Origin of the sequence: Marinobacter excellens LAMA 842 (genome assembly GCF_001574445.1) — a bacterium.
Lineage (GTDB): Bacteria > Pseudomonadota > Gammaproteobacteria > Pseudomonadales > Oleiphilaceae > Marinobacter > Marinobacter shengliensis.
On record NZ_LOCO01000001.1, the window covers coordinates 1 to 230,686 of the forward strand.

Below are 230,686 nucleotides of genomic sequence, written 5' to 3' on the forward strand. Positions count from 1 at the left end.
CACCAGCAGTAGGTGAAGCATCAACCAGATAATCCGATGAGATGCCGGTCTGTCTCACTCTCATGCAAAGGTAAGATCAACCATTTAATCCGCTTACCCAAAAACTCTCTGACTAAAAATGCCCGTGCAGTCATCACTGGCTCCGGCAGCGGCAAAGCGCTGGCATTGGAACTCGCCCGTCGCGGGAGCCTTGTGGTGTGCACTGACATCAATCTGGACGCCGCGGAACAAACCGCCAGCGAAGTCCGCCGACAAGGTTGCTCGCATGGCGCTGGATGGCCTGGATAACAAACAGCTTTACGTTATGCCACAGGTCGATGCCCGCATGATCTGGCGAATCAAACGTCTGCTGCCGAATTCCTATGCGGCGATTACTGGGCTTATTAATCGCCGGATGACGTCCAAGTTCGTCTGATGACAGGCCTTAACACTCCCCACAAGCCAGGAGACTGACATGGCAAAGATTGATCTCGATAACATGCTGGAAAAGATCAAAAACACTCAGTGGAGCCTGTCATCACCTATCACCCGACCGCCTGACCACCGTTTACGAGATTGCCTGATGAAGAACAACCAACCGCTTGCTCAACAGCAGCCGCCCGCCGACGCATTGATTATCGGCGCCGGCTTTGCCGGCCTGGACGAGTTTGAGGGCAAGAAGATACACAGCGCCGCCTGGGATCATGATTACGACCTCAAGGGCAAACGCATCGCGGTGATCGGCACGGGTGCCAGCGCCATACAGATCGTACCGGAGCTGGCCAAATGCGCCGGCAAGCTGACGGTTTTCCAGCGCACTCCGCCGTGGATTATGCCACGGCCGGACTTCACCACACCGGACTGGAACAAGACGCTGTTCCGCAAAGCGCCCGTGAGTCAGACCGCCGTCCGCAAGGCACTCTATCTGGCCCATGAGTCCATGGCGCTAGCGGTTATCTGGAACTCGCCGCTGACCCGTTTTGCCGAGCGCCTTGGGCGGTGGCACTTGCGCAAACAGGTACCGGACCGCTGGCTACGCCGGCAACTGACCCCGGACTATCGCCTGCTGGCAGAAGAGGCCGCGAGCGAGACCGTTTAAGGCCGCCCGGCAGCCTCCTGAGCCCGGGCACCCGGATACAACCAGGCAATCAGCAAACTGACCAGGCTGGATGCCAGCAAGGCGCCAAGGAACGGTGCCAGCGTTGGAATGCTGTCTGGAAAGCTCGCCGCCAGCGCACCTGCGGTGAAGCTACCCTGGCTCACCCAGCCGGGAAGCACGGCACCGAGCAACCCGGCCAGGCCACCGGCCACCGCAGCCAGCGGTGACATACGGCGCCACAATCCCAGCAGGACCGGCACCACAATCGCCGCACAGAGCAAGTCTGCGATCAGGAACAGCCGCAGCACTGAGAAGCCCTGAAGGGCCACCCACACCACCGGAACCATCAGTATCACCGTCGCCCAGCGGGCAGCACGTACTGACAGGCCGCGCCTTCCCGAACTGGCCACCGCCATGGATGCAATGGCGTTCTGCAAAGTATCGACACTGGAGGCCACGAGCGTCACCGCCAGAACCAGTGCCGGCAAAGCAAGCCAGGCGGGCGCGGCGGAGAGCAACGCGAAGAACGGAATGGGAGGCTCGCCCAGCGGCAGTGCATACATGGCCGCCAGCATCCCCAGGCCACCAATGGCCATCACCACCAGGAAGGTGCTGACGCCGCCCAACACCGCGCCGCGCCCTAAGGCACGGTCCGTTTCAGCTGCCCACACTCGCTGCCAATAGCCCTGATGAAACAGGTTGGCGGCAGTCACCGCAATCACCAGAGTGAGCGCCACAGACAGCGCACTGCCAACCGGCACGGAAGGCATGACTGCCTCTGTTGGCATGGAGGGCAGCCAGTACCAGGCCACACCACCCACCAGCAGCAACAGGGCCAACAACAACCAGGCCTGCCAACGGTCAGTGGCGAGGCTTGCCCTCAAACCACCGACAGAAGTATAGATCAGTGTGACCAGCGCCACGCCGAGAACCACCAACGCGGGCGGCACATCGGAAAGCAGCGCGGCAATGGCGCCGATAGCGGTGAGTTCCGCCGCCAGGAAACAGGCCATGTAGGCTACCGAAACCATCGACACCCAGCGCCTGACACCGGCGCCGTAACAAGCCTCGGCAAACTCGCCGATACTCCGGCCTGCCGGTAGCCGCTTACGGATGGCAGGGCCATAGAATCCCAGCACCAGAAACGGCAACGCGGAGCCGACCGCATAACCCGCCAGCGCCACAGGCCCCACAAATGCACCAATTTCCGGTGGTGCAAAAAGAATCCACGCCCCCATGCCCGAAGCCAGGAACGATAGCCCGATGGCCTGTGCACTCTGAGAGTTTCGAGCGGTGACATAGTCATCCAGCAGACCGTCCGCCCGTCTTGCGCGTAGACCAAGAACCGCAAAACCAAGGAGTGCCGCGCTGAGCACGGCAACCGTTAGATAGAACAAGTCGCACTTCCTCCGCCGGTATTAACCGGATCAGGTTCCGGGGTCGGCACTTGGCCCACTCACTGGCGCATGGCTTTGAGCGCATCCGCCCACTTGGCCAGCTCGGCCAGCATACTGCCCCCCGAACTGGTGTGGTGGTCTGCCGGCTGGAATCTGCGATTATCATCCAGCAGTTCCCAGGGCATCTGCACCATCACGCTCTCAACCATGGGCATCATCTTCACCGTCGTAACCAGTTGTTTGGCCATCTGCGCGGAACGCAGGCCGCCGGAAACACCTCCATAACTGACAAAGGCACAGGGCTTGTAATTCCACTCGTTGTACACATAGTTGATCGCGTTCATGAAGGAGGGTGGCGGGCAGAAGTTGTATTCGGGAATCACGAACACGTAGGCGTCCGCCTTGGCGACGCTCTCAGACCAGGCCTTGGTGTGGTCGTGCTGGTACTTCTGCTGGCGGGGGTGGTTAGGTTCGTCATAAACCGGCAGGTTAAACTCCGCCAGGTCAACCAGTTCGCTGGAAAAACTGCCCTGCTCGTTCGCAAAACCGTTAAACCATTCGGCGATGGATGGGCCAACACGGCCAGGGCGGGTGCTGCAGATGATGGTTTGTAGCTTGAGAGGCATACCGGATTTCCTTCTTCAGTCATTGTTCAGTTTTGCTGATACGCCGGGACAGAAACCTGTCCAAATCCCTCACCTCCTCCAGGCAAAGGCTATGTTCCATACCATAGCAGTAATACTCCGGCTCATACCCGAGATCCTGAAGCTTTCGCTGCGCCGCCTGCCCCAGATGCTCCGCCACAATCGGGTCAAACCGGCCATGGGCAATAAACACCGGAAGCTTGCGATTGGCGTCGCTGAGCTTGATGGAGTCCGCTGTGGCAAAGTAGGTAGACAAGGCAAACAGGCCGCCCAGCCGCTCCGGGTAACTCAACGCCAGCTCATAGGCCACCGCGCCACCCTGGGAAAAACCACCCAGAATGATGTTCTCGCTGGTGATGCCCCGCTCCCGTTCCTGCTGGATAAGCTCAGCCACCATCCCGGCAGAAGCGCGCAGTTGCGTAGTATCCACCTTACGGTCCACATCCATGGCCAGAATGTCGTACCAGGCGGGCATAACCATGCCGCCGTTGATGGTTACTGGCAGCTCCGGTGCGTGCGGAAAGATAAAGCGAACGGGCTGCTCCCGGGAGAAACGAAACTCCGGAACAACGGGTTCGAAATCATGGCCGCTGGCGCCCAGGCCATGTAGCCAGATAATGGTGATTTGGGGGTTGTCGCCGGTATCGATTTGCAGGGTGTTCAGGGCTGTCATCGGGCCTCCGGAAGGTCAGGTAATGACCGGCGACTTTAACATTTTCTGAGTCAGCGAGCCCAAAGATCCTTGCGGATGCTCACCCACAGCTTACGAAACTCGACGGCGGCCGGGCTATTTGGCGCCAGCAGTTCAAGCGGCTGTCCTTCCTCTCCCATGCGTTCAACCGCACTGGCATAGGGCACCGCCGCTGGAACTTGGTGCCCGAACAACTCACTCCCTTGGGCCAGTATCTCCCTGTGCAAATTCTTGCGCCGGTCCACCATCGAAAAAAACGGCCGCAGCTTCTTGTTCCCCAGCTTCTTGTCTTTCACAAACTCCCGTAACTGGTTCCAGCTGTTTAGTGAAAGCCAGGTTGGCACCAAAGGCACGTAGACCTTGTCCGCCACCTCCAGTACCTGTTCGGTCAGCCGGGAAAGCGTTGGCGGGCAGTCCAGGATAACCAGACTGGTATCCTCTGAAAGCGGTGCCAGCAGATCCTTCAGGGCGTTGTGCCCTTCTTCCTGCTCCAGCTTGATATCGAAGTTACGAAAGCTGCTGTGGGCGGGAATGAAATCCAGGTTGGGGTAGACGTTTTCGTGGATGAAGCGGGCGATGGGGGATTTGCCTTCCAGCAGTTTGGACAGCTTGCGGCCCTTGACCATCTCGGCGCCGGCCAGGTAGAAGCTGGCAGCTCCTTGCGGGTCCAGATCCCAAAGCAGGGTGCTGATATTCTCGCGGCTGGCAAGGTAGGCCATGTTGACGGCAGCGGCAGTTTTACCCACGCCACCTTTGGGGCTATAGAAGGCAATTATTCTCATGACGGAGGCTCCTGCCGTGTCTGGTGTTAACAAACACTACAGGATAACAGCCACCCGCGAGGCTTCTATGAAGCTTTTATGACAGAGTAATCGCTGGACCGGGTGTGTCGCGGGTAAGAAGAGCTTTCGTAAAACCACGCTCACGCGGCTTTGCGGAAGCCCTCCATCCGCACGGCCTTGTCCCGGTTGCGCTTGTATTTGGTTTTGTCTTCAACCACCCGCATCTGGTACTTTGGTGTTCTCAGTTCCCGTTGCACAGCGCTGTGCTGTGTGGCTTTCGCCTTTTTTCTGGCCATCTCGGTTTCTCCTTTGTTGGCCTGCATTCAATCTTGACTATTATATCACGTCCCCAAATTCCAAGAGCGTAAGCAATGACACTCACGGTGTGGCTCACATTTCTCGTCGCAGCGGCCCTGACAGCGCCAGGCGTCCTGGAAAGACCTTTTGCTCATAGGTAGTTCTGTGTAATTGTGCGGCCGCCGCGATTGCCGTCAAATACTCCGACATTAACCAGGGAGCCACTAACGTGCTGATTGCTTCTCTCGCCATTCTTGCCGGTCTCGCCCTTCTGGTCTGGAGCGCGGATCGTTTTGTGGAGGGCTCGGCTGCAACAGCCGGCCATTTTGGCATGCCGCCATTGCTGATCGGCATGGTCGTGATTGGCTTTGGCACGTCTGCACCGGAAATGGTGGTTTCAGCGCTGGCTGCAAGCCAGGGTAATCCGGGTCTGGCGTTGGGTAACGCTTATGGCTCCAACATCACCAACATCGCCCTGATTCTGGGGATTACTGCAGTGCTTGCGCCTATCGCCGTGCACTCTCAGGTCATGCGCAAGGAATTGCCGATTCTGGCACTGGTCACCCTGGCGGCCGCCTGGCTTCTGTTTGATGGCGAGCTGAGTCGGCTCGATGCCGCCGGCTTGCTGGTGCTCTTTGCCCTCCTGCTTGGCTGGAGTATCTGGTCTGGCATGAGGAAGACCGATGACCCGTTCGCCAACGAGGTGGACGCCGAACTCACCGCCCATGCCATGCCCATTCGTAAGGCCGTATTCTGGCTGTTGGCAGGGCTTGTCCTGCTGATAATCAGCTCCCGCATCCTGGTCTGGGGAGCCATCGACCTGGCCACCCGTTTCGGCGTCAGTGATCTGGTCATAGGTCTGACCATTGTTGCAGTCGGCACGTCACTGCCGGAGTTGGCGTCCTCGATCATTGCGGCCCGCAAAGGAGAGCACGACCTGGCACTGGGTAATATTCTGGGCTCCAACCTGTTCAACACTCTGGCGGTGGTGGGCATTGCCGGTACCATTGCACCCATGGCCGTGGCGGACGAGGTATTGATGCGTGACATTCCCGTGATGGTAGGTCTAACCCTTGCCCTGTTTGTACTTGGTTACGGTTTTCGAGGCCCCGGGCGTATCAACCGGCTGGAAGGCGCCGGATTGCTGGCCGTCTTTATTGGTTACACGGCCTATCTGTTAACCACCGCCTTTTAAGACAACAACCCGGGGGTCAGCAACCATTTACTGACTCCCGGATACTGCGCCAGATCCAACACAAATTCCTGCCCCCTTGCCGCACTTTTCAGGCGACAGTATTCCGGGGAGCCATCCGGGCGCCAGCGCTCGGGTTTTTGGTGATAGCTCAGCGGCACGCTATCGGCTCCTGGCATAAAAGCCGCTGGCAACCGCCAGTCAGTCACGTTTGCCGCTCCCGCCGCCGTCAATCGATGCTGATCCGATGGAACAGTCACCACCCCGGCGGCGGGCAAGTCCCCATTCAGACCTGGAATCTGCAGTCTGTCACCACTGACATACAGGCAGTTGTGAGCGGATTGTGTGCCGTGCAGATGCGGGTGGTAGGCCGCCCATTCCGGCACGGGCGCCGCCTCGTAAACTGGCCAGACTTGCCCCACCTGCAACCAGCCCCAAATGGCGTGAAAAGGCCGGCTTTGCGGCACAAAGCGCCAGCGCCGGCGATACCGCTCCACCGGCCGGAACAAAGCAAAGAACAGAAACAGATCGCCGGGCCCCACACCGTGGTTGGCCAGATGAGCCTGGGCCGAGCCGTGCTGACCAAGCAACGGGCGCCAGCCTGGCAGCCGGGGATAGGCATCCTCGATCAGATCCGGGTCCAGGTGGGCGCCTGTTCGAGAGAAGCCAGAGCGGCCGGTTAGCTGGGATACCAGGGGGCCAATGCTTTGGCCATCGTGCTGAATCTGGCTATACCGGATAGGCGACTGATCATCCGGTATCGGAAGTGCCAGAGCACGTCCGTCCGGAAACACGGGGTTCGGGCAACCACCGGCAGAACTGTCAAAGCCTTTGCGGCTCAGGATAAGTTTCATAGCGGTACATTATGGGTGAATTCCAGCTCCCCGATCCATTCATCCGGCACGTTTGCTCGCAGGTGAGCCATGAACGCCCTCACCCTTCTGGGCAAATGGCCGTGAGGATACAGCAGGGTGACTGGCAGCACCGGCCCTCGCCACTCAGGCAGGCACAATCCGAATTGCCCAGGGTGAGCTTCCAGCCGGCGCTCGGCCAACCAGTGAGGAATCAAGCCCAGGCCCCGGCCAGCCGCTATGGCATCGCCCTGAACACACGACTGATCAACGGTAAACGTCCGTACAGGCATGGCGAGCGGGTAGGTTCCCAGCTTGGGATGACGCAAAACCAGACCCGGCCCCGGCCCGCCCAGCAGGTCAACCCACTGGTGGCGATCAAGTTCGCCGGGAGACGCTGGCACACCATATCGCTCGAAATAGTCCGGGCTGCCATAGATACCCTGGCTAAGGCTCCCCAAACGCTCCTGTCTCAGAGTGGTTTCTCCAACCTCTCCGAGCCATAAACACACACCATCTTCCAACTCACCGGGAACCTCCTGCTGGGTGCCAATAGCCACCCGCACATCGCCATGCTGTTCTAGAAACGATCGCACCACACCGGAAAACCAACCACGCACGAAGGCTTCATGGCACCTTAGCTCCAGTGTACCGCTGACATCCTCCTTCAATTCATCCAGCGCCTCCCGGCCCTGGGAAACCAACTCAAGAATCTCAACGCTGTAACGGTAAAACACGCGCCCCGCTTCGTTAGGCACAATACGCCGGGACTGCCTCAGCAACAGTGGCTGCCCGACGGCCTGTTCAAGTTGGCGAATTTTCCGGCTGAGCGTCGATTTCGGCAACCCCAGGTCTTTGGTACTGGCCGTCAGGCTGCCGGTTCGCACCACTGAGACAAATGCTTCCAGCTCTGAGAGGTCATACATTTTTCTGTTCCACATTGCGAGACCAATTGCCCCAATCTACTGCCAAAATAACAATGAGAAACATTGTCATTATTTTAAGGCACGCTTTGCAAGCAACCCTTTTCGGAGCCAACAGCTAAAAGCCACTTTCCAATACTTTAATGCTCAGGCCGCTTGTTCTGCGACCTTCTCCCGGGCTACGGCTGCCGGCGCTCCTAATGACAACAAAACCGCACCTACCGAACAGGCCAGCATACTCAGGGTAATAGGCAGCAAAGCCTCGCCACCAAAGGCCGATGACAAGGCACTGATCGCACCGGCCAGAGTGAACTGGGACGCCCCCAGCATGGCCGCGGCCGTACCCCCCATGTGGGGAAAAATTCAAGGGCGTTGGCCATATTGTTCGGCACAATCCCACCCTGGCAACCTACCGCCGCGATAATAAATCCGGCTACCGCCCACAAGGGCCCATCCAGCAACACCACTGATACCAGACCCACTAGCATCACGAACTGGATGATGACCTGCACCCTTAACAGCACCACGGAAGAAATGGTGCGCAGTAGCGGCCGGTTAATCAGGTTGAGCACCGCCATCACTCCGATATTGGCGGCAAACAGAATGGAAAACGTGCTGTTCGACAGCCCAAACCACTCCTGATAGATAAACGAAGAATGGGTGATAAACAGCATCATGCTGCTGAAACACATCACCTGGATGCCGACAAAACGCATGGTTGTGTGATGCTTGAGCACCAGCACATAGTTGGTCACCAGTGTTTTGACCGGCGTGGTTGTCCGGGGCCGGGGTTTGAGCCGGGGAAACAAAGCCAGTTGCAGGACCACGGCCAGGAAGAACGCGTAGGCCGCCAGAAATACGTAGATCCAGTGCCAGTCACCCAGCGCCAGCATGAGGGCGCCAAGAGACGGAGCCGCCGCCGGGGCGATAAACATGATCAGCCCGATCAACCCGAACAGTCTGGCTGCTTCCTGGCCACCCACCTGGTCCCTCACAATAGCGGGCACCGACACCGCACAGAATGCGCCGCCAACACCCTGGACCACCCGCCAGGCAATCATGCCGGACAGGTTATCCGCCAGCGCTATCATCAGGCTGGCCAGAGCAAACACCGCCAGCCCGATAAACAGGATGTTGCGGCGGCCATAACGGTCAGATAACGGCCCGCCCACCAGTTGGGCCATGCCCAGAGTTGCCACATAGGCGCTCAGCGTTAGGCCCACATCGGCATGGGGAATGGCAAACTCCCGGGCAATGGCCGGAAATGCGGGCAGGTAGGCATCCAGGGCCAGGGGCCCAAGTGCGACGGTCATACCAAGCAGAAGTGCAAGCTGAAAATGCGACAAGATCTACCTCCAGAGACAAGGTAGATAGCTAACAATAATTATGATCGCCCGGCAATCAGCGCTTTCCGAAAGCTAACTATTTCAGTACACACTCACGGCTGTAGGTCTGGCTCAGTTCCCGGCGCCGCTGCCGCAGACTGTTGCCCCGATCGTTGCCGTAACCGGCGCGAAGTCTCGCCTGCAAACGGTCCAGTTGCTTGCGGTACTGCTCGCACTGCCGGGTACGGGCTTCCTCCGCCTGCTGAGATTTGGCGTAACGATGCTTGCTGTTAGGCGAGAGTAGCCGGTCCAGCTCTTTGCGGTTACGGGTTACCCGGTCAGACTGCCGGATATTCTCTGCCATCGGCATGGTGGTGGTCGGCCGCACCTGCACCCGATGGTGCTCGTCCAGCATCGGCGGCGTGTCGGAAAAGTGAATGGAGCCGTTGGCATCGGTCCAGCGATAGATTTCCGCCTGAGCCGGCAGCGAGAGGAAAAGACATAGGCAAAACGGCAGGGCCTTGATCCTTGGCATGGGTTCACATCCTGTGAAGTTGTTGGTGCTCGAGTGTGCCGGTGCCAGGCAGAAACCTGACACCGGGTCAGACTATAACCGATGACGAACGGTTTTGCAGGAACCGTGTCACCGGTCCAGCAGCTCGATCCAATGGTGAACGGGCACGTCTGAGCGGGACTCCAGATGCAGCTGGCAACCGATATTGGCGGTTACAATTCGTACTGGATCATCAATGGTCAACGCTTCCAGCTTGTTACTCAGCAGTTTCTGGCTCATCTCCGGCTGGGTGATCGAATAGGTTCCCGCCGAACCACAGCACAGGTGCTTGTCTTTCGTGGCGGCCAGGTCAATGCCGGCACGGGTCAGCACCTGCTCCACCACGCCGTTCTGCTTCATGGCGTGCTGCAGGGTACACGGGCAATGGAAGGCCACTTTTCCCGCCTGGGCACTGGCTTTCAGGGGCTCCAGATCCTCCTTCAGCATAAAGGCGCCCAGATCGGTGCACAGTTCGCTCACTTTCCGGGCCTTGTTGGCGTAGACCGGGTCGTCCCTGAGCAGATGGCCGTAATCCTGTACCATGGCTCCGCAGCCGGACGCTGTCATCACGATGGCTTCCGCCCCCGCCTCGATGGCCGGCCACCAGGCATCGATGTTTCGGCGCATCTGCTCCAGGCCGCGCTCGTGCTCAGACAGGTGGTAATTCACCGCGCCACAACAGCCAGCCTGGGGCGCTTCCACCAGGGTAATGCCGAGTTTATCCAGTACCCGGGCTGTCGCCGCATTGGTGTTGGGGGCCGCCGAGGGCTGCACGCATCCGGCAAGCCCCAGCACAATGCGGTTGTGGCTTGAAGCTGGCCAGGGGCTGGCCTGCCGGCGCGGCGGCACCTTGGTGCGGAGCTTTTCCGGCAGCATCGGCCGGAATGCCTGCCCGGCCCTCAGCAGCAAGCCGAACAACCGGCGATGGGGTAACACCCGGGTGAGCGCCCAGCGCAGCCATTTTTCTTTCGGCTTGCGGGGCAGCTCCTCTTCCAGCAAGCCACGGCTGATATCCACCAGACGACCATACTGGACACCTGAGGGGCACGTCGTCTCGCAGCTGCGGCAAGTCAGGCAGCGGTCCAGGTGCTCCCGGGTCTTCTCTGTCACTTCCCCGCCTTCCAGAAACATCTTCATCAGATAGATCCGGCCACGGGGGCCGTCTCGCTCGTCGTTCAGTTCCTGATAGGTGGGGCAGGTTGCGGTGCAAAAACCGCAGTGCACACAGGCCCGGAGGATTTCTTCCGCCTCCTGGCCTTCGGATGTATTGGCAAATTGCTGAACCAGATTCGTTTGCACGATTACAACCAACTATAAAGGCGGCCGGGATTAAACAGGCCGTCGGGGTCAAACGAGTTTTTTACGCGGCGCTGGATGGTTTTCAGCGCTTCTGGTGGCGATTGCATCACCTCACCCTGGCGGTCGCCGCCGCGGAACAGGCTGACCTGGCCACCCGCTGACCGCGCCAGCTTTTCCATGTCGGCAAGCGAGGCGTCACCCCGATACCAGCGCTGGCCACCCACCCAGTCCATCAGCCAGGGGCCGGGCAGATCAGCGGCGGGCGCAGTTGATCCCACTGAAAAACGCCAGAGGGGTGCCTCGGCATCGGAGAAGAACCCATGCTGCATATCCCGGATCTGCTGCCAGAAGCGGTCACCGTCGTCCAATACATCGCCAGACCATTTGTCGGCGGTGGCCTCAACAGCCGAACGTGCGCCAGACAAACGCAGATACACCTTGCCATCCACCCAGCAGGCGCCGGTGATGGGCTTAGGCTCGCCGGCCCGGCGGTTCATGTAGTCGATCACCTCATCCATGGCCATATCCTGAACCAGGGTGACGGACGCCGCCGGTTTCGGCATCACTTTCAGGCTGATCTCGGTGATTAAGCCCAGGGTGCCCATTGCGCCAGCCTGCAACCGGGACACATCATAACCGGCCACGTTCTTCATCACCTGGCCACCAAAACGGAGGTGTTCACCCTTGCCGTTCAGCAGCCGAATGCCCAGCACCTGATCCCTCACCGATCCTGTCCAGGGGCGGGCGGGGCCAGACAGGTTACAGGCCAGCGTGCCGCCAATGGTGGATGACTCAGTGAAACGAGGCGGTTCAAAGTGCAGACATTGGCCTTCTGCCGCCAGCGCTTCTTCAATATCTTTAAGGGGTGTGCCGGCCCGCACCGTCAGCACCAGCTCAACCGGGTGATACTCCACAATGCCTGTGTGGCCGGCCAGGCTCAGGGTGTCGGCGTTTGCGCTTGGCTCACGGCCCATGAACGCCTTGCTGCCACCGCCAACAATATTCAGCTTGTTTCCGTTCTGCCGGGCCTGAAGCACCTGCTCCTGCAGTTGTTGAATCTGATCAGCCATGGCTGGCACCCGCCTGTTCGTGGTTGTGTTGCTTATGTTCGATAGAGCGATATTCCTGACAGAACCGCAGCGTCGGCACGCCCTTGCCGGGATTCAGGATGCCGGTGGGGTCGAAGGCGGCCTTTACATCGTGGAACTGCTGCAATTCTTCGTCGTTGAACTGCACGGCCATCTGGCGGATTTTCTCCACACCCACGCCATGTTCGCCGGTTATGCAGCCGCCCACTTCCACACACAGAGACAGGATGGCGCTGCCGAAAGCCTCGGCACTCTCGAACTCACCGGGCACATTGGCATCAAACAGAATCAACGGGTGCAAGTTGCCGTCGCCGGCGTGGAACACATTGGCCACCCGCAGGCCAAACCGCTCGGACATGCTCTCCATTTCCAGAAGCACCTTGGCCAGGTGTCGGCGCGGAATGGTGCCGTCCATACAGTAATAGTCAGGCGAGATTCGACCAACCGCCGGAAACGCCGATTTACGGCCTTTCCACAACAGCGCACGCTCCGCCTCGCTGGAGGACGTGCGGATGGAGGTAGCGCCCAGTTTCCGGAACACCGCTTCTGCCTCGGCAATGTGTTCGTGCACTTCTTCTTCGGTGCCATCCACCTCGCACAGCAGCAAGGCCTTGGCGTCTCTCGGGTAGCCCGCCTGGCAAAAATCATCAGCAGCAATAATGGCGTGGCCATCCATCATTTCCAGACCACCGGGAATGATGCCATGGGCGATGACACCACCGACCGCATCGCCAGCTTTCTCAACACTGTCGAAACCGGCCATGATCACCTGCGCCACTTCCGGCTTGGGTAACAGTTTGACCTTCACCTCCGTGACCACACCCAGAAGCCCTTCGGAGCCGGTCAGCAGTGCCAGCAAGTCCATACCACAGCTATCGAGCCCGTCGCTGCCCACTGTTACCCGGTCACCTTCGGCCGTGACGATTTCGACACTCAGCAGGTTATGGACGGTCAGCCCGTACTTCAGGCAGTGCACGCCGCCAGAGTTCTCCGCCACATTACCGCCAATGGTGCAGGCGATCTGGGATGACGGGTCCGGCCCGTAATACAGGCCGAACTGGGCGGCCTCTTCGCTGATGGCCAGGTTCCGCACGCCCGGTTGCAGCCGGGCCGTCCGGGCCAGCGGGTCAACTTCCAGAATACGGTTAAACTTGGCCAGAGACAGCACCACGCCCTCTTTGTGGGGCATGGCTCCTGCGCACAAACCTGTACCGGCGCCGCGGGCCACCACGGGCACGCCCTGTTCGTGGCAGATTCGCATGACCCGCTGCACCTGCTGTACGGTCTCTGGCAGCACCACCAGCATGGGCATTTCCCGGTACATGGCCAGGCCATCGCACTCATAGGGTTTGAGGGTTTCGTCATCGGTAATGACAAACTCCGGGTCGATAAAGGCCCGGAACTGTTCAGCCAATTCCGTTTTAGTTAACCCCGATTTGGTGGCATGTGATGTGGTTGTCATAACGTTCTCTGATTGTTATTGGCGCTGTTGTTCAAAGTAGTCGATACCCGCCTGGGCACAATCCATGTCCTGTTGCGGGGTGCCTGAACTCAAACCAATCCCGCCAACCACCTCTCCATTCACCAGCACTGGCAAGCCCCCGCCCACCGTGCTTAAACGGCCACCCACTTCGGTATGAATACCGAAAGCCAGATTGCCCGGCACGTTGGCCGCGTTGTATTCGTGGGTGGCTTTGCGGGCGGCGGCGGCCGTAAAGGCTTTGTCCTGGGCGATAATGACACTGGTGGTTTTGCCACCGTCCATGCGTTCAAACGCCACCAGGTTGCCGGATTCGTCCACCACCGCTATACACATGGGAACACCGATGTCGCGGGCCTTTTCGCTGGCGCCTTTGATCAGGAGCCGGGCATCTTCTAGATCCAGGCGATGGATGGTTAACATGGCTTCAACCTCGCTGACGTACAATTTCAGAATCTACAAACCTCAGAATACTCGCCATCAGCGCAGAGATCGTCTATCGTTTTAGCAACTGGTCCTACCAGTTTGTTAAATCCCGAAACATGGAATAATTCGTAACCTCCCGCCATTCATGAAGTTTGGCGGTACAGGCAGCCTCAGCAAAAACGGATCCGTACAACCCGAAACTGGTCAGACCAGCAATAAGATCATGGGCATATCCAAAGAAATTTCCTACAAGCTTGAGCACCTGATTCTGGAAGGCGGCCTGGCGCCAGGGCAGAAGATCCCGTCGGAACGGCAGCTCTCAACCAAACTTGGGGTATCCCGATCGGTGGTGCGCGAGGCTCTGCATGAGCTGCAGGCCCGGGGCGTCATTGAAACCCGCCACGGAAAGGGCTCGTTTGTTGCCAGCATCGTGCCGGAGTCCGGCGCACAGGGCGCGAACAGCCCGTTGATGTACCTCTATCAGGGCCATACCCGCACCCTCTATGACCTGCTGGAAGTGCGGGAGCAACTGGAAGGCCAGGCCGCTTTTCTGGCGGCACAGCGGGCCACCAATCTGGACCGGCACCGGCTTACCCGGGCGTTCCGCGCGCTGGAAAGCACAGACCCGCTGAGCAACGCCCGACCGGACCACGGCTTTCACCATGCCATTGTGGAGGCCTCCCACAACCCGATCCTGGTGCACATCCTGAGCGGCTTGAAAAACATGATGCTGCTGACCGTTCAGGCCTCGGTGTCCAACCTGAACCCGAAAGAAGACATGCGCCGGAAAATCATGGGGCAGCATCGCCAACTTTACGAAGCCATTATGGCCGGCAAACCTGACCAGGCACGCAAAGTGGCCACCGCCCACGTTCGCTTCGTGCGGCAAACCATGAAGGAAATGGAGAAAGAAGGGGATGAATTGCTGCGCATCCCCGCCCCGGAAGATCTCGCCGATCTGCTGAACGATTCAGGCTCACCGTGAGGTGTAAAATTGTTTGCATTGATCATTGATTAGGCCAGAATGACCAACAGGCAAGTGCTTCGATTTTCACCAAAATCCAACAAAGCGGTATTGATTTCCACGGCAACAGTCCGTAAAACATGCGCCTTTGTATGACAGCCCCAGGAGTCACCCCATGGCGGAATCAGCGCCTCTGATTTGCAGGGACATCCACAAGACCTTTGACAAACTCGAAGTCCTCAAGGGCATTTCTCTGGAAACCCGCAAAGGCGACGTGGTCTCGCTGATCGGCAGTTCCGGCTCCGGCAAGAGTACCTTTCTGCGTTGCATCAACCTGCTCGAAACCCCGACATCCGGCGACATTATCGTGCACGGTGACCCAATCCGGTTCAAAAACAACCGCAAGGGCGAGCGAATTCCGGCAGACAATCGCCAGGTGGAGCTGATCCGCGCGCGGCTGTCCATGGTTTTCCAAAGCTTCAACCTGTGGTCCCACATGACGGTGCTGGAAAACATCATTGAAGCGCCGATCAACGTCCTCAAAATCCCGAAAAAAGAGGCCATTGAGCGGGCTGAGGCCTACCTTAATAAGGTGGGCATCTACGAACGCAAGGATTACTACCCGGCCCAGATGTCTGGCGGCCAGCAGCAGCGTGCAGCCATCGCCCGCGCCCTGGCTATGGAGCCGGAGGTCATGCTGTTTGATGAGCCCACGTCTGCTCTCGATCCGGAGTTGGTGGGTGAGGTTTTGAAGGTTATGCAGAGTCTGGCCGAGGAAGGCCGCACCATGATTGTGGTCACCCACGAGATGGCGTTTGCAAGGGATGTGTCCACTCAGGTCCTGTTCTTGCATCAGGGCGTGATTGAGGAGCAGGGTTCACCGGACAAGGTCTTTGACCACCCGGAATCCGAACGCATGAAGCAATTTCTTGCTCCCAAGTTCTGAACTCCGGTGCTATCTTGAAACCGGAAACGGAATAGAAACTTCCATAAAGAATAAAGCCATAACGGCAACTTACTGGAGAAGTGACACATGAAAAAACTGATTGTTGCAGCAAGCTGTGCCCTGGCCATGATCGCCGGCACCGCTCAGGCTCAGGACCGGAACCTGCGCATCGCATTCGATATCCCCTACGAGCCGTTCGAATACCGCGACGAGAACGGCGAGCTGACCGGTTTCGAAGTGGAACTGGCTACCGCCATGTGTGAAGAACTGAACGCCAACTGTGAGTTCGTCATCCAGGCGTGGGACGGCATGATCCCGGGCCTGCTGGCCCGTAAGTTCGACCTGATCATGTCATCCATGTCAATCACCCCTGAGCGCGCCGAGCGTGTACTGTTCTCCGAGCCGTACTACATCACTCCAGGCGGCTGGTTCGGCCCTGAATCGTTCAACACCGACGTAACCGACATGGACGCCATGAAGGGCAAGAACATCGGTGTACAGCGTGGCACCACCATGGACACCTACGTAACCGAAAACATGGGCGGCGTGGTTTCCATCAAGCGTTACACCACCGCTGAAGACATGGTTCTGGACCTGGAAGGCCAGCGTCTGGACGCCGTCTTTGTGGACTACCCGGTGGGCGAGCAAACCATCCTTAACCGCGAAGGTTACAAGGAAGTCGGCGAGTCAGTAAAACTCGGTGACGGTGTGGGCGTTGCCATGCGCAAGCGCGATACCCAACTGGCCGAAGACATCAACGCCGCGCTCAGGAAGCTGAAAGAAGATGGTACTTATGATGCCATCATGGAGAAGTACTTCAGCTACGACATCAAGATTTAAAAAGACCCCGGGAGCAGCCTGTTGGCTGCTCCCCGCTTTCCGGAACTTCCCATGCTTGATCTGAAAGGCTACGGCCCGGCCCTCGCAGAGGGGGCGATGGTCACCATTGAGCTGGCCTTCCTCTCGCTCGCTCTCGCAGTCACCCTGGGGTTGCTTGGCGCCTCGGCCAAACTCTCTGGCAACCGGGTACTGACCGGCGTGGCAACCGCTTACACCACCCTGATTCGCGGCGTGCCCGATCTGGTGATGATGCTGTTGTTCTACTATGGCGGCCAGGTGGCGGTGAACGCGCTATCCGATTATTTATGGGAAACCCGGCAAATCGACTTTTTCTTCCAGTTCGATCCGTTCATCTCTGGCGTGGTGACCATCGGGCTGATCTTTGGTGCCTATATGACGGAAACCTTCCGGGGCGCTTTTCTTGCGGTGGATACCGGCCAGATCGAGGCCGCCAAGGCCTACGGCTTTTCCCGCTGGCACACCTTCCGCCGGGTGATGATTCCGCAGATGCTGCGCCATGCCCTGCCTGGTATCGGCAATAACTGGCAGGTGCTGCTGAAGACCACTGCTCTGGTGTCGATCATCGGCCTGACCGATATGGTGCGGGTGGCGGAAGAAGCCGCCAAGGCTGAGCGTATGCCGTTCCACTTCTTTATCCCGGTGGCGGCGGTTTATCTGGCACTGACGGCGGGCTCTGAGTTGTTCATCAAGTGGCTCGACAAGCGGGCCAATGTCGGCGTGGTTCGGGGGAATTGAGGATGCCTGATTTCATTGCCGAATGGTTGAACACGAACGATATCTTCAATGCCATGACCATGATGGAATACTGGGATGGCATGGTGACCACCGTGCAGCTGGTGTTTCTGTCGCTGGTGATTGGCCTGGTGGTTGCAGTTCCCCTGGCGATTCTGCGTACGGTGCGCAATCCGTTTGTGTCTGGTCCAATCTGGCTGTACACCTATTTGTTCCGGGGCACGCCGCTGCTGATTCAGCTATACATTATCTATTACGGCGTGGCGCAGATTCCGGGCATTCACGAGACCTTCTGGTGGACGATTTTCCGGGAGCCTTTCTACCCTGCCCTGTTGGCCTTTACGCTGAATACGGCGGCCTATACCACGGAGATTATCCGGGGAGCGATTGTGGCGACGCCCAATGGCGAGATTGAGGCGGCCAAGGCCTATGGCATGAACTGGCTGTTGCGGATGCGGCGGATTATTCTGCCCAATGCGGCGCGGCGGGCGGTGCAGGCTTACTCGAATGAGGTGATTTTTATGCTTCATGCGAGTGCGATTGCCAGTGTGGTGACGATTGTGGATTTGACGGGGGCGGCGCGGAACATTTATTCGCGGTTTTATGCTCCTTTTGAGGCGTTTATTTTTGTGGCGCTTTGCTACATGGCTTTGACGTTTATGCTGGTGTTCGTTTTCCGCAAACTGGAAAACCATCTTTTGCGGCATCAGAGGCCTATAAACTCCTGAGTTGTTGCTTTTGGTGCACGGCCAGCCGGCGGGACTGGCTTTCGGTTTTGGTGCCAGGCCAGCTGGCAGGATCTGCTTTCCGGGAAACGCTACGAGCACATCCATGTGCGCTTCTTTCAGGCCGTCCCTGGCCTTCAAGATTCCCGGAAAGCAGATCCTGCCATCTGTCCCCGAACTCTGAGAGGGCTTTCGCGAAGCTCTTTTCTAAGGGGAATCTATGAACGTTTCAAACTCACTCTTTGACTTCCACCCCGACTGGCTGGCCCATACGCTGGCCAGCGCGTCTTCCGATTTACCCGAAACCAAACACCAACTCCCAGACGGCACGCAGGTTTCCCGTAAGGCCAATGGTGTGTTGTGGCTGACACCGCCAGCGGGGCGGGAGAATCCGAACAAGGAGGCGTTGATTATCTCGGCCGGGGTGCACGGTAATGAGACGGCGCCGATTGAGGTGTTGAACGGGTTGGTGTCGGAGTTGTTTGCCGGGCAGTGGCAACTGGCTTGTCCGGCGTTGCTGATGTTGGGGAATCCGGTGGCGATGTTGGCCGGGGAGCGGTTTGTGGATGTGAACATGAACCGGCTGTTTAACGGGGCTCACAGTAAGCCGGAATATAAGGGCCTGCCGGAGGCAGCGCGGGCGCGGTTTCTGGAGGAGATGTGTCGGCAGTTTGCGATGGCGCATCAGGGGCTGGCGTTGAGTCACTATGATTTGCACACGGCGATCCGGCCGTCGAAGCGGGAGCGGTTTGCGTTGTATCCGTTTTTGGAGGGTCGGTCGGTACCGGCGGCACAGTGTGAGTTTCTGCTGGAGGCGGAGGTGGAGACGCTGTTGCTGCAGCACCGGGAGTCGACGGTGTTTTCGTCGTTCACAGCAACGCTGCTGGAGGCGGAGAGTTTTACGGTTGAGCTGGGCAAGGTGGAGCCGTTTGGCAAGAATGATTTACGACGGTTCCGGGGCATTGAGCGGGCGCTTCGGCGGCGGTTTTGTGGCCAGCCGGCGCCTGCGGTTCAGGCGCCGTTTGATCATCTGACGGTGTTTGAGGTGGTGCACGAGATTCTGAATACCGGGCCGGCGTTCCGGTTTCATGTGCCGGATGATGTGGCGAATTTTACCGAATACCAGCCGGGCACGGTGATCTGGGAAGACGACGAAACCCGTTATCAGGTGGGCACGGCGCCGGAGGCCATTGTGTTCCCGAACCGGGCGGTGCCGGTTGGCCAGCGGGTGGGTTTGATGATTCGGGCTAAGGGAAGTTTTGGGGCCAGGTAGTTCGTTACCCGGCCCCGGTCAGGCTCAGGCCGGGGCGTTTTCCGGTTCGGCCACTGGCAGTTTGATCAGTTTGGTGCACACAGACGGGATCACCAGCAGGGTCAGTACCGTTGAGGCCAGCAGGCCAGAGATAATGGCCCAGGCCATGGGCGGCCACAGGGTGGAGCTGGAGAATGCCAGGGGCAGCAATCCGGCAACCGTGGTGGCCGTGGTTAACAGGATCGGCCGGGTTCGGCGTTCAACGGCGGTACGAACGGCATCGCGGATGGCCCTGCCCCGCTCCAGTTCCCGGTCCATCACATCAAGCAGCACGATGGCGTTGTTCACCACAATTCCCACCAGCGCAATCACTCCCAGCAGCGACTGAAACCCGAACGGCGAGCCGGATAATACAAGCCCGGGGAATATTCCCACCGTCGCCAGCGGCACGGTCAGCAGAATCACCCCCACCCGCCGGAATGAGTTGAACTGCAGCAGCAGGAAGAACAACAGCAACAACATGCCGATGGGCGCGGCTTTCAACAGTGCTGTGTTGGCGTCGTTGGAGCCTTCGGCATCGCCCCCCATTTCCAGCCGCGTGCCGGCGGGCAACGGCTGATTCTCAAGAGCCGCATTCAAGCCATCCAGGGCCTGGCTGAAGCTGTAGCCGTCTTCCAGGTTGGCACTCACGGTGTTCACCCGAACGCCGTTGCGCAGGTATCTGGCAGCCGGCTCCCAGGTGGTTTCCACGGTGGCGACAGCGGATAACGGTACGGCATCGCCCCGGTCGTTGTAGGTGTTGACGGACAACAGCCGGGACAGCGACAGGGAGGTACCCTCGCGGGAACGCAGGATCATGGGAATCGGGTCATCTTCCTGGCGATAACGCTCAGCCACCGCACCGAAGCTCTGGCCGTAGAGGCTCTGGGCGACATCCGCCCTGCTCAGGCCATAACGGGCGGCAGTGGCGTCGTCCACGTTGATGGCAATGCTGGGCACACCGATATCCAGGTCGTTACGCACGTCCACGGTACCTTCAATACGCCTCAGCGCGGAGAACACCTGCTCCGTCGCCCGGGTGCGGGTGGCGTCGTCTGCATGGTAAACCCGGACTTCCACCGGTGCGGTCCGGGGCGGCCCCTGGCCGAGGATGCCCGCAGAGATATCCACCTCTGGCATGGACACCGCTACTTCATTCCTGACCCAGTGGATCAAATCGGTGGTGTCGGCCAGGGTGGGTGTGCGGATAACCAGCCTGGCCCGGTTGGGCGACTGGGGCGATCGTTGGAGGTTGTAATAGAACGCTGGGCCGGTGAAGCCAACAAACCGGTGCACCTCCAGTGCTTCCGGCTGGGTGCGAATAGCCCGTTCCAGGCGCTCGGCAATTTCCGCCGTGCGGGCCTGGTCGGTGCCCTCCGGCATGTACAGCTCCACGATCACCCGGGGCCGGTCCGCATTGGGGAAGAACTGTTGCGCCATGAACGGAGTCATGGAAAGACTGATGGTGACCAGCCCTGCGCCGAGGATGATCAGGCGCCCGGGATACCGGAACACCAGCCCGCCCAGAAAGCGCGCCAACCCGATCAGGCGATCACCCTGCACGTTTCTGCGGGGTTTGAGGAAACGGGCCGCCAGCAGGGGCACCGCTGAAATGGCCAGAAGGTAACTGACCGACAGGGTGAGCATGATCATCACCGGCACACCCCGGGTGAAATCCGCCGCACCGCCCTTGGCCATCAGCAGGGGTGCAAAGGCTGCCAGTGTGGTACCAGTGGACGCACCGAGCGGGCCGGCCAGCTCGCCAACCGCTTGTTTCAGGGCATCAAGGCGACGCATGCCCTCGTCCAGATGACCCTGAATGTTCTCAACAATGACAATCGCATTGTCGATCAGGATACCCAGGGAAATCACCATGCCGATCACCGCAATCTGGTGCAGCACTCCGCCGCCCAGGTCGTACAGGCCCACGCTGATCAGCGCCACCATCGGCAGTATCGAGGCCACCAGCAGGCCCATGCGAATGCCCATACCGGTGAACACCACGGCAACGATAATCAAAACCGACAACACCAGGCTCCAGGCCAGGTTCACCAGGCGTTCGGCAACCTTGTCTGGCTGGAAGAACATCTCCCGGATTTCATAGGGTTCGAAATCGCCCCGAACCTGCTCTACCCGCTCGCGGATACGCTCGCCAAATCGAATAGCGTCGGTACTGCCCTCTTCCATGATGATGGACAGCAGCACCACTCGCTCACCATCAAACCAGGTTTCCGGTTGCCGGGGTTCCGCCGGGCCTCGCCACACTTCGGCAGCGGCGGCCAGAGGCACCTGGGAGCCGTCCGGCAGTTCGATAGGGGTTGCGCGAATATCATCTATGTCAGCGAATTCGGTGTTGGGCAACACAGACAGTCGCTTGCCGTCCACCACCACAAAGCCGCCGGGAATGGTCTGGTTGCGCTGGGCCAGGGTGTCCAGCACCCGTTTCGGAGAAATGCCCAGGCGGAACAGTGCGGCGTCGTCCAGGGCCAGGGTGATCTGTTCGTCGGCATCCCCCTCAAGCTCAATGCGGGAAATGCCGGGAATATCCGACAGGTTCTGTTTCAGGCGTTCGGCCACTTTCGAAAGTTCGGTTACCGAGGGCGAGCCACCCACGGCAATCACCACGGCGGGAATATCAATCAGCCGATCATCCAGGGTCATCTGGCCAACATCGTCCGGAAAGTCCTGCCGGGCCCGCTCCATGGCCTGTCGCACACGGTCCCAGGCGGGGTCGGTATCGTAGATATGGTCCCGGAGTTTGAGGCGGGAAAGCGCCACGCCGGTGCGGGCGGTACCGAAGCTGAAATCCAGTTCCTCCACCTGACGCAGTTCATCGGTCAGTGGCCGCAATACCAGGCGCTCAACCGCCTCGGCACTGGCACCGGGATAACTGACGGTAATCATGCCGGCACGATAGGGAAACGAGGGGTCTTCCTGCCGGGGCATGGTGCTGTATGCCGCGATGCCCAGCAGGCACAGCATGGTCACCACCATGCCCAGCAGGCGTTGATAGTTCAGCAGTTGGCGGGCCATCAGCGGATCTCCACCCGGTCACCGTCTACCAGCCGGGTGGTGCCGGCGTAAACTACCTGGTCACCCGCCTGCAATTCGCCCGGGTGCACCATCACCCGCTCACCAATCACCCGGTCGATTTTAACCGGCACCTGCCGCGCAGTGGCCTCATCCACCCGGAATACGCTGGTGCCCGAGTCGTTTCTCACCACTGCCAGCAAAGGCACGGTCATGGCAGAGGCCCGCACCGGTGTGATACCCACCTCGACCGGTTCGCCGGAACCCAGGGACTGGGGCGGCAGGCTCACCAAAACCGGGTGCAGCTCACCGCGAATGGAACTACCCTGGGCAATCTCAATCACGGTGCCGGTTTCCGCGTCCCGGTTGCGATCCTGCACGGACCAGACCGGCAACTCCTGCCCCACGCGTACGTGGCTGAGCAGATGGGCAGGCACACGCACCTCCACTTCCCGCCCCAGCGGCGACGACAATCGAATCACCGGCTGGCCGGCAGATACAAATTCATCACGCTCCACCAGCAAGGCTTCCACCTGACCGGCAAACGGCGCTTTCAATACGCTTTCTTCCAGCAAGCGGGTGGCTTCCGCCAGTGAGGCTTCCGCTGTGGCCATACTGGCTCTCAGGGAATCCCGACGGGCGGCGATCTGTTCCAGGTTCTGTTCCGACACCACACCACGCTGGTGCAGCCGGCTGGAACGCTCCCATTCCCGCTGGGCCTGATCAAACTGGGTTTTCAGCTCTTCCAACCGTGCAGCGGCAGAATCACGGGCCGGTTCCAGGGCGGGATTGTAGAGGCGTGCCAGCACATCCCCCGGCTTCACATTCTGCCCCAGCTCTACCGGGCGCTCCCGGAGGGTGCCGCTGAGCTGGAACGTGAGGGTGGCCCGCTGGGCAGCCCGGACAATGCCGGAGAACCGTAAGGGGATTTCTTCCACCTGTCCGCCGGTCACCTCCGCCACGCGTACAGACACCGCAGCCTCCGAGGGGGCATCGGCAGTGCCACCACGGCAACCAGAGAGAACCAGAACCACCAGCGCCAGGCTGGCAAAGGAGAATGGCGCACCGCGCTTGATGAGAGACATGATATTCAGCCCCTTTCCCTGAAAAGATTGATTGTTGGCCTCCATTCCTTCGGAAACCGCCGTTTGTTTTCCGACATCATGTCATTCTTTGACAAATTGTCAATAATCGGTTTCCATTCACTTTCAGGTATCATGCAGCCATCGCACAGGAAGCCGGGAACACCATGAACGAACCCCTGAAGTCACGACGGGAACGGGAAAAACAGGCAAGGTACGACGCCATTCTGAATGCCGCCGAGCTGGTGTTCTCCGAGAAGGGTTATGAGCGCACCTCCATGGACGACATTGCACGCACGGCAAGTCTGAGCCGGGCACTGCTGTACGTCTATTTCAAGGACAAAGCGGCCATTCAGCGCGGGATCATGCTGCGGGCCGGCCAAAGCCTGGTGACGCGTTTCGAAAACGCGCTTGGTTCAGCCGAGACAGGTCTGGCGCAGATCCGCGCCATGGGGGAGGCTTACTATCGCTTTTACCTGGAAGAACCGGATTATTTCTCGGCGCTCACCAAGGCGTCTACCGCCATCGCCGATGCCGACGAAGAGCAGACCCGGGAAATGCTCTGCTCCAAGAACGAACTGATGCAGTTGATGACGGCCGCTATTCACACCGGCCTGGAAGACGGCACCATGAGCCGGGAGCGCATCAGCTCACCGGCACAAACGGCCCTGTACCTGCGGGGCGCCCTGCACGGCGTGATCATGCTGTGCCAATCAGAAGCCACCCAAGCCGGCAGCTTTCCCGCCGATGCCCTGATTCGCCACACCATGGATATGCTGACCCGCTCCATCGCCAGCCAGTAGCGCCGCTCGCTACAACTGGAAATCGTAAATGGAACCCAGCCCCAGAATACCGGTGAGTTCATCCAGGGCCTTGCGGACTTCCTCCAGCAGCATCGGGTCTGCCAGGTCCTGTTGGTCGAGCTCACTCCGGTAATGGGCATTCACCCAGGCTACCAGGCGGTCGTAGAGTGCATCGGTCAGAATTACGCCCCGGTTGATGGCGTGTAGCTCCTCATCGTTCAACACCACCCGCAAACGCAGGCAGGCGGGCCCACCTCCGTTTCTCATGGACTGCTTCACATCGAACACTTCGACGCTGGTGATGGGGCCATCGCCTTTGACCAGCTGATCCAGGTAACGGCTTACCGATGGCACTTCCCGGCACTCACCGGGTACCGCCAGCAACATGCCGTCCGGGGTATTCAGCAGCTGGCTGTTGAACAGGTACGAGGCCACGGCATCTTCGATGGGCACCTCATTGGCAGACACCCGAACGGCCTCAAGCGCAGCCCCGGTCAGCCGGTCGCTCAATTCCGCCAGCACCCGGTCTTCCTCCAGAAACGCCAGTTCGTGGTAGAACAGGCAGTTGCCGTTGCCCACCGCAATCACATCGTTGTGGAACACGCCGGCATCAATGGCGGCAGGGTTCTGTTGGGCAAACACCGCGTGGCGGTCGCTCAGCCCATGCAGCCGGGCGATGGCCCTGGAGGCTTCCAGGGTTTGCCGGGCCGGGTATTTGACCGGCGCCGGGGCCTGCTCGTTGAAGGCTATCTGGCCATACACAAACAGTTCCACACCGGGTTCACCATAACGGCTGCACAACCGGGTATGGTTGGCCGCGCCCTCATCCCCGAAGTGGCTAACCGAGGGCAAGGCCGGATGGTGGGCAAAGTAGCTTTCGTCCGTAAAAATGGCTTTCAGGGCGCGGCCGGTCACCCGGTGCTCGATGGACCGGTGAAACTTGGCGGAGAGATTCGCCGGAGTGAAATGTACCCGATGGTCTTTGGTATCGGCACTGGGGGACACCGTCGCCGCATTGGCGGTCCACATGGCAGATGCGGACGACACCGCGGCCAGAATGGAGGGGTCTGTACTCGCGGCCTGCTCCAGCACCTGCCGGTCATTACCGGTAAACCCGAGGGCGCGCAGTGTTGGCAGGTGTGGCCGCTCATGGGGCGGCAAGACGCCCTGAACGTAGCCCCGGTCAGCCAACTGCTTCATCTTGGCCAACCCTTGCAAGGCGGCCTCTCTGGGATTGGCCACCGAGTTCACGTTGGATTTCGACGCCACATTCCCCCAGGACAACCCTGCGTAGTTATGGGTGGGGCCCACCAGCCCGTCAAAATTCGCTTCAACCGCGTGTTTCACCATAGCAGGCTTCCTGTCAGTCAAATGTCAGGCCGGGCGCCAGGGTATCTGGCATTTCACTCTTGCCAGCCTCCAGCGAGGCCATGGGCCAGGCGCAGTAGTCCGCCGCGTAATAGGCACTGGCGCGATGGTTGCCGCTGGCTCCCACACCACCAAACGGTGCCGCACTGCTGGCACCGGTAAGAGGCCTGTTCCAGTTCACAATGCCGGCGCGCACTTCTTCCACCAGCCGGTTATACAGCTTGCGGTCGTCACTCAAAATGCCCGCCGACAGCCCGAAACGGGTGTTGTTGGCCAGTTCCAGGGCATCGTCAAAACTCTTGTAGCGGTAAACGGTCAATAGCGGGCCAAAGAATTCCTGATCTTTCAGCTCCACCTCCGTGGCATCGACAATGCCCGGTGACAACAAGCCTGTGCCCGGCTTGAGCTGTTTCATCTCCAACAGGGAACGGGCGCCTTTCTCCAGCATATCGGCCTGGGCCTGCAGCAGCATCTCAGCCGCCTGTGCAGAGATGACCGAGCCCATGAACGGCTGGGGCTCCGCATCAAAATCGCCCACCTGAATACGGGAGGCAACGTCTACAAGCCGGGCCAGGAACTCATCCCCTTTCTTGCCTTTGGGAACCAGCAGCCGGCGTGCACAGGTGCAGCGCTGGCCGGCCGACAAAAACGCAGACTGGATGGTGTGATGTACTGCACCGTCTACATCCGCCACGTTCTGAACGATCAACGGATTGTTCCCGCCCATTTCCAGCGCCAGGATTTTCTCCGGCTGGCCGCCAAACTGTTCGTGCAACAGATGACCAACATTGGAACTGCCGGTGAAGAACAGACCGTCGATCATCGGGTGGCGGGCCAGGCATATGCCGGTATCAGCGCCGCCCTGGACCAGGTTGATCACACCATCCGGCAGGCCCGCCTTTTCCCAGAAACGCACGGTCATTTCGGCAACGCCCGGTGTCAGCTCACTGGGTTTGAACACCACGGTGTTGCCCGCCAGCAGGGCCGGCACAATATGGCCGTTCGGCAAATGGCCAGGAAAGTTGTAAGGGCCGAACACCGCCACCACGCCATGGGGCCGATGCCGCAGCACCGCATGTCCTCCGGCCACATCCGACTCTGAGTGCCCGGTACGTTCGTTGTACGCCCTGATGGAAATGGGCACCTTGCCGATCATGGCCGCCACCTCGGTGCGGGATTCCCACAGCGGCTTGCCGGTCTCCAGGCCAATCTGGTGGGCCAGGGCCTCTTTGTTGGCCTCCAGCTGCTGGGCAAACGCCTCCACCACCGCCTGGCGCTCGGCAAAACTCTTCCGCCGCCAGGGTGCAAATGCAGCCCGGGCCTCGCGAACGGCGGCGTCTACATCTTCCAGGTTAGCGCCGTTGCCGTCCCAGACAGTCTCACCCGTGACCGGCTGTAACGATTCAAATGGCTGCCCGTGGCCCTGAATCCACAGCCCGTCTATAAAAAGATTGCCTGACAGGTTTGCCATTGTTCCTCACCTCCAATTAGGGAATTTGTCAGCGGCTTCAGCGCTAATCCTGACCATGCCGGTTACGATAATGGCGCACCCGGTCGAGAATTTTCTCGTCCTCACTTTCCTGGCCCTTTAGTGTATGAATGGGTGACAAAGCGCTTTCCTTCAAGGGCGCAAGGCGAACCGGATCTCCGGACTCGATCAGCAGGGCTTCCGCCACGTCGCGGGGAATACTCACGGTATCCGGCCCGATGCAGTCCATGGGCAGGGTGGTTACCCTGAAGTCCCGGAACGACCGGTTTGAAATCATCACGCGCTGTTCCGGTGGCACGTCCAGATTCATGGGTTTATTGACCACCATGGCATGGCGATTGATGGATTCCCGAACGGTGCGGATGTTGTTCACGAACGCCTCCACCGCCGGCCCGCCATCAAAAATATCCACCATGCCGTTAAAGTTGAAACCTTCTGCCTGCAACATTTTCAATGCCGGCCGGGTATTATCATGCACCATGCCAATCACCGCCCGCGCCTCTTCCGGCAGCATCGGCAGGTAGATCGGGTACTTGGGCATCAGCTCGGCAATAAAGGACTTGTTGCCAAGGCCAGAGAGCATGTCCGCCTGGCTGAATTCCATGTCAAAGAACTTGCTGCCAAGGGCATCCCAAAGCGGGCTGCGACCGTCTTTATCAGACACGCCACGCATCTCGGCAAAGACTTTTTCCGAGAAGTGCTTGCGGAAGTCATCGAGGAACATGAACCGGCAGCGGGATAACAACAAGCCATTGCCTCCTCCCTGATAACCTCCGGCCAACAACAGCGAACAGATTTCGGTGGTGTCCGTCATATCGTTGGACAGGTGCAAGGTGGGGGTGCGTACATGCACGCCCAGCTCCCGCGAGGCATTCACCGTAACGCTCAGCCGGTAATTGTAGAACACCTCTTCCAGCCCCACGCAGGCTTCGATGCCGCTGATGCCAACCGTTTTTCGGCTTTGGGTCTCTTCCAGGGCAAACAGGTACAGCCCGGCCTCCGGGGCACAGCGCTGGTTGAAGGATTCCCGGGTACGCTCGATCTTGCGTTGCAGCAGTTCCCGGTCTGCCGGCAGGGTGGTCAGCCCTTTGCCGGCGTTCTGGGCCATGCCATAAAGATCATCAAGATCGTTTTCCTGCAACGGGCGAATCAAAAGCATGTTACGCCCTCCCCTGAGCTGGATTGATCATAATGGCGAGATCCTTACCCGGTCGCCGGCGCTCCGGTCCAATGCATGCCAGGTGCTGACCGGTACCTTTACGTCGTCCGCCAGGGTCTCAGACACCTGAGTCAGCAGGCAGCGGAAGTCTTGCCCTTCTCCCGCCGAGATCAGGCAGGTTTCCCCATCGAGACCCTCGCTACCGTGAAGCGTTTTCGGTTGGCTGGTCACAACGGTTTTAAGTGTGTCGGTTCGGGCTTCCAGCACCGGGCCGCCATCGAAGATATCCACGTAGCAACCGGGCAGGAAACCTTCCCGTTGCAACAGGTCGAAATTGGGCCGGGTAAGCGGGTGCGGCTCACCCAATGCCTCTTGCGCGGCTTCGCTGAGTAAGGTCACGTATATTGGGTTCGGGGGCATGAGTTCGGCAATGAAGGTTTTGCTAAGCTGGCCGGAGTGCTGGTCGGCGGTTTCGAAATCCATGTTAAAAAAGTGGCGACCAAGGCTGTCCCAGAAGGGCACTTCGCCGCTCTCATGCTGTATGCCCTGGATTTCCACTACGGTGCGATTGGTGAACCATTCCCGGTGGCTGGCGATGAACATCATGCGGGCGCGGGAAAGCAGCTCAAAGGCCGGGGTGTTTCGCAGTTCCGGTTTGAGGGTGAAGGCGCACAGCAGGGTAAGGTCGGTGAGGGCATGGCTGGGGTACAGCACTTCGACACGCCGGGAGACGTTGAGTTCGTGGGAGGCGTGGATAAGGTAATCGCGGCGGTAGTTGTAGAACGGTTGGCCGTTGCCTGCCCGGGTGTCTATGCCGGCGGTGCCGACGAGTTGGCCGGTGTCTGTGTCTTCCAGTACGAAGAGCAGGCGGCGCGGGGTGCTGGTGTCGGTTTTGTTGGCGAAGCTGGCCTGGGACTGTTGGAGTTTTTTGGTCAGGGCGGCTTGGGTATTGGGCAGGGTGGACGACAGCCGGCCGCTCTGGGCGTTGGTCAGGGCCAGAATCTGTTGCAGGTCATCCAGTTTGGCTGGTCTGACTCGCCACATGGTCATTACTCCCGGGGTCTGATCGCGACGTTTGAGTTTGCCGACCGGGCGCGAACCGGGTAGTCCTTCCGGGAAACGCTACAAGCACATCCCTGTGCGCTTCTTTCAGGCCATCCTTGGCCTTCAAGATTCCCGGAAGGACTACCCGGCCCGCACCCTGCCATTCGCTATGCCGTCCAGCTATGTTATGCCGTCAGTTTCTTTACTGCCGCCTCAAACCGCTCCAGCGCTTCATCAATATCCGATTCCGGAATAATCAGCGAAGGCGCCAAACGAACCACGTTCGCACCGGCGACCAATACCATCACGCCCTCATCCAGGCCGGCGTTGAGAAAGTCTTTGGCTTTGCCCTGCCACTTCTCGGTCAGCACACACCCCAAGAGTAGACCAGCGCCGCGTACTTCGGAAAACACGCCGTAGCGTTCGCCGATGTCCATCATGCCTTTGCGCAGTTTGTCGGAGCGGGCTTTGACGCCTTTTAGGATTTCCGGCTGGCTGACGGTGTCGATCACTTTCTGCGCCACGGCGCAGGCCAGGGCATTGCCGCCGTAGGTGCTGCCGTGGGTGCCTACACCAAGGCTTTTGGCGGCTTCGGCGGTGGTGAGCATGGCGGCTACCGGGAAGCCACCGCCCAGGCCTTTGGCGCTTGTGAGGATGTCGGGCACGACGTTGTGCATTTCGTAGGCGTAGAGGTGGCCGGTTCTGCCGACGCCGCTTTGTACTTCGTCAAACACCAGCAGGGCGTTGTTGTCGTCGCAGAGCTGGCGAAGGCCTTTGAGGAATTCAGGGTCTGCAGGCATGACGCCGCCTTCGCCCTGGATGGGTTCGACGACGATGGCGCAGGTTTTTTCTTTGAAGACCAGCGCTTTCACCGAATCCAGGTTGTTGAATTCGGCGTGGTGGATACCTCCCGGGGCCGGTTCGAAGCCTTCCAGGTATTTCGGCTGGCCACCGACGCTGACGGTGAACAGGGTGCGGCCGTGGAAGGAGTTGGTGAAGGAGATGATTTCGTTTTTCTCCGGGCCGTAGTGTTCCCAGGCGTAGCGACGGGCCAGTTTGAAGGCGGCTTCGTTGGCTTCGGCGCCGGAGTTGGCGAAGAACACCCGTTCTGCGAAGGTCTGGTCGCACAGGGTTTTGGCCAGGCGCAACGCGGGTTCGTTGGTCATGACGTTGGACAGGTGCCAGATTTTTTCGGCCTGTTCTTGCAACACGCCCACGAGGCCCGGGTGGCAATGGCCGAGGCTGGTGACGGCAATGCCGCCCTGCAGGTCCACAAACTCTCGCCCTTCCTGGTCCCACACGCGGGAGCCCTCGCCTCGTACCGGGATGATGTTACCGGGGGCGTAGTTGGGCACCATTACTTCATCAAACAGTTCGCGGGAGACAGGTTCTCTGTTCATGGATCTCTCTCAGTGACTCATTGCTAAGTGACAGGGTGAATGCCCCCATAATACGCCACTCACGGCATAAGAACAGCCGGTTGCGTCAAAGGTGGTAGTTCGATGATTCGATACGGCTTTTTGTCACGGCCCAGCAGGGCTTTGACCAGCAGTTTGTAGGAGTCGAGATCAAAGGTGACGGGGTCAGACCCCGGTTCAAAGTCGTTCAGTTCCTCCTCGCTGTGCAGGGTGGCGATGTGCACCCAGTTGTAGACAACCAGAATATCGGTGCGGTCGGTGTCGCGGTTCTCTTCCACCAGGGCGACGGGCCCGGGCCAGGGCCAGGTTTTCAGGCGCAGGTTGTGGAAGGCGATCTGCATTCTCAGGTTGTATCGGGTGCTGTCTTCTGCGCCCTCGCAGGCGCCTTTGCATCTATCCAGGCTGCGTTGGGAGCGTCGGTTGTAGAGCGGGTTCAGGCTTTTGATCTGTTTCAGTTCCAGCAACAAGGCGCCCAGCTCACCGGCGGTTTCCGTAAACTCCACCCGGCGCAGGCTTTCGGACATGCGCAATCCCCGGGGAGACTGATGATCTCCGGCGAAATGTGAGGCCACCCGCTGGGCAATGTTGGTGCTTTTGCCCACGTACAGCAGCGCATCATTGTCACCATAAAACCGATAAACACCCGGCCCCTGCGGCAACTCCGCGAAGATCTCCGGCGGCACGTTAGAGGGCGTACTCTGGCGTTGAAGCAGTCGCTGGATGGCCTGGTTCACTGTGTCGGTGTCATGCTCAACCAGAGTGTGCTCGAAGAACGCCAGCATGGCGGAAACATCGCCCATGGCCCGATGACGCTCCACCTGCGGCAGGTTGTGGCGGTTGATCAGGGCATCCATATTGTGGCGGCTGTGTTCCGGGTAAAGTGCCCGGGAGAGCCTGACCGTGCACAACACCCGGGCGCTGAATGCTCGCCCCAGCTTACGGAACTCAGACTTAATGAAGCCGTAATCAAAACGAGCGTTGTGAGCCACAAAGATCGTGCCGGCCAACTGTTCTTCCAGCTCATCGGCAATCTCTGAGAATAACGGAGCGTCCGCCACCAGCTCGTTGCTGATACCGGTCAGGCGCTCGATAAAGCCGGAGATCCGCGTTTCCGGGTTCAGCAGGGTTTGCCATTCCCCCACCACGTCACCGGCCCGCCAGAACCGGATACCGATCTCGGTAATCCTGTCTCGCTGCGGATTGCCGCCGGTAGTTTCGATATCAAGGAAAGCAAATGTTTCGTTACTGAGAAGCGCAGGTTTCTTTGTCATCTGGGGTATTACGACCATTCGGCAGGGCCGGATGCCAGCATTGTTGCACCATCGAGCTATAGACATTCGTCTAAATAACCACCAATTATGTTTGAAATGTCACAGATTCGTAACTACCTTGTTTTTGGGTCCAACAACAATAAACGTGTGGAGACAACAACGATGCAAAGCAATAAGTTAAGAATGGCAATCCGTGCAACGGCGGCAGTGGCTGCTTTTGGCGTGGCAGGCCAGGCAAGCGCCCTGAATCTGAGCGTAGGTGATGATGTCGAAGCCAGCCTCTACGGCTATGCACGACTCAACATGAGCTACGATTTCAACGACAACCGAGCAGTTTCAACCCGCGCAGGCTCATTTTCACCTGCCAATGAAGATATCGAAGGGCACTTTGGTGCAGATGCACAGCAGAGCAGACTGGGTGTCAGAGTTAAACATTCCTCCGGTGTAGCAATTACCGTTGAAGGCGACTTCCGCGGTGCTGGAGACGCTGCAGGTAGCCTCAGATTGCGTAATGCTTTTGGTGAATATAACGGCCTCATGGCTGGTCGGAACTGGTCAAACTTCACCAGCTTCGTCGGCAACACACCAGTGCTGGATTTTGATGGCTTGGCGGGCACTGCCGGCAGCCAAGACCGCACAGAGCAAGTTCGTTACACCACGGGCAATCTTTCATTCTCAATAGAAGATCCGAGCTCTCAAGAAATAGAGGATGGTGACACTCGAACCTCAGCGCCAGCGCTAACCGCAAGGATTGAAGACTCGGCTGGCGGCCTGTCATACTCTGCAGCCGGTTTGGTAAGCCAAGTGACGGCTGATGACGGAACGAATGATGACAGCGCTATTGGCTTTGCGGTGTTTGGCGCCGCCAAATTTGCACTGAGCGACATGATTACCGTGCAAGGCGCTATCAATTACACTGATGGTGCCAGTGGTTACCTCTGGCGTTCAGGTAGTAACTACTTCGGTAGCAGTGCCTACATGGACGGCAACTCCATTGAGACTATTAAAGGTTATGGTGGCTCTGTAGGCGTGAGCCTGGCACTTGGAGGCGGGCGTAGCATCAACCTTGGCTACGGCATGACCACCCTAGACCTAGACGACGCTGTGGCCAACTCAAGCCTTACAGCTGCAGCTGCAGAGACAAACCAGAACGTTATGCTCAACTATATGTGGACCCCCGTACGAAACGTGATGATGGGCATTGAGTATGCGTATCTGGATCAAGAAACAGTGGGTGGCGATAGTTCTGACGCCAACAGACTGTTGTTCGCTGCGCAGTACAACTTCTAACCCTTCCTGTTAGAAGTTAACTCAGAATTACCCCGGCTTCGGCCGGGGTTTTTCGTTCCAGGTTGGTGCAGTTTGCACCGCCATGCATCACTGCCCTCACTCGCCCCGAATTGCGCTTCACACCAACCCTGAAAACTCAACAAGTTAGCCGTTTCCGCACCTTTGGCACGACTGATGCAAAGTTCTGATTGCAAAGCCGGCCTCCGCAACGCTGCCCGGCCTCTACTGTCGCAACCCCATGAGGTGACACCATGAAAATAACCCAAGACCAGTCTGTTCTGTTCGAGCTTACCCAGCCTTCTGAAGCCATTGCCATGCAGGATCTGCACGACTATTTCGATTGGATGTTCTTTGCTAACTGAGCTAACTGATCAAACCAGCAGCAGGCCAGCGGCCAAGGCCCTGACCTGCTGCTAAGGAACTCTATTAGCCAGCCCGCAATCGGGTTCGCACACCCCGGGTGGTCATCACCCCCAGCACTTCCATTAACGACAGAATCCCCCGGTCATGCTGTTTCGGTGCCTTGCCACGGGCAATGCGACCGATCTGCCGTGTGTACCAGCTCACTTCCATCAGGGCCATGTCGTCGATCAGGCGGATACCGGTTTTAATGGGTTTCACGGCGCTGGTGACCGGATTGCCGGCCATAATCCGATTCGGCAGATCCGGCTCAACCACTAATGGCCGGGCGAGGCCCACCAGGTCGGTAGCACCGGAGGCGATGGCCTGGGCCATGCCGGTTTCGGTGCGGAAGCCACCGGTTACCATCAGCGGTACGTCGGTCAGCTCACGCACTTTCTCTGCGAATTCCAGGAAGTAAGCCTCCCGCGCCAGGGTGCTGGCTTTTACTTCGCCGTCTTCCGCGCCTTTTGCCATTGCCGGGTTCTCGTAGTTACCGCCGGAGATTTCCACCAGATCAATCCCCTCTGCGACGAGTGCCTTGATCACCGCCAGCGATTCGTCCTCGGTAAAACCGCCGCGCTGGAAGTCTGCGGAGTTCAGTTTGATGCCGATATTGAACGCTTCACCGCAAGCTTTCCGGATAGCCCGGTACACCGCCAGCACAAAGCGGCGGCGTTTCTCGGCAGAGCCGCCCCACTCGTCTGTGCGCTGGTTGTGGTGGGGCGACAGGAACTGGCTCACCAGGTAGCCGTGGGCGCCGTGAATCTGCACGCCATCGAAGCCTGCCTTCTGGGCAACGGCAGCACTGCGGGCAAAGCGCTGGATGATGTCTTCTATTTCCGGGCCGGTCAGGGCGCGGGGTGTGGCAAACATGCTGCGGAGTTCTTTTTTGAACGGAATCGCACTGGGCGAGACCGGGTCTTTGTTCAGCATTTTGGGGCTTTGCTTGCCGGGATGGTTCAGCTGCATCCAGATCTGCTTGCCACCCTGCTGCCCGGCCTTGGCCCAGGCGGTCAGAAGCTCGAGATCGCTTTCATCCTCGAGAGCCACGTTCTGAGGCTCCCCGATGTGCCGGCGGTCGATCATCACGTTGCCTGTAATCGACAGCCCGGTGCCACCTTCAGCCCACGCTCGATACAGGGTTGCCAGCTCTTTGGTAGGGTGGTTATCAATGGTGCCCAGGGTCTCGCTCATGGCGGACTTGGCAAATCGGTTGGGGATAACAGAGCCGTTTCGCAGCTTAAGCGGGGTGGAGAGCAGTTTTGCGGGGTTCATGGGAGCCTCATGTCATTGTTCTGGATGCTCATGGGGCTGATAGTGGATGGCTGCCAACCGCCAGACATTGGCCGAGGAGACAGCCTTTCAGCGGAATAGCGGGACCATGCCTTACCCCGGCAATGGCCCCGTTTATGGCGTGCTACCACGCTCAGAAAAAGGCCTGGATGCCAGTCTGGGCCCGGCCCAGAATCAGCGCGTGCACATCGTGGGTACCCTCATAGGTGTTCACAACTTCCAGGTTCACCAGGTGCCGGGCAACACCGAATTCGTCACTGATGCCATTGCCACCGAGCATGTCGCGAGCCAGGCGCGCCACATCCAGTGCCTTGCCGCAGGAGTTGCGTTTCATGATGGAGGTTATCTCCACCGCCGCCGTGCCTTCGTCTTTCATCCGGCCCAGGCGCAGGCTGCCCTGCAGGGCCAGGGTGATGTCCGTTTGCATGTCGGCCAGCTTTTTCTGGATCAGCTGATTGGCGGCCAGCGGCCGGCCGAATTGTTGGCGGTCCAGCACATAGCGGCGAGCGGTGTGCCAGCAATCTTCTGCCGCACCCAGGGCACCCCAGGAAATGCCATAGCGGGCGGAGTCCAGGCAGGTGAAGGGGCCTTTCAGGCCGCGTACATCGGGGAAGGCGTTTTCTTCCGGCACGAAGACGTTATCCATCACGATTTCACCGGTAATGGACGCCCGCAGGCCCACCTTGCCGTGAATGACCGGGGCGCTCAGGCCCTGCCAGCCCTTCTCCAGCACAAAGCCCCGAATCTTGTCGTCATCATCCTTGGCCCAGACCACAAACACATCCGCAATCGGGCTGTTGGTGATCCACATCTTGCTGCCGGTCAGGCGGTAGCCGCCGTCTACTTTGCGGGCACAGGTAATCATGGCGCCGGGGTCTGAACCATAGTCCGGCTCGGTCAAGCCGAAGCAACCAATCCATTCACCGGAGGCCAGTTTGGGCAGGTATTTCTGGCGGGTTTCTTCGTTACCGAATTCGTAGATGGGCACCATCACCAGTGAGGACTGCACACTCATCATGGAGCGATAGCCGGAATCCACACGCTCGATCTCACGGGCGATCAGGCCATAACTCACATAGTTGAGGCCACTGCCGCCATACTGCTCCGGCAGGGTGGCGCCCAGCAGGCCATTCTCGCCCATTTCGCGGAAGATAGCAGGATCGGTGTGTTCGTTACGGAAAGCCTCCACCACACGGGGGCGGAGTTTCTTGTCAGCAAACTGCCGGGCGCTGTCGCGCACCATGCGTTCGTCTTCGGAGAGCTGCTGGTCGAGCAGCAGGGGGTCTTCCCAGTTGAAGCTTGGTTTGTTGGCCATGGGTATTGTCACTTTAACGGTATTGTTACGCCCACTATCGCTTTAGCCCGGCCCGGTTTCAAGCTGCCGGAAGGCCCGCTACACATCACAAATTCCGGAACCGACAGGCGCAGCAATGTGACATCACCATCCGGGCCAGATAAAATTCTGGAGCATTGAAGCAAGAAGCTTCTCTCAGCCATTGATAAGGAACGTCACCATGAGCAATCTGGCCCATAGCCGCCTTTCAGACGGCCCTCCCTGCACCTTCTGTGATTTCATCGTTGCTGTGCTTGGCAGCAAGCACAGCCAGGGGCAACGCCCGGTGGTTTTTCAGACGGCAGAAGCTCCGTTCCCCGGGGTTGAACGGCGCCTGCCGGATGGTATCCAGAAAAGTTATCTGCGCGAGGTCAGCAATGCGGAATCCGCCCTGCACATCTGGCCCTGGCGCAACCAGCCCGCCAGCCGGGCGGTACTGGAAGTGGATGCAGAATCCGGTGCGCCGATTCACCTTCCGCTCACAGATGCCCCGGCGCCCGAAAGCATCCAGTCCGAAACCACCGCCAATATCCTCATGCCCACCGTGCCCATGGCCTGGGTGCGGGGAATGAATCACGAAGGCAAGCACCTGACCTGGCCGGCTCTCGCCCGCCCCGGGTTCCTGTATCTGTTCCGCAACGGCTCGCTCTGGCGAGAGCTGCAAATCGCCTGGGAAGGCAACCGGCCGCAATTCCGCGACGTAAGGCTCGCGGACCATCGCACGGAAGACGGACAATTTACCGAAGACCGCCGCCCCGCCGTGGGTAAACCGCTGGCTGATGTGTGGGTACCCGTGCGCCTTGACCGCCAGGATCAGTCCCTTGAAGCCGCCTTCAGCGAATCTCCCCTCTCTGCGGCACGGCTGAATGGCCTGCAGAGCGATTCCGGGCTTCGACATTACCGGTGCAGCCAGTTCCGGGACCTGTACCCCGCCGACCAGCCCCAGATGGGCTTTGCCCGCTGGCCAGATGCCGCTAAACGAACCGTATTCCGATTAGACAAAGTTGAAGCACAAAGGCCCAGGGCACCCGCTAAAGAATGGCAGTTTGAGCGGCCCTGGGAATACCTGGCCGATACCACCGGAACCTACGCCGGCAAAGCACTGGATATGGCGGCCAGCCTTTATGAAGAGTGGAATGCCGGTGAGCGCACCGGGCCCCTGGCCCCCTTCGAACACCCCGAGCCGGCCGCGCTCGGCATTGCGATTCAAAAAGATCTGGACCGCGCTAGCGAAACCCCAGCGAAGCGACCATTCAGCTACGATGAGTGGCGAACCAGCGATTGCCAGACAGACGCCCTTGAGGATTTGAGAAACCGGGGCGTGTGCGGCCTGCGCATTGAAGATCATTTTTACGAGATGCGGCACCAGCAAGCACGCATCAACACGGCGCGCCATCTGCTGGAACTGTGTGCCGAAAAAGCCCGTAAAAATCCGCAACTGGAAAACGCCCTCCTGGTAAACCAGATCATCCTGCCGGGCCGGATCGGTCGCCAGAAGAACCCGCTGTTCAAATACAGCCTGGCGTTGCCCTCCAGCGGCCGGCAAAAGATTCGCCGGGTGCTGATGACCGAAGAGCGCACCCTGGGCCAACACTACCTGACCCTGGCCCAGGCCGAACTGCTGCAATGCCTGAAACGCCAGCCCTATCAACAAGCCCTGGCGGACCTGTTCAGCACCAAAGGTTTCGACTATGCCGGTGCTTTCCGTTGCGCCGGGCATTTTATCAGCGACACCCTGGAGCCCGCCTGCAAGCAGGACCCACTGGACCCGGAACACAGCCAGCCCAGCCCGGACAGCGACGGCAAGGCCTGGGTAAGGTCGCTTTGTACCGAGCAGGCCGCCGCCAGTGCCTCGCGAGAGGAAGTCTCTCTCGCCCGCATGTTGTGGCCGCAAACCACACCAGACAGCCAAACCGAACCCTACCAGCCCCCGGAAACGCCCGAACCCAACGATGGCACGGGTGTATTCCGGGGCTCCGCCCTCGCCGCCCTGGAAAAGCTGGATTTGCCGGAGGATTTGAGCGAAATACTGACGGTGGAAGGACTGCGTTTAGCGGATGACATTCAAAGCGGCGCACTGACCACACTGATGCTCGCAGGCATGAATTCCGGCATGAAGGCATTGGACAGCTCGCACAGTGAACTGCACCAGTCCATCCGTTCCGCCATGGCCGCACTGGAGAACAACGACCGACAGCTACAGAACCTGACCGACGAACAAACCCGTCTGGCTCAACGACGCGCAGCCCTGAAAGCCGAACACGACGCGGCCAGCCGGGAATGGATGAAGCGCAACAGCGACCAAGCATTCAGGAAAGAACAGGCCGCCGCCAAAGCCCTCAAAGACTTCGATGACGCCAGTGCGCGGTTGGAACAGCAACACGTCCAAACCCGGCAGACTATCCAGCAGCGCCTGATGGCCCAGCGCATTGCCGCCATGGCGAACCCGATGGAAGGTATACGCCAGGCCATGCCTGAACTGTTACCCGATTTGAGGCAAATGACACTGAGCGACGCCATTGCCCAAGGCAAATACGTACTCGGTCTGGAAGACCTGGGGCCAGATGGCGCACGCTATAACCCGGAAACACCCGCCGCAGGCAAGGCCCTGGTTTGGGTTCTGAGCCGGGACAAGCCCACCACCCAGGCTATCCAGGCACTGACCCGGGCCGAGAATCAGCTGACCCTGGCACGCCGGGCCCTGGCCGAAGCCAATGGCAACCATGAAGAACTCAAGGCGAAGTTGCAGGCGGCCCAGAGCCGGTACAATCAGGTGGTCGACGAACTGAAACAGACCGGCAGCCGGATTCGGGATATCAACGCGGAGATTCGCAAGCTGGAGGGCGAAGCGAAGGCGCACAGGGTGGACCTCAACGCTGCCGAGCGAGGCCGGTTGCACCGGGTGCTGAATACACCGGCGTTGCCGTTGGTGGTGTTGGCTATTGAGGCGGTTAATGTGGCGAATGCGTTTGGTTCTCTAAAGAGAACATCCCGTGAACGCAGCGGTTATCGAGCTATTTCTGGACTATTGTCTTCTGGATACGGCGGAGCGTTAGCGGCAATTCTTTTGTCTGAGCGCTTTGCTAACGAGGCAACCAGAAACAGGATCGCCTCCGCACTCCAGTATCAATTCAGAGGCGAGGGCGCAAAATTCATCGCAAGAGTCTTCAGGGCAGAAGCTCTCACGGTCAAAATGCTGCTTGGCGGCATAGGAGGACTAGCCCTAACCGGCATCAGCTTTTCTGACACTATTTACACCATAAACACTGGTGATCAGGCAGCTCTCGGCCACGGCATCGTGACAGTCGGCAGTGTCGTGACAACCCTTTCCGCATTGGTACCCGCCCAACTCACGCTACTTGGCATGGGTCCTCTGGGCTGGGCCGGTCTCTGCCTGATCCTTGGGGGTGCGGTACTTGTTGCTCACTATGAAGACGAACCCATAGAGAACTGGCTCAAAAACGGCCCTTTCGGCGAGCATGACGGACTACCGCATCTGCAAGGCGACAACAACGCACTGGAAGCTTGGTACCGGCTGGTCTACTTGCTCTCTCAGGTTCGGGTTTCAATATACCCGATTCCGGAAATCACCCGCGTAACGCTGAAACGCCAGGGGTTGGCCAATCATGATCTTGCCCAGGCAACACATCTCATCCGCCTTGAGAGTAATCTGCCAGGCTTGACCGGCTTCACGGAACAACAAATGACGTTCAAGCTTCAACTGCTTCGCCACCCGATCAGACAAGATGGCAATCACTCTGTTCGCCTGCCCACCCAGCCAGTTCCGGAAAGCGAATTACAAAGTCATATTATTCGGAAAGGTGCCACCCCAGACGGCTACGAATACATTGTCAGAACACCTGCCAGCCATGCGGAAACGACCAAGTTCCTTGGCATCCCTTTCAGCAGCCGCAATGTGAGCTACTCCTGGCAACCAAAAGCCCAAATCCGTGTGGAAACGGGCATCCGGGAACTCGCGTTCCCCGCACCGCCACCCAAAGATTCAACCCTTTACGACGCCAGAGACAATGAGCATACGGAGCCGGACTTCAGCGACAAGAAGCAGCTTTTCTGGATCAATGAATTCAGCAACCCTGGAGCCACGGGATGATAACGGATAAACCTGCATCGGGATACTACGGCCCGGAAGCCTATAACTCCGAACACCTCCCCCAGCAAAAGCGCCCGGCACCGGGCGCCAACCCGGCACTGCCCTGGTTTAACCGAAAAGCCGATCGGAAGCTGCCCTGGGGGCACACAGAGGATGTGGCCCCTCAGTCTTATCGGACGGATTATTCTCCAGCGATGCTCAGACGTTTCGAGAGAGAACCAAATAATTTCGCCAACATTGATTTCCACCAGCGTATTGACCATGAGCGCTATCGCCATGCGACGGCGGCACTGAGAACCCGTATTCTTCTGTTTTTCAATGCATTCGGTAATCCTGTCGTCATCGCCTTTATGATGTTCCCACTCGCCTTAGGGTTCGCAGGCCATATCCATATTCGGCCAAAGAGTGAGCCGTTCGGGGCGACTCTTCTTGCATTTCTCCCAATACTCGCAACGTTCTTAGGGCCCTTAATCGCCTGCAACCTCATCCCCACCGCCCTGTTCAAACTCTTCCCCCGGCAGCTCATCAAGCCCGACAAGGGCCCGCTGTGGGAACTCAATCGTCGCACGGGCCTGGTAACGGTGTTTCACTACGATAAAAAAGGAGTCTGGGGCAAAACCGGCCAACCGGAAGAAGAAACCGCGCCGTTTTACCAGTTTGACGCCTACACCTCCAACGAACTGATCCACGGCGGCGGGGTGGTGCACACCCTGTACCTGGCCCACCGGTACCGCAACATTCTGATCCCCATTGGCACCCTCATCGGTAAAACCAACCCCGAGGAGTGCTACGCCCTGTGGGACATGTTCCAGAACTTCATGGACACCAGCCGGCCCCTGCCGGACATTCCCCTGTGGGAAGAGCATCGCGCCAATGACCCGGTTACCACCGAACACGACCGACGAACCAATCGCCCGCCCCGTTACTGGCGGGACATGGACAACGACACCTGGAAAGAAAAGAATGAGGAGATGGGACTTCAGGTACTGCGGCTGAACACCCCAGGGCGGCTGGATATCATGAGGAATAGTTGGGTGTCCTCACCAAGGCCTCGGCGACAGCGGCCCGTTGCCTCAAGGCAGGCCACTGAATGAAGAGTATGGAAGCCACGGCATGACAATGGATAAACCTGCATCGGGATACTACGGCCCGAAGGCCTATGATTCCGAACACATCCCCCAGCAAAAGCGCCCGGCACCGGGCGCTAATCCGGCACAGCCCTGGTTTAACCAAAAAGCCGACCGAAAACTGCCTTGGGGGCACACAGAGGATGTCGTGCCGCAGATCATTCGACGGCGAAATCGTCCCGAAATGCTCCGGAAGTTCGAGAAAAACCCGACCCCGTTCGGAGACCTGCAGAGCCATCAACGCATTGATCATGAATGCTATCGCCATGCGACGGCGGCACTAAGAACCCGTATCCTTCTATTTTTTAGTGCGTTTGGTCACCCAATCCTTATCGGTATTGTTTCAATACCGATGCTCATTGCCGTTGGAATTGCCTATTACCACAAACCCAGCAGCACGGATCACGTTGACTATTTCATAGAGATCCTATGGGCGCTTTCCTGGGTATTTGCCCCCCTTATCGCCTGCAACCTCATCCCCACCGCCCTGTTCAAACTCTTCCCCCGGCAGCTCATCAAGCCAGACAAAGGCCCGCTGTGGGAACTCAATCGCCGCACTGGCCTGGTAACCGTGTTTCACTACGATAAAAAAGGAGTCTGGGGCAAAACCGGCCAACCGGAAGAAGAGTCAGCACCGTTTTACGAGTTTGATGCCTACACCTCCAACGAACTGATCCACGGCGGCGGGGTGGTGCACACCCTGTATCTGGTCCACCGGTACCGCAACATCCTGATCCCCATCGGCACCCTGATCGGCAAAACCAACCCCGAGGAGTGCTACGCCCTTTGGGACATGTTCCAGAACTTCATGGACACCAGCCGGCCACTGCCGGACATTCCCCTCTGGGAAGAGCATCGCGCCAATGACCCGGTCACCGCAGAATACGACCAGCGAACCAATCGGCCGCCTCGTTACTGGAGGGATATGGATAACGACACCTGGAAACAGAAAAACGACGAGATGGCGCTTCAGGTGCTGCGGCTGAACACCCCAGGGCGGCTGGATATCATGAGGAATAGTTGGGCGTACTCACCAAGGCCTCGGCGACAGCGGCCCGTCGCCTCACGGCAGGCCACAGAGTGAAGAGTATGGAAGCCACAGCATGACAATGGATAAACCTGCATCGGGATACTACGGCCCGGAAGCCTACAATTCCGAACACCTCCCCCAACAAAAGCGCCCGGCACCGGGCGCTAATCCGGCACAACCCTGGTTTAACCAAAAAGCTGACCGGAAACTGCCCTGGGGTCACACAGAAGATGTCGTGCCGCAAATCATTAGGCGGCGAAATCGTCCCGAAATTCTCCGGAAGTTCGAGAAAAACCCACTGCCGTTCGGGGATCTGCAGACTCATCAGCGCATTGACCATGAATGCTATCGCCATGCGACAGCAGCACTAAGAACACGCACCCTTTTGTTTTTCAGTGCGTTTGGCAACCCCATCATCATTGCCTTTATGATGTTCCCAATCGCCTTAGGGTTCGCAGGCCATCTCCATATTCGGCCAAAGAGTGAGCCGTTCGGGGCGACTCTTCTTGCATTTCTCCCAATACTAGCAACGTTCTTAGGGCCCTTAATCGCCTGCAACCTCATCCCCACCGCCCTGTTCAAACTCTTCCCCCGGCAGCTCATCAAGCCCGACAAGGGCCCGCTGTGGGAACTCAATCGCCGCACTGGCCTGGTGACGGTGTTTCACTACGATAAAAAAGGCGCCTGGGGCAAAACCGGCCAGCCGGAGGAAGAAACCGCGCCGTTCTACGAGTTCGATGCCTACACCTCCAACGAACTGATTCACGGCGGCGGGGTGGTGCACACCCTGTACCTGGCTCACCGGTACCGCAACCTCCTGATTCCCATCGGCACCCTGATCGGCAAAACCAACCCCGAAGAATGTTACGCCCTGTGGGACATGTTCCAGAACTTCATGGACACCAGCCGACCCCTGCCGGACATTCCCCTTTGGGAAGAACACCGCCCAAACGACCCGGTCACCGCCGAACACGACCGACGAAGCAACCGCCCACCCCGTTACTGGCGGGATATGGACAACGACACCTGGAAACAGAAAAACGACGAGATGGCGCTTCAGGTGCTGCGGCTGAACACCCCAGGGCGGCTGGATATCATGAGGAATAGTTGGGTGTCCTCACCAAGGCCTCGGCCCCGGAAGCCCATTGCCTCACGGCAGGCCACTGAGTGAAGAGTATGGAGCCACGGCATGACAACCGATAAACCTGCATCGGGATACTACGATCCGAAGGCCTATGATTCCGAACAGCTTCCTCTGCAAAAGCGCCCGGCACCGGGCGCTAATCCGGCACAGCCCTGGTTTAACCAAAAAGCGGACCGGAAACTGCCCTGGGGTCACACAGAAGATGTCGTGCCGCAAATCATTAGGCGGCGAAATCGTCCCGAAGTGCTCCGGCAGTTCGAGAAAAACCCGACCCCGTTCGGAGACCTGCAGAGCCATCAGCGCATTGACCATGAATGCTACCGAGCTGCCAATGCTGCCGTGAGAACTCGAATTCTGTTATTCATCAATGCTTTTGGCAATCCTGTAATCATTGGTTTCGTAGCCATACCCATGCTCTTCACTTTGGGAGTTTATTACTACGATAAGCCAGCAAGTGTGGGCCATCTTAATTATCTAGCGGACTGGGCCTATTTCGCGGCATGGGTATTTGGCCCCCTTATCGCCTGCAACCTCATCCCCACTGCCCTGTTCAAACTCTTCCCCCGGCAGCTCATCAAGCCGGACAAGGGCCCGCTGTGGGAACTCAATCGTCGCACTGGCCTGGTGACGGTGTATCACTACGATAAAAACGGCACCTGGGGCAAAACCGGCCAGCCAGAAGAAGAGTCAGCACCGTTTTACGAATTCGACGCCTATACCTCCAACGAATTGATCCACGGCGGTGGGGTGGTGCACACCCTGTACCTGGCCCACCGGTACCGCAACATCCTGATCCCCATCGGCACCCTGATCGGCAAAACCAACCCCGAGGAGTGCTACGCCCTTTGGGACATGTTCCAGAACTTCATGGACACCAGCCGGCCACTGCCGGACATTCCCCTGTGGGAAGAGCATCGCGCCAATGACCCGGTCACCGCCGAACACGACCGGCAAACCAATCGCCCGCCCCGTTACTGGCGGGATATGGACAACGACACCTGGAAACAGAAAAACGACGAGATGGCGCTTCAGGTGCTGCGGCTGAACACCCCGGGGCGGCTCGATATCATGCGGAATAGTTGGGCGTACTCACCAAGGACACGCCGGCAACGTAGGGCTTCAGCAGAGTAGATACCTTACGCCAGCCATTAACGGCGACCCGACAGGGGCATCCGTCGGAGGCCGAAAGTCAGAACGAGCCTGATGCTGCAAATTGGTAGGGATTTGGCCAGGCTCAACGCAAAGACAAGAGAGCCGCCCCGCAACTGAAAAGCTACAGAGCGGCTCCTAATTCAGGACTACAGCAACAGGGTACGAATATCCCCCAGCAGCTGCGCCAGCAGGTTGGTAAACCGGGCTGCGTCCGCCCCGTTCACCGCCCGGTGGTCGTAAGACAACGACAGCGGCAGCATCAGCCGTGGCTGGAATGCCTTGCCGTCCCACACGGGCTTCATGGATGCCTTGGAGACACCCAAGATGGCCACTTCCGGCGTGTTCACGATGGGCGTGAACGCGGTGCCGCCAATGCCACCCAGGCTGGTGATGGTAAAACAGGCGCCCTGCATTTCTGCCGGCTTCAGCTGCTTGTCTCTCGCCTTCTGGGCCAGTTCGGCGCTCTCGGCGGCCAGTTCCCACAGGCCTTTCTGATCAACGTCCCGGATCACCGGCACCATCAGGCCATGGGGTGTGTCCACCGCAATACCGATGTGGATGTACTTCTTGCGCACCACCTCTTTGCGCTCCATGTCCAGGGACACGTTGAACTGAGGCAGTTCCGCCAACGCGGCGGCGCAGGCCTTGAGCAGGAACGGCAGCGGGGTCATTTTCACGCCACGCTTTTCGCCGGCCGCTTTCTGGGCCTTGCGGAAGTCTTCCATTTCGGTGATGTCGGCATCGTCGAACTGGGTGACGTGGGGTACGTTCAACCAGCTGCGCTGCATGTTGGTGGCGGTAGCCGCCATCATGCGGGACATGCCTTCGCGCTCCACTTCACCAAACTGGCTGAAGTCCGGCAGCTTCACACCGGGAATGCCGGAACCTGTCGCCACACCCGTGCCCTGCTGGGCCTGCTGAAGCTGACTCTTCACATAGGCGTGCACGTCGTCTTTCAGGATGCGGCTTTTCGGGCCGGAACCCTTCACCCGTGTGAGGTCTGCACCCAGCTCCCGCGCCAGTTTGCGCACGGCGGGGCCGGCATGCACCTTGGTGCCCGGCGCCGGTGGCTCGTAGGTGGAACCCTGGGGCTGGGGCGCGGCTTCCTGTTTGTCGGCTTTTACTTCGGGCTTGCTGCCCTGGCTGTCGGCCTTGGCGCTTTCACCGGAATCTGACGTTTCTTCCTCCTCACCACCATCCTCTTCGATGGTCATTTCCAACAGGTCAACGCCTTCAGAAAGCTTGTCACCTTCCTTCACCAGAATCTTGCCGATCTTGCCGGCATAGGGTGACGGAATTTCCATGGTGGCCTTGTCGGACTCCACGGTGACCAGCGGATCATCCTCGCCAACGGTGTCGCCTTCCGCCACGTTGATTTCAATCACCGGCACGTCATCAAAACCATCCAGCGACGGAACCTTCACCACTTCGGTGCGGGAGCCGCCGGATTTTTTCCTGGGCGCCGGTTTGCTGTCTTCGGATTTGGCCTCGCTTTTACTTTCTGCCTTCGGCTCGAGCTCGTCGGCTTTGTCACTGCCTGCGTCGTCAGAGCCGCCGGCACCACCTTCCATCATGCCGATCACATCGCCTTCCTTGACCTTGTCACCCACCTTCACGGTGATTTTGGTGATCTTGCCGGCGGCGGGCGCCGGCAGTTCCACGGAGGCTTTGTCGGATTCTACGGTCAGAATCGGATCTTCTTCTTCAACGGAGTCCCCTGCACTGACGATGATTTCGATGACCTCGACTTCATCAGCACCGCCGAGATCGGGAACCTTGATTTCCTGTTCACTCATGGCGGTCTCCTTAGCTCAGCACCGGGTTCGTTTTGTTGCGATCGATTCCGTACTTGCGCATGGCTTCGAGAACCTGTTCAAGCTTGATCTCACCATCTTTGGCCAGGGCAGACAGGGCGGTGACGGTGATGTAGTAGCGATCCACCTCAAAGAAGCTACGCAGCTTCTCGCGGGTGTCGCTGCGGCCGAAACCGTCTGTGCCCAGGGTCATAAAGGTTTTCGGGATAAAGGCCCGCAACTGCTCGGAGTGCAGCTTGATGTAGTCGGTGGCAGACACGACCGGCCCCTGGGCTTTCTCCAGGCACTGGGTAACATAGGCTTGGCGCGGCTTGTCGTCCGGGTGCAGGTGGTTCCAGCGCTCTACGTGCTGACCGTCACGGGCCAGTTCGTTAAAGCTGGTGACACTCCACACGTCGGAGGCTACGCCCCAGTCGTCTTTCAGCATCTGGGCGGCTTCGCGCACTTCGTTCATGATCGCGCCGGCACCCAGCAGTTGAACCCTCGGGCTCTTCTTGCGGCCCTTGGTTTCCACCGATTCATACTTGTACATGCCTTTGATAATGCCGTCTTCGCAGTCTTTCGGCATGGCAGGCTGTTCGTAGTTTTCGTTTTCGATGGTCAGGTAGTAGAAGACATTTTTGTTGTCTTCGAACATTTCTTTCATACCATGGCGAATCACCACGGCCATTTCGTAACCGTAGGCCGGGTCGTAGGCCTTGCAGTTCGGAATGGTGTTGGCCAGTACGTGGCTGTGGCCATCCTGGTGCTGCAGGCCTTCACCGTTCAGGGTGGTACGGCCGGCGGTACCGCCAATCAGGAAGCCGCGGGCCTGCATGTCGCCGGAGGCCCAGGCCAGGTCGCCCACACGCTGGAAGCCGAACATGGAATAGAACACATAGAACGGAATCAGCGGGTAGCTGTTGGTGCTGTAGGACGTGGCAGCGGCCATCCAGGTAGCCATGGCACCGGCTTCGTTGATGCCCTCCTGCATGATCTGGCCTTTCTTGTCTTCCCGGTAGTACATGATCTGGTCACGATCCTGGGGCACGTACTTCTGGCCTTCGGAGGTGTAGATACCGAGTTGACGGAACATGCCTTCCATACCAAAGGTACGGGCTTCGTCCGGCACAATGGGCACCACGCGTTTGCCGATGCGCTTGTCTTTCACCAGTGCGCTCAGAATCCGCACAAACGCCATGGTGGTGGAGATGGCTCGGCCGTCTGAGCCTTCCAGCACCTGCTTGAAGATATCCAGTTCCGGAATCTGCAGGGGCTGGCAGTCCTTGTTGCGCTTCGGATAGAAGCCACCGAGATCCTGCCGGCGCTTTTTCATGTACACCAGTTCCGGGCTGTCTGGCGCCGGGCGGTAGTAAGGCACCTCTTCCAGTTCGTCGTCTTTCAGGGGCACGCCGAAACGGTCCCGGAATTCCTTCAGGGTGTCGATATCCAGCTTCTTCAGGGAGTGCGCGGTGTTCTGGGCTTCGCCCGCCGCGCCAAAACCGTAACCTTTGATGGTGTGAGCCAGAATGACCGTCGGCTTGCCGTTGGCCTGGTTCACCGCCTTGTGGTAAGCGGCATAGACTTTGTAGGGATCGTGGCCGCCACGGTTGAGTTTGCTGATCTCTTCATCAGACATGTCCTCAACCAGCTTCGCCAGTTCCGGGTAACGACCGAAGAATTCCTTTCGGGTGTAAGCCGGGCCCTTGAAGCTGAAGTTCTGCAGGTCACCGTCGCAGATTTCATCCATGGCACGCTGCATGGCGCCGTTTTCGTCTTTGGCGTAGAGCGGGTCCCAGTGACGGCCCCATACGACTTTGATCACGTTCCAGCCAGCACCACGGAACACGCCTTCGAGTTCCTGGATGATCTTGCCGTTACCACGCACCGGGCCGTCCAGGCGCTGCAGGTTACAGTTAACCACGAAGATCAGGTTATCCAGGTTCTCGCGGCCGGCCTTGGAAATGGAGCCAAGGGTTTCCGGCTCATCGCACTCGCCGTCACCGATGAACGCCCAAACCTTGCGGTTGTCCATATCGGTCAGCTCACGGCTGTGCAGGTACTTCATCACGTGGGCCTGGTAGATGGCCTGAATCGGCCCCAGGCCCATGGAAACCGTGGGGAACTGCCAGTAATCCGGCATCAGCCAGGGGTGCGGGTAGGAGGACAGGCCTTCGCCGTCCACCTCTTCCCGGTACTTGTCGAGCTGTTCTTCGCTAAAGCGGCCTTCCAGGAAGGAGCGCGCATAGATACCCGGCGCTGCGTGGCCCTGGAAGTACACCAGGTCAGATTCCCGCTTGTCGTCGCCACCGTGGAAGAAATAGTTGAAGCCCACGTCATACAATGTGGCGGCAGAAGAGAAGGTGGAAATGTGGCCACCCAGATCGCCCGGGCGCTTGTTGGCCCGCACCACCATGGCCATGGCGTTCCAGCGGATCAGTGAGCGGATGCGCCGCTCCATGAACAGGTCGCCCGGCATCTGCGCCTGCTTGGCCACTGGAATGCTGTTGCGGAATGGCGTGGTGATGGAATACGGCAGAGCGGTGCCATCGCGGCTGGCGCGCTCAGACAGGCGCTCCAGAATGTATTTGGCCCGATCAACGCCTTCGTTCTCGATCAGAGATTCCAGCGCATCAAGCCATTCACTGGTTTCAATGGGATCATCATCCTGGTACATCAAACCCTCCCCTTGGACTCAAAAGGTGCCTCGTGGGCCACGATCAGCAGCCTGTCACGGTGCAAACTTGAAATGCTGCGATAACCTGCAGTTTTATTGTGGATACATCAGCTTGCGAGAAATGCTTAATAGCGCGTTTGACCTCTCTCAAGCATAGAACAGCTTTCACATTTTTCCTGCCGCGCAGGCCGGCTGCGGGCGGAGCTTTTGGCCCCGAACTTCCCGACACCGGCGGCACTGAGCGCGCCGCACGCCAAAACTTTCGTACTTTTACTACAAAATAAGCCAGAAAAACAAACAAACAGCCGTTTGAAATGCTGAACCACGCCATTTATTTAGATTAGTTACGCAATAATGTCCGGTTTCGATGACTTTCACAACCAGGCATCAGACCAATGTATGAACGCATTGGTACTTACGAATTGCATCGCCATGCTAAACACCTGAACCTTAAACAAATCTGAGATTTTCGGACTATTTCGCCTTAAATTAGCGACGTTCGGAGAACTTAGACGATGAACTCAACCCACAAGCACTGAATTATTAATTAGACCTGAAAATGAATTTCGATTTATGTATACTTGCCTGCCCGTTTTTTAACCAGTGAAGGAGGTTACTAACCCTCCTTTTATCTTTGGCACCTAATCAGAGGGCGATCTATGAACTCCATCGTCACCTTTCCGAACCGCATCCCGGTTCAGGAATTCGAGGAACGCCGGTTCAAGGTTTTTACCGACCGCCAGCTCGATAAAATTGAGGCGATCCAGAATCTCCCCGAAGAGACCCTGTTCGAAATGAAAGTGGTGGCCAGCGTGCTGCCATTCCGGGTCAACGAATATGTGATCAACGAACTGATCAACTGGGACAAGGTACCGAACGATCCCATCTATCAGCTCGTATTCCCTCAAAAGGGTATGCTCAAGGACGAACATTACGAACAGATGGCGAAGCTGCACCGCGAGGGTGCCGACAAGAAGGACATCCAGGCTGCCGCGAAGGTTATCCGGGACGAACTGAACCCGCACCCGGCCGGCCAGATGGAAATGAACATGCCGGAACTGGACGGCGAGGTGCTGGACGGCGTGCAGCACAAGTACCGCGAAACCGTGCTGTTCTTCCCGTCCCAGGGCCAGACCTGCCACAGCTACTGCACCTTCTGCTTCCGCTGGGCGCAGTTTGTGGGCGACAAAGACCTGAAAATGGCCAGCACCGATGCCGAGAAGCTGCACGGCTACCTGCAGGAACACACCGAAGTAACCGACCTGCTAGTCACCGGTGGCGACCCCATGGTGATGAAGACCAAGAACCTGGTTCAATACCTGGAACCGCTGCTGCAGCCGGAGTTTGACCACATCCAGACCATCCGCATCGGCACCAAGGCCCTCACCTTCTGGCCGTATCGTTTCGTGACCGACAAGGATGCCGACGAGCTGATCGAACTGTTCGCCAAACTGGTTGATGGCGGCAAGCACGTGGCCATCATGGCCCACTACAACCACTGGCAGGAAATCACCACCGACATCGCGGAAGAAGCCATCCGCCGCATCCGTGCCACCGGTGCCGAGATCCGCGCCCAGGGCCCACTGATCAAACACGTGAACGACGATGCCGATGCCTGGGCCAAGCTGTGGAAGAAAGAAGTGAAGCTGGGCATCATCCCCTACTACATGTTCGTAGAGCGGGACACCGGTGCCAAGAACTACTTCGAGGTGCCCCTGGCCGAGGCTTACCACATCTACCGCGAAGCCATGAAGCAGGTCAGCGGCCTTGCCCGAACCGCCCGCGGTCCCAGCATGAGCGCAGGCCCCGGCAAAGTAGAGATCCAGGGCATCACCGAGGTCAAAGGCGAAAAGGTGTTCGTGCTGCGCTTCCTGCAAGGCCGCAACCCGGACTGGGTGCAGCGCCCGTTCTTTGCCAAGTACAGCGAAACCGCCACCTGGCTGCATGAGCTGGAGCCCGCCTTCGGGGAAGAGAAGTTCTTCTTTGAGGATGAGTTTGAGGCGATGAAGCAGGGGAAGGCGTAGCCCCCTGGCAACAGGCCCGCTGCGGCGGGCCTGTTCATCTCCCCTTCTTCGGCACAAACCCCGCCGGCTTATCCCGAATCCACGCCACAAACGCCTTCACCTCCTCCAGTTCCAGCAACCGGTCCCTCGTGTTGTAACGCAACCCCAGCTCGTACTCCGAACGCGCCCGATGAATCGCGTTATGGCATGGCCGGCACACCCACAAGGTGCGGGTGATCAGCTCCTCTTTACTGAACAGCTTCTGAAACCGCTTTTTGCGGTGCAGGTGTTTGGGTATAAGGTGGTGGCGGGTGAGCTTGGGTACGGCGCGTTCGCAGAGTTCACAGTTGTCAGGTTGGGGCGGGAGTTTTAGCATGTCACTTGGTTCGCTGCGGTAAAACGGTTGCGCTGCTCTAAACCAGAATACGTTGTTTGGGGGATTCGGGATGTATCAATGGTTCAAAGCGTGGCGAATGCTGGCCCTGCTGGCCGCTTTGCTGTTTACGTCCAGTCTCCAGGCGGGCGAACTGGTGCGTATCGCGGCGGCTTCAGATTTGCGGTATGCCCTGGACGACATCATTGAGCTGTATCGCGAAGCCAACCCGGCCGCCAATGTGCAGGTGGTGTATGGTTCCTCCGGCAAAATGACTACGCAGATCATTAACGGTGCGCCCTACGACATTTTCTTTTCGGCCGACATTGCGTTTCCCAAGCGGCTTGAGCAAGAGGGGCTGACGGCTACCCCGCCAGCGGTCTACGCCATTGGCCGGATTGTGCTCTGGAGCAACACCCTGGACGCCGGCAGCCTGACCCTCAACGACCTGACTTCAGATTCCATTACCCGCATCGCCATCGCCCAGCCGGCCCATGCACCTTACGGGCTGCGTGCCAGGGAAGCCATGCAGGCGGCCGGCGTATGGGAGGTGGTGCAACCCAAGCTGGTGTTTGGTGAGAACATTGCCCACGCGGCGCAGATGGCCGCGTCCGGTGCCGCTCAGGTGGGTGTGATTGCACTGTCTCTGGCGAAGTTTCCGGAACTGGCCACCCACAACCACTACCTGATCGACGACAACCTGCACAACCCACTGACCCAGGGCTATGTGGTTACCCGGCGTGGCGGCAATAAGCCAGAGGCCATGCACTTTGCTGATTTCATGGCCACCGAGCAGGCACACTCTATAATGGAGCAATACGGATTTGTGATGCCCTGACCGGCGCACGGCCAACCGGCATCTTCACCTGAAAGGACCCCAATGTTTCAACTCGGCCCCGCAGAGTGGCAGGCCATTGAAGTCACCTTCAAGCTCTGCCTGTACACCACCATCATTCTGTTATTGCTGGCCACACCTTTGTCCTGGTGGCTGGCGCAGGGGCGCACTCAATTTCGTACCGTTGTGCAGGCCATTGTGGCGCTGCCATTGGTGCTGCCGCCCACCGTGCTGGGGTTCTATCTGCTGATCACTCTTGGGCCCCGGGGCGTAGTGGGTCAAACCCTTCAGGACTTGGGTTTTCAGCACCTGGCGTTTTCGTTTGAGGGGATTCTGATTGCCTCGGTTATCTATTCCATGCCCTTTGCCGTGCAACCGCTGACCGAAGCCTTTCGCAACCTGGGCCGGCGCCCGGTCGAGGTGGCCAGCAGCCTGGGCGCCGGCGCCTGGGACCGGTTCCGAACGGTGATCTTCCCCCTCAGTCGGGGCGGTTTTGTGGTGGCAGCCACCCTGACCTTCGCCCACACCCTGGGAGAGTTCGGCGTTATTTTGATGCTCGGCGGCAGCATTCCGGGTGAAACCAAGGTGCTGTCGGTTTTGATCTACGATCACGCCGAGGCCATGAACTACGATGCCGCCCACAGCCTGTCGCTGATGTTATTAATCTTCGCCTTTGCCACTTTGTTTGTGGTGTACAGCATTAACCGCCGGTTCGAGGTCGCCAAGCTATGACCCTGTACCTGCAGGGACACCTTCGCCACGGCAAGGACTTTGAGCTCAAGGTTAACCATGAGCTACCGCTGGAGGGTGTCACCGCGCTGTTTGGCCGCTCCGGTTGTGGCAAAACCACCCTGCTGCGCATTATCGCCGGCCTGGAACGGCCACGGGGTGCGGTGGTGCGCTTTGGCGGGCAGCACTGGCAACGGGGCCGGCAGTTTCTTCCCCTGCACAAGCGCAGGATTGGCCTGGTGTTTCAGGAACACAGCTTGCTCCCTCACCTGTCCGCTCGGGAAAACCTGCTTTACGGATACCAACGAACACCGACGGAGCAACGTCGGCTTCACCCGGATGAAGTAACCGCCATGCTGGGAATTGAGCACCTGCTGGACCGGCGGATTGATCAGCTCTCCGGGGGCCAGCGCCAGCGGTTTTCCCTTGGCCGTGCGTTGTTGATCAGCCCCCAGTTGCTGCTACTGGACGAACCTATGGCGGCGCTGGATACCCAGACCAAACGGGAAATCATGCCGTTTCTGTCTCGCATGGCGGCGGAATCCGGGGTGCCGATTATCATGGTCAGCCATTCCCCGGATGAGGTCACCCGGCTGGCAGACCGGGTGGTGTTCATGCAGAACGGCCAGATTCAAAACGTGGAAACCTTGCGGGAGGCCCTGGCCCGGCCAGACTCCCCGTTGTTCGATGATGCGGGTGCGGCTTCAGTGCTGGAGGGAACTCTAGGTGAGGCGGGGGAAGACAACGCCCGGCCTTTTGGCCCGCCGGAGGCTCGGCTGTGGTTAACAAGTTCTGCGCCGGCAGCCGGGATGGACAGAACCCGGATTAGCATTCTTGCCCGGGACGTCAGTTTGTCTCTGGTAGACCCTCAACACATCAGCATTCAGAACCACCTGCCGGTGACCATCGAACGCATAGACCCGCCCAGGGACAACCGTTGCGTGGTGGCCTGCCGAACGGCGGACGGTCAACTGCTGTTGGCGGAAATCACCGCCCGGGCTGTCCAGCAACTGGGGCTGGCAACGGGCAAGCAGGTGTACGCGCTGATCAAATCGGTGGCGTTGCTGGCCTGACGTTGACAGCCAGGCCTACCATCCGTTGTCAGTGCATCAGGGTGTAGAGTTTACGGCGGTAGGTACGCACATCCGGATTGTTGTTACCCAGCTTCTCGAACAGTTCCACCAGCGTAGTCTTGGCGACACCGTCTTTGTAGGTGCTGTCTGACTGCATCAGGCGAATCAGCAGATCCATGGCTTCGGCGTTTTTGTCCTGCAGTACCTTGTGCAGGGACAATTGGTGCAGGGCTTCCGGGTCTTTCGGATTGGCTTCCAGCTTTGCCTCCAGTTCCGACTGCGCCGGCAGTTCACCGGACTGCTTCAAAAACTTCACCCGCGCTGCCAGCTGCTTGGCCTTGTGCTGCAGTTTCTCTTCCGGCGGCAGGCTGTTGAGCACCTGCTCGGCGGTGTCGAGATCGCCCTGCTCGGCTTTCAGCTGGGCCAGGTCGATCAGCACATCCAGGTTTTCCGGGTCTTTCTGGTTCATCTCGGTGAGGATGGCCAGGGCACCGTCTACATCACCGGCTTCCCATAGGGCGTGGGCTTTCTCGTAAGGGTCTTCAGACGGCGCGTCGATGTGCTTTTCCAGCACCTTGCGGATCTCACTTTCCGGCAGGGCACCGTTAAAACCATCCACCGCCTGGCCATTCTTCACCAGAATCACCGTGGGCAGGCTGCGCACACCCAGGGAAGCCGTCAGCTCCTGCTGTTCGTCTGCATTCACCTTGGCCAGCTGGAAATTCCCCTGATACTCCTCCGCCAGCTTCTGCAGAATCGGCATCAGCTGCTTACAAGGCGCGCACCATTCGGCCCATACGTCCACCAGGATTGGGGTGGTGGCGGAGGCTTCCATTACTTTCTGCTGAAAGTTGTCGGCGGTGGCGTCGAAGATGTACGGCGAAGCGGTCATACAGTTACCCGAAGCTGAAATGAATTTGATACGTCCGGTATTGGGGCTAGGAGCACAAAATCAAGTCACCAGCTTCATTTCCAGTGCAGATCCGGCTTCCTTCGAGCCTGCGCGCAGTCCCGCAGATAAAGATTGATCAGGCTCTGATAAGGCACGCCCAATTCTTCGGCCAATGCCTTGAAGTATCCCAGCGCATCTTCGTCCACCCGAATTGTGATCTGCTTTTTCAACGCCTTGGCGTAGGGGTTTCTTTTCGCCTCTGAAAAGTCGTATTCGTCTCTCATAGTCCTCGCCTCCCGGCCCTGTAATAGCCAGACTCATGCTTCGTCGCTTTGCGTGCAGAAATCAACCTGATGGTTTGATCATCCTGTCGATAACAATGACAAACCACAAGCAACCGGAGCGACTCACTGCGCCCCAGAATCAGAAACCGATCCTCCAACTCAGAGTGGTCAGGATCAGGAATAATCAAGCCATACTCATCATAGAAAACAGTACGCGCCTCCTGAAAACTGACGCCATGCTTATCCTGGTTGATCAGCGCCTTCCTTTCGTCCCATTCAAAATTCATATTCACCCTCCATGGATAACTACATTGTAATTACATTCCAAGCTTTCTAGCAACGCCTGAAAGCTTGAAAACCTGGCTTTCGTCGTCACATAGGTCTTTAACCACTCAGCCTTGAGAGCAGCACGGTATGAATGACGAGAACCGCACAGACTCCCTGGAAGAATTTGAAGAAGATGTGACCGAGTACATCGGCAAAGACGAGAACAGCAAAAGCCTGGTCTTGCCTCAACAGGCCAGGCCGCGGCGTATGTATGTGTTGCCGGTGTCGAACCGGCCGTTCTTTCCGGCGCAGGTACAGCCCGTGGTGGTGAACCAGGACCCCTGGCAGGAAACCCTGAAGCGGGTGGGTGAAACCGACCACAAGGTTCTGGGCATCTGCTTTGTGGAAGATCCGGAGTCCGACACCGGCATTCCCGCCAGCGATGACCTCGAGACCATGGGGTGTGCGGTGAAGGTTCACCACGCCCAGAGCGAAGGTGGCAAGGTGCAGTTTATTGCCCAGGGCATGCAGCGGTTCAGGATTGTTCAGTGGCTGCGCCGCCGCCCACCCTACCTGGTGGAAGTGGAATACCCGGAAGAGCCAGAGGAGCCGGCGGATGAGCTCAAGGCCTACACTCTGGCCATCATCGCTGCCATCAAGGAATTGCTGCGCACCAACCCTCTGTATGGTGAGGAAGTGAAGCAGTACCTGTCCCGCTTTGGCCCGGAAGACAGTTCACCCCTGGCGGATTTCGGCGCCTCCATGACCAGCGCCCCGGGTCGCGAATTGCAGGATGTGCTGGATACCGTGCCCCTGCTCCGGCGCATGGAGAAAGTCCTGCTGCTGATGCGTAAAGAGCAGGAAGTGGCCCGCCTGCAATCCGAGATCAACGAGGAAGTGAACGAGAAGGTGCAGAAGCACCAGCGGGAATTCTTCCTGCGGGAGCAGCTGAAGGTCATCCAGCGGGAGCTGGGCATCGCCAAGGACGACAAGACCGCGGACGTGGAGCGTTTTGAAGAGCGCATGGCCAAGCTGAATCCACCGGAGGCAGTGCAAGAGCGGTTCAAGGATGAAATCCAGAAACTGCAGGTACTGGAACAGGGCTCCCCGGAATACGGCGTTACCCGCAATTATCTGGACTGGATTACCCAGGTGCCCTGGGGTGTGCATTCCGAAGACCATTTTGACCTGGCCGAAGCCCGCCGCATTTTGGACCGAGACCACGATGGTCTGGACGATGTGAAGGATCGCATCATTGAGTTCCTGGCCGAAGGCACCTTCAAGGGTGAAGTGAGTGGTTCCATACTGTTGTTGGTAGGCCCGCCGGGCGTAGGCAAAACCTCCATTGGCCATTCGGTGGCAGACGCCCTGGGCCGGGAGTTTTACCGGTTCAGTGTCGGCGGCATGCGCGATGAAGCCGAGATCAAGGGCCACCGCCGCACCTACATCGGCGCCATGCCCGGCAAGTTCGTTCAGGCCCTGAAAGACAGCAAGGTGGCCAACCCGGTCATCATGCTGGATGAGATCGACAAGATCGGCAGTTCCTATCAAGGCGACCCGGCCTCTGCCCTGCTGGAAACACTGGACCCGGAACAGAACAGGGAATTCCTGGACCATTACCTGGACGTGCGCATGGACCTGTCCAAGGTGCTGTTCGTGTGCACCGCCAACCAGTTGGACACCATTCCCCGGCCCCTGCTGGACCGGATGGATGTGATTCGCTTGTCTGGCTACATCGGCGAAGAGAAGCTGGCCATCGCCAAGCACCACTTGCTGCCACGCCTGCTGAAACGGGCCGGGCTGCTGAAAAAACAGCTGAACATTACCGATGCGGCGATCCGCCAGGTGATTGAAGGTTACGCCCGGGAAGCCGGTGTGCGGAACCTGGAAAAACTGCTGCACAAGATTATCCGCAAGGGCATTGTGAGGCTGCTGGAAAACCCGGATGAGCCAGTGAAAGTAGGGGTGTCTGATCTGGTGAGTTACCTGGGACAACCGGCGTTCAAGAAAGAGAAATCTCTGAAAGGCACCGGCGTGGTCACCGGCCTGGCCTGGACCGCCATGGGCGGCGCCACACTGAGTATCGAAGCCTCCCGCATTCACACCAGCCAACGGGGCTTCAAGCTCACCGGGCAATTGGGGGATGTGATGAAGGAATCGGCAGAGATTGCTTACAGCTTTGTGTCTTCCAACCTGAAGCGTTTCAAGGGAGACCCGACCTTCTTCGATAAATCCTTCGTGCACCTGCACGTACCGGAAGGCGCCACCCCGAAAGACGGCCCGAGCGCCGGCGTCACCATGGCCACCGCCCTGCTCTCCATCGCCCGCAAAGAAGCCCCGCAGCAGAACATCGCCATGACCGGAGAGCTGACACTAACCGGGCAGGTGTTGCCGGTGGGTGGCATTCGGGAGAAGGTGATCGCGGCGCGGCGGCAGAAGATCAATAACCTGATACTGCCGGAAGCAAACCGCGGGGATTATGAGGAATTGCCGGAGTACCTGAAGGAAGGGATATCGGTGAATTTTGCCAAGCACTACAACGATGTGTTTCAGGTGTGTTTTGGGAATAAGCCGAGGCAGGGGTCTAGTGTGCATTAGGTTTTTGGGCTGTCTCAGGGGTCTGTCCCCAAAGGGGACTGACCCACTTTTGCCCGTCCATGCCGCCAAACTAGAACCCATTGGTTCCAAGATGGGTCAGTCCCCATTCGGGGACAGACCCCTAGCCAAACTCAAACCCATGGGTCCAAAATGGGTCAGTCCCCATTCGGGGACAGACCCTTAGGACAAGCCCCAGTCAGGCTTTTTCCTTCCAGCCATCATCCTTGAGCACAGAGCCAACGGTCAGCACCGGCGACGCATCAATGTCGTCGGCATCCATCATGTTCGCTACTCGCTGCAATGAGGCCAGGATCATGGTCTGCTCCCATTCGGCCAGGCTCTGGAACTTGGCGATGAAGTCTTCCTGCAGCGGGTTGGGGGCGCGGGCGAGTATCTCGGCGCCTTCTTCGGTCAGGTGCGCGTGTACTTTGCGTTTGTCCTGAGTGCTGCGCACGCGGTATACCAGCTTGCGAAGTTCAAGGCGGTCCAGGATGGTGGTTACGGTAGCCTGGCTGAGGCTGACATTTTCGGCGATGGTGCCGATAGTCACTTCCCCCATATCCCGGATGGTGCGCATGATCAGCAGCTGCGGGCCGGTCAGCCCGGCGTGCTTGCTTAACCGCTTGGAATGAAGATCCGTCGCCCGGATAACCCGCCGAAGCGCTACCAACACCTGCTCGTAATTATTCACACGACTGCTCCAGAATGTGCCCGTTATTTATGCCTCTAAATATTAGAGGTCTTTGCACTGCCGATTGCAAGTGGGCAGTATTACCTAGCTTGCTTCCGAGGCGGACGCTCACGCACCAACCACCAATGCAGCATTATTTCCGCCAGCCACTATGCTATGGTCAGCAGCTTGCAACTCACACACAATACGGAAACGGTTGATGATCAGGTTCTACCTCGCATTCGCTCTTGCCATTACATTCGCCAGCGCCACTCAGGCCCAGCAGGAACAACTTGGGCCGGATAAGGAACTGACAGCAGAAGATGTCGAGGAAAGCATCAGAACCCTTGAAAAACCCATGTACACCCCGTTTGTGGAGCTGTACCTACTGGACGAATCCAAAGCCTTGCGAAAGGAAATGCAGGACACCCGGGCCGAGTTGATCGAAAAGGTGGTCGAAAAGGAATTGTCGGTTGCCGATAAGACCATGTCGTACGCCACCGACACTGTTACCTACTTCTTCTATCTGATCGCCGGCGCCACCTCCATTCTGGTGGTGATTGGCTGGAACTCGATCCGCGACATGCGCAACCAGCTCACCAGCCTGGCAGAGAAACGGGTGAATGAACTGGTGGTGGAGTACGAGAAGCGCCTGAAGTCCATCGAAGAGCAGCTGCAGCAGAAATCCGAGATTATTCACCAGAACCAGGCAGAAATTGAACGCACTAACGAGGTGCACGCGCTCTGGTTGAAGGCAAGCCAGGAGACCTCCCAGCAAAACAAGATCTCCGCCTACGACCAGATTCTGGATCTACGCCCTGATGATGTGGAAGCCCTGAGCTACAAAGCCGACGCCGTGCTGGAAATGCGTGAACCCCTGTGGGCCATCAGCTTGTGCCAACGGGCACTGAAGCTGGCCCCGGATAACGGCCACGCCCATTACCAGCTGGCCTGCGCCTACGCGGAGATTGGCCGCTGGGAAGACGCCGTCAGCACCCTGGAGAAGGCCATCGACATCTCTGAAGCCTACCGGGACGATGCCTCCGTCGACCCCAGTTTCGAGCCACTGCACGATCACGAAAGTTACAGGACTCTGGTCTTCAGCGATCAGGACGACAGCACAGACGCATAGCATCGAAGATACCGGCACAGAGCTTGCTAATCCCACTCTGGAAAGCGACGCTGTGTTCCAGAGCAAACCCTGGCCCGATCTGCTTGACAAGCAGCTGGCTGTGGTGTTTGTTTAAGTCTCTGAGAACATAACAATAACCCTGAACAAACAGGAACATCACGATGAACATGTCCGTTAAGAAACTCGCTACCGCTGTAGGCGCTTCTGTTGCCCTGATGGCCGCCGGCCAGGCCGCCGCTGAAATCCGAATTGGTATTGCCGGCCCGATGACCGGCCCCGTTGCCCAGTATGGTGATATGCAGTTTTCTGGCGCACGCATGGCCATTGAACGCATCAATGCTGCCGGCGGCGTCATGGGCGAACAACTGGTAGGCGTGGAAGTGGATGACGTGTGCGACCCCAAGCAGGCCGTCACCGTTGCCAACCGCCTGGTCAACCAAGGTGTTCAATACGTGGTGGGCCACCTGTGTTCCAGCTCCACCCAGCCGGCGTCTGATATCTATGAAGACGAAGGCATTCTGATGATTACCCCGGCATCAACCAGCCCGGAAATTACCCAGCGTGGTTATGAGCTGGTATTCCGCACCATCGGCCTGGACAGCATGCAGGGCCCGGTCGCCGGTGAGTACATCGTCAGCCAGAACCCGAATAAGGTCGCTGTCATCCACGACAAACAGCAGTACGGTGAAGGCATTGCCACGGCGGTGCGTGACACCCTGCGCAATGCCGGCGTGGAAGTGGCCATGTTTGAAGGCATCACCGCCGGTGACAAAGACTTCTCGTCACTGGTTACCAAGATCAAGCAGGCCAACGTGGATTTCGTCTACTACGGCGGCTACCACCCGGAGCTTGGCTTGATCCTTCGCCAGGCACGCCAGGCGGACGTGAACGCGAAGTTCATGGGGCCTGAAGGCGTTGGCAACAAAGACATCAACACCATTGCCGGCGAAGCCGCCGAAGGCCTGCTGGTTACCCTGCCACCCAGCTTTGACGAGAAAGAAGAGAACCAGGATCTGGTAGCCGCCTTCGCTGACAAGGGTGAAGACCCATCCGGCCCATTTGTTCTCACCTCCTATACAGCTGTTCAGCTGGTTGCCGATGGCATCGAGCAGGCTGGTACCAAAGATCCGTTTGAAGTAGCCAAGGCCCTGCGCGCCGGCACTTTCGAAACGCCCATCGGTACCGTTCAGTACAACCAGGCGGGCGATATGGAGTCCTTCGAGTTTGTCGTCTACGAATGGCACTCCGACGGCAGCAAGACTCCGGTCAACTGAGCCAACATCGTTTACAGACGGTCATTATGAGAACACCTTCTCGCCGTAACCCGGGGGAAGGTGTTTTTCTGGGCTTCTGCTGACCCGCTTGGCTACCTGACGGACACCCCGTCAAAGGGACAAGGAGTGCGGGCAGCAGGCATTCGGAGTTCCACACAGATGCAAGACCTCCTTTATTTCTCGCAGCAGCTCATCAACGGGCTGACGATCGGCAGCACCTATGCCCTGATCGCCATCGGCTATACGATGGTTTACGGCATCATCGGCATGATCAACTTCGCCCATGGTGAGATCTACATGATCGGTGCCTACACCGCGCTGATCGCCATCACCGGCCTCGCCACCCTGGGCATTGCCTGGTTACCGCTGGTGCTGATCGTCGCGCTGATCTGCGCCATGATTGTTTCAAGCTCCATGGGCTGGGCTGTGGAACGGGTTGCCTATCGGCCAGTACGCGGCCGGCACCGGCTGATTCCACTGATCTCCGCCATCGGCATGTCTATCTTCCTGCAGAACTACGTGCACCTGGCGCAGGGTTCCCGCAACATTGGCTTCCCGGCGCTGATTGATGGCAGCTTCCGCTTTGGTACAGGCGAAGGTTTCCAGCTGTCGATTTCCTACATGCAGATCACCATCTTCATCACAACCCTGGTCTGCATGACCATCCTTTCGCTGTTTATTTCCCGTTCGCGCATCGGCCGCGCCTGCCGGGCCGTGTCCCAGGATCTGGGCATGGCCAACCTGCTGGGTATTGATACCAACCGCATCATCTCCGCCACCTTCGTGATTGGCGCCGCGCTGGCTGCGGTGGCCGGCCTGCTGTTGGGCATGTACTACGGCTCGGTGGACCCCTTGTTCGGTTTTATCGCCGGCCTGAAAGCCTTTACTGCGGCGGTGCTCGGCGGCATCGGCAGCATCCCCGGCGCCATGCTGGGCGGGCTGATTCTGGGCGTTGCCGAAAGCATGACCTCCGGCTATCTGAGCGGAGAGTACAAAGACGTGGTGTCGTTCAGCCTTCTGATTCTGATTCTGCTGTTCAAACCCACCGGACTGCTGGGCAAACCGGAGGTTGAGAAGATCTGATGGCAGCACACAACTTCAAACATGCCTTGTTCTGCGCGGTGGTCACCATGGTCATCGCCTTCCCCATCCTGGGCCTTAACCTGGTTGCCCGGGGCACCCGGGTCGGCCTGGAAGGCGCCGATGCCAGCACCATTATCTCGGTGTTCGTAGCCGCCGCCATAGTGTTTTTCTTCCAGCTGTATCGCGACACCATCATGGGAAATCTCGGCAAACTGCCAGCGCTGAACCCACTGGCAGGCCGTGAACCCATGCCCCAGGCCAAGCGGGTAAAACTGGAGTCCTGGGCACTGACCGGCATCATTGTGCTGGCCCTGTTCTGGCCGTTTTTCGTGTCCAGGGGCTCGGTGGATCTGGCGACTCTGGTGCTGATCTACGTCATGCTGGCGCTGGGCTTGAACGTGGTGGTTGGTCTTGCCGGCCTGCTCGATCTTGGCTACGTCGCCTTCTATGCCGTGGGCGCCTATACCTTTGCCCTGCTGTCCCAGTACATGGGCATTTCGTTCTGGATGGCCCTGCCCATCGGTGCCCTGCTCGCCGCCCTGTTCGGTCTGGTACTGGGTTTTCCCGTACTGCGATTGCGGGGCGATTACCTGGCCATCGTGACCCTTGGTTTCGGGGAGATTATCCGGATTCTACTGAATAACTGGACCTCCATTACCGGCGGCCCAAATGGTATTGGTGGCATTCCCGAGCCCACTCTGTTCGGCATGGAATTCGGCCGGCGCGTTAAGGAAGAAGGCAATACCTCGTTCCACGAAACCTTTGGTATTGCCTACAGCGGCGAGCACAAAGTGATTTTCCTCTACCTGATAGCCCTGGTACTGGCGGTGATCACCGCTCTGGTGATTCGCCGACTGATGCGTATGCCAGTGGGCCGGGCCTGGGAAGCCCTGCGGGAAGATGAAATTGCCGCCCGCTCACTGGGCCTGAGCCGCACCGCGGTGAAGCTTTCAGCGTTCACCATCGGCGCGTTCTTTGCCGGCTTTGCGGGCACCGTGTTTGCCTCCAAGCAGGGCTTTATCAGCCCGGAGTCGTTCGTGTTCCTTGAATCCGCCATCATTCTGGCCATTGTTGTGCTCGGCGGCATGGGCTCGCAAATCGGCGTCATACTCGCCGCCATTGCGGTCACCATACTGCCGGAGCTCGCCCGTGAGTTTGCCGACTACCGCATGCTGGTGTTCGGTGCAGCCATGGTGTTGATGATGGTGTGGCGACCACAGGGCCTGATGCCCATGCGGCGGATTCACATTGAACTGAAACGGCAGGAGTGACAGACATGCTGGATGTAAAAAATCTGTCCATGCGCTTCGGCGGCCTGCTGGCCGTCGATCAGGTGAGCCTGGATGTGCAGGAACACGAAATCGTTTCTATCATCGGGCCAAACGGTGCCGGCAAAACCACGGTATTTAACTGCATCAGCGGGTTCTACAAGCCCAGTGGTGGCAAGATCTTGTTCGAAGGCAAAGAGGTGCAAGGCAAGCCCGACTACAAAATCTCGCGGCTGGGCATGGTGCGAACCTTTCAGCACGTTCGCCTGTTCAACAAAATGACCGTGGTGGAAAACCTGCTGGTGGCCCAGCATCGGCATCTGAACACCAACCTGCTGTCCGGACTGATTAAAACCCCCAACTACCGTTCACGGGAGCAGAAATCCCTGGACCGGGCGGCCTACTGGCTGGAGCGGGTGGGCCTGCTTGATCTTGCCAACCGGGATGCCGGCAATCTGGCCTACGGCCAGCAACGAAGGCTGGAGATTGCCCGCTGCATGGTCACCGAGCCCAAACTGCTGATGCTGGATGAACCAGCCGCCGGCCTGAACCCTGCAGAAACCAAAGACCTCAATCAGCTGATTGTCAGCCTCAAAGAGGACTATAACGTCTCGGTACTGTTGATCGAGCACGACATGAGCCTGGTGATGGACATCTCCGACCGGATTACCGTGATTAACCAGGGCCGCCCCCTGGCGGCCGGCACGCCGGACGAAGTGCGCCAGAACGACGACGTTATCAAAGCTTATCTGGGCGAGGCCTGAGGAAACACCATGCTAGTACTGGAAGATGTGCATACCCACTACGGCAAGATCGAGGCCTTGCACGGGGTATCGGTAGAAGTAAACAAGGGAGAGATTGTTTCGCTGATCGGTGCAAACGGCGCGGGTAAAACCACACTGCTGATGACCGTTTGCGGCAACCCCCAGGCAAGCGCCGGGCGGGTTATCCTGGAAGGCCGGGATATTACCAATGAAGCCACCTCTAACATCATGCGGTCCGGCATCGCCATTGTGCCAGAAGGCCGACGGGTGTTCTCCGGGCTGACCGTGGAAGAGAACCTGGCCATGGGTGGGTTCTTCAACACCAAGGCCGAGATCCGTAAAAGCCAGGATCACGTGTACGAGCTGTTCCCCCGCCTGAAGGAGCGGGAACACCAGCGGGCCGGCACGATGTCTGGCGGCGAGCAACAAATGCTCGCCATCGGCCGGGCACTGATGAGCAAACCCCGGATGATCATCCTGGACGAGCCGTCACTGGGCCTGGCGCCGATTATCATCAAGCAGATCTTCGAGATTATCGGCCACCTTCGTGAGCAAGGCATCACCGTGTTCCTGGTGGAACAGAACGCCCATCAGGCCCTGAACCTGGCCGACCGGGGTTATGTGCTGGAAACCGGGCGCATTCGGCTACATGACACCGGCAAGAACCTGCTGGCCAATCCGGAGGTACGGGAGGCGTATCTGGGTGGATAACATCATTACTTGTCGCCAATGGCGACAGGATAAATGGCGATGGAAGTCAATAACTCTTTGATCCATCTCTTGGAATCCTTCCCTAATACGGGTTTTGATCTATACTCAACCCAACGGTCACACCAATCACCGGTAACCATATCGGGGCCGTTAGCTTGCAGCCGATTCAGGACTTACAGGTTGCAGGGTATGCGACGAAAGCAAAAAACCACATAAAGGAGTGGATAATGAAAAAACTGATCGCAGGTGCAATTCTTCTTGGTGCTTCCTCCATGGCATTCGCTCAGCCTGGCTGTGGCGTAGGCGCCATGATCTGGAAAGGACAGTCCGGCGTTGCGCCGCACGTGCTGGCCGCCACCACCAACGGAACCTTCGGTAACCAGACTTTCGGTATGACTACCGGTACCCTCGGCTGCCAGACTAACCAGTCTGTTCAGTCCATGGCCATGTACATGGACAGCAACATCGACAAGGTTGCCCGTGACATGTCCCGTGGCTCCGGTGAAAACCTGGAAACCCTGGCGGTACTGCTGGGTGTAGACGCGGCTGACCGTGAGGCCTTCCGTAAAGTGCTGCAAGACAACTTTGCCAGCATTTTCCCGAACTCTGACACCACCTCTGGTGAAGCGGTAGATGCTATCGTTTCCCTGCTTGAGCAGAACGAGTCTCTGAGCAAGTACGTGGCTGCGTAATAACGCATTCCCAAAGGATTGACGCGGCGCCACGGATGGCGCCCTCCTGCACCCAATCGCAATCCGGACTCTGATCTCCCCTATGGGTAACATCTTGCGCCCCCGGCAGGCCGCTCTATGGCTTGCATGCTCACTCTCGGCCCAGGCCGCCCTTGCCGTTGCACCCGATGAACTTCACCAGCACCCGGTATGGCTGACCCTTGGTCACTACCAGCCTGACCGATTTGGCGCCGGCTACACCAGTCAGGCGGACGACTCTGCGTTTTTTCTGAGCGAGAACGGCAAAACCTCACCCAGGGAAGAACTGGAAGCAACGCTTGCCGCTATTCAGGAGCCAGGCGAAGGCAACGATCACGCCCGATGCCGTTTTCCTGCCCGGGATGCCTGGCTTCGGGAACAGCTCGACCTGCCCGCTGATCCTGTAGTTTGCCCCGCTTATGACGAGTGGGCGGCCGAACTGAACACCGAGAAGGTCACATTGGTATTCGCCGCCTCGTATCTGAACAGCCCATCGTCCATGTTCGGCCACACCTTCCTTCGACTGGACCCACCCCAGGAGGATGAAGAAGCCGACCTGCTGCTGGCCAATACCATTTCTTACGCAGCGGACGCCGCCGAGCACGACAGCGAGCTGCTGTTTGCCTACCGGGGTATTTTCGGCGGTTATCCCGGGATTACCTCCATCCGGCCCTATTACGAGATGATCCGGCTGTATAACGACATCGAACACCGGGACTTATGGGAATACACCCTGAACCTGACCCAGCCGGAAGTAGACACCATGCTGGCCCACACCTGGGAGATTCAGGACAAAAACTTCGATTACTACTTCTTTGACGAGAACTGCGCCTATCGCTTGCTGGCACTGATTGATGCCGCGCGCCCGGGCACCAACCTGCTGGGTGAAGTCAGCACACACGCCATTCCATCCGACACGGTACGCTGGGTGCGGGACGCCAACCTTGTCGAGAGCATTCATTACCGGCCCTCGGCTGCTACGGCCGTTAGCCACAGCCTCGATACCCTGCCCCGGGACCATCAAACCCTGGCTGCTGCCATCGCCAATGGCTATGTGCAGGTAGATGGCCCGGAGATGCAAGAGCTCTCCGACCAGGAAAAGGCCTGGGTGCTGGACGCCACCTACGATTACGTGCGCTATCAAAGCGAAGCCAGGAGCTGGCCGAGGGAATTCGCGGCCCCCTTGTCACATCAGTTGCTGGTTTCACGCAGCCGGATAGACAATGCAAAGGAGATACCTCCTGTCCCGGAGCCTGTGGTTCGCGACGATCAGGGCCACGACACTTTTCGAGTAAGCCTCGGCAGTGGCCAACTGGACCACGCCGAATTCACCCAGCTCACCCTGCGCCCGGCCTACCATGACGTACTGGACCCGCCGGAAGGTTACCGCTCCGGTGCCCAGCTGCAGTTCCTGCGGCTGGACGCGCGGCTGTACCATGACAATGATGAACTTCAGGTGGAACAGATTGTGGGTGTGGAGATCCGATCCCTGAGCCCTCGCAACCAGTTCTTCTCACCCATTTCCTGGCAGGTAGGCTTCGGCGGACGGCGCACAGACACCGGCACACAGCGAGTGCTCACGCCCTACCTGGAGGGCGGTGCCGGTGGGAGCTGGAGCCTGAACTACAACACCCAAGCCTTCGCCGTCGCCACCGCCGACCTGGAAATCGACGATGACATCCGCCGCGGCTACGACTTCGCTCCGGGCGCTGACCTGGGCCTGCTGCACCAGAACAACCGGTTTAGCCTTCTGGCCGGCGCCAAAACCAAGGCCTGGATCATCAGCAGCCAACACCGGCAAGACCAGCTGTACGTGAAAGGCAATCTGCACATAGGCCGGGAATTCAGCCTGTTTGCCGAATTCACCCGGGAAGACCACTTCGACAGGTACCAAAGCATATGGCAGGCTGGCATCCACGCGTATTTCTGACGCGCTTCAGGCTGAACAAGCGGCCGGCAACACTCACCCTGCTGGCTTTGATCGCCCTGCTGCAAACCGGCTGCAGCAGCGTGTTCTTCTACCCGGACAAGGTAACCTACATCACCCCGGACCGCCTGAACCTGGAGTATGAAGACATCTACCTGGACACCGCCGATGGCGAAACCCTCCACGGCTGGTGGCTGCCCGCCCTCACAGAAGAACCCGCCAAAGGCACGGTCTATTACCTGCACGGCAACGCCCAGAACGTCAGCGCCCACATCCTCAACGTCGCCTGGTTGCCGGAGCAAGGCTATAACGTATTTGCCATAGACTACCGGGGCTACGGCCAATCCACCGGCGCGCCAGACATAGAAGGCGCCCTGCACGACACCGAAACCGGCCTGCGCTGGCTCGCAGAACGCCACCCCGAAAACGACCATCCCCTGTTCCTCCTCGGCCAAAGCCTCGGCGGCGGCCTCGGCATCGCCCTGGCCAGTGAATGGGTACAGCGCAGCGAACAACCCCAACTCAGCGGCGTGATCCTAGACGGCACCTTCTCCGGCTTCCGCCTGATCGCCCGTGAAAAACTCGGCGAGTTCTGGCTCACCTGGCCGTTTCAGATCCCCCTGAGCTGGAGCATCACCGACGACTATGAAGGTGTAGACCGCATCGCCAACATCGCCCCGGTCCCCGTCAAAATCATCCACAGCGCCCGTGACGGCATTATCCCGTTCCACCACGGCATGCGACTGTATGAACCCGCAGAACAGCCCAAAGACTTCCTGAGGACCGACACACCCCATGGCGCGACGTTTGTTCTTCCGGCGTATCGGGAGGCGGTACTGGAGTTCATGGAAGGGACGTTTTAGCCACTCTATCCGGGGGTGAACGCCAATAGAAAGCACACTAGGAATGCTGCAGAATGCTTGGCGCGGAGGTTGGGGGAAGTCCTTTCCAAAAGTCTTGAGGGCCAAGGATGGCCCGAACGAAGCGCACATGGATGTGCTCGTAGCGTCTTTTGGAAAGGACTTCCCCCAACCTCTGCACGGCACCCAAACCAAAGCGCCCAGAAACGAGAAAACCCGCCATAAGGCGGGTTTTCTCACTACTGACTAACTGAAAATCAGTCAGCGAAGTCAGTCGGCTGCTCGCCTTCCTTAACTTCCTTCATGGACAGCTTAACGCGACCACGGTTGTCCACATCCAGCACCTTCACCAGAACTTCCTGACCTTCGCTCAGCTCGTCTGTCACGTTCTCGATACGGCGCTCAGAGATCTGGGAAATGTGCACCAGACCATCCTTGCCAGGCAGGATGTTAACGAAGGCACCGAAGTCCACAATGCGCTCAACGCGGCCCTTGTAGATTGCGCCCACTTCGATCTCGGCGGTGATTTCCTTCACCCGATTCACGGCGGCTTGTGCAGCTGCTGCGTTATCGGCGTAGATCTTCACATTGCCATCGTCGTCCAGGTCAATAGACGCACCGGTCTCGTCACAGATAGAACGGATCACAGAACCGCCCTTACCGATAACGTCACGGATCTTGTCCGGATGGATCTTGATGGTGGTGATGCTCGGTGCACGCTCAGACAGCTCGGCACGCGGCGTGGAGATCACCTTGTTCATCTCGTCCAGGATGTGCAGACGCGCAGCGTGGGCCTGCTCCAGGGCGATTTCCATGATCTCGTCGGTGATGCCCTGGATCTTGATATCCATCTGCAGGGCGGTAACGCCCTCTTTGGTACCGGCAACCTTGAAGTCCATATCGCCCAGGTGGTCTTCGTCACCCAGGATGTCAGTCAGAACGGCGAACTTGTCACCTTCCTTGACCAGACCCATGGCGATACCAGCCACCGGTGCCTTGATCGGCACACCAGCGTCCATCAGTGCCAGAGAAGAACCACACACGGAAGCCATGGAGCTGGAACCGTTGGATTCGGTGATCTCGGAAACCGCACGAATGGCATACGGGAACTCTTCAATGGTCGGCATAACCGCCAGAACACCACGCTTGGCCAGACGACCATGACCCACTTCACGACGGCCCGGAGTACCAACGCGGCCGGCTTCACCTACGGAATACGGAGGGAAGTTGTAGTGGAACAGGAACGGGTCTTTGCGCTCGCCTTCCAGTGCATCAATGATCTGCACATCACGGGTGGTACCCAGAGTGGCGGTTACGATGGCCTGAGTTTCACCACGGGTGAACAGGGCAGAACCGTGAACAGACGGCAGAATGCCAACTTCCACTTCGATCGGGCGTACAGTCTTGTTGTCACGGCCGTCGATACGCGGCTTGCCATCGATAACCTGCTGGCGAACCACAGACTTCTCAACCTTGCCGAAATACTTCTTCACCAGTTCTTCAGAAGGCTGACCTTCTTCTTCACCGGCCAGTTTTTCAACGGCGGCAGCCTTGATCTCGCCCAGACGCTCGTAGCGAGCCATCTTGTCGCGCACGGCGTAAGCTTCTTCGATGGCACCACCGAATTCGGATTTGATGGCATTCAGAAGCTCGGTGTTTTCGGCTTCAGGCTGCCACTCCCAGCGCGGCTTGCCGTGTTCAGCGGCAAATTCCTTGATGGCGGTAATGGCCGCCTGCATTTCCTGATGGCCGAACAGTACGCCACCCAGCATCTGGTCTTCGGTCAGGCCTTTGGCCTCGGATTCAACCATCAGTACGGCGTCTTCGGTACCGGCAACCACCATGTCCAGATCAGAGCTGGCCAGCTCTTCAAAGGTGGGGTTCAGGAAGTAGCCTTTATCGTTGGTGAAACCAACACGGGCAGCACCGATAGGACCATCGAACGGGATACCGGAGATCGCCAGCGCAGCAGAGGCCGCCAGCATCGCCGCGATGTCAGGATCGTGGTTCTTGCTGGCAGACATGACGGTACAGATAACCTGTACTTCGTTCATGTAGCCATTAGGGAACAGCGGGCGGATCGGACGGTCGATCAGGCGGGAAGTCAGCGTCTCTTTCTCGGACGGACGGCCTTCGCGCTTGAAGAAACCACCGGGGATTTTGCCGGCCGCGTAAGTCTTCTCGAAGTAGTTAACGGTCAGCGGGAAGAAAGGCTGACCAGGCTTGGCTTCTTTAGCGCCGACAACGGTACCCAGCACAGCGGTATCGCCGGTAGACACGAGAACGGAACCGGTTGCCTGACGGGCAACACGACCCGTTTCCAGGGTGAAGGTTTCGCCACCCATTTCAAACGTTTTCTTACGTGGTTGCAGATCCACAATAAACTCCTGCTCTTTTCAACGGTTAATACCTGAGCGGGTGACACTCACCCTCGCCAGGTTTTCTTTACCACCGCAGCAGTCTGATCTGTGAACCGAAAGGCAACCCGTCTGAAAGCTAACAGGCTGTTGCAAAACCCCGGTATGGCGAGCTGCCAACTGTGCGCGGCTCCCGGGCTTTTCAACAACCTGCTATCAATATCGGCTTTCCATTAGACAGAGAAAATCCTTCGGTTTCACTGACAAATCAACTGCAGTATAAACACCGTCTGGCATCCCCTGAGCGGGTACACACAGACAGTGGGAGAGAAGCGCGGCTGTACCCGGGCAAACCCGGGCCAGCCTTCAGGTCGCTAAACCGGATTAGCGACGCAGACCCAAGCGCTGGATGAGTTCCAGGTAACGGTCGGCGTTTTTACGCTTGAGGTAGTCCAGCAGCTTACGACGCTGGTTTACCATCCGGATCAGGCCGCGGCGGGAATGGTGATCCTGCTTGTTGGCCTTGAAGTGATCCTGCAGCTTGTTGATGTTGGCGCTCAGCAGTGCAACCTGAACTTCAGGAGAACCGGTATCGCCTTCAACTTGCTGAAAATCCTTAACGATCTGAGCTTTCTCATTGGCAGACAGTGCCATATTACACCTCATGGTTTGCGATGCTGATAAATCCGGCCGAACCGCGCATCTCTACAGCCCGGCTAATCAGCGGTGGTGTTACCCGCCGCTGTTCTTTACCAGACGGCGCGGCACCAGTTTGGTGTCATCGCCCTCCGGCATAGCTTCTGCCAATCCCACGAAGTTACGATCGCCGTAGACACGCACGAAGCCTTCAAGGGACTGACCCGATATTCTAACCGGTTGTCCGTTCAATATCGATACCAGTGCCGAGCCTGACAGCCGGTGCTCGGGAAACATCGTCAGCGCGCTTTCCGGCGGCAGCAGCAAGCCGTCCAGGCTCTCACCGCGCTCACGCATGGCTTCCAGGTCTTTGACATCGTGAGCATTTTCCAGCGTGTAGCCAGAGGCCAGGGTACGCCGAAGTGCACTGACATGGGCACCGCACCCAAGTACCGCACCAATATCTTCAACCAGTGAGCGTATATACGTACCCTTGGTACAGGTCACCGCCAAGTCAAGCTCCTGCTCGCGAACCGCCAACAGGGTCAACTCGTAGATGGTGACAGGACGCGCCGGGCGCTCGATCTCAATGCCTTCGCGGGCATACTCGTACAGAGGCCGGCCTTTGTGCTTCAGCGCGGAATACATCGACGGTACCTGCTGGATATCGCCCCGAAACCGCTCTAACACCGCTTCCACCTGGGCTTCGGTCAACGCTGGCACCGGTTTTTCTTCAACCACTGCGCCTTCGCTATCACCGGTTTCTGTCCGTATGCCCAACCGCGCGGTAGTGATATACGCCTTGTCACTGTCGAGCATGGTCTGGGAAAACTTGGTGGCTTCGCCAAAACACAGCGGCAAAACACCAGTAGCAAGTGGATCAAGGGCACCGGTATGGCCGGCCTTGGCCGCCCCATACAGGCGCTTGATCTGCTGCAGAATCCCGTTGGAGGTGACACCCTGGGGCTTGTCGATCACCAGGATGCCATTTACGTCACGGCCTTTACGTCTTCGGCTCAAGCATCACGCTCCGGATTATCAGAAACCGGATCGTCGTTATCATCGCGAGGAACAGCGGGCTGATCCCCCACGGCTTCGCGAATCAGACGGTCCATCTTGCGACTCTGGTTAAGCAGGCTGTCGAAGTGGAAACGCAGGTGGGGTACCACCCGCAGCTTCATCGCCCGCCCGACCTGACCTCGCAGGAATCCCGAGGCCTTGTTGAGCACCGCCAGGGAATCCTGAACTTCCGGAGATTGCTCAGTAAGCTCTTCGGTCGACAACAGGGAAACGTAAATATCGGCATAGCCCAGATCACGGCTGACCTTGACGGCATTCACCGTGACCATGCCAACGCGAGGGTCTTTGACCTCGCGTTGGATGAGCTGGGCCAGTTCACGTTGCATCTGATCGCCGATACGATCTATGCGACTGTATTCCCGTGCCATCAGGCCCCCGTTGATTCGAGCTGACGCTCAACGCGAACGCGATCGAACACCTCGATCTGATCGCCCACTTTCACGTCGTAGCCTTTAACACCAATACCACACTCCATACCGTTGCGGACTTCCGGTACGTCATCCTTGAAACGACGCAGGGATTCCAGCTCGCCCTCGAAGATAACCACGTTGTCACGCAGTACGCGGATCGGCTTGTTACGGTATACGGTACCCTCGGTCACCATACAGCCGGCCACCTGGCCAAACTTCGGTGAACGGAACACGTCCCGTACATCGGCGATACCCACGATGTCTTCCCGGAATTCTGGCTTGAGCATACCAGTCAGGGCGGACTTAACATCATCAATCAGGTTATAGATGATGCTGTAGTAGCGCAGATCCAGACCTTCCTGCTCCACCAGGCGCTTGGAAGCGGTATCCGCACGCACGTTGAAACCGAAGATAACCGCGTTAGTGGCCATGGCCAGGCTCACGTCTGTCTCGGCAATACCGCCGACACCAGACGAGACAATCTTGACCTGAACTTCCTCGTTACCCAGGTCCTGCAGGGCCTTGGTGATGGCCTCCAGGGAACCACGAACGTCGGTCTTGAGAACAACGTTAAGGGTTTTGACTTCGTCTTTACCCATGTTCTCAAACATATTCTCCAGCTTGGCGGCCTGCTGGCGCTGCAGGCGCTGCTCGCGCTCGCGGGTCTGGCGGAATTCGGCCAGTTCTTTGGCTTTCTTCTCATCAGCCACGGCGAAGAACTCATCACCCGCATCCGGTGTGCCGTTCAGGCCAAGGATCTCGACCGGAATGGACGGGCCAGCTTCCTTGACCTGCTTGCCGGCTTCGTCGGTCATCGCCCGAACCTTGCCGTAGAATGAGCCAGCCACGACCATGTCGCCCTGGCGCAGGGTGCCGTTCTGAACCAGAACGGTCGCAACAGAACCCCGGCCACGCTCCAGGCTGGATTCAACAACCACACCACGGGCGGAGGCATCCGGTGACGCTTCAAGTTCCAGAATCTCGGCCTGCAGCAGGACGGCTTCCAGCAGATCATCAATGCCAAGACCGGTATGAGCCGACACAGGCACAAACTGTACATCGCCGCCCCAGTCTTCCGGAATCACATCCAGGGCAGACAGTTCGTTCTTGATGCGGTCCGGATCGGCCTCTTCCTTGTCCATCTTGTTGATGGCTACCACCAGCGGCACACCGGCAGAGCGTGCGTGCTGAACCGCTTCCTTGGTTTGCGGCATAACGCCGTCATCTGCGGCCACAACCAGGATTACGATATCCGTACACTGGGCACCGCGTGCACGCATGGCGGTAAAGGCTGCGTGGCCCGGGGTATCCAGGAAAGACACCATACCGTGATCCGTTTCTACGTGGTAAGCACCGATGTGCTGGGTGATACCACCGGATTCTCCAGCCGCAACCTTGGTGCGACGAATATAATCCAGCAGGGATGTCTTACCATGGTCAACGTGACCCATCACGCTCACTACCGGGGCGCGCTTGATCTTTTCTTTGCCTTCGTGCAGCTCGGTAATCTCGCTCAGCACTTCTTCTTCAAAGGCATCTTCGCTGACCGCTTTGGGCTTGTGGCCCAGCTCTTCAGTCACCAGAACCGCAGTTTCCTGATCGAGCGCCTGATTGATCGTGGCCATTACGCCCATTCCCATCAGGGTTTTAATGACATCAGCGGCTTTGACAGCCATGCGCTGGGCAAGATCACCGACGGTGATGGTTTCCGGAATCTGTACTTCTCTAACCATGGGCTTGGTTGGCCTCTCGAAAGCATGACGCTTTTCTTTCGGTTTCTTTTTAGCCCGCAGCTGCTTACGAGGAAGGCTTTCTTCCTCGTCTTCGGAAATAACCAGCGGTTCTTCAACCGGACGGCTGCGAGGGCCGCGATGGCCAGCCTGCTTCTTCTTCGGCTTGCCTTCTTCGATATCGTCGCCGCGCTCGCGTACCTTTTCTTTCTTTTTCTTTGGCTTGCGATCCCGACCTTCGTCTTCAGGCGGAGGCATGGGAATGTCCTCCGGCGCTGTTTCCAGTTCGGGTTCGGACTTTTCTTCCTGAACAGGCTCAGCCGCTGCCGGCTCTGATGGAGCGGCGGTTTCTGCTGGCTGTTCCTGCTGCTCTGCAGCCACTTTTGGTGCTTCATCGACCACCGGGGATTCAGCCACAGGCTGTTCCGCTACCTCTTCCGGCTTCGGTGCTTCAACCTCTGGTTCCGGCTGCAGTTCCGCACGCTTGATATAGGTGCGGCGCTTGCGCACTTCCACGTTCACGGTCTTGGCCTTGCCGGCCTTGAGCGTGGTGGTGGTTTTACGCTTCAGGGTGATCTTGTTCGGCTCTGCCTGAGCTTCACCGTGGGTCTTTCTCAGATAGGTCAGCAACTGCTGCTTCTCATCACTGGTGACAGCGTCGTTCTCACTGCGGGCTTTCAGGCCCGCTTCCACGATCTGCTTCAGCAAACGATCCACGGGAGCGCCTACATCTGCGGCCAGTTGTTTTACCGTTACATCAGCCATACTGGTCCTCCTCTCCCGAATCAGGCCTGGTCTTCAAACCAGGGGGCACGCGCGGTCATGATCAGCTGACCAGCACGCTCTTCATCCATACCTTCAATTTCGAGCAGTTCGTCAATTGACTGCTCAGCCAGATCTTCCATCGTACGCACGCCCATACCGGCGAGTTTGAACGCCAGTGAACGGTCCATGCCTTCCATGTTGAGAAGATCATCGGCGGGCTCTGCGCCCTCCAGGGCTTCTTCACTCGCCAACGCCTGGTTCAACAGGACGTCTTTGGCACGACGGCGCAGCTCTGTGACGGTTTCCTCGTCAAAGCCATCGATGGCCAGCATTTCTTCCATCGGCACGTACGCCACTTCCTCAATCGAGGTAAAGCCTTCGTCGATCAGGACACCGGCAAATTCCTCGTCAACGTCCAGGTGCGCGGTAAAGTGCTCAACCAGGCGAGAGTATTCCTGCTCCTGGCGCTCGCCGGCTTCTTCCTCGGTCATTACGTTCAAAGTCCAGCCGGTCAGCTCAGTGGCCAGACGAACGTTCTGGCCGTTACGGCCGATGGCCTGGGCCAGATTGTCTTCGGCGACGGCAACGTCCATGGTGTGGCGGTCTTCATCCATCACAATGGAGGCAACCTCGGCCGGCGCCATGGCGTTGATGACCAACTGGGCCGGGTTGTCGTCCCACAGCACAATATCAACACGCTCGCCGCCCAGTTCGTTGGACACGGCCTGGACCCGAGAGCCCCGCATGCCCACGCAGGCACCCACGGGATCAATACGGCGATCGTTGGTCTTCACGGCAATCTTGGCACGGGAGCCGGGATCACGGGCTGCACCACGGATCTCAATCAGGTCCTCAGCAATCTCCGGCACTTCAATGCGGAACAGCTCAATCAGCATCTGCGCGTCGGTACGGCTCAGGATCAGCTGCGGGCCCCGATGATCGGTGCGAATCTCCAGCAACAGGGAACGCACGCGGTCGCCCATGCGGAAGGTTTCCCGGGGAATCAGATGCTCACGGGGCAGAAGTGCTTCGGCATTGCCACCCAGATCCACAATAACGTTGTCCCGTGTCACCTTCTTGACCGTTCCGGACACCAGCTCGCCAACGCGGTCGCGGTAGCTGTCGACGATCTTCATGCGCTCAGCTTCGCGAACCTTCTGGAAAATAATCTGCTTGGCAGCCTGGGCACCGATACGTCCAAAGGCGACTGATTCCACTTTTTCTTCGTGGATGTCACCCGGCTTCAGGTCTGGACTGATCTCTTCGGCTTCCTGGAAGGTAAGCTCTGTACCCAGCGCTGGAACGGCGTCGTTGTCCACCACCAACCAGCGGCGGAAGGTCTCGTACTCTCCGGTGCGGCGGTCAATGGCAACCCGGATGTCCGCTTCTTCATCTTCATAACGCTTCTTGGCAGCGGTCGCGAGCGCCAGCTCGATCGCCTCGAAAATCACGTCTTTCTCGACACCTTTCTCGTTCGAGACGGATTCTACTACCAGCAAGATCTCTTTACTCATTGGATTGCCCTGCCCTCAATATAATCGATGCATCCACAGTCTTGTTCGAATGGGTCATTCAAAAACCGGTACGATGTTGGCTTTTTCAATACTGTCAAAAGGCAACAGGTATTCGTGGTCATCAACAACCACGATGACTTCATCGCCTTCTATACCTTTGATCAAGCCTGTAAATTTGCGCCGGCCTTCAAACGCCATGCGCAGCTTGATCTGAACCTGATGGCCAACGAATTCCTGATACTGCTCGAGACGAAACAGCGGCCGGTCCATACCCGGCGACGACACCTCCAGGGTGTATTCACTCTGGATGGGGTCTTCCACATCCATCACGCCGCTTATCTGACGGCTGACTTTCTCGCAGTCTTCAATGCTGATGCCATTTTCCGCATCATCAATAAACACCCGAAGCATGGACTGATAGCCCCGGGAACGGTATTCGATACCCCAGAATTCATACCCGAGCCCTTCCACTACCGGGCGCAGAATGTCTTCCAGTTGTTTAAGCTTGGCTGACAAGTGTCGCCGCCTCCGTATTCAGATTTTCGGACTACAAAAACAAAAAAAGGGCTGTTGATCAGCCCTTTTTATGCACCAGGGCCCTTTGCGCCAGGCCCCTTAATCAAAAAGCCCCTATGAATGGGGCCTTTTGTTGCAAGAATTCGCAGAAAGCTAACCCAACTCTGCCCTCTGCCGACAGACACCTGGCCTGCCTGGACACTACAACGCTGTTGCAAGGTCCAATATCCGCCGGAGTATAGAGACGCCGTGCAGACTGGTCAAGGACTGACCAAAAAAAACGGCCTGGAACTTCCAAGCCGTCTTACTCAAATATGGTGCCCGGGGCCGGACTCGAACCGGCACAGCTTTCGCTACCACCCCCTCAAGATGGCGTGTCTACCAGTTTCACCACCCGGGCAACATTCTTTACTCGAGGTCAGGGAGCTGAGACTCCCCACCCTCGCTTTCGCTACCTGCAGATTCTTCGATACCCGGCGCAGCTTCAGCTGGCGCCTGACGGGATTCCTGAACTGTCGGAATACCGGCCTCACCTGCCACTTCAGCACGCTGCTTGGCGAAGATTGCCAGCGAAAAACTTGTCACAAAAAACACAACCGCCATAAACGTGGTCAGACGGGTCAGAAAGCTGCCACTACCCTGACTACCGAACACGGTCTGGGAGGCACCGCCACCGAAAGCAGCACCGGCATCTGCACCCTTACCCTGCTGGATAAGGACCAGACCCACCAGAGCCACGGCGATCACGACGTGAACAACGACTACCAGTGTTTCCATCCAATCCATACAGACTCTCGTAAACGTTTTGGCTTACGCACCCACCGGAAACGCACGGCAGATACTTACAAAATCTTCAGCCTTAAGGGAAGCACCACCTATAAGACCGCCATCAATATCGGGCTCTGCAAACAGAGCGGCCGCATTATCCGCTTTTACACTGCCGCCGTAAAGTACTGAAATCGTCTCAGACGGCGCACCCATCTCTGCAAGCACCCGGCGAATGTCCGCGTGCATGGCCTGGGCATCTTCTGCAGTCGCCGTCTTTCCGGTACCTATCGCCCATACCGGCTCGTAGGCAACCACAATGTTCGACCACTGCTCACCAGCCACCGACGCCAGGCCTTGCTGAACCTGGCCGGCCACTACCCGCTCAGCCGAACCGGCTTCGCGTTCTTCCAGAGTCTCACCGACGCAGAGTACTGCCGTCAGCCCGGATGCCAGAACCTGCTCGATCTTCCTGGCAACCACTTCGTCGGACTCACCAAACAACTGGCGACGCTCGGAATGACCAACGAGGGCGTACTGACACCCCAGATCTTTCGCCATATCAGAGGAGACTTCACCCGTGTAGGCACCTGACTGCCACTGGCTGACGTTCTGCACGCCAGCAACCAATTCAGAGCCACAAAGCGCAACTACAGAGTCAACATAAAGGGCCGGAGGTATGATAACCACCTCTGCCCTGGCATCAAGACTGGCAACCTGCTCGCGGACCTGACCGACCAGCTGCTGCACAAGGTCTTTCGACCCGTTCATCTTCCAGTTTCCAGCTACGATCTTGCGACGCATACCAAATCTCAATCGTCCCGACCTGAGGGAGGGCGAACTATACAGCAGACATTTGTCTCGCACAACCCGCCCCATTCCACAAAATCAGGGTGTTGAACGCTCCACGACAAGGGCCAGCTGCTCGGCAACCCGGGCAATGTCATCGGCATTCTGACCTTCTGCCATCACCCGAATCAGGGGTTCCGTTCCCGACGCCCGCAACAGGATTCTGCCGGCCTCACCCAGATCTGCCTCCGCCCTGCGCATCGCCTCAACGATGTCTGACCGGCTGAGCGGATCAAATCGCTGGGCCACCCGCACATTCACCATCGTCTGGGGCAACTTGGCCATACCCTGACGCAGCTCTCCCAGGGTCTTGCCAGACCGGCGAACCGCCAACAGCACCTGCAACGCAGAGACAATACCGTCGCCGGTACTGGTACAGTCACGAATCACCATATGGCCGGAGCCTTCTCCGCCAATAATCCAGTTATTGGCCAGCAGCCGCTCCATCACATAACGGTCACCCACATTGGCACGCTCGAATTCGATGCCAATCTCACGCAGCGCCAGTTCAACCCCCAGATTGGTCATCAGGGTTCCAACCACGCCACCGTTCAACCGACCTTCGGCATGACGCTGGGAGGCCAGTATAAACAGCAATTCATCACCATCCACCTCGGAGCCGTCGCGGTCCACCATCAGCACACGGTCGCCATCGCCATCGAAAGCAATACCCATGTCAGCCTGCTTCTCAGAGACTGCCTGTTTCAGGGCATCCAGGTGGGTGGACCCCACGTTGAGATTGATATTCAGCCCGTCCGGTTCTGCGCCAATCACCGAAACCCTGGCTCCGAGCTCTTTAAACACCTTGGGGGCAACGTGGTACGTGGCACCATGGGCACAGTCGAGTACGATATGCAGTCCATCGAGGGTAAACTCATTGGGCACAGTACTCTTGCAGAACTCCACGTACCGGCCCGGAGCATCGTCGACACGGCTCGCCTTGCCCAGCTCATTGGGTTCGCACACCTGAATCGGCTGCTCGAGCCAGCGCTCGATCTCAGCCTCCAGGGCGTCATCGAGCTTGGTACCGTTAGCCGAGAAGAACTTGATGCCGTTGTCCTGGTGCGGGTTATGAGAGGCACTGATCACAATGCCTGCGGATGCCCGAAACGTTCGGGTCAGGTAGGCAATGGCCGGCGTCGGCATTGGGCCAAGCAACTTCACATCCACCCCCGCAGCGGACAAACCCGCCTCAAGTGCGGATTCAAACATGTAACCTGACAAGCGGGTATCCTTTCCAATCAGCACGCTGTTTCGCTGGCCCTGCCTCTTGAATGCCTGGCCTGCTGCCCACCCAAGGTGCAACATAAACTCCGGGGTAATCGGACTTTCGCCCACTCTCCCCCGGATTCCGTCGGTTCCAAAATACTTGCGCTGGGACATCAGATTGCCTCCTTAACTGCCGTCACGACCTTGACGGCGTCCACCGTCTCCCGCACATCATGCACCCTGAGGATGCTTGCGCCTTTCATGGCGGATATTGTCGCGGCAGCGAGGCTTGCCGGCAACCTTTCGTTGACGTCTCGGCCAGTAATTGCTCCAAGCATGGATTTCCGGGACACCCCGATCAACAACGGATGCCCCAGCAAATGCAACTGTTCCAGAGTCGCCAACAACTGGATGTTGTGATCCACAGTTTTCCCGAAGCCAAATCCCGGGTCCAGGATGATGTTTTCCGGCCGCACACCGGCCTTTTCGACCACTCGCATCCGTTCGGTCAGAAACGAACTGACGTCGCGCCGAACGTTATGGTATCGGGGGTTATTCTGCATGGTGTCCGGCTCACCCTGGATGTGCATGATGCAGACGGGCACGCCGGCTTTGGCCGCCACTTCCGGTGCACCCTCTCGCTGGAGCGCCCGCACATCGTTGATCAAACCGGCGCCGAGCCTGACCACCTCCTCCATCACGGCGGGGTTGCTGGTATCCACTGAAATCACGGTATCCAGCTCACGGGCAATGGCCTCCACCACGGGGCAAACCCGGTCCAGCTCTTCCTGGGTCGATACCGGCTCCGCTCCCGGCCGGGTCGATTCACCACCAACATCGATAAAGGATGCGCCGTCTTCCACCATGGTCCGGGCACGAACAAGCGCGGCATCGGCGGTCGTGAACCGGCCGCCATCTGAAAAGGAGTCGGGCGTAACGTTGAGAATCCCCATTACCTGGCACCGGGACAGATCCACCAAACGGCCAGCAAAATTCATTTTCATAGCAGGTATTCCGAAATTTTCTGTTCAGGGATAACAAAAACAAACGCCGCCCGGAGGCCGGGCGGCGCTGTATTTGACTAGGCCTTGCGCGGGCGATCAGTGCTCGCCGGCAGGCCTGCCTACTCCGGGCTGACGCCCGTCATCCGATGACCGGGGCTCTGGAGCCGGCTCTTCAGCTTTCACTCCGCCGGTGGGGCCACTATCGCCCCAGTTTTTCGGGGGCCGCGGCTCTTTGCCTGCCATGATGTCATCGATCTGGTAGCGATCAATGGTCTCGTACTTCATCAGGGCCTCAGCCATCAGGTCCAGTTTGTCACGGTTCTCAATCAGGATCTGCTTGGCCGTGGCATAACACTCATCAATGATATTTCGAACTTCCTCATCAATCCGCTGGGCGGTCTCCGGAGAGTGATGGGAGTGCGACTGGCCGGCAGAACGACCCAGGAACGGCTCTTCGCTGTCGGTATCGTACTGCAGGGGACCCAACTTTTCCGACAACCCCCACTTGGTGACCATGTTGCGGGCCAGGCTGGTGGCACGCTCGATGTCGTTGGAGGCACCAGTCGTCACACCGTCAAAGCCAAGCGTCAGCTCTTCGGCAATCCGGCCACCGAACAGACTGCAGATTGAGCTGGTCAGGTAGCGCTTGGAGTGACTGTACTTGTCCTCTTCCGGCAAGAACATGGTCACACCCAAGGCGCGCCCCCGGGGAATGATACTGACCTTGTAGACAGGATCATGTTCAGGCACGAGGCGACCAACAATGGCATGGCCAGACTCATGGTAAGCGGTGTTCCGCTTTTCTTTCTCGCTCATCACCATGGATTTGCGCTCGGCGCCCATCATGATTTTATCTTTCGCCAGCTCCAGCTCTTCCATGGAAACCAGACGCTGGTTACGACGCGCCGCGAACAGGGCAGCCTCGTTTACCAGGTTAGCGAGGTCAGCACCGGAGAAGCCAGGCGTACCGCGAGCGATAACCGCCGGATCAATACCGTCGGCCAGGGGCACTTTCTTCATGTGCACCTTAAGAATCTGCTCTCGACCAAGAATGTCTGGCAGGCTCACCACCACCTGGCGGTCAAAGCGACCCGGACGCAGCAGCGCAGGGTCCAGAACGTCCGGACGGTTGGTAGCAGCGATCACGATGACGCCTTCGTTGCCTTCAAAGCCGTCCATCTCAACCAACAGCTGGTTCAGGGTCTGTTCACGCTCGTCATGGCCACCGCCCATGCCGGCGCCACGATGGCGACCGACCGCATCAATCTCATCGATAAAAATGATACAGGGGCTTTGCTTCTTGGCCTGCTCGAACATGTCACGAACACGGGAAGCACCCACGCCCACGAACATCTCTACGAAGTCAGAACCGGAGATGGAGAAAAACGGCACTTTCGCTTCACCGGCAATGGCTTTTGCCAGCAGCGTCTTACCAGTACCCGGCGGCCCCACCATCAACACGCCTTTCGGGATTCGGCCACCCAGACGCTGGAATTTGCTCGGGTCACGCAGGAAGTCGACCAGCTCTTTAACGTCTTCCTTCGCTTCATCAACACCGGCGACGTCGCCAAAGGTGGTTTTGATCTGGTCTTCACTGAGCAGGCGCGCCTTGCTCTTGCCAAAGGACATGGGGCCTTTGCCGCCGCCACCGCCCTGCATCTGGCGCATGAAGAACACAAACAACGCAATAATGATCAGAATCGGGAACGCGGCCACCAGCAACTGCGTCCACAGGCTCTGGCGCTCAGGCTCCTTGCCGATCACTTCGACGTTATTGGCGAGCAGATCATCCATCAGCTTGTTGTCAGAGACCTGCGGGCGAATGGTCTGGAACTGGGACCCGTCACCGCGGACACCCTGCACCTGAAGACCATCAATGGTCACTTGCCGGACCTGGCCCTGCTGGACCATCTCCACAAACTGGGAATAGTTGACTTGTTGGCCGGTGGTGGTGGGAGAGAAATTCTGAAACACCATCAACAGCACGGCGGCTATGATTAGCCAGAGAACCAGATTTTTTGCCATATCGTTCAAGGATCATCACCTGTGAATTGCGGGGCTGCAGCCATGTGGCCATCAACCCTTTTCCGACACCTTACACCAATTGTACGCCTGTCCACCAGAAACGGCCCATCCGTATCGACCACAGACCCGCTGACTGACCTGGCAAAAACACAACCTGAGGACTGTAACCAGCACCACTTGAGATTTCGTGAAACCTTTGACCCTGACCGTACAGGAAGGTTCCAGCCGACAACCGGTAGGGCGCCAAGGCCCGTCATCCCGCACGACACCGCGCCAGTGGGCGCGACTGTAGGTGATTACGACCATTTGTGGCGGGAATCTATCTGTTACAATTGCGAAATTATACGACGTCGTCAGCCGTTTCGCCGCTGACCTTTTGTTAATTGCACCGATAAAGAGATTACATCATGAGTCTTTCACCGGAACAGCGCCGGGAATACCGGGCGATTGCCCACAATCTGAAGCCCGTCATTATTGTTGGCGATAAAGGCCTGTCGGAGGGCTTGCAGGATGAGCTTGAGCGCGCCCTGAACGATCATGAGCTGATCAAGATCAAGGTGGCCAGCACTGATCGCGAAGCGCGCCAGGAAGCGATTCAGGCGTTGTGCGAGAGCTCCGGGGCGGAGCTGGTGCAGACGATTGGTAAGATTGCGGTGATTCTGCGGCGGGCTAAGAAGCCTAATCCGAAGTTGTCGAATTTGTTACGGAATAAGTAATTTTTCGCCAGGGATGATTTAAAAAGCCGCGCTGGATAGTGCGGCTTTTTTTGTTTGGCTTGGGAGATCGGCGGGGTAAAAGGGGGTCAGTCCCCGTTCGGGGACAGACCCGTAGGACAGCCCCGTTGGACAGACCCTTTGACCCTAGACGTACTCTACTTCGGAGATTTCGTATTCTACGGTGCCGGAGGGAATGCGGATGGCGACTACGTCGCCTTCGTTCTTGCCTATCAGCGCGCGGGCGATGGGTGAGGATACAGACAGCTTGCCGGCCTTGATGTCGGCTTCGTCTTCGCCGACGATCTGGTATTTAACCTCTTCGTCGGTATCCATGTTCACCAGGTGTACCGTGGTGCCGAAGATCACCTTACCCGTGTTCTCCATGGTGGTCACGTCGATGACCTGGGCGACCGACAACTTGCCTTCGATTTCCTGAATCCGGCCTTCGATGAAGCTTTGCTGCTCGCGAGCAGCGTGGTACTCGGCGTTTTCCTTGAGATCACCGTGCTCCCGGGCGTCGGCGATTGCCTGAATCACCCGGGGACGATCTTCGGACTTCAGCTTTTTCAGCTCCTCGCGCAGGCGGGCTTCGCCCGCCTTGGTCATGGGTACTCTGTCAGCCATAGTCTTACTTTCCTGCGTGTAGATCCTGGAGGCGACGTACTGTGCGCTCCGGGCCAAATTTGATGGCCCGACAGAAGGCTTCGCCGCCTGCCAGTGTGGTTGTGTAGGTTACCTTGGTCTGCAGGGCGGACTGGCGAATCTGGGCCGAGTCGGAAATCGCCTTGCGACCTTCAGTGGTATTGATAATCAGCTGAACCTGACCATTCTTGATGGCGTCAACAATGTGCGGGCGACCCTCGCGAACCTTGTTTACCCGCTCCACGGCAACACCTTCGGTTTCCAGCGCCTTGGCGGTGCCGGTGGTGGCAATCACCTTGAACCCGGCCTCAACCAGGTCACGGGCCACCTTCGCCGCACCGGGCTTGTCGACATCCCGCACAGACATGAACGCGGTACCCTGGGCAGGCAGGCGCTCACCGATGGCCAGAGCCGCCTTGGCAAAAGCTTCGTCGAAGCTGTCGCCCAGCCCCATCACCTCACCGGTGGACTTCATTTCCGGCCCAAGGATCGGGTCTACCGCCGGGAACTTGTTGAACGGGAATACCGATTCTTTTACCGCATAGTAAGTCGGCACGATTTCCTGGGTGAAGTTCAGTTCTTTCAGGGTCTTGCCGGACATTACCCGGGCCGCCACTGCCGCCAGGGACACACCAATGGCCTTGGAGACAAACGGCACGGTACGGGAGGCGCGGGGGTTGACCTCAATCACGTAGATATCGCCATCCTGCCACGCCAGCTGCACGTTCATCAGGCCGATAACGTCCAGCTCGATGGCCATCTTCCTGACCGCTTCGCGCATTTCATCCTGCACCTCTTTAGGCAGGCTGTATGGCGGCAGCGAACAGGCGGAGTCGCCGGAGTGAACACCGGCCTGCTCAATGTGCTGCATGATGCCACCAATGACCACATCTGTGCCGTCGCAGATAGCATCAATGTCTACTTCAACGGCGGCGTTCAGGAAGTGGTCCAGCAGCACCGGGCTGTCATTGGACACCAGCACTGCGTTGCGCATGTAGCGCACCAGCTCAGTTTCGTCATAAACGATTTCCATGGCCCGGCCGCCGAGTACGTAGGACGGACGAACCACCAGCGGGTAACCGATTTCGCGGGCAGCGACGATACCTTCCTCGTGACTGCGCACGGTGGCGTTTTCCGGCTGTTTCAAGCCCAGGCGCTGGATCATCTGCTGGAAACGTTCACGATCTTCGGCGCGGTCAATGGCGTCCGGGCTGGTGCCGATGATGGGCACGCCGGCGGCTTCCAGACCACGAGCCAGTTTCAGCGGTGTCTGACCGCCGTATTGCACGATCACACCCTTGGGCTTCTCAACGTGGATGATTTCCAGCACGTCTTCCAGGGTGATCGGCTCAAAATACAACCGGTCGGAGGTGTCGTAATCGGTGGACACGGTCTCCGGGTTACAGTTGATCATAATGGTTTCGTAGCCGTCTTCACGCATGGCCAGGGCCGCGTGCACACAGCAGTAGTCGAACTCAATGCCCTGGCCGATCCGGTTCGGGCCACCACCGATCACCACGATTTTCTCGCGATCGCTGGCATCTGCCTCGCACTCTTCCTCGTAGGTGGAGTACATGTAGGCGGTGTCTGAGGCAAACTCGGCGGCGCAGGTGTCGACGCGCTTGTAGACCGGGCGGATGCCCAGGTCGTGACGCAGTTTGCGCAGGCTCACCTCGGAAATGCCCAGCAGTTTGGCCAGGCGAGCGTCGGAGAAGCCCTTGCGCTTGAGACGGAACAGGGTGGCCTGATCAATATCCGCTTTGCCCGCGGATTTCAATGCAGCCTCTTCGCGCACCAGATCTTCAATCTGGACCAGGTACCAGGGATCCACCTTGGTGTGCTGGAACACTTCTTCCACGGTCATGCCGGCACGGAATGCGTCGCCGATGTACCAGACGCGGTCAGCGCCCGGCACGTTGAGTTCGCGGGTCAGGGTTTCCCGGGAATTCTCGGAATCCAGGTCGTCCAGCTTCTCATCAAAACCTTCAGAACCTACTTCCAGCCCGCGTAGCGCTTTCTGCATGGACTCCTGGAAGGTGCGGCCAATAGCCATGACTTCCCCCACAGACTTCATCTGGGTGGTCAGGCGAGCGTCGGCCTGGGGGAATTTCTCGAAGGTAAACCGGGGAATCTTGGTGACCACATAATCGATGCTAGGCTCGAACGAGGCCGGGGTTACGCCACCGGTGATTTCATTCTGCAGCTCATCGAGGGTGTAACCGATGGCCAGCTTGGCCGCCACCTTGGCAATCGGGAAACCGGTGGCCTTGGAGGCCAGAGCGGAGGACCGGGACACCCGCGGGTTCATCTCGATGACTACCATGCGGCCGGTGTCCGGGTTGATGCCGAACTGCACGTTGGAGCCACCGGTTTCCACACCGATTTCACGCAGCACCGCCAAAGAGGCGTTCCGCATGATCTGATATTCCTTGTCGGTCAGGGTCTGGGCCGGTGCTACGGTGATGGAGTCACCGGTATGCACGCCCATGGCATCGAAGTTTTCGATGGAGCAGACGATGATGCAGTTGTCGTTCCTGTCGCGAACAACTTCCATCTCGTACTCTTTCCAGCCGATCAGGGACTCGTCAATCAGCAGTTCGTTGGTCGGGGACAAGTCGAGACCACGGGTACAGATTTCCTCGAATTCATCCTTGTTGTAGGCAATACCGCCGCCGGAGCCGCCCATGGTGAAGGACGGGCGGATGATACAGGGGAAGCCGATGTCTTCGGACGCGGCCCAGGCTTCGGCCATGGAGTGAACGATGGTCGCGCGCGGGCACTCGAGGCCGATCTTTCTCATGGCCTTATCGAAGCGGTCACGGTCTTCGGCCTTGTCGATGGTGTCGGCATTGGCACCGATCATTTCAACGCCGTGCTTCTCCAGTACGCCATGCTTTTCCAGGTCCAGCGCACAGTTCAGTGCGGTCTGGCCACCCATGGTGGGTAGCAGGGCGTCCGGCTTTTCCTTTTCGATGATCTTTTCGACCGTCTTCCAGGTGATCGGCTCGATGTAGGTGGCATCGGCCATGGCCGGGTCGGTCATGATGGTGGCCGGATTGGAGTTCACCAGGATCACCCGGTAGCCCTCCTCGCGCAGCGCCTTACAGGCCTGGGCTCCGGAGTAGTCGAATTCGCACGCCTGCCCGATCACGATGGGACCTGCGCCCAGGATCAGGATGCTTTGGATGTCTGTACGTTTTGGCATGTCTCGGTAAACCTGTCAGCAACTTTTGAATTCTTTCAGCGCGATACTCAGCGCCGGTGAGTTATCTGTGATGGCCTTGCCCTCAGGCAGATCGCGCTTCCATCAGCTGGATAAACTCGTCGAACAGGGGCGCCACATCATGGGGGCCCGGGCTGGCTTCCGGGTGACCCTGAAAGCTGTAAGCCGGCTTATCGGTACGGCGGATACCCTGCAGGGTGCCGTCAAACAGCGACTTGTGGGTGGCTTCCACGTTAGCCGGCAGGGTTGCTTCGTCTACCGCAAACCCATGGTTCTGGCTGGTAATCATCACGGTGCCTTTGGCGATGTCCTGCACCGGGTGGTTGGCACCGTGGTGGCCGTGGCCCATTTTCATGGTTTTGGCGCCACTGGCCAGAGCCAGCAACTGGTGACCCAGGCAGATGCCGAACACCGGAATTTCGGTTTCCAGGACGTCCTGAATGGCTTTGATAGCGTAGTCGCACGGCTCCGGGTCGCCGGGGCCGTTGGACAGGAAGATGCCGTCCGGATTCATGGCCAGCACTTCCGAGGCCGGAGTTTGCGCAGGCACAACGGTGATGTCGCAGCCACGGGCGGCGAGCATGCGCAGGATGTTGAACTTCACACCGTAGTCCCAGGCAACGACCTTGAATTTGGCAGCCGACTGCTCACCATAACCTTCAACAATGTCCCACTCGGTCTGGTTCCACTGGTAGGCTTTGTCGCTGGTGACTTCTTTGGCCAGATCCATGCCCTTGAGGCCTGGGAAGGCTTTCGCCAGTTCCAGGGCGCGCTCGGCGGTGGCGTTCTCGCCGGCGATGATGGCACCGTTCTGGGAGCCTTTGTCGCGCAGGATGCGAGTCAGGCGGCGGGTGTCGATGTCCGCAATGCCAACAATGTTGTTGCTTCGCAGGTACTCGCCCAGGCTCTGCTGGTTACGCCAGCTGCTGGCGACCAGGGGCAGATCGCGGATGATCAGGCCGGATGCGTGAATGCGGTCGGATTCTACGTCTTCTTCGTTTACACCGGTGTTGCCAATGTGGGGATACGTCAGGGTGACGATCTGGCGCGAGTAGGACGGGTCGGTCAGGATTTCCTGATAGCCGGTCATGGCAGTGTTGAACACTACCTCGCCGCTGGTTTCTCCGTCTGCGCCGATGGCGGTGCCGTAGAAGAGGCTTCCGTCTGCGAGTGCAAGGATTGCTGGTGTGCTCAAGGCTTGTATCCTCATCGAGTGGCGTAAGTTCGTCACGAACAGGAACGCAAGCGCAAATTCAGGTTGCAAAAAAGCGAGACAAGGTAAAAACCCGGTCCCGCTTTCTTATAAACTTTTCAAAGGTACGCTTGGTGCAGTCAAATCGCCTTATTGTAAGATTTCTGGCGATTTTTGTCCACGTCGAATTCTACTTTGAACCATGTCGCTGGCCCGGCCGGAGGAGCAGGAAGCCTTTCCGAAAACCGCTACGAGCACATCCGTGTGCGCTTCTCTCAGGCCATCCCTGGCCTTCGAAATTTTCGGAAAGGCTTCCTGCTCCTCCGTCCTAAGAGTCTGCAGATCGAAATCAGCCTTTAAGGCTGAGCACGTCCTGCATATCGTACAAACCGGCTGCCTTACCATCGAGCCACAGGGCCGCCCGCATAGCCCCCTTGGCAAAGGTCATCCGGCTGCTGGCCTTGTGGGTGATTTCGATGCGCTCGCCTTCGGTGGCAAACAGAACGGTGTGGTCGCCCACCACGTCGCCGGCGCGGATGGTTTCGAAGCCGATTTCCTTGCGGGTGCGTTCGCCGGTGAAACCTTCGCGGCCGTAGACAGCGCATTCTTTCAGGTCGCGGCCGAGGGCGTCAGCCACGACTTCGCCCATGCGCAGGGCGGTGCCTGAGGGGGCGTCTTTTTTGTGGCGGTGGTGGGCCTCGATGATTTCTACGTCGTAGTCGTCACCCAAAGTAGCCGCTGCGGTGCGCAGGAGGTTGAGGACGACGTTGACGCCAACGCTCATGTTGGGTGCGAAGACCACTGGGGTGGATTCGGCGGCCAGGGCCAACTGTTCTTTTTCGGCGGCGGTCATGCCGGTGGTGCCGATGACGATCATTTTGCCGTTGGCGCTGCAGAACTTTGCGTTTTCCAGGGTGAGGTCCGGGAAGGTGAAGTCCACCAGTACGTCGAAGTCGTTTTTGACGTCGTCGAGGCTGCCGGCCATTTTGATTCCGGTTTTGCCGATGCCAGTCATTTCGCCGGCGTCGGCGCCAATCAGGCTGCTGCCTGGCTCGACGATGGCAGCACCGAGTTCGAGGCCTTCGGTGCCGTCTACGGCTTCGATCAGTACTTTGCCCATGCGCCCGGCGGCGCCGATGATTGCTACCCGCATCTGTTATGCCCTCAGAATTTCATTTCGTCGAAGAAGCTTTTCACACCCTCAAACCAGGAGGTTTTCTTCGGAGCATGATGGGTGCCGTTGTTGCCGCTCAGGGTTTCCTGGAACTCTTCCAGCAGCTCTTTCTGGCGCTTGGTCAGGTTGACCGGTGTTTCCACCATCACGCGGCACAGCAAATCGCCGGCAGGGCCACCGCGAACGGGGCTTACGCCTTTGTTGCGCAGGCGGAAGAGTTTGCCGGTCTGGGTTTCTGGTGGAATCTTGAGTTTGACCCGGCCGTCCAGGGTCGGCACTTCCAGTTCACCGCCCAAGGCTGCATCTACGATGCTGATCGGCACTTCGCAGTATAGATTACGGCCGTCACGGGTAAAGATGGAATGCTCGCGCACGGCAATCTGCACATACAGGTCACCTGGCGGCCCGCCATCAACGCCCATCTCGCCCTCACCTGAGAGACGAATGCGATCGCCGGTATCCACACCGGGTGGCACTTTCACAGACAGGGTTTTTTCCTGCCTCACGCGGCCCTGGCCGTGGCACACTTTACAGGGATTCTTGATAACCTGACCGGAGCCCCGGCAGGTCGGGCATGCCTGCTGCACAGTGAAGAAACCCTGCTGCATGCGAACCTGCCCCATACCCTGGCAGGTACCACAGGTTTCAGGACGGGAGCCTTTTTCAGCACCACTGCCATCGCAGGCTTCACACTCTTTGTGGCCAGGAATGTTGATCTTGACGGTTTTGCCTTTGACGGCCTCTTCCAGATCGATTTCCAGGGTGTAGCGCAGGTCGGAACCGCGAGTGTTGCGGCCCCGGCCACCGCCACCGAAGATGTCACCGAATACATCACCAAAGATATCGGAGAAGCTGGCACCACCGCCGCCAAAGCCACCGCCGGCCTGGCCATCCACGCCGGCATGACCAAACTGGTCGTAGGCCGCACGCTTGCTACCATCGGCAAGAATTTCGTAGGCTTCGCTGGCCTCCTTGAACTTGTTCTCGGCGTCTTTGTCGTCCGGGTTACGGTCCGGATGGTATTTCATCGCAAGCTTTCGGTAAGCCCGCTTTATGTCCTTCTCGTCCGCGTCCCGGGAGACCCCGAGTACTTCGTAATAATCGCGCTTGGCCATGCTTAAAACCCTGTTGCTATAACGCGGAAAACGCGGGGCTTACCCCCGCGTTTTCCAACTACCTGATGTACTTAGGATTTACTTCTTGTCGTCGTCTTTGACTTCTTCGAACTCGGCGTCCACCGCGTCGTCAGCCGCCTGAGACTGGGCACCTTCCTGCCCGCCAGCCTGCTGCGCCTGGTCTGCCTGATCCGCGTACATCTTCTGTGCCAGCTCGGAAGACACTTCGGTCAGTTTCTGAGTCTTGGCTTCGATGGCTTCCTTGTCAGAGCCGGTCAGGGCTTCTTCCAGATCCTTGATGGCCGCCTCGATAGACTCCTTTTCACTGTCAGAAACCTTGTCGCCGGCTTCGGTCAGGGTCTTGCGCACGGCGTGAACCATGGCATCACCCTGGTTGCGGACCTGAACCAGCTCTTCGAACTTGCGATCTTCCTCGGCGTTGGCCTCGGCATCGCGAACCATCTTCTCGATCTCGTCGTCGTTCAGACCAGACGAGGCCTTGATAACGATGGACTGTTCTTTACCGGTGGCCTTGTCTTTGGCAGACACGTTCAGGATACCGTTGGCATCGATATCGAAGGTGACTTCGATCTGCGGCACACCGCGCGGCGCCGGCGGAATATCCGCCAGGTCAAAGCGGCCCAGCGACTTGTTCTGGGAAGCCTGCTTACGCTCACCTTGAACCACGTGAATGGTTACGGCCGTCTGATTGTCATCCGCTGTTGAGAACGTCTGCGACTTTTTGGTCGGGATGGTGGTGTTCTTGTCGATCAGCGGCGTTGCCACGCCACCCATGGTTTCAATACCCAGGGTCAGCGGGGTTACGTCCAGCAGCAGCACGTCTTTTACGTCACCGGAAAGAACAGCCGCCTGGATGGCAGCACCCATGGCCACGGCTTCGTCCGGGTTCACGTCTTTACGGGCTTCTTTGCCGAAGAACTCTTTTACCTTTTCCTGCACCAGCGGCATACGGGTCTGACCACCCACCAGGATAACCTCGTCGATTTCAGACGCCTTCATGCCGGCGTCCTGCAGGGCGACTTTACAGGGCTCCAGGCTACGCTGAACCAGGTCTTCCACCAGGCTTTCCAGCTTGGCGCGAGTCAGCTTCACGTTCATGTGCTTGGGCCCAGACGCGTCTGCAGTGATGTACGGCAGGTTCACGTCTGTCTGCTGGCTGCTGGACAGCTCGATCTTCGCTTTCTCACCGGCTTCCTTCAGGCGCTGCATGGCCAGGGAATCGCCGCGCAGGTCGATGCCACTGTCTTTCTTGAACTGGTCTGCCAGGTACTCGATGACTTTCAGGTCGAAGTCTTCACCACCCAGGAAGGTGTCACCGTTGGTGGCCAGAACCTCGAACTGATGCTCGCCGTCGACATCGGCAATTTCAATAATGGAGAGGTCGAAAGTACCACCACCCAGATCGTATACAGCAACTGTGCGGTCACCGCTCTTCTTGTCCAGGCCATAGGCCAGGGCAGCCGCGGTCGGCTCGTTGATGATCCGCTTCACTTCCAGACCGGCGATCTTGCCCGCATCTTTGGTGGCCTGGCGCTGGCTGTCATTGAAATAAGCCGGCACAGTGATAACTGCTTCCGTTACCTTCTCGCCCAGGTAGTCTTCTGCAGTCTTCTTCATTTTCTTCAGAACTTCTGCAGAGATCTGGGGCGGCGCCATCTTCTGGCCCTTTACTTCAACCCAGGCATCGCCGTTGTCGGCCTTGGTGATCTTGTAGGGCACCATCTTGATGTCTTTCTGAACCACGTCGTCTTCAAAACGACGACCGATCAGACGCTTGATGGCGTACAGGGTGTTATGGGGATTGGTGACCGCCTGGCGCTTGGCGGACTGACCAACCAGGGTCTCGTTATCGTCGGTGTACGCGATAATGGAGGGAGTAGTACGATCACCCTCAGCGTTTTCAATAACCTTTACCTTGTCGCCATCCATGATGGCCACACAGGAGTTGGTGGTTCCCAGGTCGATACCAATAATCTTGCTCATCGAATCACTCCAAATCTTTCTGAATGCTGTCCCAGGGAGGTTTGCCCTGACTGTCGCTGTTTAATCGCTATATTGGCGCTTTAATCGGCTTTTCAAGCCTGCTCGTCGATTTTTGGTGCATCTTCGGCTTTAGCCACAACCACCATGGCGGGACGAACCACGCGACCGTTCAGCAGGTAGCCCTTCTGCACCACGGCAACCACGCTATTCGGCTCGGCATCTGGCGCGGGCACCATAGACATCGCCTCGTGCTGTTGCGGATCGAACGGTTCACCCACCGGGTTCACCTGTTCAACGTTGAATTTCTTGAGGCCGTTCATGAACAGGCCCAAAGTCATTTCCACGCCTTCGCGAATGGAGCCAACCAGCTCACCCGCATTTTCATGTCCTTCAGTACTTTCCACTGCCTTTTCAAGGCTGTCCGCCACCGGAAGAAGCTCTTTCACAAACTTTTCCAGAGCGAACTTGTGGGCCTTTTCCACATCAATTTCGGCTCGACGACGCACATTCTGCATCTCAGCCTGGGCCCTCAGCGCCTGGTCCTGGTATTCCTGCAACTGCGCCTTCAGCAATTCCAGTTCGGAACCTTCTTCAGCACCGGCGGTTTCTGCTTCGCCCTGCTCTTCTGTGGCGTTTACTGCCTCGTTCAGCTCGTCTACTTGTTCGTTGCGCTTATCGTCAGCACTCATGACAACTCCTGATGACTTTCCCTGGGCCCGAGGGCCTGCGGCTAAATGAGCCCCGCCTTGCACAGGCAGGAAAATACGACTTTGCGAACGGATATGGGGCCCACCCCTCAGGTTTCAACCTCAAACGATGCATTCTTTCAGATTTTCACGATTCGATTGTTTGCAAACAGGAAAAAGCCTGTATATATTCACAGCAACTGTATAGATCAACAGTATCCAGACAATTTTCAGAGAGTCTCCAATCCTGAGCGGAGGTTATCGGCATGCTCACACAACTTATGGTCTCCAACTACGCCATCGCCGAACGGGTCGACCTGCATTTCAGCAAAGGCATGACGGCCCTGACCGGTGAAACCGGCGCCGGCAAATCCATTGTTCTGGATGCCCTCAGCCTGGCCATGGGCGGCCGAGCAGATGCCGGTGCCGTGCGCCACGGCGCAAAACGAGCGGATATCACCGCCAGCTTCGACATCTCACGTATTCCGATTGCCCGGCAATGGCTGGAAGAACACGAACTGGATGACAAAGACGACTGCATCCTACGCCGGACCATCAGCAAGGATGGTCGTTCAAAAGCGTTTATTAATGGCCAGCCCTGCCCACTCTCCCAGCTCAAGGACCTTGGCGGCTTGCTGATGGACATTCACAGCCAGCACCAACATCAGTCACTGCTGCAAAAAGACACTCATCGGAAACTGCTGGACGAATTCTCCGGCGCCGAAGACCTGGCAGAGCAAACCCGGGATGCCTGGAAAGCCTGGCATAGAACCAGCCAGAAACTGGAACAGCGGCGCCAGAACGCCGACGAGGCGGAGGCAAAACTGCAACTGCTCCGGTACCAGGTGGAGGAGCTGGACCGGCTCGCCCTGGGCGATGGCGAACAGGAAGCGCTTGAACAGGAACAAGCGCAGCTGAGCCAGGCCGACGTGGTACTGCATAGCAGCCATCAGGCTGCCCTGCTGTGCACTGAGGACGAAACCAGTGCCGCCGACCTGGTGCGTCAGGCACTTCAGCAACTGGAGCAACTCCCAGTGGATGTGCCGGCACTGGCTGACACCATCCAGATGTTGACCGAAGCACAGATCCAGATTTCAGAAGCCGGGGACAACCTTCGGCATTTTGTTGAAGACTACGAAGCAGACCCCGCACGGCTGACCGAGGTCGAGGAACGCCTGAGCGCCATTTATCAGATGGCTCGAAAGCACCGCATCACACCGGAGGAATTGCCGGAACTGCACCAACGCCTGTCGAACGAACTGGCAGAACTGGATGGCGGCGAAGGCAGCCTCGAGCAGCTTGAGGCAGAGCAGCAATCCCTGCGCAAACGGTTTGATGAACTGGCCGGGCAATTAACGGCCAAGCGGGAGCAGGCAGCGGCGGAACTGGATCAGCGAATTGCTCAGGAGCTTGCACAGCTGAGCATGCCGGCCGTACAGTTTGTTACCAAGCTGGGCCGCAACAGCAATGACGAACCAGCCCCCCACGGTATGGAAGATGTCGAGTTCCTGGTCAGCGCCAACCCGGGGCAACCCGCACGCCCACTGGCCAAGGTGGCCTCCGGGGGCGAACTGTCTCGGATCAGCCTTGCCATTCAGGTAGTGGTCGCCCAGACCTCAACCACCCCCACCCTCGTGTTTGACGAAGTGGACGTGGGTATTGGTGGCGGCACAGCAGAGGTGGTCGGGCGTTTGCTCCGGTCTCTGGGCAGCAACGGCCAGGTGCTGTGTGTCACTCACTTGCCCCAGGTTGCAGCTCAGTGCCACCAGCACCTGTTCGTCAGCAAATTCACCGAACAGGACGCAACCTATTCACGCATTGAAACGCTGGATGACCAGGGAAGAATCAGCGAAGTGGCAAGAATGCTGGGCGGCGTAGACATGACAGAGCACACCATTGCCCACGCCCGGGAGATGTTCGTTAAGGGTCAGGCGACCCATCACTGAATCCCCCTCTCGATTCGGAGAGCTGTTGGGGCCGGCGCTTGCTGGCCCCTTTTTTTGACTTATTTCTTGGAAGAGCCTAAAGGCTTAACGTAGAGGATCAGGCTGTGATCAACGATCTCATAGCCGTGCTCCTTGGCGATCTTCTGCTGGCGCTCTTCGATGATATCATCCACAAACTCGATCACTTCTCCGGTTTGCGTGCATACCATGTGGTCATGGTGATCATCGCCCGCCATTTCGAAGACGGCGTGGCCACCCTCAAAGTTATGGCGCAACACCAGGCCCGCGGCCTCGAACTGAGTCAGCACCCGGTAGACGGTTGCCAGCCCCACGTCATCTCCCTGATCCAGCAGCTTCTTGTAAACATCCTCAGCACTCAGATGGTGCTCTTCGGCGTTCTCCAGAATATTGAAGATTTTGACTCTCGGGAGAGTAACCTTCAAACCGACCTTTCGTAATTCGGCGTTTTCAGATGACATGTTACTATTCACTCTTTGGTGTGCCTCACGGCTTCCGGTATGATGAAGCCGCCGTTCAACGGACTACCCGTTTCACACCTGCTTGATGCAGGCGATTTCAAGATAGAGGATTTCCCCCGGCGATGCAAAAGCTCACCGCTATCGTTCTTATTAGCATTTTATCCTTGTCCGGTTGCGCATTCCCTGGCGTTTACAAAATCAATGTGCAACAGGGGAACATCGTGACCGAAGACGACCTCAAGAGCCTCTCTCAAGGCATGGCCCGCAGTCAGGTTCATGCGGTTCTCGGGTCGCCGCTGATGCTCAACCCGGTGGACCCCTCGCGCGAGTACTATGTGTACACCTTCCAGCGCCGGGGTGGGGATATCCAGGAGCAGCGCATAATCGTCTATTACGAAGGTGACGAGTTCAGCCATTACGACGCGCGACTGCTGGAAGAAACTCCCGCCTACTGATTGTTCAGGCTTTCTTTTTGGCCCGGTTCAGCCGGGCCTGCTTGGGATCTATCTTCAGCGGCCGGTATAGTTCAACCCGGTCTCCCTCGCGCAGCTCATGGCCCGCGGGGTCTTTAATGACTTTGCCAAACACGCCCATATCCGTTGCGTTCGCGTCAATTTCCGGGAAAATATCCGTTATTCCAGACAGTTTCACGGCCTCGATGGCCGTGGTTCCCTCAGGCACTTCAATCGCCACAATTTGCTGCTTGTCTGGCCGGGCATACGCTACCTCAACCTGCATCAAACTACCCCTCCCCGATAAATCTGGTCTGCCCGGCGGCAAAACGCATCCACCATGGTGTTGGCCGCCTGATTGAATACCGGACCAAAGGTCATTCGGGACAGGGAACCCGAAAACTCAAACTCCAGGGTCAGGATCACCTTGCAGGCCTGCTCGTTGAGCGCCTTGAAATGCCACCGCCCCCGCAGATTTTTCAGTGGACCATCCACCAGGCTCATCTCGATCGCCTCGGGCATCAACAGCTGATTACGTGTGGTCAGGCGATGGCGCACACCGCCCTTGGCAATCTCCAGTGACGCCATGATCTCTGCATCCGTCTGTTCGTGCACCTCTGCCCCGGCGCACCAGGGCAGAAACTCGGGATACCGTGCAATATCATTGACCAGATGGAACATGCGCTCTGCGGAGTGCATGACCAATGCGGTCTTATCAATCTGATGCGCCATGAAAACCGGGATTCCTGCGTTTTTACAACAAAAGAGCCGACTGGCCCGCGAAGGCCAACTACACACTATGATAAAGGATATCGTCCCCGTTGGGGGCGTTTTCCGCCGGCTGGCTTTCTGCGCCCTGACCAGACGCGTTACCTTCTGGCCCCGGGCCCTCACTTTGCGGGCTTGCAGGCAAACCGTCACCGTCATCGTTTGCCGTCGCAGGCATCGGTTGTTCCGGCGCGCCATCTTGTGCGCACCAAATGGCGGCGCTGCCGTTATCACACAGGTTTGACAACGAGAATACTGTGTATTGTATGCCAATCCAGGCCACCAGAACCGGCAGAACAAGGCGCATGACCCAATACCAGATCTTGCGAATAGCCACCGGGGTGTTACCAAGAATCCTTGCGGCATAGCGCCGGGTCAGGCACCAACCGGCAAAGGTGGCAATCAGCAAGGCCACCAGCGGAATCAGAATGCCGCCCGTCGTCAGCTCCAGCCATCGGAACAGGGTGGCACCAGCAAACCGGTAGTCCGCCCAGAGATTGAAGGAGAATAGCGAACCCAGGCCGGCAGCCCACACGGCAACACCGGCAATAACCGCAGACCACCCTCTGGGTGCGCCAGTCCACTCACGGAACCAGCCCACTACAGGCTCCAACAGCGATATGGCGGTCGCCCACACGATCATGAGCACCAGCAGGAACACCGCCGCAATGATCAACTGACTGTGGGGCAACTGGGCCAGCGTGACCGGCAGGGAGACAAACAACAGCCCGAAGCCTCGCTCACCATCAAGACTGGCACCATCCAGCGCCACCGAGAACATCATCAGCCCCGCCAGGATGGCCACCAGAGTGTCCATCAACACCACCGCCAGCAATGACCGCTTCAACCGGGTATGTGACGTGCTATAAGCGCCGAAGATCGCCCACACCCCCATCCCAAGGCCGAGGGTATAGAAAGCGTGAAAAAAGGCCGCCTTGACGCTATTGAAACCAACATCGTCCGGCCGCAACGCCAGGATGTGTTCAATACCCGAATCCAGCCGCCCATGACTGGCCGACAAGGCAAATAACCCCAGCATCAGCAGCAACGCTGCGGGCACCAGAAATCGCAGCGATCGCTCCAACCCCTTCACAACGCCCTGGGCCGATACCCAGACCACGAGAACCAGGAAGAATGCATGCCAGGCCATAAACTCACGGTGCCCACCCGGCCTGGACACCAGGTCCGTCAGGATACCGGTCGCCGCCTCGGGCGTCGCTGCCCTGAAACTGTCTGCTGCCCCAAAGAAGACATAGGCCAGCACGATGCCACCGAACACCGCCGTGAATGACAACACCAGGAACGCGGCAAGCACACTCAAGGGGCCGGCCAGGCGCCACAGCGGCGAACAGCCTGCGTCTTTCACCATGCCGTCCATCGCCAGCACGATGCCATGGCGTGAGTGCCGCCCAAGCACCGCCTCGGTCACCATCAGGGGCAGGGTTACCAGCAGCAGGCAGGCGAGATACAGGAAAATGAACAACCCGCCACCGTGAATACTGGCAAGGTATGGAAACTGCCACAGATTGGCCAGGCCCACGGTTGCGCCCACCGAGGCCCAGAAAAACGTGGATTTTCGGGTAAATGACCCGATGGACGTGTGATACTTGCTCGCCATGGCGATCCCTGACAGTCAAATGCGCCCCATTGTAGCCGAAGGCGGCATCCCGGAACGACTGGATCTACAAGCCCGGCGGTGAAATCGTGACCCGTCTGGCAGTCCTGGGCTACAATGCCCGATTTACCGGCCAACAGTCACCCGGCCAGCACACACATTCTTCCGATCCCGGACAGGATTCATGAGCAAGAAGAAAGCAAACGGACCAACCAGCAACACCATTGCCCTGAACAAGAAGGCAAAGCACGAATATCATATTGAAGAACGCTTTGAGGCCGGCCTTGCCCTGCTGGGCTGGGAAGTGAAGTCGCTGCGGGCCGGCAAGGCTCAGCTGGTAGACGCCTACGTACTTCTGAAAAATGGTGAAGCCTGGCTGTTGGGCGCTCATATCACGCCGCTCAACACCGCCTCCACCCATGTGATCGCCGATCCGACCCGTACCCGCAAACTGCTGCTGCACGCGAAGGAAATTGCCAAGATCATCGGCCAGGTCAATCAGGCCGGGCATACCTGCATACCGCTCGCCCTGTACTGGAAAGGCAATAAAGTGAAATGCGAAATTGCCCTGGTGAAAGGCAAGAAGCTGTTTGACAAGCGTGCCACCGAAAAAGAGCGTGACTGGAACCGCCAGAAACAGAGAATCATGCGCGAGGCCAATACCTGAGCCTCGCTCGCACTGTCGCTTTTACCGCCTCTTTCCCGGCCTCGGAATCCCTCCTATACTCAGGTGTTCATACCTGCTCCGACCCCACAGGCAGTACCTGGAGCCCCTGTTAGTTGGCAAACAGCAAAGGGAGGGCTTATGTCATCTGAACGGACTGCAATGACGTCAGTCGACCGATCCTGGCTGCGTATGGACACCCCGGAGAACCCCATGATGATCTCCGCGGTGCTGATGTTCGAGCAACCGATTCCGATCAAACGGCTAAAACGCACACTCGAAGAACGATTTCTGAGATTCAGGCGCTTTCGCCAACGGGTGGTTGAGAAGGGGGACAAATGCTACTGGGAAGACGATCCCAACTTTGATCTCGACAACCACCTGCACCGCATTGCACTGCCAGGACAAGCCAGTAAGAAAGAGCTCCAGGAACTGGCCAGCGACTTCAACAGCACGGCGCTCGACTTTCGCCGGCCACTCTGGCAAATCCACTACATCGATAACTTCAACGGCGGCTGCGCCCTGCTGATCCGCATTCACCACTGCATTGCCGATGGCATTTCACTGGTTCGGGTTCTGCTATCGCTCACCGACCGGACACCAGAACCCAAACTGGAGCGCATCGCCAAGAAAGTCACCATTCCCAAACCCCAGGGCAACGCTGCCACCCGGTTTTTGCACCGTTTGGTGGACAGCAGCCAGGCTGGCTGGCAACAGGCGCAACTGTTCCTGGATTCCGTTCGGCAAGAGCCCAACTACCCCCTGAAACTGGCGCGGACCGCCGGCGGCATCGCCATGGACCTGGCGAAACTCGGGCTGGCCCCGTTTGAGCCAAAAACCAGCCTGAAAAGCCAGTTGGTAGGCCGCAAGAAAGTGGCCTGGGCGGAGCCCCTGGCCCTGGATGACGTAAAACACTGCGCCAGGACACTGGGTGGAACGGTCAACGACGTATTGCTATGCGCCGCCACCGGCGCCCTGAGCCGGCACTTTACCGAACACAAGCAAACCATACCCGATTGCGGTATTCGCGTTGCGGTGCCGTTCAACCTTCGGCCCCTGGACCAACCCATAGAATCATTGGGCAATCAGTTTGGCCTGGTTCTGGTATGCCTGCCTGTGGAAGTGCATGACCCACTAATGTGTTTCCGCCAGGTGCAGGAAAACATGAACCGGCTCAAACAGTCCTATCAAGCCCAGGTAACCTACAGCCTGCTGGACCTGTTTGGCCGGGGCCCGGATATTCTTGAGCGCCGGGCCCTGGACCTGCTCAGTAACAAGGCCTCTGCAGTACTGACCAACGTGCCCGGCCCACGGCATCCGGTTTACCTGGCCGGCAGCAAACTGGTGCAACCCATGTTCTGGGTGCCCCAGAGCGGCAACATCGGCATTGGCATGAGCATATTCAGCTACGCCGACACCGTGCAGTTCGGCATCACCGTCGACAAGGGCATCCACGCCGACCCGCAAGCAGTGATGAATTACTTCCGGGACAGCTTCCAGCACCTGTACGACGCGGCCATGTCTCACGCCCATGGCCTGCACATTGCACAGGCCTCGTGAACAGGATAAGTACAAATAGTGACAAACAAGCCTTGAAGTCCGGCAAACCGGACACATATACTGATCATAAGGGGACGACATGGCTTCGACGCTGGTGGCGAACCCTTGGGTGCATGTCGAGATGGCAGCCAATCTCGTTAATCCAAAGCTGCAACGCAATAGTCGCAAACGACGAAAACTACGCACTAGCAGCGTAAGCTGCTAGTCGTCCTGACCGGGTCGCCCGTAGCCCGGAAGCAACATCTCAGGACGTCATCGCTTACGGGATGCTCCTTTATCCAGAGCTCACTGGCTAAAGGCTAAGATTTAAAGAGCTCGCCTCTCGCACCCTGGCCTTCGGGTCGCAAGAGGTTAAATTAATAGAAGGACACTAAACATGTAGATCTCAAGGCCTAGTGCTGGCGGACGCGGGTTCAATTCCCGCCGTCTCCACCAACTTCCAAGAGAAAAGCCCCTGATTTCAGGGGCTTTTTTCGTTTCTATGACTAGGCCTTTGCTTCTACCAAGGTGTCCGGTTTAAATGGGGGCTACTACACCTTCTCATTAATACACCAAAGTGAGGATTCTTCGATCTTCTTAGATGCCTCTGAATAATCACTTGGCCGATTAGCGTTAGGCCTTATGGCTCCAGTCTTTCCAAACAATTTTCATAATCAATTCCATCACTCGGTGCACCCGTGAGGACAAATCCGCCTCCCATGCCATCGTATGAGACCCTATCAGTATCAAGACAGAGCGCTCCCTCCGCAGTAATGTCATACGGCGTTCTTACAATGGATTCCGCACCCTCAGGGAAGTCCTCAGGCAAAGGTCGGTTCTGCAGATCGAACTCAATATGCCCATCAATGTTAGCCACATCTTCGCCGTCAACACGAGGAGCCAGTCCGTAGGTGGTGTCGGTTAAAAGCTGGGTCGTATGCAGCGCAGGAGAAACACAGTTGGCGTTATCAAACGCCTGAAGGTACTCGCGCAATTGCCCATTATCGGCGAACGCAATCACCGAGCGACCGTAAATGAGTGAGGTCTGGTCGTCATCATTAACAACCTCACACTCCGAAGCCCAACACCCAGCCAGCTCGGTTGCTGTGTCGGTACAATCTGGTTCAGCCACGCGCTCAGTCTTCAGTTCAGCGGTTTTCTCAAGGCTGGCCTAGTCTTCGTCGCTACCTGATCCACCGCAACCGGAAATCACTGCAGACATAATCAGACACGTTACTACACTAGTGTTGCGCATGGTTCGTTCTTCCCTGAAAAGCTGAATATTGGAAAAGTTAAGGACTTTACTACTAACCGTATTTAGGGAAAAGACCTTTGCATCCTAATCAAGAAGGTGTCCACAAAGTGTCAACGCAACTGCGGTTTCGAGTGGTTCTGTGTGGATTTCCGATAGAGAAAAGCCCCCTGATTTCCTAGGCTTTTTTCGTTTTCATACCCCCACCCCTTGCCAAACCTTCACCAATCCGTCATGCAATCCTCACTCATTCCCGCTATGGTCGTGTCATTCCAAGCCACCCAACTAACGCTATGAACCAGCCCAACGACCCAGACAACCTGCAGGAACTAATCGCCCGTATCCGCGACCACACACGCGAGATGGACGAGGTGTCCGTGGGTGACTTGCTGTCAGCTGCAGGCGAGCGTTCTTTTGGTCCGGTGGTGCTGGTTGCCGGGCTTATCACACTGGCGCCGTTGATTGGCGATATTCCGGGTGTTCCCACGCTGCTGGGGCTTCTGGTACTGCTAACGCTGGGGCAGTTGCTGTTTCAGCGGGAGAGCATCTGGATTCCAACGCGGCTTTCAGAACGGCGGATATCACGGGACAAACTGTTCAAGGGGCTGGACTGGATGGATAGGCCCGCACGCAAGCTGGATGACTGGACTCGCCGGCGGCTGACCTTTCTGGTGCGCGGCCCAGGGCAGCTGGCCATGGCAGCGGTGTGCATGTTGGTATCCCTGGCCATGCCGCTAATGGAATTCATCCCGTTCAGTGCCAATGGCGCCGGGCTGGCGCTGATGGCGTTCGGGCTGGCGATTGTTGCCCGGGACGGCCTTCTCGCTCTGCTGGCACTGGCCTTCACTGGCGGTACCGCCTGGTTTGTGCTGACCAACCTGCCCGGTTGAGACGTCCTCCGCCGGCACTCTGTCGTGATCACCGGCCTGTCACCAATTGATACAATTACCCTCACCTGCCCGTGTTGGGAAAACTGCTACTATAGAGACAGGTTATCGTTCGGCGCTCCAACTCGGGAGCATTTTTGTCTGTAAGGATGCATGCATGTCCAACAAAGCGAAGCAGTCCCAGAAACTCTTACTGTTCCGCCTTTTCGGATCGCGCCTTTTTGGTCTGGGTACGCTCAAGATTCGGGAAATTCTGCCCTTTCAGCGGCTGACCAAGCTGCCCCACAGTCATCACGCCGTCATTGGCACCGCTACATTCCGGGGTTCAGCGGTTCCGGTTATTGATATGTCGGCTGCCGTTGGTTATCCGGCACTGTCAAAAGAGGAGCAGGCCAAGGCCTCTATCATCGTGACCGACATTCAGCGCCAGGAGATCGGTTTTCTGGTACGCAGTGTGCAACAGATCATCGAGACCGACTGGAAAAGCGTGATGCCGCCACCCAAGGCGCTGGGCACCAATGCCTTCATCACCGGCCTGCTGGATGTGGAAGGCGACATCATTCAGCTGTTGGATGTGGAGCTGCTGCTGGCGAAGGTGTACCCGGAGTCCCTGGACGCCGGCGAGGTGGTGCTGTCAGACGTGCAGAGCGAAACCCTGCGGTCCCTGAACATTCTGCTGGTGGATGATTCACAGGTGGCCCGCAAGCAGCTCAGCGATGTGCTGGACAGCAAAGACATTACCTACCATGTGACCACCAACGGTGACGACGCTCTACAGGTGCTGCTCAGCCAGCACGAACGGGGTACACCGATCGACATCCTGGTCAGCGATATCGAGATGCCAGGGCTGGACGGCTACGAACTGACGTTCAATGTTCGCGACAATAACGCCCTGAAGCAGCCTTACATCATCCTGCACACGTCCCTGAACAGCGAAATGAGCCTGAGCTATGCCAACCAGGTGGGCGCTAACGAGGCGCTCACCAAGTTTGATGCCGAGGAACTGATGGAGGCAATGCTCAGGGGGGCTGAGCAAGCCAGTTAAGGCCGAATGTCTTCGATGAAGGCTTCGGCATCGGCCCGCATTGCCGCAAGTTTTTCGTTCAGCTCTTCCTGATACCGGCTGAGCGTTTCCCGGCTGAGCCGGCTGAAGCGCTCAGCGGTCTCCGCAACGGTGCGGCTGGCATTGGCCAGGGCCTCGAGGGTAGGCTCGCTCAATTCGTCTGCCTGGCGCCCAAGGTCCCGTGCGGTCTGCTCCATGATAGCCTGGTCTTCGGCGGATTCAGGCCGATCATCCTTGAGAGCTTCGTCAAGCGAACGTTCAAGGGCGCGCATGGATTCCTGCAGTTGCCGGGCAAAATCCTCCATCGCGCTCTCAGCCCTTCGGCTCATCTCGTCAGAGTAGGTTTCCAGGTCTCTGGCCAACTGCTCCATCTTTTCTTCAAGCTCGCTGCTTGAAGAGGAGAAGGTCGCACTGAGCCTCTGCCCCAGCCGGCTCAACTCACCCATAATGTCGCTGAACGGGGATGGGCTTAATATAGCCTCGCCGGTGCGTTGATAGTCCACCAGCCACTGGCCTTGCTCCCGCACCAGATAGGTGGTCAGTTCCATGCGCTCGCCGCCGGAGCGATCTTCCACCGGCAAGCGGGTAACGATCGTTGCCTCACTCTCATCAATAACAACCCGGCCAAACGAGGGAACGGCATTGGCCCAGCTTCGCTGGTAGCCATCGAAGTCGCCGGCATCGTCAAGGGTCGAGAACTTCACCACATCGCTCGCGTCGCTATCGGCCATGGCCTGCCAGAAGGCCGCGGCCACCTCCTGAGGTGTTTCAGGTTTGCTGCAGCCGGCCAATACCAGCGCGACCACCGCGATCAAAAGGCCACGTACACCAGGACGAATCATGAGTTACCACCTTGCTTTCAGTGTTTCCTCGCATCATACACGCGTCACAGCCGACAGGTCAGTTCCGCCAGTTCCTCATCAAACACCCTGCGGTTCTCACTGTAATCCACCGGCACTTCCACCAGGTGCACACCGCCTTCGGCCAGGGCACTCTCCAGGGTGAGCCGAAGGTCTTCTGTCCGGGTTACGCGGTGCCCTTTGGCACCGTAGGACTGGGCATAGGTGACAAAGTCCGGGTTGCGGTAATCCAATCCATAATCGGCATAGCCTTCCTGTGCCTGCTTCCACTTGATCATGCCGTAGGCGCTGTCGTTGATGATCAGCACCACCAGATTAAGTTTGAGGCGAACCGCGGTCTCCAGCTCCTGGCTGTTCATCATGAAACCGCCGTCACCGCAGATGGCCATCACTTTCAGATGAGGGTAAAGCATGGCCGCCATCATCCCGCTGGGCAGCCCGGCTCCCATGGATGCCAGGGCATTGTCCAGCAGCACGGTGTTGTTGTCGTAGGCCGGGTAGTTGCGGGCAAACCAGAGTTTGTACATGCCGTTATCGAGAGCGATGATGCCGTCGTCGGGCATCACTTGGCGCACATCGTGGACAATCCGCTGGGGAATCACCGGGAACCGGCCATCTTCCGCCCGCTCCTGCAGATGCGCATCCACAGCTTTCTTGATTTCCATAAGTCCAGAGAAGTCATGGCTCTCACATTGGCCACAATGTTCGGCCAGATACTCGACGCTGTTGGCGATATCGCCGACCACTTCATGCTGGGGAAAGTACACTGGGTCGACATCCGCGCCACTGAAATTCACATGGATAACTTTCTTGCCACCCGGGGTCATAAAAAATGGTGGTTTCTCTACCACATCGTGGCCCACGTTGATCACCAGATCGGCACGGTCTATGGCGCAATGCACAAAGTCACCGGCAGACAACGCTGCGTTGCCCAGGTATCCGGGGTGGCGCTCGTCGACCACGCCCTTGCCCATCTGGGTGGTGAAGAAGGGAATGCCGGTTACGTTCACCAGGTGCAGCAAGGCCTGGGATACCCGTTTGCGGTTGGCGCCGGCACCGATCATGATCAATGGGTGTCTTGCCTCGCGCAGCATGTCGCAGGCCATTTCCAGGCTCTTCCCGCTGGCCGAGGGCCGGCGGGCGTCACTGGGCTGGAAGATGTGGGTGTCGCGGGCCGGTTGCTCCGCTGCGATGTCCTCGGGTAACTCCAGATGAACGGCCCCTGGGCGTTCTTCAGAGGCAAGACGGAAGGCCTCCCGGACTTTCGCAGGAATGGTATTGGCATTGCTGATTTGCCGGGTGTATTTGGTCAGAGGGCGCATCAGGTCCACCACATCCAGAATCTGGAACAGGCCCTGTTTCGAGGATTTGATCGGCTTCTGCCCGGAGATCATCATCATTGGCATGCCACCCAGCTGGGCATAAGCAGCGGCGGTCACCAGGTTCGTGGCGCCTGGGCCAAGTGTGGACAGGCAAACGCCCACCTGCCCTGTAAGCCGCCCGTAGGTGGCCGCCATAAAGCCTGCGGCCTGTTCATGGCGGTTGAGCACCAATTCGATGCTGGAGTTCCTTAGGGCATCCAGAAAGGCCAGGTTTTCCTCACCTGGCACGGCGAAAATGTACTTAACGCCCTCGTTTTCCAGCGCGCGGATGAACAATTCAGCGCCATTACCGACGGGTTGTTGCTCTTTAGCCATGCTCGCCCTCGTGATCAGTGGGTTTCTGGATCAATCGGTTCTCGGTGGTTCCGCTTGCAGGGTATCTGCGGGCACCCGGTCTACTCCCCAACTACGGTACACTCCGTCTATTACGCGACCGAGCTCGTCGTCGTTCACTTCGGCAGGCTCACCGCGCTCCAGTGGGTCGTAATGGTAGATGTACAGGCGAGAAGTGAACTGTTCAAACGGCAGCGAAGATTCCCCGAAGCGCTCACCAAAGCCAGAAGTGCTGACCTGCACACCGTCGCCCCAGTTCTGGCCGCTGTCGTTGTTTGGATTGAAGAAATACACCCGCATCTCACTGTCCGGGTCCAGCGCAACCCGGAGAATGGTGATCGCATGCCAGCCAATGAAGCGGGCGGCGCTGTCGGTAACCGCGATACCGGCCGGCTGTGGATGTATCAGCGGTTGGTTGCCGTTGTAGTAGGGGTGGTAACTGGCGTAGAAATGGCGGATAAAGTCTTCCAGATCGATCAGGTTGCCAGTGGCCACATCCACATTAATGGCGAAGCCCCGGCCGGCAGACCAGCCGTGAAACTCGGGGTTCACCCATTTGTGTGGATCTCCTTCGCGGTCGACGCACAGCCGACCCATTTCCGCATAAATCCTGTCCAGATGCGGTACCACGATCAGAGAGACGGGATCGAGGTCCAGAGTCACTTCCGCGGCCAGCCCGCCGGCACTCCGTGCAGAAGACACTGGTCGCCCCTCAAAATGCATGACAATCTCATCGTCCCGGGCGGCCCAGGTCACCATCTGTAACAGGTAGTCCGGATCGTTATAGGCCCACATCGACAGGGCCCGGGCAGACTGACAGGTGGGATTGTTACCTTGGCCCACTCCCAGCGGCTGGCCCAGCATATTCAGCACGCCCTGAATCAGCCAGGCTGAGGGGTTTGGCTGATAGCCATACGCAAACTGCAAACGTTCAAGGGCTCGCGAGCAAGGTGTCAGCCGCACTTGGCGCCATAACGCCGGCGCCACTGGGGGCTGATAGAGTATGCCCCGCTCAAGCAACAAGGCCAGGCCGTAGAGGCCCTGGGCAGTTTCTGGGAACAGGGATTCCTCAATCAGCGTGTGCACCAGTTCCCGGTAACACAGCAGGCAGTCGCGCCCGGTACTGGACAACCCCAGCGCATCGCTCAGCAACGAATCCTTGCCTTCCAGGATGTGGCGGACAAACACCGCGTGATAGGGCGAAACCAACCCCGTATCGTGCATTGAACGGGCAAAACCGGTTGCCTCGTTCTGCAAGGCAGCGCCATCCATGGATTCCAGACGCTGCTGGTAGATTGCAATACCCGGATCTTCACCGCACGCCCTGGTTGGCCCGTACAAGCTGGAGATCAGTCGGTCCGCCCCACGGCCAGCCGTACCAAGATCCACCGTCGGATCGGCCCGGCAGATGGCAATCTGGGTAATCATTCGTCGCACATCACTGACACGGATCGGCCGCTGCTCCAGTATGCGCCAGATTTCCTCAATCAGGCTGTCGATCACGTGCTCGTAACCGATGTGCCTGGCCACATACTGGACCAGGTCCTGCGCAATGATCGCCAGCTTGCCCTGCTCCCGCTCGGCTTCGCCGGTCATGCCAAACAGCAAGCCCAGGTTGATGGCCAGCACCTGAGTGAGGTAATGATGCGCCTGCTCGGCTGACACACTGGGATGCTGGTATTCACCGCGGGCCACGGCCAGCAGGCGCAGCTCACTTAGCGCTTCGATCACCAGGGTATCGGCGTTCGGACTTTGCAGGGAGTAGACGGTCAGGGAGGGCAGGAGAATGGATGGGTCGGCCCAGTCGGTGCCCACAAAGACACCAGCCTCTTCCAATGAGCGGGCGCGGGCTTCGATCGCCTCGCAACCACCCGGCTGGAGCAGTACCCGCCGGGCAAGGTCGAACAGCTTCGGGAGCTTGCCGGCCTTTGCAAAGGGCCGGCTCTCCGCAAGAGCCACAATGGACTCATCCAGTTTTTGCACCAGCCTGTCGATGTTGACGGCTGGCGCCTGGCTGGCCGGTTGATGATCACTCAAACGAGGTTCCTCAGGGCCTGCATCAAACCCTTTTTGTTAATGCATGGCTCGATTATACATAGAAATCGAGCTCTTCCTGATGTTTGAGCAGATCCCGCAGAACATAGGGATCCTCACCGAAGAAATACACCAACCCCCAATGGGTACCGAACGCCGTTCGCTTGGTCACCGTTTCCTCCACCGGCGGCGTCAGTTCGTGGGATTCAAAATAATCGTGATTCTCGGTTTCTTCCGGGATCTCCAGACGGCTGACCACGCGGCGGCGCGGGTATACCCCGAAACAGCCGGCATAGCCCTTGGCGTCCACCACCTCTTTCGGGAAGAAGGCTTTGATTTCCTCTTCCGTGGTTTTCGGGTCAAAGGCCATGATCAATCCTTGATAGGCATTGAAGCCATAGGCACGCTCAAGCAGTTCGAACACTTTGAAGCCAGGGGGGCGGTAGGCCACTTCGCCAAAGTACATGGTGCCATCACTGGTCACGAAGTATTCCGGGTGGACAAAGCCGAAGTCGATATCGAAGGTTTTGATCAGCTTTTCGATTTCTGCCGTGATCTGTGCCCGGTATTTCTCCAGGTCCGGTGTGGCCGGAACGAACACGGAATAGCCGAGCGTAACGTACTCGGAAATATTAAGAAAACAGATCTTGCCGTTGTGAATCCAGGCTTCTACGGCAAACTCCCAGCCGTCCAGGTGGGACTCCATCAACACCGGAAATTCTTCATCAGGAATGGTGTCGACCTCATCAGGGGTCCGAATAACCCGATGGCCCAGGCAGCCCGCTTTATCAAAGGCCTTGAGGTGGATTGGGTCGTTGGGATCGCCGTCCAGTTTTAGCAAGGTCTGGTTCACCCGTTTCAGGAAACGGACCACATCATCACGGTCGTGGGCTTCTTCGAAAATACCCACTCGTATCCCACCGAGCTGGGCACGCCGCTTCATCAGGGCTTTATCCCGCAACAGCATGGCCTGCCCGAACAATCTCGGGTTATCCAGAAGTACGGAGTTGATAGCGCCAGCCCACTCCACCGTTTCTTCAAACAGGGGGATGGCTACATCAACGCCCATTTTCTGAAGCGTTTGGGCAATTTCAAAGGAACGGTCGTTCAGGCGTTCAAAGTTCCAGGGAACGTATGGAATGTTGTGTTCTGCACAATAGGCTTCTGCCCAGTCTGGCGCCACCACCACGTAACGGCGGTCAAACTTGTCTGCCGCTTCGACGGCATTCAGGCTCCAGCCCAGCAGGGCGACATACCCTTTGTCGGGATTATAGTTCTGTTCAGTCACAGCGCTCTCCTCGTCAGGGTTGGCCTTTCAGCCTGCACCTGTTAGCTGAAAATCGCAACTTTTGGGCAGAGCGACGTCAAACAAAAACGGGCGCCAGAACCAAATCTGGAGCCCGTTAAAGAGACAGCCTGAGTGTATCAATCGGTGCCGATTAACCCAGCTTCAAAGTGGAGAGCGTGCGCTCTCGAACCCGGTTGAGCAGCTGTTCATCGTTCACCAGAGATTGTCCGTAGGAAGGCACCAGCTCCTTCATCCGCTCCTGCCACTGGTCCGTCTTCAACTTCTCCGGGAAGCAACGTTCAATCACGTTCAGCATTGCGTTAGCCGCTGTCGATGCGCCAGGAGACGCGCCCAGCAGGGCCGCCAGCGAACCATCCTTTGCTGCCACGATCTCGGTACCAAACTCCAGCTTGCCGCCTCCTTCCGGGGTTTGCTTGATGATCTGTACCCGCTGGCCAGCCATCTGCAGCCGCCAGTCTTCTTCGCGGGCATCCGGGAAGAAGTTACGCAGAGACTCTACCCGGTCGGTATGGGACTGGAACACTTCACCAATGAGATAACGCGTCAAATCCATATTGCTTTTGCTCACCGAGAGCATCGGACGAAGGTTGGTGGCGCGAACAGAACCGAACAGATCAAACACCGAACCCTGCTTCAGGAAGCGGGTGGTAAAACCAGCGAACGGTCCGAACAGAAGTGCAGGTTCACCGTTGATGATCCGGGTATCCAGGTGCGGAACGGACATCGGCGGCGCGCCAATGGGCGCTTTACCGTATACCTTGGAATCATGTTGCTCAACAATGTCCGGCTTCTGGCACACCAGCCACTGGCCACTGACCGGGAAGCCGCCGTAACCGCGGGCTTCATCAATGCCGGATTTCTGCAACAGCGGCAGCGCGCCGCCACCGGCACCCAGGAACACAAAGCCGGCCTCCAGCTTGGTCAACTCCCCGGTCTTCTGGTTCTTCACCCGCAACTTCCAGCGGCCATTGTCCCGCTGATCGATGTAATGCACCGGGCTGCTGAGCATCAACTCAAAGTTGGGCTGGGTTTCCAGCCATTCGACCATGCTGCGGGTGAGGGAACCGAAATCCACATCCGAACCGTGCTTGATACGGGTTGCCGCCACACGCTGCATAGGGTCGCGATGCTTGACCACCAGCGGCATCCACTCGGACAGGTCGTCTGGGCTCTCGGTATATTCCATCTCGCGAAACAGATGGTGTTCTTTCAGGCGCTCGTAACGGCGCTTTAGGAAAGCGACGTCTTTCTCGCCCCAGACAAAGCTCTGGTGTGGCGTGCGGTTAATAAAAGTAGAAGGCTCTGGCAGAATGCCCTGCTCTACCAGGTACGACCAGAACTGCAGCGACACCTCAAACTGCGCATTGATTTGCAGAGCTCTGGCAATTTCAACGTCGCCATCGTCGGTTTCGGGGGTGTAGTTGAGTTCGCAGTAGCCGGCGTGGCCGGTACCTGCGTTATTCCATCCGTCTGTGCTTTCATGGGCAACGTGGTCTAAACGCTCCACCATGACGATATCCAGTGACGGGTCCAGCTGCCTGAGCATCATGCCGAGGGTTGCGCTCATGACGCCCCCACCGACCAGCACTACGTCTGCCTGTCTAACGGCCATTGGTTTTCACCCTAGCTAGTGTTGAGCCTGTTGCCACTCCACGATCAGCGAAAGCGGCCTGTCGGAAGCCAGCGGGGCGCGAGGTAGACGGCGCTGCTGTGTGCCTCCGGTCTGAAATTGGGCGCATTATCCCGATTTTTGCCGGAATAATAAATTGCGATTGTCAATCGATGTGTGTCGGACTAACTATTATGGTTTGCCACGATTTTCGCGCGTTTTGTTAACAATATCAGCGCCACTTTAGTCTGATACCCTTTTCCTGATAGTGCGGATCAGTGCCGGAATCAAAAAGTTCATCTCCGTCGGGGCTGACCTGAAACCTTGACTTGTGGTATCTTGTGCGCCACCTACCCCGCCGGCCGGTGCGGAGTTACACCACATTCTGATTGAGGTCTGTTCTATGTTGATGGCAATCGGTGCCATTCTTGCCGGTCTTGTCTTGCTGGTCTGGAGTGCTGACAAATTTGTTGAGGGCGCAGCAGCCACCGCCAAGCATCTGGGCATGCCGTCACTGCTGATTGGTATGGTGATTATCGGCTTCGGCACCTCGGCACCGGAACTGGCGGTATCTGCCATGGCTGCCGCAGACGGCAATCCCGGGCTGGCACTGGGCAACGGCTATGGCTCCAACATTACCAACATTGCCCTGATTGTAGGCCTGACTGCCCTTATTGCGCCTATTACCATGCACTCTCAGGTTATCCGCAAGGAACTGCCGCTGCTGGTGGTATTGACCCTCATCGCCGGTGCCCCGTTAATAGATGGTGAACTAACGCGACTGGATGGCTGGGTGTTACTGGGCGTTTTTGCAGCGGTGATGGGCTGGTCAATCTATCAGGGCATCAAGAACAAAGACGACCCACTGGGCAACGCTGCCGATGCCGAGCTGATCGAACATCCCATGCCGCTAAAGCACGCCGTTATCTGGCTGATCATCGGGCTGGTTCTGCTTATTGCCAGCTCCAGATTGCTGGTTTGGGGAGCCGTCACCGTGGCACAGACCCTTGGCGTAAGCGATCTGATTATCGGGCTGACCATTGTAGCCATTGGCACGTCGCTACCGGAACTGGCCTCGGCCATCGCGGCGGTGCGCAAGAATGAGCACGATCTGATTCTGGGCAACATCCTTGGCTCGGGCATCTTCAACACCCTGGCCGTGGTTGGCCTGGCCGCTGCCATTCAGCCATTATCCGTAGACCCGGAAGTGCTTTACCGGGACTGGACTCTGATGCTGGCACTTACCGTTGGCCTGCTGTTGATGGGCTTCGGCCTGACCGGCTGGCGCAAGCTGGTCTCGCGGGTGGACGGCACAATACTGGTGACGGTTTACTTTGCGTACACCGGCTACCTTTTCTACACCGTGGTGGCCGCCAGCTCAGGTGGCTGACACAGGCAGGGCCCGGTTACTCAGGCTCTCCGTCACCCAACAGTTGTTCCAGGCTCTGGTGTACATCTGACATGATCTGCGCCAGGTCTTCTTTGCTTTTACCCGCTGTTTCAATGGGCGTCCCGACTCGAACGTCGACCGGCTGACCAAGATTGATTTGCAAGCTCCGGGCCGGTAGCACCTGATGTATACCGCGAATGGCTACCGGCACAATCACCGCCTCAGTATCCAGTGCCAGGTGAAAACAGCCTTTCTTGAACGGCAACAGTGTGCCATCGGAGGAGCGCGTGCCCTCTGGAGCCGCCCAGAGCACAATACCGTTTTCCATCATCTGCTTTGCCCGCTCCAGGTCCCGGACGGCGCGGATACGATTAGACCGGTCGATCGAGGGAAACTCTGCTGCCGCCATCGCCTGCCCCAGCAGGGGAATCCGGAACAGTTCCTTTTTGGCAAGCATCCGGATGGAGCCAGGCAAAGACACAAAACTCACCGGAATATCGTAGTGGCTGGCATGGGTACTCATGATGATGTAGCGACGCCCGTCATTGAAGTCCGGAACCTCGCCCCGCACCGTCAGGCTTGCCCGAACCAGCTTCAACAACGCGGCAGACCACTCCCGGCAGTATTTGTCGACAATCGGCCGGTTCAGACGACCAAACAAAGCCCTCAGTAGCACCAGCAAAGAGTAGATGGCGGTAAGCCCTACCGAGCCCAATACAACAGCGGCACGTCTTAGCAGCGTCGCAGACTCCGTCAGGGGGCTCAAGTTCAATCGTTTCATGCACACATCCTTTCCGCTATGGGACGGGCGCCGTGGGCCCGGAACAACAGAAAGGGATTATAGCGGCTCAATCGTCCCCTGAATAACCGCCAAACGGAGAACAAGGAAGGTGCCTGAGTGTTACTCCTGTTCCTCAAACACCATGGCAATGGAGTTCAGGCAATACCGCTGACCGGTGGGCGCCGGGCCGTCCGGGAACACGTGCCCAAGGTGGCTGTCACAGCGCGGGCAGCGGATCTCGGTGCGGCTCATACCCAGGCTGTGGTCTTCAATGTACCGGATATGCTCCGGGGCGAACGGCTGAAAGAAACTGGGCCAGCCGGTTCCGGAATCAAATTTGGCGTCCGAGCTGAACAACGGGAGATCACACAGCCGGCACAGGTAAACCCCGGCTTTTTTGTTATCCAGCAAGGTGCCACAGAACGGGTGCTCGGTGCCGTGATCCAGCAGTACCCGTTTTTCCTCAGCGGTCAATCCCGCTGCCCTTACCTCAACCTCTGCTTTCGTCAGAGGGGTCAGGTCATAGCCTTTTGCCGATACTGTCATTGGGAAACTCCTCAGGCCAGGTCAGGATCATCGTCACTGAATTCAGGTTTCAGGTGGTCTGGCCAGGTGCTGACCAGCTTGGCCATCTTGGGTGCTGCCACCGCCAGAATGTAGGGCTGCCTGGGATTACGGGCCGCAAAATTCTGATGGTATGCCTCCGCAGGGTAGAACGCGGTGAGCGGCTCCAGTCGGGTGACAATCGGATCGGAATACACCCCGGCGGCATCAAGCTGGCGAATGTAGGCCTCAGCCACCTGCCTCTGATCATCCGTTTCGTAGAACACCGCTGAGCGATACTGGCCCCCAATATCGTTACCCTGGCGGTTCAGTTGGGTGGGGTCGTGAGCCACCGAAAAAAACACTCTTAGCAATTCGCCAAAGCTGACCTTCGCCGGGTCGTAGTGAACATCCACCACCTCCGCATGGCCGGTGGTCCCGCTGCAGACAGCCTCATAGTTGGCCGCTTCAGCCGCACCGCCGGCGTATCCGGATTCCGCACGGATGACACCGTCAATCGCCACCAAAACCGCTTCAACACACCAGAAACAACCTCCAGCCAGAACCACCCGGGATTCACCCGCGGGCTCGTGCAGGTCTTTCTCAGGTGCCGGAAACCGGCTACGAGGCACGGTCAGTCCTGGAATGTTGCATGCGTCACTCATCAGATTGCTCCAGTGGGTTCGGTTTATTCGATTGTGGCGGTTCTGGTTCGGAATTCCAAACGGGGAGTTCACGCTTTTATACGTACGGGTGTTACAAAAAGACCGCTCCGAGCAGCGCACTGGCGGGTGCCAGCAGCCATACCGGCACCCGAACGATGACCAGTGCCAGCCAGAACACCAATGCCAGAGCGAAATAGCCGGCACCGTGAATGGCCGACGTCCAGACCGGGTCGTACAGCGCTGCAAGGAGCAAGCCCACCACCCCGGCGTTGACGCCCGTCAGTGCCGCTCGTGCTTTCTCGTGCTCACGTAACCACTGCCATAACGGTAGACCGGCGAACACCAACAGGGTTCCAGGCAGAAACACCGCAACCACTGCAATCAGAACGCCCGCGATGCCGCCCTCGGCACCCCCGAGAAACGCAGAGAAACTGAACAGTGGCCCCGGCACCGCCTGCGCGACACCGTAGCCAGCCAGGAAGGTATCGGCCGACATATTACCGGAGACCACAAAGCCCTCCTGGAGCCATGGCAACACCACGTGACCGCCGCCAAATACCAGGGCGCCGGCGCGATAAAGCTCCGCACCGATCCAGGCCAGGGATCCCGTTACCTGGGGAACAAAGGACAGTGCCAGCAACACCAAAAACAGCAGGGCAAACATTCCCGGCTTTCGCGATTGCAACGGCACCTGCAAGGATTCTTGCTTATTTTGCGAGGGCAATCCCAATGCCGCTCCTGCAACGGCTGCCAACGCCAGAACCAGTACCTGCATCCACACGGCACCAGCCAACAGCAGAACAACCGCCACCAACATGGCAATGACGATGCGAGGCCGATCAGGGCACAGCGACTGCCCCATCTGCCAGACGGCCTGTGCCACCACCGCCACCACAAAAAGCTTCAGGCCGCTGACCCAGCCACCCTCACCCAGGTCCGGCCAGAGCGTAAGCCCGAAGGCAAACAGCGCCATGACCAGTACCGAGGGCAAGGTAAAACCCACCCAGGCCGCCATGGCACCGCCATAATGCCCCCGCAGAAAACCGATGGTCAGCCCGACCTGGCTGGACGCGGGGCCCGGTAACAGCTGGCAAAGCGCCACTACCTCACCGTAGGCGCTGTCTGACAGCCACTTCCGGCGCTTGACAAACTCATCATGGAAATACGCCAGGTGAGCTGCCGGGCCACCAAAAGACGTCAGCCCCAGCCGCAGAAAGATCAGGAATACCTGCCAGCTGCCTAATCGCACCGGCTTGTCGGATTCAGTCATTACTCGTTGTCTCTCCTGGATTTGCGGTGCATCAGTAAAACATGAACATTGTGTCTATCCGGTTGCACTACCCCGCTGACCATCCATAATGAGTGAAGGAATCAAACATAAGATTCCGCTCGGCATCAGGACGATTCACATGACCGCAAGGGTTCGCGCACCAGAAGATCAGAACGAACTTCTCCAGTACCGACTCAGCCTTCGGCTTGGCCCGGTGCATGCCCGCCAGCGACTGGGCATCGAACAGGAAGCCGAGGCCCGGGTGTTCGGGCGCGATCGTCGCTCGTTCCACCTTGAGAATGTCGCCAACGCGCCAAGGCTGATTCGGTTTTGCCTGCAAGCCATTGGCTTGTTTGGCCGGGCCCGGGAGAACAGCCGCAAGCTGACCACTGCCCAGAACACTTTTACCCTGCCCGATTTGCCCGAGGCGTTCGAGGGTTTTCGCATCCTGCACCTGACCGACCTTCACGTTGATATGGATGAACAGAACCTGAATGCAGTGATCGATCAGATCACGCCTCTGGACTATGACCTGTGTGTATTGACCGGCGATTACCGGAAGCTCACCTGGGGGCCGATTGACGCAGCCCTTGAGGGCATGGCCCGCCTGCGCCAGGCCATCCGGGGCGATGCCTACGCGGTACTGGGCAACCACGACAGCGTGCGCATGGTACCTGCCCTTGAAGACATGGGCTACCGGCTGCTGATGAACGAAATGGCACCCATTGCCCGCGGAGCAAGCAAGCTCTACCTGTCCGGCGTGGACGATGCCCATTACTACAAGGTTCACAACCTGCACCGGGCCGGCGATGATATTCCTCCCGGCGGCATCAGCCTGCTGCTGAGCCACACGCCCGAGATCTGGCGGGAAGCTGCCCATGCCGGATACGACGTGTTTCTGTGCGGACACACCCACGGCGGGCAGCTCTGCCTGCCCGGGGGCATTCCGGTCACCCTCGACTCCGACTGCCCTCGCCGGCTTGGCCGCGGTTTCTGGCAGGTTAACGGCATGCAAGGCTATACCTCGCCAGGCGCTGGCACGTCTGTGCTGAATGTCCGCCTGAACTGCCCGCCGGAGGTTACCCTGCACACCTTGTCCCGGGGGCCCGAGTAGCTTCCTCAATGGGGCTGTTTGCGGATACCCAAACGATAAAGCACCGGAGAGAACAGCATATTGCTGAGCGCAAACAGCAGCGCCACGGCAACCGCTTCCCACAACGGCAAGGATAACCAGAGCCACGCCATGGCCATGGGCAGCAAGGCCTCGGGCAACTGGTCCAGCCATAATGCCCGGGCACTGGACGCTAGCCCCATCCGGCGTTTGATAAAACTGCTGACAAGGTCCCCCAGCAAGGCTAGCAAACCGAACAACGCGCCAAACAACCAGCCCAGCCCAACCCAGGCCGAAAACAGCAGACAAGACACCGTGCCCGCGACCAACCCTCGCCAGGTCTTGCTGGGGCCTAGCACCGGGCGACCATCCCGCCAAACCCGACCGCCATCCACAGGCCGGTTGCCGGTCTGATGCAACAGCCTGGCCACGACCACCGGCGAGCCATTGGCCAGAACCAGCATGACAAACAGCTCCAGGGACAGCAGCAAGAATGACTCCTCCGGTCTTGCCCGCTCAGGTCAACCCGCCACGGGTGAGCTTGAGCGGATCCATCAGTTTTTCCAGGTGTTGACGGCCGAGACCGCTGCGCTCCTCGGCCACATCAATCACCGGCCGACCGGTGCGGTAGGCTTCCTTGGCGATATCCGCCGCCAGGGTGTAGCCAATCTCTGGATTCAACGCCGTCACCAGTACCGGATTACGCCCGACACCGGCATTCAGATTATCGGCGTTCACCGTAAAGCCTTTCATCGCTTTGTCCGCGAGGATAGCGGAGGCCCCGGTTAACAGACCGATCATGTCCAGCAGGTTGCCCCCCACCAGAGGCAGCATCACATTGAGCTGAAAGTTTCCGGACTGGCCGGCAATGGCCACCGCATTGTCCAGCCCCATCACCTGGGCGCCCACCATGGCGACCGACTCCGGAATAACCGGGTTCACCTTGCCCGGCATGATGCTACTGCCAGGCTGCAATGCCGGCAGGCTGATTTCTGCCAGCCCGTGAATCGGACCGCTGTTCATCCAGCGCAGATCGTTGGCAATTTTGGTGAGCACCACCGCCACACCCCGCAGTTGGCCTGACAGGGCGACAGGCGCATCCACAGCACTTTGACCAACAAACTTGTGCTCCATGGAACGGAACGGGTAGCCAGTGTTGCTGCGCAGGAACTTGATGAACTGACCAGAGAATTCAGACGCCGCATTCACACCGGTGCCCACTGCAGTGCCGCCCTGGGGCACATCCGCCAGTTCCTCCATTGCCTGCTCAAGACGTTTCTCAGCCAGGGCCAGCTGTTCCCGCCAGGTCCGCAATTCCTGCCCCAGGGTCACCGGCATGGCGTCCATCAGGTGAGTACGACCGGTTTTGACCTGGGCATTCAGTTCCGCTTCCCGCTCGTAAATGACACCCCGAAGGTGCGACAGGGCCGGCAGCAGTTGCTCTTTTACGGCCAAAAGCGAACTGACGTGTATAGCCGTTGGTATCACATCGTTGGAGCTCTGGCTCATATTAACGTGATCATTAGGGTGGACATCGACACCCTGATTCCGGGCAATGGCCGCAATCACTTCGTTCACATTCATGTTGGTGCTGGTGCCGGAGCCGGTCTGATACCGATCCACCGGAAACTGGTCCGCGTGTTCGCCCTGGATCAGTTGATCACAGGCTTCGGCAATAGCGTCCCGCAAACGGGCATCCAGCAACCCCAAAGACGCGTTGGCCTGGGCTGCCGCCCACTTGATTTGCGCCACCGCCACAATGAACCGGGCCGGCATCGGCTGACCACTGACCGGAAAGTTATCGATGGCCCGTTGGGTTTGCGCGCCCCACAGGGCATTCGCGGGCACCTTCACGTCACCCAGGCTGTCTTTTTCCGTTCTGAACTCGCTCATTGCGTCCTCCTTTTTGCTTGCCAGGCGGGACACTAAGCCCCTCGGTCCTGCGATCTTAGCCTGACATGGTCGCAAATGCCGGTCACTTGCTCAAAATTGAGAATCAGTGTGTGGACGGTGTTGGTGTAGGTATCATGCAGATGAAATTTGTAACGGCGCTGTTTCTCACCCTGCAGGAAGGCGTCGTATTCGCGGACAAGCTCCCGCACGTCCCCGCCCTCATCCTGGCTCCAGGTCGCATTGAATGGGCCAAGCACAGCTCCGCCGGCCAGGCAAACGGTGACTTCATGGTTGGTAAGGGAATGCTCGGTGTGGCTCATGACGGTCTCCTGAATCAAGGACTGGTTCAGGAATAAGTGTAGTCGTAAAGCGCAAGCGCGTGGGGTCAGGTTGACTGCGCGGCAAGACTCGCCAGCAGCGCCCGTAAGCGGTTGGGCTTGACCGGTTTGTTAAGGATGGGCAGGTACTGGGCCCTAAGCAGCGTGCGCACTTCATCACTGCGATCAGCGGTGATGATGGCTGCCGGAACATCATGGTCAAGTGCACGGCGAACGGCGTAGACAGCCTCACAACCGGTTGCGTTATTGTCCAGGTGGAAATCCGCCAGAATCACGTCGGGGAGCAGGCCCTCGCTCAGCATGTCCAGGGCACTGGATTCGCCGTCGGCGGGAAACACCTCACAACCCCAACCTTCGAGCAACGCTGCCATGCTTTCAAGCACCGCCGGCTCGTTGTCTACGACTAACACCGCCAGTCCGTCAAAGTTTCCGTGGATGGCACCTCCGGCTGAAGATTGGCTTCGCCAGGCCTCATTTACCCTGTGTTCAAGCGGGATCGACACCTCAAATCTCGAACCGCGGCCGGGCCGTGAGGTCACCCGGATTCCGTAACCCAGAACCCGTACCATGCGCTCCACAATGGCCAGTCCCAATCCGACGCCCTGGCGACCGCCGGTGCCCTGGGGCAGTAGCTGGTGGAATTCGGTGAAAATATCCTGCAGCTTGTGGGATTCGATCCCCACGCCGGTGTCCCAGATTTCAATGGCCAGCCGATCCCGACGTTGCCTGACAGACAGCATCACGCCGCCCTCACGGGTATAGCGGAAGGCATTACTCAACAGGTTACGGACAATCCGTGCCAGCATTCGGGGGTCGGTCCGAAGTGATACCGGTGGCACCCGGAGCCGGAACTGCAATCCGGCATTGGCAGCCACCGCCTCAAGCTCCTCGCCCAATCCTTTCAGCATGGCAGCCAGATTGAGACAGGTCAGATCCGGCTTCATGGCCTGCTGGTCCAGTTTGGAAATATCCAACAGATCGGCCAACAAATCCTCGGCACCTTCCAGGGCCCTGTGCACCTGATGCACCATCCGGTTTTCCGCCTCGGGTAACTGGCTGTCCTGCAGGGCCGAAATCATCAGTCTGGCAGCATTCAGGGGTTGCAGCAGGTCATGACTGGCAGCCGCAAGATACTTGTCTTTACTGCGATTGGCTTCTTTGGCAGCGTTCACCGCCACTTTCAACTCCTGCTCAACCTTTTCCCGCTCTTCAATCTGATAACGCAGGTCCACATTGACGTTTTGCAGCGCCTCGGTACGTTCCTCCACGCGTTTTTCCAGTTCGGCATTCAGCTGCTCCAGTTTCTGCCGGGCCTGCACCCGGTCGGTAATGTCGGCAACAAAGGTTTCCACCACCTCTGGCCCAAGATCCGGCCGGCGGCGCATGGTTAGTGCGACATACACGGGGGTCTGGTCTGCTCGCCGAAGACGGGTCTCGCGGGCGCTCAGGCTGCCATGGTCGAGCAGTTCCTGGCGAAGCTGATCGAACTCTGCGGCGCTGCAGAACAGCTGCTCCCTGAGTCGAATCACTTTTTTCTGCAATTGCTCCGGGTTGTCATAGCCGCAGATTCGGGCCATGGCGGGATTGCAGGCCAGAAAACCACCACGCAGGTTGGCCTGGAAGATACCGTGCAGAGCGTTCTCAAACAGCCATTTGTAGCGGTTGCGCTCCTGCTCCAGTTCCTCCAGGCGCTCCTGCAACGCGGGGTAATAGCTTTTTCGGGCAGACTGGCTGCTGAGCCCCAAAAGATCGCCGATGTCGTAACCGGTGCTGGTTGAGTCAGAGGGCTTCTTCATAGACCACCTGAACATCCCGAAGTGACGACTTCCTTGGGTTGGTCAGTATGCAGGGGTCCTTCAATGCATAGCCGGAAAGGTAGGGAATATCAGAGGTGGTGACGCCGAGCTCCTTGAGCCGCGCCTCAAGGCCAACGGTCTTCTTGAGTTCAATAATGCGGGCCATCAACCGTGCCTTGACCTGTGCCCCGTTCAAACCCCGGGTATCAATCGCCATGGCCTCGGCAACCCGGCGGAACCGGTCCTCGGCGGAGGGGAAATTGTAGGCCACCACATGCTCCAGCAGCAGTGCATTGCAGAGGCCGTGGGGCAGATCCAGGAAACCGCCCAGGCTGTGGGACATCGCATGGACAGCCCCCAGAATGGCATTGGAGAAGGCCAGCCCCGCCTGCATGGACGCCAGCATGATCTGCTCTCGCAACACCGGGTTTGACGGGTTTGCCACCAGCGCTTCCAGATTGCCGTTGATCAGCCGAATGGCTTCCAGAGCATGGGTATCGGTCAAAGGCCCGCTGCCGGTAGAAACAAACGCCTCGATGGCGTGCACCAGGGCATCCACCCCGGTACAGGCGGTGAGGTAGGCGTCCATGGTTTCGGTTACTTCCGGGTCGATCAACGAGACATCCGGCACCACCGCTTTGCTGATGATGGAAAACTTGAAGCGCCGGTTGGGGTCCGAAATGATGGCAAACTGCGAGACGTCCGCTGACGTACCGGCGGTGGTGGGAATCAGGATCAGTGGTGGCGAAGGATTACGGATGGTATCCACACCCTCAAATTCCAGGATGCTGCGGCCATGGCTGGCCACAATGCCGATACCCTTGGCGCAATCCATGGGGCTGCCGCCGCCGATCGCCACGATGACATCGCATTCGCTGGCCCGGTAGAGTTCGGCGCCGGCCATCACCTCATCTACTTTGGGATTGGGCGACACCGCTGTAAACGTGGTACAGCGCAACCCCGCCTCAACCAGCAGGGTTTCAACTTCTGCAACCCATCCGGCGGCGGCGACACCAGGATCAGACACCAGGAACACATGGCGGGCACCAAAATTACTGGCAAAGTTAGCCACCGACCGGCGGGACCCGGCACCGAAGACAATCTCGGGAGAGACAAACTTGCGCAGCGCGGAAATATCGTAGCTCATGACGCTCAGGGACAACCGTTTTGTTGTTATAGGAATAGTTGAGAGTTTAACTCAGTTTGTGCGCTGGTTCATTGTCCTTTTGGCGTATCATAGGGTTGTCTGGGACCAGGCTTCCATAAAACCGGTACAGCGATTCGAGCATGTGCGCCTGATTTTCTGCCCTCTGAAACCCGTGGCCTTCATCCTCATACCAGTGCAATTCCACCGGTTGGCCCCGGTCCTGAAGCGCGGCCACCATCCGCCGGGTCTGCTCAGGCACCACGACGGCATCTTTCCCACCCTGAAAAAAAATAGCAGGGCAGCTTATTTGGTCAGCCTGCAGGGCCGGAGTACGTGCCTGCCAGCGGGCACGATTGGACTGAGGATTCCCCAGCAGCCAGTCCAGGTAACCGGATTCAAACCGATGGGTTGCAGCACGAAGCCGCAATGGATCGGTCACGCCAAACAGGCTGCCAACGGCTTTGAAGCGGTCAGTCTGCACCGCCGCCATCAGTGCAGTAAAACCCCCGGAGCTTCGGCCCTGAATGAACACGTTGTCGGCGCAGACCAGCCCTTGTGCCGCCAGGTAATCGGCGCAGCGCACCATGTCCCGTGCATCCGCTTCGCCCCACCGGCCGGCCAGACGAAGGCGGAAATCCCGGCCAGCACCGGTGCTGCCGGTGTAATTCACCTCCGCAACGGCAAAGCCCCGCTGACACCAGAACTGAACCTGGGGGTTGTAGACCGCATAGGCGGCTGACGTTGGCCCACCGTGGGCGATCAGGATGACCGGTGGTGCCGCGGCGGATGCGGATATGGGAGGATATAGAAACCCTTGAACGGGGAGAGTGTCGGGCGCTTCCGCATCCACTACAAAAGCGACGGGGGCCACCGGCGCCATGATTGAGCGATCCGGCACTTGTCCGCCAGCCAGGATGGTTGCCGAGCCGGAGTCCGCACACACCTTCAGAACCGCATCGTGCCGGTCGGCAGCCCGCCCTATGCACACAAGGCCATCGGCTGACGGACTCAGATCCCGGAAATCCGTCCAGCCCTCAGCCACTCTCTGACACTGGCCGGCCCGCTCCAGCCAAAGTTCACCGATACCCTGACGGTATTGCACTCTGGCCCAACCACCCTCACGCAACGGGCAACTATGCCGCTCACCCAGTTGCCAGGGCGCGTTGGCATGATCGAGCATGGGCGCCGTGCTTTTCAGCCACTGGTCGCGGCCATCCCGGCGCGTTACCCGCCAGGGCTGCCACCAGCCCTCATGGTCGGATATGACCCACAGATGCTCACCGACAAACTGCGGTTGCTGAACCGAACCAGAAACCGGCGGGGACTGCCCTGACGCACCTGCAACATCACCGTCAGCCGTGACCGTTGCCTGCCAGAGCGTTGACTGCAACCAGGGCATATCCGGCAGTTGCCAGCTGCACCAAGCCACGCGGGAACCGTCCTGGCTGACCGCCGGCGCGCCGTAGAAGTCCAGCCCCTGGTGCAACACCCGGACTTGCCCCGTAGCTTCCAGGGCCATCAACGCCTGCTGTTCATGCCGTTCACGCACCGCCAACACCCGCTCATGTTGCGGGTCTGCCACCAAGCCTCCCCAGGTAGCGTCAACCTCCGGCACCAATAAGGTTCGTCTACCTGTCACTCGGTTGAGCTGCCAGACGCGCTGATCCTCCGCTACCCAGACCACTCGCCCCGGCAGTACCGCATAGGCACCACCACCGTAGCCGTTGAGGCGACTTCGGATACTGCCCGGGCCGGTGTTGACCCGACAGATGCCGGAGTTGTCCGCCTGCCAAAGGGCAACAGAACCGGTTTCCGGCTCAGACGCAAGCCAGAAAATGCTATCGCCGCACACTCTCAGCTGCGCATACTGGGAAAAACCGGCGCAGGCAGCATGCGCCGAAATCGGCTCAGCCACGGTAGAGTAACTTGGAATTCCGGGCATTGCGGTAGATAAGGTCGTCCAACCCCGCTGTAGCGTGATCCGCAGCGGTGCGGGCGGCCAGAATCCGATCGTTATGGGGCGATTTGGAGCAGACCGGATCGGCGTTATCGGCATTACCGGTCAGCAGATAAGCCTGGCACCGACAGCCGCCAAAATCCTTGTCTTTTTCATCACAGGATCGACAGGGTTCTGGCATCCAGCTGTCACCACGGTAATGGTTGAAGCCGGGGCTGTGATACCAGATGTCGTTCAGGGACTTGGTTTGCACGTTGGGAAAATCGATGGGTAACAGGCGGGCGCTGTGGCAAGGCAAGGCGGTGCCATCGGGTGCCACGGTCAGGAACAGGTTGCCCCAGCCATTCATGCAGGCCTTCGGGCGCTCCTCGTAGTAGTCCGGGGTGACGAAGATCACTTTCATGGCGCGATCACGGCTACGGAGATCGTCCCGGTAGCAATTCACCTCATGTTCTGCCTGAACCAGTTGGGCTTTGGAGGGCATCAGTCCTTCCCGATTTTTAAATGCCCAGCCATAGTACTGGCAGGTGGCCAACTCCACGTAATCGGCATCCAGGTTTTCACACAGGGCCAGAATGTCGTTCATCTGGTGAATGTTATGACGGTGGATCACAAAGTTGAGCACCATCGGGTAGCCGGCCGCCTTGACCGCCCGGGCCATGGCCAGCTTCTGTTCGAAGGCTTTGCGGGAACCGGCCACGGCGTTGTTGAGTTCCGGGTCTGAGGCCTGAAAGCTGACCTGAATGTGGTCCAGCCCCGCCTCGGCAAACGCCTGCACTTTTGCTTCAGTCAGCCCGATGCCGGAGGTAATCAGATTGGTGTAATACCCCAGATCCCGGGCCCCGGCAATCAGCTCCGGCAGGTCCTGGCGCACCAGCGGCTCGCCGCCGGAGAAGCCCAGTTGGGCCGCCCCCATGGCTCGCCCCTGGCGCAACACATCCAGCCATTGCTCCGTGGACAGTTCCTGTTGCTGGCTGGCGTAGTCCAACGGGTTGGAGCAATAGGGGCATTGCAGCGGGCAGCGATAGGTGAGCTCCGCCAGCAACCACAGCGGCGGCCCTACCCGTGCTTCTGCGGCCGCCGTCATGACCACTCAATCCACTGTTGCTGAACCGCGTCTGCCAGAAACGCTTCCACATCGGCCGCCAGCGGGCCGGCCTCCGGGAACTGCTGTTCCAGGGAGTGGATAATTTGGTGTACCGGGCGAACCCCGTCCACTTCCGCCAGGATGGCACCGGCGCTGCCGTTGAGCTTGACCATACCCTCCGGGTACAGCAACACATGGCTTTGTTGCACCGGCTCCCACTGGAACCGGAAACCACGGCGGAGTTTGGGCGTTTTCTCCAAAGTCATGGTAACGCTCCTTACAGGCCCCGATGCCAGACCGGCTGATCGGTGACCGTATGGTATGGCGGTGTCTGGTGAACGTAAGCCATGGTCAGGGCATCCAGCAACGACCAGAGAATGTCCAGCTTGAATTGCAGAATCTCGAACGCCCTTTGTTGCTGAGCCTCGGTGACAAAATGGTCCAGGGTAATGGCCAGGCCATGCTCCACATCCCGTCTAGCCTCCGATAAACGCTTACGGAAATATCGGTAGCCATTCTCTTCAATCCACGGGTAATGCTGTGGCCAGCTGTCGAGCCGCGACTGGTGGATTTCCGGCGCAAAAAGCTCGGTCAGTGACGAGCAGGCCGCCTCTTGCCAGGTTGCCCGGCGCGCAAAGTTGAAATAGGCATCCACAGCAAACCGGACACCGGGGAGTACGTGGCGTTCGTCGATCACCTCTTCCCGGCTCAGCCCCACGGCTTCGGCGAGCGTCAGCCAGGCCTCGATACCACCCACATCCCCTTCGTGACCATCGTGGTCCAGAATGCGCTGCAGCCACAACCGCCGAACCCCAGCATCCGGGCAGTTCGACATGATGGCGGCATCCTTCTGTGGAATCCGCACCTGGTAGTAGTATCGGTTGGCGACCCACCCACGAATCTGTTCCGGCGTGCACCGGCCGCTGTACATGGCTCGATGATAAGGGTGGTGAATATGGTAGTAGGCGCCTTTATCTCTGAGGGCCTGTTCGAAATCCTGCCGGTTCATGGCGGTGTTGGCTTTGGCGTTCATGGTTGCCCCGTCAGTTCAAAATGCATTCCGTCCCGGGCGACTTCGATGCCATGGGCCGTGAGCTCTGCCCGTTCCGGCGAGTCTTCGTCGAGAATCGGATTGGTGTTGTTGATGTGGATCAGCACCTTGCGCTGGGCCGGCATGCTGTCCAGTAACTCGATCATGCCACCGGCGCCGGACTGGGCGAGATGCCCCATGGCCTGGCCGGTTTTGGTGCCCACTTCCTGACGGATCATCTCGTCGTCGTGCCAGACGGTGCCATCTACCAGAAGCAAATCCGCCCGCTGCATCCAGCCGCGAATGCGGGCATCGGGTTGCCCCAGGCCGGGCGCATAGAGCACGGTCTGCCCGGTGCGGGTATCTCGAATGAAAAGACCGATGTTGTCACCCGGATGGGGATTATCCCGGCGCGGGGAGTATGGCGGGGCGTTACTGAGCAAGGGAATGGCCGTCAATTCAAGGGAGGGCGCGCAGGGCAGACTGAATGGTTGCTGCTCATCGGCCGGAATCTCGCGCCAGTTAAGCCCGCCATTCCAGTGGCTAAGCATTGTGAACAACGGAAACCCGGAACTCAGGTCGTCGTGCACCTGGCGAGTACACCAGACATCCATCGGTAACCCCTCACGCAGAGACAGAAGCCCCGTGGTGTGGTCAACCTGGCTATCCATCAAGACAACCGCGGCGATGCCCGTATCCCGGAGCGCCCGCGCCGGCTGCATGGCAGGAAAAGCAGCGAGTTGAGCACGAATATCCGGAGAGGCATTGAACAGAATCCAGCGTTCGCCATCCTCAGAGATGGCAATCGACGACTGGGTGCGGGCATGAGCATTCAGCGTTCCGGCGCGGAAGCCGGCACAGTTTCGACAGTTGCAGTTCCATTGAGGGAACCCGCCGCCAGCGGCCGACCCCAGAATGTGCAGGTGCATCAGCAGATCTCCCGAGCGGGAACGACCAGCCAAAGGGCTGGCCGGCCAGGGCTCACCGGTTGGCGAAGTACATGGTTACTTCAAAACCGATCCGCAGGTCTTCATAAGCAGGCTTGGTCCACATGATGCTCACCTCTTGTCGTGATTATTAGTGCGTTGCATGGTGGTGCGAACGGGCGTTTGCCAGATGCACACAATCATCGTAATCACAGACGCTGGCACCCCATATGGTACTTTGGAACTGTTTTCCGCCGGCTGAAAGTAGCAATCGTTTGCCCCCGAGGTTGAATTGAGCCCAACCCCCAGCGGCCTAGCATGGGAGAAGGACAATAATAACTTCAGGAGACCACCATGGCCGGGCGCTTTCTGCTCTCGCTACTGCTTTGTTGTCTGGCTGCAACGCCCTTGCGGGCAGAACTTTCCGACGACACCCGGCAGATCATCCAGGATCTGTTTCCCTCGGCCACCGTTATCGAAGAGCAACTGGCGGATTTCCCGGTGTATCCGGTTTACCAGCTCCAGGAACTGCTGGGTTACGCCTACGTTTCAACAGACTTCAGCAAACTTCCGGGCTTTGCCGGCAAGCCGATTACCATGATGATCGGCCTGGATACACGGGGCCGGTTCACCGGCGTGCGGGTACTGCATCACCACGAGCCGGTATTCCTTCATGGCCTGGGGGAGGAATCACTCTACGAATTTGTCGATCAGTACGAGGGGCGCGCACTGACGGAGCAGATTGTGGTGAGTTCCTCGGGCCGTTCGGGCCGGACTTCCTCCGGCAATGTGGTGTACTTTGATGGCGTCAGCAAGGCCACGGTGTCGGTTCTGATCATCAACGATTCGGTGCTCTCCTCGGCCTTGCAGGTGGCCCGCAACAAGCTCGAGGGCTTCGCCCAGGCTGCACCCACCCGGGCCCGCCAGGACCTGTTCGAACCGCTCACCTGGGAGCAACTGCTGGAGCGGGGTTACGTCACCCGCATCGAGGTAACGGCCGCGGATGTGGAACAGCAATTGGGCCGACCGCTGTCGGACTATCCTGGCAACCTTGAGCCCGATCCTGGCGAGGCTTTCTCGGAACTCTACCTGGCTTATATGAACTCCCCCATGGTCGGTCGCAACCTGCTGGGCGACGATCGATACCAGGCCTTCAGGGAGCGCCTTGGCGACAACGGCAAGGTGATGTTGGTGATGTCTCGGGGCCGTTACCCCCACATTGGCGCGGACTTTGTGCCGGGCAGCACTCCGGACCGGTTTGGTCTGAGCCAGAATCAGCTGTCTGTCGAGATGCGAGACCTGAACTGGCTGGAAACCGGCCAGAGCTTCGCCGCTGCCGGTGTGCCGGAGATGACGGCGGTTAACCTGTTCCGGGTCGGTGGCAACGCCGGTTTTAACCCCGGGGTCGAATCCACACTGACTCTCAATACCGTGTTGGCCCGCAACCACCTGGTGGTGGACACCGCCCGTTTCGAGCTGCCCGTTGCTTTCCCGGAGGAACTGTTTGAGACGGTAGACATTGCCGCCGGGCCGGACCAGACCCGGGAACCGATGTGGGTGGGGCTGTGGAAAGAGCGCTGGTGGCAAATTACCTTGCTGGTGCTGAGCCTCACTCTGCTGACGATTTTCTTCGCCCGCCAGAAAACCCTGACCCGACACCCGAAGCTGGTTCATCGGTTTCGCTGGGGCTTCCTGTTCTTCACCCTGTTCTTTATCGGCTTCTACGCCCAGGGCCAGTTGTCGGTGGTGAATATCTACACCTTGCTGCTGGCCATCAGGGATGGTTTCAGCCTGAACATGTTCCTGCTGGACCCGGTGATTTTCATCCTATGGACGTACACGTTCGTCACCCTGTTCATCTGGGGCCGGGGGGTGTTCTGCGGTTGGCTGTGCCCGTTTGGCGTGCTGCAGGAGATGGCCGCCTGGCTGGGCCAGAAACTCCGTTTCCGGCAAATCAAGGTACCGGAGCGCTGGCACCGGAAGCTCATCCTGATCAAATACCCGGTGCTGCTGGCCATCGTTATTGCATCGTTTTATTCGCTGACGCTGGCGGAACAGCTGTCTGAAGTGGAACCCTTCAAAACCAGCATTACATTGTTCTTCGTGCGTTACTGGCCGTTTGTGGTTTACGCCGTGGCCCTGCTGGCGGTGGGCATGTTTATCCACAAATTCTACTGCCGCTACCTGTGCCCCCTGGGGGCCGGCCTGGCGGTGCTTGGCAAATTCCGGATCTTCAGCTGGCTGGAGCGGGTTGACCGTTGCGGCCAGCCCTGCCAGCACTGCAAGAATGCCTGTGGCATCAATGCCATTCGCAAGGATGGCCGGATTGATTACGACGAGTGTATCCAGTGCCTGGAGTGCGTGGTGATTCTCCGCGACCAGAATCAGTGCGTGGATGCTATTGTCCGCAACAAGCAGCAACAAAAGCAGGCACGGATTCTGGCCACGGACGCCGCCGGGGCCTGATTCAGCCAGCTACGGGGATAACGATACGGCCGCGGATCTTGCCGTCCATGAGACGGCTGGCCGCATCAATGGCATCATCGAAGGCGACTTCGGTGATCATGCTGTCGAGCAGCTCCGGGGACAGGTCCTCGGCCAATCGTTTCCACGCGTAAAGGCGGTCTGCTTTCGGGGCCATCACACTGTCGATACCACACAGAGTCACGCCACGCAGAATGAACGGGGCGACGGTGGACGGGAAATCCATACCGGCGGCCAGGCCGCAGGCGGCGACCACACCGTGGTATTTCATGCCGGCACAGACATTGGCCAGCACCTGGCCGCCAGCCACATCCACCGCGCCAGCCCAGGTTTCGCGGGCCAGGGGTTTTCCGGGCTCACTCAGGTCAGCGCGATCCATTATCTGTTTGGCGCCCAGCGACTTCAGATAGGCTTCTTCTTCCTTCCGGCCAGTCACAGCGGTCACGGAGTAACCCAGCTTGGCCAGAATGGCGACTGCCACACTGCCAACACCACCGGTGGCGCCGGTCACCAGAATGTCGCCAGACTCCGGCTTCACGCCATGCTTCTCCAGAGCGATGACACACAGCATGGCGGTGTAACCGGCCGTACCAATGGCCATGGCCTGACGAGCCGTGAACGGAGCCTGCAGCGGGATCAACCAGTCACCAGAGAGTCGAGCCTTCTGGGCCAGACCACCCCAGTGCTTCTCACCCACACCCCAGCCGTTCAGGACCACTTCGTCTCCGGCCTTGAAGTCGGGATTGGACGATTCCGTCACCACACCGGCCAGATCGATGCCCGGCACCATCGGATAGGTCTTGGCAATGGGCGCACGACCGGTAATGGCCAGAGCGTCCTTGTAGTTCAGGGTGCTGTATGCCACATCCACAGTCACATCGCCTTCCGGTAACTGCGCTTCATCTATGGACTTCAGGGACACCTGCTGGTCGCCCCGGCTGCCTTCGATCAGAATACCTTTGAACATATGCCCTCCTCGAATCAGGTGCCAAGGTAAACGCCGGAGCACCGGCACTCTGCCTCAGCCAGAAAACAATTTACGAAGTCGCCCTCACTGTAGCGTAAACGGCTGTAAAAATAGAGGAATAAAAAAGGCCCTGGGAAGGGCCTAAGGAGAGTGCAGAAAGATCCCGCGCTCCGCGAAGGAGCTACCTGACAAATGCCAGGCCAACAATGTGCACCGTCCCTGTGCGGTCACACGAAACGGGGCCCGTGTGGATGGGCCCCAACTGCCACTTGCAGATCAGAAGAACCCGAGCGGGTTGGTGTCATAGCTGGTCAACATGCACTTGGTCTGCTGGTAATGCTCCAGCGCCATCTTGTGGGTTTCACGGCCAACACCGGACTTCTTGTAACCACCGAACGCGGCATGGGCCGGGTACGCGTGGTAACAATTCATCCATACCCGACCGGCCTGAATGTTGCGGCCCATCCGGTAAGCAAGATTAGTGTCGCGGGTCCAGACGCCGGCACCCAGGCCAAACTCGGTGTCGTTGGCGATGGCCAAGGCTTCTTCCTCAGTCTTGAAGGTGGTGACACCCACCACCGGGCCGAAGATTTCTTCCTGGAACACACGCATCTTGTTGTCGCCCTTGAACAGGGTCGGCTGGATGTAGAAGCCGTTGTTGAATTCACCTTCCAGATGCTCACGGTCACCACCGGTCAGCACAACCGCGCCTTCCTGACGGCCAATCTCCATGTACGACATGATCTTGTCGAACTGTTCCTTGGACGCCTGGGCACCCACCTGAACGTCGGTATCCAGCGGGTTGCCACGCTTGATGGCCTTGGTGCGCTCAACCACTTTCTGCATAAATTCTTCGAACATGTCTTCCTGAACCAGCGCCCGTGACGGGCAGGTGCAGACTTCGCCCTGGTTGAAGAACGCCAGCACCAGACCTTCCACGCACTTGTCGATGAACTCCGGCTCAGCCTTCATCACGTCAGAGAAGTAAATGTTCGGTGACTTGCCACCCAGCTCAACGGTAGACGGGATAATGTTTTCAGCCGCGCACTTGAGGATGTGGGAGCCCACCGGGGTGGAGCCGGTAAAGGCGATCTTGGCAATGCGCTTGCTGGTGGCCAGAGCCTGGCCGGCTTCAATACCGTAGCCGTTAACAATGTTGAGCACGCCCGGCGGCAGCAGGTCGCCGATGATTTCCATCAGTACCAGAATGCTGGCAGGGGTCTGCTCGGCGGGCTTCAGCACCGTGCAGTTACCGGCCGCCAGGCACGGGCCCAGCTTCCAGGCCGCCATCAGCAGCGGGAAGTTCCAGGGGATAATCTGGCCAACCACACCCAGCGGCTCGTGGAAATGATAGGCCACGGTGTTGTGGTCGATTTCGCCCATATGGCCTTCCTGGGCACGCAGGCAGCCGGCGAAGTAACGGAAGTGGTCCGCCGCCAGGGGAATATCGGCGTTCAGGGTTTCGCGAACGGCCTTGCCGTTGTCCCAGGTCTCGGCAACCGCGAGCTTCTCGAGATTGGCTTCAATGCGGTCAGCAATTTTCAGCAGGATGTTGGAACGCTCGGTGGGAGACGTCTTGCCCCAGGCCGGCGCTGCTTTGTGGGCGGCGTCCAGCGCCAGCTCGATGTCTTCAGCGGTCGAGCGCGGAATCTCACAGAAAGCTTCGCCGGTCACCGGCGTTATGTTCTCAAAATACTGGCCCTTAACCGGCGCTACCCATTCACCGCCAATGTAGTTCTCATAGCGGGATTTAAAAGAAACAACGGAGCCGTCCTTTCCTGGTTGTGCGTAGATCATGATATCGACCTCTTTGTTGTGTTTGTCGCATGGCAACGCGGCCTTTCGCGTTTACTCATTCAATGTAGACCCCATGCCGGATTCCGTGAATGCGTCGTTGGGGGCGAAAAACTCGTTCCTTGGTAGTAGGTGACCCCGCACCAAAACAGGGCAGATGCACGATAGCGATTCACGCCGCTTCTGAACGCAAGCAAAACAACCAATAAAAACGGACAGTTAGGTTTTGGCACAAACTCTGCAATGATCTTTTCACGCAACGAGAAGTCGGTGATTGAAGCCACCATCGAAGCGCAACAATCTGACCAATGGTCAACTAGGGTTCCGGTCTGCCGGTTAGTCGCGCAGACGCCTGGTCCGAGAGTTGACGACCTTTTCCAAGGTTACACGGCGGGACAAAAGCCCGGGAGAATCGTTCAGTGACTGACGTCTCTCGTTTTTTGACACCCGACCCAGAAGGAAAAGGTTATGCTCGAAACAGCAGCCCCCCTCTACGATGATCTGATTCCCGGCGGATCCCACTGGTCATTCATCATGCGCCGAGGCCATGTGCTACGGCTGATTGACGAAACCGGCGGCGCCAACGTCGGCATGTTGATGTACAACCCCGAGAATCCCCTCGAGCGTTACAACATGCCCGACACCCTGAAGAACCAGCACACCTTCCTGCTCACCAAAGGCCATGTTCTGCTCTCGGACATGGGCCGGGTGTTCGCCTCCATCATCCGTGATGACCTGGGCTGGCACGACACCGTGGCCGGCACCTGTCATGCCGACCTGGTGGAACAGCGCTGGGGCAGGAAGACCTATCAGGAAGCCCACAACCACTACCATCGCAACGGCGTCACCAGCTTCCTCAACGAACTGGCCAAGTATGGCCTGGGCAAGAAAGACCTGACCGCCAACCTGAACTGGTTCAGCAAGGTAAAAACCGATGACGACGGCAACATGGCCTTTTCCGAGAACCACTCCCACGCCGGTGCCACCATCGATCTGCGCTTTGAGATGGATACCTTGGTGGTTTTGCACACCTGCCCGCACCCGATGAACCCTGCCACGGAGTATCCACGCAACCCGGTGCGCTATCAGCTGTTTAAAGCGGCTCCGGTGACGGATGCCGACCTGTGCAAGACCTCGTCGCCGGAGGCCACCCGCGCCTTCGCCAACAACGCTCTTTACCACCTGTTCCAGTAACGGAGGCCGGACATGATCAAGCAAAGTGCATTGACCCCAGACAACGCCGCCTTCCGCGAAACCGTCCCGGCAGGTGAGTATTTTCTGAAAGTGATAAAAGCTGGCGAAACCATCCGGATTCTCGATCTGGAAGGCAACCAGGCCGCAGACACCTTGTTCTACAACGCCCACAACCCCACAGAGCGCTACAGCGCCGTGGACACCATCCGCGAGCAGGGCAACGTTTACCTGACCGCCGGCTCGAAGCTGATGTCCTCTGAAAACAACGTGATGCTGGAAATCACCGCCGACACCTGTGGCCGTCACGACACCCTGGGCGGTGCCTGCGCGGCAGAGAGCAACACCACCCGTTATGCCCTTGAGAAGAAATGCATGCACGCCTGTCGCGACAGCTGGCTGGTGGCGGTCACCGAGCACGAGGAACTGGGCATGAGCAAGCGGGACATCACCCACAACATCAATTTTTTCATGAACGTACCGGTGACCGCCGACGGTGGCCTGACCTTTGCCGACGGCATTTCCGACGCCGGCAAATACATCGAACTGGAAGCCCGGATGGACGTGCTGGTGATGATCTCCAACTGCCCTCAGCTCAACAATCCCTGCAACGGCTGGAACCCGACGCCGATCGAGGTGCTGGTATGGAGCTGAACCGAACATTCAACAAGGTTCTGATTGCCAACCGGGGCGCCATCGCCTGCCGAGTGATCCGCACTCTGCGGGACATGGGCATGACCTCGGTGGCGGTCTACGCCGAGGCGGATGCGGATTCGCTGCACGTGCGCCAGGCCGATGAGGCCTATTCCCTGGGCGAGGGTCCCGCGGCAGCCACCTACCTGGATCAGGACAAACTGTTTTCGATCATCCGCGAGAGCGGAGCCGGCGCCATTCACCCCGGTTACGGCTTCCTCAGCGAGAACGCCGATTTTGCCCGGCGCTGCGATGCCGAGGGCGTGGTGTTTCTTGGCCCGACACCCGAGCAGATGGAACAGTTCGGCCTCAAACACACTGCCCGGGCGCTGGCCGAGAGCGCCGGCGTACCGCTGCTGCCCGGTACCGGACTGCTGACTGACCTGGAGGATGCCCTGCAGGCCGCCGAGACCATCGGCTACCCGGTCATGCTGAAAAGCACCGCTGGCGGGGGTGGCATCGGTATGTCCCGCTGCTATGGGCCGGAAGACCTGAGCAAGAGTTTCGAGTCGGTGCAGCGTCTGAGCCAGAACAACTTCAGCAACACCGGCGTGTTCCTGGAGAAGTTTGTGGAACACGCCCGCCATGTTGAAGTGCAGCTGTTCGGTGACGGAGAGGGCCAGGTGCTGGCCCTGGGCGAGCGGGACTGTTCGGCCCAGCGACGCAACCAGAAAGTGATTGAGGAAGCCCCGGCACCGGGGCTGACCGACAATGTCCGCCTCCGCATGCACGCCACCGCCCGCCAGCTGGGCGAAAGCATCGGCTACCGTAGTGCCGGCACCGTAGAGTTTATCTACGACCCGGACACCACCGAGTTCTATTTTCTGGAAGTGAATACCCGCTTACAGGTGGAACACGGTGTTACCGAGCAAGTGTTTGGTGTTGACCTGGTGCGCTGGATGGTGGAACTGGGTGCCGGCACCCTGCCCGACCTGGCGACACTGGCCAGCGACCTGTCGGCGTCCGGCCACGCCATTCAGGCCCGGATCTACGCCGAAGACCCCAACAAGGATTTCCAGCCCGGTGCAGGCCTGCTTACCAACGTAGCCTGGTCTGACGAAGATGGCCTGCGCATCGACACCTGGATTCAGCCAGGTACAGAAGTGTCGCCGCTTTACGACCCCATGCTCGCCAAAGTGATCGTACACGAGCCAGATCGCGAATCGGCCCGCCAGGCACTGATGCGCGCCCTGGACGATAGCCAGCTGTACGGCATTGAGACCAACCTGAAGTACGTTCGCCAGGTGCTGGACGATCCGCGCTTTGCCGAAGGCCGCCTGTTCACCCGCACCCTCAACGAATTCGAATACCGCCCAGCCACGGTGGATGTGCTCAGCGGTGGCACCCTGACCACCATTCAGGATTACCCCGGCCGCATCGGCTACTGGGAAATCGGCGTGCCGCCGTCCGGCCCGTTTGACAGCTATTCGTTCCGCCTCGGTAACCGCCTGCTGGGCAACCCGGAAGGAGCCCCCGGGCTTGAAGTTACCCTCAAGGGCCCCGTGCTTACCTTCAATCGTGCCACCCAGATTGCCCTCACGGGGGCGCCGATGGACGCCACGCTCAACGATGAGCCGGTTGAGTTCTGGCAGGTGATTGATGTGCCCGCCGGCGCCACTCTGAAACTGGGTGCCACCACCGCCGACGGCGCACGGGCCTATGTTCTATTCCGCGGCGGGCTGGATTGCCCGCAATACCTGACCTCCTACAGTACCTTTACCCTGGGTCAGTTTGGAGGCCACTGCGGCCGGGCACTGCGGGCTGGCGATGTGTTGGCACTGGCAGACGCTGAACCCACCGGCCCGATCACCCTGCCCGCCGACCTGAAACCGACCATTGGCAAGACCTGGAAGCTGCACGTTACCTATGGCCCCCACGGAGCTCCAGACTATTTCACCGGTCAGGACATCGACACCTTCTTCGCCAGCGAGTGGGAAATTCACTACAACTCCAGCCGCACCGGCGTGCGCCTGATTGGCCCGAAACCGGAATGGGCGCGCAGCGACGGCGGCGAGGCCGGCATGCACCCCTCCAACATTCACGATAACGCCTACGCCGTAGGCACCGTGGATTTCACCGGTGATATGCCGGTGATTCTGGGGCCCGATGGCCCGAGCCTGGGCGGCTTTGTCTGCCCGGCAACGGTGATCAGCGCCGACCTCTGGAAATTGGGCCAGCTCAAAGCCGGCGACAAGGTGCAGTTTGTGCCGGTGAGCCAGGATCAGGCGGTAGCCCTGCGAGAAGCCCTGGACGAATCGGTCGTCACACTGACTGCCGCCACCGCCCGCATCACCCCCATCAAACCAATCACTCCGATTCTGGACTCGCTGAGCACCAACGAACACGAAACCGGCGTGGTTTACCGGGCCGCCGGCGACAACTATGTGCTGGTGGAATACGGCCCGATGGAACTGGACATCCGCCTACGGTTCCGAGCCCACGCGTTGATGCTCTGGCTGCGCGAACAGAATCACGACGCCATTCTGGAACTGACCCCCGGCATCCGTTCCCTGCAGGTGCATTACGACAGCCAGACACTGAACCAGCGCACACTGCTGGATCTGCTCATTCGCGCCGAAAAGGAGCTGGAAAAACAACCGGAGTGGGACGTGCCGGCGCGAATTGTGCACCTGCCCCTTTCCTGGGATGACGAGGCCTGCCAGACGGCCATCGCCAAGTACATGCAGTCAGTGCGCAAGGATGCGCCCTGGTGCCCGAGCAACCTGGAATTCATTCGCCGCATCAATGGCCTGGACAGCATCGACGAGGTCAAGAAGACCGTATTCGACGCCAGCTACCTGGTGATGGGCCTGGGCGACGTTTACCTGGGTGCGCCGGTGGCCACGCCCCTTGATCCGCGCCATCGACTGGTGACCACCAAGTACAACCCGGCCCGTACCTGGACCGCAGAGAACTCCGTCGGTATCGGCGGGGCCTACCTGTGCATCTACGGCATGGAAGGCCCCGGCGGCTACCAGTTTGTCGGCCGCACCCTACAGATGTGGAACCGATACCGCACCACAGACTTTTTCGAGGAAGGCAAACCCTGGCTGCTCCGCTTCTTTGACCAGGTGCGTTTCTATGAGGTCAGTGCCGAGGAACTTCAGCAAATCCGGAAAGACTTCCCCAACGGGGATTATCCGATCCGGGTCGAGCACACCCGCTTCAACCTGAAGGACTACGAGCAGTTCCTCGCAGACAACCACGACGAGATCCAGACCTTCACCGATCAGCGCAAACAGGCCTTTGACGAGGAACTGCAACGCTGGATCGAATCCGGCCAGATAAACTTCAGCTCCGAGGCGCCCATCGAGGAAACCGGGGAAGACGACATCGCCAATCTGCCAGTTGGCCATCACGCCGTGGAGAGCCACATCGCGGGCAATGTCTGGGAGTGTCTGGTCAAACCGGGAGACATGATTGCGGCACAACGCCCAGTGGCGGTGGTGGAGTCCATGAAGATGGAGATTGAACTGCTGAGCCCGATTGCCGGCAAGGTCATTGAAGTGCGGCGAGAGCCGGGCCAGGCGGTCGCCCCGGGAACCCCCGTGGTGATCGTGGAAGAGGTTACCGAGTAATCAGGAAACGAGACAAACCGACATAATTTCGAACCCGAAAACACGGGCATGACCCGAGGAGAGACACCATGAAAACACGTGCTTTTACAAAACGTCTTGCGGCCGGTCTGATGACCGCCTCCCTGTCTATGGGTGCCCTGGCCCAGGAAAAGGATTCCTTCAGCATCGCCTGGACCATCTACGCCGGCTGGGTGCCCTGGCAGTACGCCGAAGACTTCGGAATCATGAAGAAGTGGGCAGACAAGTACGATATCGAGGTGGATATCGTGCAGGTGAACGACTACATCGAGTCCATCAACCAGTTCACCGCCGGTCAGTTTGATGCCGTGGTAGCCACCAGTATGGATGGCCTGTCGATTCCTGCCGCGTCCGGCATCGATACCACCGCACTGATCGTAGGCGACTATTCCAACGCCAATGACGGCCTGGTATCCAAAGACGCCAAAAGCATCGAGGAGTTGAAGGGCGAAACGGTGCACCTGGTGGAGTTGTCGGTGTCCCATTACCTGCTGGTGCGGGCTCTGGATACAGTCGGGCTGGAAGAGCGTGACATCCGGGTGGTGAATATCTCGGATGCCGATCTGGTATCGGCCTTCCAGACCAACGATGTGCGCCATGTGGCTACCTGGAACCCGCTGCTGACCGAGGTGGCCAATTATCCCGGCGCCACGCCGTTATTCGATTCCAGCCAGATTCCGGGGCACATCAAGGATCTGACGTTGGTAAACACCAAGACCCTGGAGGATAACCCGAAGCTGGGCAAGGCGATGGTAGGTGCCTGGTATGAGACTATGAGCATTCTGGCGTCTGACTCTGAGCAAGGTCAGGAGGCACGGGCGTTTCTGGGCGAGATTTCCGGGACCGATCAGGCCGGTTACGAGGCGCAACTGGCGGGTATGAAGATGTTCTGGAAGCCGGAGAATTCGGTTGAGTTTATTCGCAGCGACGAGGCCCGGGAGGCGATGGATAGCGTTCGTGAGTTCTCGTTTGATAAGGGCTTGCTGGGCCAGGGGGCGATGAGTCCGGATTTTGTCGGCATCGAGTTTCCGGATGGTTCGATTATGGGCGATTCCAGCAATGTGAAGTTGCGGTTTAACGACAGCTACATGCAGATGGCGGCGGATGGCGAGATCTGAATCCGTCATTGCTTGCCTTAAAAGGCAGCCGAGGGCACGATTACTCGTGCCCTTTTTTGTTGGCTTTCGAGTAGGGTTGGTGTCGGTTGGGCTCTCCAAAACACGCTCCTTCGGCACATCCATGTGACGCTTGGGCTCCGCCATCCCTGGCTCCGCACAGTTTTGGAGAGCCCAACCGACACCACCCCTAAACTTCCGAGTAAGCCGGAGAGAAAAACCACACATGCGTCGTACCAAGGAAGATGCGGAGAAAACCCGCCAAACCGTTCTCGAAGCCGCACTCACCCTGTTCAGCCGGGACGGTTACTCCCTGACAACCCTGAGCCGTATCGCCAAGGAAGCCGGTTGCAGTCGCGGGCCGATTTACTGGCATTTTCAGAACAAGGACGACCTGTACGAGGCGGTGCTGGGCTATTCCCAGGAACCGCTCGAGGTGCTGGTTGCCGAGTGTGCGGCGATGCGGGATACGCCGATTGAGGCAATGGACCGGTTTATCGAGCAATGGCTGAGCCTGTTGGCCAACAACCGGCAGTATCGGCAGTCGTTTGAGATTCTGTTGAACAAGACCGAGCTGACCGATGCCATGAGCCGCACGCTTAAACGTGAGCGGGCGTTGACCAAGTCGATTATCGGGATGTTTCAGGATCTGGTCGGGCGGGCCATTGAGGATGGGATGATCTCGACGCAGGAGGATCCGAAGGAACTGGGCTTGCTGTGTTACACCTATCTGATGGGGATTACCCAGACCTGGCTGTTCGCGCCCAAGTTGTTTTCCCTGAAAAAAGAAATGCCGTTTTTCCAACGGCAGTTCTGGACGCTACTCGGTAAGCCTTAATACCGAACGGGCGTGAGCCGCAGAACAGCAATGCATGAAGTAGCGCTGGTGAGCGGGAAGGGGTTCAGGGACCGTCAAAAACATGGATGTTTTTGTCGAGCGTACAGGGACGTATTCACAGCGTGTCCCTGAACCCCTTCCCGCTTGCCGGCGCGGTCGTCAAGCTAACATGCTCAGAACATTTTGAGGTACCGCTTCACCTCCCACTCAGACACGTGGTTCTGGTAGCTCTCCCACTCCCCTTTCTTGTAATCGACAAAGCTCTTGAACATCGCCTCGCCAAAGACTTCTTTGGCCAAAGGATCTGCTTCGAAAGCCTCCACCGCCTCACCCAGATTCCGGGGCAGGTACTCGATGCCCTGTTCGGTAATTTCAGCATCGCTGTAGTTGTACATGTTCTCGTGGTGCGGGGCGCCGGCGTCCAGGCCTTCGCGGATGCCTTCCAGGCCGGCGGCGAGGATCAGGGCGCTGCCAAGGTAGGGGTTGCAGGCAATGTCGGCCGCGCGGCATTCGATGCGGCCGCCGACGCCGGGGATGCGGATCATGTTGGTGCGGTTGTTGGAGCCGTAGCACATGAACACCGGCGCCCAGGTGGAGCCAGACATACTGCCCTGGCGCACCAGGCGTTTGTAGCTGTTGACCGTGGGGGCAATGACGGCGCTGATGGCCGCACCGTGTTTCAGCACGCCGGCGATGAAGTGATAGGCGATCTTGCTGATGCCGCAACTGTGCAGGTCGTCACCGTTTGGCTCGAACAGGTTCTCGCCGGTTTTGATGTCCGCCAGCGACATGTTGTAGTGGGCACCGCTGCCGGTGCGGTCGGCAAACGGCTTGGGCATGAAGCTGGCGAAGGCGCCGTGTTTGCGGGCGATTTCGTTGGCCATCATGCGGAAGAATACCAGGCGGTCCGCCATGGTCAGGCCGTCGGCGTATTTGAAGTCGGTCTCGAACTGGCCATTGGCATCTTCATGGTCGAAGGAATACACATCCCAGCCCAGCTCGTTCATTGCCTCCACCAGCTCGTCCATGATGGTGAAGTTGTCCATCAGAGTGCGCGGGTCGTAACAGGGCTTGCCCAGGGTGTCGCGGTCGCTCAGCGGGGCAAAGCCGCCGTTTTCGGTGTCCTTGAACAGGAAGAACTCGGTTTCGATCCCCAGGTTGAAGCGGTAGCCCATGTCGGCCGCGGCCTCCAGCTGACGCCGGAAGATGTTGCGGGAGCAGGCTTCAAACGGTTTGCCATTCAGATACAGGTTGCCGGGAAACCACGCCAGCTGGCGATTCCAGGGGCAGATGGCGACGCCACTGGCGTCTGGCATGGCGGCCACTTCGTCGTCGGAGATGTCCTGGGGCACGCCGTCCAGGGCGGCGCCGGTGTACAGCTCCGAGCCTTCCATCATCTGGCCGAGGTGGGCCACCGGCACGAACTTGCCCTTGGTAATGCCATGGATATCCACGTAACTGGCGATGGCGTATTTTACGCCGGCGTCGGTGAGTTGCTGTTTCAGCGCCTGGGTGTTGGTCAGGTCAGTCATTGTGAGTCCTCTGTTGCCCGTTAGCACAGGCGGTCGTTGAATGTTCTGGCACGTTTCTTCCTACGTCTTCACCATTCAACATACATGCCAGCGTGTATATATAAGTCAGGAAAGGTCATCTCCGAGACCTGACAACGACACCCAAAAAGGAACCAAAATGACGGGAAACCAATGGCTTAAAGAGGAGTTTGAGGCAGGCGACCTGCCCCTTTCCGGCGGTAACACCCTGCGTTCGACCCGCCTGCACTACCATCAGATCGGCCAACTCAATGCACCAAAAGACAACCTGATCCTGTTGCCCACGTACTATGGTGGTGCAGCTGAGGGCAATCATCCCTGGGTGGCGCCAGGCAGCCCCCTTGATCCCGGCAAATACTGCATTGTGATCCCCGCCCTGCTCGGTGCCGGTGAATCGTCTTCCCCCTCCAACACGCCAGGGCTGCAGGCCGGCGCCGGCTTCCCGGCCATCAGCCTGTACGACAATGTAATGCTGCAGAAACGCCTGGTAGACGAGGTGTTCGGCGGCGCCAGCCTGGCCCTGGTGATGGGCTGGTCCATGGGGGGCATGCAGGCACTGCAATGGGGTTGCCTGTTTCCGGAGCAGGTCCGCGCCGTGCTTGCCACCTGCTGTACCGCCCGCTGTTACCCGCACAACCGGGTATTTCTGGAGGGCGTAAAAGCCGCGCTGACGTGCGATCAGAGGTTTCATGAGGGCCATTATCAACAGCCGCCAGAACGAGGTCTCCGGGCCTTTGGCCGGGTCTATGCCGGCTGGGCATATTCCCAGGCTTTTTTTCGCCACGAGCGCTGGCGTGAGTTGGGGTTCGAATCCATTGAAGCATTGCTGCACTGCTGGGAGGAGGACCACCTGGCGCAAGATGCCAATAACCTGCTGTCGGTTCTCAACACCTGGCAGCAGGGAGATATCAGCAACAACCCGGTGTTTGAGGGCAACTATCAGGCGGCGCTTGCCGCGTTAATCATGCCAACGCGCGTTATACCGAGCTCTACCGACCTCTACTTTACCGCCAACGATGCGGAACAGGATGCCCTGCTTATGCCGGGAGCCAGGCTCGAGGTGCTGGCGTCTGACTGGGGCCACATTGCCGGGGGCCCCGGGCGAGAATCACAAAGCCAGCAAAAGATTCTGGCTGCCGCCGAAGAACTGCTGTCGGGGCAGGCGCCATAACGGTGCGCCCTGTGCGGCCATGCACCGGGATAGCGCAGCTCAGCAGCAATCACATAGCCGGACAACACCTCGAGTACGGCAATACGGGAACTGGCACGCCATCTGCAAAGGCTTGTTACCAAACCGACAAGCAAACGCTGTTTTCTGAAAGCAGTCCGTTCGCAGCAACACCGCAACACGTGCGGCAGTACAACGAAGACAAATGGGTGACTAGGGTTCCGGTCCTGGCTGTGATCATCAACAGCAGGATGGCTGGTCCGAGAGTTACCGACCTCTTGGAGGTTACACGGCGGGACAAAAGCCCGGGAGACCGAATCGCAAGGGATGCCAACCCGCGATCACCTTGTCGTGTTGTGTGACCACAGGAGACCGATTATGCGATTGATCAACCGCCACCCCGGGCGGGTTTCAGCCACCTTGCTGGGGTTGTTGCCCTTTCTGCTGATCATGCTGATATACAGCCTGGCCTCCCAGCAGCGCCTGGCCGACAACCCCAATGACAAACTCCTACCTGGTCTCGAGCAGATGACCGCAGCGGTTGACCGTATGGCCTTTCAGGAAGACCGGCGCAGCGGTAACTACCTGATGTGGGAAGACACCGCCGCCAGCTTGAAGCGCCTCGGTATGGGGGTGGGTATTGCTGCGTCGCTGGCGCTGGTGGTGGGCTTGCTGAACGGAGTTCTGCCCCTGGTCCGGGCCAACCTCGCTCCCCTGGTTTCCGCCCTGTCGATGGTGCCACCGCTGGCGATACTGCCCATTCTGTTCATAGTGTTTGGCCTTGGCGAGCTGTCCAAAGTGATGCTGATTGTCATTGGCACGGCGCCGGTCATGATGCGGGATGTGGCACAGCGAGTCCGGGAACTGCCCGGCGAACAGCTGATCAAGATCCAGACCCTGGGAGCCAATTCGTGGCAGGTGATCACTCGCATGGCTCTGCCCCAGACACTGCCCCGCCTGATCGATTCGGTTCGGCTTAGCCTGGGGCCTGCCTGGCTGTTCCTGATTGCCGCTGAAGCCATCGCGTCAACCGAAGGCCTTGGTTATCGGATCTTCCTGGTGCGGCGCTACCTGGCCATGGATGTGATCCTGCCCTACGTTATCTGGATCACCATTCTTGCCATCGTCATCGACCAACTGCTGCGCCTTGCCAATCGTAAATTATTCCCGTGGTACAACGCCGGAGGCCACTGATGAGCTTTATTACTGTTAACAATCTCTGGAAAGAGTACGGTGACCAGGTGGTTCTGGAAAACCTCAACCTGTCCGTCAAACAGGGTGAATTCTGCACGCTGGTGGGGGCTTCCGGGTGCGGAAAATCCACCTTCCTGAAAATGCTGCTGGGGCAGGAAACCCAGACCCGTGGCGAACTGCTGCTTGATGATGCCGCCTTTCCCGCCGAACCCGATCGTAACCGTGGCATTGTATTTCAGCGCTACTCGGTTTTCCCCCATCTGACCGTACGACAGAACGTACTGATGGGTCTGGAACTGGAACAGAAACCCTGGCTGGGCAAACTGTTTGGCAGCGCCCGAAAGGTAGCTCTCGAAAAAGCGAACGCCATGCTGGAGTCGGTGGGCCTGGCCCCATCCGCCAACAAATGGCCCCACGAACTCTCCGGCGGCATGCAGCAGCGGCTCGCCATTGCCCAGTCGCTGATCATGCGCCCACGGGTTTTGCTGCTGGATGAGCCCTTCGGCGCATTGGACCCGGGTATTCGCGGTGACATGCACGACCTGCTACTGAAACTCTGGCAGGAGACAGGTACTACCATCTTCATGGTAACTCACGATCTTAAAGAGGGTTTTTACCTGGGTACACGTCTACTGGTGTTCGATAAGGTGCGAAACGACCCCCACGATCCACAGGCGTTTGGTGCCACCATCACCTACGACTTGCCGATCGGGCAGACGGATCGGAAGCTGTATGAGGAAATCGACCAGTCGGTCAGTGAGACCGCCCGCAACCAGGCGGCCTGAACGAAACAGGGGCTACCCGAAGGCAGCCCCTTTCACACAGAAGAAGGTACAACAGTTGGACCGGCTCAGTTCCCCGAGACCGACTCGACGTAGGTGCGGATGGACCAGATTGCGGTCTGACCAAGATTGCTCTTGAAAGAGGGCATGCCGCGCTCGGTGCCATTCATGACTCGCCCAATGTAGTACTCGTCGTCCCACTCGGTCAGTTCCCGGAGATCCGGCGTCAACCCACCAGACTGCGCCTCAATGCCGTGGCAGCCCGCGCAGTTGCCTGCGTAGGCACTCTTGCCAACCTCCACGGCCTGGGCATTGAGGTTGCCGTACTCGTTGCCTGCACGGAACGGATTCTCTTTCAGTGCTTCTGTGCCAAGGTCCGGCAGATCACCGGTATCCACCGGCTGAGGCGTAACGTTTCCATGACCAAAGGCAGCGATGGTCCACGCCAGACCGGCTCCAAGGATGAGAGTTCTGAGGCTGATGCTAGACATCATAGCGGTTTACCTTTTGTTTTATCTGAATGCCTGCGGCGTCCGTTTCGGGACTGCCACTTGATTGAAACCAGTCTATGCAAGGCCAAAGCCTGCGCGTAACTCCACTTTCGATTTCCCGACCTAGTTCCTTGGTAGTACGCTGCTGGAACAGCAGCCAAAGCATGAGACGCCCGGGCTCACCTCGAAAACTTGATAAAAATCATCGCATACCAGGGGTGCCGGGAATTTTTCCCACCTCCCGATTCCAATAATCCTGCTTTTACCGTGTGTTTATCCGTCGCCGGCCTGGACGGGGCGCGCTAATACTTCTAGGCGTCAACGCACAACCGAATTGCGTTTGTCACAACAACAATCAAGGGGAAAGTGATGAAAACAAATTTTAAACAACGCCCCCTGCTGCGTAGCGTCAGCCTCGCGCTTGGCCTCAGCTGTGCGGCGGGATTTGCCCTCCAGGCACAGGCCAAAGACGTTACCTGGGAGGATATCCTCAACGACGCAGAAACAACCCAGGATGTACTGGGTTACGGCATTGGCCCCAAGGCCCAGCGCTACAGCCCGCTGGAAAAGGTCAATCGAGACAACGTAGATCGCCTGGTCCCGGCGTGGTCATTCTCTTTTGGTGATGAGAAACAGAGGGGCCAGGAGACCCAGGCATTGATTCATGACGGCGTCGCCTACGTCACCGGTTCCTATTCCCGGATGTGGGCTCTGGACGCAAAAACCGGGGAGAAAATCTGGGAGTACAGCCACCGCCTTCCCGAGGGCATCCGTCCCTGCTGCGACGTCGTTAACCGGGGCGCCGCAATCTTCGGCGACAAGGTTTTCTTCGGAACCCTGGATGCCGGCATCGTAGCCCTGAACAAAGACACCGGTGACGTCGTGTGGCGCAAGAAATTCGGCGATCACGAAGCGGGTTACACCATGACCGGAGCACCGACTCTGGTCAAAGATCAGAAGAGCGGCAAAGTTCTGCTGATCCACGGCTCCTCCGGGGACGAGTTCGGCGTGGTCGGCAAACTGTTTGCTCGCGATCCTGATACGGGCGAAGAAGTCTGGATGCGTCCCTTCGTTGAAGGTCACTATGGTCGCCTGAATGGCGAGCAAAGCACACCTACCGGCGACCCCCGTGCACCCAGCTGGCCGGATGATCCCTCCCGCGACACCGGAAAGGTTGAGGCCTGGAGCCATGGTGGCGGCGCACCCTGGCAAAGCGCCAGCTTTGATGTAGAGACCAACACCATCATCGTAGGTGCCGGTAACCCCGCGCCCTGGAACACCTGGGCACGCACCTCTCCCGGTGGAAATCCCCTGGATTACGACAACCTGTATACCTCTGGTCAGGTGGGCGTAGATCCTACCACCGGCGAAGTGAAGTGGTTCTATCAGCACACACCAAACGATGCCTGGGATTTTTCCGGCAACAACGAGCTGGTGCTCTTCGAGTACACCGAAGACGGGCGTGAGGTTAAGGCTACGGCGCACGCTGATCGTAACGGTTTCTTCTACGTGGTTGACCGCACCAATGGAAAACTCGAGAAGGCCTTCCCCTTCGTTGACAACATCACGTGGGCGACTCACATCGATCTGGAGTCCGGTCGCCCGGTTGAGGTAGAAGGACAGCGTCCGCCACCTGTTCCGGAAGGCAAAACCCGCGGTGAGTCCATCGAAGTGTCTCCTCCGTTCCTGGGCGGCAAGAACTGGAACCCGATGGCATACAGCCAGGACACCGGACTGTTCTACATCCCGGCTAATCACTGGAAAGAGGACTACTGGACTGAGGAAGTCACCTACAAGAAAGGCGCTGCTTACCTTGGACAGGGCTTCCGCATCAAGCGCATGTACGACGATCACGTGGGCATCCTGCGTGCGATGGACCCGATGACCGGTGAGTTCAAGTGGGAGCACAAAGAGCGTCTGCCGTTGTGGGCAGGTGTACTGACCACCAAGGGCGGTCTGGTGTTCACAGGTACCGGCGATGGCTTCTTCAAGGCGTTTGACGCCGAAACCGGCGAAGAGCTCTGGAAGTTCCAGACCGGCTCCGGAATCATCTCCTCTCCGGTCACCTGGGAGATGGATGGCGAGCAGTATATCGGTATTGCTTCAGGCTACGGTGGCGCTGTTCCTCTCTGGGGTGGCGACATGGCTGAGCTGACCAAGCCGATTTCGCAAGGCGGTTCCTTCTGGGTGTTCAAGATCCCGTCCTGGGCGACTGCGTCCAACTAAGCAAACCGCAAGGCCACGAGATGGTTCGTGGATAAATGCCAGGCTTGAACAGCCTGGCATTTTCAACACTGTGAATGTTGTACCCGGGAGAACAATGATGAAAACACTGGTAGCAATCGCGCTGACTGCGTTTATCACGCCGGCACTTGCCGACGACTACATGGCCGACCTGAAGATTCCCGAGATCAATGGCTGCAAGCTGCAACCCAAAACCGACTGCCGAGGCGCAGATCTGAGCGGTGCCAATCTCTCGAACATGGACCTGAAGCAGGCCAACTTTGAGGGCGCCAACCTGACCGGGGCAAACCTGAGCCACGCCAACCTGCGGGGAGCCGACTTGAGCGGTGCGCAACTGGATGAGGTGATCGCCCACCGGGTAAACCTGTACCGGGCCGACGTTCGCGGCGCAAAAATCAGAAACGCCAACTTTCAGGGTGCGCAGGCAGAATACCTGTTCGCGCAGGGCGCCGATTTCACAGGGACCGATATGACCGGAGCCAATTTCGATTTTTCGAGGTTCTCAGGTGCCACCATGGTTGATTGTAATCTCAACTTTGCCAGCTTCGAGATTTCCTGGATGCCGAAGGCAAATCTCGCAGGATCCAATCTGTTTGGTGCCAATCTTCAGGAGGCAAAATTGGGACACGCGAACCTGGCGAATGCCAACATGAACGGTACCCGGATTCATTTCGCAACGTTTGAAGGCACTTTCATGGAAGGTTGCGATGGTTGCCCGTTTGACTGGTGAGGCAAGTTGCAGAATCAGGCCAGCTTATAAAATCAGGAAAGGTGGGAGGCCGATTCTGAAAGCTTCCCGACCTTCCCATAATTCACAAGCCCCGCATCCGCGGCCAGGTGCAACAGTTCGATCGACGAATTGATGCCCAGCTTGCCTTTCAGAACCGCCAGATGATTCGCCACCGTTTTGGTACTGATGTTGAGGCACTGAGCAACCTCCCGGGTTGAGTAACCACGAGCCGTGAGGATCATTATCTCCAGCTCTCTCTGAGTGATATCACCCAGACGCGAATCCTCAATGCCCTGAGTGGCAAATGCCAGACGCGTGGCAAGCGCATGCTCAAGGTAAAGCTGGTGGTCAGCTACCCCACGCACAGCGGCTATGAGCTCGGACGGTCGACAATTCCGTGACACATACCCCAGAGCCCCGGCATCCAGAGCCTGGCGAACCAGGGCAGGGTCATCTATCACCGACGCAAACAGAACGGCACTGCGACGCCAGCGCGCTTTCAGTCTCTTGCAAAGTTCCAGACCCGAAAAATCCGGAAGCAGGAGCTCGGTGACAACAATATCGGGCGTCTGCTCGGCGTACCGGGACAGCGCCCCGGCGCCGGAATCTGCCTGGTCAACAATGACACCGGGCATCATGGTTCGCAGCAGGCAGGCGACCCCCTCTCTCGTAATGCTCTGACCTTCCGCCAGCAATATCCGCATCGTTGCCTCCAAGGACAATCGTCGAGTTTCACAGTCTCCCTTTTTTATCCTATCCCCCCATCTTGGGCCGAAAATGGTTCTTTAGTACCAACTCTTTGCTACTTTCCGAATATTCCGGTGCCAAACGCCATGCCCTATGCTGGACCGATGCAAGACAGGATCTGGCGACTATGGAACTGCAGGCAACCGAGGTGAGCTTCCGTTACGGAAGCCGTGAAGCCCTGAAAAACCTCAGCTTTCGGCTTAAATCAAGGCAATTTCACGGGCTTCTGGGGCCGAATGGCTCCGGAAAGACGACCCTGTTCGGCTTGATTACCCGCCTGTTGGCACTACAGCAAGGGCAGATCAGACTGGGACGGCACCTGCTAGATCGCCATGCGACGGAGGCGATGAAATCGCTTGGCGTTGTTTTTCAGCAAAGCGCTCTTGACCCTGATCTGACGGTATTGCAGAACCTCGAATACCACGGCGCACTCCAGGGAATGAACCGAAAGGACCGGCGCCAGGCGATAGACCGCGAAATGGCTCGCTTTGGTCTGGAAGGGCGCGCCGGGACTCGTGTCCGGGCACTAAACGGCGGGCATCAGCGCCGTGTGGAGCTAGCGCGCGCGCTTTTGCACAGCCCCAGCCTTCTGATTCTCGATGAACCAACTACTGGTCTGGACCTGGATACCCGACATGGACTCATTTGCCATATTCACCAGCTCTGCCGCGATGAAGGCCTGACTGTGCTATGGGCCACCCACCTGGTTGACGAAATTTGGCCAAAGGATAACGTACTGCTCCTTCACGAAGGTCGGCTAAAAATGCAGGGCATTGCCGAGACTCTGTGCCATCAAACTGATTCCGCCGATCTTGGAGAGCTAGTTCAAACTCTTGGCAAGGCTCAACCCTAATGAAAGTCCGCTTCTTTTGGCACGCTTATCTGGGCATTCAGATCCGGGAATGGCAGCGCTTCTGGCAACAACGAAACCGTTTTGCCACAGCGCTGATTCGCCCCTTACTTTGGCTGTTTATCTTTGCCATCGGCCTCGGCCTCTCGGACCGCGAATACAACCTGACGGGCTCCAGCCAGACGACCAGCTATCAAAGCTATCTCGTACCCGGCCTCTGTGCCATGGCCATCCTCTTCAACAGCATGCAGAGCGCTCTGTCCATCGTTTATGATCGGGAAGTTGGCAGTATGAGAGTAATGCTGGTCAGCCCATTGCCCCGCTGGTTTCTGCTATCGTCTAAATTATTGGCCATGGGGACACTATCAGTCATCCAGGCGAGCGCCTTTCTCGCGATCGCCTGGATGACCGGAGTGGTCGACATCGGGCTGATACCCTTGCTTTTTGTTCTGCCCGTTTTTCTGATGGCCGCATTGATGCTGGGCTCACTCGGTCTACTGATCGCAACTTGGATCAAGCAGCTGGAGAGCTTTGCCGGTGTCATGAACTTCGTCATTTTCCCGGTGTTCTTTTTGTCCTCAGCCCTTTACCCTGCCGAGAATTTTCAAGGTCAAAGCGGATTGCTCTATGGCCTGGCAATGGCAAACCCTTTTACTCACGTTACTGAATCTATCCGCCATGCCCTGACGCTGTCCTGGCATCCCCAGTCACTGGGCTTCGCCATCGCAAGCACGGCATTACTGGCACTTTTTGCCGTTCGCGGTTTCTCTCCACAGCGAACCAAAGTTCTTTAAACGTCACGGCGGCAAAACCAGTACTTTGGTATTACCCGTTTCAATCCCATGGTCTCATTTATTGCTGCCCGAGGGTGTCGTGTAATGAATGTTGAACAACAATAACTGGCGGCAAAGCCACCCCGGGAGACCACATGACGATGCCATTCGCTCAGACACGCTCCGCTGATAAGAGCTATCATGTTCATAATAAGCGTTCTGAAGATCAACAAAATCAGGTGATAAACCCCATGGAACCGGCCTACAAGATTCTCATAGCCGATGATCACCCTTTATTCCGGGAGGCAATCAGCAACGTCATTGCTTCAGGGTTTGAAAATACCGAGATAATCGAAACTGAAAACCTCGACAATGCATTAGAGATCGCAAAGAACACCGATGATCTTGATCTGATATTGCTTGATCTCAATATGCCGGGAATGCACGGTCTAAATGGACTGATTACACTTCGCAATGAAGCTCCGAGCCTTCCTGTGGTGATTGTGTCGGCGGAAGAGGACAAGCAAGTTGTCTTGCAGGCGATAACCTATGGCGCCATCGGATTCATTACCAAATCATCCCCACGGTCAGAAATGACAGGGGCAATTCAACAGATTTTGAACGGCAATGTCTACCTCCCCTCAGATATCATTCGTACCAGCAAAGAAAACCACTCTCGCAAACACAGAAACGATGAAAACGCGATTTCACCGGAAATGCTCAACTCTCTCACCCGTCGCCAGCTACTGGTTTTAGAGCGCATGGCCAAGGGCGAGTCAAACAAGCAGATTGCCTACAACCTGAACATTGCCGAAACCACAGTGAAAGCCCACGTATCTGCAATACTGCGCAAGCTAGCAGTTCACAACCGCGTCCAGGCGATACTCTCCGCCGGTGATGTCGATTTCAGTCATTACCTGAAACGTTGATCAGATCACAGTCACACCTGGTTCTGCAGTTTGCTGAAAACGTGATAAAGCACACTGCGTAATTTCAGCGGCTTGACCGGCTTGTTCATCAGCAAATACCCCAGCTCGCGGATGTGCTGTTTCAGCTCGTTGGTGTAATTGGCCGTGATCATCAATACCGGCGCCGGCTGACTGCGCCGGCCATTGATCTGGGCAACCGCATCCACACCGTTCTCATCGTTATCCAGATGGTAATCCGCCAGGATCAGGTCCACCGGTGCGCTGGCGATATCCACTTTGGCGTCCAGATCAGGCAGAGAGACAGCGGTCACCACCCTGCAATCCCAACCCTCCAGCAGGGTTTTCATCCCCTCACAGATGGCCAGATCGTTGTCGATTACCCACACCCTGGCGCCGGACATGCCGTGATCCACTTCAACCTTCTGGATGTCCGTGGTCGCCGCCGGCGAGGGCTGCAACTGCCCCAGAGGCACCCGCACGCTGAACACCGAGCCTTTGCCCTCAGTCGACGCCACAGATACTTCATGCCCAAGCATGCGGGATATCTTGTCGACGATCGCCAGCCCCAGGCCAAGCCCCTTGTCGGCCTGAGAGCCACTCGGGCGAATACGTTTGAATTCCTGGAAGATCTCGGTCAGCTTGTCTTCGGGAATACCCGGGCCGGTGTCCCAAACCTGCAGCAACACGTGATCATGCCGGCGGCGAACACCGAGCAGGATGCGCCCCTGACCGGTATAACGGATCGCGTTGGTCAGGAAGTTTCTCAGGATTCTGGCCAACAGCTGGGAGTCAGACTGCACCACCGCCGAAGACGGCACGAAATCCAGCCGCAGCCCCTCTGCCAAAGCCATCTGTCGGAATTCCCGGGCGATGTTGTTGAGCAGATCCCGCAGATCAAAGGCGGTCACGTCCGGTTTGATCACCCCGGCGTCCAGCTTGGAAATGTCCACCAGCGTGCCCAGCAGGTTCTCTACGTCGTCCAGCGAGGTGCTGACCGAGCGCACCAGGCCCTCGGCCCTGGGGCCGAAGCTCTGCTCCTGCAACGCACTGGTAAAAAGACGGGCGGCGTTCAGCGGTTGCAGCAGATCGTGACTGACGGCGGCCAGAAACTTGGTTTTCGACAGATTGGCCCGCTCAGCCTCCAGTTTGGCCTCCCTGAGGCGCGCCTCAACCGCTGCACGCTCGGAGATCTCCTGACGAAGCTGGGCGTTGAGGCCGGTCAGTGCCGCTGTGCGCTCCCGTACCCGCTTCTCCAGGTTGTCATAGGCCTGCTCCAACGCTAGCGCGGTTTTTCGGCGATCGGTAATATCACGAATCAGCACGAAGAAGCCGACCACTTCGCCATTGTCATCAACGTTGGGCACATACGATCTGAGCATGTACCGCTGCTCACCCCGAACACCGGTTTCGTCAAACTCGAATGTCACGCTGTGGCCGTCCATGACCTCCAGAATCTGGGGTAGCAGCCGCTGGTAAAATTCAGGCTCGTGCACCTCGTCCAGGCGCATACCCAGGGGCGACTGCCCGGGCTGGCCATACCAGGCCTGGTAAACCTTGTTGCAGAACTGCACGGTCAGATCAGCGCCCACGTATGCAATTAATGCCGGCACATGGTCTGTCACCACGCGAATCCAACGCTCGCTTTCTTCCAGCGCCTTGATACGGCGCGCCATTTCGCTGTTCTTGACGTCAGTGATGTCGGAATACAGCACCACAAGCCCGCCTTCCCGCGTGGGCCTTTCGGTCATCTGCACCCAGCGGCCGTTGGACAGCAGGAACACCGTGCCCTCGGCATCCTCGTGACTGTGCTCCTCGACGACCAGCCCGGAGCTCAGCGCTTTCGATTTCACCTTGTCTATCGGGGTGCCCGCTGCCGGCACCGGCACACCGGCATGGCGCCAGTAACTCCGGAAACGGCTGTTGGTCTGAATCAGGCAGTGGTTGTGGTCGAACAATACGAATCCATCAGCAATGCTTTCAATAGCATCGTTCAGGCGCTGGCGCGAGGTCTCCGCCTCTTCCCGGGCACGCATCAGGGCTTTGTTACTGGCCTTGAGTTCTTCCATGGTCAGGTTCAGGGCTTCCGTGCGCTCACGGACCTGCTCGGCCAGTATCACCGAGTGCTCGAACGCCGCGTAGGGCTCCGGCTTGTGGGCAGAGCCAGACTCCACCCGAACAATCAACGCGTCCCGGATATCACGCAGGCGCCGGTTTTCAGCTTCCAGTTCCGCAATGCGTTGGTCCTTGTCAGACTCGCCGGAAGATTCGGGGATATCAGGTACTGAACTCAGGCTGGCCAATGACCACCCCCGTAAAGGTCTGAGTAATGTGCATACCGTTGAACTGCTCCCCGTAGGTGTTGAACCCCACCACACGGTGCGCTTTGAGGAATTCGGAAACCGCGTCACTTTGCCCGGTCAGCTCGGCTTCGAGCCGGCGTAAAAAACAGTCACACCCCAGTGTTACCAGCGGTGTGCCGACCACCCGCTCGGAGGCTTCAATCTGGGTTCGTACACTGTCCAGGAGCGAACCCGGCGCCATGGCGGTCATGACAATGCCAGTCTCCACTGCGCAATAGAACGTGAGACTGCGATCAGGATTGACTCTCTGGATAGAGCGAACGAAATAGTTCCCTCCTACTCGAACGCCCAGGGGCCGCAGGGCAAACACCTTGCGGTCCAGTTCATCCAGCGATACGCCCACCGCCCGGGCATAGACCTCAGCTGCCGGCTCCGCGTTCAACTCGTATACAGTCCGGCTTTGCGGACAGGCCCGGGTAACCACCAGTTTTTCATTCAGCGGTTCCATGTGGTGGGTCGAGAACACCCGGAAATCCAGCGGGGTATTGACCAGCATGACCGTGGCCGCCCCGCAGTGAAATTCACCATCGTAATAAACGTGGGTATCTGCCAGGCGCTCGTCGTCCCCCGCAGATCCACCAAACTGAGGGATTGTGCCTAAAGCCGCATTGAGAGTCGCCAGTACCAGTTCTTCCCGGCTGGAAAGACCATCCAGCAAGGTAATGGCAAAGGTATTGCCCTTGACCGGCGCCAGGCTGGCATCCCGGCAGGTGGTCAGCATCTGGTCAATGACGCCCTGGGCGTCCTGAAGGGTGAATCGATCCAGCTGCCGAATCAAAGCACAATCGATGGCGAAGTAACGGGCATCAAACCCGATGGCGCTGATGCAGCCCCGGTCGTATCCCTGCTCGGTAATCTCACCGGCCGAGGTGCAACCGTAGACACGCACACCAGAGAAGGCTTTTTGCAGAGCGGGACCCAGTTTCTGCAGGTCATACTCAACAGAGCAGAAGAACAGTACGCAACCCAGGTTGTCGTGCACAAGCTGCCTGGCAAGCTCTGCGGCGGCCAGCTCGGGCTCGCGGACGCTGGAACTGGCGACTCGCACTGCGGGTAACTGACTGACTGGCTTCATCGGTTGCCTGCTCGGAATACGGGAATCTGATACCGATTCTACGCCTCCTGAACCACCAGCCAATGCGACTTCAGTGCACTTTGTCGGCGCGCCAAATCTTCCGTAAGCCATTGATTATATCCCCCTTGAATCAATGTCCGGTGACGCAGCCAGGTTTTGGCAAGAGCAAACCGGCACTTTAGTCTGAGACGGCCATCGCAGGCGCACCGGCGTCCTGCCGGCTACCTGCAAGGCCATAGACAGGAGCAAAACTCCTCAGAACATTACAACGGCACCCAGGGCCAGAGTGTTGGCATCTGCGGCTTTGACACCGGTAGACTTGGTCTCCTGCTCGAACATGTTGTATTCGGCCACCAGCTTGAAGTTACTGTTAACGTCGTGGAACACGGCTACAGACGTATTCTCGGTCTCGAAATTACCCTGATCGGAATCGGTTTCACCGTAAGACAGCACAAAGCGGTTCGCCCCCAGGGTGTAGGAAGCCTGAACCAGGTAGCCATCGGCGTCTTCTTCAGAGGCCAGAGCCCCATCCGTAATCAGAACCGGCACATCGCCTTTGGAAGTGAAGCCTGAAGCCGTCAGGGACAGACCGGCCACAGCCGCTTTCACACCATAGCCAACGCCCCGACTGTCGATCTTGGTAGTGGCGTTTTCGGAGCTCTGATGACGACCGTTCACCCAACCCGTCAAGGCCACGCCGTTCAGGTCAGCGCTGTAGGTGACTTCCGCCTCAAAACGCGGGGCAGACTGCTCAGACTGGGCGCCCGGCGTGGTGTTGGCAGGCTCAAAAATACCCGCTGCAACGTTCAGGCCGCCCATGTCCGGTGTGCGATAGGTGATCTGGGCTGACGGATTTGGGTAAGGGTAGCCAGTGCGGATATTGCCGAAAGACACGCCTGTGGCTGCACCCGGAGAACCAAAACCCATCAGGATCTCATCCAGGAAAATATTGGAACGGGCGTACAGGCCGAAATCTTTACCAATCAGGACCTGACCAAAAGCGCCATCCACGGTTGCATACAGTTGACGCACATCGATTGCGGTGTCGGTCGGCGACTGCAGGCTGTCGTTGATCGTGCTCCAGAACGATGAACGGCCACCCAGTGTCAGGTCGCCCATCTCCTTACTGAAATTGAAGCCGATGGTGTTCGGCAAAAAACCCATCTTGACGTCGGAATTGCGCACGTCAGCAACTTTGTCATCACGGTTCACGTAAAACGCATTGAAGTAGCCATCCACCGAAAAGCTGGTGCCGTCCTCGTTGTACAGTTCAATGGCTGCATTGGCTCCGGCACTGGCTCCCATGGCCGCCATCATGGCAATGGCCAACCCTGACTTTCTGAAGTTGTTGTTTTTCATACATCCCCCGGTTGTTTTTTGGAAATCTGGGATAAGAGGACCGGTTATCCGATCGCTCCAGGCGAGGTCTGACGCCTGATTTCCATGGTCGGTGATGCAACAACAGGGGGAAATGCTTCCAGCGAGCAGGTTTTCTGCTCATTTGGGAGGCATTTGGAACGAAACTTTGGAAGTACGACTACGTGGGAAGACCACCCGGGAACTGGTCCAGTTCAGACAAGCAGTCATCAAGAAACTCATGGGGGTTGGCCAGCACGGCCTCGTCTGCCACCACACCAAACTGCACCTGACCGGCGTAGCTGACGATACTCACACCCAACCCGATATCGCCGGCCTGGGGCACCCAGAACATCTGTTCGGTGATGGCACAACCGGCCAGGTAACGGGTCTCCGGCGTGCCAGGTACATTGGACACCACCGCAGAGGCTTTGCGGAAAAACAGGTCAGCCAGTGGTTTGCGCCCCACCTCCGGCAACAGCGCGGCGCTGGCCGTCAGCCCCCAGGCGATCCCCGGCTGCCAGCTCTTCTTGAGCTTGCGGGTTTCATGCTTGATGCGGAACAGCCGCTCCAGGGCACTGGCTCCATCCACCGGCATGGGCACGAACACCGTGCCAAAGCAGTTGCCGGGCTCTCCGTCCTCCGGCCGAACCCCCTCCGGCATCCGGGACCGGATATCCACGGGCACGGCCGCATGCATGACCGCATCGTCCAACTGTTCTGGTGACATCCCCAGCCGTGGGCGCACAGCAGCCGCCACACAGGCCAGTAACACATCGTTGATCGTAGTATGAGTGGCCGATGCGACTGCACGAAAACGGTCAAGCGCCAACGGTTCAGACCACCGACAGCTACGCCGGCCCAGCAATGGCCGCCGCAACTCAGAGGGCGTATCGGCCGGTTCCGCCAGAAACTCGCTGAGCTCATGCACCACCCGGGCACTGGCCTCCAGTGCCCGCCCGGCGTGCCCCGCCCCTTTGGTGGGGTCATCATCCGGTATCGCGCCGGAAACCTGGCCTGCCTGGGCAGCCATATTTCCCAACCATTGCCTGGCGTAGGTTGTCCACCGTTCCAGCTGCGGCAACTCGGCAGCGCCATAGATGGCCGGGTACTGCCGGGGCGACGGCGGGCATAGTGTTGAGAAAATGCCCAGCAGGGACAGCCCGTCAGCGTAACAATGATGCAGGCGCAGCAGCAAGGCCGCACCACCCTGGGCGTTGGGCGCCAGCCAGAACTTCCAGCCCGGGCGATACCGCGGCAGCGGCTCGTTCAGCCGCGCCGACACCCAGTCCTGCAACTGATGCTGATCAAACCGGTCTATCACCACATCAAGGTGATGGGAAACGGAAAAAGTGGGGTCTTTCTGCCAGTACCAGGCCGGCGCCTTCCAGACCGGGCGGCAGAGAAAACGCTCCCAGGCGGTCCAGTACACCTCCAGAAATTCCCGGAACCGGCCGGCCGTCAAGCCGTCAACCCGGAGCATAATGGTAATGGTCATGGGGTTTTCCGGCCGTTCCAAAGCCAGCCAGGCCGAATCCGAAGGCAGCATGAGATGCGATTGCTCCTGGTTCAAACCTGATAGTCCCCGATGAATAACGTGCCCGATAAGTAAAAAGCCAATCCCGCATTGTGCCAGAGTCCTTTACGGGGCTCCATCACCGTGCATCGCCCACAGCGTTACAAAAAATTACCTGCAAGTAACCCTTCGGCTCTATACTGGTTATATGTAATGATGCAATGGTTATAGAGAAGGACCACGATGCTGCGCGATTGGCTACAGATCTCCGGAAATCCCGGCGGTAGTGCCACTAACTCGCCCAGCCAGACGCGGTACAAATGAGAGACCGGCACAACCAAAACCAATAACAGTCCATTGCAATGCCGGGGGAGATGAATCATGAAAGCCAGTCATGTTCGCAAACTGATCAAGCCTATCGAGAGCGCCTATTCAGAGATGTTCTCAGGCCGGGTTTACCGTGTTGGTAAAGGCGCCGTATCGGTGCGGAATCATAGCGGCGCTGCGGAACATACCGTCATCGGCGTCCACGGCTTTCTGGAAAATCACTGTTACTTCACCCAGGCCTATGACGGCCCGACCACCGAACTGATTCTTCTCACCTGCAGCAACTACCATATTCCGGTAAACGGTGTCACGCCGGAGAACCCGGGCTGGGAAGTGCCCATCAAGCATCTGGAAGGTACCATTGAGTATGATGCCTGTGTTCTGAATCAGGCACTGCAAAACCTGCCCAGCACCCGCAATATCCGGATCCACGGCCACTCCAGGGGTGGTGCGGTGATTCTTGAAGCCATCAAGCAGTGGCCAGAGCTGTACGAAGATGTCGAAATTGTGCTGGAAGCGCCAGTGCTGCCCCAGGGCAAACTGCACGCCCTGGTGACCACCCTGCTGGAGCCGGTCAGCCACGGCATGTGGCCCTGGCTGATCCGTCTGATCAACAGCGCGCCGCAATCCGCCTATGGCCAGACATTCTTTGGCAAGATGAACCCGAGAAAACGGCAGCTGCTGAACAAATTGTTCTATGCCACCAAGGATCATCTGACCATCGTACGCAACATTGAAAATATCATGGAGTGGATGGTCCGCACAGACACCTCGGTGTACCAGCATGTGCGCCATGGCACGTTCCTGATACCTGCGACGGATCGCATCCTGGATCGCAATGCCATGCTGGCCAGTGCCCGTACCAGCCCGACCAACATGCGCATCATCGAAACCGAAGCCCCCAGCCACTTCATCACGCTGGACAGCAAGGAATGGGTGCCCGGTCTGGAAACTCTGCCTGTTGCCGCCGAGGGCTGAACCTGAACAGGTGCAGCCCGGTTTCCGCTTCGCTAAACTGAGCGCCTTTTTCTGAGGCCATGCCTCTTGTCGCCGGTTTTATTGGAGCCCCTGCATGTATCGTGAGCGCCTGGTCACAACGGACGTGAATTCAGAAAACGCCCACCGGCTTAAACGCCTGCTACTGGAATACCACGACTTTCGCCAGCTCAAGTCAACCCACCCCTTGCTGGAAGACACCCGCCGCATCGCCGACTGGCAAGCGGAACGGCTAAAAGCCACGCACCAGGACCTTTACCAGAACCCCGGCTACCACACCGGCCTGGAATTCTTGCTGACAGACCTTTACGCCCCTGCCGGCATGACCCAACGGGACGATAACATCGACCGGGTCTTCCCGAAGATGGTGAAGTGGCTACCAGACCACCTCTTGGGCACCTTTGCCGGGCTGGTTGAACTGAATCTGGTCACCCAGAGCCTGGATCTGGAGCTGGCACAATGGTTTGACCGACACAACCTGAGTACCGCCTCAATCACCACCAGCGACTATTGCGACGCTTATCGGGCCAGCGGCCAGTTGAGCATCCGCAGCCGGCAACTGGAACTGGTGGCCGACACTGGCCAGCAGTTGGACCGCTACGTGCGCAACCGCACCCTGGGCTGGCTGCTGTCGATGAGCCGGGGGCCGGCGGAAATGGCCGAGCTGGGCGATCTGCACAGTTTCCTGCACCGGGGCTACAGCGCATTCCGGAAGATGGAGGATGTCGACGTGCTGATTGAACGGCTGATCGGTCGGGAAAGACAGGTGATGGAGAACATTCTGGCCGGCCACCCGGAACCCTTCTCGGTACCGGGCAACCTTTAACCAGGCTCAGGCCGTGAGAATCTGGTCCAGTTGCGAGTGAATTTCCTGTTCGATACGGGATTTGAACGGGCGCAGCATCAGCCCCAGTTCCAGGCGGATGTGCAGATCACTGTCAGAGAGGTCCAGGTGGCCTTTCACCCCACTGCGCTTGAACGTGAGCAGGTCGCCCTCCCACTGGTAATTGACATCGAACTGCTTCGACAGGTCCTTGGCCAGGGTTTCCGCCGCTTCACGGGCGTGGGCTTTGTCCAGGGAGTGGGCGCGATGAATATCAATGACAGACATGGATCAGTTTTCTCGGTTGTTTGGAGACAGATTTACAGTGTAAGTCGGCAATAAACTTGTAGCCAACCCCTCAAAGGTTAGAATACCAACCTGAGATTCTGACAGGACCAACACCCATGAGCGAGCAGCAAACACCGGGCACCCCCGGCAACGGCCAGGACGACGTAACCCACTTCGGGTTCCGCAATGTACCCAAGAGCCAGAAAGCCAGCCAGGTGGCCGAGGTTTTCCACAGCGTGGCCGGCAAATACGACCTCATGAACGATTTGATGTCGATGGGCATTCACCGGCTGTGGAAGCGCTTCACCATTGAGCTCAGCGGTGTTCGCCAGGGCCATCAGGTACTGGATATTGCCGGTGGCACCGGCGATCTGACCATGAAATTTTCTGACCTGGTCGGCCCCACCGGCAAGGTGGTGCTGGCCGACATCAATGCCTCCATGCTGCAGGTGGGCCGCAGCCGGCTGACAGACCGGGGCTACGCGGGCAACATCGAGTATGTGCAGGCCGATGCCGAGCACCTGCCGTTCCCGGACAACAGCTTTCAGGCCGTGTCCATCGCCTTTGGCCTGCGCAACGTCACCGACAAGGATCAAGCCCTGCGGGACATGGCCCGGGTACTGAAGCCCGGTGGCAAACTGATGGTTCTGGAATTCTCCAAGCCCACCAATCCGCTGCTGAGCAAGGCCTACGACACCTATTCCTTTACCGCCCTGCCGTTGATGGGCCAGCTGATTGCCGGCGACAGTGAAAGCTACAAGTACCTGGCCGAGTCCATCCGCATGCACCCGGACCAGGACACCCTGAAAGGTATGATGGAACAGGCCGGTCTGGTGAACTGCAAGTACTACAACATGACCGGCGGCATTGTCGCCCTGCACGTAGGAATCAAACCCTGATGTTCCCCGGCCCGACCCTTTTGTCCGCTGCCAGCGCCATTGTGGAGATCGCGCTGAACCGGGCATTGGAGCTGGACACAGCGGGCCGGCAGGCCTTGCTGGACGCCCTGACCGGGCCGGCACAATTCAACATCAGCGCACCGGTCCCGTTGACCTGGACCCTGGAGCGTGTGGGCGAACGGGTTCAGGTGCGCAGTCAGCCCGCCGATGCCCCCGAGTTGGTCATTACCGGCCGCCCCATGGCCTTTGTTGCCCTCGCCCTCGGCGATGATCAGGTGTTTGCGGACAATCGGCTGGGCGTGCAGGGCAATACCGCCCTGGCCCACCAACTGCAACGTGCCCTGAACCAGCTGGAACCGGACTGGGAAGCAGCCATGGCCCGACATCTTGGCGACCTTCCGGCACATTTTCTGGGCAAGCGCATCCGCAGTGCCGTGCAGTGGAGCCGGCATGCTGCGAATGCCATGAACGCCAATCTGGAAGAGTACCTGCACGAAGAGAGCCGGGCCCTGCCCGGCCGCAGAGAGCTGGAGGCCACCTTCCAGGACATTGACCAGCTCAACCTGCGTACTGAACGCCTGGAAGCCCGGCTGACACAGCTGGAGAGTTCCGGTAGCGACAACGATACGGAGACTTTGTGACCCGCCTGCAACGCCTGTTCCGAATTGCCTGGGTATTCTGCCGCTACCGGCTGGACACGTTTCTGCCCCTGGCGGAACTGCCCACGCCGCTGAAGATCTTCTTCCTGCTGGCGCCCTGGCACCTGTTCCCCCAGCCGAAACTGAGCCGGGGCGACCGGCTGCGACTGGCGCTGGAAGAACTCGGCCCGGTGTTCGTCAAATTTGGCCAGATTCTCTCCACCCGGCGGGACCTGCTGCCCGACGACATGGCCGAATCCCTGAAACAACTGCAGGATCGGGTGCCGCCGTTCCCCAGCGACCAGGCCCGGGGCATTATCGAGAAATCCCTCGGTGCACCGGTATCGGAGCTGTTCGCCGAGTTCAGCCCGGACCCGATGGCCTCGGCCTCCGTGGCCCAGGTACACGCCGCCACCCTGCCCAATGGCCAGAGAGTGGTGGTCAAGGTGCTGCGGCCGGGTATCGACAAGGTGATCCGCCAGGACCTTGGCCTGATGTACCTGATGGCCGGCCTGCTGGAAAAATACTGGTCTGAAGGCAAACGCCTGCACCCGGTGGACGTGGTGGCCGATTACGACGCCACCATCCACGATGAGCTGGACCTGCAGCGCGAAGCCGCCAATGCCAGCCAGTTGCGCCGCAACTTCGACAACTCACCGCTGATCTACATCCCGTTCATCGACTGGGACTACACCCGCAAATCCGTGCTGGTGATGGAGCGCATTCACGGCATCCCCATTGCCGACGTAGACAGCCTGAAAGCGGCCGGCGTCAATATGAAAGTGCTGGCCGAAAAAGGCGTGGAGATCTTCTTCACCCAGGTGTTCCGGGACAGCTTCTTCCACGCCGACATGCACCCGGGCAACATCTTTGTCGACGCCTCCAACCCGGCCGACCCGAAATACATCGCCATCGATTTCGGCATTGTGGGCACCCTGGCGCCAGATGACCAGAGCTATCTGGCCCGGAACCTGCTCGCGTTCTTCCGCCGGGATTACCGCCAGGTGGCCCAGCTGCACATACAGTCCGGCTGGGTGCCGCCGGACACCCGGGTGAATGAATTCGAGGCGGCCATCCGTACCGTGTGCGAGCCCATCTTCGAGCGGCCACTGAAAGACATCTCCTTCGGCCACTTCCTTCTGCGGTTGTTCCAGACCGCCCGCCGTTTCAATATGGAAGTGCAGCCGCAGCTGGTACTGCTGCAGAAAACCCTGCTGAACGTCGAGGGCCTGGGCCGCCAGCTGTACCCGGACCTGGACCTGTGGAGCACCGCCCAGCCGTTCCTGGAGAAGTGGATGCGCCAGCGCATCGGCCCCGCCGGGTTGATCAAATCGCTGCAAACGCACCTGCCGGCCTGGCTTGAACAGTCGCCGGAGATGCCACAACTGGTTCATGATGCACTATTGCAGCTTCGAAGCAGCGGCCCAACGGAAGAACAGAATCGCGCTACGCTTGAGTTAATGAAAGAGCAGCAACAGCGCAGCGACCGCCGGTGGCGCCGGGGATTCATTGCCGCCGTACTCGCCGCCGCAGCCCTGGCGGGCACTCAGGAGCAGGCCACGCAGCTGGTGGCCAATGCGCCACTTTGGAGCTGGGCCTTGCTCGCCCTTGCCGGCGCGGTCATGCTCCGGGGTAGCCGTTAAACGATTGGATTTATCAGGATTCACAAAAATGCAAGATTCCCCCGCTAACGTCGTACAGCCTGACTGGCTCAATGAGATTCGCTGGACAGAAGACGGTCTGGTACCGGCCATCGCTCAGGATGCCGACAACGGCGATATCCTGATGATGGCGTGGATGAATGCCGAGTCGCTGAAGCTGACCGTTGAGGAAGGCCAGGCAGTGTACTGGTCCCGATCCCGGGGCAAACTCTGGCGTAAGGGCGAAAGCTCCGGGCACCAGCAGGTACTTCGGGATATCCGGCTCGACTGCGATGCCGACGTCATTTTGCTGAAAGTGGAACAAAAAGGCGGTATTGCCTGCCATACTGGTCGGCGAAGCTGTTTTTACCGGACCCTGAAAGACGGCCAATGGGTCAGCGCCGAGCCGGTGCTGAAAGACCCGAACGCCATCTACGGCAGTGATTGAGGAGCAGACACCGTGAGTGATGTACTGGAACGCCTGGCCCAGGTCCTGGAAGCCCGAAAGGAAGCCGACCCGGAAACCTCCTACGTGGCCAGCCTGCACGCCAAGGGGCTGAACAAGATTCTGGAGAAGGTGGGCGAAGAGTGCACCGAAACACTGCTGGCCGCCAAAGACGCTGAACACTCCGGGGACACCCGGGATGTGGTGTACGAAACGGCCGATCTGTGGTTCCACAGCATGGTGATGCTCTCCCGGCTTGGGCTCGGACCAAAAGATGTGATTGATGAACTGGCCAGTCGTTTCGACCTGTCAGGCCTTGAAGAGAAAGCGTCGCGGAACTCGTAAAAGAGGTACCCCTAACGGGGATTTCCGGGAACGGTCGCCGTTGGCGTACAATGTCATGGAACAGCAACAATTGAACGAGGAACCCTCATGGGTATCAGCATCTGGCAACTTTTAATCGTACTCGGCATCGTCATCCTGTTGTTCGGAACCAAGAAACTGCGCAACATCGGCAGTGATCTGGGCGGCGCGATTCGTGGCTTTAAGAAATCCATGAGCGACGAAGAAGAAAAATCCGCTGATCAGAGCACGCTGGAAGGCCAGCAGGCTGAGAAAACTGAGGCCCCGGCCGAAGAGAAGCCCCGGGAAAAGCAAAGCTGAGTACCACCTGAATGTTCGATATTGGCTTCATTGAGCTGCTGATCTGCGGCATCATCGCGCTGCTTGTACTTGGGCCTGAGCGCCTGCCTACCGCTGCCCGGGCTGCGGGCCGGTGGATTGGCGGCGCGCGGCGCATGGTGGGCCAGTTCACCTCGGAACTGGATCGCCAGCTCAAGGCAGAAGAGCTGCGGGAAGAGCTCCGCAAGGCCGGTGACGTCGGCCTGGACGACATGGAGAAAACCGTCCGCGGCGCCCTCGATGAAGCCAAGAAATACGAACACATGATCCTGCCAGACAGCGAGACCCGCAAACCGCGGCCCGCACCGGCAACCCGCCGGCTTGCCGGCGAGGAAAGCACCAATCAGTCCACCGCCGAGTCTCCGCAACCCGCTCCGCAAGGCGACAACGCCGATCAGGAAGCCAGCGGTGAAGCCAGCAGCACGACACCAGAGCGGCCATCGGATAATCGTTCATGAGCGACCCAGGCAGTAACCCGATACCTCCTGAACAACAGGAGATGCCCCTGATCGAGCACCTGCTCGAATTGCGCAACCGGCTCCTGAAAATGGTGCTGGCCGTGATTGTGTGTTTTGCCTTTATCTACCCGTTCGCCAACGACCTTTACCTCTGGCTGTCGTTACCACTGCGTGAGCTTTTACCGGTGGGCCAGACCATGATCGCCACCGACATCACCTCGCCTTTCTTTGCGCCCCTGAAACTGGCCCTGGTGCTGGCGGTATTTGCCGCCATCCCGGTGATCCTGTATCAGCTCTGGAGCTTCGTAGCACCGGGCCTGTATGCCCATGAAAAACGCCTGGCGTTTCCCCTGCTGTTTACCTCGGTACTGCTGTTTTACGCCGGCGCAGCGTTTGCCTATTACGTGGTGTTCCCTCTTGTGTTCGGTTTCTTCACCGCCATCGGGCCCGAGGGCATTGTCGAGCTGCCAGACATCAGCAGTTACCTGAACTTCGTGCTGAAAATGTTCTTTGCCTTCGGCGTGGCCTTCGAGATTCCCATTGCCACCGTACTCCTGATCCTCACAGGTGCCACTACACCCCAGGATCTGGCCGCAAAACGCCCCTACGTGGTGGTGGCCTGCTTTATCATCGGCATGCTGCTGACCCCGCCCGACATTATTTCCCAGACCCTGCTGGCGGTGCCCATGTGGATTCTGTTCGAATTCGGCATCCTGTTCGGGCGCCTGGCATACCGACGTGTCGATGACGCCTCTGAGGGCGAGTCCGACTCCGCATGAATCTGGCGCTGCTGTTCGACGAAGACTTCACCGGCACAGACCGGGTGCTGCTCCGCGGTCGCCGCCTTGAACACCTGAGGACCGTACTCAAAGCCAGTACCGGCCACCAGATTCCGGTCGGCCGGGCCAACGGCGCCATGGGCACCGGTGAGATTCTGACCCTGACAGACTCCGAAGCGGAGCTGAAAGTAACGCTCAGCCAACGCCCACCACAGCCCCTGCCACTGACCCTGATCCTGGCCATGCCACGGCCAAAGATGTTCCGCCGCGTGCTGCAGACCTGCGCGTCCTTGGGGGTGAAGGATATCTGGCTGATTAACAGCTACAAGGTGGAAAAAAGCTTCTGGCAAACTCCGTGGCTGTCAGACGACAACCTTAAGGAAAACCTGACGCTGGGCCTTGAGCAGGCTAAAGATACGGTGATGCCACAGGTGCATATCCGCAAGCTGTTCAAACCCTTTGTGGAAGACGAACTACCGGCCCTGCTGGCAAATAAAATCGCACTGGTGGCGCATCCCGGCACCACCGCACCCTGCCCGGTTCACCTGAACGAGCCGGCAGCCCTGTGCATCGGGCCGGAAGGTGGTTTTACCGATTACGAAGTGGGCAAACTGGAAGAGGCCGGATGCCAGGGCGTGCATCTGGGGCCCCGCATTCTGCGGGTGGAAACGGCCGTGCCAGTGTTGATCAGCCGGCTGTTTGATGCCTGCGGCTGAGCTACCCGCAAAGCCGTCTCTTATTCCGTGATACCCATGGCCTCGGCCGCCACGCGATTCTTCAGCATGGGCAACTGGTTGAGCCAGCGCATACCGGTATTCCGTAACCAGCGAACCGGCAGCTCGTCCCGGGCAAACAGCTGCTTGAAACCTTCCATCGCCGCCATCATAGTGAGATTTTCCCCTTTCCGGCGCCGCTGATAGCGGGCCAGCACCAGGGCATCGTCCGGGGCCAGGTTGCGGGCTTTTGCCCGAGCCAACTCTTCCAGCAGGGCCCGCACATCCCCATAGCCCAGGTTGGCACCCTGGCCTGCCAGCGGGTGAATGGTGTGGGCGGCATCCCCTACCAGTGCCAGGCCGTCGGTAACATAGTCCTTGGCATGTCGCTGGCGCAGCGGGAAGGCAAAACGCTCGGAGACCTCCAGCACCTCACCCAGTTGCTGCTCGATAGCAACACCCAGCGCCTGCCTGAACGCCTCGGTGTCCAACGCCATCAGACGTTTTGCTTCCAACGTATCCTGGGACCAGACAATTGAGCAGAAATGGTCATCGCCGGCTTCATTCAGCAACGGCAAAAAGGCCAGGGGCCCTGTTGGCGAAAAGCGCTGCCAGGCGGTGTAGCGGTGCGATTGGCGGGTGCGGACCGTACATACAATTGCCTGCTGATCGTAATCCCATTCCCGCGTCGCCAGGCCACTCCATTGCCGCAAGCGAGACATGGCGCCATCGGCTCCGACCACAAGGTGGGCATTCAGGCGCCGACCGTCTTCCAGCTCAACACCGTCGCGGCCATGCCAGGCCTTCACCCGGAAGCCATCAAACAGTGTTACTTCACTGTCAGCGAGTTCTTCAAACAGCGCGCGCACAATGTCCCGGTTCTCAACAATGGTGCCCAGTGAGCTGGCGTGCAGCTCCGCTGCATCAAAATGGATACGCCCGGTGCCGTCACCGTCCCACACCGTCATCTGCCGGTAGCCACAATGGCGACTGTCCTGCACCCGCCGCCAGGCACCCAACTCATCCAGCAGGCGCTGGCTGGCCAGGGAGATTGCGCTGACGCGGGGCTCAAAGGCGTTCACGTCGGTTGCCGGGGCCGCCGGTGCAACCAACTCCGCTGCGGTGGCACCTTCAATCAACCCGACCTGCCAGCCCTGGCGGGACAGCCCCAGGGCCAGTGCTGAGCCAATCATGCCGCCACCCACAATCAGGATATCCATCTGCGAATTGCCGGAATCACTGGTCATTGCGGGCAGGCTCCTTCGAACAATCGGCACGGGAAACAATGGGTTTACGGCCACCGGTGCCCATGGCTTTGCGGGCAAACCAGCGCTTGGCGCCGGGTACCAGATCCAGGCCCACCAGGCCCGCGTCCCGGGCGGCCGCCAGAGGTGGCAATGATTGCCCGAATACGCGAATCAGGGAATCCGAAAACTGCACGGTTTGCTGCCAGTCCTGCCGGTGCAAGCGCTGATACTCACCCAGGATCGACAGATCACCCAGCGGCGTGCCTTCGTCCACCGCTCGCCGGAACTGCTCCACCAGGGTCATCAGCCCGCGCAGGGCCAGGTTAAACCCCTGCCCGGCGACCGGGTGCAACGCGTGGGCCGCATTACCGACCAACGCAACGCCCGGGCGCACGGCTTCATCCACCGTGGTCAGTTTCAACGGGTAATGATGACATTCCCCTATCCGGGTAAAGCGCCCCAGGCGCCAGCCAAAGCGTTCCTGCAAGGCCTGGCATCGCTGGTCATCGGACAGTGCCAGTACCTGCTCCAGCGCACTGTCGGTGAGCGTCCACACCAGGGCGGACTGGTTTTCCGCCGTCACCGGCGAGCCATGGGGCAGCAAGGCCATAGGGCCCGCCTCGGTGAAGCGTTCAAAAGCGGTAAATCCGTGTGCGTCACTGGTGGAGACGTTGGCAATCAGGGCATTCTGACCGTAGTCTTCGGTGCGGGTCACAAACCCCAGCTGCTCCCGCAGGCCAGAGCGGCCGCCATCAGCCACCACCAGGCACTGCCCGGTCAGACTGTATTGGTCGTCACCCTTGCGAATCTCGACACGAACGCCACCAGGCATCGGCGTCATACCGGTGACTTCCGCCGGTGCCTGCCAGCTCACGGGGGTGTCCAGCAGCGCCCGCATCAAGCTCAGGCCCATCCAGCGGTTATCGGCAACATAGCCCAGGGCGGCCTGACCATGATCCTGCGCATGCAAACGGGTTGCGCCAAATCGCCCCCGGTCCGACACGTGGATGTGGTGGATTGGCGTGGCATGTTCCGCCAGTACCTGCCACAGCCCAAGGTTTTCGAAGATCAGCCGCGAGCCCCAGGCCAACGCCGTGGAGCGTGCGTCGTAACTGGGCTGGTAGTCTTCGGGCAAGGCATCTGGCGACAGTGGAAAGGTTTCAACTACCGTTACCCGTAACTCCGGCACCACGCGCGCCAGCGCCAGCGCCAGAGTGGCCCCGGCCAGGCCGCCACCGGCAATGATCAGATCGGTATCGGTGCGGGTGTCTGTCACTGTGTCAGTCCGCCATCAGCGCTTCAATCTCGGCAATGGTCTTCGGAACATCGCCAGTGAGAACCCGGCAACCTTCCTTGGTGACCACCACATCGTCTTCAATGCGAATGCCAATGCCTCGCCATTTGGCGTCTACATTGGCATTGTCCGGCGCGATGTAAAGCCCGGGCTCCACCGTCAACGCCATGCCCGGTTCCAGTTCGCGCCAGGCATCACCCACCTTATAGTCGCCCACATCGTGCACATCCAGGCCCAGCCAGTGACCGGTCCGGTGCATAAAGAAGGGCTTGTAGGCCTCGCTGGCGATGGCGTCATCGAGCGAACCAGAGAGCAGCCCCAGGTCAATCAACCCCTGGGTAAGCACTTTCAGTGCCGCCTCGTGAGGATGGTTCCAGTGATTGCCTGGCCGCACGGCGTCAATTGCCGCGTACTGGGCCCCCAGCACCACTTCGTACAGGGCTTTCTGCTCCGAACTGAAACGGCCGCTGACCGGGAAGGTACGGGTGATATCCGAGGCGTAGCATTCCAGCTCGCAGCCGGCATCAATCAACACCAGATCGCCCTCTTTCAGGGGCGAGCTGTTTTCGATGTAATGCAGGATGCAACCGTTGGCACCGCCACCCACGATGGAAGGATACGCCGTTGAACGGGCACCGTGTTCCATGAAGGTATGGATCAGCTCGGCTTCCAGGTTGTATTCGTAACCGCCCCGGCGTGCCCGCTTCATGGCACGGCAATGGGCTTCGGCGCTGATCTGTCCGGCCTTGGCCATCACTTTCACTTCAGCGGCGCTTTTGTACAACCGCATGTCATGCAGCAGGTGTTCCAGGGCCACGAACTCGCCGGGAGGATGGGCGCCTGCGCGCACCTTGCTGCGGATAACCTTGACCCAGTCCATCACCCGGTTATCAAAGGCGTGGTCCTTGCCCAGCGGGTAATAGACCCGGCTGCGGCCTTCAATCATTCCGGGCAGGATGTCGTCGATGTCGGAAATCGGAAAGGCATCGTCCATACCGAAGCGCTCAATGGCGCCTTCCGGCCCCACCAGGAAACCATCCCACAGTTCTTTCTCCGGGTTCCGCTCTTTGCAAAACAGCACGGTTTCACCGTGCTCACGGCCGGGAATCAGCACCAGCACGGCCTCGGGCTCGCCGAAGCCTGTCAGATACTGAAAATCACTGTCCTGGCGAAACGGATGCAGCACATCCCGGTTCCGGACCCGTTCCGGGGCCGCCGGCAGGATCGCGATGCTGTCTGGCGCCATACGGTCCATCAACTTGCGCCGGCGCTCAGCAAACTCTTTCACGGAAATCATTGAGGTCATGATGTCTCCAGGTCAATGCAGGGTCGGGGTGTTGGCCGGCTTTTCCGGTTCGTTGAACTCGGTAAATACCGCCAGGGCACCCAGCCGGATGTATTCGGTTATCTCCAGCAACTGCTGCTCGCTTTCTTCATCCGATTCTTCATCTTCCGACAACTGGCTGATGGCCACCATGTCTTCAATCAACTCGCGAATCTCGTCCGGAGCCTGCCCCAGGGATGCTCCGGCCGCCAGTGCCATGCCTTCCAGGAAACCCCGAACCCAGGCCACCAGTGCCTCAAGGCGCTGATCAATGGCGTAATCATCATCCGGCAGCAACGGGTGAAAACTGAGGTCTGACGACTGCAACTGCGCGAGCGCCGTCTGGTAGGCGCCGTTCATAAATGGCGCCAGATCCCCGGACTCTTCCATGGCCTGAGTGGCAAGCCCCATCTGTTCACAAACCATGGCCAGCCATTCGTCTTCCTGAATACGGGAACCAGCCGCCAATCGACCACACAATGCACCATGCAGCTCAGAGGGGTGGCTGAACGCCTTGTGTGTGGTGTAAACGTTGGCCCAGCGTTCAAATTCAGCGGCGCGGGCAGCACCTGTACTATCGGTGTCAGACATGAAACCCTGTGTTCCTGTGTCAGGGGAGCCTGGCCGTTCTACCAGCCGGGTTCCGTATACATTTGAGCAAGCCTCTATCCTAGCATTCCGGCAGACAAGTGGCACTTCCGGGTACCGGCAGGCTTGCTTTTGCACTGGCAAAAATCAAAAATGTTATAACGTATCAAAGCTGCGAGAGGTACCAACCATGTTTTACCCACGCGCATCCGCACGTTCAACAACCCTGCTGCTATCACTCAGCCTGGCCGCATGGCCGGTTCTAGCCTCCGACAACCCGGGCGCGCACCAGCATGGGCACGCCGACCTGCAAATGGCGATTGATAACGAGCGGGTAGATCTACTGCTTCTGTCACCCGCCTACAACCTGATCGGTTTCGAGCACAAGCCCCGCACGGATGAACAGCGCCAACGGGTGAACGACACCGAACAATGGGCCAGTGAAACCGCCATGATCAATACCGTGGCCGGCAACTGCACTCTGGTCTCCAGCGCCATGCACGTGGGCTGGGGTGAAGCAAAAGGAGACCACCACAAGCATGACCATGGTCACAGCCATAGTCATAGTCACGACCATGACCACGATCATGACTCTGGTCATGCAGACATAGAAATCACCCAGACACTCAACTGCCCGGGTTTATCGGAGTCAGCTCAGTTCGAAACCGGCCTGATGGCCCGCTTCCCTGAACTTGAGCATCTCAATGTGCAGTGGGTCGGTCCCCAGGGGCAAGGCGCCACGCGCCTGTCGCCGGGTACCACCCAGTTCCGGCTGAGCCGCTAGCAGCCGCTACTCGCTGTAGGGTTTGACCGACGTCGCTACCAGCGAGTAGGAGGACGTACCGAGATCATTCTCGGTACGTTCGATCACCAGTTCGCCTTCTATCCACACCGGGTCATACAAAGCCCGGAGCGTGAATCCTTCTTCATATTTGACGTGAATAATCTGGTTCGGCGGTGGCGGTGGCACATGAATACAGGCGCCATAATAGGGAACCAGAAAGAACTCGAGGATACGCATGTCGTTGGTGACTTTCAGGGGCACAACAAAACCCGGGATCCGGCCTTCTACGTTACCCATCTCCGGAACAACCCGGCCGGTCATGATTTCATCCGGCAACAGGGCGGGGCCGTCTCCCTCGTGCTCAATTTCCGGCATACTCTCCAGCAACGCCAGATCTTCAGGCGGCATCAGTTCCAGCCAGTCGATCTCGCGGGGTTCTGCCAGGGCAACGGATGAAACCATCAGCAGTAACAATGGTCCAAGCCGCGCAAGCAGTTTCCGGATTTGCAAGGTATCAAACATGTACAACCACTCCCCATGGGGTCAACCGTGTAACGTACGCCATCATACAACGGCAAAGACAATACGGATATGAGCACCGAGACAGCAAGAAGCCAATCCGGTTCCAGTATACCGGACCCGGCAATAGTGACACGCCAGCTGACCTTCCGATGGCCCGGCCAGACAACCGCCACAGCTTTTCCCGATATACAGCTTGCCCAGGGAGAGCATCTGTTCCTGCATGGCCCCAGCGGCACCGGCAAGAGTACTCTGCTGGGATTACTGGCGGGTATGCTGGCCCCGGAGTCTGGCACCATCGAACTTCTGGGGCAGCCGGTGTCCAGCCTGAAGGCCGGCACTCGCGACCGGTTCCGGGCAAATCACATGGGCGTGATCTTCCAGCAGTTCAACCTGGTGCCTTACCTGAGCGCGCTGGCCAACGTGACCTTGCCCTGCCGCCTGTCTGCGGTGCGCCGCACCCGCACCAGCCCAGACCCCGAGACATCGGCAGCGGACCTGCTCAGGCAGCTCGCGATCCCGGACGACCACTGGCACAGAGGGGTAACCGAACTCTCCGTTGGCCAGCAACAGCGGGTGGCGGCTGCCCGGGCACTGATTGGCGCGCCGGAAATCATCCTGGCTGATGAGCCAACCTCGGCACTGGATGCCGACAACCGGGACCGTTTTCTGGACCTGCTACTGGCGTTGGCTGAACAGCGGCGCAGCTCGGTTATCTTTGTCAGCCATGACCGCGCACTGGCCAGCCACTTTCATCATCAACAAGCTTTGGGAGCGACGCCATGAGCAAAGTAAAACTTGCCCTCTCCCTCGCTACCGCCAGCCTCTGGTATCGCCGCCGGGTGCTTGCTCTGGTCTGCCTGACACTGACTCTGAGCGTGTCCCTGCTGCTGGGCATCCAGTACCTGCGCACCGAAATCCGCCAGTCTTTCACCAGCACCATCAGCGGAACCGACCTGATCGTCGGCGCCCGGAGTGGCCAGCTTAACCTGCTGCTGTACACGGTGTTTCATATTGGTGATGCCACCAACAACATCCGCTGGTCCAGCTTCCAGAAGCTAGAGCAGGATCGCCGAATTGATTGGGCCATCCCCATTTCACTGGGGGACAGCTATCGTGGCTATCGGGTGGTCGCCACCAACGACCAGTTTCTGGCCCGGCTCCAGTTCGGCAACAACCAGTCTCTGGAACTGGCCCAAGGCGAGTGGTTTGACGACCTGTTCGACGTGGTCCTCGGCGCCGGTGTTGCCAGGCAACTCGACCATCACCTCAACGATGAGATCGTGTTGTCTCACGGGGGCGGTCGCACCAGCTTCTCCAATCACACCGACCTGCCCTTCAGGATATCCGGCGTGCTTGCACCCACCGGGACGCCGGTCGACCAGGCCGTCTATATCAGCCTCGATGCCATGGAAGCTATCCATGTTGGCTGGGAATCCGGTGTCGCCATCCCTGGCCGGGGTTTATCCCCGGACCGCGCCAGAGCCAGGGACTTTACACCAGACTCCATCACGGCGGCCTTTGTCGGCCTGAGTCAGCCCATCCTCACGTTTCAGGTACAACGGGAACTGAACCAGTCCCGGGACGAGCCGTTATCCGCCATTCTCCCAGGTGTCGCGCTGAGCGAGCTCTGGCGCATGATGGGGCAATTTGAAAAAGCGCTGCTCGGAATAAGCGCCTTCGTGGTTGTTACCAGCCTGGTCGGCCTGGTGGCCGTCCTGTTGACCCTCCAGGCCCAGCGCCAACGCGAAGTGGCGGTTTTAAGGGCCACAGGCGCATCCCCGGCGCTGATCGCATCACTTTACAGTTTTGAGTGCGTAGTATTGGCCCTCACCGCCTGCCTGCTCGCCCTGATTGTCGGGGCTGGCGCAATTGCCGGTCTGAGCCCCTGGCTGCTGGAGCAGTTCGGCATTCAGATCAGCCTGCGCCCGCTTAAACAGGACGAATGGTTACTGCTGGCTGCCGTTCCGGTGTCAGCCCTGCTGGTATCACTGGTACCGGCCACCAGCACCTGGCGAAAGAGCCGGAAACAGGGATTTGGTGCCGCCGATACAGACTGAACCCGCGCCGAAGGTGATGGCCATCACGGGAATCCGCGCCATGACAATGCGTTAAATTGACCGGTTTGGCGTCGGCACTTATAGTTACTCACACTTACATCACCGTTGTTGGGCACGTCATGGAACAGTCCGAAGTACAGGCATTAGCGGACAAGCTGGACAAGCTGATTGAACGCTGCGAAAAGCTGGAGAAGGATAACGCCCTGTTGCGCGAGCTGCAGGACGACTGGAATCGGGAACGAGCCCAGCTAATGCACAAGAACGATCTTGCCAAAAACAAGATTGAAGCCATGATAGGCCGCCTGAGGGCGCTGGAGCACCACTGATGTCAAAGTCATCAACCACCGTTGAAGTCAGAATACTCGACAAGGAATACCTGGTGGCTTGCCCGCAGGAAGAGCAAGAGGCCTTGCTTCGTGCGGCCCGGCATCTGGACAACAAAATGCGGGAAATCCGCTCCAGTGGCAAAGTGTTCGGAACCGAGCGCATTGCCGTGATGGCCGCGCTAAACATTACCCACGAACTGCTGGAGCGCGACACCATGTCTCTCGCAACCAGAAATTTGCTCAGAGCCATGGACAACCGGCTGGACGAAGCCCTCGGAGAATCGTCCGGAAACTGATTCCAGAAAGATTCCGGGAAATGGGGTTGCAATCCGCCCCGACCCTGCCCGTATAATGGTATCAACTTCCTGGGCTGTTCGCTGGTCGGGTACGTCCTCGAGCCGATGCGCACTACCCAGGTGGCCACTTCAGGGCATTGTGAGCATGTCCCCCAAGGGGGAAAGCCTAATATGTCACAGCGGCCACCGACCTTGAACTTTGGGTTCAAGGGCTACATCCGATAACGGCAGCCCGGGAAGCTTTATTTTGAGTCAGTTTCACTCCCCCCAACCGTTTGAATCCCATCCGGACACTCTGTCCAGGTCGGAGCTGCGCAAACACCTCAGGCAACAACGCCGAGCCTTATCCTTCGAGCAGCAGCAACAAGCCTCGGAACGACTGGCACTGAACCTTCTGAAGCACCCCGACCTTTACCGTGCCAGGCATATTGGCATCTATCTGCCCAATGATGGCGAGATCGACCCAAGCCTTTTCATCGATCTGGGCCGGCGCAAGGGCATTCGGTTTTACCTGCCAATTCTGCACCCGGTGTATCCGGGCAAACTGGTGTTCAGTCCGTACTTTGACGGCGTTGAACTGACCGCCAATCGCTTTGGCATCCCGGAACCGGCATTTCCACGCTCAAGGCGCAGACCGGCCTGGGCACTGGATGCGGTACTGTTTCCGCTGGTAGGTTTTGATGAGCAAGGGGGAAGGCTCGGCATGGGCGGTGGGTTCTATGACCGCACGTTCGCCTTCAGCCGGATAAGGCCGGCCATGGCGCCCAAGCTGATAGGGCTGGCCCACGATTTTCAGAAAGTCCGTGAATTACCGATAGAATCCTGGGATGTGCCCCTGCACGGCGTGGTTACGGACCAGCGCTGTTACCGGTTCAGACCCTGATTGGCAGACTGGATAAACCCGACCGCTGGCGCAGCCGCTCGGTCGGCACGTTTGTCTTCTGAGGCCTGGATGGAAGTGAAGCCGGTAATGACAAGGCCGACAGCAAAGATGAGCACGATGGCGCGGATGATGTCAGGCTTGTTACCCATTACGTATTTCCCGTTTTTTCTTTGAGTTAATTAGTTGGAAAATCAGCTAGCTATTCTCGGGTTCGAGAATTAGACGAAAGACTAACACGTAACTTCAATTTTACAATTTTTGACTCGTTACAGTTATGTAAGGGTTTTGGCGCCGGTGTGTCTCGCAGCTGATGGATGCCCGAAACCGGCACAACAGTTTGGCGAAAGCAGGCCGAATCGTTCCTGGGGCTCCTTTCCGGGAACCGCTACGAGCACATCCATGTGCGCTTCTCTCAGGCCATCCCTGGCCTTCGAAATTCCCGGAAAGGAGCCCCAGGAACGATTCTACTTGGGTGGTTTGGCCCGGTTTCTACTTTTCGTTTGCGCTTCCGTTACCCGCGCCCAGGAACAGCCGGTAGGCTTCGTTATCGGTCATGTTTTCGTAGCGGAAACCCACCTTCTCCAACATTTTTTCGAAATCCGGAATTTCCGCTTCGTTGACCTGTGCTCCCAGCAGCACGCGGCTGTAGGCGGCACCGTGGTTGCGGTAGTGGAACAGGGAGATGTTCCAGCGGGTGCCGAGGGACATCAGGAATTTCAGCAGGGCACCCGGGCGTTCGGGGAATTCGAACTGGTACACCACTTCGTTATCCACCGATGGCGCATGGCCGCCGACCATGTGGCGGATGTGTTGTTTGGCCAGGTCGCTGTCGGTGAGGTCGATCACAGAGTAGCCGTTTTCGCGGAGTTCCTGCACCAGGTCTTCCCGGCCGTGGCCGCCGGCCTGGATCTGGATACCGACGAAGATGGTGGCGTCGTCAGAGTCCGAATAGCGGTAGTTGAATTCGGTGATGCTGCGCTTGTGCAAGGCGTTGATAAAGGTCTTGAAGGCACCCGGGCGTTCCGGGATGGTGACCGCCAGGATGGCCTCGCGCTTCTCACCGATTTCGGTGCGCTCTGAAATGTAACGCAAACGGTCGAAATTCATGTTGGCGCCGCTGAGCGTGGCGATCAGATTTTCATTTTCGATCTGTTCACGCTCGATGTATTTCTTGATACCGGCAACACCCAAAGCCCCGGCGGGCTCGGCAATGGAGCGGGTGTCTTCGAACACATCCTTAATGGCTGCGCAGATTTCGTCGGTGGAGACGGTGATCACTTCGTCCACGTAATCTTTGCAGATTTCCCAGGGGTATTTGCCAATCTGCTTGACCGCCACACCGTCGGCAAAGATGCCCACTTCGTCCAGGACCACCCGCTCACCGGCCGCGAGCGCTGCTTGCAAGCAGTTGGAATCTTCGGGTTCGACACCGATTACCTTGATCTCCGGGCGAAGGTATTTGATGTAGGCGGCCATACCGGCAATCAGGCCACCGCCGCCCACGCAGATAAAGATGGCATGGATCGGTTGGCTGAACTGCCACATGATTTCCATGGCGACGGTGCCCTGGCCGGCAATCACATCCGGGTCGTCGTAGGGCGGGATGTAGGTGTAGCCATGTTTCTTGATCAGTTCCTGGGCATGGGCCGCGGCTTCATCAAAAGCATCGCCTTTGAGCACTACCCGGGCACCGTGGTCCCTCACCGAGCGCACTTTGATCTCCGGGGTGGTCTGGGGCATCACGATCACTGCCTTGATACCCAGCTTCTTGGCCGCCAACGCCACGCCCTGGGCATGGTTGCCAGCGGAGGCACAAATCACCCCTTTGGCTTTCTGCTCTTCAGAGAGCTGGGCAATCCGGTTGTAGGCGCCGCGAATCTTGAAGGAAAACACCGGCTGAAGGTCTTCACGCTTGAGCAGAATATTGTTGCCAAAGCGCTTGGAGAGGCTACGGGCTTCAGTCAGGGGTGTTTCGATGGCGACGTCATAGACCCGCGCATCGAGAATCTTCTTGATGTAGCGTTGCGGCATGATGGTTCCGGTTGCTGGTGATTGGCTTGGAAAAACCTACAGTGTAGAAACTTTGCACGGCAGCCGTCTATAAGCAGAGACACTGGGCGCGTATAATGCGTGAAAAATCATCTTTTTTCTCCCGGAGCTCACCATGACGCAGGACGAACTCAAACAAGCCGTTGCCAAAGCAGCCGTGGACTACATTGCCCCGAAACTGGAACGCAGCAGCATTGTCGGCGTGGGCACTGGCAGCACCGCCAACTTTTTTATCGACTTCCTGGCCCAGTACAAAGATGAATTCGACGGCGCCGTGGCAAGCTCCGAAGCCACCGCAGAACGCCTGAAAAAGCACGGTATTGAAGTCTATGACCTGAACAGCGTCAGTGAGATGGAGTTTTATGTCGACGGTGCCGACGAAACCAACGCCAACCTGGAGCTGATCAAAGGCGGCGGCGCCGCGCTGACCCGGGAAAAAATCGTAGCGGCGGTAGCCAAAACCTTCATTTGCATCGCTGATGGCTCGAAAATGGTGGACATCCTTGGCGACTTCCCGCTGCCGGTGGAAGTCATCCCCATGGCACGCAGCCATGTTGGCCGGGAAATCGTCAAGCTGGGCGGTGATCCCGTGTACCGTGACGGTGTTACCACAGACAACGGCAACATCATCATCGACGTCCACAACCTGGATATCTCCCGCCCGATCCAGATGGAAGAAAAACTGAACAACATCGTGGGCGTGGTCACCAACGGCCTGTTCGCCCGCCGCCCGGCGGACCTGTTGTTGCTGGGCACCAGCGAGGGCGTGAAGCGTATCTCCCGTAACGGCGCCTGACAGGCCACGGACTACCTGCGAAAGCTGGCCAATCGGGCCAGTTTTTTTGTGCCCAGAGAAATGCAAACCAAGCGCTTGCTTGGTGACGGAGATTGCGCGACACTCGTCCCATCGAATAACAAGTACACCGGGAGCGAATCCGTGTCTGACTACTTCAACGAAACTCACGAACAGGTGCGCCAGACCGCGCGCAAATTTATCGAAACCCACGTACGCCCTTACATAGACGACTGGGAAGAAGCCGGCGAATTCCCCCGGGAAATCTACCAGCTCGCAGGCGACGCAGGGCTTCTGGGCATTGGCTTCCCTGAGGCTCTGGGCGGCATCGCTGAAGGCGACATTTTTATGAAAGTGGCGGTTTCCGAGGAACTGATGCGTTCCACCTCCGGTGGCTTTGTGGCCAGCATCGGCTCCCTGGATATTGGCCTGCCGCCGGTGGCCAAGTGGGCGAAGCAGGAAATTCGGGAACAGATCGTACCGCCGGTACTACGCGGTGAAAAAATCGCTGCGCTCGCCGTTACCGAACCCGGTGGCGGCTCCGACGTGGCGAACCTGAAGACCCGTGCGGTAAAAGATGGCGATCACTACATCGTCAACGGCAGCAAAACGTTCATCACCAGCGGCATCCGCGCCGATCACTACACGGTGGCTGTGCGCACCGGGGGCGAAGGCCACGCTGGCATCAGCCTGCTGCTGATCGACCGCGACACACCGGGCTTCTCCACCGGCAAGAAACTCAAGAAAATGGGCTGGTGGGCCAGCGACACCGCCGAACTCTTCTTCGAAGACTGCCGGGTACCGGCAGACCGTCTGATTGGCGCCGAAAATGCCGGCTTTATCGCCATTATGAGCAACTTCCTGGCCGAACGCCTGAGCTTGTCCGTCATGGCCTACATGACCGCCCAACTGGCCTACGAGGCGGCCCTGGATTACACCAAACAACGCCAGGCCTTCGGCCGCAACATCGCCGGCTTTCAGGTCACCCGCCACAAGCTGGTGGACATGGCGACGCAGATCGACATCGCCCGGGAATACACCTACCGCTGCGCCGCGCTGATGCAGGCCGGCAAGAACCCGATCAAACAGGTGGCCATGGCCAAGAATTTCTCTGTGGACGTGTGCGAAAAGGTTACCCGCGAAGCGGTACAGCTGTTCGGTGGCATGGGCTATATGCGGGAATCCATGGTAGAGCGGCTGTATCGGGATGCCAAGCTTCTGTCCATTGGCGGCGGCACCACGGAAATCATGAAGGAGCTGATTGCCAAACAGATCAGGCTTTAATCGTCGGAGTTAGGGGCGTACCAGGAAGCTTTCCAAAACACGCTCCTTCGGCACGTCCATGTGGCGCTTGGGCTCCGCCATCCATGGCTCCGCACAGTTTTGGAAAGCTCCCTGGTACGCCCCTTGCTGAACTTAGTGCGAGCTACCAACCACATTCGCAGAGACTTTGGGCGTCGGTGAGGTGGGCCTTCCCAAAACGCTTGAGGGCCGGAAGCTCCCGCAAAGGTTCGGACGACCATCAGGCAGCACTTGCCGAAAACGTGGAGCGCCATGGATGGCGCGACCGAGCCCTACAGGGATGTATTCACGGGCGTTTTTCGGAAAGTGCTGCCTGATGGTTGTATGCACCACAGTCAACGACCAAGGTTTAGTTTCGAATGGCAAGAGACTTCCGTATAATTGCGCCCACTTTTTGAACGCAGTTAAACGTACCTCAACGTAGCAGGAAGGATCGCACATGCAATTCGACAACATCCCCGCTGGCAAGAACCCGCCAGAAGACATCTACGTAGCCATCGAAATCCCGGCTAACAGCTCCCCGGTCAAGTACGAGCTGGACAAAGACATGGGCGCCCTGCTGGTTGACCGGTTCATGGCCACCCCCATGTTCTACCCGGCCAACTACGGTTTCATCCCCCACACCCTGGCTGATGACGGCGATCCCATCGATGTGCTGGTTGTTACCCCTTACCCCATTCAGGCCGGCTGCGTTATTCGCTGTCGCCCGGTAGGCGTGCTGAACATGGAAGACGAGGCCGGTGGTGATGCCAAGCTGGTTGCGGTACCCCACGACAAGCTGACCACCACCTACCACGATGTCAAAGAGATCGACGACCTGCCGGAGTTGCTGCTCAACCAGATCCGTCACTTCTTCGAGAACTACAAGACACTGGAACCCGGCAAGTGGGTGAAGGTACAGGGCTGGGGCAACGCCGCCGAAGCCAAAAAAGCCATTGAAGATGCGGTTAACGCCTACAAAGGCTGATCGCACTTCGGGTAAAAAAAGCCGGGCAGTCATCACGACTGCCCGGCTTTTTTGTGCGCAAGATCCGGACTCTTAGCCCCTGGACAGCAGATCCCGCATATCACTGATGGCCGCGTTCGCCCGCGACAGATAGGCCGCCATGGTGAGTGAGTGATTCGCCAGCACCCCGAAGCCGCTGCCGTTCAGAATCACCGGGCTCCACATGGGCTGTTGCGTGCCCTCAAGCTCAATAATGATCTGCTTCACGCTGGCCATGGCATTCTTGTCCTGCAACACCTTGCGGAAATCCACCTCAATGGCCTTGAAGATGTGCAGCAATGCCCAGGCGCTGCCCCGTGCCTCATAGAAAACGTCATCAATCTTGGTCCAGGGCGTTTTCACGTCATCACCACCGGTGTCTTCCGCCAGCGGATCATCCGGGTTCAGGTTAGCCAGGGCTTCCGAAACCGAGGCTTTCCCAACACTCTCGCTGAGCGTTCGTGACAGGCTGCCCAACCGGGTTTCAAGGTCGGCCAGCCAGTTATTGAGGTTGTCAGCACGGGCAAAGAACTGGGCGTTAGGCTGCTCCGGGTGAGACAGCCGGTCCAGGTACCGTTTCAGCGCATTGATGCCCCGGCGGTACTCCCGCTCCGTGGAGGGAATGGCCCAGCTACCGCTGTCAAAATGAAACTGCGGCTCGGCGATGATCAGGTCCGCGTCTTCAGCAGACTGGCTCTGGGAGCGGCTGATGTCCTTACGCATAGCTCTGGACAGATCCCGCAACTGCACCAGCACACCAAACTCCCAGTTGGGCATGTTGTCCATCCACAACCCGGGTGGGAAGATATCGTTGGAAATGTAGCCACCGGGTTTGTCCAGCAAGGTTTCGGCAATCTTGATCATCGTGGCCGTGGTGGCAAAACCGGTCACCGGCTCCCGGCCCATGTCACTGGCGAGGGCACGGGTGTGCTCTCGCACAGAAAAGGTATCTGGCTCACTGCTCCAGTACATACCAAGAATGGTGGTTACAAGCAGATATACCAACAGGATCGCCAGAACAAACTTGCCAATGACACCGTTGCCTCCGGTGTAATCCTGCATATCGTCTTTCTTGTCCCTGAAGTACTGTGTGATTTTGCCCGGCATAAGGCTGCAAGTCTCCCGTCAGTTGTCAATCAGCGGCAAATGGCCTGCCAAGATGGTATCCCATGGCTCCATCAATACCCAGTTTACAGAGTACCGAGTATTCTGCTGCCGTTTCCACTCCTGTCGCAAAAACCTTCACGCCCCGGCTGCGCGCAATGGCCAGCACGGACTCCAGCCAGAAACGATTTTCATCATGGCTGTCCAGGTTATGGATGAAGCTGTTATCGATACGCATGGCCCGGAACGGCAGATTCTTCAGGTAGCTGAACGGCACGCCCCCCACCCCGAAACGATCCACCAGAACCGGCACCCCGAGCCGGACGAGCTCTCGAACCAGTGTGCTGACATCCTTGCGGTGATGGTGAATGGTCTGCTCGGCCACACCAACCCAAAGACGACTAACCAGAGGCCCTGCCTGCCCAAGACTCGCCAGCAAATCACTCCGGAACTCCGGGTCAGCAACAGACGCACTCCCCAGGGATACCGCCAGGCGCTCCCCTGGATGGCTCGCCAGGCGCTCCAGAACCCGCTCGATCAGCAGCCGGTCAATGTCCTTGATTAGCCCAAGGCGCTCGGCCACAGGTACAAACAAACCTGCCTTGAGAACCCCTTCAGGACTGTTGATACGGGAAAACACCTGATAGTGAACCACCGACTGTTCACCGCCCTGCACCATGGGCTGTAACCACAGCGACAAACTGCGGTCACGTATCGCCTGGCTGATGATCACCCGCCAGGTTTCCATGTTGTGGTGGTTCTCCAGGCCGGTTTCGGACAGCCAGCAGCAGGATTCATCCCGCTGCTGGGCCGCCACCAAGGCCTCATCGGCAGCTGCCAGCAGGTCCCGGCTACCCAGCCCTTCGGCCGTCACAGCAAGCCCCGCATGCACGATGGTATCCATCGGTGCGGCATGATCCGCATAAAGCCCGTCAAGTTCCGCCACCAGTTCTTCCGCCCATACCCGGACATCTGCCGCGGATGCGCCGGGCAGGAAAACCGCGAATTCGGCCCCGGTCCTGCGCCCGGCGAAAGATTCAGTGTGCCGCTTAACAAAGCGCTGCAGACAGCCTGCAATCTGCTTCAGGAGCAGGTCGCCCTCGCTGCGGCCATAGGCCCTGTTGTAGTCAACGAAAAAGCCGAGCTGGATCATAATCAACACGCCCGGGGCAGCCTTTTCCTCGGATTCAAGTTCAGCCCGCAGTCGCTGATCAAAGGCACTCCGACTGGCCAGGCCGGTCACGGGATCTTCGTTATTCACCTTGCGCAAATGCTGGATCAGCTTGCCTTGCCCCTCAAACAACTGGCCGAGGTCATCCGCCATCTGATTCATGGCTTCGGTAACCTGGTTCAGTTCCCGGGTTGACTTGATGTCGACCCGTTTCCGAAAATCCCGCTGCCCCAAAGCCCTGGCCTGAGCTTCCAACGCTTTCAGCGGGCTGAGTATTCGCCCCAGCAACAGGTGCAGGACGACCAAACCGGCACCGCCGATGGCCAGCACGCCCACCAACAGGCCCACGGTAATGCGCCAGAGGTCGTCGTAAGCCCGGCCCGGATGACTGACCACACGAACCTTGCCCAGACGGCTCCAGCCACGCACGACTTCGGCCTCAGCCATTGGCCGCGGCAGGGAGGTCAAACGGATAAACCAGCCAGGAGCGGCAGTACCCTGAAGCGGCTTTCTTCTGCCCGCAATCAGGCTGTCACTGTGATCAAGGTATTCCACGGACAAGTACCGGCCGCTGTCGAACACGGCATCAATCAGCGACGCAGCGGCCACCGGATCTGAGCCATCAATGGCATTCGACAAGGATAAGCCCGTGGCCGTGGCGCCGTCCCGGGCATGATCACCGAGCTGATCGGCTACGTAGCCCCGAAAATAGCCGAAACTGGTGATGAACGCCGCCGTGAGAATGAGCACCAGCAAGCCACCGGTAAACACCAGTAATAGCCCCTGAAGCGTAATCACGCCGTGCTGCTGATCTCTCTTTCCAAGCATCCCCGCCATAGCTGCTGGGGCTCCGGTCCGATAATTGGTTTGATGAGTGTCTGTGACCTGTACCGCAGAGTTGACAAACATTTACATAGCGCAACCTACGCCGACAACATTAAACACTATAGACTCTGCAAAAGGACTAAGGTTAAAAAGTTAGTCCTGCCGGATCGGACCATCAAAAAATGAAAACAGACAGGCCGGAGCACAATGAACGACGAAAGCCAGAAAGAAAAACTCAGGCAGCATTTCGCCCGCCGTGTGACCACCCAGGCCAGGGTGGTTCTGGATACCTGGCAGAAGATTCGCGAAGACAGGGATCAAGCCGCGGTTTACCGCGATGAGCTGGTCTCGGCAACGGACAAGCTGGTCCGCTATGCCAAACGGTTCGAAATGGAGAGCCATGCCGCCGCTGCGGAGCACATCCTGGGACTGCTTGAGCACTGGCACCAGAGCTCCCCCCTTGAGGATGACCAGGCACGACAACTGGAAGATGCCACCGAGACTCTGCGCCATTGCACCCAACGCCGTACCGACCAGGAAACCTCCGACACGCCCCAGCAATACCGACGCACACCGGTTTACATTGCGCTGTCCAACGGTGAAATGGCCGCCCGCCTGATCCGCCAGCTGGAATTTTTCGGGTTCCGGGCCTCCGCGTTCAGCAGTGCCTCTGACCTGATTGAAGCCTGCGCCCTGAGCAAGCCGGAAACCATCCTCATGGATGTCAACTTTGGCGGCGACACCAACAGTGGTATTGCCACTGTGGAGCAGCTACAGGAGCAGCACGACACGCCCATACCGATCATCTTCATGAGCGATGAAGACGGCAGCATTGAAACCCGCCTGCGAGCATCCCGGTGTGGCGGCGAGGAGTTTTTCTACCCGGCGGTGGACCCCGGGCAGCTGATCGAAAAGATCGAAACCTACACCCACGGCAATACGGTCGAGCCCTACAAGGTGCTGGTTCTGGATGACTCCCGGGCCCAGGCCAAATACATGGAAACGGTGCTGAAGAAGGCGGGCATGACCGCCCACATCATCACCGATCCGATGCAGATTATTCACGCCCTGGAAGAGTTTTCGCCAGAAATCATCATTCTGGACATGTACATGCCCGGCTGCACTGGCATGGAGATCGCCCGGGTGATCCGTCAGCAGGATCGCTTCCACAGCGTTCCCATCATTTACCTGTCCGCGGAAGAAGACGTCAGCAAGCAGCTGCACGCCATGAGCCTGGGGGGCGACGACTTCCTGACCAAGCCCATCGACCCCAAACACCTGATTGCCACCCTGCACAACCGTGGCCGCCGGGCCCGGTCATTGCTGGCACTGATGATTCGCGACAGCCTCACCGGACTGTATAACCACACCCATACCCTGCATCTGCTGGAGCAGGAAATCGTGCGGGCCCGGCAGAAAGACCAATCCCTGTGTTTCGCTATGCTCGACATCGATTACTTCAAAAAGGTAAACGACACCTTTGGCCATCCCATTGGCGACCGGGTGCTGCGAAGCCTGTCGATGTTTCTCAAGCAGCGACTGCGAAAATCCGATCACATCGGTCGTTATGGTGGTGAGGAATTTGCGATCATTCTGCCCAACACACGGCCCGGTGACGCCCGCAACGTGTTGAATGAAATCCGCGAGCGCTTCTCCGAGCTGGTACAGCCGGCCGGCGACCGGGAATTCAACGTCACCTTCAGTTGCGGCATCTCCGCCTGGCAGAGTGACAGCGCCCAGTCTCTGTGCGAGCGCGCAGACCGGGCGCTTTACACGTCCAAGGAACATGGGCGTAATTGCGTTTCCCTGGCAGAATCCTGATCACTTCGGGCCGGGCGCCGCGCCCGGCCCCATGAAACCAATGTCGAATACCGGCATGGCTCACCTTCATCGACAATGATTGTCATCAACGAAATGTCATCGCGCTTACAGCGATTGCTGTGTAACCTTTTTAAGACCAATGTACGACAGGCAAGATTGTCAAAAAGTGTTGATCTGAGGCTAACAAGTACGCACCATTGAGGTAACGTGCCGTTATCTTCGGCGATCCTGTAAAACACCAAGGCAGACAGAACCATGTCGACCATACTTGTGCTCCATGGCCCCAACCTCAACATGCTCGGCACCCGGGAGCCCGAGGTCTATGGCTATGAAACACTGGCCGATATTGACGACCGCTTGCACCAGAAAGCGGCCGAGCAAGGTCACCACCTGCTGCATTTGCAATCCAATGCAGAGTACGAATTGATTGAACGGGTACATGAGGCCCGGGGTGAGGGCGTGGATTTTATCATTATCAATCCTGCCGCCTTTACCCATACCAGTGTCGCCCTGCGGGACGCCATGCTGGCCTCCGGCATACCGTTTATAGAAGTGCATTTATCAAATGTGCATGCGCGGGAACCTTTCCGCCATCACTCCTATTTTTCAGATATCGCCGAAGGGGTTATCTGCGGGCTGGGCAGCCAGGGCTACGACCTTGCTCTGCAGGCTGCACTGCAACGAATTCACCGATAGACCAGAGACAACGGGACTGGAACAGTTATGGATATTCGTAAAATCAAGAAACTGATTGAACTGCTCGAGGAGTCAGACGTCGAGGAGCTGGAGATTCACGAGGGTGACGATTCAGTTCGTATATCGCGCCGTCGGGAACAGGCCTCCGGTGGCCATTACGTGAGCCACTACTCAGCACCCGCGCCCCAGGCTCCGGCACCGACCCCAGCACCCGAGGCAGCGCCGGCTGAACAAACCTCTACGCCAGCTGCCATCAATGGCCATGCAGTGAAATCTCCGATGGTGGGCACCTTCTACCGCTCACCGTCCCCGAGCGCTGCAGCGTTTGTCGAAGTTGGCCAGAAGGTAAACGTTGGTGATGTCATCTGCATTGTGGAAGCCATGAAGATGATGAACCAGATCGAGGCTGACAAAGCCGGCACCATCACCGAAATCCTGGTCGAGAATGGCCAGCCGGTGGAGTTTGACCAGCCCCTGGTCGTCATTTCCTGAATTCGGTGATTGTTAACCATGGCCATGTTAGAAAAAGTTCTGATCGCAAACCGCGGTGAAATCGCCCTGCGAATCCTCCGCGCCTGCAAAGAGCTGGGCATCAAGACGGTAGCCGTGCACTCACAGGTCGATCGCGACCTTATGCACGTTCGTCTCGCCGACGAAACCGTCTGCATCGGTCCCAACAGCGCGACGGAAAGCTACCTGAACATCCCGACCATCATCAGCGCTGCAGAAGTAACGGACTCCGTAGGCATTCACCCGGGTTACGGCTTCCTGGCTGAAAACGCCGACTTTGCTGAGCAGGTCGAGAAAAGCGGCTTTCGCTTTATCGGACCAAGAGCGGAAACCATCCGCCTGATGGGCAACAAGGTATCCGCCATTGAAGCCATGAAGAAGGCCGGCGTACCCACCGTGCCCGGCTCTGACGGTCCGCTGACGGACGACGACGAGCGCACCCTCCAGGTGGCTCGCCAGATCGGCTACCCGGTAATGATCAAGGCCGCTTCCGGTGGTGGTGGTCGTGGCATGCAGGTGGTGCATTCCGAGGCTGCATTGCTGAAGGCAGTACAAATCACCCAGAGCGAAGCCAAGAACGCTTTTGGCGATCCGACCGTCTACCTGGAAAAATTCCTCGAAACACCACGCCATGTGGAGATTCAGGTACTGGCGGACATGCACGGCAACGTGATCCATTTGGGCGACCGGGACTGCTCCATGCAGCGCCGGAACCAGAAAGTCATCGAGGAAGCCCCGGCCCCGAATGTTGACCCGGTATCCCGGGAACGCACGCTCAAGGCCTGCGTCGACGCCTGTAAGGAAATCGGCTACGTGGGTGCCGGCACCTTTGAGTTCCTGTACCAGGACGGCGAGTTCTATTTCATCGAGATGAACACCCGGGTACAGGTTGAGCACCCGGTCTCCGAGATGGTGACCGGTGTTGATATCGTCCGTGAGCAGCTGCGCATTGCCAGCGGACTGCCGCTGCAATACAGCCAGGACGAAATCCACATCTCTGGCCACGCCATCGAATGCCGGATCAACGCCGAAGACCCGCAAACCTTCGTGCCCAGCCCCGGCAAGGTCAAACATTTCCATGCTCCCGGTGGCAATGGCATTCGTGTCGACTCCCATCTGTACAGCGGCTACACGGTACCGCCGTACTACGATTCCCTGGTGGCCAAACTGATCACCTGGGGCGACGACCGGGAGATTGCCCGCCGGCGCATGAAGAACGCGCTGGACGAAATGCTGGTCGAGGGCATCAAGACCAACCAACCCCTGCATCGAAAACTGGTACGCGATGGTGGCTTTAAACAGGTAGACTTCACCATCCACTACCTTGAGAAACTGATGCGGGATTAACCATGCCCTGGATACAACTCCAGATTCCAGCTGATCCGGACACCGCGGATCAGCTGGAAGACCTGTTAATGGAAATGGGCGCAGACGCCGTTTCCATGGAAGACGCAGCCGACCAGCCCCTGTACGAGCCCGACCCGGGCACCACACCCCTTTGGAGCCAGACCACGGTTACCGGCCTGTTCCAGTCTGACCGCAACACCGAGCAACTGTTGGCGGATATCCGCGACGCCTGGCATCAGCAAACCCAGCAGTCCCTGCCCGAAATCGACGTTACCCTGGTAGAAGACAAAGACTGGGAACGGGCCTGGATGGACGATTTCCATCCCCTGCAGTTTGGTAAGCGCCTGTGGATTGTCCCCAGCTGGCACGAGGCGCCAGACCCGGACGCGGCCAACCTGCTGCTGGACCCGGGCCTGGCCTTCGGCACCGGCACCCACCCGACCACCGCCCTGTGCCTGGAATGGCTCGACGGCCAGGATGTCGCGGGCAAGCAGGTGACGGACTACGGCTGTGGCTCCGGCATTCTGGGCCTGGCCGCCCTGCTGCTCGGCGCGGACCACGTGATTGGCGTGGATACCGATCCGCAAGCGCTGGAAGCCAGCCGGGACAATGCCCGTCGGAACGGCGTGGAAGACAACCGCCTGGATCTCTACCTGCCCGGCAAGGATCCGAACACCCGAGCCGACATTATGCTGGCCAATATCCTGGCCCAACCGCTCATCGGCCTGGCTCCGAGACTGGCGGAACTGACCAGGCCCGGCGGGGATCTGGTATTGTCCGGCATCCTGTTCAATCAGGCCCGGGAGGTGATGGACGCCTACGAGCCCTGGTTCACCATGGACGAGCCGGAACAGAAAGAAGACTGGATACGCCTCACAGGACGACGCAAGGACGGATGACGAGCCCGGGCTTTACGACTAAACTGCCTCCTTTGTAGTGACCGATGTAGTGATAGATCAATGATCGAGAATCGATCTATCCGCGATCAAGCTTTCAGGAACGAAGCATGACCCAAAGCAGCCTGCAGACTCAGTGCCCTAATTGCGAAACCCGTTTCCGGGTGACTGACGAACAACTCAGTATCGCCGGGGGAAAAGTCCGTTGTGGCAGCTGCCTGAAAGTTTTCAACGCCATTGAGCACCAGGTCGTCAAATCCACCGGCAGCGCTGCGCCAGCCGCCACAGGTGGCAAAGCAGCAGGGGAAACCCCTCCTCCGCCCGCAGACACCCACGCAGGGCACGATGAAGAAGACTTTATCTTTGCCGACAACCCGGAAGAAGATGCCACAGAAGGCCGTTATGCCGGCAGCAAGCTGACGTTTTCCGATGACGAACTGAGCGACAGTTTCCGCTCGTTTGATGAACCGGAAGAGTCCGGCTACCACGATGACGACCTGACCCCGGAAAAGCAGGACGTTGACGAAAGCTGGGCGGAAGCCATGCTGGCGGACGATCAACCGGCTCGGGCGCCGAAAGCACCGGCCGAACCTGAACCACAAGCGCCAGAACCGGAAAACAAACCTGAGCCGGATCTGCAGCTGACACCCCCGGATTCGCCAGCATCCGAGGCACCTGACGCCGCCGACAGCGAAGAAACACCCGAGCCGCCAGCGCCAGGCAAAAGCAAGTCAGCCAGCCCGGCAACCGCTCCCGAAGAGCTTACGCTTGCGGCAACCGATGACGACCGGCCTGCGGCCCCGAAAGAACCGGCACGCAGGGCTGATCAAACGCCCGACACCCTGTATCGGGACCTGCGCCGCGACCCGGTATCGGTTGGCCAGGGCCGCAGCCGCCTGAGAACCGCCCTGTGGACGCTCGTCGTTGTGGCCCTACTGGGCGCTCTGGTTGCCCAGGTAACCTGGTTCCAGTTTGATCGGCTGTCTGCCATTCCCCAGCTCCGACCATTCTACGAGAAAGGCTGTGAACTGGCGGGCTGCCAGCTGAAACCGCTGATCAACGTAGAAGCCATCCAAAGCAGGAAACTGGTCGTCCGGACCGACCCGGACAACCGCACCCAGCTGATCGTCGACGCTGTCATCATTAACCGGGCCACCTTCGAACAGCCGTTCCCGGCCATCGCCCTGACCTTTTCCAACCTCAACGGCGATGTGGTTGCGCAAAGCACCTTTACACCGGCGGAATATCTTGCCGGTGAAGCGGAATCTCTCAGCGCCATGCCCTCTGAGACCCCGGTACGGATTGCGATCAGCATCCGCGATCCGGGCCGCGACGCGGTCAATTACAACCTGAGCTTCCGGCCCAGGACACCCTGATGATGGGCCGGGGCGACAGTTGACAGCGCAAAAGTCAACCAAAAAGCACGAAAAATAATCAATTTTTTCAGCACTTTTCCCCTTCAATCAGACCCCCTCCGGCGGTATCATTACCGCCCTTCGGAGACTGAAGCGGTCATAATTTAACCAGCCGCTTCTGGCCGAATCTTGCTTAAATCGCTGTGACACGGACTCAGATCATGCTGCCGACGGCAAAAATCGGGCCGTATACCCTGCCCAACCCATTGATAGTTGCACCCATGGCCGGTGTAACCGATCGACCCTTCCGGCAGCTTTGCCGGCGGATGGGAGCGGGCCTGGCAGTATCAGAAATGGTCATAGCAGACAGCAAACTCTGGCATACGCGGAAATCCCAGACTCGCCTGAATCATCAGGGCGAACCGGAACCCCGGTCTGTTCAGATTGCCGGTGGCGATCCGGACATGCTGGCCGATGCGGCGCGGCAGAATGCCGCCTTCGGGGCCCAGATTATTGATATCAACATGGGCTGCCCTGCCAAGAAGGTCTGCAACAAGGCGGCAGGCTCCGCCCTGATGAAAGACGAAAAGCTGGTCAGGGCCATTCTGGAAGCGGTGGCCAGCGCCGTGGACATTCCGGTCACGCTGAAAATGCGCACCGGTTGGGATCAGGACAACCGGAACGCGCCGGTGATTGCAAGAATGGCCGAAGACGCAGGCATCCAGGCCATCGCGGTTCACGGTCGCACCCGTGCAGACAAATACAACGGCGACGCGGAATACGACACCATCGCAGAGGTGAAGGCCAGCGTCGGCATTCCAGTCTTTGCCAACGGCGACATCACCACGCCGGAGAAAGCCCGGCAAGTGCTGACGCACACCAGCGCAGATGGATTGCTGATCGGCCGTGGAGCACAGGGGCGGCCCTGGATCTTCCGGGAGATCCTGCACTACCTGGAAACCGGTGAACACCTGCCAGAACCACCCCTGAATGAGGTGGAGCAGATCCTGTCAGAGCACCTGGCAGAGCTGCACGGCTTTTATGGCGAGAAAATGGGCGTGCGAATCGCCAGAAAGCACGTGGGCTGGTACCTGCAGTCCCACGACCAGAGCAAACAGTTCCGCAAACGCTTCAACGCCATCGACGATGCGCTGGAGCAGAAAGACAGCATCGAACAGTATTTTTCAGGCTTACGAAATGGAGAGGTATTCGCAGCATGACCGCTGAGACTTTGGCAAACGACACCCTGAGCACACCGGCAAACGATGATCTGCATCAGTTGCACACGGTAAACAACAGCGGCAACACCGTCACCCTGCGTGACAGCGTGGAAGTGGCCCTGAAGAACTACTTCGCGCAGCTGGATGGCGCGCCGGTTTCCGACGTCTACCAGCTGGTGTTGTCGGAAGTGGAAGCCCCGCTGCTGGAGCAGGTGATGAAATACACCCGCAACAACCAGACCAAGGCTTCGACCATGCTCGGCCTGAATCGCGGCACCCTGCGCAAGAAACTCAAGCAGTACGGTCTGCTATAATCAGACTTGTCCCTGAAGGGCCTCCCGGATGCGTTCGCGAGGCCCTTGTTCTTTATATCCAGGCTATCCCCGGCTTATCTGAACAGCGAAGAAAGTGACCCATGGCAAACCAGGCTAACACCCCCGTCCGTCGCGCCCTGATCAGCGTGAGTGATAAAACCGGCATCGTCGACTTCGGCCGTGCCCTGACTGAACGCGGCGTTGAGCTGCTCTCCACTGGCGGCACCTTCCGCCTGCTCAAGGAAAACAACGTACCGGTCACTGAAGTGTCCGACTACACCGGTTTCCCGGAAATGATGGACGGCCGGGTAAAAACCCTGCACCCGAAGATCCACGGTGGCATTCTGGGCCGTCGCGGCACCGATGATGCCATCATGGGCGAGCACGGCATTAACCCCATCGACATGGTGGTGGTAAACCTGTATCCGTTTGAAGACACCGTAGCCAACCCCGACTGCGATCTGGCCACCGCCATTGAGAACATCGACATCGGCGGCCCCACCATGGTCCGTGCTGCGGCCAAGAACCACAACGATGTCGCCATCGTAGTCAACGCTTCCGACTACAGCCGGGTACTGAAAGAGCTCGACAACAACGATGGCCAGCTCAGTTACAACACACGCTTCGACCTGGCGGTAAAGGCCTTCGAACACACCGCCGGTTACGACGGTGCCATCGCCAACTACCTGGGTGGCCGCACCCCGGACAACGACAACGCCGATTTCCCCCGCACCTTCAACGCCCAGTTCGTGAAGGTCCAGGATATGCGCTACGGTGAAAACCCGCACCAGCGTGCTGCGTTCTATGCCGAACGCAACCCGAAGGAAGCCTGCATCGCCACCGCCAAACAGCTGCAGGGCAAGGAACTGAGCTACAACAACGTAGCCGACACCGACGCCGCCCTGGAGTGCGTCAAGCCCTTCGCCGACCCGGCCTGCGTCATCGTCAAGCACGCCAACCCCTGTGGCGTGGCCATCGGTACCGATATTCTTCAGGCCTATGACCTGGCTTTCGCCACCGACCCCACTTCGGCGTTCGGCGGCATCATCGCCTTTAACCGGGAACTGGACGCGGCCACTGCCAAGGCCATTGTGGACCGCCAATTCGTGGAAGTCATCATCGCCCCGAGCGTGGCGCCGGAAGCGGTTGAGATTGTCGCTGCCAAGAAGAACGTACGCCTGCTGGCCTGTGGTGAGTTCGACGGCGAGCGCGCCCAGACCATGGACTACAAGCGCGTGACCGGTGGCCTGCTGGTGCAGGACCGTGACCTGGGCATGGTCGCCATGGAAGACGTGAAAGTCGTCACCGAGCGCCAGCCCTCCGAGCAGGAACTGAACGACCTGCTGTTCGCCTGGGAAGTGGCCAAGTACGTGAAATCCAATGCCATCGTGTACGCCAAGGCCGGCCGCACCATCGGCGTGGGCGCAGGCCAGATGAGCCGCGTTTACAGCGCCAAGATTGCCGGCATCAAGGCCGCCGACGAAGGCCTGGAAGTGAAGGGGTCGGTCATGGCATCGGATGCTTTCTTCCCGTTCCGGGACGGCATCGACGCCGCTGCGGCGGCCGGCATTACCGCTGTCATCCAGCCGGGCGGCTCCATGCGCGACCAAGAAGTGATTGACGCTGCCAACGAACACGGCATCGCCATGGTCTTCACCGGCATGCGCCATTTCCGTCACTGATCAAAGAATTCAGGAGCAACACATGAACATTCTGGTTATTGGCAGTGGCGGGCGCGAACACGCCCTGGCCTGGAAAGCCGCGCAATCCCCCCTGGCAGACAAAGTCTTCGTAGCGCCCGGTAACGCCGGCACCGCCCGGGAGCCCAACCTGGACAACGTCGATCTGGACGTGATGGACCTGGACGGCCTGGCGGATTTTGCCGAGCAGAATAGCGTGGGCCTGACCATCGTCGGCCCGGAAGCCCCGCTGGTAGCCGGCGTGGTGGACAAGTTTGAAGCCCGCGGCCTGCGCATCTTCGGCCCCAGCGCCGGCGCAGCGCAGCTGGAAGGTTCCAAGGCCTTCACCAAGGACTTCCTGGCCCGCCAGAAGATCCCGACCGCCGACTACGCCAACTTCACTGACGTCGATGAGGCCCTCGCCTACGTGCGGGAAAAAGGCGCACCGATTGTGGTCAAAGCCGACGGCCTGGCCGCCGGTAAAGGCGTGATTGTCGCCATGACCCTGGCCGAAGCCGAAGATGCCATCCGCGACATGCTCGCAGGCAACGCCTTTGGCGATGCCGGCAGCCGCGTAGTGGTGGAAGAGTTTCTGGACGGCGAGGAAGCCTCGTTCATCGTGATGGTCGACGGCAAGAACGTGCTAGCCATGGCCACCTCTCAGGATCACAAGCGGGTGGGCGACGGCGACACCGGCCCCAACACCGGCGGCATGGGTGCCTACTCTCCGGCCCCGGTGGTTACAGCCGATGTGCACAAACGCATCATGGACGAGGTGATCTACCCCACCGTCAACGGCATGGCCGCGGAAGGTCACCCCTACAAGGGTTTCCTGTACGCCGGCCTGATGATCGACACCAACGGTGCACCAAAGGTGATCGAGTTTAACTGCCGCTTCGGTGACCCGGAAACCCAGCCGATCATGCTGCGCATGAAGTCGGACCTGGTGGAACTGTGCCAGGCCGCCGCAGATGGCAAGCTGGACCAGTGCGACTCCGAGTGGGACGACCGCGCCTCTGTAGGCATTGTGCTGGCGGCCGGTGGTTATCCTGCCGACTACAGCAAGGGTGATGTGATCTCCGGCCTGCCGGAAGGTGAAACAGAAGGTGAGAAAGTCTTCCACGCCGGTACCAAGCTGGATGGTGATAACGTGGTGACTGCCGGTGGCCGGGTTCTGTGCGCCACCGCTTTGGGCAACACCGTGACGGAGGCCCAGCAGCGGGCTTACCAGCTGGCGAAGAAAATTAGTTGGAACGGCATGTTCTATCGGAACGACATTGCCTACCGGGCCATTGCCCGGGAACGGTAGAGCTGCCTGCTAGCGAGTCACAACCCGGCCCCGCGCCGGGTTTTTTATGGCCGAAAGCCAATAGGAACCTCAAATCTACATCATAATAATTACTTGTTGTTAACGCTTATCATTTGTATAGTTGCAACCCTTACTCAATGACACCTCCACAGGATGCGATTATGCAACAACGATTTACCCGCCGTTTTATCGTAGCCGCCATCATGGCCGCCTCCCTTCCTGCCGCTGCCCAGGAGCACACACTGAAGGAGCTGGTCATCATCGGGGATGAGACCTCAGCCGCCAGCCTGCCGGGCTCAGCCCATGTGGTAACAAACGAAGACCTGGAAACCATGAAGTACACGGACGTGCACCGAGTGGTAAAGGAAGTGCCTGGTGTTTATCTGCTTGAAGAGGAAGGCTACGGCCTGCGTCCTAACATCGGTATTCGTGGCTCCGGTTCCGGCCGGTCCGGCAAGGTTACCCTGATGGAAGACGGCGTGCTGATGGCCCCTGCTCCCTACTCTGGTCCGGCCGCCTACTACTTCCCGTCCTTCGGCCGCATCAACGGCGTTGAAGTGCTGAAAGGACCAGACCTGCTCCGTTACGGCCCGGCCACCGTTGGCGGCGCCATTAACCTGCGCTCCACGCCGATTCCGACCACGACCGGCGGTCGGGTAACGGCGGAAATTGCCGAAGATAACGGCAAACGCATCCACGCCTGGTATGGCGCCAACAGCGAACAGGCCGGATGGCTGATCGAAACTCACCAGCATGAAAGTGACGGCTTCAAGGACATCCGCCAGTCAGACCGCGAAGCCGGCTTCGACAAGCAGGATTATGTCGCCAAGCTTCGCCTGAACACACGCCCGGACGCCGACATCTACCATCAGCTCGACCTGAAAGTGGATTACAGCGAAGAGCTGAGCCTGGAAACCTACCTCGGCCTGACCGACGCGGACTTCAATGCCAACCCGGACCAGCGCTACTTCGCGTCTGAGCGGGATAACATGGATACCCAGCGCACCGGTTTCATGGCCCGGCACCTGGTGGATTTCAACAACGATGTAACCCTGACCACCACCGCCTACCGCAACGAATTCAAACGCAACTGGTACAAAGCGGCAGGGCTGAACTCCCTGATCAATGCTGCCAATGGTGGTGACGCCCTGGCCCAGCAGCAGCTTCGCGGTGAGGCGGATCTCGCCGGTATCAAGATCAAGAACAACGCCCGGGAATATGAATCCCAGGGTATCGACTTTGTGGCGGACTGGGGCCTCAACCTGAGCGGAATGCGTCACGACCTGGCCTTTGGCCTGCGCTACCACGAAGACGAGGTGGATCGCCTGCAGCCGGAAGATACCTTCGACCAAGTTATCGTGAACGGCCGTCCGGTCCTGCAGTATGTTTCTACCACCTCGGGCACCGGCATCAATGGCGGCAACAACGCCATTGAAAAAGCAGAAGCCTGGAGCACTTATATCGCTGACCGGATTACGGTCAACGATCGCCTGACCGTCACAGCACTGCTGCGTTACGAAGATATCGAAACCAGTCGTGTACGCTATCAGCAAGAAGCCCGCACCGATGTGCAGGACCGTGCCTCAAACAGCACCGGTGAACTTCTGCCAGGCCTGGGCGCAACCTACAAACTGGATGGCGGCGTCACACTTCTGGCCGGTGTTCATCGGGGTATGGCTCCGGCTGGTGCAGGTAGCACCGACGTGGACCCTGAACTCAGCACCAACTATGAGCTTGGCGCCCGGATTCAGCGCGGCGCTGGTCGCTACGAGCTGATCGGCTTCTACAGTGACTATGAAAACACGGTCCAGAACTGCTCCGTGGCTACCCCTTGCGCTGGCGGCCAGGACTTCGGTTCGGTCAGTCAGGGTGAAGCCCGCATTCAGGGCATTGAAGCCCTGGCAGGCTACGAGTTCGCTCTGACCAACGGCCTGTCTGTTCCGGTTGAAGCCACCTGGACCTACACCGATGCCGAGGTCACCAAAGACAGCGATTCCGGTAACGTTCTGAAGGGCGACAACCTTGTCTACCTGCCAGAGAACGTCCTGAACCTGCGTACCGGACTGCGCGCCGGGAATCAGTGGGACGCCTACCTGAACGTGTCATACGTCGACGAGATGTGTATCGACAACACCTGCGATCGCAGCGGCACCGACAACACCTTCAGAAAGACCGAGTCTCTCACTGTAGTTGATCTTTCCGGCAGCTACCGCGTTGCCGAAGGCGCCCGCGTCTTTGCCAAGCTCGATAACGTGTTCGATACCCAGAAAATCATCGCTCGCTCACCCGATGGCGCCCGGCCGAACCTGCCGCGCACCGCATCCCTGGGCGTTACCGTCGATTTCTGATGGAAGTCTCCACACAAAAGGCTGACGGACCAGCCTGACTCAGGAAAACTTCAGCCCGGTCATTGACCGGGCTTTTTTCTGGGGTAGTGTTAGCGTTCACAACGACCACAATGAAAAGGAGTTCTCCGTGCCCCGAAACGCGCTCAATCTTGCCCTGCTGCTCATCGCCACCCTTCTTATCAGTGCCTGCTCCAAACAGAGCATCTACGACAGCGCCATTGGCTGGGAGCGTTCCAGCGCCGGCCTTGAGACAGCGGAAGTCACGGTTGGCGAGCTGGACATTACCTACCTGCGCAGTAAAGAAGCCGTTGAGGGTGACACGCTGGTTCTGATACACGGATTCGGCGCCAACAAAGATAACTGGACGCGGCTGGCCAAGGAGTTCAAAGGCGAGTTCAACGTCTACGCCATCGACCTGCCTGGCCATGGCGACAGCAGCAAGCCTCTGGACATCGGCTACCGGTTTGAAGACCAGGTGAGCTACCTGAATCAGGTCCTGGCCGAACTCGGCGTAAAGCAGTTTCATATGATGGGCAATTCCATGGGGGGCGCGATTACCGCGCTCTACGCCGCCACCCATCCGGAGCAGATCCAGACCGCAGTGCTGTTCGATCCCGCCGGTATCTTTGAGTATGAAAGCGAACTGGTAGATCGGGTGCTGGATGGTGACAACCCACTGATCCCGAAGAAGAAAGGTGATTTTGACAAGCTTCTGGACTTCGCTCTCGAAAAGCGCCCCTTCGTACCCTGGCCGATTTTTGATGTGATGGAAGAAAAAGCCATCGCCAACCGGGAAGTGAACGAGGTTATCTTTGCCGCCATTCGCGACACCGGATTTGAGCCAGACTTCCGCGACGCCATTACCCGGATCGAAGCTCCGGTACTGGTGGTCTGGGGTAAGCTGGACAGGGTAATCGACTACCGCAACGCCGATGTGTTCGTTGACGCCATCCCCAATGCACGCAAAGTGCTCCTGGACGATATTGGCCATGCGCCCATGGTTGAAACACCGGCAGAATCTGCCCGGCTATTCCGGGAATTCCTGGCCGACAAGGTCAAATAGCGCAGGTCCGGAACCCGGTAAACACATCGCTGCGAAACGGCAGGTAAGCCTGCCGGTAGGTGCCTCGAATCAGGTTGGATGACGTGGCACAGCTGCCACCCTTGGTGACCTTGTGGGTGGCAAACTGCAAGGTGGACATAAACGGGTACATGTCCACCTTGAAACCGTCATAGGGCAAGAAGTCGTTGGTGGTCCACTCCCACACCGCACCGATCATCTGCCGGCAACCCGACCGGCTGTCCCCGGCGGGATAGTCGAACACCGGATTCCGGGCCATGGTGCGGCCGTCCAAATCTGCCCTTGAACTGTCCGGGGCGTCATTGCCCCAGGGATAACGGCGGAACGGTTCCCCGGGCTTGTTGCCCAGCGCTGCCACTTCCCATTCATACTCCGTCGGCAACCGACGCCCCGCCCACTTGCAGTACGCCTCCGCTTCCCAATAGGTCACATGGGTAACCGGCGCATCCGGCTCCAGGGCCAGCCACTGGTCGAACACCCGCTCTTGCCACTGGCCGTCATGCCAGCGCCAGTACAACGGGTGCCGGGGTACATGCATCAGGGGTTCCGTAACACCGTACACCAGGCTGACATCCTGCTCAGACTCCAGCCATTTCCTGCCACCGAACGACCACAACTCCGGCCGCTGGTAACCGCAATCGTCCACAAACGCCTGAAACTCCCGATTGCTCACCAGCGTACGACTGATGGCGAACGCCGGTAGTTCAATCTCGAAGCGGGGTTTCTCGGCATCGAAAGCAAAGTCGTCTGTTGCGTAGTGTTGAGACTCGCCGGGCATACCAATCACCCAACGCCCGGCCGGAATCTCCGCATCCCCGGTTACTGCCTCACCCGGTGCCGGCCGGTCACCCTTGAAATCCAAAGGCGCCGGATACCCCACCGTCTGCCGGCACCAGATCAGCGATTCGATGTGCATGTTCTGGTGGTAAATCGCGTAGCGGTAGAGATACAGCTCCCGCTCGGTCAACTCACGGCTCTTGATGCGCTCTGCAACCCGATCGTAAATGGCATTGAAGTACGTGAGCGTTTCCTCACGGCCGGGAAACAAATCCCGGCGCCAACGATCTTTGTGGTCAACATGGAAGGAATCCCACAGGTCATCCATAGCTGGATCATAACTGGGCGAGCCATCCAGCAGGTTGAACACGAAGACCTCGTAGAAGAACGCAGAATGCCCCATTTCCCAGAGCGGAGGGTTCACACCAGGATGGTAGGGAACATCGAGCTGCTGCTCCGACAGCGTGCAGATCAGCTGTTTGGTGCGAGTCCGAGCCAGTTCCAGATCTTCCAGGACCTGTATTTTGTTGTCTTCAGCAACCATTTGTTCTAACTCCAGAGCGTTTCACTCCCACAGTCTGGGGATCAGTGGTGGGGAGGGGCTTTCTGAAACCTTGCGGAGCCATGGATGGCGGAGCAGAGCGTACACGGATGTATTCACAGCGTGTTTCAGAAAGCCCCTCCCCATCACTGATTCGTGCACCCAAACAGAATAACAAAGAAAAAACCGCCGAGGGCAAAACCCACGGCGGTTCAGTAGCTATCATTACGATAGGTGACAGAAATCAGGCCACCTCAGGCGGCCTTCTTGCGATTACGCCGCCAGTCGGCCAGATCTTCGATCAGCTTGTAGAACAACGGCACGAAGAACAGCGCCAGGGTGCTGGCCGCCAGCATACCGCCCACCACTACGGTACCGATTTCCTGACGGGAAACCGCACCCGCACCGGTACTGAAGGCCAGCGGCATGGAACCCACGATGAACGTCAGTGCTGTCATCATAATCGCCCGGAAACGCTGCCGTGCAGCCGTGCTGGCAGCATCAAAGGAACTCATGCCACTTTTCCGGTTCTGGGCGGCAAATTCCACAATCAGAATGGCGTTCTTCGCAGCCAGGCCAATCAGCACCAACAAACCCACCTGGAAGTAGATATCGTTGGGGAAGCCCCGTAACAAAGACGCCAGCGCAGCACCGAATACACCGAACGGCACAGCGGTCGCTACCGCCACCGGCAAGCCCCAGCGTTCGTACTGGGCGGCCAGGATCAGGAATACCAGCAACAGGCCCATGCCGAAGGCAAGAGTGCCGGAGTCCGCAGAATCCTGCAGCTGGTAGGCTTCACCGGTCCAGCCCAGCAGGGTGTTACGATCAAACTGTTCCGACGCCACCGCCTGCAGGGCCGCCAGGGCGTCACCGGTGGTGAAGCCCGGCGACGGGTCTGCCAGCAGTTTGGCGGCCGGATACACGTTGAACCTGTTCAGGATGTCTGGGCCGCTGACCCGCTCCAGTTCCACCAGGGAACTCAGCGGAATCATCTCGCCATAGTTGGAGCGCACAAACACCCGGCGCAGGTCGTCCGGATGGCTACGGAACTCACCTTCTGACTGAAGATTGACCTGCCAGTTACGGCCCTGCAAGGTAAAGTCGTTCACGTACAGGCCACCGAAGGTGCTCTGCATGGTGGTGAAGATCTGGTCAATCGGAACCCCGGCAGCCTGGGCTTTTTCCCGATCCACGTTGGCCTTGTAACGGGGAATGCCGGTATCCAGAGTCACCCGCACATTCTGCAATTCCGGCCGCGCGTTGGCGGCCTGGGTGAACTGGTCTGCCATGGCCTTGATCTCAGCCGGGGTGCGGCCACCACGGGCCTGAATATAGCCTTCCACACCACCGGTGGTGGACAAGCCCTGAATCGGAGGCGGGGTAAAGGCAATCACAAACGCTTCCGGCATCCCAAAGCCAATGCCCATGATCTTGTTGGCGATGTCGGCCGCCTTCTGGCCCTCGCCTTCCCGCTCTGCCCAGTCTTCCAGTGTCACGAAGGCCACACCACTGTTGGTCCGCAGAGCGCTGGAGATGATGTCGAAACCGGCAAAGGACACCACGTCTTTCACTTCCGGCAGTTGCATCATCTGCTCAACCAGCTGGTCGCGAGTGTCCGCCGTCCGGCTCAGGGCCGAGGTGGGGGGCAGCGAGTAGGCCGCTAGCACAAACCCCTGGTCTTCCTGGGGCACCAGGCCAGAGGGCATTTTGTTCAGCAGGAAGGCGGTGCCACCAAGCATCGCGGCAAACAGAAGCACGCCAATCACCGCATGGCGCAGTAACCAGTCCACCACGGCAGAGAAGCCGTTAGTGAGTTTGTCGAAGCCGGCGTCAAACCAGCGGAATACTGCCAACTGTTTGCCTTCGTGGCCAAGCAACAAAGCACACATCGCCGGTGTCAGGGTCAGCGCCACGATGCCGGATATCACCACCGACACCGCGATGGTTATCGCAAACTGTCGGTACAGCTCACCGCTGAGCCCGCCCAGGAAGGCCACCGGGGCAAACACCGCCACCAATACCAGAGTGGAAGACACCACCGCGCCGGACACCTGCTGAATGGTCAGAACCGCCGCATTGTAGGAAGACAAGCCCTGCTCTTTCATCAGGCGCTCGGCGTTTTCCATGATGATGATGGCGTTATCCACCACTACCCCGATCGCCAGTATCAAGCCGAACAGGGTCAGCAAGTTGACCGAGAACCCCAGTGCCTGCATGCCGGCAAAGGTGCCAATCAGAGACACCGGGATGGCAATCAGCGGTATCAGGGTAGCGTTGAAATGCTGCAGGAACAGGAAGGTCACCAGCACCACCAGCAACACCGCCACAATGAAAGTGGAGATCACCTCCTGGATCGAGATATCAATGAACCGGGTGGTGTCGTAGGGCACGTTGTATTCCAGGCCCTCCGGGAAGCGGTCTGCAATTTCTTCCATGGCCGCGTTCACGGCATCAGCAGCGTCCAGGGCATTGGCACCGGGCTGCAGGTACACCCCCATGGGCACGGTGGCACCACCATTGTAGACCGCTGCGAAGTCGTAGTTCTGGGCGCCCAGCTCGATTCTGGCCACGTCTTTCAGGCGCAGGGAGGCACCCTGATCATCACTGCGCAGGATCACCTCACCGAACTCTTCAGGGCTGGTCAGCCGGCCCGGGGCTGACACGCTGAAGGTGAACGCCTGCCCTTCGGGCGCTGGTTCCGCCCCGATCCGACCCGCCGCAAACTGGGCGTTCTGGGCGCGCAAGGCAATGGCTACATCGTTGGGAGTCAGCTCGTACTGGGCGAGTTTGTCCGGCCTCAGCCACACCCGCATGGAATAATCCTGGGCCCCGAACAGGGAGGCATCGCCAATACCGGGCAACCGCACTAACTCATCCAGCACGTTCAGCAAGGCATAGTTGGAGATCTCCACCACATCCATGGTGTTATCCGGAGAAGACAGGGTAATCACTTGCAGGATGGAGGTGGAACGGGCTTCCACTTTCAACCCCTGGTTACGGACGGACTGGGGCAGGCGAGCCAGCGCCTGCTGTACCCGGTTATTGACGTTGATGGTGGCCTGGTCAGGATCGGTGCCAATCTCAAACGAGACCGTCACCCGGAAGCTGCCGGAATCTGTGGCGCTGGATTCCAGGTAGATCATGTTGTCCACGCCGTTGATTTCCTGCTCCAGCGGCGCCACCACTGAATCCGAAATCACGTCCGCGCTGGCACCCGGGAACCGGCCGTCCACCACCACCTGGGGCGGAACTACGTTTGGATACTGTTCTACGGGCAGCCCGATTAGCGCCAGAAGACCACCAAGCGTGATGATGATGGAAACGACCGATGCGAAGATCGGCCGGTCGATGAAGGTCCGCAGCATCAGTCTGAGCCTCCCTCATCATCGGTATTGGTGACGTTTACCGTTGCGCCATCACGCAGGTTAACCAGGCCGCTGACGATGTAACGATCACCTTCTTCCAGGCCGCTGAGAATGATCTGGCGACCGCTACTCACCGGGCCAAGCTCTACCCGACGTGCCTTTGCGGTGCTCTCATCGTCAACCACATAGACCACCGGCCCGTTCGGCCCCTGAGTCACCGCTCTTTCCGGAATTGCGATGGCATCTTCGAAGCTCTGCAACTCAACCCGAACCCGTACAAACTGGCCGGGCACGATCACATTCTCCGGGTTACCAAAGACCGCGCGGGCCGATACTGTACCGGTACGCGGGTCCAGCGTGGAGGCGGTAAAGTCGATCTGCCCATCCAGCTCATATTCCTGGCCGTCGGCCAGTATCAGACGGGCGGCCACTTCCTGATCGCCGGCACCGCGCATCCCCTCGCGGGCAGCCCGGCGAATGTTGGCGTCGTTCTCAGGCAGGGCAAAGCGCACATGGATCGGGTCCAGCTGGACAATCGTGGTCAGCAGGGTACCGGAGCTGATCAGACTGCCTTCGGGAAAATCTTCCAGGCTGGTGACACCGCTGACCGGCGCGGTTACCGAGGTATAACCAAGGTCCAGCTCCGCCTGGGCGACGCCGGCATTGGCCACCGCCAGATTGGCCTGGGCCAGCTCCAGTGCGGACTGGGCAGCATCCCGGTCCCGTTCACTCACCGCGTTGCGCTGGAACAGTGATGAAATCCGGTTCCACTCCCGTTCAGCCTGGCGCCGGTCGGCCTCGGCCACCTGGCGCTGAGCCTGGGCCCGTTGCAAGGCCGCTTCCGCAGGCTTGCGATCGATCCGGAACAGCGGGTCGCCCTCCTGAACCATCTGGCCTTCTTCGTACAGACGCTCTTCCAGAATACCCTGAATCCGCGCCCGCACTTCTACCTCACGGGCACCCCGAGCGCGGCCGGCATAATCCTGGCGCACACTGATGTTTTCGGCCACGGCTCGCTCAACCACCACGGCTGCTGGCGGCATACCGCCGCCCTGCTGACTGCCTGCGTCGTCGTTACTGCAACCAGCCAGAATGAACAGGCATGACAAACCTGCAACCAAAAAGCCGTTGCGAGCCATCGGCCGGTGAACGTTATCAATGCGCATGGCGCGGTCTCCTGAAAACCGGTTTAAAGACATAAGGCGAGCCGGGATGGAATAGCGAGCCCGGGATAATACATAACGTTAATAGGGCGCTAAAATACATCCATCCATGTATGTATGTAAACTAATTTCCTTTATACTTCGGTTTTTCCCATCAGATGACTGCGATTAATCATGGCACGAAAAACAAAAGCCGAAGCCGAAGCCACCCGGGAAGCCATTCTCGATGCGGCAGAATGCGTCTTTATGGACAAGGGCGTTGCAAAGACCTCGCTGGAAGAGATCGCCCGCAAGGCCGGCGTTACGCGCGGCGCGGTCTACTGGCATTTCCGTAACAAGGCCGACATTCTGGACGCCATGCTGGAACGGGTACGGGCGCCTCTGGGTGAGATGATGGATGAAACTGCGGAAGCCGATCAGGGGCTTGAGAGCCTGAAAAACCTGTGCGTTGTGGCATTACGCAAGCTGGCCCAGGATACCCGCTACTTTCGCGTGTACATGATCCTGTTCCATCGCAATGAATCCGACCAGGCCATTGCCAAACACCGGGAGCTGGCCCGGGAAGCCACAGAATTTGTCACGGAAATCCTGGGACGCCCGGAAAACCGGATAAAGCTACACCCGGAACTAACGCCCGCCCAGGCCGCCTACTTGCTGCATACACAAATGCTGGGACTGTTTTTTGACTGGCTGGCCGATCCAGAGCAATGGCCGCTGGCTGACGTGGCGCCTACCTTTGTAGAGGCTTACTTCCGGGGCCTATTGGCCGAACGCTAGTCATCCCCAGACCCAAAGTATCATCGGCACTCCGACAACCGTCACGAGCACCGACAACGGCAAGCCAAGGCGCCAATAATCCCCGAAACGATAACCCGCAGGCTCCATAACCAGGGCATTGGACTGATGCCCGATCGGGGTAAGGAAGGCACAGGAAGCGCCTACGGCCACCGCCATCAACACTGCATCCGATGCCAATCCAAGTTGGCTGGACACCCCGAGAGCTATCGGGGCGACCAGAATGGCCGCCGCCGCGTTGTTGACCACGTTCGACAACAACATGGTGCCCACCAGGATGATGGTCAAGGCGACCCAGGCGGCCTGCCCCTGGGCAACCGTCAGGATCTGCTCAGCTATCAACGCAGCACCACCCGTGGTTTCAAGGGCCTGCCCTACGGGAATCATTGCGGCGAGCAGCACGATCACCGGCCAGTCGATGGCTCGGTAGGCATCGCCGGCATCCATCAACTGCACCAGCACCATGGCCACCGCACAGGCCACCAGCGCCACGGGCGGTGTCAGCAGGCCAGACAGGATGATCGCGATGGCGGCGAGGAACACCCCGCCGGCCAGCGGCAGGCAACCCAGGGTTTGCAGTGTCGATAACAAATTGTCTTCATAGCCCTGCACCAGCAGGATATCCCCGGAACGGAATCGGATGTCTGCCAGGCGCCGCTTTAGTCGGTGCCCCTGCCGGGCAATGGCCACCACGTTCAAACCGTAGCGTTCTCTCAGGTTCAGTCGGTTGGCAGAACGCCCGATTAAACGCGACGATGGTGAAATCACGGCTTCCGTCAGTCGAACGTCCCCGGCGGCCACCTGCTCTTCGGTGCCCTCTCGGGATGTCATTGGCTGCGATTCTTTCCCTTCTTCATCCTCGTCGTTCACCGCATTGGCAAGTGCCAGCCCGGTTTGCTCGACAAACTCCTGCAGACTCTCGGTGTCGGCTTCCACCAACAGCACATCGCCGTACTTCAGCACGTTGAAGGTTGATGGTGCTGGCGAGACCTCCTCTCCCCGAATCAATGCCAGTACCACCAGGCTCTTCTCGGTGCCACCCGAGGTAAGCAGGTTGTGCAGTGTGCCACCGGCAAAGGGCGACTCTTCCGGCACCTTCAGTTCGGTAACATACTCACCAACGCTGAACAGTTTGTCGCCACCGGCCGGGTCGTCGCGTTTGGGTGTCAGGCGCCAGCCAATCACACCGATGAACACAATGCCGACAGCGGTAATGGCCAGCCCAACAGGCGCAAAATCAAACAGGCCGAAAGAGCCCGCTTCGCGATAACTGGCAATAATGATATTGGGGGGTGTACCAATCAGGGTAATGGTGCCTCCCAGTAAAGAGCCGAAGGCAAGTGGCATCAGCAGCAAAGACGGAGAGCGCCCGGACTGCCGCGACATCCAGATCGCCACGGGCATCAACAGCGCCAGCGCACCCACGTTATTGATAAAGCCGGAACACAAGGCCACCACCAGAGTCAGGGTGATGACCTGCAGAACGGCGTTACGCCCAACCTTACCAAGCAATCGGGCGACCGCATCCACAACACCACCGTTCACCAGCCCCTGGCTGATCACCAATACAGCGGCTACGGTAATCACCGCCGGGTGACCAAAGCCCGCGAACAACTGGTCGGGGGCAACCAGGCCGGAGACAGCAACCGCCAGCAAGGCGAGCATGGCTACGATATCGAAGCGCAGGCGGTTCCAGATAAACAGGGCAAGGGTTGCGCCCAGAATCAGAAACACCGTCCATTGATCAGATAGCATGGAGCCACTCCACTCTTCGGCCAGACATGTCAGCTTTCCTTACAGAGCTCTTGTCAGTGCGCCCCACACCCATCTCCAACTCGCTGTATTGTCAACGCCCCAGAGAACTGGTGCAGAATCTGCTTGCCTGGTTGTCAGGGATTCCGCCTGCATGACAAAGCTCATCAGCAGGTCACAGGGCCGTGGTCGACTATAGCAGTTTCCGCATTCGCTCCCCCAAGATTCCCAACAGAAGCAGTCGGTTGTTCAGTCACTTTGCAGGAGCAAGGTTATGGAACAGAAACGACCGCTCGTCTGGTTGTCGGCGGATTCAGGCGAAAACACGGTACCGCCATCACTCACATCCCAGTGGGCGATTGTACCGGTTGATATCAATACCCAATCCCTGGCCATTTTGCCGCACTGGCGGGGGCTGGCAGTGGGTGTGTGTGTTGTTGCCGATCTCGAGCTTGCCGGGTTACCGCTGTTCGCGCCCTGGCTGGAGGCTTTACCGGTATCGTCCTGGCTCGCCCTGGTTCGGCGCGAGCAGCTGCAACACCCGGCGGTGCGCCAACTGATTCGGGAATTCTGCCAGGATTACCACACCCTTCCCATCGCCCCCTACCGCCTGTCCGACAGCCTTGGCCACATGTGGGGCATGTCGAAACTGACCGAAGCATTGGCCAGTTCCGACCATGCCAGTGATTATCAGCAGTACGCGCTGGAGGGTCCTTCCAGTGCCATTCGCATGGCCCGCAGCCTGGTTCGCAAGTTCTCCATCACCAACGAGCCGTTGCTGATCTACGGCGCCAGCGGAACCGGCAAAGAGGCGGCGGCACGCTTCGCCCACGAGCACTCCGATCGGCGCACGCAGGCCCTGGTCAATGTAAACTGCGCCGCCCTGCCCGCTTCATTAACCCAGAGCGAGCTGTTCGGACACGAACGGGGGGCCTTTACCCACGCCTTGAACAAGCGCATGGGCCGGATCGCTGCAGCCGATGGCGGCACCCTGATCCTCACCGGCGCCGATGAACTAAGCCTGGAACAGCAATCAGCGATCCTGCGATTCCTTCAGGACGGTATCATTGAGCCTGTCGGCGCCAGTCGCCCGATAAAGGTCAACGTCCGCATCATCGCAACCTGCAGCGTGCCCCTGGAAAAGAGGGTGGAACAGGGGCTGTTTCGATCCGATGTGTTCTACCGGCTGGGCAATCTGAGCGTGACATTGCCTACCTTGAAAGAACGCCTCGAGGACATTCCATTCCTGGCCCGCCGAGCGCTGGATGCCTGCGATGGAAGCCAATATCAGATCGGAAGCGACACCCTGGTTACTCTGGCTCGCCATAGCTGGCCGGGCAACCTCCGAGAATTGCAGAATCGAATCCGCCAGGCGGTGCTGATGACTAAGTCACTGCATATTACGCCCGAAGATCTGGGGCTGGAGCCAACCGGCGCCCCTGCCCAACCAGACCGGTTCACCCTTGAGGCGTTCCGAGCCAGGGCTGAGGAGCAGGCTATCTCCACCAGCCTGTCGCTTACCCACCAGAACGTTTCCGCCGCCGCTCGCCTACTGAAGATTTCCCGGGTGTCGTTTTACCGGCTACTCGAAAAGCACAACCTGCAGCTCCCTTCCAGCATCAACCTGAACCCCGGCAGAGGGCAAGGAGACCGAACATGAAACCACTGACCCCGATAGCGTTAGCCGCAGCCCTGGCAAGCACAGCCAATGCCGCGCCACCTGAACCAGACGCCAGGCCCAGAACAACCACGGATGCCGCCCAACAACAGGCCGTTCAGGATACCGCAACGGACATCGCCTCAATCACTGCAGATCGGGGCATAGTGACCCGGCCCGGCCGCTTCACCATCGAGCCCTCGTTCTCCCACGCCCACAGTAACGCCACTCGGGTTGCGGTGGAGGGCTACACCATCATTCCCGCGTTGCTGATTGGCCTGATCAACATCTCCGAAATTCAGCGAGACATTTTCGTCAGCGCCGTGTCCCTGAAGTATGGGTTCACCAGCCGGTTTGAGGGCAGCGTTCGGGTACCATACCTGAGTATCCGGGAGGATCTTCGGGAAAGGGAGATTTTCCAGGGTACGCCGGTAGACACCCTGCGAGAATCGTCCGGTGAAGGACTTGGCGATGTTGAACTGGCCGTGCGTTACCAGCTCAACGACGGGCTCGATGGCTGGCCCTATCTGATCGGAGTGTTCCGAGCCAAAGCCCCGACCGGCGACGGCCCTTACGACGTCAAACAACGGGTGCTCACCGACAACAGCGGCAACCCCATCGGCATCGAACTGGCAGAACGGCCGACAGGATCCGGCTTCTGGTCGGTCGAACCTGGCCTCTCGTTCATTTACCCGACCGACCCGGCTGTGCTGTTTGGCAACCTCAGTTACGTCTGGACCATCAAGGAGGAACAGGGCTTTGAAAATGGCGGCACCGTAGACCCGGGCGACGTGGTCCGCTTCGGATTCGGCATGGGCTTTGCGTTTAACGAACGGACGTCTTTCAGCCTCGGCTACGACCACTCGGTGATTCGTAAAACCACCTTTGAACACAACAACGATCTGTTCGCCGCCAATTTTGATCGTATTCAGGTAGGTTCACTGTCCTTCGGCCTGTCTCATCGGTTATCACCAGCAACCACCCTGAGCCTGACAGTCGCCGTTGGCGTTACCGATAACGCACCTAACAGTGAAATCACACTGAAACTGCCGATCAACCTTTAACCGGCAATCAGGGCAGGATCAGAGGCAGGCCGGAGTCTCTGGGCAGGCGATAGGCGCCACCCAGGTTGTTGAGTTCAATATTCAGCTGCCGGGTGTTCTGAATGACCGTGCTGTTGAGGCTGTTCTGGATCACAGTCATCCAGCCCCCATTACCCGCCGCGCCAGACACCAGCTCCAGCCCCTGCAAGCCGGGGACGTTCGCGGACAGCACGGTTTCCATCTGGCTACTCCAGGCATTGGACACCGGGCGATTCAGGTCGGGAATCTGCAGTCTGTTGACCACCAGGGTATCCCCATTGACCGCCACCACCTGCTCTAGGCCAATGGCAATCTCCAGATTATCCAGCACAAATCCGCCCCGTAATTCGGCCAGTTCGTTGTCGCTGAGTGGAGGTGCTGACACCCGCATGTCGGACCAGGCGAGCGGTGCCACCAGCAGAAAAACCATGGATAGACCGGTACCCTTTGTCATGATCTCACCACTCCTGTGCGCTGGGCCAATAGGGCAAGGTATGGCCAACACCCGGCCCCTTGAGACCTTTGAACAGCGGTGCCCGGGCCAGTCCAGGCCATTGGCCGTCTGCCAGGAAGCTGGACCGCCCCTGGTCCAGATGGCTACGAATCACGAACGCTGAGCCATCCCAGCTTTGCTCGAATTCAGCCCAACTATAGGCCTTCAAACCCCGGGCGGGGTCTGCCACCAACACCTCGCGCTCACTTATGCCCCGGATAACCACAAAATGCCGGTAGCCCCCCAGGGTCACAAGGGCAATCACCGGCACACGTACCTGTTCTCGCAGTCCACTCAGGGGCAGCCGGAATCCGTCGGCCTGATACCCCTCCGCTTCCAGGTAGCGCTTCATATCGAGCATGGAGAAACCTTCCCGACGAACCTTGTCTTCATCGGCGATGGCCAGCATCCCGATGAACACCTCCTGTTCATTGACCGGGTGGTCATAGTGAAACGACAACAAGGTGGCCAGCGCTGCAGAGCCACAGCTGAAATCGTACTGTTGCCGGAAGACATCCTGGTATCGCTGGTCCAGAAAACTGCTGACACTAACCTGCACATCGCCCCCGGGGCCGGGAACCAACACGGTTCCGGCAAAAGCCGAAGGCCACAGCAGGGTCGCCAGAACACCCGTCACCAGCTGTCGTATTCCCGCCATGGCCCGCCTCCGGTTTCAATGGTTGATGAGTATGTTGATCTGGGTACTGTCCTGGATGACGACCTGATTACCACTGTTCTGAATCACCGTGGCAACGCCGTTCATATTGTCGAAGGCGTGGTCGCTGATCCGGTTGTCGCCGGTAATCACCGGGCCGGACAGTACGTTGCCACTGACCAGACCATTCTGCTGGGTTTCATTCAGCTGCCATTGCATGGAGATGCCCTGGCGACCGCTGGCGGAATCCAGCTGTTCGGCACTCAGTGGTTCTACATCGGGCCAGTCACCCGCGTTCGCCGTTATGGCAAACAGGCTGCCCAGTACCAGTAAAAGCGTGACGCACCTTGTCATGACACATCTCCCGACAACACAGGGCTGCCCGGTTCAACACCCGGAGCAGCCCTGATTGCCTCAGTTGGTGCCACCACCCGCGTTGAGGTTGGACATCACACTGACGTTGGCCTGAGTCACGCTGCCCACGCCCGCGTTCTGGGCGAAGGCTCCGACACCAGTGAAGTTAGCGGAGCCACCGGAAATCTCATTGGAGGCCCGGGTATCCACATAGGAGCTTTCACCGTTAGCACTGCCGTAGGTGACGTTGGTCCCCGATACAGAGCCATTGAGCTCGGCATCGTTCATGAACACTTCCAGGGACAGATTCAGCGTGGTGGTGCTGTTATCTGAATTGTCGCTGCTGTCGGTGTTGTAGGAATCAGTGGCGTTGGTGGAGTTATCGGAACTGTCACTGTTGCCACTGTCAGCAATCTTGAACGAATCGCTGATGTTAGTGCTGTTGTCGGAATTGTCAGAGTTATCGGAGTTATCCGAATTGTCTGAATGATCCGAGTTGTCGGTGTTACCGCTGTCGGCGATCTTGAAGGAATCGCTGACATTGGTGCTGTTATCCGAATTGTCGGAGTTGTCGGAGTTGTCCGATGCATCGGTATTGCCGCTATCGGCAATCTTGAAGGCGTCGGCAACATTGGTGCTGTTGTCCGAATTATCCGAGTTATCGGAATTATTGGAGTTATCCGAATTGTTCGAATTATCCGACATGTTGTTGCCACTGTCGGCAATCTTGAACGAGTCAGACACATCGGTGCTGTTGTCTGAATTGTTCGAGTTATCGGAGTTGTCGGTGGAGTTGTCGTTACCGGAATCCGTGTTTCCGGAATAATTGGTGTTGGCAGAGGAATTGTCATTGGCGTTGTTGTTGGGGTCGCCGTCTCCTCCCTGTTGTGCCACAGCGTAACCGGAGATACCCATGCTCATGGCGATGGCAGCTGCTAGCAGACTTTTCTTGGTATTCATGATGTCATTTCCTTTGAGTTTGTTGGCTTTGAGGAATCCGACCCAACCCGCCAGCAACCGGGTAAGCCAAGGTCCAGACCCGCTCATGTATTGGAGCGATTACCGTGCCAACCTTACCAGACAGCTTTTATCTATCTGATTTGTATAGATTTTCAGGAGTGATTCTGCTCGACACCAGAGCGAACACCAGGACGACCTGTTCCATTACTGAAACAGCAGGTTTTAACGACACTTGGACAAACAAAAAAGAAAGGCGGGGAATCAGGCAGATAGCCAAAATCAGACGTGTTAAAAAAAACAAAACCCCGCAAAGCAAAAGCCTTGCGGGGTCTCTGGTAGCTGGCAGGCACCGCGTGCCTGCCGGACAACCGGAACCGGTCGATTAACCGAACTGGTTCATGGTGTTGTCTTTACCACCGGCCTTCAGAGCCGCTTCACCAGCGAAGAACTCTTTGTGGTCATCACCGATGTTGGAACCGGCCATGTCCTGGTGCTTCACAGTGGCGATGCCCTGACGGATTTCCTTGCGCTGAACACCTTCAACGTACGCCAGCATGCCTTCGTCACCGAAGTAGCCCTTGGCCAGGTTGTCGGTAGACAGAGCCGCAGTGTGGTACGTCGGCAGGGTGATCAGGTGGTGGAACACACCCGCTTCACGGGACGCATCACGCTGGAAGTTACGGCACCACTCGTCAGCCAGCTGGCCCAGCTCAGTGTTGTCGTACTCGGCGCTCATCAGCTTGGCGCGGTCGTAAGCAGATACATCCTTGCCTTCTTCCTTCATGGCATCGAATACCTGCTGACGGAAGTTCAGGGTCCAGTTGAAGGACGGGCTGTTGTTGTAAACCAGCTTGGCGTCGGGCACTACTTCCTTGATGCGGTTAACCATGGCAGCGATCTGACCAACGTGCGGCTTCTCGGTCTCAATCCACAGCATGTCTGCACCGTTCTGCAGGCTGGTGATACAGTCCAGAACAACACGGTCTTCGCCAGAGCCCGGCTTGAAGCAGAACAGGCCAGAGGCCAGACGCTTCGGCTTCAGCAGCTTGCCGTTGGACTTGATCACAACGTCGCCGTTCTCGATCTGGGAAGCGTCTTCGATGTACTCGCCGTCCAGGAAGCTGTTGTACTGGTCACCCAGGTCACCCGGCTCGTTGGTTACAGCGATCTGCTTGGTCAGACCAGCACCCAGGGAGTCAGTACGGGCAACGATCACGCCGTCGTCCACACCCAGTTCCAGGAACGCCAGACGAACCGCGTTGATCTTGGACAGGAAGTCGGCGTGGGGAACGGTTACTTTACCGTCCTGGTGGCCACACTGCTTCTCGTCAGATACCTGGTTCTCGATCTGGATACAGCAAGCACCGGCTTCGATCATCTGCTTGGCCAGCAGGTAGGTCGCTTCTGCGTTACCGAAACCAGCATCGATGTCGGCAATGATCGGCACAACGTGAGTTTCGTGGTTGTCGATCTGCTTGATCAGCTCGGCAGCCTTGGCGGTGTCGCCGGCGTTTTCAGCTTCTTCCAGGGCACGGAACAGGTGGTTCAGTTCCCATGCGTCAGCCTGGCGCAGGAAGGTGTACAGCTCTTCGATCAGGCCAGAAACCGCAGTCTTCTCGTGCATGGACTGGTCAGGCAGCGGGCCGAACTCGGAACGCAGGGCAGCAACCATCCAGCCAGACAGGTACAGGTAACGACGCTTGGTGGTACCGAAGTGCTTCTTGATGGAGATCAGCTTCTGCTGGCCGATGAAACCGTGCCAGCAACCCAGAGACTGGGTGTACTGGGAAGAATCGGCGTCGTAAGCAGCCATGTCTTCGCGCATGATCTTGGCGGTGTACTTGGCGATGTCCAGACCAGTCTTGAATTTGTTCTGGGCGCGCATGCGGGCAGCGTGCTTCGGGTTGATAGCATTCCAGGTCGGGTTCTGCTTCAGGATGGAAGCAATCTGGTCGACGTCTTGTGCGTAGGGCATGGTCTCTATCCTTTCTACGTTAGTGTTCAAAAGGGTCGGAAACGCTGCTGCCAGCAGCCTCCGGAGCCAACCGCCTGCTCATACAACCCGGCAGGGGATGACGTTGGGCGTAACTTTAGTGCTTTCCGATTTATAATTGAAATTTATATGGTGTATTTTCGGCATTTTTCTGGTGAATACCAAAAATGGATAAGCCGGTAGACCAGAGCCGTTCTTGAGCCCGGTCATTTTGGCCACGCTATAACATGCTATGATTCAGCCACTTGATTAATATCACGCCCCGGCGACGACGGGTAACAGAGGTATCCGGTGTTCTACATCCGCGCTTTCGGCCACTCGCTGCTGCACGCACTGAAGAATCTGTTTCCGATTATTGCGGTGGTTGTGTTCTTCCAGTTGGTCGTACTTCAGCAGATGCCGGACAATACACTCAGCATGGCCATTGGCCTGCTGATTGTTGCTGCCGGTGTCGCCCTGTTCCTTCAGGGCCTTGAGCTGTCTATTTTCCCGGTGGGCAAAAGCCTGTCCAACCAGTTTGCCAAGCGGGGGTCGGTACCTATCCTGCTCTCGTTTGGTTTCGCCATGGGTTTCTCCGCCGTGGTGGCAGAGCCCGCCCTGATTGCCGTAGCCCAACAGGCCCAGGAGATCAGCGAAGGCAAGATTGACGCTCTCACCCTCCGGCTTCTGGTCGCCACGTCGGTTGGCGTGGTGATCGCCCTCGGCGTGTTCCGGACCATCTTCGGCTACCCGCTGCACTGGTTCATGATCATCGGTTACATCACCGTGGTCATCGTCACCTGGTTCGCTCCGGAAGAAATTGTCGGGCTGGCCTACGACTCCGGTGGAGTCACCACCAACATTGTTACCGTGCCGCTTATTGCTGCCCTGGGCATCGGCCTGGCCGCTTCCATTCGGGGCCGCAATCCGCTCACCGATGGCTTTGGCCTGGTGGCCCTGGCGGTCATGGTGCCCATGATTACTGTGCAACTCTACGGCATCGTGGTTTACAGCGGCGGCGTATCCGACGAAGCGGGCCCCATGCTCCTGCAGGACGAAGGCGAAGCCATCTCCGGCGCCCTGAAAATGCTGTTGGAGCTGGCGGAGATGTTCCGGGACGTGCTGCCCATCATCCTAACCATTCTGTTCTTCCAGTACATCGTCCTGCGCCGGGGCTTGTCCAATCCGCCGAAGATCCTGTTCGGATTTTTGTTGGTTATTCTGGGCCTGTATGCCTTTGTCGTCGGCCTCAAGATGGGCCTGTTCCCGATTGGCACCAGCATGGCGGAGCAGCTGATTGAGCTCGAGAGGTTCGGCTTCATCTATCTGTTCGCCTTTATGATCGGATTTGCCACCACCATGGCCGAGCCGGCCCTGCTCGCTGTGGGCAAGCAGGCCGAAGAGGCCGCCTCCGGGCGGATCAACGGTAATGCCATTCGCATTCTGGTTGCCCTGGGCGTGGCCGTTGGCATCAGCATCGGGGTGCACCGGATCATTGTTGGCGGCTCCATGCATTACTACATTATGGGTGGCTACACGGTAGTCATCATCCTGACCGCCCTGGCCCCGAAATATATCGTGGCCCTGGCCTACGATCTGGGCGGGGTGACCACCTCCGAGGTGACCGTGCCCCTGGTGACCGCCCTCGGCATTGGCCTGGCCACCAATATCGAGGGCCGAAGTGTGTTGATTGATGGCTTCGGCCTGATTGCTTTCGCTTCTATCTTTCCTATTGTTACGGTGATGCTCTACGCCATTGTCATGCAATGGCTGACAGACCGCAGAGAGGTGCGACCATGAAATTTTCCGTTCTCGTAGCCATTGTTCCGGAAGACCAGGAACAGGAATGCATAGATGCCGCCCGCGATCTGGGCGCCGGCGGCATTACCGTGCTTTCCGGCCGGGGCATCAGCAACACGGCCAAGAAGACCTTCTTTGGCCTGACCTACGACGGCAGCCAGAGTGTGCTGGTGATGGTTCTGGAAAAGGGCCTGTCCTTGCAGATACTCAAATCCATTCAAAAACTTTTGATGCCGGCGGAAAACGATTCCCAGGGACTGGTATTCACCCTGCCGCTGGAACACCTGGGCGGCATTGATATGTCCCAGTTCCAGAAGTTTGAACAGCATCTGAAAGAAAATATCTAAGGAGCACCGGAGATGAAACTGGTCAAAGAGGTCATGGTTACCGACGTGGTTTGTGTTTCCCCCTTCGCCAAGCTGCGGGAAGCCCTGAGCCTGATGAAGAAGCATAACGTGAAATCCCTGGTGGTCGAGAAACAGCACCCAAATGATGCCTACGGCCTGATTACCTACACCAATGTGCTCAAGACCGTTGTTGCCGAAGAAGGTGACATTGACCTGCTGAACGTTTACGACGCCTGCGCCAAGCCGGCAATCTCGGTAGGGAAAAGTCTCGCTGTTCGCCAGGTCGCCAGCCTGATGACCGAACACCGGGTAAAACGCATCCTGGTACTGGAGGACAATGATCTGCTGGGCTTTGTCACCATGGACGACATTATGGCGGTGTTGCTTGAACAGGTTGAATAGCTTCTGAAACAAGTCACTGGAGAGCACCATGGAATTCAAGTTGCTGATGGTTTTTGTCGATGAGGACAAAACCGATAAGGTACTGGACGCCTCCCGGGAAGCAGGAGCAACCGGAGCTACCATTATTACCAATGCCCGAGGCCAGGGCCTGAAGAAAACCCTGGGTATTTTCGGACTGGAAATACTGGACCCGAGAGATGTACTGCTGATTCTCGTAGAAAGCCGCCGGGTTGACCCTGTGCTGGCGGCTGTCCGCAATGCCGGCAAACTGGATGAAAGCCTTAGTACCGGCATCGCGCTGGTCATCGATATTGAGCAGGCGGTGGGTTTGAGCGATCACGTCAAGTCACTGGCCCAAAAAGTCCCCCCCGGTCCGGACCACAAAGTCGGTGCCACCTGAACCCGTTCAGCTGGTTCCCAACACCACGATCCGGTCTTGTGGCTGCAGCTCCAGGAACTGTTTTCGTGGCGGATTCAGCTGAAGGTGCCGCCCCAATTCATTAGCCTTTGCACGATAAACGCCCAGGGCAACATCACCGCTGGCGGCGACAATTTTTTCAAGCAGCTGAAAATCCGCGCTCGCCGGCAACGGGTAATCGTGGGGATCGCGAAACTGAATCTCGGCACCACCCACAGTAAACAACTCATCCAACACTACCCGGAGTTCGCGACGCAGGGCTACCTGAGCCAGAACGTGGCTCAGGATCATCGGGCTGATCAGCATCTCACTCTGGTGGCCATAGAGCAGCTGGCGGTTGTTGGGATCACTCAACTCCATGATTACCTGCGGGCGCCGGGGCGCCTCGGCCAGAATCTCTTCCAGCTGCAGGTAACCAACCATGGCCCTGGCATCGGCCTCTTCCCCGGAACCAAGGCGGTCACTGCTCAGCAGAATGACCGTATCGTAGCTGGCGGGGTTCAGTTTTCGCAGATCGTCTTCCACCATGTAGTCAGCTTCCAGCAACTGACCGTCGATGGCTTCAAGATCAACGCCGTAACGGTCAATTTCTCGCTGGCGTTCTTTTAATGGGGTGGCAGACACCATGTTCAACATGAATTTGCGCCCTTTGTAACTGCTGAACTCCGCCGCCAGGCTGGGTACCCGGCGGTTCCAGCCCAAAACCAGTACCCGGTGAGCCCCCGAACCGCCAGTTGTGTGGGGCCGTGCAGCGGTCCTTTCAACAACAGGCAGCGGTTCCGCTTTCGGGTCTGCCCCCGTATGCTCGTAATCTCTGGCCAACAGCACCACGCGGTCTTCGCGGCGAATAATCGTGTCTGCGGGTGCCAGCAGGTTGACGTTCCAGCCGCTACCGGCGGGCTGCAACAATCCAAGAACAATGGCACTCGGGCGTTGGGTCGCCAGTTCGCCCAGGCTCAAGCCTTCGGCGGTTTCACCGCCCCGGACAAAAATTTCACTGCCTTCTCCCGCGGTTAGCAGTTCGTTATAGACCTCAGAAAGATGGGGATGCAGTACGTTCTGCACCATCAACCTGCTGATGGTGACATCGCCGGCCACCACCTCTACCGCCCCCGGATAGGCACGTTCAATCACCGACAGTTTGCGCATGTCCTGTATCTCAGCCACGACAAACGGAAGGGGGGCGTTCAGATGGCGAGCCTGGGCAGCGATGGACAACAGCGCCTTGACGGTTTCCACATCTGACGTCACCAAGCTTCCGGCATCGTGAACCTGGCTTGGCACAATCACCGCAGCGGCATCCAGACACGCTACCCGGTGCAAGGCGTCCGGCTGGATGGCCGAGCCACTGCGAAGAATCACCTCCCGGGCCCGGCGCCCAACACCGGGCTCATTCCCCAGCTCGTGAGCCTGCTCTGCACTGGCTTCTTCGGCCAGAACTACCAACCGTAACTTCTGTGTGTCGTGCTTCTCCAGAAAACGCTGCATCCGACCGGTAGAGCTGAACAGCTCAGCCACCAGTGGCGGCGTTTGAGCTGTCCAGCCAAGCACTACAAAGTGGTTCTTCAGGGTGACTGGTGTCAGGCCCCGCTCCAGCTCTTCCATCTTCGCAATCAACCAGCGGGTCAGGATGGCCACCAGGGTACCCATAAACACCACGTAACCGAGCACGGTCAGCAATGTGGAGACCACCCGTTGCCAGGTACCCACATCGTCGCCCAGATAACCCGGGTCGGTCAGCCTCAGAAACGCCCACCAGACAGCCGAGCCCGGGTCGTCGAACTCTCCCCCCTGGGGCACCACAAGCATCCCGCCGATCAGCGAAATAAGCCCAATAAAGAAGCCGACAACCAGTAACTGGAATCCAGCCCCTTTGACAAGTTGGCGCTCGACAATGAACTTCAGACGGTCAACAACCCGGAATGGCAACATGGGGGTCCTTTTTTGCGAATCATCAGTGTTGGACATAGGATAGAACAAAGCCTGTCAGGAAGGTGACCTCAATCCATGACAACAACTTCAACCCGAAGCCCTGCCTCCCGTCGGATGATCCTGGCACTGGCAATCACCCTCTCCGGCACCGCAAGCGCCAGCAATGCTCATATCCCGCAACCCTGGAGGTCCGATGCAGTGGTACTGGGCCGGGATGAAGCCTATGACACCGAGCGCTTCCTTCACGAGCTGACGTTTGATCACCGTCAGGCGTTACCGACCGCCATGGACAACGGCATCCGCGGTACCGGCGGCAGTGTCAGCAGCCGCCGGCTGTATTTCGACTTCCGCTACCGCCAGGATTTCGGGTTTCGCGATGATCAGAACGGCTTTCTGCTCGATATCCAGCGGGCGGAGGATCTGGACGGTCCCTATCAGCGGCAGTTGGTAGGCTTCCGCCAGAACATTGGCGAGCGCACAGAAGTGTGGCTGCAAGGCGATGTGTTCTCCGACAAAGCGGAATCGGACATTTATCTTAGCGCGCGCCATCACCTCGACAGCCAGAGCTGGCTGCACGCCTCTGTGATACTACCGGATTACTACTTCAACGAAAAAACCGATACCGCCGACCGTTTCAGCAAAAAGCCGCAGTCCTATTTTCTGCAGTGGCATCACCAAGGATCCACTGCCGTGGAGGGTACGACGGTATCGCTCAACCTGTCCCCGGATTCCCGGTTCATCAGCCAGCGCCAGGAGCTGGCTGTCAGCAACGAAACCCAGCGCGGAGCCATCAGCCACCGCCAGCAAACCGGAGACTGGCTGATCGGGTTACACCTGGAAGGTGAGCGCACACGGCGGGATTACACGCTACAGCGGAGCGATGAAAACAGGGCCACCGGATTCGAGCGGGATCACCTGAAGGCCCGGGGCTCCGCCACCCTGGTGTCGCACCGCCTCTCCCCCACGGTTGGAGTGGCCTGGCTGCAACTGGATGAAACCGGATATTTCGGAAGAGCGCTGAATGATGAGGGGCGCATTCGACGCCGGGAGCCAACGGTCTTCGCCGAGATCACCCTGAGCGCCAGCCAGAACACCAGCATCAGCCCGGGCATTTACCTGAGTGCGCCCGAAATCCGGCAAACCTTTGAACAGGAGGAGGAACAACGCCGGCATACCGGCTTTACCGGCAAGCTGGCCGTGCCTATTGAAACCCGACTGAGCGCCAGCAACCAGGCAGTGTTAACCCTGAACCCCACCTTCTACCTGCACAAATTCGGGTTTGGCGGCGGCAACCTGCAACTGCACTGGCCGCTGTAAGCGGATCAAACCATCTGCGGGGCACTGCGACGGGTATTGAGGGTTTCCAGAGCGGCGGCCAGCGATGGATAAAAGCTACTGACCCCCGGTTCCGGCTTCAGCCCAGCCCGGGCCAGGGCCCGAAGGGGCTGAAACTGAAGGTCAGCGATCATGATTTCGGTACCGTTTTTCCGGCACTGGTCAATCAGTTTGTTCAACGCCGCCAGGCCGCCGGCATCCAGCACGGTCACGCCATCCATGTACAACACAAAGCCCCGGGTTTCCCGGGACAGATCCGCAAGCTCACCAAAAACCCGGTCAGCGGCGGCAAAGAACAGCGGGCCATTGATCTTGAACACCCGCCAGCCTTTCGGCAGCCCGGCCTGCACTACCCGTTTGTTATCGCTGATGTCTGTCACCTTGGTCATCTGAGCCATTTCACGCATGAACAGCACCGCCGCCAACAAGACACCGGTGGTAATGGCAATGACCATATCCAGCGCCACGGTCAGGCCAAAACAGGTAAAAAACACCAGCACATCGCTGCGCGGGGCGGTTTTCAGCAGATGCACGGCCTTGGGGGCCTCGCTCATGTTCCAGGCCACCATGATCAGCAGCGCAGCCATGGCCGGCATGGGCAGGTATGCCAGAATACCGGCCAGCGACACCAGCGCCAGCAACACCACCAGGGCATGCACCATAGCAGCCACCGGTGACTGGGCCCCGGCCCGATAGTTGGCAGCTGAGCGGGCAATGGCGGCGGTGGCGGTAATACCGCCGAAAAACGGCACCACAATGTTGCCGATGCCCTGCCCCATCAGTTCGCTGTTGGCGCTGTGGCGTTTGCCGGTCATGCCATCCAGCACCACGGCACACAGCAAAGACTCGATAGCTCCGAGCATGGCAATAGCAAAGGCCGCCGGCAGCAGCTCGCGGACCATATTCCAGGACAGGCCCACCGGCTCGCCCTGGGCATTCAGTTGCTGCCAGGGCCAGGCAAATTCGGGAAGAAACGGCGGAATGCCGGCACCGGTACTGCCATCGGGCAACAGGTAACTGAACCGGGAACCGATGGTTTCTATCGCAGCCCCATTGGCATTGAACCAGATCGCCAGCAGGCTGCCGATAATCACCGCAGGCAAATGCGGCGGCACCGGCGTTTTCAGCCTGGGCCAGAGCAACATAACCGCCAGGGTAATGGCGGCTATCAGTGTACTCATGGAATCCAGGGCCGGTAACTGCTGAGCCAGCACCGCCAGCTCGTCCCAGTATTGCTCCGGCATGGTCTCGACCGACAGGCCGAAAAAGTCTTTCACCTGCAGGGTGGCGATCACCACCGCAATACCGCCGGTGAATCCCAGGGTGACGGATTCCGGGATATACTCGATAAAGCGGCCCAGGCGCATCACCGCCATAATCACCAGCAACACCCCGGACATCAGGGTGGCCAGCAGCAGACCACCCAGGCCGTAGCTCTGGGCAATGGGGTACAGAATCACCACGAACGCCGCCGTGGGCCCGGAGATGCTGTAACGGCTGCCGCCAAACAGGGCAATCACAAAACCGGCAATAAAGGCGGTATACAGACCATACTGGGGGGCAACGCCACTGGCGATGGCCAGCGCCATGGCCAGGGGGATGGCAATAATGCCGACGGTAACACCGGCCATCAGGTCTTTCAGAAAGCGGCCACCGGTATAACGCTCATCCACACAGGCTTCACGGAAGGCGTGAGCGCCCCTTAGAGAGAACAGATGAGCGCGGTGCGACATAAACCTTTTCCCGGTTGCGACGATGACCCAGTCATTATATGCTCACGAAAATTACACTCAATGTTAACCTGATTAACATGCCGTGAGCACTGCTACTTATGACTAAGGAAAACCGAACAGCCCGATTGACGCTACTGATCGATCCGGAGAAGAAAGCGGTCTTTGAGGAACTGTGCAAGGCAGAGGATGTTACTCCTTCACAGAAAGTCCGCCAGTTTATCCGCGAATACGTCGAGCAGAGACTGGGCGAAGACTGGCGCAAAGGGCGCACCGACAAACCTGAGTGAGCATTGCCGATGACCACACCCAAGTGCTTTCGCTCCCCTGTGCTGGCCCTCTGCCTGGCGCTAACGACCGGTTGTGCCCAGCTACCCAAACCGTCCGGCACAGAGCCCGCGCAACCACAAACCCTGTATGACAGCGTACTGTTCGACAGCCATTCAAGCCAGCCAGTCACTATCGACAGTCTGGCCCGCGCACTGGCCAGCACCGATGTGGTGGTGATTGGCGAATATCATGGCCACCAGGCTTCGCACCTTCTGCAGGCCCGGTTACAGCAACGGCTCTACCAACAGCGTCCGCGCCAGGTGCTGACCCTGGAGCAGTTCAATCTGGATGATCAGCCGGCGCTAGACAGTTATCTGGCGGGCATGACCGGCGAAACCGAGATGATCGAAGACGCCAACGCCTGGGACAACTACCGGGGCTCTTACCGGCCGCTGGTGGAATTCTCCCGGCGCCATGATCTTCCCGTTGTTGCCGCCAACGCCCCTGCCGATGTGGTTCGTTGCGTGGGCCGCACTGGCACGGACTACCTCGAGCGCCTGCCCGCCGACCAACGGCAAACACTGCCTGAGCAGCCGTTCCGGGACACCCCCGCCTACCGGGAAAAGTTTGTCGAGGCCATCAGCGGCAGCCACGGCCAGGGCGATCCCTCCATGGCCGAGCGCATGGATAACACCTACAACGCCCAACTGCTACGCGACAACACCATGGCCATGCGCATCCTGCAGGCTCATAAACAGCATCCGGACCACCAGGTAGTGCACCTGACAGGCACCTTCCACAGTGAGCAGGGGCTCGGCACCGTGGCCTTGCTTAAACAACAGGCGCCGGAGCTTTCCGTGGTGGTGATCAGTCCAGTGTTCTGGCCAAACGAGGAACGACAAGCACCGTTGGCCGGCAACCTCGACAAGGGCGATTACCTGTATCTGATCCAACCCCTGCCACCGGAATTCCGGGACACGGATCGGCGGCAGAACGCCATGCGGGAACGTTTTAGCAGTGGACCAGAGGTCCAGTGCATCACAGAATAGGCACGTTGATTCACACAAGGGACTGAACCATGAAAGTTGTTGTTGCCATTATCCTGGGCATAAGCCTTGTTCTCTCTGCCTCGTTATTGAAAGAAGGGCTCACCGGCCTGAAAACGTCGGATCGCTATGTCACCGTCAAAGGCGTTGCCGAACGGGAGGTGCAGGCCGACCTGGCACTCTGGCCAATCCGCTTTGTGGCCACGGGCAACACCCTGGAACAAGCGCAGGAAAAAGCGCGCAGTAGCCGCGAAGCCATCTATGCGTTTCTGGAGTTACAGGCGATCGACAAGAACGCCGTTGAGCTGCAACGGCTGGATGTCACCGACACTCGCGCCAACCCTTATCAGGGCGAGGGCGAACAGAAGTTCATCATCAACCAGACCTTAATGGTGCGCAGCACCCAGATAGACCGCATTCGCCAGGCGGCCCAAAACGTCAGTGAACTGGTGGATTCCGGCGTACTGCTGACCACCGACTACGGCCCCGGCGGCCCCACTTACCTGTTCAGTGGCCTGAACGACATCAAGCCGGCGATGATCGCCGAAGCCACCGCCTCCGCGCGGGAAGCTGCCCAGCAGTTCGCCCGGGATGCCAACGCCAGTGTTGGCGGTTTGCGCCGGGCCAATCAGGGGGTGTTCCAGATTCTGGCCCGGGACCAGGCGCCGGGCGTATCGGAACAGCAGCAGCCGGTGAAAACGGTACGTGTGGTCTCGACCGTCGACTATTACCTCGAGTAACGTCCGTTTACTGGGTTTGCACCATCTCGTCCGTCACCTGATAGTCACCGGCCAGCCAGCGCAGAATCTCGTTGGCGGCCGGATGATCAAAGGCATCGTAGGTGTGGATCAGCGCCTGCTTCTTTTCATCACTGATCCGCCCCAGCCCGGTATCCTGCAGCACCAGCAGATCGGCTTGTAGCTGATTGGCAAGGTCTACCCCCAACAGTTCCCGGGCGGCATGATGAAACGCCTGGCCATACTGATAGTTCGGCCCCTGCCGGTAAGATTCCGCCAGAGTGAGCGCGGGTATCGCCGTCAACGCCGGCTGTAATGCCGGATTGATGGCGTGGCCGGCCAGATGTGCTGCATTGTTCGCGGGGCGGCCGGTGAAGGCCCGCAGGTGCAGGTACCGGGACATCCGGTCGCCATCATTCACCGGGTAGTTATCCCACAGCACCGGTTTGCGGCCCAGGCGATCGCCCACCCGCTTCAGGTGACCCGGTGAAATCTCCCGGGAACAGACTTCCTCTCCGGTCCAGAACACCCGCACGTCTTTTGGCAATTCCGCGCCCAGGGTTTCCAGGTAATCCGCCGGGCGCTCACCAAATACCCGGTCGAGCACCGAATCGTCGGAATAGTAGGTGGGGCACATGCTAATGGTGGTGGCCTTGGTGTTATCCCGAATCCAGCAGACAATCTCTGCCTGGGTTCGGGCCAGCTCTGGCACTTCAGAGCGCATGTCATCAAACAGGATGGCCAGCTCCTGAATACCCGCCTTGTCGAGCATCCGGAGCTTGGCCGCCAGCGCTTCCCGGGCGGCATCATCAAACCGGTTGAAAATCTCGAACGGGCTCAGGCCTATCCCGAAACGTACCCCCTCACGACGGCACAACCGGGCAAAGGATTCCAGCTCTGCCGCCTGGTCTGCAGGGTGGGGTTCCTGCCAACGACGGCGCAGGTAGGGGTCCGCCTTCGGGGCATACAGGTAAAAGCTGTAACCATGGGCGGCCAGAGAGGTCATCAGGCGCCCCCGCTCTGCCCAACTCCACATTGGGCCATAGAAACCTTCAATAACACCCAGCTCTACTGTCATGACATGCTCGCTCCCTGATTACTGCATTCACTCATCGTATCCTCAAGTGTACTCCGGATCGGGCGAATCACCATGAACGAAACGTCAGTGCCCGGCAAGGCAATCGTATACTCCGGCGATAGGCGCCCGACAGCCGGCAGGATAAACTGCTAGCTCACTCACAACGGAACCCGGCTCACCATGCACGATGCCCGAAATCGCCTGACAGCTCTGGACGCCCTGCGTGGCCTCGCGGCTCTGGCTGTGGTTCTGTTCCATTACCTGCCTTACTACCAAAAGCTCTACGGCCATTCATTCAACAGCCCCGGTTTCCTGGATTTCGGGCGCTATGGCGTGCACCTGTTTTTCATGCTCAGCGGCTTCGTCATTTTCATGACCTTGGAACGCACGCGCACTTCCGGTCAATTCGCCCTGGCGCGCGCCTTCCGACTTCTACCCGCCTTGTGGGCAGGCATTGCGCTCACCTATCTGATGGTCCACTGGCTCGGGCCGGAGGATCGTATGGTTAGCTTCGATGCGGCACTGATGAACCTGACGCTGTTGCACGAATACCTGGGCTACCCCCACGTTGACGGTGCATACTGGAGCCTGGTGATTGAAGCCACCTTCTATGTGTGGATTGCCCTTCTGTTCTATGGCCTGGGCGATTGGCGCAGGATTCGGCCGATACTCTGGGCCTGGGTGCTGGTCAGTTATGCCGGCGTTATCTGGTGGAAGGCCATTCCGGACGCCCTGGATTTTCTGCTGAAAGATTTGCTGTTTGTTCGCTACGCGCCACTTTTTATCAGCGGCATGGTGATCTACCGGGCCTATCATGATCGCCGCTTGCCTGCCATCGATGTTGTGCTGCTGGCCGTGAGCATCGGCCATTGCCTGGTCGCCTACAAAGCACCATTCAATATCTTCGTGCTGGCCTGCTACGGCATTTTCGCACTGGCGGTCGCCGGCCACCTGAATGTGCTGTCACGCCCCAGCCTGCTCTGGCTGGGAAGCATTTCCTATACGCTGTACCTGGTTCATCAGAACATTGGCTATGGGCTGATCGACCTGACCTATCAGGCAGGCCTGCCGGGGCAGTTGGGGGTGGTGCTGGCACTGGCTGTGGCGATTACCCTGGCCGCTGTCCTGCACTACGGCATCGAGAAGCCCGCCCTGGCTTATTACCGACAATGGCGCGCCAAGCGGCCGACACCGACAGCACGCACCGTCATTGCGGCGGAGCGCCCTCAAGAATGATTTCGACGCGGCGATCAGCCGGGCCCGATCAGGAAAACCGCTGACAGAACTCCCAAAGCAAGTGCCGGCATGGACCAGACATGGAACGCCAACCACAAGCCCTGCACCCGAGCCAGCCGCAAGGCGATCAGGTTGGCCAGCGACCCGATAGCCAGGCCGAACCCGCCCACGGACACACCCCAGGCTAACGCTCGCCAATCATCGGTGAACGGCGCGAGAAAAATCGCCGCAGGAACGTTCGACATCACCTGGGACATCAGGACAGAGGCAGTCAGCACCCCTCCGGGCAAGGCCAGCAACCACTCCACAAAAGCTTGAGCCGCTGGCAAGGTGGCCAACAACCCGAGGTTCACAAACATCAGCAGGAACACTAACAGCAGCAACCAGTCGACACCCCGCAGGACCGACCGGTATACCAGCCCATACAACACCAGTATCACCAGCGCGGCGGCGATTACGCCACCCGCCTCAGCCGCCAGAATGAACGCCGGGTACAAGAGGCCAGACACCAACAACAGCCTTGGTTTAGCCAGCCTGGCCACCAGGCTGACGCGGACAGGCCTCGATGGAAACGCCAGGGCTGTCGCCAACCCCAGCACCAACGACAACAAAAGCACCAGCGGCAGCATCGCGCTGACAAATTCGATGAATCCCAACTCCCAGGTTTGCCAGATAAACAGGTTCTGGGGGTTACCGATGGGGGTCAGTGCCGAGCCCACATTCACCGCCAGGGCCTGGAAGATCACCAGCCGGCCCAGAGGAATTTTGACAACCGACGACAGTGCTACGGTCAGCGGCACCACAATGAACAGGGTCACGTCGTTGGTGACCACCGCCGACAACGCCATGGAAAAGCCCACCAACGTCAGAGCCAGGGCACGTTCGGTGCAGAATCGCGCTACCAGCCAGACCCCGGCAAGCGCCAGGGCTCCGCTGTCCTCCAGCCCTCGACTCAGTACCAGGAACCCGGTCAACGCTGCCAGAGTTTGCCAATGCACCAGTTCAACCAGCTCATTCAGCTCTGGCGAGGTGAACCACAACAAGGGCAAAAGCGACAGCACCAACGCCAATAACAGGTAATCTTCCGTCAGCCGGGTCAGCAAAAAACGAAAAGGTTTTGAAGGATTCATCAAGCTCCTGATCCCGATCAAAAGACCGCCAACATGGAAGGTGGAAAATATCGTCTAGACTTACAGAAAATTGTTGAACCACTTCATTTTGAAGGGAGTTTACCTGTATGGAAATCAAAACCTTTGCCGACCTGATCGACTGGACCCGGCAGCTGCACGCCCACCTTGCCCGCTGCCTGCACGAATCGGCCGCCCTGAACAAGGACGAACGGGCCAGCGCCCTGCTGGATTACATCAGCCGCCATGAAAGCCTGCTGGCAAAAGCCGTGGCAGAGTATGAAAGACAGGCCGATTCGAAAGCCATGAACACCCGCCTTTACGACTATGGCGTGCACAAACCTATCGAGAATGAACGCACCTGCGACACCCACTACAACGATCTGGATTTTGCCGGCATTGCCCGTGAGATTTTCGATTTCCACGACCAGGTAATGAACCTGTATGACAACCTGATCGGTAAAGCCGAGATTCCCGAGGCCAAAACCCTGCTGGAAGACCTGAAATCCCTCGAGGAACACGAGGCCATGCGCATGGCCAGCCAGATCGGCCGCATGCAGGATGTGTGAACTTCTCACCTCCCAACGACCTTAGACCTATGTCGTACATAGGTTATTTTTTGCTGTAGAACGGCCGCGGTAGTTGCTAATCTGAACTAGACTGTCCGGACGGTGGTTTCCTACAGGGAACCGGGTCCATCGAAAACGACAAATACAATAAAACCAGAGGATAGAAGAGCAATGAAGATCCGTTCTGTTCTTTCCGCGGCTGTGCTGGCTGTGGCAACTACCTTTGCCGCCACTCAGGCGCTCGCCCAAGACACCTTCACCCTCAAACTTGCAGAAACCTGGGGACCTAACTTTCCGATATTTGGAGATGCCACCAAAAGCATGGCCCAGATGGCGGAAAAAATGTCCAACGGCCGGCTGAAAATCCGGATCGATTCTGCCAACAAGCACAAGGCCCCGCTCGGCGTTTTTGACATGGTCAAAGCCGGTCAGTACGACATGGGTCACTCTGCCTCCTATTACTGGAAAGGCAAGGTACCCAACACACTATTCTTCACCAGCATGCCCTTTGGCATGACAGCCCTTGAGCAATACGCCTGGTTCTATTATGGCGATGGCATGGACCTGATGCAGGAGGTGTACGAACCTCACAACATGCTGTCCTTCCCCGGCGGCAACACAGGCAACCAGATGGGCGGCTGGTTCCGCAAGGAAATCAAATCACTGGACGACCTGAAAGGTCTGAAAATGCGTATTCCAGGCTTTGCCGGAGAGGTGTTTGCGGAAGTAGGCGTTAACCCCACCAATATCGCTCCCGGCGAACTCTATACAGCCCTTGAGCGCAACACCATCGACGCCCTGGAGTGGGTAGGTCCAGCACTCGATCTCCGTCTGGGCTTCCACCAGATCGCGGACTATTACTACACTGGCTGGCATGAGCCTGCCACCGAACTGCAGTTCCTGATCAACAAGCGTGTCTGGGAGCGGCTGCCAGCAGACCTGCAGGAAATCCTGCGCGTTGCCATGCGTACCGCCGCCTACGATATGTTGATTCACTCACAGCATGAAAACGCCAAGGCATGGGCCAACATCAAGCAAGACTACCCCAACGTACAGATCAAGAATTTCCCAGACGATGTTTT

205 protein-coding genes, 1 tRNA gene, 2 other RNA genes and 2 riboswitches (1 of these 210 cut by a window edge) are annotated in these 230,686 nt (G+C 58.5%); of the genes, 101 read left to right on the top strand and 107 right to left on the bottom strand.

Translation table 11 applies throughout. The features are described 5' to 3' along the window. Nucleotides 1-265 precede the first annotated feature (265 nt). On the top strand, nucleotides 266-415 hold the full coding sequence (locus J122_RS21430; protein ID WP_178338744.1) for a hypothetical protein: 150 nt from the start codon (nucleotides 266-268) through the stop codon (nucleotides 413-415). A 39-nt stretch (nucleotides 416-454) separates the two neighbouring features. After that, the gene (locus J122_RS00005) at nucleotides 455-1,078 is read left to right on the top strand and encodes an NAD(P)/FAD-dependent oxidoreductase (RefSeq protein ID WP_061330585.1); all 624 of its coding nucleotides are present in this window, start codon (nucleotides 455-457) and stop codon (nucleotides 1,076-1,078) included. Here the strand turns inward: J122_RS00005 and J122_RS00010 are convergent. From J122_RS00010 to J122_RS22595, 5 genes are all read right to left on the bottom strand, one after another. Next, nucleotides 1,075-2,475, bottom strand: coding sequence for a hypothetical protein (locus tag J122_RS00010; RefSeq protein ID WP_061330586.1), 1,401 nt, complete (start codon nucleotides 2,473-2,475; stop codon nucleotides 1,075-1,077). The genes J122_RS00005 and J122_RS00010 overlap by 4 nt on opposite strands. 59 nt (nucleotides 2,476-2,534) lie before the next feature. Continuing rightward, nucleotides 2,535-3,101 carry an NADPH-dependent FMN reductase gene (locus J122_RS00015; RefSeq protein ID WP_058090471.1) on the bottom strand — a complete coding sequence of 189 codons (567 nt, stop codon included), beginning with the start codon at nucleotides 3,099-3,101 and terminating at the stop codon, nucleotides 2,535-2,537. Nucleotides 3,102-3,120: 19 nt separating this feature from the next. Next, nucleotides 3,121-3,792, bottom strand: coding sequence for an alpha/beta hydrolase (locus tag J122_RS00020; protein ID WP_061330587.1), 672 nt, complete (start codon nucleotides 3,790-3,792; stop codon nucleotides 3,121-3,123). 50 nt (nucleotides 3,793-3,842) lie between these two features. Next, complete coding sequence (locus J122_RS00025) at nucleotides 3,843-4,592, bottom strand: ParA family protein (protein WP_058090469.1); 750 nt, start codon at nucleotides 4,590-4,592, stop codon at nucleotides 3,843-3,845. Nucleotides 4,593-4,732: 140 nt separating this feature from the next. Beyond that, nucleotides 4,733-4,888 (bottom strand): hypothetical protein, encoded by a 156-nt coding sequence (locus tag J122_RS22595; protein ID WP_197463797.1) that lies wholly within the window; start codon nucleotides 4,886-4,888, stop codon nucleotides 4,733-4,735. Between the two features lie 230 nt (nucleotides 4,889-5,118). Here J122_RS22595 and J122_RS00035 point away from each other — a divergent pair, with 230 nt between their 5' ends. After that, the gene (locus J122_RS00035) at nucleotides 5,119-6,084 is read left to right on the top strand and encodes a calcium/sodium antiporter (protein WP_058090467.1); all 966 of its coding nucleotides are present in this window, start codon (nucleotides 5,119-5,121) and stop codon (nucleotides 6,082-6,084) included. On the opposite strand, the gene J122_RS00040 is transcribed toward J122_RS00035, so the two are convergent. The 8 genes from J122_RS00040 to J122_RS00075 all read right to left on the bottom strand — a co-directional run bounded on the left by J122_RS00040 (nucleotide 6,081) and on the right by J122_RS00075 (nucleotide 14,023). Beyond that, nucleotides 6,081-6,935, bottom strand: a complete 855-nt coding sequence (locus tag J122_RS00040) for a hypothetical protein (RefSeq protein WP_061330588.1) — start codon at nucleotides 6,933-6,935, stop codon at nucleotides 6,081-6,083. The two genes, J122_RS00035 and J122_RS00040, sit on opposite strands and share 4 nt — an antisense overlap. Next, complete coding sequence (locus J122_RS00045) at nucleotides 6,932-7,858, bottom strand: LysR family transcriptional regulator (RefSeq protein WP_061330589.1); 927 nt, start codon at nucleotides 7,856-7,858, stop codon at nucleotides 6,932-6,934. The genes J122_RS00040 and J122_RS00045 overlap by 4 nt, the downstream gene beginning before the upstream one ends. A 236-nt stretch (nucleotides 7,859-8,094) precedes the next feature. Next, on the bottom strand, nucleotides 8,095-9,201 hold the full coding sequence (locus J122_RS00050; protein WP_227510031.1) for a multidrug effflux MFS transporter: 1,107 nt from the start codon (nucleotides 9,199-9,201) through the stop codon (nucleotides 8,095-8,097). A gap of 76 nt (nucleotides 9,202-9,277) precedes the next feature. Then, nucleotides 9,278-9,715: a DUF4124 domain-containing protein gene (locus tag J122_RS00055; RefSeq protein WP_061330590.1), complete on the bottom strand. Its 438-nt coding sequence runs from the start codon at nucleotides 9,713-9,715 to the stop codon at nucleotides 9,278-9,280. A 108-nt stretch (nucleotides 9,716-9,823) separates the two neighbouring features. Further along, entirely contained in the window at nucleotides 9,824-11,032 is a 1,209-nt protein-coding gene (gene glcF / locus J122_RS00060) for a glycolate oxidase subunit GlcF (RefSeq protein WP_061330591.1), read from the bottom strand. A gap of 2 nt (nucleotides 11,033-11,034) precedes the next feature. After that, complete coding sequence (gene glcE / locus J122_RS00065; protein ID WP_061330592.1) at nucleotides 11,035-12,102, bottom strand: glycolate oxidase subunit GlcE; 1,068 nt, start codon at nucleotides 12,100-12,102, stop codon at nucleotides 11,035-11,037. Next, on the bottom strand, nucleotides 12,095-13,582 hold the full coding sequence (locus J122_RS00070; protein WP_061330593.1) for an FAD-linked oxidase C-terminal domain-containing protein: 1,488 nt from the start codon (nucleotides 13,580-13,582) through the stop codon (nucleotides 12,095-12,097). The genes glcE and J122_RS00070 overlap by 8 nt, the downstream gene beginning before the upstream one ends. 15 nt (nucleotides 13,583-13,597) lie before the next feature. Beyond that, nucleotides 13,598-14,023 carry a GlcG/HbpS family heme-binding protein gene (locus tag J122_RS00075; RefSeq protein ID WP_058090460.1) on the bottom strand — a complete coding sequence of 142 codons (426 nt, stop codon included), beginning with the start codon at nucleotides 14,021-14,023 and terminating at the stop codon, nucleotides 13,598-13,600. Nucleotides 14,024-14,249: 226 nt separating this feature from the next. Here J122_RS00075 and J122_RS00080 point away from each other — a divergent pair, with 226 nt between their 5' ends. From J122_RS00080 to J122_RS00105, 6 genes are all read left to right on the top strand, one after another. Next, nucleotides 14,250-15,011 carry an FCD domain-containing protein gene (locus tag J122_RS00080; protein ID WP_061330932.1) on the top strand — a complete coding sequence of 254 codons (762 nt, stop codon included), beginning with the start codon at nucleotides 14,250-14,252 and terminating at the stop codon, nucleotides 15,009-15,011. Between the two features lie 154 nt (nucleotides 15,012-15,165). Continuing rightward, nucleotides 15,166-15,936 carry an ABC transporter ATP-binding protein gene (locus J122_RS00085; RefSeq protein ID WP_061330594.1) on the top strand — a complete coding sequence of 257 codons (771 nt, stop codon included), beginning with the start codon at nucleotides 15,166-15,168 and terminating at the stop codon, nucleotides 15,934-15,936. 87 nt (nucleotides 15,937-16,023) lie between these two features. Next, nucleotides 16,024-16,776, top strand: coding sequence for a transporter substrate-binding domain-containing protein (locus J122_RS00090; RefSeq protein ID WP_061330595.1), 753 nt, complete (start codon nucleotides 16,024-16,026; stop codon nucleotides 16,774-16,776). Nucleotides 16,777-16,827: 51 nt separating this feature from the next. Further along, on the top strand, nucleotides 16,828-17,532 hold the full coding sequence (locus J122_RS00095; RefSeq protein ID WP_061330596.1) for an ABC transporter permease: 705 nt from the start codon (nucleotides 16,828-16,830) through the stop codon (nucleotides 17,530-17,532). Between the two features lie 2 nt (nucleotides 17,533-17,534). Then, complete coding sequence (locus J122_RS00100; RefSeq protein ID WP_061330597.1) at nucleotides 17,535-18,257, top strand: ABC transporter permease; 723 nt, start codon at nucleotides 17,535-17,537, stop codon at nucleotides 18,255-18,257. Between the two features lie 217 nt (nucleotides 18,258-18,474). Further along, nucleotides 18,475-19,527, top strand: a complete 1,053-nt coding sequence (locus J122_RS00105; RefSeq protein ID WP_061330598.1) for a succinylglutamate desuccinylase — start codon at nucleotides 18,475-18,477, stop codon at nucleotides 19,525-19,527. 24 nt (nucleotides 19,528-19,551) lie between these two features. On the opposite strand, the gene J122_RS00110 is transcribed toward J122_RS00105, so the two are convergent. Together J122_RS00110 and J122_RS00115 are read right to left on the bottom strand one after the other, a co-directional pair. Next, on the bottom strand, nucleotides 19,552-22,578 hold the full coding sequence (locus tag J122_RS00110; protein ID WP_061330599.1) for an efflux RND transporter permease subunit: 3,027 nt from the start codon (nucleotides 22,576-22,578) through the stop codon (nucleotides 19,552-19,554). Further along, nucleotides 22,578-23,660: an efflux RND transporter periplasmic adaptor subunit gene (locus J122_RS00115; protein WP_061330933.1), complete on the bottom strand. Its 1,083-nt coding sequence runs from the start codon at nucleotides 23,658-23,660 to the stop codon at nucleotides 22,578-22,580. The genes J122_RS00110 and J122_RS00115 overlap by 1 nt, the downstream gene beginning before the upstream one ends. Before the next feature lie 164 nt (nucleotides 23,661-23,824). Here J122_RS00115 and J122_RS00120 point away from each other — a divergent pair, with 164 nt between their 5' ends. After that, a complete protein-coding gene (locus J122_RS00120; RefSeq protein ID WP_058090451.1) occupies nucleotides 23,825-24,460 on the top strand; it encodes a TetR/AcrR family transcriptional regulator in 636 nt (211 codons plus the stop codon). Nucleotides 24,461-24,469: 9 nt separating this feature from the next. Here J122_RS00120 and astB read toward each other — a convergent pair whose 3' ends face one another. The 6 genes from astB to J122_RS00150 form a co-directional block, all read right to left on the bottom strand. Beyond that, nucleotides 24,470-25,810 (bottom strand): N-succinylarginine dihydrolase, encoded by a 1,341-nt coding sequence (gene astB, locus J122_RS00125; protein WP_061330600.1) that lies wholly within the window; start codon nucleotides 25,808-25,810, stop codon nucleotides 24,470-24,472. A gap of 13 nt (nucleotides 25,811-25,823) precedes the next feature. Next, a complete protein-coding gene (gene astD, locus J122_RS00130) occupies nucleotides 25,824-27,299 on the bottom strand; it encodes a succinylglutamate-semialdehyde dehydrogenase (protein WP_061330601.1) in 1,476 nt (491 codons plus the stop codon). A 43-nt stretch (nucleotides 27,300-27,342) separates the two neighbouring features. Continuing rightward, a complete protein-coding gene (gene astA / locus J122_RS00135) occupies nucleotides 27,343-28,476 on the bottom strand; it encodes an arginine N-succinyltransferase (protein WP_082780472.1) in 1,134 nt (377 codons plus the stop codon). A 27-nt stretch (nucleotides 28,477-28,503) separates the two neighbouring features. Next, nucleotides 28,504-29,520, bottom strand: coding sequence for an arginine N-succinyltransferase (locus J122_RS00140; RefSeq protein WP_061330602.1), 1,017 nt, complete (start codon nucleotides 29,518-29,520; stop codon nucleotides 28,504-28,506). 185 nt (nucleotides 29,521-29,705) lie between these two features. Then, complete coding sequence (locus J122_RS00145) at nucleotides 29,706-30,920, bottom strand: aspartate aminotransferase family protein (RefSeq protein WP_061330603.1); 1,215 nt, start codon at nucleotides 30,918-30,920, stop codon at nucleotides 29,706-29,708. A gap of 59 nt (nucleotides 30,921-30,979) precedes the next feature. Continuing rightward, nucleotides 30,980-32,209: a 3'-5' exonuclease family protein gene (locus tag J122_RS00150; protein ID WP_061330604.1), complete on the bottom strand. Its 1,230-nt coding sequence runs from the start codon at nucleotides 32,207-32,209 to the stop codon at nucleotides 30,980-30,982. 162 nt (nucleotides 32,210-32,371) lie between these two features. Between J122_RS00150 and J122_RS00155 the strand changes: the two genes are divergently transcribed. After that, the gene (locus J122_RS00155) at nucleotides 32,372-33,499 is read left to right on the top strand and encodes a DcaP family trimeric outer membrane transporter (protein ID WP_061330605.1); all 1,128 of its coding nucleotides are present in this window, start codon (nucleotides 32,372-32,374) and stop codon (nucleotides 33,497-33,499) included. A 426-nt stretch (nucleotides 33,500-33,925) separates the two neighbouring features. Here the strand turns inward: J122_RS00155 and J122_RS00160 are convergent, their stop codons facing one another. Beyond that, the gene (locus tag J122_RS00160) at nucleotides 33,926-35,176 is read right to left on the bottom strand and encodes an NADH:flavin oxidoreductase/NADH oxidase family protein (RefSeq protein ID WP_061330606.1); all 1,251 of its coding nucleotides are present in this window, start codon (nucleotides 35,174-35,176) and stop codon (nucleotides 33,926-33,928) included. A 151-nt stretch (nucleotides 35,177-35,327) separates the two neighbouring features. Further along, complete coding sequence (locus J122_RS00165) at nucleotides 35,328-36,509, bottom strand: acyl-CoA dehydrogenase (RefSeq protein ID WP_061330607.1); 1,182 nt, start codon at nucleotides 36,507-36,509, stop codon at nucleotides 35,328-35,330. Between the two features lie 199 nt (nucleotides 36,510-36,708). Between J122_RS00165 and J122_RS00170 the strand changes: the two genes are divergently transcribed. From J122_RS00170 to J122_RS00190, 5 genes are read left to right on the top strand one after another with little or no spacing between them, the layout of a single operon-like run. Further along, nucleotides 36,709-40,638, top strand: a complete 3,930-nt coding sequence (locus tag J122_RS00170) for a hypothetical protein (RefSeq protein WP_061330608.1) — start codon at nucleotides 36,709-36,711, stop codon at nucleotides 40,636-40,638. Then, nucleotides 40,635-41,732: a hypothetical protein gene (locus J122_RS00175; RefSeq protein ID WP_061330609.1), complete on the top strand. Its 1,098-nt coding sequence runs from the start codon at nucleotides 40,635-40,637 to the stop codon at nucleotides 41,730-41,732. Before J122_RS00170 ends, J122_RS00175 begins: the two co-directional genes overlap by 4 nt. A 19-nt stretch (nucleotides 41,733-41,751) precedes the next feature. After that, nucleotides 41,752-42,849, top strand: coding sequence for a hypothetical protein (locus J122_RS00180; protein WP_061330610.1), 1,098 nt, complete (start codon nucleotides 41,752-41,754; stop codon nucleotides 42,847-42,849). A gap of 19 nt (nucleotides 42,850-42,868) precedes the next feature. Further along, nucleotides 42,869-43,966 (top strand): hypothetical protein, encoded by a 1,098-nt coding sequence (locus tag J122_RS00185; RefSeq protein ID WP_061330611.1) that lies wholly within the window; start codon nucleotides 42,869-42,871, stop codon nucleotides 43,964-43,966. An 18-nt stretch (nucleotides 43,967-43,984) separates the two neighbouring features. Further along, nucleotides 43,985-45,070, top strand: coding sequence for a hypothetical protein (locus J122_RS00190; protein ID WP_061330612.1), 1,086 nt, complete (start codon nucleotides 43,985-43,987; stop codon nucleotides 45,068-45,070). Between the two features lie 167 nt (nucleotides 45,071-45,237). Here J122_RS00190 and aceF read toward each other — a convergent pair whose 3' ends face one another. Both aceF and aceE read right to left on the bottom strand, forming a co-directional pair. Then, nucleotides 45,238-46,887 carry a dihydrolipoyllysine-residue acetyltransferase gene (gene aceF, locus J122_RS00195; RefSeq protein WP_061330613.1) on the bottom strand — a complete coding sequence of 550 codons (1,650 nt, stop codon included), beginning with the start codon at nucleotides 46,885-46,887 and terminating at the stop codon, nucleotides 45,238-45,240. 10 nt (nucleotides 46,888-46,897) lie between these two features. Then, a complete protein-coding gene (aceE, locus tag J122_RS00200; RefSeq protein ID WP_061330614.1) occupies nucleotides 46,898-49,561 on the bottom strand; it encodes a pyruvate dehydrogenase (acetyl-transferring), homodimeric type in 2,664 nt (887 codons plus the stop codon). A 659-nt stretch (nucleotides 49,562-50,220) separates the two neighbouring features. On the opposite strand from aceE, the gene J122_RS00205 reads away from it, so the two are divergent. Further along, on the top strand, nucleotides 50,221-51,585 hold the full coding sequence (locus tag J122_RS00205; RefSeq protein ID WP_061330615.1) for a KamA family radical SAM protein: 1,365 nt from the start codon (nucleotides 50,221-50,223) through the stop codon (nucleotides 51,583-51,585). A 34-nt stretch (nucleotides 51,586-51,619) separates the two neighbouring features. Here J122_RS00205 and J122_RS00210 read toward each other — a convergent pair whose 3' ends face one another. Continuing rightward, entirely contained in the window at nucleotides 51,620-51,940 is a 321-nt protein-coding gene (locus J122_RS00210) for a hypothetical protein (protein ID WP_061330616.1), read from the bottom strand. Nucleotides 51,941-52,010: 70 nt separating this feature from the next. On the opposite strand from J122_RS00210, the gene modA reads away from it, so the two are divergent. The 3 genes from modA to modC are packed head-to-tail and all read left to right on the top strand — an operon-like array spanning nucleotide 52,011 to nucleotide 54,574. Then, on the top strand, nucleotides 52,011-52,775 hold the full coding sequence (gene modA, locus J122_RS00215; protein WP_061330617.1) for a molybdate ABC transporter substrate-binding protein: 765 nt from the start codon (nucleotides 52,011-52,013) through the stop codon (nucleotides 52,773-52,775). 42 nt (nucleotides 52,776-52,817) lie between these two features. Continuing rightward, nucleotides 52,818-53,504: a molybdate ABC transporter permease subunit gene (gene modB / locus J122_RS00220; protein WP_058092570.1), complete on the top strand. Its 687-nt coding sequence runs from the start codon at nucleotides 52,818-52,820 to the stop codon at nucleotides 53,502-53,504. Beyond that, a complete protein-coding gene (gene modC, locus J122_RS00225; protein ID WP_058092569.1) occupies nucleotides 53,501-54,574 on the top strand; it encodes a molybdenum ABC transporter ATP-binding protein in 1,074 nt (357 codons plus the stop codon). The genes modB and modC overlap by 4 nt, the downstream gene beginning before the upstream one ends. A gap of 28 nt (nucleotides 54,575-54,602) precedes the next feature. Here the strand turns inward: modC and trxA are convergent, their stop codons facing one another. The 3 genes from trxA to J122_RS00240 all read right to left on the bottom strand — a co-directional run bounded on the left by trxA (nucleotide 54,603) and on the right by J122_RS00240 (nucleotide 56,037). Continuing rightward, on the bottom strand, nucleotides 54,603-55,466 hold the full coding sequence (gene trxA, locus J122_RS00230; protein ID WP_061330618.1) for a thioredoxin: 864 nt from the start codon (nucleotides 55,464-55,466) through the stop codon (nucleotides 54,603-54,605). A gap of 74 nt (nucleotides 55,467-55,540) precedes the next feature. Continuing rightward, nucleotides 55,541-55,750, bottom strand: coding sequence for a BrnA antitoxin family protein (locus J122_RS00235; RefSeq protein ID WP_061330619.1), 210 nt, complete (start codon nucleotides 55,748-55,750; stop codon nucleotides 55,541-55,543). Continuing rightward, complete coding sequence (locus J122_RS00240) at nucleotides 55,747-56,037, bottom strand: BrnT family toxin (protein WP_061330620.1); 291 nt, start codon at nucleotides 56,035-56,037, stop codon at nucleotides 55,747-55,749. Before J122_RS00240 ends, J122_RS00235 begins: the two co-directional genes overlap by 4 nt. 127 nt (nucleotides 56,038-56,164) lie before the next feature. Between J122_RS00240 and lon the strand changes: the two genes are divergently transcribed. Next, a complete protein-coding gene (gene lon / locus J122_RS00245) occupies nucleotides 56,165-58,615 on the top strand; it encodes an endopeptidase La (RefSeq protein ID WP_061330621.1) in 2,451 nt (816 codons plus the stop codon). Nucleotides 58,616-58,811: 196 nt separating this feature from the next. On the opposite strand, the gene J122_RS00250 is transcribed toward lon, so the two are convergent. Beyond that, a complete protein-coding gene (locus J122_RS00250; RefSeq protein ID WP_061330622.1) occupies nucleotides 58,812-59,306 on the bottom strand; it encodes a MarR family winged helix-turn-helix transcriptional regulator in 495 nt (164 codons plus the stop codon). A 199-nt stretch (nucleotides 59,307-59,505) separates the two neighbouring features. Here J122_RS00250 and J122_RS00255 point away from each other — a divergent pair, with 199 nt between their 5' ends. From J122_RS00255 to J122_RS00295, 9 genes are all read left to right on the top strand, one after another. After that, nucleotides 59,506-60,417, top strand: coding sequence for a TPR end-of-group domain-containing protein (locus J122_RS00255; protein ID WP_061330623.1), 912 nt, complete (start codon nucleotides 59,506-59,508; stop codon nucleotides 60,415-60,417). 161 nt (nucleotides 60,418-60,578) lie between these two features. After that, complete coding sequence (locus J122_RS00260; protein ID WP_061330624.1) at nucleotides 60,579-61,691, top strand: branched-chain amino acid ABC transporter substrate-binding protein; 1,113 nt, start codon at nucleotides 60,579-60,581, stop codon at nucleotides 61,689-61,691. Between the two features lie 159 nt (nucleotides 61,692-61,850). After that, on the top strand, nucleotides 61,851-62,774 hold the full coding sequence (livH, locus tag J122_RS00265) for a high-affinity branched-chain amino acid ABC transporter permease LivH (RefSeq protein ID WP_061330625.1): 924 nt from the start codon (nucleotides 61,851-61,853) through the stop codon (nucleotides 62,772-62,774). Further along, on the top strand, nucleotides 62,774-64,045 hold the full coding sequence (locus J122_RS00270) for a high-affinity branched-chain amino acid ABC transporter permease LivM (RefSeq protein WP_058092563.1): 1,272 nt from the start codon (nucleotides 62,774-62,776) through the stop codon (nucleotides 64,043-64,045). The genes livH and J122_RS00270 overlap by 1 nt, the downstream gene beginning before the upstream one ends. A 5-nt stretch (nucleotides 64,046-64,050) precedes the next feature. Beyond that, on the top strand, nucleotides 64,051-64,806 hold the full coding sequence (livG, locus tag J122_RS00275) for a high-affinity branched-chain amino acid ABC transporter ATP-binding protein LivG (protein WP_061330626.1): 756 nt from the start codon (nucleotides 64,051-64,053) through the stop codon (nucleotides 64,804-64,806). A 9-nt stretch (nucleotides 64,807-64,815) separates the two neighbouring features. Continuing rightward, nucleotides 64,816-65,517, top strand: coding sequence for an ABC transporter ATP-binding protein (locus J122_RS00280; protein ID WP_061330627.1), 702 nt, complete (start codon nucleotides 64,816-64,818; stop codon nucleotides 65,515-65,517). 227 nt (nucleotides 65,518-65,744) lie between these two features. Next, nucleotides 65,745-66,209, top strand: a complete 465-nt coding sequence (locus tag J122_RS00285) for a DUF3015 domain-containing protein (protein ID WP_061330628.1) — start codon at nucleotides 65,745-65,747, stop codon at nucleotides 66,207-66,209. Nucleotides 66,210-66,291: 82 nt separating this feature from the next. After that, complete coding sequence (locus tag J122_RS00290) at nucleotides 66,292-68,157, top strand: DUF4105 domain-containing protein (protein WP_061330629.1); 1,866 nt, start codon at nucleotides 66,292-66,294, stop codon at nucleotides 68,155-68,157. Next, nucleotides 68,127-69,017 (top strand): alpha/beta hydrolase, encoded by an 891-nt coding sequence (locus J122_RS00295; RefSeq protein ID WP_061330630.1) that lies wholly within the window; start codon nucleotides 68,127-68,129, stop codon nucleotides 69,015-69,017. The genes J122_RS00290 and J122_RS00295 overlap by 31 nt, the downstream gene beginning before the upstream one ends. Before the next feature lie 254 nt (nucleotides 69,018-69,271). Here the strand turns inward: J122_RS00295 and pnp are convergent, their stop codons facing one another. The 13 genes from pnp to ftsH form a co-directional block, all read right to left on the bottom strand. Beyond that, on the bottom strand, nucleotides 69,272-71,386 hold the full coding sequence (gene pnp, locus J122_RS00305) for a polyribonucleotide nucleotidyltransferase (protein WP_227510053.1): 2,115 nt from the start codon (nucleotides 71,384-71,386) through the stop codon (nucleotides 69,272-69,274). A 369-nt stretch (nucleotides 71,387-71,755) separates the two neighbouring features. Beyond that, nucleotides 71,756-72,025 carry a 30S ribosomal protein S15 gene (gene rpsO / locus J122_RS00310; RefSeq protein WP_058092554.1) on the bottom strand — a complete coding sequence of 90 codons (270 nt, stop codon included), beginning with the start codon at nucleotides 72,023-72,025 and terminating at the stop codon, nucleotides 71,756-71,758. Nucleotides 72,026-72,103: 78 nt separating this feature from the next. Further along, nucleotides 72,104-73,027, bottom strand: coding sequence for a tRNA pseudouridine(55) synthase TruB (gene truB, locus J122_RS00315; RefSeq protein ID WP_061330633.1), 924 nt, complete (start codon nucleotides 73,025-73,027; stop codon nucleotides 72,104-72,106). Next, complete coding sequence (rbfA, locus tag J122_RS00320; protein WP_061330634.1) at nucleotides 73,024-73,455, bottom strand: 30S ribosome-binding factor RbfA; 432 nt, start codon at nucleotides 73,453-73,455, stop codon at nucleotides 73,024-73,026. Before rbfA ends, truB begins: the two co-directional genes overlap by 4 nt. Then, on the bottom strand, nucleotides 73,455-75,992 hold the full coding sequence (gene infB, locus J122_RS00325; protein WP_061330635.1) for a translation initiation factor IF-2: 2,538 nt from the start codon (nucleotides 75,990-75,992) through the stop codon (nucleotides 73,455-73,457). The genes rbfA and infB overlap by 1 nt, the downstream gene beginning before the upstream one ends. A gap of 20 nt (nucleotides 75,993-76,012) precedes the next feature. After that, entirely contained in the window at nucleotides 76,013-77,506 is a 1,494-nt protein-coding gene (gene nusA / locus J122_RS00330) for a transcription termination factor NusA (RefSeq protein WP_061330636.1), read from the bottom strand. A 54-nt stretch (nucleotides 77,507-77,560) separates the two neighbouring features. After that, nucleotides 77,561-78,022: a ribosome maturation factor RimP gene (gene rimP, locus J122_RS00335; protein WP_058092549.1), complete on the bottom strand. Its 462-nt coding sequence runs from the start codon at nucleotides 78,020-78,022 to the stop codon at nucleotides 77,561-77,563. Between the two features lie 315 nt (nucleotides 78,023-78,337). Then, nucleotides 78,338-78,422, bottom strand: a tRNA-Leu gene (locus tag J122_RS00340). A gap of 8 nt (nucleotides 78,423-78,430) precedes the next feature. Further along, on the bottom strand, nucleotides 78,431-78,808 hold the full coding sequence (gene secG, locus J122_RS00345; RefSeq protein WP_061330637.1) for a preprotein translocase subunit SecG: 378 nt from the start codon (nucleotides 78,806-78,808) through the stop codon (nucleotides 78,431-78,433). A gap of 24 nt (nucleotides 78,809-78,832) precedes the next feature. Then, complete coding sequence (tpiA, locus tag J122_RS00350; RefSeq protein ID WP_082780473.1) at nucleotides 78,833-79,591, bottom strand: triose-phosphate isomerase; 759 nt, start codon at nucleotides 79,589-79,591, stop codon at nucleotides 78,833-78,835. An 84-nt stretch (nucleotides 79,592-79,675) separates the two neighbouring features. Continuing rightward, complete coding sequence (gene glmM / locus J122_RS00355; RefSeq protein ID WP_061330639.1) at nucleotides 79,676-81,019, bottom strand: phosphoglucosamine mutase; 1,344 nt, start codon at nucleotides 81,017-81,019, stop codon at nucleotides 79,676-79,678. After that, entirely contained in the window at nucleotides 81,019-81,849 is an 831-nt protein-coding gene (folP, locus tag J122_RS00360; protein WP_061330640.1) for a dihydropteroate synthase, read from the bottom strand. The genes glmM and folP overlap by 1 nt, the downstream gene beginning before the upstream one ends. Before the next feature lie 96 nt (nucleotides 81,850-81,945). After that, on the bottom strand, nucleotides 81,946-83,883 hold the full coding sequence (ftsH, locus tag J122_RS00365; protein ID WP_171039986.1) for an ATP-dependent zinc metalloprotease FtsH: 1,938 nt from the start codon (nucleotides 83,881-83,883) through the stop codon (nucleotides 81,946-81,948). A 398-nt stretch (nucleotides 83,884-84,281) separates the two neighbouring features. Here ftsH and yhbY point away from each other — a divergent pair, with 398 nt between their 5' ends. Next, nucleotides 84,282-84,590 carry a ribosome assembly RNA-binding protein YhbY gene (yhbY, locus tag J122_RS00370; protein WP_058092544.1) on the top strand — a complete coding sequence of 103 codons (309 nt, stop codon included), beginning with the start codon at nucleotides 84,282-84,284 and terminating at the stop codon, nucleotides 84,588-84,590. Between the two features lie 144 nt (nucleotides 84,591-84,734). Here yhbY and greA read toward each other — a convergent pair whose 3' ends face one another. The 7 genes from greA to grpE form a co-directional block, all read right to left on the bottom strand. After that, nucleotides 84,735-85,214: a transcription elongation factor GreA gene (greA, locus tag J122_RS00375; protein ID WP_082780474.1), complete on the bottom strand. Its 480-nt coding sequence runs from the start codon at nucleotides 85,212-85,214 to the stop codon at nucleotides 84,735-84,737. Between the two features lie 4 nt (nucleotides 85,215-85,218). Next, the gene (gene carB / locus J122_RS00380; RefSeq protein WP_061330641.1) at nucleotides 85,219-88,437 is read right to left on the bottom strand and encodes a carbamoyl-phosphate synthase large subunit; all 3,219 of its coding nucleotides are present in this window, start codon (nucleotides 88,435-88,437) and stop codon (nucleotides 85,219-85,221) included. A gap of 82 nt (nucleotides 88,438-88,519) precedes the next feature. Then, a complete protein-coding gene (carA, locus tag J122_RS00385; protein WP_227510032.1) occupies nucleotides 88,520-89,650 on the bottom strand; it encodes a glutamine-hydrolyzing carbamoyl-phosphate synthase small subunit in 1,131 nt (376 codons plus the stop codon). Between the two features lie 346 nt (nucleotides 89,651-89,996). Beyond that, entirely contained in the window at nucleotides 89,997-90,800 is an 804-nt protein-coding gene (gene dapB, locus J122_RS00390) for a 4-hydroxy-tetrahydrodipicolinate reductase (RefSeq protein WP_061330643.1), read from the bottom strand. A gap of 11 nt (nucleotides 90,801-90,811) precedes the next feature. Then, nucleotides 90,812-91,936 (bottom strand): molecular chaperone DnaJ, encoded by a 1,125-nt coding sequence (dnaJ, locus tag J122_RS00395; RefSeq protein WP_058092540.1) that lies wholly within the window; start codon nucleotides 91,934-91,936, stop codon nucleotides 90,812-90,814. Between the two features lie 78 nt (nucleotides 91,937-92,014). After that, on the bottom strand, nucleotides 92,015-93,940 hold the full coding sequence (gene dnaK / locus J122_RS00400) for a molecular chaperone DnaK (protein WP_061330644.1): 1,926 nt from the start codon (nucleotides 93,938-93,940) through the stop codon (nucleotides 92,015-92,017). A 92-nt stretch (nucleotides 93,941-94,032) separates the two neighbouring features. Next, on the bottom strand, nucleotides 94,033-94,629 hold the full coding sequence (gene grpE / locus J122_RS00405; RefSeq protein WP_061330645.1) for a nucleotide exchange factor GrpE: 597 nt from the start codon (nucleotides 94,627-94,629) through the stop codon (nucleotides 94,033-94,035). A 263-nt stretch (nucleotides 94,630-94,892) separates the two neighbouring features. On the opposite strand from grpE, the gene recN reads away from it, so the two are divergent. Then, a complete protein-coding gene (gene recN / locus J122_RS00410) occupies nucleotides 94,893-96,572 on the top strand; it encodes a DNA repair protein RecN (protein ID WP_061330646.1) in 1,680 nt (559 codons plus the stop codon). Nucleotides 96,573-96,631: 59 nt separating this feature from the next. On the opposite strand, the gene fur is transcribed toward recN, so the two are convergent. Further along, the gene (fur, locus tag J122_RS00415; protein WP_058092536.1) at nucleotides 96,632-97,051 is read right to left on the bottom strand and encodes a ferric iron uptake transcriptional regulator; all 420 of its coding nucleotides are present in this window, start codon (nucleotides 97,049-97,051) and stop codon (nucleotides 96,632-96,634) included. A 122-nt stretch (nucleotides 97,052-97,173) separates the two neighbouring features. Here fur and J122_RS00420 point away from each other — a divergent pair, with 122 nt between their 5' ends. Beyond that, nucleotides 97,174-97,506 carry an outer membrane protein assembly factor BamE gene (locus tag J122_RS00420; RefSeq protein ID WP_058092535.1) on the top strand — a complete coding sequence of 111 codons (333 nt, stop codon included), beginning with the start codon at nucleotides 97,174-97,176 and terminating at the stop codon, nucleotides 97,504-97,506. 4 nt (nucleotides 97,507-97,510) lie between these two features. Here the strand turns inward: J122_RS00420 and J122_RS00425 are convergent, their stop codons facing one another. Genes J122_RS00425 through J122_RS00435 form a run of 3 tightly spaced genes read right to left on the bottom strand, consistent with a single transcriptional unit; the run spans nucleotide 97,511 to nucleotide 99,889 of the window. Further along, nucleotides 97,511-97,789, bottom strand: a complete 279-nt coding sequence (locus J122_RS00425) for an RnfH family protein (RefSeq protein WP_061330647.1) — start codon at nucleotides 97,787-97,789, stop codon at nucleotides 97,511-97,513. Further along, on the bottom strand, nucleotides 97,789-98,235 hold the full coding sequence (locus J122_RS00430) for a type II toxin-antitoxin system RatA family toxin (protein WP_061330648.1): 447 nt from the start codon (nucleotides 98,233-98,235) through the stop codon (nucleotides 97,789-97,791). The genes J122_RS00425 and J122_RS00430 overlap by 1 nt, the downstream gene beginning before the upstream one ends. A 58-nt stretch (nucleotides 98,236-98,293) precedes the next feature. After that, on the bottom strand, nucleotides 98,294-99,889 hold the full coding sequence (locus J122_RS00435; protein WP_061330649.1) for a sodium-dependent transporter: 1,596 nt from the start codon (nucleotides 99,887-99,889) through the stop codon (nucleotides 98,294-98,296). A 181-nt stretch (nucleotides 99,890-100,070) separates the two neighbouring features. On the opposite strand from J122_RS00435, the gene smpB reads away from it, so the two are divergent. The 3 genes from smpB (at nucleotide 100,071) to ssrA (ending at nucleotide 102,545) form a co-directional block, all read left to right on the top strand. Further along, nucleotides 100,071-100,553, top strand: a complete 483-nt coding sequence (gene smpB / locus J122_RS00440) for an SsrA-binding protein SmpB (protein ID WP_058092531.1) — start codon at nucleotides 100,071-100,073, stop codon at nucleotides 100,551-100,553. 138 nt (nucleotides 100,554-100,691) lie between these two features. Next, nucleotides 100,692-102,110, top strand: a complete 1,419-nt coding sequence (locus tag J122_RS00445; protein WP_061330650.1) for a wax ester/triacylglycerol synthase family O-acyltransferase — start codon at nucleotides 100,692-100,694, stop codon at nucleotides 102,108-102,110. Nucleotides 102,111-102,180: 70 nt separating this feature from the next. Next, nucleotides 102,181-102,545, top strand: a transfer-messenger RNA (tmRNA) gene (ssrA, locus tag J122_RS00450). 184 nt (nucleotides 102,546-102,729) lie between these two features. On the opposite strand, the gene J122_RS00455 is transcribed toward ssrA, so the two are convergent. Continuing rightward, nucleotides 102,730-103,221 (bottom strand): hypothetical protein, encoded by a 492-nt coding sequence (locus tag J122_RS00455; RefSeq protein ID WP_061330651.1) that lies wholly within the window; start codon nucleotides 103,219-103,221, stop codon nucleotides 102,730-102,732. Nucleotides 103,222-103,634: 413 nt separating this feature from the next. Between J122_RS00455 and J122_RS00460 the strand changes: the two genes are divergently transcribed. Together J122_RS00460 and J122_RS00465 are read left to right on the top strand one after the other, a co-directional pair. After that, nucleotides 103,635-104,231: an exopolysaccharide biosynthesis protein gene (locus tag J122_RS00460; RefSeq protein ID WP_061330652.1), complete on the top strand. Its 597-nt coding sequence runs from the start codon at nucleotides 103,635-103,637 to the stop codon at nucleotides 104,229-104,231. Nucleotides 104,232-104,385: 154 nt separating this feature from the next. Next, a complete protein-coding gene (locus tag J122_RS00465) occupies nucleotides 104,386-105,273 on the top strand; it encodes a chemotaxis protein (protein ID WP_061330653.1) in 888 nt (295 codons plus the stop codon). Here J122_RS00465 and J122_RS00470 read toward each other — a convergent pair. The 5 genes from J122_RS00470 to mqo form a co-directional block, all read right to left on the bottom strand. Continuing rightward, nucleotides 105,270-106,133, bottom strand: a complete 864-nt coding sequence (locus J122_RS00470; RefSeq protein WP_061330654.1) for a hypothetical protein — start codon at nucleotides 106,131-106,133, stop codon at nucleotides 105,270-105,272. The genes J122_RS00465 and J122_RS00470 overlap by 4 nt on opposite strands. A gap of 44 nt (nucleotides 106,134-106,177) precedes the next feature. Beyond that, on the bottom strand, nucleotides 106,178-107,848 hold the full coding sequence (locus J122_RS00475) for an acetolactate synthase large subunit (protein ID WP_061330655.1): 1,671 nt from the start codon (nucleotides 107,846-107,848) through the stop codon (nucleotides 106,178-106,180). A gap of 30 nt (nucleotides 107,849-107,878) precedes the next feature. Continuing rightward, nucleotides 107,879-109,903, bottom strand: a complete 2,025-nt coding sequence (locus J122_RS00480; RefSeq protein WP_061330656.1) for a hypothetical protein — start codon at nucleotides 109,901-109,903, stop codon at nucleotides 107,879-107,881. A 52-nt stretch (nucleotides 109,904-109,955) separates the two neighbouring features. After that, complete coding sequence (locus tag J122_RS00485) at nucleotides 109,956-111,188, bottom strand: ATP-grasp domain-containing protein (RefSeq protein WP_061330657.1); 1,233 nt, start codon at nucleotides 111,186-111,188, stop codon at nucleotides 109,956-109,958. A 151-nt stretch (nucleotides 111,189-111,339) separates the two neighbouring features. After that, entirely contained in the window at nucleotides 111,340-112,821 is a 1,482-nt protein-coding gene (gene mqo / locus J122_RS00490) for a malate dehydrogenase (quinone) (RefSeq protein WP_061330658.1), read from the bottom strand. Between the two features lie 400 nt (nucleotides 112,822-113,221). Here mqo and J122_RS00495 point away from each other — a divergent pair, with 400 nt between their 5' ends. Then, nucleotides 113,222-114,208 carry a calcium/sodium antiporter gene (locus J122_RS00495; protein ID WP_197463798.1) on the top strand — a complete coding sequence of 329 codons (987 nt, stop codon included), beginning with the start codon at nucleotides 113,222-113,224 and terminating at the stop codon, nucleotides 114,206-114,208. A gap of 16 nt (nucleotides 114,209-114,224) precedes the next feature. Here J122_RS00495 and J122_RS00500 read toward each other — a convergent pair whose 3' ends face one another. From J122_RS00500 to chrA, 4 genes are all read right to left on the bottom strand, one after another. Beyond that, nucleotides 114,225-114,989 carry a lysophospholipid acyltransferase family protein gene (locus J122_RS00500; protein WP_061330659.1) on the bottom strand — a complete coding sequence of 255 codons (765 nt, stop codon included), beginning with the start codon at nucleotides 114,987-114,989 and terminating at the stop codon, nucleotides 114,225-114,227. A gap of 120 nt (nucleotides 114,990-115,109) precedes the next feature. Then, complete coding sequence (gene msrB / locus J122_RS00505) at nucleotides 115,110-115,535, bottom strand: peptide-methionine (R)-S-oxide reductase MsrB (RefSeq protein ID WP_061330660.1); 426 nt, start codon at nucleotides 115,533-115,535, stop codon at nucleotides 115,110-115,112. Between the two features lie 11 nt (nucleotides 115,536-115,546). Continuing rightward, entirely contained in the window at nucleotides 115,547-116,197 is a 651-nt protein-coding gene (gene msrA / locus J122_RS00510) for a peptide-methionine (S)-S-oxide reductase MsrA (protein WP_061330661.1), read from the bottom strand. A gap of 91 nt (nucleotides 116,198-116,288) precedes the next feature. Continuing rightward, nucleotides 116,289-117,467 (bottom strand): chromate efflux transporter, encoded by a 1,179-nt coding sequence (gene chrA, locus J122_RS00515; protein ID WP_061330662.1) that lies wholly within the window; start codon nucleotides 117,465-117,467, stop codon nucleotides 116,289-116,291. A gap of 139 nt (nucleotides 117,468-117,606) precedes the next feature. Between chrA and J122_RS00520 the strand changes: the two genes are divergently transcribed. Beyond that, nucleotides 117,607-118,581, top strand: coding sequence for a metallophosphoesterase (locus J122_RS00520; RefSeq protein WP_061330663.1), 975 nt, complete (start codon nucleotides 117,607-117,609; stop codon nucleotides 118,579-118,581). 5 nt (nucleotides 118,582-118,586) lie between these two features. Here J122_RS00520 and J122_RS00525 read toward each other — a convergent pair whose 3' ends face one another. The 11 genes from J122_RS00525 to pqqA all read right to left on the bottom strand — a co-directional run bounded on the left by J122_RS00525 (nucleotide 118,587) and on the right by pqqA (nucleotide 128,879). Further along, nucleotides 118,587-119,069 (bottom strand): CDP-archaeol synthase, encoded by a 483-nt coding sequence (locus J122_RS00525; RefSeq protein ID WP_061330664.1) that lies wholly within the window; start codon nucleotides 119,067-119,069, stop codon nucleotides 118,587-118,589. 25 nt (nucleotides 119,070-119,094) lie between these two features. Continuing rightward, the gene (locus tag J122_RS00530; protein WP_061330665.1) at nucleotides 119,095-120,471 is read right to left on the bottom strand and encodes a class II fumarate hydratase; all 1,377 of its coding nucleotides are present in this window, start codon (nucleotides 120,469-120,471) and stop codon (nucleotides 119,095-119,097) included. 32 nt (nucleotides 120,472-120,503) lie between these two features. Beyond that, entirely contained in the window at nucleotides 120,504-120,791 is a 288-nt protein-coding gene (locus J122_RS00535; protein WP_061330666.1) for a hypothetical protein, read from the bottom strand. Between the two features lie 65 nt (nucleotides 120,792-120,856). After that, nucleotides 120,857-122,605: an ATP-binding protein gene (locus J122_RS00540; RefSeq protein ID WP_061330667.1), complete on the bottom strand. Its 1,749-nt coding sequence runs from the start codon at nucleotides 122,603-122,605 to the stop codon at nucleotides 120,857-120,859. Continuing rightward, nucleotides 122,589-123,752 (bottom strand): alcohol dehydrogenase-like regulatory protein ErcA, encoded by a 1,164-nt coding sequence (ercA, locus tag J122_RS00545; protein ID WP_061330668.1) that lies wholly within the window; start codon nucleotides 123,750-123,752, stop codon nucleotides 122,589-122,591. The genes J122_RS00540 and ercA overlap by 17 nt, the downstream gene beginning before the upstream one ends. A 46-nt stretch (nucleotides 123,753-123,798) precedes the next feature. After that, on the bottom strand, nucleotides 123,799-125,667 hold the full coding sequence (locus tag J122_RS00550; RefSeq protein ID WP_227510033.1) for an alpha/beta hydrolase family protein: 1,869 nt from the start codon (nucleotides 125,665-125,667) through the stop codon (nucleotides 123,799-123,801). Next, the gene (gene pqqE, locus J122_RS00555; protein WP_061330669.1) at nucleotides 125,660-126,796 is read right to left on the bottom strand and encodes a pyrroloquinoline quinone biosynthesis protein PqqE; all 1,137 of its coding nucleotides are present in this window, start codon (nucleotides 126,794-126,796) and stop codon (nucleotides 125,660-125,662) included. The genes J122_RS00550 and pqqE overlap by 8 nt, the downstream gene beginning before the upstream one ends. Then, the gene (gene pqqD / locus J122_RS00560; RefSeq protein WP_061330670.1) at nucleotides 126,793-127,062 is read right to left on the bottom strand and encodes a pyrroloquinoline quinone biosynthesis peptide chaperone PqqD; all 270 of its coding nucleotides are present in this window, start codon (nucleotides 127,060-127,062) and stop codon (nucleotides 126,793-126,795) included. Before pqqD ends, pqqE begins: the two co-directional genes overlap by 4 nt. Before the next feature lie 11 nt (nucleotides 127,063-127,073). Further along, nucleotides 127,074-127,829, bottom strand: a complete 756-nt coding sequence (gene pqqC / locus J122_RS00565; RefSeq protein WP_061330671.1) for a pyrroloquinoline-quinone synthase PqqC — start codon at nucleotides 127,827-127,829, stop codon at nucleotides 127,074-127,076. Beyond that, nucleotides 127,826-128,755 carry a pyrroloquinoline quinone biosynthesis protein PqqB gene (gene pqqB, locus J122_RS00570; protein ID WP_061330672.1) on the bottom strand — a complete coding sequence of 310 codons (930 nt, stop codon included), beginning with the start codon at nucleotides 128,753-128,755 and terminating at the stop codon, nucleotides 127,826-127,828. The genes pqqC and pqqB overlap by 4 nt, the downstream gene beginning before the upstream one ends. Before the next feature lie 52 nt (nucleotides 128,756-128,807). Next, nucleotides 128,808-128,879: a pyrroloquinoline quinone precursor peptide PqqA gene (gene pqqA / locus J122_RS20080; RefSeq protein ID WP_007153157.1), complete on the bottom strand. Its 72-nt coding sequence runs from the start codon at nucleotides 128,877-128,879 to the stop codon at nucleotides 128,808-128,810. Between the two features lie 227 nt (nucleotides 128,880-129,106). Here pqqA and J122_RS00575 point away from each other — a divergent pair, with 227 nt between their 5' ends. Continuing rightward, nucleotides 129,107-131,218, top strand: coding sequence for a NosR/NirI family protein (locus J122_RS00575; protein ID WP_061330673.1), 2,112 nt, complete (start codon nucleotides 129,107-129,109; stop codon nucleotides 131,216-131,218). Nucleotide 131,219: 1 nt separating this feature from the next. On the opposite strand, the gene J122_RS00580 is transcribed toward J122_RS00575, so the two are convergent. Both J122_RS00580 and J122_RS00585 read right to left on the bottom strand, forming a co-directional pair. Then, a complete protein-coding gene (locus J122_RS00580) occupies nucleotides 131,220-132,203 on the bottom strand; it encodes an MDR family oxidoreductase (RefSeq protein ID WP_061330674.1) in 984 nt (327 codons plus the stop codon). Nucleotides 132,204-132,479: 276 nt separating this feature from the next. Next, a complete protein-coding gene (locus J122_RS00585) occupies nucleotides 132,480-134,000 on the bottom strand; it encodes an aldehyde dehydrogenase family protein (RefSeq protein ID WP_044389289.1) in 1,521 nt (506 codons plus the stop codon). 302 nt (nucleotides 134,001-134,302) lie between these two features. After that, a riboswitch (guanidine-I (ykkC/yxkD leader) is annotated at nucleotides 134,303-134,409 on the top strand. A gap of 56 nt (nucleotides 134,410-134,465) precedes the next feature. Here J122_RS00585 and J122_RS00590 point away from each other — a divergent pair. From J122_RS00590 to J122_RS00610, 5 genes are all read left to right on the top strand, one after another. Next, nucleotides 134,466-135,191, top strand: a complete 726-nt coding sequence (locus J122_RS00590) for an urea amidolyase associated protein UAAP1 (RefSeq protein WP_061330675.1) — start codon at nucleotides 134,466-134,468, stop codon at nucleotides 135,189-135,191. Nucleotides 135,192-135,203: 12 nt separating this feature from the next. Continuing rightward, nucleotides 135,204-135,842 carry an urea amidolyase associated protein UAAP2 gene (locus J122_RS00595; RefSeq protein WP_061330676.1) on the top strand — a complete coding sequence of 213 codons (639 nt, stop codon included), beginning with the start codon at nucleotides 135,204-135,206 and terminating at the stop codon, nucleotides 135,840-135,842. After that, nucleotides 135,833-139,459, top strand: a complete 3,627-nt coding sequence (gene uca / locus J122_RS00600) for an urea carboxylase (protein ID WP_061330677.1) — start codon at nucleotides 135,833-135,835, stop codon at nucleotides 139,457-139,459. The genes J122_RS00595 and uca overlap by 10 nt, the downstream gene beginning before the upstream one ends. A gap of 68 nt (nucleotides 139,460-139,527) precedes the next feature. Next, the gene (locus tag J122_RS00605) at nucleotides 139,528-140,595 is read left to right on the top strand and encodes a putative urea ABC transporter substrate-binding protein (RefSeq protein WP_061330678.1); all 1,068 of its coding nucleotides are present in this window, start codon (nucleotides 139,528-139,530) and stop codon (nucleotides 140,593-140,595) included. A gap of 223 nt (nucleotides 140,596-140,818) precedes the next feature. Next, nucleotides 140,819-141,430: a TetR family transcriptional regulator gene (locus J122_RS00610; RefSeq protein WP_061330679.1), complete on the top strand. Its 612-nt coding sequence runs from the start codon at nucleotides 140,819-140,821 to the stop codon at nucleotides 141,428-141,430. A 173-nt stretch (nucleotides 141,431-141,603) separates the two neighbouring features. Here J122_RS00610 and glnT read toward each other — a convergent pair whose 3' ends face one another. After that, a complete protein-coding gene (gene glnT / locus J122_RS00615; RefSeq protein ID WP_061330680.1) occupies nucleotides 141,604-142,962 on the bottom strand; it encodes a type III glutamate--ammonia ligase in 1,359 nt (452 codons plus the stop codon). Nucleotides 142,963-143,119: 157 nt separating this feature from the next. On the opposite strand from glnT, the gene J122_RS00620 reads away from it, so the two are divergent. The 3 genes from J122_RS00620 (at nucleotide 143,120) to J122_RS00630 (ending at nucleotide 146,127) form a co-directional block, all read left to right on the top strand. Next, nucleotides 143,120-144,151 carry an alpha/beta fold hydrolase gene (locus J122_RS00620; RefSeq protein WP_061330681.1) on the top strand — a complete coding sequence of 344 codons (1,032 nt, stop codon included), beginning with the start codon at nucleotides 143,120-143,122 and terminating at the stop codon, nucleotides 144,149-144,151. A gap of 199 nt (nucleotides 144,152-144,350) precedes the next feature. After that, nucleotides 144,351-144,462, top strand: a riboswitch (guanidine-I (ykkC/yxkD leader). Nucleotides 144,463-144,526: 64 nt separating this feature from the next. After that, nucleotides 144,527-145,342 carry an ABC transporter permease gene (locus J122_RS00625; protein ID WP_061330682.1) on the top strand — a complete coding sequence of 272 codons (816 nt, stop codon included), beginning with the start codon at nucleotides 144,527-144,529 and terminating at the stop codon, nucleotides 145,340-145,342. Further along, a complete protein-coding gene (locus J122_RS00630; RefSeq protein WP_061330683.1) occupies nucleotides 145,342-146,127 on the top strand; it encodes an ABC transporter ATP-binding protein in 786 nt (261 codons plus the stop codon). Before J122_RS00625 ends, J122_RS00630 begins: the two co-directional genes overlap by 1 nt. A 65-nt stretch (nucleotides 146,128-146,192) precedes the next feature. Here J122_RS00630 and pedF read toward each other — a convergent pair whose 3' ends face one another. Beyond that, a complete protein-coding gene (gene pedF / locus J122_RS00635) occupies nucleotides 146,193-146,618 on the bottom strand; it encodes a cytochrome c-550 PedF (RefSeq protein ID WP_061330684.1) in 426 nt (141 codons plus the stop codon). A gap of 366 nt (nucleotides 146,619-146,984) precedes the next feature. Here pedF and J122_RS00640 point away from each other — a divergent pair, with 366 nt between their 5' ends. After that, entirely contained in the window at nucleotides 146,985-148,841 is a 1,857-nt protein-coding gene (locus tag J122_RS00640) for a PQQ-dependent methanol/ethanol family dehydrogenase (RefSeq protein WP_061330685.1), read from the top strand. Between the two features lie 97 nt (nucleotides 148,842-148,938). Next, the gene (locus J122_RS00645) at nucleotides 148,939-149,589 is read left to right on the top strand and encodes a pentapeptide repeat-containing protein (protein WP_082780476.1); all 651 of its coding nucleotides are present in this window, start codon (nucleotides 148,939-148,941) and stop codon (nucleotides 149,587-149,589) included. 32 nt (nucleotides 149,590-149,621) lie between these two features. Here J122_RS00645 and J122_RS00650 read toward each other — a convergent pair whose 3' ends face one another. Continuing rightward, nucleotides 149,622-150,293 carry a response regulator transcription factor gene (locus J122_RS00650; protein ID WP_061330687.1) on the bottom strand — a complete coding sequence of 224 codons (672 nt, stop codon included), beginning with the start codon at nucleotides 150,291-150,293 and terminating at the stop codon, nucleotides 149,622-149,624. A gap of 170 nt (nucleotides 150,294-150,463) precedes the next feature. On the opposite strand from J122_RS00650, the gene J122_RS00655 reads away from it, so the two are divergent. The 3 genes from J122_RS00655 to J122_RS00665 all read left to right on the top strand — a co-directional run bounded on the left by J122_RS00655 (nucleotide 150,464) and on the right by J122_RS00665 (nucleotide 152,888). Beyond that, nucleotides 150,464-151,189: an ATP-binding cassette domain-containing protein gene (locus tag J122_RS00655; protein WP_061330688.1), complete on the top strand. Its 726-nt coding sequence runs from the start codon at nucleotides 150,464-150,466 to the stop codon at nucleotides 151,187-151,189. Then, complete coding sequence (locus J122_RS00660; protein WP_061330689.1) at nucleotides 151,189-151,980, top strand: ABC transporter permease; 792 nt, start codon at nucleotides 151,189-151,191, stop codon at nucleotides 151,978-151,980. Before J122_RS00655 ends, J122_RS00660 begins: the two co-directional genes overlap by 1 nt. Nucleotides 151,981-152,210: 230 nt before the next feature. Beyond that, nucleotides 152,211-152,888, top strand: a complete 678-nt coding sequence (locus tag J122_RS00665) for a response regulator (RefSeq protein WP_061330690.1) — start codon at nucleotides 152,211-152,213, stop codon at nucleotides 152,886-152,888. Between the two features lie 11 nt (nucleotides 152,889-152,899). Here the strand turns inward: J122_RS00665 and J122_RS00670 are convergent, their stop codons facing one another. The 4 genes from J122_RS00670 to J122_RS00685 all read right to left on the bottom strand — a co-directional run bounded on the left by J122_RS00670 (nucleotide 152,900) and on the right by J122_RS00685 (nucleotide 159,228). After that, nucleotides 152,900-155,179, bottom strand: coding sequence for a NahK/ErcS family hybrid sensor histidine kinase/response regulator (locus J122_RS00670; RefSeq protein ID WP_227510055.1), 2,280 nt, complete (start codon nucleotides 155,177-155,179; stop codon nucleotides 152,900-152,902). After that, on the bottom strand, nucleotides 155,163-156,323 hold the full coding sequence (nosP, locus tag J122_RS00675) for a nitric oxide-sensing protein NosP (RefSeq protein WP_061330691.1): 1,161 nt from the start codon (nucleotides 156,321-156,323) through the stop codon (nucleotides 155,163-155,165). Before nosP ends, J122_RS00670 begins: the two co-directional genes overlap by 17 nt. Nucleotides 156,324-156,578: 255 nt before the next feature. Continuing rightward, nucleotides 156,579-157,682 carry a porin gene (locus J122_RS00680; RefSeq protein WP_061330692.1) on the bottom strand — a complete coding sequence of 368 codons (1,104 nt, stop codon included), beginning with the start codon at nucleotides 157,680-157,682 and terminating at the stop codon, nucleotides 156,579-156,581. 178 nt (nucleotides 157,683-157,860) lie between these two features. Further along, a complete protein-coding gene (locus J122_RS00685; RefSeq protein WP_061330693.1) occupies nucleotides 157,861-159,228 on the bottom strand; it encodes a WS/DGAT domain-containing protein in 1,368 nt (455 codons plus the stop codon). A 348-nt stretch (nucleotides 159,229-159,576) separates the two neighbouring features. Here J122_RS00685 and J122_RS00690 point away from each other — a divergent pair, with 348 nt between their 5' ends. Beyond that, on the top strand, nucleotides 159,577-160,500 hold the full coding sequence (locus tag J122_RS00690) for an alpha/beta hydrolase (protein ID WP_058092487.1): 924 nt from the start codon (nucleotides 159,577-159,579) through the stop codon (nucleotides 160,498-160,500). A 94-nt stretch (nucleotides 160,501-160,594) separates the two neighbouring features. Beyond that, nucleotides 160,595-161,344, top strand: a complete 750-nt coding sequence (locus J122_RS00695; RefSeq protein ID WP_061330694.1) for an FFLEELY motif protein — start codon at nucleotides 160,595-160,597, stop codon at nucleotides 161,342-161,344. Between the two features lie 6 nt (nucleotides 161,345-161,350). On the opposite strand, the gene J122_RS00700 is transcribed toward J122_RS00695, so the two are convergent. After that, entirely contained in the window at nucleotides 161,351-161,629 is a 279-nt protein-coding gene (locus J122_RS00700) for a polyhydroxyalkanoic acid system family protein (RefSeq protein WP_061330695.1), read from the bottom strand. Between the two features lie 116 nt (nucleotides 161,630-161,745). Here J122_RS00700 and ubiE point away from each other — a divergent pair, with 116 nt between their 5' ends. The 9 genes from ubiE (at nucleotide 161,746) to J122_RS00745 (ending at nucleotide 167,885) form a co-directional block, all read left to right on the top strand. Continuing rightward, nucleotides 161,746-162,528, top strand: a complete 783-nt coding sequence (gene ubiE / locus J122_RS00705; protein ID WP_061330696.1) for a bifunctional demethylmenaquinone methyltransferase/2-methoxy-6-polyprenyl-1,4-benzoquinol methylase UbiE — start codon at nucleotides 161,746-161,748, stop codon at nucleotides 162,526-162,528. Then, nucleotides 162,528-163,169 (top strand): SCP2 domain-containing protein, encoded by a 642-nt coding sequence (locus tag J122_RS00710; RefSeq protein WP_061330697.1) that lies wholly within the window; start codon nucleotides 162,528-162,530, stop codon nucleotides 163,167-163,169. Before ubiE ends, J122_RS00710 begins: the two co-directional genes overlap by 1 nt. Then, nucleotides 163,166-164,809 carry a ubiquinone biosynthesis regulatory protein kinase UbiB gene (gene ubiB / locus J122_RS00715; RefSeq protein ID WP_061330698.1) on the top strand — a complete coding sequence of 548 codons (1,644 nt, stop codon included), beginning with the start codon at nucleotides 163,166-163,168 and terminating at the stop codon, nucleotides 164,807-164,809. The genes J122_RS00710 and ubiB overlap by 4 nt, the downstream gene beginning before the upstream one ends. Nucleotides 164,810-164,837: 28 nt before the next feature. Continuing rightward, complete coding sequence (gene hisI, locus J122_RS00720; protein WP_058092481.1) at nucleotides 164,838-165,254, top strand: phosphoribosyl-AMP cyclohydrolase; 417 nt, start codon at nucleotides 164,838-164,840, stop codon at nucleotides 165,252-165,254. 12 nt (nucleotides 165,255-165,266) lie between these two features. Next, nucleotides 165,267-165,596 carry a phosphoribosyl-ATP diphosphatase gene (locus J122_RS00725; RefSeq protein WP_061330699.1) on the top strand — a complete coding sequence of 110 codons (330 nt, stop codon included), beginning with the start codon at nucleotides 165,267-165,269 and terminating at the stop codon, nucleotides 165,594-165,596. A gap of 87 nt (nucleotides 165,597-165,683) precedes the next feature. Beyond that, complete coding sequence (gene tatA / locus J122_RS00730; RefSeq protein ID WP_058092479.1) at nucleotides 165,684-165,914, top strand: Sec-independent protein translocase subunit TatA; 231 nt, start codon at nucleotides 165,684-165,686, stop codon at nucleotides 165,912-165,914. A gap of 11 nt (nucleotides 165,915-165,925) precedes the next feature. Continuing rightward, the gene (gene tatB, locus J122_RS00735) at nucleotides 165,926-166,390 is read left to right on the top strand and encodes a Sec-independent protein translocase protein TatB (protein ID WP_061330700.1); all 465 of its coding nucleotides are present in this window, start codon (nucleotides 165,926-165,928) and stop codon (nucleotides 166,388-166,390) included. Then, entirely contained in the window at nucleotides 166,387-167,169 is a 783-nt protein-coding gene (tatC, locus tag J122_RS00740; RefSeq protein WP_061330701.1) for a twin-arginine translocase subunit TatC, read from the top strand. The genes tatB and tatC overlap by 4 nt, the downstream gene beginning before the upstream one ends. Further along, complete coding sequence (locus J122_RS00745) at nucleotides 167,166-167,885, top strand: 16S rRNA (uracil(1498)-N(3))-methyltransferase (RefSeq protein WP_061330702.1); 720 nt, start codon at nucleotides 167,166-167,168, stop codon at nucleotides 167,883-167,885. Before tatC ends, J122_RS00745 begins: the two co-directional genes overlap by 4 nt. Nucleotides 167,886-167,905: 20 nt before the next feature. On the opposite strand, the gene J122_RS00750 is transcribed toward J122_RS00745, so the two are convergent. The 4 genes from J122_RS00750 to J122_RS00765 are packed head-to-tail and all read right to left on the bottom strand — an operon-like array spanning nucleotide 167,906 to nucleotide 172,338. Continuing rightward, nucleotides 167,906-169,129, bottom strand: coding sequence for an FAD-dependent monooxygenase (locus J122_RS00750; protein WP_061330703.1), 1,224 nt, complete (start codon nucleotides 169,127-169,129; stop codon nucleotides 167,906-167,908). Further along, on the bottom strand, nucleotides 169,119-170,405 hold the full coding sequence (ubiH, locus tag J122_RS00755) for a 2-octaprenyl-6-methoxyphenyl hydroxylase (RefSeq protein WP_061330704.1): 1,287 nt from the start codon (nucleotides 170,403-170,405) through the stop codon (nucleotides 169,119-169,121). The genes J122_RS00750 and ubiH overlap by 11 nt, the downstream gene beginning before the upstream one ends. 4 nt (nucleotides 170,406-170,409) lie before the next feature. Next, on the bottom strand, nucleotides 170,410-171,729 hold the full coding sequence (pepP, locus tag J122_RS00760) for a Xaa-Pro aminopeptidase (RefSeq protein WP_061330705.1): 1,320 nt from the start codon (nucleotides 171,727-171,729) through the stop codon (nucleotides 170,410-170,412). A 12-nt stretch (nucleotides 171,730-171,741) separates the two neighbouring features. Next, the gene (locus J122_RS00765) at nucleotides 171,742-172,338 is read right to left on the bottom strand and encodes a UPF0149 family protein (RefSeq protein WP_061330706.1); all 597 of its coding nucleotides are present in this window, start codon (nucleotides 172,336-172,338) and stop codon (nucleotides 171,742-171,744) included. A 187-nt stretch (nucleotides 172,339-172,525) separates the two neighbouring features. Between J122_RS00765 and J122_RS00770 the strand changes: the two genes are divergently transcribed. Further along, nucleotides 172,526-173,119: a ZrgA family zinc uptake protein gene (locus J122_RS00770; RefSeq protein WP_061330707.1), complete on the top strand. Its 594-nt coding sequence runs from the start codon at nucleotides 172,526-172,528 to the stop codon at nucleotides 173,117-173,119. 6 nt (nucleotides 173,120-173,125) lie between these two features. Here J122_RS00770 and J122_RS00775 read toward each other — a convergent pair whose 3' ends face one another. Then, complete coding sequence (locus J122_RS00775) at nucleotides 173,126-173,641, bottom strand: DUF3299 domain-containing protein (protein WP_061330708.1); 516 nt, start codon at nucleotides 173,639-173,641, stop codon at nucleotides 173,126-173,128. Nucleotides 173,642-173,767: 126 nt separating this feature from the next. Between J122_RS00775 and J122_RS00780 the strand changes: the two genes are divergently transcribed. The 6 genes from J122_RS00780 to J122_RS00805 all read left to right on the top strand — a co-directional run bounded on the left by J122_RS00780 (nucleotide 173,768) and on the right by J122_RS00805 (nucleotide 177,203). Then, entirely contained in the window at nucleotides 173,768-174,424 is a 657-nt protein-coding gene (locus J122_RS00780) for an ATP-binding cassette domain-containing protein (protein ID WP_227510034.1), read from the top strand. After that, nucleotides 174,421-175,698, top strand: a complete 1,278-nt coding sequence (locus J122_RS00785; protein ID WP_061330710.1) for an ABC transporter permease — start codon at nucleotides 174,421-174,423, stop codon at nucleotides 175,696-175,698. The genes J122_RS00780 and J122_RS00785 overlap by 4 nt, the downstream gene beginning before the upstream one ends. Before the next feature lie 119 nt (nucleotides 175,699-175,817). Next, nucleotides 175,818-176,024 carry a TIGR02449 family protein gene (locus tag J122_RS00790; protein WP_061330711.1) on the top strand — a complete coding sequence of 69 codons (207 nt, stop codon included), beginning with the start codon at nucleotides 175,818-175,820 and terminating at the stop codon, nucleotides 176,022-176,024. Continuing rightward, nucleotides 176,024-176,320: a cell division protein ZapA gene (locus J122_RS00795; RefSeq protein ID WP_061330712.1), complete on the top strand. Its 297-nt coding sequence runs from the start codon at nucleotides 176,024-176,026 to the stop codon at nucleotides 176,318-176,320. The genes J122_RS00790 and J122_RS00795 overlap by 1 nt, the downstream gene beginning before the upstream one ends. A 63-nt stretch (nucleotides 176,321-176,383) precedes the next feature. Continuing rightward, nucleotides 176,384-176,563: non-coding RNA, 6S RNA (ssrS, locus tag J122_RS00800), on the top strand. 4 nt (nucleotides 176,564-176,567) lie between these two features. Beyond that, entirely contained in the window at nucleotides 176,568-177,203 is a 636-nt protein-coding gene (locus J122_RS00805; RefSeq protein ID WP_061330713.1) for a 5-formyltetrahydrofolate cyclo-ligase, read from the top strand. Here J122_RS00805 and J122_RS22600 read toward each other — a convergent pair. Together J122_RS22600 and ilvA are read right to left on the bottom strand one after the other, a co-directional pair. Then, on the bottom strand, nucleotides 177,185-177,352 hold the full coding sequence (locus tag J122_RS22600; protein WP_167392875.1) for a hypothetical protein: 168 nt from the start codon (nucleotides 177,350-177,352) through the stop codon (nucleotides 177,185-177,187). The genes J122_RS00805 and J122_RS22600 overlap by 19 nt on opposite strands. Before the next feature lie 340 nt (nucleotides 177,353-177,692). Beyond that, nucleotides 177,693-179,234, bottom strand: coding sequence for a threonine ammonia-lyase, biosynthetic (gene ilvA / locus J122_RS00810; RefSeq protein WP_061330714.1), 1,542 nt, complete (start codon nucleotides 179,232-179,234; stop codon nucleotides 177,693-177,695). 133 nt (nucleotides 179,235-179,367) lie between these two features. On the opposite strand from ilvA, the gene rpiA reads away from it, so the two are divergent. The 3 genes from rpiA to ppa all read left to right on the top strand — a co-directional run bounded on the left by rpiA (nucleotide 179,368) and on the right by ppa (nucleotide 182,314). Further along, nucleotides 179,368-180,048: a ribose-5-phosphate isomerase RpiA gene (gene rpiA / locus J122_RS00815; RefSeq protein ID WP_061330715.1), complete on the top strand. Its 681-nt coding sequence runs from the start codon at nucleotides 179,368-179,370 to the stop codon at nucleotides 180,046-180,048. A 141-nt stretch (nucleotides 180,049-180,189) separates the two neighbouring features. After that, entirely contained in the window at nucleotides 180,190-181,329 is a 1,140-nt protein-coding gene (locus tag J122_RS00820) for an acyl-CoA dehydrogenase family protein (protein WP_061330716.1), read from the top strand. Nucleotides 181,330-181,786: 457 nt separating this feature from the next. After that, nucleotides 181,787-182,314 (top strand): inorganic diphosphatase, encoded by a 528-nt coding sequence (gene ppa / locus J122_RS00825; RefSeq protein WP_061330717.1) that lies wholly within the window; start codon nucleotides 181,787-181,789, stop codon nucleotides 182,312-182,314. A 72-nt stretch (nucleotides 182,315-182,386) separates the two neighbouring features. Here ppa and J122_RS00830 read toward each other — a convergent pair whose 3' ends face one another. Continuing rightward, on the bottom strand, nucleotides 182,387-183,439 hold the full coding sequence (locus J122_RS00830) for a DUF2333 family protein (RefSeq protein ID WP_061330718.1): 1,053 nt from the start codon (nucleotides 183,437-183,439) through the stop codon (nucleotides 182,387-182,389). Between the two features lie 25 nt (nucleotides 183,440-183,464). Continuing rightward, nucleotides 183,465-185,444 carry an EAL domain-containing protein gene (locus J122_RS00835; protein ID WP_061330719.1) on the bottom strand — a complete coding sequence of 660 codons (1,980 nt, stop codon included), beginning with the start codon at nucleotides 185,442-185,444 and terminating at the stop codon, nucleotides 183,465-183,467. 195 nt (nucleotides 185,445-185,639) lie between these two features. Here J122_RS00835 and J122_RS00840 point away from each other — a divergent pair, with 195 nt between their 5' ends. From J122_RS00840 to J122_RS00895, 12 genes are all read left to right on the top strand, one after another. Next, entirely contained in the window at nucleotides 185,640-187,253 is a 1,614-nt protein-coding gene (locus J122_RS00840) for a diguanylate cyclase (protein ID WP_061330720.1), read from the top strand. Nucleotides 187,254-187,508: 255 nt separating this feature from the next. Further along, the gene (gene aroQ, locus J122_RS00845) at nucleotides 187,509-187,949 is read left to right on the top strand and encodes a type II 3-dehydroquinate dehydratase (RefSeq protein WP_061330721.1); all 441 of its coding nucleotides are present in this window, start codon (nucleotides 187,509-187,511) and stop codon (nucleotides 187,947-187,949) included. Between the two features lie 27 nt (nucleotides 187,950-187,976). Further along, nucleotides 187,977-188,441: an acetyl-CoA carboxylase biotin carboxyl carrier protein gene (gene accB / locus J122_RS00850; RefSeq protein WP_061330722.1), complete on the top strand. Its 465-nt coding sequence runs from the start codon at nucleotides 187,977-187,979 to the stop codon at nucleotides 188,439-188,441. An 18-nt stretch (nucleotides 188,442-188,459) separates the two neighbouring features. Next, complete coding sequence (accC, locus tag J122_RS00855; protein ID WP_058092456.1) at nucleotides 188,460-189,806, top strand: acetyl-CoA carboxylase biotin carboxylase subunit; 1,347 nt, start codon at nucleotides 188,460-188,462, stop codon at nucleotides 189,804-189,806. Between the two features lie 2 nt (nucleotides 189,807-189,808). Further along, nucleotides 189,809-190,705: a 50S ribosomal protein L11 methyltransferase gene (prmA, locus tag J122_RS00860; RefSeq protein ID WP_061330723.1), complete on the top strand. Its 897-nt coding sequence runs from the start codon at nucleotides 189,809-189,811 to the stop codon at nucleotides 190,703-190,705. A gap of 107 nt (nucleotides 190,706-190,812) precedes the next feature. After that, nucleotides 190,813-192,078, top strand: a complete 1,266-nt coding sequence (locus J122_RS00865; RefSeq protein ID WP_061330724.1) for a DUF3426 domain-containing protein — start codon at nucleotides 190,813-190,815, stop codon at nucleotides 192,076-192,078. A gap of 200 nt (nucleotides 192,079-192,278) precedes the next feature. Continuing rightward, on the top strand, nucleotides 192,279-193,277 hold the full coding sequence (dusB, locus tag J122_RS00870) for a tRNA dihydrouridine synthase DusB (RefSeq protein ID WP_061330725.1): 999 nt from the start codon (nucleotides 192,279-192,281) through the stop codon (nucleotides 193,275-193,277). Then, nucleotides 193,274-193,591 (top strand): DNA-binding transcriptional regulator Fis, encoded by a 318-nt coding sequence (fis, locus tag J122_RS00875; protein WP_058092452.1) that lies wholly within the window; start codon nucleotides 193,274-193,276, stop codon nucleotides 193,589-193,591. The genes dusB and fis overlap by 4 nt, the downstream gene beginning before the upstream one ends. A gap of 101 nt (nucleotides 193,592-193,692) precedes the next feature. Next, nucleotides 193,693-195,273: a bifunctional phosphoribosylaminoimidazolecarboxamide formyltransferase/IMP cyclohydrolase gene (gene purH, locus J122_RS00880; protein WP_061330726.1), complete on the top strand. Its 1,581-nt coding sequence runs from the start codon at nucleotides 193,693-193,695 to the stop codon at nucleotides 195,271-195,273. A 22-nt stretch (nucleotides 195,274-195,295) separates the two neighbouring features. Continuing rightward, entirely contained in the window at nucleotides 195,296-196,579 is a 1,284-nt protein-coding gene (gene purD, locus J122_RS00885; RefSeq protein ID WP_061330727.1) for a phosphoribosylamine--glycine ligase, read from the top strand. A 161-nt stretch (nucleotides 196,580-196,740) separates the two neighbouring features. Further along, on the top strand, nucleotides 196,741-198,927 hold the full coding sequence (locus J122_RS00890; RefSeq protein ID WP_061330728.1) for a TonB-dependent receptor family protein: 2,187 nt from the start codon (nucleotides 196,741-196,743) through the stop codon (nucleotides 198,925-198,927). 127 nt (nucleotides 198,928-199,054) lie between these two features. Next, nucleotides 199,055-199,990, top strand: a complete 936-nt coding sequence (locus J122_RS00895; protein ID WP_061330729.1) for an alpha/beta fold hydrolase — start codon at nucleotides 199,055-199,057, stop codon at nucleotides 199,988-199,990. Here the strand turns inward: J122_RS00895 and senA are convergent. The 3 genes from senA to J122_RS00910 all read right to left on the bottom strand — a co-directional run bounded on the left by senA (nucleotide 199,983) and on the right by J122_RS00910 (nucleotide 205,860). Then, a complete protein-coding gene (gene senA / locus J122_RS00900) occupies nucleotides 199,983-201,329 on the bottom strand; it encodes a selenoneine synthase SenA (RefSeq protein ID WP_061330730.1) in 1,347 nt (448 codons plus the stop codon). The genes J122_RS00895 and senA overlap by 8 nt on opposite strands. A gap of 251 nt (nucleotides 201,330-201,580) precedes the next feature. Then, complete coding sequence (locus J122_RS00905; protein WP_061330731.1) at nucleotides 201,581-204,694, bottom strand: efflux RND transporter permease subunit; 3,114 nt, start codon at nucleotides 204,692-204,694, stop codon at nucleotides 201,581-201,583. Beyond that, nucleotides 204,694-205,860: an efflux RND transporter periplasmic adaptor subunit gene (locus J122_RS00910; protein WP_061330732.1), complete on the bottom strand. Its 1,167-nt coding sequence runs from the start codon at nucleotides 205,858-205,860 to the stop codon at nucleotides 204,694-204,696. The genes J122_RS00905 and J122_RS00910 overlap by 1 nt, the downstream gene beginning before the upstream one ends. A gap of 171 nt (nucleotides 205,861-206,031) precedes the next feature. On the opposite strand from J122_RS00910, the gene J122_RS25980 reads away from it, so the two are divergent. Next, nucleotides 206,032-206,634, top strand: a complete 603-nt coding sequence (locus tag J122_RS25980; RefSeq protein ID WP_061330733.1) for a TetR family transcriptional regulator — start codon at nucleotides 206,032-206,034, stop codon at nucleotides 206,632-206,634. Here J122_RS25980 and J122_RS00920 read toward each other — a convergent pair whose 3' ends face one another. Continuing rightward, entirely contained in the window at nucleotides 206,635-208,407 is a 1,773-nt protein-coding gene (locus J122_RS00920; RefSeq protein WP_061330734.1) for an SLC13 family permease, read from the bottom strand. Nucleotides 208,408-208,678: 271 nt separating this feature from the next. Here J122_RS00920 and J122_RS00925 point away from each other — a divergent pair, with 271 nt between their 5' ends. Together J122_RS00925 and J122_RS00930 are read left to right on the top strand one after the other, a co-directional pair. Then, a complete protein-coding gene (locus J122_RS00925; RefSeq protein ID WP_061330735.1) occupies nucleotides 208,679-210,064 on the top strand; it encodes a sigma-54-dependent transcriptional regulator in 1,386 nt (461 codons plus the stop codon). After that, nucleotides 210,061-211,125, top strand: a complete 1,065-nt coding sequence (locus J122_RS00930) for a transporter (RefSeq protein ID WP_058092442.1) — start codon at nucleotides 210,061-210,063, stop codon at nucleotides 211,123-211,125. Before J122_RS00925 ends, J122_RS00930 begins: the two co-directional genes overlap by 4 nt. Nucleotides 211,126-211,132: 7 nt before the next feature. Here the strand turns inward: J122_RS00930 and J122_RS00935 are convergent, their stop codons facing one another. From J122_RS00935 to J122_RS00955, 5 genes are all read right to left on the bottom strand, one after another. After that, the gene (locus J122_RS00935) at nucleotides 211,133-211,597 is read right to left on the bottom strand and encodes a hypothetical protein (protein WP_058092441.1); all 465 of its coding nucleotides are present in this window, start codon (nucleotides 211,595-211,597) and stop codon (nucleotides 211,133-211,135) included. Nucleotides 211,598-211,601: 4 nt separating this feature from the next. Further along, nucleotides 211,602-212,294: a C39 family peptidase gene (locus tag J122_RS00940; protein WP_058092440.1), complete on the bottom strand. Its 693-nt coding sequence runs from the start codon at nucleotides 212,292-212,294 to the stop codon at nucleotides 211,602-211,604. 15 nt (nucleotides 212,295-212,309) lie between these two features. Then, nucleotides 212,310-212,645, bottom strand: a complete 336-nt coding sequence (locus J122_RS00945) for a hypothetical protein (protein WP_058092439.1) — start codon at nucleotides 212,643-212,645, stop codon at nucleotides 212,310-212,312. A 60-nt stretch (nucleotides 212,646-212,705) separates the two neighbouring features. After that, a complete protein-coding gene (locus J122_RS00950; protein ID WP_061330736.1) occupies nucleotides 212,706-213,605 on the bottom strand; it encodes a hypothetical protein in 900 nt (299 codons plus the stop codon). Nucleotides 213,606-213,987: 382 nt separating this feature from the next. Beyond that, nucleotides 213,988-215,580, bottom strand: a complete 1,593-nt coding sequence (locus tag J122_RS00955) for an isocitrate lyase (protein WP_061330737.1) — start codon at nucleotides 215,578-215,580, stop codon at nucleotides 213,988-213,990. A 309-nt stretch (nucleotides 215,581-215,889) separates the two neighbouring features. Here J122_RS00955 and J122_RS00960 point away from each other — a divergent pair, with 309 nt between their 5' ends. The 4 genes from J122_RS00960 to J122_RS00975 are packed head-to-tail and all read left to right on the top strand — an operon-like array spanning nucleotide 215,890 to nucleotide 218,526. Then, a complete protein-coding gene (locus J122_RS00960; RefSeq protein WP_058092436.1) occupies nucleotides 215,890-217,377 on the top strand; it encodes a DUF1538 domain-containing protein in 1,488 nt (495 codons plus the stop codon). Then, complete coding sequence (locus tag J122_RS00965; protein WP_058092435.1) at nucleotides 217,374-217,724, top strand: hypothetical protein; 351 nt, start codon at nucleotides 217,374-217,376, stop codon at nucleotides 217,722-217,724. Before J122_RS00960 ends, J122_RS00965 begins: the two co-directional genes overlap by 4 nt. 12 nt (nucleotides 217,725-217,736) lie before the next feature. Continuing rightward, nucleotides 217,737-218,126: a CBS domain-containing protein gene (locus J122_RS00970; RefSeq protein ID WP_058092434.1), complete on the top strand. Its 390-nt coding sequence runs from the start codon at nucleotides 217,737-217,739 to the stop codon at nucleotides 218,124-218,126. Nucleotides 218,127-218,154: 28 nt separating this feature from the next. Continuing rightward, a complete protein-coding gene (locus J122_RS00975; protein ID WP_061330738.1) occupies nucleotides 218,155-218,526 on the top strand; it encodes a P-II family nitrogen regulator in 372 nt (123 codons plus the stop codon). A gap of 6 nt (nucleotides 218,527-218,532) precedes the next feature. On the opposite strand, the gene J122_RS00980 is transcribed toward J122_RS00975, so the two are convergent. Beyond that, entirely contained in the window at nucleotides 218,533-220,476 is a 1,944-nt protein-coding gene (locus J122_RS00980) for a CASTOR/POLLUX-related putative ion channel (protein WP_061330739.1), read from the bottom strand. Nucleotides 220,477-220,551: 75 nt separating this feature from the next. Here J122_RS00980 and J122_RS00985 point away from each other — a divergent pair, with 75 nt between their 5' ends. Then, nucleotides 220,552-221,793 (top strand): hypothetical protein, encoded by a 1,242-nt coding sequence (locus J122_RS00985; protein WP_156471707.1) that lies wholly within the window; start codon nucleotides 220,552-220,554, stop codon nucleotides 221,791-221,793. A gap of 5 nt (nucleotides 221,794-221,798) precedes the next feature. Here J122_RS00985 and dauA read toward each other — a convergent pair whose 3' ends face one another. Then, entirely contained in the window at nucleotides 221,799-223,544 is a 1,746-nt protein-coding gene (dauA, locus tag J122_RS00990; protein ID WP_061330741.1) for a C4-dicarboxylic acid transporter DauA, read from the bottom strand. A 98-nt stretch (nucleotides 223,545-223,642) separates the two neighbouring features. Here dauA and J122_RS00995 point away from each other — a divergent pair, with 98 nt between their 5' ends. Genes J122_RS00995 through J122_RS01005 form a run of 3 tightly spaced genes read left to right on the top strand, consistent with a single transcriptional unit; the run spans nucleotide 223,643 to nucleotide 225,597 of the window. Beyond that, nucleotides 223,643-223,831 (top strand): hypothetical protein, encoded by a 189-nt coding sequence (locus tag J122_RS00995; protein WP_061330742.1) that lies wholly within the window; start codon nucleotides 223,643-223,645, stop codon nucleotides 223,829-223,831. A 9-nt stretch (nucleotides 223,832-223,840) separates the two neighbouring features. Beyond that, nucleotides 223,841-224,860 carry a ChaN family lipoprotein gene (locus J122_RS01000; protein WP_082780479.1) on the top strand — a complete coding sequence of 340 codons (1,020 nt, stop codon included), beginning with the start codon at nucleotides 223,841-223,843 and terminating at the stop codon, nucleotides 224,858-224,860. Between the two features lie 29 nt (nucleotides 224,861-224,889). Then, nucleotides 224,890-225,597, top strand: a complete 708-nt coding sequence (locus tag J122_RS01005) for an SIMPL domain-containing protein (protein WP_061330743.1) — start codon at nucleotides 224,890-224,892, stop codon at nucleotides 225,595-225,597. Nucleotides 225,598-225,604: 7 nt separating this feature from the next. Here the strand turns inward: J122_RS01005 and J122_RS01010 are convergent, their stop codons facing one another. Next, nucleotides 225,605-226,672 (bottom strand): beta-N-acetylglucosaminidase domain-containing protein, encoded by a 1,068-nt coding sequence (locus J122_RS01010; RefSeq protein WP_061330744.1) that lies wholly within the window; start codon nucleotides 226,670-226,672, stop codon nucleotides 225,605-225,607. A gap of 180 nt (nucleotides 226,673-226,852) precedes the next feature. On the opposite strand from J122_RS01010, the gene J122_RS01015 reads away from it, so the two are divergent. Next, a complete protein-coding gene (locus J122_RS01015) occupies nucleotides 226,853-227,908 on the top strand; it encodes an acyltransferase family protein (RefSeq protein ID WP_061330745.1) in 1,056 nt (351 codons plus the stop codon). A 14-nt stretch (nucleotides 227,909-227,922) separates the two neighbouring features. On the opposite strand, the gene J122_RS01020 is transcribed toward J122_RS01015, so the two are convergent. Next, nucleotides 227,923-229,038, bottom strand: a complete 1,116-nt coding sequence (locus tag J122_RS01020) for an SLC13 family permease (RefSeq protein WP_061330746.1) — start codon at nucleotides 229,036-229,038, stop codon at nucleotides 227,923-227,925. 107 nt (nucleotides 229,039-229,145) lie between these two features. Between J122_RS01020 and J122_RS01025 the strand changes: the two genes are divergently transcribed. Both J122_RS01025 and J122_RS01030 read left to right on the top strand, forming a co-directional pair. Beyond that, the gene (locus tag J122_RS01025; RefSeq protein WP_061330747.1) at nucleotides 229,146-229,604 is read left to right on the top strand and encodes a hypothetical protein; all 459 of its coding nucleotides are present in this window, start codon (nucleotides 229,146-229,148) and stop codon (nucleotides 229,602-229,604) included. A 171-nt stretch (nucleotides 229,605-229,775) separates the two neighbouring features. Continuing rightward, nucleotides 229,776-230,686 carry the 5' portion of a TRAP transporter substrate-binding protein gene (locus J122_RS01030; RefSeq protein ID WP_061330748.1) on the top strand. Its footprint extends 166 nt past the window's final position, so 911 of the gene's 1,077 nt are visible here — the first part of the coding sequence; its start codon is at nucleotides 229,776-229,778; its stop codon lies off the right edge, out of view.

Bases quoted from the DNA above. Each gene is read 5' to 3' on its own strand.
- J122_RS21430 (WP_178338744.1), top strand. From the start codon at position 266: ATGGCGCTGGATGGCCTGGATAACAAACAGCTTTACGTTATGCCACAG.
- J122_RS00005 (WP_061330585.1), top strand. From the start codon at position 455: ATGGCAAAGATTGATCTCGATAACATGCTGGAAAAGATCAAAAACACT.
- J122_RS00015 (WP_058090471.1), bottom strand. From the start codon at position 3,101: ATGCCTCTCAAGCTACAAACCATCATCTGCAGCACCCGCCCTGGCCGT.
- J122_RS00020 (WP_061330587.1), bottom strand. From the start codon at position 3,792: ATGACAGCCCTGAACACCCTGCAAATCGATACCGGCGACAACCCCCAA.
- J122_RS00025 (WP_058090469.1), bottom strand. From the start codon at position 4,592: ATGAGAATAATTGCCTTCTATAGCCCCAAAGGTGGCGTGGGTAAAACT.
- J122_RS22595 (WP_197463797.1), bottom strand. From the start codon at position 4,888: ATGGCCAGAAAAAAGGCGAAAGCCACACAGCACAGCGCTGTGCAACGG.
- J122_RS00040 (WP_061330588.1), bottom strand. From the start codon at position 6,935: ATGAAACTTATCCTGAGCCGCAAAGGCTTTGACAGTTCTGCCGGTGGT.
- J122_RS00045 (WP_061330589.1), bottom strand. From the start codon at position 7,858: ATGTATGACCTCTCAGAGCTGGAAGCATTTGTCTCAGTGGTGCGAACC.
- J122_RS00055 (WP_061330590.1), bottom strand. From the start codon at position 9,715: ATGCCAAGGATCAAGGCCCTGCCGTTTTGCCTATGTCTTTTCCTCTCG.
- glcE (WP_061330592.1), bottom strand. From the start codon at position 12,102: ATGGCTGATCAGATTCAACAACTGCAGGAGCAGGTGCTTCAGGCCCGG.
- J122_RS00070 (WP_061330593.1), bottom strand. From the start codon at position 13,582: ATGACAACCACATCACATGCCACCAAATCGGGGTTAACTAAAACGGAA.
- J122_RS00075 (WP_058090460.1), bottom strand. From the start codon at position 14,023: ATGTTAACCATCCATCGCCTGGATCTAGAAGATGCCCGGCTCCTGATC.
- J122_RS00080 (WP_061330932.1), top strand. From the start codon at position 14,250: ATGGGCATATCCAAAGAAATTTCCTACAAGCTTGAGCACCTGATTCTG.
- J122_RS00085 (WP_061330594.1), top strand. From the start codon at position 15,166: ATGGCGGAATCAGCGCCTCTGATTTGCAGGGACATCCACAAGACCTTT.
- J122_RS00090 (WP_061330595.1), top strand. From the start codon at position 16,024: ATGAAAAAACTGATTGTTGCAGCAAGCTGTGCCCTGGCCATGATCGCC.
- J122_RS00095 (WP_061330596.1), top strand. From the start codon at position 16,828: ATGCTTGATCTGAAAGGCTACGGCCCGGCCCTCGCAGAGGGGGCGATG.
- J122_RS00100 (WP_061330597.1), top strand. From the start codon at position 17,535: ATGCCTGATTTCATTGCCGAATGGTTGAACACGAACGATATCTTCAAT.
- J122_RS00105 (WP_061330598.1), top strand. From the start codon at position 18,475: ATGAACGTTTCAAACTCACTCTTTGACTTCCACCCCGACTGGCTGGCC.
- J122_RS00110 (WP_061330599.1), bottom strand. From the start codon at position 22,578: ATGGCCCGCCAACTGCTGAACTATCAACGCCTGCTGGGCATGGTGGTG.
- J122_RS00115 (WP_061330933.1), bottom strand. From the start codon at position 23,660: ATGTCTCTCATCAAGCGCGGTGCGCCATTCTCCTTTGCCAGCCTGGCG.
- J122_RS00120 (WP_058090451.1), top strand. From the start codon at position 23,825: ATGAACGAACCCCTGAAGTCACGACGGGAACGGGAAAAACAGGCAAGG.
- astB (WP_061330600.1), bottom strand. From the start codon at position 25,810: ATGGTGAAACACGCGGTTGAAGCGAATTTTGACGGGCTGGTGGGCCCC.
- astD (WP_061330601.1), bottom strand. From the start codon at position 27,299: ATGGCAAACCTGTCAGGCAATCTTTTTATAGACGGGCTGTGGATTCAG.
- astA (WP_082780472.1), bottom strand. From the start codon at position 28,476: ATGCTTTTGATTCGCCCGTTGCAGGAAAACGATCTTGATGATCTTTAT.
- J122_RS00140 (WP_061330602.1), bottom strand. From the start codon at position 29,520: ATGTGGCGAGTCAGACCAGCCAAACTGGATGACCTGCAACAGATTCTG.
- J122_RS00145 (WP_061330603.1), bottom strand. From the start codon at position 30,920: ATGAACAGAGAACCTGTCTCCCGCGAACTGTTTGATGAAGTAATGGTG.
- J122_RS00150 (WP_061330604.1), bottom strand. From the start codon at position 32,209: ATGACAAAGAAACCTGCGCTTCTCAGTAACGAAACATTTGCTTTCCTT.
- J122_RS00155 (WP_061330605.1), top strand. From the start codon at position 32,372: ATGCAAAGCAATAAGTTAAGAATGGCAATCCGTGCAACGGCGGCAGTG.
- J122_RS00160 (WP_061330606.1), bottom strand. From the start codon at position 35,176: ATGAACCCCGCAAAACTGCTCTCCACCCCGCTTAAGCTGCGAAACGGC.
- J122_RS00165 (WP_061330607.1), bottom strand. From the start codon at position 36,509: ATGGCCAACAAACCAAGCTTCAACTGGGAAGACCCCCTGCTGCTCGAC.
- J122_RS00170 (WP_061330608.1), top strand. From the start codon at position 36,709: ATGAGCAATCTGGCCCATAGCCGCCTTTCAGACGGCCCTCCCTGCACC.
- J122_RS00175 (WP_061330609.1), top strand. From the start codon at position 40,635: ATGATAACGGATAAACCTGCATCGGGATACTACGGCCCGGAAGCCTAT.
- J122_RS00180 (WP_061330610.1), top strand. From the start codon at position 41,752: ATGACAATGGATAAACCTGCATCGGGATACTACGGCCCGAAGGCCTAT.
- J122_RS00185 (WP_061330611.1), top strand. From the start codon at position 42,869: ATGACAATGGATAAACCTGCATCGGGATACTACGGCCCGGAAGCCTAC.
- J122_RS00190 (WP_061330612.1), top strand. From the start codon at position 43,985: ATGACAACCGATAAACCTGCATCGGGATACTACGATCCGAAGGCCTAT.
- aceF (WP_061330613.1), bottom strand. From the start codon at position 46,887: ATGAGTGAACAGGAAATCAAGGTTCCCGATCTCGGCGGTGCTGATGAA.
- aceE (WP_061330614.1), bottom strand. From the start codon at position 49,561: ATGTACCAGGATGATGATCCCATTGAAACCAGTGAATGGCTTGATGCG.
- J122_RS00205 (WP_061330615.1), top strand. From the start codon at position 50,221: ATGAACTCCATCGTCACCTTTCCGAACCGCATCCCGGTTCAGGAATTC.
- J122_RS00210 (WP_061330616.1), bottom strand. From the start codon at position 51,940: ATGCTAAAACTCCCGCCCCAACCTGACAACTGTGAACTCTGCGAACGC.
- modA (WP_061330617.1), top strand. From the start codon at position 52,011: ATGTATCAATGGTTCAAAGCGTGGCGAATGCTGGCCCTGCTGGCCGCT.
- modB (WP_058092570.1), top strand. From the start codon at position 52,818: ATGTTTCAACTCGGCCCCGCAGAGTGGCAGGCCATTGAAGTCACCTTC.
- modC (WP_058092569.1), top strand. From the start codon at position 53,501: ATGACCCTGTACCTGCAGGGACACCTTCGCCACGGCAAGGACTTTGAG.
- trxA (WP_061330618.1), bottom strand. From the start codon at position 55,466: ATGACCGCTTCGCCGTACATCTTCGACGCCACCGCCGACAACTTTCAG.
- J122_RS00235 (WP_061330619.1), bottom strand. From the start codon at position 55,750: ATGAGAGACGAATACGACTTTTCAGAGGCGAAAAGAAACCCCTACGCC.
- J122_RS00240 (WP_061330620.1), bottom strand. From the start codon at position 56,037: ATGAATTTTGAATGGGACGAAAGGAAGGCGCTGATCAACCAGGATAAG.
- lon (WP_061330621.1), top strand. From the start codon at position 56,165: ATGAATGACGAGAACCGCACAGACTCCCTGGAAGAATTTGAAGAAGAT.
- J122_RS00255 (WP_061330623.1), top strand. From the start codon at position 59,506: ATGATCAGGTTCTACCTCGCATTCGCTCTTGCCATTACATTCGCCAGC.
- J122_RS00260 (WP_061330624.1), top strand. From the start codon at position 60,579: ATGAACATGTCCGTTAAGAAACTCGCTACCGCTGTAGGCGCTTCTGTT.
- livH (WP_061330625.1), top strand. From the start codon at position 61,851: ATGCAAGACCTCCTTTATTTCTCGCAGCAGCTCATCAACGGGCTGACG.
- J122_RS00270 (WP_058092563.1), top strand. From the start codon at position 62,774: ATGGCAGCACACAACTTCAAACATGCCTTGTTCTGCGCGGTGGTCACC.
- livG (WP_061330626.1), top strand. From the start codon at position 64,051: ATGCTGGATGTAAAAAATCTGTCCATGCGCTTCGGCGGCCTGCTGGCC.
- J122_RS00280 (WP_061330627.1), top strand. From the start codon at position 64,816: ATGCTAGTACTGGAAGATGTGCATACCCACTACGGCAAGATCGAGGCC.
- J122_RS00285 (WP_061330628.1), top strand. From the start codon at position 65,745: ATGAAAAAACTGATCGCAGGTGCAATTCTTCTTGGTGCTTCCTCCATG.
- J122_RS00290 (WP_061330629.1), top strand. From the start codon at position 66,292: ATGGGTAACATCTTGCGCCCCCGGCAGGCCGCTCTATGGCTTGCATGC.
- J122_RS00295 (WP_061330630.1), top strand. From the start codon at position 68,127: ATGGCAGGCTGGCATCCACGCGTATTTCTGACGCGCTTCAGGCTGAAC.
- rpsO (WP_058092554.1), bottom strand. From the start codon at position 72,025: ATGGCACTGTCTGCCAATGAGAAAGCTCAGATCGTTAAGGATTTTCAG.
- rbfA (WP_061330634.1), bottom strand. From the start codon at position 73,455: ATGGCACGGGAATACAGTCGCATAGATCGTATCGGCGATCAGATGCAA.
- infB (WP_061330635.1), bottom strand. From the start codon at position 75,992: ATGGCTGATGTAACGGTAAAACAACTGGCCGCAGATGTAGGCGCTCCC.
- nusA (WP_061330636.1), bottom strand. From the start codon at position 77,506: ATGAGTAAAGAGATCTTGCTGGTAGTAGAATCCGTCTCGAACGAGAAA.
- secG (WP_061330637.1), bottom strand. From the start codon at position 78,808: ATGGATTGGATGGAAACACTGGTAGTCGTTGTTCACGTCGTGATCGCC.
- tpiA (WP_082780473.1), bottom strand. From the start codon at position 79,591: ATGCGTCGCAAGATCGTAGCTGGAAACTGGAAGATGAACGGGTCGAAA.
- glmM (WP_061330639.1), bottom strand. From the start codon at position 81,019: ATGTCCCAGCGCAAGTATTTTGGAACCGACGGAATCCGGGGGAGAGTG.
- folP (WP_061330640.1), bottom strand. From the start codon at position 81,849: ATGAAAATGAATTTTGCTGGCCGTTTGGTGGATCTGTCCCGGTGCCAG.
- yhbY (WP_058092544.1), top strand. From the start codon at position 84,282: ATGAGTCTTTCACCGGAACAGCGCCGGGAATACCGGGCGATTGCCCAC.
- greA (WP_082780474.1), bottom strand. From the start codon at position 85,214: ATGGCTGACAGAGTACCCATGACCAAGGCGGGCGAAGCCCGCCTGCGC.
- carB (WP_061330641.1), bottom strand. From the start codon at position 88,437: ATGCCAAAACGTACAGACATCCAAAGCATCCTGATCCTGGGCGCAGGT.
- dapB (WP_061330643.1), bottom strand. From the start codon at position 90,800: ATGCGGGTAGCAATCATCGGCGCCGCCGGGCGCATGGGCAAAGTACTG.
- dnaJ (WP_058092540.1), bottom strand. From the start codon at position 91,936: ATGGCCAAGCGCGATTATTACGAAGTACTCGGGGTCTCCCGGGACGCG.
- dnaK (WP_061330644.1), bottom strand. From the start codon at position 93,940: ATGAGCAAGATTATTGGTATCGACCTGGGAACCACCAACTCCTGTGTG.
- grpE (WP_061330645.1), bottom strand. From the start codon at position 94,629: ATGAGTGCTGACGATAAGCGCAACGAACAAGTAGACGAGCTGAACGAG.
- recN (WP_061330646.1), top strand. From the start codon at position 94,893: ATGCTCACACAACTTATGGTCTCCAACTACGCCATCGCCGAACGGGTC.
- fur (WP_058092536.1), bottom strand. From the start codon at position 97,051: ATGTCATCTGAAAACGCCGAATTACGAAAGGTCGGTTTGAAGGTTACT.
- J122_RS00420 (WP_058092535.1), top strand. From the start codon at position 97,174: ATGCAAAAGCTCACCGCTATCGTTCTTATTAGCATTTTATCCTTGTCC.
- J122_RS00425 (WP_061330647.1), bottom strand. From the start codon at position 97,789: ATGCAGGTTGAGGTAGCGTATGCCCGGCCAGACAAGCAGCAAATTGTG.
- J122_RS00430 (WP_061330648.1), bottom strand. From the start codon at position 98,235: ATGGCGCATCAGATTGATAAGACCGCATTGGTCATGCACTCCGCAGAG.
- J122_RS00435 (WP_061330649.1), bottom strand. From the start codon at position 99,889: ATGGCGAGCAAGTATCACACGTCCATCGGGTCATTTACCCGAAAATCC.
- smpB (WP_058092531.1), top strand. From the start codon at position 100,071: ATGAGCAAGAAGAAAGCAAACGGACCAACCAGCAACACCATTGCCCTG.
- J122_RS00445 (WP_061330650.1), top strand. From the start codon at position 100,692: ATGTCATCTGAACGGACTGCAATGACGTCAGTCGACCGATCCTGGCTG.
- J122_RS00460 (WP_061330652.1), top strand. From the start codon at position 103,635: ATGAACCAGCCCAACGACCCAGACAACCTGCAGGAACTAATCGCCCGT.
- J122_RS00465 (WP_061330653.1), top strand. From the start codon at position 104,386: ATGTCCAACAAAGCGAAGCAGTCCCAGAAACTCTTACTGTTCCGCCTT.
- J122_RS00470 (WP_061330654.1), bottom strand. From the start codon at position 106,133: ATGATTCGTCCTGGTGTACGTGGCCTTTTGATCGCGGTGGTCGCGCTG.
- J122_RS00475 (WP_061330655.1), bottom strand. From the start codon at position 107,848: ATGGCTAAAGAGCAACAACCCGTCGGTAATGGCGCTGAATTGTTCATC.
- mqo (WP_061330658.1), bottom strand. From the start codon at position 112,821: ATGGCCGTTAGACAGGCAGACGTAGTGCTGGTCGGTGGGGGCGTCATG.
- J122_RS00495 (WP_197463798.1), top strand. From the start codon at position 113,222: ATGTTGATGGCAATCGGTGCCATTCTTGCCGGTCTTGTCTTGCTGGTC.
- J122_RS00500 (WP_061330659.1), bottom strand. From the start codon at position 114,989: ATGAAACGATTGAACTTGAGCCCCCTGACGGAGTCTGCGACGCTGCTA.
- msrB (WP_061330660.1), bottom strand. From the start codon at position 115,535: ATGACAGTATCGGCAAAAGGCTATGACCTGACCCCTCTGACGAAAGCA.
- msrA (WP_061330661.1), bottom strand. From the start codon at position 116,197: ATGAGTGACGCATGCAACATTCCAGGACTGACCGTGCCTCGTAGCCGG.
- chrA (WP_061330662.1), bottom strand. From the start codon at position 117,467: ATGACTGAATCCGACAAGCCGGTGCGATTAGGCAGCTGGCAGGTATTC.
- J122_RS00520 (WP_061330663.1), top strand. From the start codon at position 117,607: ATGACCGCAAGGGTTCGCGCACCAGAAGATCAGAACGAACTTCTCCAG.
- J122_RS00530 (WP_061330665.1), bottom strand. From the start codon at position 120,471: ATGAGCGAGTTCAGAACGGAAAAAGACAGCCTGGGTGACGTGAAGGTG.
- J122_RS00535 (WP_061330666.1), bottom strand. From the start codon at position 120,791: ATGAGCCACACCGAGCATTCCCTTACCAACCATGAAGTCACCGTTTGC.
- J122_RS00540 (WP_061330667.1), bottom strand. From the start codon at position 122,605: ATGAAGAAGCCCTCTGACTCAACCAGCACCGGTTACGACATCGGCGAT.
- ercA (WP_061330668.1), bottom strand. From the start codon at position 123,752: ATGAGCTACGATATTTCCGCGCTGCGCAAGTTTGTCTCTCCCGAGATT.
- pqqE (WP_061330669.1), bottom strand. From the start codon at position 126,796: ATGACGGCGGCCGCAGAAGCACGGGTAGGGCCGCCGCTGTGGTTGCTG.
- pqqD (WP_061330670.1), bottom strand. From the start codon at position 127,062: ATGACTTTGGAGAAAACGCCCAAACTCCGCCGTGGTTTCCGGTTCCAG.
- pqqC (WP_061330671.1), bottom strand. From the start codon at position 127,829: ATGAACGCCAAAGCCAACACCGCCATGAACCGGCAGGATTTCGAACAG.
- pqqB (WP_061330672.1), bottom strand. From the start codon at position 128,755: ATGCACCTGCACATTCTGGGGTCGGCCGCTGGCGGCGGGTTCCCTCAA.
- J122_RS00575 (WP_061330673.1), top strand. From the start codon at position 129,107: ATGGCCGGGCGCTTTCTGCTCTCGCTACTGCTTTGTTGTCTGGCTGCA.
- J122_RS00580 (WP_061330674.1), bottom strand. From the start codon at position 132,203: ATGTTCAAAGGTATTCTGATCGAAGGCAGCCGGGGCGACCAGCAGGTG.
- J122_RS00585 (WP_044389289.1), bottom strand. From the start codon at position 134,000: ATGATCTACGCACAACCAGGAAAGGACGGCTCCGTTGTTTCTTTTAAA.
- J122_RS00590 (WP_061330675.1), top strand. From the start codon at position 134,466: ATGCTCGAAACAGCAGCCCCCCTCTACGATGATCTGATTCCCGGCGGA.
- J122_RS00595 (WP_061330676.1), top strand. From the start codon at position 135,204: ATGATCAAGCAAAGTGCATTGACCCCAGACAACGCCGCCTTCCGCGAA.
- uca (WP_061330677.1), top strand. From the start codon at position 135,833: ATGGAGCTGAACCGAACATTCAACAAGGTTCTGATTGCCAACCGGGGC.
- J122_RS00605 (WP_061330678.1), top strand. From the start codon at position 139,528: ATGAAAACACGTGCTTTTACAAAACGTCTTGCGGCCGGTCTGATGACC.
- J122_RS00610 (WP_061330679.1), top strand. From the start codon at position 140,819: ATGCGTCGTACCAAGGAAGATGCGGAGAAAACCCGCCAAACCGTTCTC.
- glnT (WP_061330680.1), bottom strand. From the start codon at position 142,962: ATGACTGACCTGACCAACACCCAGGCGCTGAAACAGCAACTCACCGAC.
- J122_RS00620 (WP_061330681.1), top strand. From the start codon at position 143,120: ATGACGGGAAACCAATGGCTTAAAGAGGAGTTTGAGGCAGGCGACCTG.
- J122_RS00625 (WP_061330682.1), top strand. From the start codon at position 144,527: ATGCGATTGATCAACCGCCACCCCGGGCGGGTTTCAGCCACCTTGCTG.
- J122_RS00630 (WP_061330683.1), top strand. From the start codon at position 145,342: ATGAGCTTTATTACTGTTAACAATCTCTGGAAAGAGTACGGTGACCAG.
- pedF (WP_061330684.1), bottom strand. From the start codon at position 146,618: ATGATGTCTAGCATCAGCCTCAGAACTCTCATCCTTGGAGCCGGTCTG.
- J122_RS00640 (WP_061330685.1), top strand. From the start codon at position 146,985: ATGAAAACAAATTTTAAACAACGCCCCCTGCTGCGTAGCGTCAGCCTC.
- J122_RS00645 (WP_082780476.1), top strand. From the start codon at position 148,939: ATGAAAACACTGGTAGCAATCGCGCTGACTGCGTTTATCACGCCGGCA.
- J122_RS00650 (WP_061330687.1), bottom strand. From the start codon at position 150,293: ATGCGGATATTGCTGGCGGAAGGTCAGAGCATTACGAGAGAGGGGGTC.
- J122_RS00655 (WP_061330688.1), top strand. From the start codon at position 150,464: ATGGAACTGCAGGCAACCGAGGTGAGCTTCCGTTACGGAAGCCGTGAA.
- J122_RS00660 (WP_061330689.1), top strand. From the start codon at position 151,189: ATGAAAGTCCGCTTCTTTTGGCACGCTTATCTGGGCATTCAGATCCGG.
- J122_RS00665 (WP_061330690.1), top strand. From the start codon at position 152,211: ATGGAACCGGCCTACAAGATTCTCATAGCCGATGATCACCCTTTATTC.
- nosP (WP_061330691.1), bottom strand. From the start codon at position 156,323: ATGAAGCCAGTCAGTCAGTTACCCGCAGTGCGAGTCGCCAGTTCCAGC.
- J122_RS00680 (WP_061330692.1), bottom strand. From the start codon at position 157,682: ATGAAAAACAACAACTTCAGAAAGTCAGGGTTGGCCATTGCCATGATG.
- J122_RS00685 (WP_061330693.1), bottom strand. From the start codon at position 159,228: ATGCTGCCTTCGGATTCGGCCTGGCTGGCTTTGGAACGGCCGGAAAAC.
- J122_RS00690 (WP_058092487.1), top strand. From the start codon at position 159,577: ATGAAAGCCAGTCATGTTCGCAAACTGATCAAGCCTATCGAGAGCGCC.
- J122_RS00695 (WP_061330694.1), top strand. From the start codon at position 160,595: ATGTATCGTGAGCGCCTGGTCACAACGGACGTGAATTCAGAAAACGCC.
- J122_RS00700 (WP_061330695.1), bottom strand. From the start codon at position 161,629: ATGTCTGTCATTGATATTCATCGCGCCCACTCCCTGGACAAAGCCCAC.
- ubiE (WP_061330696.1), top strand. From the start codon at position 161,746: ATGAGCGAGCAGCAAACACCGGGCACCCCCGGCAACGGCCAGGACGAC.
- J122_RS00710 (WP_061330697.1), top strand. From the start codon at position 162,528: ATGTTCCCCGGCCCGACCCTTTTGTCCGCTGCCAGCGCCATTGTGGAG.
- hisI (WP_058092481.1), top strand. From the start codon at position 164,838: ATGCAAGATTCCCCCGCTAACGTCGTACAGCCTGACTGGCTCAATGAG.
- tatA (WP_058092479.1), top strand. From the start codon at position 165,684: ATGGGTATCAGCATCTGGCAACTTTTAATCGTACTCGGCATCGTCATC.
- tatB (WP_061330700.1), top strand. From the start codon at position 165,926: ATGTTCGATATTGGCTTCATTGAGCTGCTGATCTGCGGCATCATCGCG.
- tatC (WP_061330701.1), top strand. From the start codon at position 166,387: ATGAGCGACCCAGGCAGTAACCCGATACCTCCTGAACAACAGGAGATG.
- J122_RS00745 (WP_061330702.1), top strand. From the start codon at position 167,166: ATGAATCTGGCGCTGCTGTTCGACGAAGACTTCACCGGCACAGACCGG.
- J122_RS00750 (WP_061330703.1), bottom strand. From the start codon at position 169,129: ATGACCAGTGATTCCGGCAATTCGCAGATGGATATCCTGATTGTGGGT.
- pepP (WP_061330705.1), bottom strand. From the start codon at position 171,729: ATGACCTCAATGATTTCCGTGAAAGAGTTTGCTGAGCGCCGGCGCAAG.
- J122_RS00765 (WP_061330706.1), bottom strand. From the start codon at position 172,338: ATGTCTGACACCGATAGTACAGGTGCTGCCCGCGCCGCTGAATTTGAA.
- J122_RS00770 (WP_061330707.1), top strand. From the start codon at position 172,526: ATGTTTTACCCACGCGCATCCGCACGTTCAACAACCCTGCTGCTATCA.
- J122_RS00775 (WP_061330708.1), bottom strand. From the start codon at position 173,641: ATGTTTGATACCTTGCAAATCCGGAAACTGCTTGCGCGGCTTGGACCA.
- J122_RS00785 (WP_061330710.1), top strand. From the start codon at position 174,421: ATGAGCAAAGTAAAACTTGCCCTCTCCCTCGCTACCGCCAGCCTCTGG.
- J122_RS00790 (WP_061330711.1), top strand. From the start codon at position 175,818: ATGGAACAGTCCGAAGTACAGGCATTAGCGGACAAGCTGGACAAGCTG.
- J122_RS00795 (WP_061330712.1), top strand. From the start codon at position 176,024: ATGTCAAAGTCATCAACCACCGTTGAAGTCAGAATACTCGACAAGGAA.
- J122_RS22600 (WP_167392875.1), bottom strand. From the start codon at position 177,352: ATGGGTAACAAGCCTGACATCATCCGCGCCATCGTGCTCATCTTTGCT.
- ilvA (WP_061330714.1), bottom strand. From the start codon at position 179,234: ATGCCGCAACGCTACATCAAGAAGATTCTCGATGCGCGGGTCTATGAC.
- rpiA (WP_061330715.1), top strand. From the start codon at position 179,368: ATGACGCAGGACGAACTCAAACAAGCCGTTGCCAAAGCAGCCGTGGAC.
- ppa (WP_061330717.1), top strand. From the start codon at position 181,787: ATGCAATTCGACAACATCCCCGCTGGCAAGAACCCGCCAGAAGACATC.
- J122_RS00830 (WP_061330718.1), bottom strand. From the start codon at position 183,439: ATGCCGGGCAAAATCACACAGTACTTCAGGGACAAGAAAGACGATATG.
- J122_RS00835 (WP_061330719.1), bottom strand. From the start codon at position 185,444: ATGGCGGGGATGCTTGGAAAGAGAGATCAGCAGCACGGCGTGATTACG.
- J122_RS00840 (WP_061330720.1), top strand. From the start codon at position 185,640: ATGAACGACGAAAGCCAGAAAGAAAAACTCAGGCAGCATTTCGCCCGC.
- aroQ (WP_061330721.1), top strand. From the start codon at position 187,509: ATGTCGACCATACTTGTGCTCCATGGCCCCAACCTCAACATGCTCGGC.
- accB (WP_061330722.1), top strand. From the start codon at position 187,977: ATGGATATTCGTAAAATCAAGAAACTGATTGAACTGCTCGAGGAGTCA.
- accC (WP_058092456.1), top strand. From the start codon at position 188,460: ATGGCCATGTTAGAAAAAGTTCTGATCGCAAACCGCGGTGAAATCGCC.
- prmA (WP_061330723.1), top strand. From the start codon at position 189,809: ATGCCCTGGATACAACTCCAGATTCCAGCTGATCCGGACACCGCGGAT.
- J122_RS00865 (WP_061330724.1), top strand. From the start codon at position 190,813: ATGACCCAAAGCAGCCTGCAGACTCAGTGCCCTAATTGCGAAACCCGT.
- dusB (WP_061330725.1), top strand. From the start codon at position 192,279: ATGCTGCCGACGGCAAAAATCGGGCCGTATACCCTGCCCAACCCATTG.
- fis (WP_058092452.1), top strand. From the start codon at position 193,274: ATGACCGCTGAGACTTTGGCAAACGACACCCTGAGCACACCGGCAAAC.
- purH (WP_061330726.1), top strand. From the start codon at position 193,693: ATGGCAAACCAGGCTAACACCCCCGTCCGTCGCGCCCTGATCAGCGTG.
- purD (WP_061330727.1), top strand. From the start codon at position 195,296: ATGAACATTCTGGTTATTGGCAGTGGCGGGCGCGAACACGCCCTGGCC.
- J122_RS00890 (WP_061330728.1), top strand. From the start codon at position 196,741: ATGCAACAACGATTTACCCGCCGTTTTATCGTAGCCGCCATCATGGCC.
- senA (WP_061330730.1), bottom strand. From the start codon at position 201,329: ATGGTTGCTGAAGACAACAAAATACAGGTCCTGGAAGATCTGGAACTG.
- J122_RS00905 (WP_061330731.1), bottom strand. From the start codon at position 204,694: ATGCTGCGGACCTTCATCGACCGGCCGATCTTCGCATCGGTCGTTTCC.
- J122_RS00910 (WP_061330732.1), bottom strand. From the start codon at position 205,860: ATGCGCATTGATAACGTTCACCGGCCGATGGCTCGCAACGGCTTTTTG.
- J122_RS25980 (WP_061330733.1), top strand. From the start codon at position 206,032: ATGGCACGAAAAACAAAAGCCGAAGCCGAAGCCACCCGGGAAGCCATT.
- J122_RS00920 (WP_061330734.1), bottom strand. From the start codon at position 208,407: ATGCTATCTGATCAATGGACGGTGTTTCTGATTCTGGGCGCAACCCTT.
- J122_RS00925 (WP_061330735.1), top strand. From the start codon at position 208,679: ATGGAACAGAAACGACCGCTCGTCTGGTTGTCGGCGGATTCAGGCGAA.
- J122_RS00930 (WP_058092442.1), top strand. From the start codon at position 210,061: ATGAAACCACTGACCCCGATAGCGTTAGCCGCAGCCCTGGCAAGCACA.
- J122_RS00935 (WP_058092441.1), bottom strand. From the start codon at position 211,597: ATGACAAAGGGTACCGGTCTATCCATGGTTTTTCTGCTGGTGGCACCG.
- J122_RS00940 (WP_058092440.1), bottom strand. From the start codon at position 212,294: ATGGCGGGAATACGACAGCTGGTGACGGGTGTTCTGGCGACCCTGCTG.
- J122_RS00945 (WP_058092439.1), bottom strand. From the start codon at position 212,645: ATGACAAGGTGCGTCACGCTTTTACTGGTACTGGGCAGCCTGTTTGCC.
- J122_RS00950 (WP_061330736.1), bottom strand. From the start codon at position 213,605: ATGAATACCAAGAAAAGTCTGCTAGCAGCTGCCATCGCCATGAGCATG.
- J122_RS00955 (WP_061330737.1), bottom strand. From the start codon at position 215,580: ATGCCCTACGCACAAGACGTCGACCAGATTGCTTCCATCCTGAAGCAG.
- J122_RS00965 (WP_058092435.1), top strand. From the start codon at position 217,374: ATGAAATTTTCCGTTCTCGTAGCCATTGTTCCGGAAGACCAGGAACAG.
- J122_RS00970 (WP_058092434.1), top strand. From the start codon at position 217,737: ATGAAACTGGTCAAAGAGGTCATGGTTACCGACGTGGTTTGTGTTTCC.
- J122_RS00975 (WP_061330738.1), top strand. From the start codon at position 218,155: ATGGAATTCAAGTTGCTGATGGTTTTTGTCGATGAGGACAAAACCGAT.
- J122_RS00980 (WP_061330739.1), bottom strand. From the start codon at position 220,476: ATGTTGCCATTCCGGGTTGTTGACCGTCTGAAGTTCATTGTCGAGCGC.
- J122_RS00985 (WP_156471707.1), top strand. From the start codon at position 220,552: ATGACAACAACTTCAACCCGAAGCCCTGCCTCCCGTCGGATGATCCTG.
- dauA (WP_061330741.1), bottom strand. From the start codon at position 223,544: ATGTCGCACCGCGCTCATCTGTTCTCTCTAAGGGGCGCTCACGCCTTC.
- J122_RS00995 (WP_061330742.1), top strand. From the start codon at position 223,643: ATGACTAAGGAAAACCGAACAGCCCGATTGACGCTACTGATCGATCCG.
- J122_RS01000 (WP_082780479.1), top strand. From the start codon at position 223,841: ATGACCACACCCAAGTGCTTTCGCTCCCCTGTGCTGGCCCTCTGCCTG.
- J122_RS01005 (WP_061330743.1), top strand. From the start codon at position 224,890: ATGAAAGTTGTTGTTGCCATTATCCTGGGCATAAGCCTTGTTCTCTCT.
- J122_RS01010 (WP_061330744.1), bottom strand. From the start codon at position 226,672: ATGACAGTAGAGCTGGGTGTTATTGAAGGTTTCTATGGCCCAATGTGG.
- J122_RS01015 (WP_061330745.1), top strand. From the start codon at position 226,853: ATGCACGATGCCCGAAATCGCCTGACAGCTCTGGACGCCCTGCGTGGC.
- J122_RS01020 (WP_061330746.1), bottom strand. From the start codon at position 229,038: ATGAATCCTTCAAAACCTTTTCGTTTTTTGCTGACCCGGCTGACGGAA.
- J122_RS01025 (WP_061330747.1), top strand. From the start codon at position 229,146: ATGGAAATCAAAACCTTTGCCGACCTGATCGACTGGACCCGGCAGCTG.